207 protein-coding genes, 4 tRNA genes and 5 pseudogenes (2 of these 216 cut by a window edge) are annotated in these 224,165 nt (G+C 64.6%); 140 read left to right on the top strand and 76 right to left on the bottom strand.

Annotation, left to right across the window (positions count from 1 at the left end; all coding sequences use genetic code 11):
• Positions 1-1,077, bottom strand: the 5' portion of a protein-coding gene (locus BIWAKO_RS02860) for a cation-efflux pump (protein WP_244523343.1). 342 nt of this gene lie to the left of the window's left edge; only the first 1,077 of its 1,419 coding nucleotides appear in the window; its start codon is at positions 1,075-1,077; the stop codon falls past the left edge of the window.
• A 109-nt stretch (positions 1,078-1,186) separates the two neighbouring features.
• Here BIWAKO_RS02860 and BIWAKO_RS02855 point away from each other — a divergent pair, with 109 nt between their 5' ends.
• The 24 genes from BIWAKO_RS02855 to BIWAKO_RS02740 all read left to right on the top strand — a co-directional run bounded on the left by BIWAKO_RS02855 (position 1,187) and on the right by BIWAKO_RS02740 (position 26,191).
• Positions 1,187-1,639 (top strand): VOC family protein, encoded by a 453-nt coding sequence (locus tag BIWAKO_RS02855; RefSeq protein ID WP_069877257.1) that lies wholly within the window; start codon positions 1,187-1,189, stop codon positions 1,637-1,639.
• Positions 1,640-1,732: 93 nt separating this feature from the next.
• Positions 1,733-2,782 (top strand): aldose epimerase family protein, encoded by a 1,050-nt coding sequence (locus BIWAKO_RS02850; RefSeq protein ID WP_069877256.1) that lies wholly within the window; start codon positions 1,733-1,735, stop codon positions 2,780-2,782.
• 5 nt (positions 2,783-2,787) lie between these two features.
• The gene (locus BIWAKO_RS02845) at positions 2,788-3,687 is read left to right on the top strand and encodes a PfkB family carbohydrate kinase (RefSeq protein WP_069877255.1); all 900 of its coding nucleotides are present in this window, start codon (positions 2,788-2,790) and stop codon (positions 3,685-3,687) included.
• Positions 3,688-3,808: 121 nt separating this feature from the next.
• Positions 3,809-4,666: an urease accessory protein UreD gene (locus BIWAKO_RS02840; protein WP_069877254.1), complete on the top strand. Its 858-nt coding sequence runs from the start codon at positions 3,809-3,811 to the stop codon at positions 4,664-4,666.
• A 10-nt stretch (positions 4,667-4,676) separates the two neighbouring features.
• Positions 4,677-5,000 (top strand): hypothetical protein, encoded by a 324-nt coding sequence (locus BIWAKO_RS02835; RefSeq protein ID WP_069877253.1) that lies wholly within the window; start codon positions 4,677-4,679, stop codon positions 4,998-5,000.
• Positions 4,997-5,617: an urease subunit gamma gene (locus BIWAKO_RS02830; protein WP_069877252.1), complete on the top strand. Its 621-nt coding sequence runs from the start codon at positions 4,997-4,999 to the stop codon at positions 5,615-5,617. Before BIWAKO_RS02835 ends, BIWAKO_RS02830 begins: the two co-directional genes overlap by 4 nt.
• 33 nt (positions 5,618-5,650) lie before the next feature.
• Entirely contained in the window at positions 5,651-6,478 is an 828-nt protein-coding gene (locus BIWAKO_RS02825) for a DUF1003 domain-containing protein (RefSeq protein ID WP_084651130.1), read from the top strand.
• Positions 6,479-6,519: 41 nt separating this feature from the next.
• Positions 6,520-8,256 carry an urease subunit alpha gene (gene ureC, locus BIWAKO_RS02820; RefSeq protein ID WP_069877251.1) on the top strand — a complete coding sequence of 579 codons (1,737 nt, stop codon included), beginning with the start codon at positions 6,520-6,522 and terminating at the stop codon, positions 8,254-8,256.
• Between the two features lie 133 nt (positions 8,257-8,389).
• Complete coding sequence (locus BIWAKO_RS02815; protein WP_244523342.1) at positions 8,390-9,430, top strand: ABC transporter substrate-binding protein; 1,041 nt, start codon at positions 8,390-8,392, stop codon at positions 9,428-9,430.
• Positions 9,431-9,597: 167 nt separating this feature from the next.
• Positions 9,598-9,906: a putative quinol monooxygenase gene (locus tag BIWAKO_RS34115; RefSeq protein WP_074471496.1), complete on the top strand. Its 309-nt coding sequence runs from the start codon at positions 9,598-9,600 to the stop codon at positions 9,904-9,906.
• A gap of 26 nt (positions 9,907-9,932) precedes the next feature.
• Positions 9,933-10,697: an urease accessory protein UreE gene (gene ureE, locus BIWAKO_RS34110; protein WP_074471495.1), complete on the top strand. Its 765-nt coding sequence runs from the start codon at positions 9,933-9,935 to the stop codon at positions 10,695-10,697.
• Positions 10,698-10,703: 6 nt separating this feature from the next.
• Positions 10,704-11,381 (top strand): urease accessory protein UreF, encoded by a 678-nt coding sequence (locus tag BIWAKO_RS02800; protein WP_069877248.1) that lies wholly within the window; start codon positions 10,704-10,706, stop codon positions 11,379-11,381.
• Positions 11,378-12,010: an urease accessory protein UreG gene (gene ureG, locus BIWAKO_RS02795; RefSeq protein WP_069877247.1), complete on the top strand. Its 633-nt coding sequence runs from the start codon at positions 11,378-11,380 to the stop codon at positions 12,008-12,010. The genes BIWAKO_RS02800 and ureG overlap by 4 nt, the downstream gene beginning before the upstream one ends.
• An 11-nt stretch (positions 12,011-12,021) precedes the next feature.
• Entirely contained in the window at positions 12,022-12,600 is a 579-nt protein-coding gene (locus BIWAKO_RS02790) for a HupE/UreJ family protein (RefSeq protein WP_141739962.1), read from the top strand.
• 38 nt (positions 12,601-12,638) lie between these two features.
• Positions 12,639-13,223, top strand: coding sequence for an ANTAR domain-containing response regulator (locus BIWAKO_RS02785; RefSeq protein ID WP_069877246.1), 585 nt, complete (start codon positions 12,639-12,641; stop codon positions 13,221-13,223).
• A complete protein-coding gene (locus BIWAKO_RS02780) occupies positions 13,220-14,266 on the top strand; it encodes a CmpA/NrtA family ABC transporter substrate-binding protein (protein ID WP_069877245.1) in 1,047 nt (348 codons plus the stop codon). The genes BIWAKO_RS02785 and BIWAKO_RS02780 overlap by 4 nt, the downstream gene beginning before the upstream one ends.
• Before the next feature lie 306 nt (positions 14,267-14,572).
• A complete protein-coding gene (locus BIWAKO_RS02775) occupies positions 14,573-15,892 on the top strand; it encodes a CmpA/NrtA family ABC transporter substrate-binding protein (RefSeq protein WP_069877244.1) in 1,320 nt (439 codons plus the stop codon).
• 4 nt (positions 15,893-15,896) lie between these two features.
• Complete coding sequence (locus tag BIWAKO_RS02770; protein WP_069877243.1) at positions 15,897-17,111, top strand: NAD(P)/FAD-dependent oxidoreductase; 1,215 nt, start codon at positions 15,897-15,899, stop codon at positions 17,109-17,111.
• 2 nt (positions 17,112-17,113) lie between these two features.
• The gene (locus BIWAKO_RS02765) at positions 17,114-19,810 is read left to right on the top strand and encodes a nitrate reductase (RefSeq protein WP_069877242.1); all 2,697 of its coding nucleotides are present in this window, start codon (positions 17,114-17,116) and stop codon (positions 19,808-19,810) included.
• A gap of 38 nt (positions 19,811-19,848) precedes the next feature.
• On the top strand, positions 19,849-20,754 hold the full coding sequence (ntrB, locus tag BIWAKO_RS02760) for a nitrate ABC transporter permease (protein ID WP_069882108.1): 906 nt from the start codon (positions 19,849-19,851) through the stop codon (positions 20,752-20,754).
• 13 nt (positions 20,755-20,767) lie between these two features.
• Positions 20,768-21,565 carry an ABC transporter ATP-binding protein gene (locus BIWAKO_RS02755; protein WP_069877241.1) on the top strand — a complete coding sequence of 266 codons (798 nt, stop codon included), beginning with the start codon at positions 20,768-20,770 and terminating at the stop codon, positions 21,563-21,565.
• Positions 21,566-21,578: 13 nt separating this feature from the next.
• On the top strand, positions 21,579-23,375 hold the full coding sequence (locus tag BIWAKO_RS02750) for a NirA family protein (RefSeq protein ID WP_069877240.1): 1,797 nt from the start codon (positions 21,579-21,581) through the stop codon (positions 23,373-23,375).
• Positions 23,372-24,964, top strand: a complete 1,593-nt coding sequence (locus tag BIWAKO_RS02745) for a sulfite reductase subunit alpha (protein WP_069877239.1) — start codon at positions 23,372-23,374, stop codon at positions 24,962-24,964. Before BIWAKO_RS02750 ends, BIWAKO_RS02745 begins: the two co-directional genes overlap by 4 nt.
• Positions 24,965-25,048: 84 nt before the next feature.
• Complete coding sequence (locus tag BIWAKO_RS02740; protein WP_069877238.1) at positions 25,049-26,191, top strand: alpha-D-ribose 1-methylphosphonate 5-triphosphate diphosphatase; 1,143 nt, start codon at positions 25,049-25,051, stop codon at positions 26,189-26,191.
• A gap of 18 nt (positions 26,192-26,209) precedes the next feature.
• On the opposite strand, the gene uxuA is transcribed toward BIWAKO_RS02740, so the two are convergent.
• Together uxuA and BIWAKO_RS02730 are read right to left on the bottom strand one after the other, a co-directional pair.
• Positions 26,210-27,406 (bottom strand): mannonate dehydratase, encoded by a 1,197-nt coding sequence (uxuA, locus tag BIWAKO_RS02735; RefSeq protein WP_069877237.1) that lies wholly within the window; start codon positions 27,404-27,406, stop codon positions 26,210-26,212.
• 53 nt (positions 27,407-27,459) lie between these two features.
• Positions 27,460-28,224, bottom strand: a complete 765-nt coding sequence (locus BIWAKO_RS02730) for a GntR family transcriptional regulator (RefSeq protein WP_201788604.1) — start codon at positions 28,222-28,224, stop codon at positions 27,460-27,462.
• 65 nt (positions 28,225-28,289) lie between these two features.
• On the opposite strand from BIWAKO_RS02730, the gene BIWAKO_RS02725 reads away from it, so the two are divergent.
• The 6 genes from BIWAKO_RS02725 to BIWAKO_RS02700 all read left to right on the top strand — a co-directional run bounded on the left by BIWAKO_RS02725 (position 28,290) and on the right by BIWAKO_RS02700 (position 34,192).
• Positions 28,290-29,483 (top strand): ABC transporter substrate-binding protein, encoded by a 1,194-nt coding sequence (locus BIWAKO_RS02725; RefSeq protein WP_069877235.1) that lies wholly within the window; start codon positions 28,290-28,292, stop codon positions 29,481-29,483.
• A gap of 100 nt (positions 29,484-29,583) precedes the next feature.
• Positions 29,584-30,657, top strand: a complete 1,074-nt coding sequence (locus BIWAKO_RS02720; RefSeq protein ID WP_069877234.1) for an ABC transporter ATP-binding protein — start codon at positions 29,584-29,586, stop codon at positions 30,655-30,657.
• The gene (locus tag BIWAKO_RS02715) at positions 30,654-31,541 is read left to right on the top strand and encodes an ABC transporter permease (RefSeq protein ID WP_069877233.1); all 888 of its coding nucleotides are present in this window, start codon (positions 30,654-30,656) and stop codon (positions 31,539-31,541) included. Before BIWAKO_RS02720 ends, BIWAKO_RS02715 begins: the two co-directional genes overlap by 4 nt.
• A 4-nt stretch (positions 31,542-31,545) precedes the next feature.
• Positions 31,546-32,376: an ABC transporter permease gene (locus tag BIWAKO_RS02710; protein WP_069882107.1), complete on the top strand. Its 831-nt coding sequence runs from the start codon at positions 31,546-31,548 to the stop codon at positions 32,374-32,376.
• Positions 32,377-32,504: 128 nt separating this feature from the next.
• Complete coding sequence (locus BIWAKO_RS02705) at positions 32,505-33,227, top strand: GntR family transcriptional regulator (protein WP_244523341.1); 723 nt, start codon at positions 32,505-32,507, stop codon at positions 33,225-33,227.
• Between the two features lie 134 nt (positions 33,228-33,361).
• A complete protein-coding gene (locus BIWAKO_RS02700) occupies positions 33,362-34,192 on the top strand; it encodes a class I SAM-dependent methyltransferase (protein ID WP_069877232.1) in 831 nt (276 codons plus the stop codon).
• A 371-nt stretch (positions 34,193-34,563) separates the two neighbouring features.
• On the opposite strand, the gene BIWAKO_RS02695 is transcribed toward BIWAKO_RS02700, so the two are convergent.
• Positions 34,564-34,812 carry a hypothetical protein gene (locus tag BIWAKO_RS02695; protein ID WP_069877231.1) on the bottom strand — a complete coding sequence of 83 codons (249 nt, stop codon included), beginning with the start codon at positions 34,810-34,812 and terminating at the stop codon, positions 34,564-34,566.
• Positions 34,813-35,177: 365 nt separating this feature from the next.
• Here BIWAKO_RS02695 and BIWAKO_RS02685 point away from each other — a divergent pair.
• From BIWAKO_RS02685 to BIWAKO_RS02675, 3 genes and pseudogenes are all read left to right on the top strand, one after another.
• Positions 35,178-36,342, top strand: a pseudogene (locus BIWAKO_RS02685) (IS3 family transposase).
• Positions 36,343-36,836: 494 nt separating this feature from the next.
• A complete protein-coding gene (locus tag BIWAKO_RS02680; RefSeq protein WP_069877229.1) occupies positions 36,837-37,796 on the top strand; it encodes a calcium-binding protein in 960 nt (319 codons plus the stop codon).
• Positions 37,797-38,279: 483 nt separating this feature from the next.
• Positions 38,280-39,293, top strand: a complete 1,014-nt coding sequence (locus BIWAKO_RS02675; protein WP_176733253.1) for a class I SAM-dependent methyltransferase — start codon at positions 38,280-38,282, stop codon at positions 39,291-39,293.
• Positions 39,294-39,409: 116 nt separating this feature from the next.
• On the opposite strand, the gene BIWAKO_RS35220 is transcribed toward BIWAKO_RS02675, so the two are convergent.
• A complete protein-coding gene (locus tag BIWAKO_RS35220) occupies positions 39,410-40,324 on the bottom strand; it encodes a hypothetical protein (RefSeq protein ID WP_141739961.1) in 915 nt (304 codons plus the stop codon).
• Between the two features lie 399 nt (positions 40,325-40,723).
• On the opposite strand from BIWAKO_RS35220, the gene BIWAKO_RS35215 reads away from it, so the two are divergent.
• Positions 40,724-41,161, top strand: a complete 438-nt coding sequence (locus BIWAKO_RS35215) for a hypothetical protein (protein ID WP_141739960.1) — start codon at positions 40,724-40,726, stop codon at positions 41,159-41,161.
• Positions 41,162-41,358: 197 nt separating this feature from the next.
• On the opposite strand, the gene BIWAKO_RS02665 is transcribed toward BIWAKO_RS35215, so the two are convergent.
• Positions 41,359-41,703: a hypothetical protein gene (locus tag BIWAKO_RS02665; protein WP_069877226.1), complete on the bottom strand. Its 345-nt coding sequence runs from the start codon at positions 41,701-41,703 to the stop codon at positions 41,359-41,361.
• A 610-nt stretch (positions 41,704-42,313) separates the two neighbouring features.
• Between BIWAKO_RS02665 and BIWAKO_RS35210 the strand changes: the two genes are divergently transcribed.
• Entirely contained in the window at positions 42,314-42,883 is a 570-nt protein-coding gene (locus tag BIWAKO_RS35210; protein ID WP_141739959.1) for a hypothetical protein, read from the top strand.
• A gap of 101 nt (positions 42,884-42,984) precedes the next feature.
• Here BIWAKO_RS35210 and BIWAKO_RS02655 read toward each other — a convergent pair whose 3' ends face one another.
• Positions 42,985-43,239 carry a hypothetical protein gene (locus BIWAKO_RS02655; RefSeq protein ID WP_069877224.1) on the bottom strand — a complete coding sequence of 85 codons (255 nt, stop codon included), beginning with the start codon at positions 43,237-43,239 and terminating at the stop codon, positions 42,985-42,987.
• A gap of 204 nt (positions 43,240-43,443) precedes the next feature.
• Here BIWAKO_RS02655 and BIWAKO_RS02650 point away from each other — a divergent pair, with 204 nt between their 5' ends.
• The gene (locus BIWAKO_RS02650; protein ID WP_069877223.1) at positions 43,444-43,632 is read left to right on the top strand and encodes a hypothetical protein; all 189 of its coding nucleotides are present in this window, start codon (positions 43,444-43,446) and stop codon (positions 43,630-43,632) included.
• Positions 43,633-44,135: 503 nt separating this feature from the next.
• Entirely contained in the window at positions 44,136-44,903 is a 768-nt protein-coding gene (locus tag BIWAKO_RS35205; protein WP_141739958.1) for a hypothetical protein, read from the top strand.
• A gap of 79 nt (positions 44,904-44,982) precedes the next feature.
• Here the strand turns inward: BIWAKO_RS35205 and BIWAKO_RS02640 are convergent, their stop codons facing one another.
• Positions 44,983-46,098, bottom strand: coding sequence for a site-specific integrase (locus BIWAKO_RS02640; protein WP_069877221.1), 1,116 nt, complete (start codon positions 46,096-46,098; stop codon positions 44,983-44,985).
• Positions 46,099-46,193: 95 nt separating this feature from the next.
• On the opposite strand from BIWAKO_RS02640, the gene dusA reads away from it, so the two are divergent.
• The 6 genes from dusA to BIWAKO_RS02610 all read left to right on the top strand — a co-directional run bounded on the left by dusA (position 46,194) and on the right by BIWAKO_RS02610 (position 50,693).
• The gene (dusA, locus tag BIWAKO_RS02635; RefSeq protein WP_074471650.1) at positions 46,194-47,222 is read left to right on the top strand and encodes a tRNA dihydrouridine(20/20a) synthase DusA; all 1,029 of its coding nucleotides are present in this window, start codon (positions 46,194-46,196) and stop codon (positions 47,220-47,222) included.
• Positions 47,223-47,231: 9 nt separating this feature from the next.
• Positions 47,232-47,693: a PaaI family thioesterase gene (locus tag BIWAKO_RS02630; protein WP_069877220.1), complete on the top strand. Its 462-nt coding sequence runs from the start codon at positions 47,232-47,234 to the stop codon at positions 47,691-47,693.
• 32 nt (positions 47,694-47,725) lie between these two features.
• On the top strand, positions 47,726-48,109 hold the full coding sequence (locus tag BIWAKO_RS02625; RefSeq protein WP_069882103.1) for a cupin domain-containing protein: 384 nt from the start codon (positions 47,726-47,728) through the stop codon (positions 48,107-48,109).
• Positions 48,110-48,216: 107 nt separating this feature from the next.
• A complete protein-coding gene (locus tag BIWAKO_RS02620) occupies positions 48,217-48,603 on the top strand; it encodes an ArsR/SmtB family transcription factor (protein WP_069877219.1) in 387 nt (128 codons plus the stop codon).
• Positions 48,604-48,624: 21 nt separating this feature from the next.
• A complete protein-coding gene (locus tag BIWAKO_RS02615) occupies positions 48,625-49,065 on the top strand; it encodes an SRPBCC family protein (RefSeq protein WP_069877218.1) in 441 nt (146 codons plus the stop codon).
• 62 nt (positions 49,066-49,127) lie between these two features.
• The gene (locus tag BIWAKO_RS02610; protein ID WP_069877217.1) at positions 49,128-50,693 is read left to right on the top strand and encodes an MFS transporter; all 1,566 of its coding nucleotides are present in this window, start codon (positions 49,128-49,130) and stop codon (positions 50,691-50,693) included.
• Between the two features lie 249 nt (positions 50,694-50,942).
• On the opposite strand, the gene BIWAKO_RS02605 is transcribed toward BIWAKO_RS02610, so the two are convergent.
• Positions 50,943-52,169 carry an SMP-30/gluconolactonase/LRE family protein gene (locus tag BIWAKO_RS02605; RefSeq protein WP_176733252.1) on the bottom strand — a complete coding sequence of 409 codons (1,227 nt, stop codon included), beginning with the start codon at positions 52,167-52,169 and terminating at the stop codon, positions 50,943-50,945.
• A gap of 312 nt (positions 52,170-52,481) precedes the next feature.
• On the opposite strand from BIWAKO_RS02605, the gene BIWAKO_RS02600 reads away from it, so the two are divergent.
• Both BIWAKO_RS02600 and BIWAKO_RS02595 read left to right on the top strand, forming a co-directional pair.
• Positions 52,482-53,315, top strand: a complete 834-nt coding sequence (locus tag BIWAKO_RS02600) for a sulfite exporter TauE/SafE family protein (RefSeq protein ID WP_069877216.1) — start codon at positions 52,482-52,484, stop codon at positions 53,313-53,315.
• A 36-nt stretch (positions 53,316-53,351) separates the two neighbouring features.
• Positions 53,352-53,828, top strand: coding sequence for a GNAT family N-acetyltransferase (locus tag BIWAKO_RS02595; RefSeq protein WP_069877215.1), 477 nt, complete (start codon positions 53,352-53,354; stop codon positions 53,826-53,828).
• 47 nt (positions 53,829-53,875) lie between these two features.
• Here the strand turns inward: BIWAKO_RS02595 and BIWAKO_RS02590 are convergent, their stop codons facing one another.
• Positions 53,876-54,070 (bottom strand): DUF1289 domain-containing protein, encoded by a 195-nt coding sequence (locus tag BIWAKO_RS02590; RefSeq protein ID WP_069877214.1) that lies wholly within the window; start codon positions 54,068-54,070, stop codon positions 53,876-53,878.
• On the bottom strand, positions 54,067-54,921 hold the full coding sequence (locus tag BIWAKO_RS02585) for an adenosylcobinamide-GDP ribazoletransferase (RefSeq protein ID WP_069877213.1): 855 nt from the start codon (positions 54,919-54,921) through the stop codon (positions 54,067-54,069). The genes BIWAKO_RS02590 and BIWAKO_RS02585 overlap by 4 nt, the downstream gene beginning before the upstream one ends.
• Before the next feature lie 111 nt (positions 54,922-55,032).
• Between BIWAKO_RS02585 and cobT the strand changes: the two genes are divergently transcribed.
• Positions 55,033-56,052, top strand: a complete 1,020-nt coding sequence (gene cobT / locus BIWAKO_RS02580; RefSeq protein ID WP_069877212.1) for a nicotinate-nucleotide--dimethylbenzimidazole phosphoribosyltransferase — start codon at positions 55,033-55,035, stop codon at positions 56,050-56,052.
• 103 nt (positions 56,053-56,155) lie between these two features.
• On the opposite strand, the gene BIWAKO_RS02575 is transcribed toward cobT, so the two are convergent.
• The gene (locus tag BIWAKO_RS02575) at positions 56,156-57,484 is read right to left on the bottom strand and encodes an MFS transporter (RefSeq protein ID WP_069877211.1); all 1,329 of its coding nucleotides are present in this window, start codon (positions 57,482-57,484) and stop codon (positions 56,156-56,158) included.
• 527 nt (positions 57,485-58,011) lie between these two features.
• Positions 58,012-59,529 carry a sensor histidine kinase gene (locus BIWAKO_RS02570; RefSeq protein WP_069877210.1) on the bottom strand — a complete coding sequence of 506 codons (1,518 nt, stop codon included), beginning with the start codon at positions 59,527-59,529 and terminating at the stop codon, positions 58,012-58,014.
• Between the two features lie 85 nt (positions 59,530-59,614).
• Here BIWAKO_RS02570 and BIWAKO_RS02565 point away from each other — a divergent pair, with 85 nt between their 5' ends.
• The 5 genes from BIWAKO_RS02565 (at position 59,615) to BIWAKO_RS02545 (ending at position 62,549) form a co-directional block, all read left to right on the top strand.
• Positions 59,615-60,166: a thermonuclease family protein gene (locus BIWAKO_RS02565; RefSeq protein ID WP_069877209.1), complete on the top strand. Its 552-nt coding sequence runs from the start codon at positions 59,615-59,617 to the stop codon at positions 60,164-60,166.
• A 199-nt stretch (positions 60,167-60,365) separates the two neighbouring features.
• A complete protein-coding gene (locus BIWAKO_RS02560) occupies positions 60,366-60,977 on the top strand; it encodes a glutathione S-transferase family protein (protein ID WP_069877208.1) in 612 nt (203 codons plus the stop codon).
• Positions 60,977-61,444 (top strand): hypothetical protein, encoded by a 468-nt coding sequence (locus BIWAKO_RS02555; RefSeq protein ID WP_069877207.1) that lies wholly within the window; start codon positions 60,977-60,979, stop codon positions 61,442-61,444. Before BIWAKO_RS02560 ends, BIWAKO_RS02555 begins: the two co-directional genes overlap by 1 nt.
• Entirely contained in the window at positions 61,441-61,911 is a 471-nt protein-coding gene (locus tag BIWAKO_RS02550) for a hypothetical protein (RefSeq protein WP_069877206.1), read from the top strand. Before BIWAKO_RS02555 ends, BIWAKO_RS02550 begins: the two co-directional genes overlap by 4 nt.
• Positions 61,908-62,549 (top strand): uracil-DNA glycosylase family protein, encoded by a 642-nt coding sequence (locus BIWAKO_RS02545; RefSeq protein ID WP_069877205.1) that lies wholly within the window; start codon positions 61,908-61,910, stop codon positions 62,547-62,549. Before BIWAKO_RS02550 ends, BIWAKO_RS02545 begins: the two co-directional genes overlap by 4 nt.
• A gap of 16 nt (positions 62,550-62,565) precedes the next feature.
• On the opposite strand, the gene BIWAKO_RS02540 is transcribed toward BIWAKO_RS02545, so the two are convergent.
• From BIWAKO_RS02540 to BIWAKO_RS02515, 6 genes are all read right to left on the bottom strand, one after another.
• Positions 62,566-63,432, bottom strand: coding sequence for an NAD(P)-dependent oxidoreductase (locus BIWAKO_RS02540; RefSeq protein WP_069877204.1), 867 nt, complete (start codon positions 63,430-63,432; stop codon positions 62,566-62,568).
• 122 nt (positions 63,433-63,554) lie between these two features.
• Positions 63,555-64,271 carry an ABC transporter permease gene (locus tag BIWAKO_RS02535; protein ID WP_069877203.1) on the bottom strand — a complete coding sequence of 239 codons (717 nt, stop codon included), beginning with the start codon at positions 64,269-64,271 and terminating at the stop codon, positions 63,555-63,557.
• On the bottom strand, positions 64,268-64,996 hold the full coding sequence (locus tag BIWAKO_RS02530; protein ID WP_069877202.1) for an ABC transporter permease: 729 nt from the start codon (positions 64,994-64,996) through the stop codon (positions 64,268-64,270). The genes BIWAKO_RS02535 and BIWAKO_RS02530 overlap by 4 nt, the downstream gene beginning before the upstream one ends.
• An 80-nt stretch (positions 64,997-65,076) precedes the next feature.
• The gene (locus BIWAKO_RS02525) at positions 65,077-65,853 is read right to left on the bottom strand and encodes a transporter substrate-binding domain-containing protein (protein WP_069877201.1); all 777 of its coding nucleotides are present in this window, start codon (positions 65,851-65,853) and stop codon (positions 65,077-65,079) included.
• 220 nt (positions 65,854-66,073) lie between these two features.
• Positions 66,074-67,294, bottom strand: a complete 1,221-nt coding sequence (rocD, locus tag BIWAKO_RS02520) for an ornithine--oxo-acid transaminase (RefSeq protein WP_069877200.1) — start codon at positions 67,292-67,294, stop codon at positions 66,074-66,076.
• A 131-nt stretch (positions 67,295-67,425) separates the two neighbouring features.
• Positions 67,426-67,644 (bottom strand): hypothetical protein, encoded by a 219-nt coding sequence (locus BIWAKO_RS02515; RefSeq protein ID WP_069882101.1) that lies wholly within the window; start codon positions 67,642-67,644, stop codon positions 67,426-67,428.
• A gap of 101 nt (positions 67,645-67,745) precedes the next feature.
• Between BIWAKO_RS02515 and BIWAKO_RS02510 the strand changes: the two genes are divergently transcribed.
• The gene (locus BIWAKO_RS02510) at positions 67,746-68,348 is read left to right on the top strand and encodes a TetR/AcrR family transcriptional regulator (RefSeq protein WP_069877199.1); all 603 of its coding nucleotides are present in this window, start codon (positions 67,746-67,748) and stop codon (positions 68,346-68,348) included.
• A gap of 30 nt (positions 68,349-68,378) precedes the next feature.
• On the opposite strand, the gene BIWAKO_RS02505 is transcribed toward BIWAKO_RS02510, so the two are convergent.
• The 3 genes from BIWAKO_RS02505 to speB form a co-directional block, all read right to left on the bottom strand.
• Positions 68,379-69,623: an MFS transporter gene (locus tag BIWAKO_RS02505; protein WP_084652127.1), complete on the bottom strand. Its 1,245-nt coding sequence runs from the start codon at positions 69,621-69,623 to the stop codon at positions 68,379-68,381.
• 159 nt (positions 69,624-69,782) lie between these two features.
• On the bottom strand, positions 69,783-70,268 hold the full coding sequence (locus BIWAKO_RS02500) for an Lrp/AsnC family transcriptional regulator (protein ID WP_069877198.1): 486 nt from the start codon (positions 70,266-70,268) through the stop codon (positions 69,783-69,785).
• Positions 70,265-71,317 carry an agmatinase gene (gene speB / locus BIWAKO_RS02495; protein WP_069877197.1) on the bottom strand — a complete coding sequence of 351 codons (1,053 nt, stop codon included), beginning with the start codon at positions 71,315-71,317 and terminating at the stop codon, positions 70,265-70,267. The genes BIWAKO_RS02500 and speB overlap by 4 nt, the downstream gene beginning before the upstream one ends.
• Positions 71,318-71,643: 326 nt before the next feature.
• Between speB and BIWAKO_RS02490 the strand changes: the two genes are divergently transcribed.
• From BIWAKO_RS02490 to BIWAKO_RS02480, 3 genes are all read left to right on the top strand, one after another.
• Positions 71,644-72,729, top strand: coding sequence for a TRAP transporter substrate-binding protein (locus tag BIWAKO_RS02490; RefSeq protein ID WP_069877196.1), 1,086 nt, complete (start codon positions 71,644-71,646; stop codon positions 72,727-72,729).
• 291 nt (positions 72,730-73,020) lie between these two features.
• Complete coding sequence (locus BIWAKO_RS02485; protein ID WP_069877195.1) at positions 73,021-74,115, top strand: TRAP transporter substrate-binding protein; 1,095 nt, start codon at positions 73,021-73,023, stop codon at positions 74,113-74,115.
• A 191-nt stretch (positions 74,116-74,306) separates the two neighbouring features.
• The gene (locus tag BIWAKO_RS02480) at positions 74,307-74,687 is read left to right on the top strand and encodes a porin family protein (protein WP_069877194.1); all 381 of its coding nucleotides are present in this window, start codon (positions 74,307-74,309) and stop codon (positions 74,685-74,687) included.
• A 75-nt stretch (positions 74,688-74,762) separates the two neighbouring features.
• Here the strand turns inward: BIWAKO_RS02480 and BIWAKO_RS02475 are convergent, their stop codons facing one another.
• From BIWAKO_RS02475 to solA, 6 genes and pseudogenes are all read right to left on the bottom strand, one after another.
• Positions 74,763-76,427: a TRAP transporter large permease gene (locus BIWAKO_RS02475; protein WP_069882099.1), complete on the bottom strand. Its 1,665-nt coding sequence runs from the start codon at positions 76,425-76,427 to the stop codon at positions 74,763-74,765.
• 152 nt (positions 76,428-76,579) lie between these two features.
• Entirely contained in the window at positions 76,580-77,179 is a 600-nt protein-coding gene (locus BIWAKO_RS02470) for a TRAP transporter small permease subunit (protein ID WP_069877193.1), read from the bottom strand.
• Positions 77,180-77,273: 94 nt separating this feature from the next.
• On the bottom strand, positions 77,274-78,251 hold the full coding sequence (locus BIWAKO_RS02465; protein WP_069877192.1) for an MFS transporter: 978 nt from the start codon (positions 78,249-78,251) through the stop codon (positions 77,274-77,276).
• A gap of 46 nt (positions 78,252-78,297) precedes the next feature.
• Positions 78,298-78,486 (bottom strand): annotated as a pseudogene (locus tag BIWAKO_RS37280) (multidrug effflux MFS transporter); the annotation flags it as partial.
• Positions 78,483-79,385, bottom strand: coding sequence for a DMT family transporter (locus BIWAKO_RS02460; protein ID WP_141739956.1), 903 nt, complete (start codon positions 79,383-79,385; stop codon positions 78,483-78,485). The gene BIWAKO_RS02460 and the pseudogene BIWAKO_RS37280, both read right to left, overlap by 4 nt.
• A gap of 63 nt (positions 79,386-79,448) precedes the next feature.
• Entirely contained in the window at positions 79,449-80,591 is a 1,143-nt protein-coding gene (gene solA / locus BIWAKO_RS02455; RefSeq protein WP_069877190.1) for an N-methyl-L-tryptophan oxidase, read from the bottom strand.
• 211 nt (positions 80,592-80,802) lie between these two features.
• Here solA and BIWAKO_RS02450 point away from each other — a divergent pair, with 211 nt between their 5' ends.
• Complete coding sequence (locus BIWAKO_RS02450; RefSeq protein ID WP_069877189.1) at positions 80,803-82,575, top strand: methyl-accepting chemotaxis protein; 1,773 nt, start codon at positions 80,803-80,805, stop codon at positions 82,573-82,575.
• Between the two features lie 126 nt (positions 82,576-82,701).
• A complete protein-coding gene (locus BIWAKO_RS02445; RefSeq protein WP_069877188.1) occupies positions 82,702-83,253 on the top strand; it encodes a GrpB family protein in 552 nt (183 codons plus the stop codon).
• A 265-nt stretch (positions 83,254-83,518) separates the two neighbouring features.
• Here the strand turns inward: BIWAKO_RS02445 and moaA are convergent, their stop codons facing one another.
• On the bottom strand, positions 83,519-84,520 hold the full coding sequence (moaA, locus tag BIWAKO_RS02440; RefSeq protein ID WP_069882098.1) for a GTP 3',8-cyclase MoaA: 1,002 nt from the start codon (positions 84,518-84,520) through the stop codon (positions 83,519-83,521).
• Between the two features lie 174 nt (positions 84,521-84,694).
• On the opposite strand from moaA, the gene BIWAKO_RS02435 reads away from it, so the two are divergent.
• On the top strand, positions 84,695-85,063 hold the full coding sequence (locus BIWAKO_RS02435) for a gamma-butyrobetaine hydroxylase family protein (protein ID WP_069877187.1): 369 nt from the start codon (positions 84,695-84,697) through the stop codon (positions 85,061-85,063).
• A gap of 197 nt (positions 85,064-85,260) precedes the next feature.
• Here the strand turns inward: BIWAKO_RS02435 and BIWAKO_RS02430 are convergent, their stop codons facing one another.
• Positions 85,261-85,842, bottom strand: a complete 582-nt coding sequence (locus BIWAKO_RS02430; protein WP_069877186.1) for a L,D-transpeptidase — start codon at positions 85,840-85,842, stop codon at positions 85,261-85,263.
• Positions 85,843-86,013: 171 nt separating this feature from the next.
• Entirely contained in the window at positions 86,014-87,009 is a 996-nt protein-coding gene (locus tag BIWAKO_RS02425) for a transglycosylase SLT domain-containing protein (RefSeq protein ID WP_084651124.1), read from the bottom strand.
• Between the two features lie 117 nt (positions 87,010-87,126).
• On the opposite strand from BIWAKO_RS02425, the gene BIWAKO_RS02420 reads away from it, so the two are divergent.
• From BIWAKO_RS02420 to BIWAKO_RS35200, 3 genes are all read left to right on the top strand, one after another.
• Complete coding sequence (locus BIWAKO_RS02420; protein WP_069877185.1) at positions 87,127-87,327, top strand: hypothetical protein; 201 nt, start codon at positions 87,127-87,129, stop codon at positions 87,325-87,327.
• Between the two features lie 92 nt (positions 87,328-87,419).
• Positions 87,420-87,635: a hypothetical protein gene (locus BIWAKO_RS02415; RefSeq protein ID WP_069877184.1), complete on the top strand. Its 216-nt coding sequence runs from the start codon at positions 87,420-87,422 to the stop codon at positions 87,633-87,635.
• An 85-nt stretch (positions 87,636-87,720) separates the two neighbouring features.
• On the top strand, positions 87,721-88,011 hold the full coding sequence (locus BIWAKO_RS35200) for a hypothetical protein (RefSeq protein ID WP_141739955.1): 291 nt from the start codon (positions 87,721-87,723) through the stop codon (positions 88,009-88,011).
• Positions 88,012-88,096: 85 nt separating this feature from the next.
• Here the strand turns inward: BIWAKO_RS35200 and BIWAKO_RS02410 are convergent, their stop codons facing one another.
• On the bottom strand, positions 88,097-88,399 hold the full coding sequence (locus BIWAKO_RS02410) for a hypothetical protein (protein WP_069877183.1): 303 nt from the start codon (positions 88,397-88,399) through the stop codon (positions 88,097-88,099).
• 365 nt (positions 88,400-88,764) lie between these two features.
• Between BIWAKO_RS02410 and BIWAKO_RS02405 the strand changes: the two genes are divergently transcribed.
• Positions 88,765-88,839, top strand: a tRNA-Val gene (locus BIWAKO_RS02405).
• Between the two features lie 152 nt (positions 88,840-88,991).
• On the opposite strand, the gene gph is transcribed toward BIWAKO_RS02405, so the two are convergent.
• Positions 88,992-89,693: a phosphoglycolate phosphatase gene (gph, locus tag BIWAKO_RS02400; RefSeq protein ID WP_069882096.1), complete on the bottom strand. Its 702-nt coding sequence runs from the start codon at positions 89,691-89,693 to the stop codon at positions 88,992-88,994.
• Between the two features lie 131 nt (positions 89,694-89,824).
• Between gph and BIWAKO_RS02395 the strand changes: the two genes are divergently transcribed.
• The 4 genes from BIWAKO_RS02395 (at position 89,825) to BIWAKO_RS02380 (ending at position 93,219) form a co-directional block, all read left to right on the top strand.
• The gene (locus tag BIWAKO_RS02395; protein ID WP_244523340.1) at positions 89,825-90,229 is read left to right on the top strand and encodes a hypothetical protein; all 405 of its coding nucleotides are present in this window, start codon (positions 89,825-89,827) and stop codon (positions 90,227-90,229) included.
• Positions 90,230-90,337: 108 nt separating this feature from the next.
• Positions 90,338-91,789, top strand: coding sequence for an NAD-dependent succinate-semialdehyde dehydrogenase (locus BIWAKO_RS02390; protein ID WP_084652123.1), 1,452 nt, complete (start codon positions 90,338-90,340; stop codon positions 91,787-91,789).
• A 17-nt stretch (positions 91,790-91,806) separates the two neighbouring features.
• Complete coding sequence (gene rpiA, locus BIWAKO_RS02385; protein ID WP_069882094.1) at positions 91,807-92,508, top strand: ribose-5-phosphate isomerase RpiA; 702 nt, start codon at positions 91,807-91,809, stop codon at positions 92,506-92,508.
• Positions 92,509-92,694: 186 nt separating this feature from the next.
• The gene (locus BIWAKO_RS02380) at positions 92,695-93,219 is read left to right on the top strand and encodes a DUF2059 domain-containing protein (RefSeq protein ID WP_069882093.1); all 525 of its coding nucleotides are present in this window, start codon (positions 92,695-92,697) and stop codon (positions 93,217-93,219) included.
• A gap of 169 nt (positions 93,220-93,388) precedes the next feature.
• Here BIWAKO_RS02380 and BIWAKO_RS02375 read toward each other — a convergent pair whose 3' ends face one another.
• The 3 genes from BIWAKO_RS02375 to BIWAKO_RS02365 form a co-directional block, all read right to left on the bottom strand.
• Positions 93,389-94,888, bottom strand: coding sequence for a tripartite tricarboxylate transporter permease (locus tag BIWAKO_RS02375; RefSeq protein ID WP_069877181.1), 1,500 nt, complete (start codon positions 94,886-94,888; stop codon positions 93,389-93,391).
• A 12-nt stretch (positions 94,889-94,900) separates the two neighbouring features.
• Positions 94,901-95,377: a tripartite tricarboxylate transporter TctB family protein gene (locus BIWAKO_RS02370; RefSeq protein WP_069877180.1), complete on the bottom strand. Its 477-nt coding sequence runs from the start codon at positions 95,375-95,377 to the stop codon at positions 94,901-94,903.
• A 136-nt stretch (positions 95,378-95,513) separates the two neighbouring features.
• Positions 95,514-96,479 (bottom strand): Bug family tripartite tricarboxylate transporter substrate binding protein, encoded by a 966-nt coding sequence (locus tag BIWAKO_RS02365; RefSeq protein ID WP_069877179.1) that lies wholly within the window; start codon positions 96,477-96,479, stop codon positions 95,514-95,516.
• A 182-nt stretch (positions 96,480-96,661) separates the two neighbouring features.
• Between BIWAKO_RS02365 and BIWAKO_RS02360 the strand changes: the two genes are divergently transcribed.
• Both BIWAKO_RS02360 and gor read left to right on the top strand, forming a co-directional pair.
• Positions 96,662-97,951: an O-antigen ligase family protein gene (locus BIWAKO_RS02360; protein ID WP_084651122.1), complete on the top strand. Its 1,290-nt coding sequence runs from the start codon at positions 96,662-96,664 to the stop codon at positions 97,949-97,951.
• Positions 97,944-99,308, top strand: a complete 1,365-nt coding sequence (gene gor / locus BIWAKO_RS02355) for a glutathione-disulfide reductase (protein ID WP_069877177.1) — start codon at positions 97,944-97,946, stop codon at positions 99,306-99,308. Before BIWAKO_RS02360 ends, gor begins: the two co-directional genes overlap by 8 nt.
• Before the next feature lie 37 nt (positions 99,309-99,345).
• Here the strand turns inward: gor and BIWAKO_RS02350 are convergent, their stop codons facing one another.
• Positions 99,346-100,377 carry an alpha/beta hydrolase gene (locus BIWAKO_RS02350; RefSeq protein ID WP_069877176.1) on the bottom strand — a complete coding sequence of 344 codons (1,032 nt, stop codon included), beginning with the start codon at positions 100,375-100,377 and terminating at the stop codon, positions 99,346-99,348.
• Positions 100,378-100,745: 368 nt separating this feature from the next.
• On the opposite strand from BIWAKO_RS02350, the gene BIWAKO_RS02345 reads away from it, so the two are divergent.
• Positions 100,746-102,131 (top strand): class II 3-deoxy-7-phosphoheptulonate synthase, encoded by a 1,386-nt coding sequence (locus BIWAKO_RS02345; protein ID WP_069877175.1) that lies wholly within the window; start codon positions 100,746-100,748, stop codon positions 102,129-102,131.
• 75 nt (positions 102,132-102,206) lie between these two features.
• Here the strand turns inward: BIWAKO_RS02345 and BIWAKO_RS02340 are convergent, their stop codons facing one another.
• Entirely contained in the window at positions 102,207-103,085 is an 879-nt protein-coding gene (locus tag BIWAKO_RS02340; protein ID WP_141739954.1) for an outer membrane protein, read from the bottom strand.
• 173 nt (positions 103,086-103,258) lie between these two features.
• Between BIWAKO_RS02340 and BIWAKO_RS02335 the strand changes: the two genes are divergently transcribed.
• The 3 genes and pseudogenes from BIWAKO_RS02335 (at position 103,259) to gltX (ending at position 106,758) form a co-directional block, all read left to right on the top strand.
• Positions 103,259-103,552, top strand: coding sequence for a Dabb family protein (locus BIWAKO_RS02335; RefSeq protein WP_069877173.1), 294 nt, complete (start codon positions 103,259-103,261; stop codon positions 103,550-103,552).
• An 85-nt stretch (positions 103,553-103,637) separates the two neighbouring features.
• Positions 103,638-105,377, top strand: a complete 1,740-nt coding sequence (locus BIWAKO_RS02330) for an NAD+ synthase (RefSeq protein ID WP_069877172.1) — start codon at positions 103,638-103,640, stop codon at positions 105,375-105,377.
• 41 nt (positions 105,378-105,418) lie between these two features.
• A pseudogene (gltX, locus tag BIWAKO_RS02325) lies at positions 105,419-106,758 on the top strand (glutamate--tRNA ligase).
• Positions 106,759-106,840: 82 nt separating this feature from the next.
• On the opposite strand, the gene BIWAKO_RS02320 reads toward gltX, so the two are convergent.
• From BIWAKO_RS02320 to BIWAKO_RS02310, 3 genes are all read right to left on the bottom strand, one after another.
• Complete coding sequence (locus tag BIWAKO_RS02320) at positions 106,841-108,160, bottom strand: MFS transporter (RefSeq protein WP_069877171.1); 1,320 nt, start codon at positions 108,158-108,160, stop codon at positions 106,841-106,843.
• A 244-nt stretch (positions 108,161-108,404) separates the two neighbouring features.
• Positions 108,405-109,568 (bottom strand): DUF2865 domain-containing protein, encoded by a 1,164-nt coding sequence (locus tag BIWAKO_RS02315; RefSeq protein WP_176733251.1) that lies wholly within the window; start codon positions 109,566-109,568, stop codon positions 108,405-108,407.
• Between the two features lie 181 nt (positions 109,569-109,749).
• On the bottom strand, positions 109,750-110,250 hold the full coding sequence (locus BIWAKO_RS02310) for a MarR family winged helix-turn-helix transcriptional regulator (protein WP_069877169.1): 501 nt from the start codon (positions 110,248-110,250) through the stop codon (positions 109,750-109,752).
• A gap of 106 nt (positions 110,251-110,356) precedes the next feature.
• Between BIWAKO_RS02310 and hmgA the strand changes: the two genes are divergently transcribed.
• Positions 110,357-111,715 carry a homogentisate 1,2-dioxygenase gene (gene hmgA / locus BIWAKO_RS02305; RefSeq protein WP_371331746.1) on the top strand — a complete coding sequence of 453 codons (1,359 nt, stop codon included), beginning with the start codon at positions 110,357-110,359 and terminating at the stop codon, positions 111,713-111,715.
• 81 nt (positions 111,716-111,796) lie between these two features.
• Positions 111,797-112,729, top strand: a complete 933-nt coding sequence (locus BIWAKO_RS02300; protein ID WP_141739953.1) for a CHAD domain-containing protein — start codon at positions 111,797-111,799, stop codon at positions 112,727-112,729.
• Positions 112,730-112,760: 31 nt separating this feature from the next.
• On the opposite strand, the gene BIWAKO_RS02295 is transcribed toward BIWAKO_RS02300, so the two are convergent.
• Positions 112,761-113,846 carry a TRAP transporter substrate-binding protein gene (locus tag BIWAKO_RS02295; RefSeq protein ID WP_069877166.1) on the bottom strand — a complete coding sequence of 362 codons (1,086 nt, stop codon included), beginning with the start codon at positions 113,844-113,846 and terminating at the stop codon, positions 112,761-112,763.
• Positions 113,847-113,908: 62 nt separating this feature from the next.
• Between BIWAKO_RS02295 and BIWAKO_RS02290 the strand changes: the two genes are divergently transcribed.
• The 6 genes from BIWAKO_RS02290 to BIWAKO_RS02265 are packed head-to-tail and all read left to right on the top strand — an operon-like array spanning position 113,909 to position 118,789.
• Entirely contained in the window at positions 113,909-114,922 is a 1,014-nt protein-coding gene (locus BIWAKO_RS02290) for a fumarylacetoacetate hydrolase family protein (RefSeq protein WP_069882092.1), read from the top strand.
• On the top strand, positions 114,912-115,874 hold the full coding sequence (locus BIWAKO_RS02285) for an MBL fold metallo-hydrolase (RefSeq protein ID WP_069877165.1): 963 nt from the start codon (positions 114,912-114,914) through the stop codon (positions 115,872-115,874). The genes BIWAKO_RS02290 and BIWAKO_RS02285 overlap by 11 nt, the downstream gene beginning before the upstream one ends.
• Positions 115,875-115,878: 4 nt before the next feature.
• Positions 115,879-116,433 (top strand): DinB family protein, encoded by a 555-nt coding sequence (locus BIWAKO_RS02280; protein ID WP_069877164.1) that lies wholly within the window; start codon positions 115,879-115,881, stop codon positions 116,431-116,433.
• Entirely contained in the window at positions 116,430-118,028 is a 1,599-nt protein-coding gene (locus tag BIWAKO_RS02275) for an FAD-dependent oxidoreductase (RefSeq protein WP_069877163.1), read from the top strand. Before BIWAKO_RS02280 ends, BIWAKO_RS02275 begins: the two co-directional genes overlap by 4 nt.
• A complete protein-coding gene (locus tag BIWAKO_RS02270; protein ID WP_069877162.1) occupies positions 118,025-118,222 on the top strand; it encodes a DUF2783 domain-containing protein in 198 nt (65 codons plus the stop codon). The genes BIWAKO_RS02275 and BIWAKO_RS02270 overlap by 4 nt, the downstream gene beginning before the upstream one ends.
• A 33-nt stretch (positions 118,223-118,255) precedes the next feature.
• Entirely contained in the window at positions 118,256-118,789 is a 534-nt protein-coding gene (locus tag BIWAKO_RS02265; protein ID WP_069877161.1) for a hypothetical protein, read from the top strand.
• Here BIWAKO_RS02265 and BIWAKO_RS02260 read toward each other — a convergent pair.
• On the bottom strand, positions 118,770-119,375 hold the full coding sequence (locus BIWAKO_RS02260; RefSeq protein WP_176733250.1) for a GNAT family N-acetyltransferase: 606 nt from the start codon (positions 119,373-119,375) through the stop codon (positions 118,770-118,772). The genes BIWAKO_RS02265 and BIWAKO_RS02260 overlap by 20 nt on opposite strands.
• Before the next feature lie 75 nt (positions 119,376-119,450).
• Here BIWAKO_RS02260 and BIWAKO_RS02255 point away from each other — a divergent pair, with 75 nt between their 5' ends.
• A complete protein-coding gene (locus BIWAKO_RS02255; RefSeq protein WP_069877159.1) occupies positions 119,451-119,978 on the top strand; it encodes a CreA family protein in 528 nt (175 codons plus the stop codon).
• Between the two features lie 9 nt (positions 119,979-119,987).
• Here BIWAKO_RS02255 and BIWAKO_RS02250 read toward each other — a convergent pair whose 3' ends face one another.
• Positions 119,988-120,320: a hypothetical protein gene (locus BIWAKO_RS02250; protein ID WP_069877158.1), complete on the bottom strand. Its 333-nt coding sequence runs from the start codon at positions 120,318-120,320 to the stop codon at positions 119,988-119,990.
• 314 nt (positions 120,321-120,634) lie between these two features.
• Here BIWAKO_RS02250 and cysS point away from each other — a divergent pair, with 314 nt between their 5' ends.
• Positions 120,635-122,164, top strand: coding sequence for a cysteine--tRNA ligase (gene cysS, locus BIWAKO_RS02245; RefSeq protein ID WP_069877157.1), 1,530 nt, complete (start codon positions 120,635-120,637; stop codon positions 122,162-122,164).
• Between the two features lie 112 nt (positions 122,165-122,276).
• Positions 122,277-123,872, top strand: a complete 1,596-nt coding sequence (gene cimA, locus BIWAKO_RS02240) for a citramalate synthase (RefSeq protein WP_069877156.1) — start codon at positions 122,277-122,279, stop codon at positions 123,870-123,872.
• Between the two features lie 141 nt (positions 123,873-124,013).
• Here the strand turns inward: cimA and BIWAKO_RS02235 are convergent, their stop codons facing one another.
• The gene (locus BIWAKO_RS02235) at positions 124,014-124,361 is read right to left on the bottom strand and encodes a hypothetical protein (RefSeq protein ID WP_069877155.1); all 348 of its coding nucleotides are present in this window, start codon (positions 124,359-124,361) and stop codon (positions 124,014-124,016) included.
• A gap of 177 nt (positions 124,362-124,538) precedes the next feature.
• Here BIWAKO_RS02235 and BIWAKO_RS02230 point away from each other — a divergent pair, with 177 nt between their 5' ends.
• The 4 genes from BIWAKO_RS02230 to BIWAKO_RS02215 all read left to right on the top strand — a co-directional run bounded on the left by BIWAKO_RS02230 (position 124,539) and on the right by BIWAKO_RS02215 (position 128,159).
• Positions 124,539-126,452 carry an ABCB family ABC transporter ATP-binding protein/permease gene (locus tag BIWAKO_RS02230; protein ID WP_069877154.1) on the top strand — a complete coding sequence of 638 codons (1,914 nt, stop codon included), beginning with the start codon at positions 124,539-124,541 and terminating at the stop codon, positions 126,450-126,452.
• A 99-nt stretch (positions 126,453-126,551) separates the two neighbouring features.
• Positions 126,552-127,043: a hypothetical protein gene (locus tag BIWAKO_RS02225; protein WP_176733249.1), complete on the top strand. Its 492-nt coding sequence runs from the start codon at positions 126,552-126,554 to the stop codon at positions 127,041-127,043.
• Between the two features lie 73 nt (positions 127,044-127,116).
• Positions 127,117-127,650 (top strand): hypothetical protein, encoded by a 534-nt coding sequence (locus BIWAKO_RS02220; RefSeq protein WP_069877152.1) that lies wholly within the window; start codon positions 127,117-127,119, stop codon positions 127,648-127,650.
• Positions 127,647-128,159 (top strand): hypothetical protein, encoded by a 513-nt coding sequence (locus tag BIWAKO_RS02215; RefSeq protein WP_141739952.1) that lies wholly within the window; start codon positions 127,647-127,649, stop codon positions 128,157-128,159. The genes BIWAKO_RS02220 and BIWAKO_RS02215 overlap by 4 nt, the downstream gene beginning before the upstream one ends.
• 9 nt (positions 128,160-128,168) lie before the next feature.
• On the opposite strand, the gene BIWAKO_RS02210 is transcribed toward BIWAKO_RS02215, so the two are convergent.
• A complete protein-coding gene (locus BIWAKO_RS02210; RefSeq protein WP_084651120.1) occupies positions 128,169-128,633 on the bottom strand; it encodes a GNAT family N-acetyltransferase in 465 nt (154 codons plus the stop codon).
• A 232-nt stretch (positions 128,634-128,865) separates the two neighbouring features.
• Between BIWAKO_RS02210 and BIWAKO_RS02205 the strand changes: the two genes are divergently transcribed.
• Both BIWAKO_RS02205 and BIWAKO_RS02200 read left to right on the top strand, forming a co-directional pair.
• On the top strand, positions 128,866-129,564 hold the full coding sequence (locus tag BIWAKO_RS02205; RefSeq protein ID WP_069877150.1) for a phosphatidylserine decarboxylase: 699 nt from the start codon (positions 128,866-128,868) through the stop codon (positions 129,562-129,564).
• Between the two features lie 95 nt (positions 129,565-129,659).
• Positions 129,660-130,511, top strand: a complete 852-nt coding sequence (locus BIWAKO_RS02200; RefSeq protein WP_069877149.1) for a CDP-alcohol phosphatidyltransferase family protein — start codon at positions 129,660-129,662, stop codon at positions 130,509-130,511.
• Positions 130,512-130,837: 326 nt separating this feature from the next.
• Here BIWAKO_RS02200 and BIWAKO_RS02195 read toward each other — a convergent pair whose 3' ends face one another.
• On the bottom strand, positions 130,838-131,221 hold the full coding sequence (locus BIWAKO_RS02195; protein ID WP_141739951.1) for a hypothetical protein: 384 nt from the start codon (positions 131,219-131,221) through the stop codon (positions 130,838-130,840).
• Between the two features lie 327 nt (positions 131,222-131,548).
• Between BIWAKO_RS02195 and BIWAKO_RS02190 the strand changes: the two genes are divergently transcribed.
• The 9 genes from BIWAKO_RS02190 to BIWAKO_RS02165 all read left to right on the top strand — a co-directional run bounded on the left by BIWAKO_RS02190 (position 131,549) and on the right by BIWAKO_RS02165 (position 136,249).
• Positions 131,549-132,157 carry a Maf-like protein gene (locus BIWAKO_RS02190; protein ID WP_069877147.1) on the top strand — a complete coding sequence of 203 codons (609 nt, stop codon included), beginning with the start codon at positions 131,549-131,551 and terminating at the stop codon, positions 132,155-132,157.
• Positions 132,158-132,250: 93 nt separating this feature from the next.
• Positions 132,251-133,072, top strand: a complete 822-nt coding sequence (locus BIWAKO_RS02185; protein ID WP_069882090.1) for an SDR family NAD(P)-dependent oxidoreductase — start codon at positions 132,251-132,253, stop codon at positions 133,070-133,072.
• A complete protein-coding gene (gene yacG, locus BIWAKO_RS34100; protein ID WP_371331738.1) occupies positions 132,981-133,274 on the top strand; it encodes a DNA gyrase inhibitor YacG in 294 nt (97 codons plus the stop codon). Before BIWAKO_RS02185 ends, yacG begins: the two co-directional genes overlap by 92 nt.
• 88 nt (positions 133,275-133,362) lie before the next feature.
• Positions 133,363-133,438, top strand: a tRNA-Phe gene (locus BIWAKO_RS02180).
• A gap of 607 nt (positions 133,439-134,045) precedes the next feature.
• The gene (locus BIWAKO_RS37275; RefSeq protein ID WP_141739949.1) at positions 134,046-134,438 is read left to right on the top strand and encodes a helix-turn-helix transcriptional regulator; all 393 of its coding nucleotides are present in this window, start codon (positions 134,046-134,048) and stop codon (positions 134,436-134,438) included.
• A complete protein-coding gene (locus tag BIWAKO_RS37270) occupies positions 134,435-134,701 on the top strand; it encodes a helix-turn-helix domain-containing protein (RefSeq protein ID WP_074471492.1) in 267 nt (88 codons plus the stop codon). Before BIWAKO_RS37275 ends, BIWAKO_RS37270 begins: the two co-directional genes overlap by 4 nt.
• Before the next feature lie 64 nt (positions 134,702-134,765).
• Positions 134,766-135,152: a hypothetical protein gene (locus BIWAKO_RS02175; protein ID WP_069877146.1), complete on the top strand. Its 387-nt coding sequence runs from the start codon at positions 134,766-134,768 to the stop codon at positions 135,150-135,152.
• 192 nt (positions 135,153-135,344) lie between these two features.
• Positions 135,345-135,920, top strand: a complete 576-nt coding sequence (gene rfbC / locus BIWAKO_RS02170) for a dTDP-4-dehydrorhamnose 3,5-epimerase (protein ID WP_069877145.1) — start codon at positions 135,345-135,347, stop codon at positions 135,918-135,920.
• A gap of 122 nt (positions 135,921-136,042) precedes the next feature.
• A complete protein-coding gene (locus BIWAKO_RS02165; protein WP_141739948.1) occupies positions 136,043-136,249 on the top strand; it encodes a hypothetical protein in 207 nt (68 codons plus the stop codon).
• 26 nt (positions 136,250-136,275) lie between these two features.
• Here BIWAKO_RS02165 and BIWAKO_RS35190 read toward each other — a convergent pair whose 3' ends face one another.
• Complete coding sequence (locus BIWAKO_RS35190) at positions 136,276-136,494, bottom strand: SOS response-associated peptidase family protein (RefSeq protein ID WP_141739947.1); 219 nt, start codon at positions 136,492-136,494, stop codon at positions 136,276-136,278.
• Here BIWAKO_RS35190 and BIWAKO_RS02160 point away from each other — a divergent pair.
• A complete protein-coding gene (locus BIWAKO_RS02160; RefSeq protein WP_141739946.1) occupies positions 136,485-136,814 on the top strand; it encodes a site-specific integrase in 330 nt (109 codons plus the stop codon). The two genes, BIWAKO_RS35190 and BIWAKO_RS02160, sit on opposite strands and share 10 nt — an antisense overlap.
• A 253-nt stretch (positions 136,815-137,067) precedes the next feature.
• Here the strand turns inward: BIWAKO_RS02160 and BIWAKO_RS02155 are convergent, their stop codons facing one another.
• Both BIWAKO_RS02155 and BIWAKO_RS02150 read right to left on the bottom strand, forming a co-directional pair.
• Positions 137,068-139,644 (bottom strand): PQQ-dependent sugar dehydrogenase, encoded by a 2,577-nt coding sequence (locus BIWAKO_RS02155; protein WP_084651119.1) that lies wholly within the window; start codon positions 139,642-139,644, stop codon positions 137,068-137,070.
• A gap of 272 nt (positions 139,645-139,916) precedes the next feature.
• Positions 139,917-140,186 carry an SOS response-associated peptidase family protein gene (locus BIWAKO_RS02150; RefSeq protein WP_371332153.1) on the bottom strand — a complete coding sequence of 90 codons (270 nt, stop codon included), beginning with the start codon at positions 140,184-140,186 and terminating at the stop codon, positions 139,917-139,919.
• 2 nt (positions 140,187-140,188) lie between these two features.
• Here BIWAKO_RS02150 and BIWAKO_RS35855 point away from each other — a divergent pair, with 2 nt between their 5' ends.
• The 4 genes from BIWAKO_RS35855 (at position 140,189) to BIWAKO_RS35180 (ending at position 142,570) form a co-directional block, all read left to right on the top strand.
• Positions 140,189-140,359, top strand: coding sequence for a hypothetical protein (locus tag BIWAKO_RS35855; protein WP_176733248.1), 171 nt, complete (start codon positions 140,189-140,191; stop codon positions 140,357-140,359).
• The gene (locus BIWAKO_RS35185; RefSeq protein WP_069877139.1) at positions 140,359-140,580 is read left to right on the top strand and encodes a hypothetical protein; all 222 of its coding nucleotides are present in this window, start codon (positions 140,359-140,361) and stop codon (positions 140,578-140,580) included. Before BIWAKO_RS35855 ends, BIWAKO_RS35185 begins: the two co-directional genes overlap by 1 nt.
• A 70-nt stretch (positions 140,581-140,650) precedes the next feature.
• Positions 140,651-141,055, top strand: coding sequence for a thermonuclease family protein (locus tag BIWAKO_RS02135; protein WP_069877138.1), 405 nt, complete (start codon positions 140,651-140,653; stop codon positions 141,053-141,055).
• Positions 141,056-141,706: 651 nt separating this feature from the next.
• Complete coding sequence (locus tag BIWAKO_RS35180; protein ID WP_141739943.1) at positions 141,707-142,570, top strand: hypothetical protein; 864 nt, start codon at positions 141,707-141,709, stop codon at positions 142,568-142,570.
• Between the two features lie 74 nt (positions 142,571-142,644).
• On the opposite strand, the gene BIWAKO_RS02125 is transcribed toward BIWAKO_RS35180, so the two are convergent.
• The 4 genes from BIWAKO_RS02125 to BIWAKO_RS02110 all read right to left on the bottom strand — a co-directional run bounded on the left by BIWAKO_RS02125 (position 142,645) and on the right by BIWAKO_RS02110 (position 145,621).
• Positions 142,645-142,836 (bottom strand): hypothetical protein, encoded by a 192-nt coding sequence (locus tag BIWAKO_RS02125; protein ID WP_069877136.1) that lies wholly within the window; start codon positions 142,834-142,836, stop codon positions 142,645-142,647.
• Positions 142,833-143,429 carry a hypothetical protein gene (locus tag BIWAKO_RS02120; RefSeq protein WP_069877135.1) on the bottom strand — a complete coding sequence of 199 codons (597 nt, stop codon included), beginning with the start codon at positions 143,427-143,429 and terminating at the stop codon, positions 142,833-142,835. Before BIWAKO_RS02120 ends, BIWAKO_RS02125 begins: the two co-directional genes overlap by 4 nt.
• 492 nt (positions 143,430-143,921) lie before the next feature.
• Complete coding sequence (locus BIWAKO_RS02115; protein ID WP_069877134.1) at positions 143,922-145,019, bottom strand: glycine-rich domain-containing protein; 1,098 nt, start codon at positions 145,017-145,019, stop codon at positions 143,922-143,924.
• Between the two features lie 395 nt (positions 145,020-145,414).
• Positions 145,415-145,621 (bottom strand): hypothetical protein, encoded by a 207-nt coding sequence (locus BIWAKO_RS02110; protein ID WP_069877133.1) that lies wholly within the window; start codon positions 145,619-145,621, stop codon positions 145,415-145,417.
• Between the two features lie 211 nt (positions 145,622-145,832).
• Here BIWAKO_RS02110 and istA point away from each other — a divergent pair.
• The 4 genes and pseudogenes from istA (at position 145,833) to BIWAKO_RS02095 (ending at position 149,324) form a co-directional block, all read left to right on the top strand.
• A pseudogene (gene istA, locus BIWAKO_RS02105) lies at positions 145,833-147,333 on the top strand (IS21 family transposase).
• Positions 147,333-147,929 (top strand): annotated as a pseudogene (locus BIWAKO_RS02100) (ATP-binding protein); the annotation flags it as partial. The pseudogenes istA and BIWAKO_RS02100, both read left to right, overlap by 1 nt.
• Before the next feature lie 225 nt (positions 147,930-148,154).
• On the top strand, positions 148,155-148,790 hold the full coding sequence (locus BIWAKO_RS37540; RefSeq protein ID WP_465247423.1) for a glycine-rich domain-containing protein: 636 nt from the start codon (positions 148,155-148,157) through the stop codon (positions 148,788-148,790).
• A 9-nt stretch (positions 148,791-148,799) separates the two neighbouring features.
• Positions 148,800-149,324, top strand: a complete 525-nt coding sequence (locus BIWAKO_RS02095; protein ID WP_084651117.1) for a DUF4376 domain-containing protein — start codon at positions 148,800-148,802, stop codon at positions 149,322-149,324.
• Between the two features lie 91 nt (positions 149,325-149,415).
• On the opposite strand, the gene BIWAKO_RS02090 is transcribed toward BIWAKO_RS02095, so the two are convergent.
• Positions 149,416-149,491 (bottom strand) — tRNA-Ile (locus BIWAKO_RS02090).
• 347 nt (positions 149,492-149,838) lie between these two features.
• Between BIWAKO_RS02090 and BIWAKO_RS02085 the strand changes: the two genes are divergently transcribed.
• From BIWAKO_RS02085 to BIWAKO_RS02075, 3 genes are all read left to right on the top strand, one after another.
• Positions 149,839-150,081, top strand: a complete 243-nt coding sequence (locus tag BIWAKO_RS02085) for a peptidoglycan-binding domain-containing protein (RefSeq protein WP_069877131.1) — start codon at positions 149,839-149,841, stop codon at positions 150,079-150,081.
• A gap of 339 nt (positions 150,082-150,420) precedes the next feature.
• Entirely contained in the window at positions 150,421-150,618 is a 198-nt protein-coding gene (locus BIWAKO_RS02080) for a hypothetical protein (RefSeq protein ID WP_141739941.1), read from the top strand.
• Entirely contained in the window at positions 150,615-150,998 is a 384-nt protein-coding gene (locus tag BIWAKO_RS02075; RefSeq protein WP_244523339.1) for a DUF4376 domain-containing protein, read from the top strand. Before BIWAKO_RS02080 ends, BIWAKO_RS02075 begins: the two co-directional genes overlap by 4 nt.
• Positions 150,999-151,001: 3 nt before the next feature.
• On the opposite strand, the gene BIWAKO_RS02070 is transcribed toward BIWAKO_RS02075, so the two are convergent.
• The 4 genes from BIWAKO_RS02070 to BIWAKO_RS02050 form a co-directional block, all read right to left on the bottom strand.
• Positions 151,002-151,193, bottom strand: a complete 192-nt coding sequence (locus BIWAKO_RS02070; protein WP_069877128.1) for a hypothetical protein — start codon at positions 151,191-151,193, stop codon at positions 151,002-151,004.
• A 114-nt stretch (positions 151,194-151,307) separates the two neighbouring features.
• Positions 151,308-151,511, bottom strand: a complete 204-nt coding sequence (locus BIWAKO_RS02065) for a hypothetical protein (protein WP_069877127.1) — start codon at positions 151,509-151,511, stop codon at positions 151,308-151,310.
• A 1,692-nt stretch (positions 151,512-153,203) separates the two neighbouring features.
• Complete coding sequence (locus BIWAKO_RS02055; RefSeq protein ID WP_141739940.1) at positions 153,204-153,893, bottom strand: hypothetical protein; 690 nt, start codon at positions 153,891-153,893, stop codon at positions 153,204-153,206.
• 406 nt (positions 153,894-154,299) lie between these two features.
• Positions 154,300-154,929, bottom strand: a complete 630-nt coding sequence (locus BIWAKO_RS02050) for a 2OG-Fe(II) oxygenase (protein ID WP_069877124.1) — start codon at positions 154,927-154,929, stop codon at positions 154,300-154,302.
• 408 nt (positions 154,930-155,337) lie between these two features.
• On the opposite strand from BIWAKO_RS02050, the gene BIWAKO_RS02045 reads away from it, so the two are divergent.
• Complete coding sequence (locus BIWAKO_RS02045) at positions 155,338-156,294, top strand: metallophosphoesterase family protein (RefSeq protein WP_069877123.1); 957 nt, start codon at positions 155,338-155,340, stop codon at positions 156,292-156,294.
• Between the two features lie 92 nt (positions 156,295-156,386).
• Here the strand turns inward: BIWAKO_RS02045 and BIWAKO_RS02040 are convergent, their stop codons facing one another.
• The gene (locus tag BIWAKO_RS02040; protein ID WP_069877122.1) at positions 156,387-156,854 is read right to left on the bottom strand and encodes a hypothetical protein; all 468 of its coding nucleotides are present in this window, start codon (positions 156,852-156,854) and stop codon (positions 156,387-156,389) included.
• Between the two features lie 282 nt (positions 156,855-157,136).
• On the opposite strand from BIWAKO_RS02040, the gene BIWAKO_RS02035 reads away from it, so the two are divergent.
• Entirely contained in the window at positions 157,137-157,412 is a 276-nt protein-coding gene (locus BIWAKO_RS02035; RefSeq protein WP_069877121.1) for a PilZ domain-containing protein, read from the top strand.
• Between the two features lie 90 nt (positions 157,413-157,502).
• Positions 157,503-157,733 (top strand): hypothetical protein, encoded by a 231-nt coding sequence (locus BIWAKO_RS02030; RefSeq protein WP_069877120.1) that lies wholly within the window; start codon positions 157,503-157,505, stop codon positions 157,731-157,733.
• 71 nt (positions 157,734-157,804) lie between these two features.
• Here BIWAKO_RS02030 and BIWAKO_RS02025 read toward each other — a convergent pair whose 3' ends face one another.
• Positions 157,805-158,950 (bottom strand): transglycosylase domain-containing protein, encoded by a 1,146-nt coding sequence (locus tag BIWAKO_RS02025; RefSeq protein ID WP_069877119.1) that lies wholly within the window; start codon positions 158,948-158,950, stop codon positions 157,805-157,807.
• Complete coding sequence (locus BIWAKO_RS02020) at positions 158,947-159,228, bottom strand: type II toxin-antitoxin system HigB family toxin (protein WP_069877118.1); 282 nt, start codon at positions 159,226-159,228, stop codon at positions 158,947-158,949. Before BIWAKO_RS02020 ends, BIWAKO_RS02025 begins: the two co-directional genes overlap by 4 nt.
• 105 nt (positions 159,229-159,333) lie before the next feature.
• On the opposite strand from BIWAKO_RS02020, the gene BIWAKO_RS02015 reads away from it, so the two are divergent.
• On the top strand, positions 159,334-160,314 hold the full coding sequence (locus tag BIWAKO_RS02015) for a glycerophosphodiester phosphodiesterase family protein (RefSeq protein ID WP_069877117.1): 981 nt from the start codon (positions 159,334-159,336) through the stop codon (positions 160,312-160,314).
• Positions 160,315-160,425: 111 nt separating this feature from the next.
• Here BIWAKO_RS02015 and BIWAKO_RS02010 read toward each other — a convergent pair whose 3' ends face one another.
• The gene (locus BIWAKO_RS02010) at positions 160,426-160,830 is read right to left on the bottom strand and encodes a hypothetical protein (RefSeq protein WP_069877116.1); all 405 of its coding nucleotides are present in this window, start codon (positions 160,828-160,830) and stop codon (positions 160,426-160,428) included.
• Positions 160,831-160,922: 92 nt separating this feature from the next.
• Between BIWAKO_RS02010 and BIWAKO_RS02005 the strand changes: the two genes are divergently transcribed.
• Positions 160,923-161,013: transfer RNA gene (locus tag BIWAKO_RS02005), tRNA-Ser, on the top strand.
• 155 nt (positions 161,014-161,168) lie between these two features.
• Here BIWAKO_RS02005 and BIWAKO_RS02000 read toward each other — a convergent pair.
• Positions 161,169-162,053 (bottom strand): LysR family transcriptional regulator, encoded by an 885-nt coding sequence (locus BIWAKO_RS02000; protein ID WP_176733245.1) that lies wholly within the window; start codon positions 162,051-162,053, stop codon positions 161,169-161,171.
• Between the two features lie 127 nt (positions 162,054-162,180).
• On the opposite strand from BIWAKO_RS02000, the gene BIWAKO_RS36555 reads away from it, so the two are divergent.
• A complete protein-coding gene (locus BIWAKO_RS36555) occupies positions 162,181-162,378 on the top strand; it encodes a hypothetical protein (RefSeq protein WP_244523338.1) in 198 nt (65 codons plus the stop codon).
• The gene (locus BIWAKO_RS01995; protein WP_244523337.1) at positions 162,375-163,187 is read left to right on the top strand and encodes a zinc-dependent alcohol dehydrogenase family protein; all 813 of its coding nucleotides are present in this window, start codon (positions 162,375-162,377) and stop codon (positions 163,185-163,187) included. Before BIWAKO_RS36555 ends, BIWAKO_RS01995 begins: the two co-directional genes overlap by 4 nt.
• Positions 163,188-163,462: 275 nt before the next feature.
• On the opposite strand, the gene BIWAKO_RS01990 is transcribed toward BIWAKO_RS01995, so the two are convergent.
• Entirely contained in the window at positions 163,463-166,651 is a 3,189-nt protein-coding gene (locus BIWAKO_RS01990) for an efflux RND transporter permease subunit (RefSeq protein ID WP_069877114.1), read from the bottom strand.
• Positions 166,652-166,656: 5 nt separating this feature from the next.
• Positions 166,657-167,763: an efflux RND transporter periplasmic adaptor subunit gene (locus BIWAKO_RS01985; RefSeq protein WP_069877113.1), complete on the bottom strand. Its 1,107-nt coding sequence runs from the start codon at positions 167,761-167,763 to the stop codon at positions 166,657-166,659.
• Positions 167,764-168,528: 765 nt separating this feature from the next.
• Between BIWAKO_RS01985 and BIWAKO_RS01980 the strand changes: the two genes are divergently transcribed.
• The 7 genes from BIWAKO_RS01980 to BIWAKO_RS01950 all read left to right on the top strand — a co-directional run bounded on the left by BIWAKO_RS01980 (position 168,529) and on the right by BIWAKO_RS01950 (position 177,089).
• The gene (locus BIWAKO_RS01980) at positions 168,529-170,166 is read left to right on the top strand and encodes a methyl-accepting chemotaxis protein (protein ID WP_069877112.1); all 1,638 of its coding nucleotides are present in this window, start codon (positions 168,529-168,531) and stop codon (positions 170,164-170,166) included.
• Between the two features lie 129 nt (positions 170,167-170,295).
• On the top strand, positions 170,296-170,760 hold the full coding sequence (locus tag BIWAKO_RS01975; RefSeq protein ID WP_069877111.1) for a chemotaxis protein CheW: 465 nt from the start codon (positions 170,296-170,298) through the stop codon (positions 170,758-170,760).
• 11 nt (positions 170,761-170,771) lie between these two features.
• On the top strand, positions 170,772-172,025 hold the full coding sequence (locus BIWAKO_RS01970) for a CheR family methyltransferase (protein WP_069882089.1): 1,254 nt from the start codon (positions 170,772-170,774) through the stop codon (positions 172,023-172,025).
• On the top strand, positions 172,025-172,729 hold the full coding sequence (locus tag BIWAKO_RS01965) for a chemotaxis protein CheW (protein ID WP_069877110.1): 705 nt from the start codon (positions 172,025-172,027) through the stop codon (positions 172,727-172,729). Before BIWAKO_RS01970 ends, BIWAKO_RS01965 begins: the two co-directional genes overlap by 1 nt.
• On the top strand, positions 172,726-175,011 hold the full coding sequence (locus BIWAKO_RS01960) for a hybrid sensor histidine kinase/response regulator (protein WP_069877109.1): 2,286 nt from the start codon (positions 172,726-172,728) through the stop codon (positions 175,009-175,011). Before BIWAKO_RS01965 ends, BIWAKO_RS01960 begins: the two co-directional genes overlap by 4 nt.
• Before the next feature lie 22 nt (positions 175,012-175,033).
• On the top strand, positions 175,034-176,053 hold the full coding sequence (gene cheB / locus BIWAKO_RS01955; RefSeq protein ID WP_069877108.1) for a chemotaxis response regulator protein-glutamate methylesterase: 1,020 nt from the start codon (positions 175,034-175,036) through the stop codon (positions 176,051-176,053).
• Positions 176,054-176,123: 70 nt separating this feature from the next.
• Positions 176,124-177,089 carry a response regulator gene (locus BIWAKO_RS01950; RefSeq protein ID WP_274533574.1) on the top strand — a complete coding sequence of 322 codons (966 nt, stop codon included), beginning with the start codon at positions 176,124-176,126 and terminating at the stop codon, positions 177,087-177,089.
• Positions 177,090-177,134: 45 nt separating this feature from the next.
• On the opposite strand, the gene ppc is transcribed toward BIWAKO_RS01950, so the two are convergent.
• On the bottom strand, positions 177,135-179,912 hold the full coding sequence (gene ppc, locus BIWAKO_RS01945; RefSeq protein ID WP_084651113.1) for a phosphoenolpyruvate carboxylase: 2,778 nt from the start codon (positions 179,910-179,912) through the stop codon (positions 177,135-177,137).
• A gap of 647 nt (positions 179,913-180,559) precedes the next feature.
• On the opposite strand from ppc, the gene BIWAKO_RS01940 reads away from it, so the two are divergent.
• The 5 genes from BIWAKO_RS01940 (at position 180,560) to BIWAKO_RS01920 (ending at position 203,472) form a co-directional block, all read left to right on the top strand.
• Positions 180,560-182,974: a multicopper oxidase domain-containing protein gene (locus BIWAKO_RS01940; protein ID WP_074471491.1), complete on the top strand. Its 2,415-nt coding sequence runs from the start codon at positions 180,560-180,562 to the stop codon at positions 182,972-182,974.
• An 800-nt stretch (positions 182,975-183,774) separates the two neighbouring features.
• Positions 183,775-197,460, top strand: a complete 13,686-nt coding sequence (locus BIWAKO_RS36550; RefSeq protein WP_069877106.1) for a peroxidase family protein — start codon at positions 183,775-183,777, stop codon at positions 197,458-197,460.
• Between the two features lie 85 nt (positions 197,461-197,545).
• A complete protein-coding gene (locus BIWAKO_RS01930; RefSeq protein ID WP_069877105.1) occupies positions 197,546-199,342 on the top strand; it encodes a type I secretion system permease/ATPase in 1,797 nt (598 codons plus the stop codon).
• On the top strand, positions 199,339-202,077 hold the full coding sequence (locus BIWAKO_RS01925; protein WP_069877104.1) for a calcium-binding protein: 2,739 nt from the start codon (positions 199,339-199,341) through the stop codon (positions 202,075-202,077). The genes BIWAKO_RS01930 and BIWAKO_RS01925 overlap by 4 nt, the downstream gene beginning before the upstream one ends.
• A 57-nt stretch (positions 202,078-202,134) precedes the next feature.
• Positions 202,135-203,472, top strand: coding sequence for an HlyD family type I secretion periplasmic adaptor subunit (locus BIWAKO_RS01920; RefSeq protein ID WP_069877103.1), 1,338 nt, complete (start codon positions 202,135-202,137; stop codon positions 203,470-203,472).
• Positions 203,473-203,530: 58 nt separating this feature from the next.
• Here the strand turns inward: BIWAKO_RS01920 and BIWAKO_RS01915 are convergent, their stop codons facing one another.
• Positions 203,531-204,223 carry a LuxR C-terminal-related transcriptional regulator gene (locus tag BIWAKO_RS01915; protein WP_069877102.1) on the bottom strand — a complete coding sequence of 231 codons (693 nt, stop codon included), beginning with the start codon at positions 204,221-204,223 and terminating at the stop codon, positions 203,531-203,533.
• 692 nt (positions 204,224-204,915) lie between these two features.
• Between BIWAKO_RS01915 and gspD the strand changes: the two genes are divergently transcribed.
• The 10 genes from gspD (at position 204,916) to BIWAKO_RS01865 (ending at position 217,051) form a co-directional block, all read left to right on the top strand.
• Positions 204,916-207,192, top strand: a complete 2,277-nt coding sequence (gspD, locus tag BIWAKO_RS01910) for a type II secretion system secretin GspD (protein ID WP_176733244.1) — start codon at positions 204,916-204,918, stop codon at positions 207,190-207,192.
• A gap of 51 nt (positions 207,193-207,243) precedes the next feature.
• Positions 207,244-208,998, top strand: a complete 1,755-nt coding sequence (locus tag BIWAKO_RS01905; protein WP_084651111.1) for a GspE/PulE family protein — start codon at positions 207,244-207,246, stop codon at positions 208,996-208,998.
• Entirely contained in the window at positions 208,995-210,215 is a 1,221-nt protein-coding gene (locus BIWAKO_RS01900; RefSeq protein ID WP_069877101.1) for a type II secretion system F family protein, read from the top strand. The genes BIWAKO_RS01905 and BIWAKO_RS01900 overlap by 4 nt, the downstream gene beginning before the upstream one ends.
• Positions 210,212-210,670: a GspH/FimT family pseudopilin gene (locus tag BIWAKO_RS01895; RefSeq protein ID WP_069877100.1), complete on the top strand. Its 459-nt coding sequence runs from the start codon at positions 210,212-210,214 to the stop codon at positions 210,668-210,670. The genes BIWAKO_RS01900 and BIWAKO_RS01895 overlap by 4 nt, the downstream gene beginning before the upstream one ends.
• On the top strand, positions 210,651-211,082 hold the full coding sequence (locus BIWAKO_RS01890) for a type II secretion system protein (protein WP_069877099.1): 432 nt from the start codon (positions 210,651-210,653) through the stop codon (positions 211,080-211,082). The genes BIWAKO_RS01895 and BIWAKO_RS01890 overlap by 20 nt, the downstream gene beginning before the upstream one ends.
• Positions 211,079-211,711: a hypothetical protein gene (locus BIWAKO_RS01885; RefSeq protein ID WP_069877098.1), complete on the top strand. Its 633-nt coding sequence runs from the start codon at positions 211,079-211,081 to the stop codon at positions 211,709-211,711. The genes BIWAKO_RS01890 and BIWAKO_RS01885 overlap by 4 nt, the downstream gene beginning before the upstream one ends.
• Positions 211,712-211,999: 288 nt before the next feature.
• Positions 212,000-214,405: a multicopper oxidase domain-containing protein gene (locus BIWAKO_RS01880; RefSeq protein ID WP_069877097.1), complete on the top strand. Its 2,406-nt coding sequence runs from the start codon at positions 212,000-212,002 to the stop codon at positions 214,403-214,405.
• Between the two features lie 68 nt (positions 214,406-214,473).
• Positions 214,474-215,445 (top strand): SCO family protein, encoded by a 972-nt coding sequence (locus BIWAKO_RS01875; protein WP_069877096.1) that lies wholly within the window; start codon positions 214,474-214,476, stop codon positions 215,443-215,445.
• A 124-nt stretch (positions 215,446-215,569) separates the two neighbouring features.
• Positions 215,570-216,505: a type II secretion system protein GspK gene (locus BIWAKO_RS01870; protein WP_084651110.1), complete on the top strand. Its 936-nt coding sequence runs from the start codon at positions 215,570-215,572 to the stop codon at positions 216,503-216,505.
• A 24-nt stretch (positions 216,506-216,529) separates the two neighbouring features.
• Positions 216,530-217,051 (top strand): prepilin peptidase, encoded by a 522-nt coding sequence (locus BIWAKO_RS01865; RefSeq protein WP_069877094.1) that lies wholly within the window; start codon positions 216,530-216,532, stop codon positions 217,049-217,051.
• A 64-nt stretch (positions 217,052-217,115) separates the two neighbouring features.
• On the opposite strand, the gene BIWAKO_RS01860 is transcribed toward BIWAKO_RS01865, so the two are convergent.
• From BIWAKO_RS01860 to gspG, 4 genes are read right to left on the bottom strand one after another with little or no spacing between them, the layout of a single operon-like run.
• A complete protein-coding gene (locus tag BIWAKO_RS01860) occupies positions 217,116-217,667 on the bottom strand; it encodes a hypothetical protein (protein WP_069877093.1) in 552 nt (183 codons plus the stop codon).
• Complete coding sequence (gene gspM, locus BIWAKO_RS01855) at positions 217,652-218,212, bottom strand: type II secretion system protein GspM (protein WP_069877092.1); 561 nt, start codon at positions 218,210-218,212, stop codon at positions 217,652-217,654. The genes BIWAKO_RS01860 and gspM overlap by 16 nt, the downstream gene beginning before the upstream one ends.
• A gap of 1 nt (position 218,213) precedes the next feature.
• Complete coding sequence (locus BIWAKO_RS01850; protein WP_069877091.1) at positions 218,214-219,311, bottom strand: PilN domain-containing protein; 1,098 nt, start codon at positions 219,309-219,311, stop codon at positions 218,214-218,216.
• Positions 219,308-219,967: a type II secretion system major pseudopilin GspG gene (gspG, locus tag BIWAKO_RS01845; protein WP_371331732.1), complete on the bottom strand. Its 660-nt coding sequence runs from the start codon at positions 219,965-219,967 to the stop codon at positions 219,308-219,310. Before gspG ends, BIWAKO_RS01850 begins: the two co-directional genes overlap by 4 nt.
• Before the next feature lie 394 nt (positions 219,968-220,361).
• On the opposite strand from gspG, the gene BIWAKO_RS01840 reads away from it, so the two are divergent.
• Positions 220,362-220,919 (top strand): peptidylprolyl isomerase, encoded by a 558-nt coding sequence (locus tag BIWAKO_RS01840; RefSeq protein ID WP_201788603.1) that lies wholly within the window; start codon positions 220,362-220,364, stop codon positions 220,917-220,919.
• Between the two features lie 109 nt (positions 220,920-221,028).
• Here BIWAKO_RS01840 and BIWAKO_RS01835 read toward each other — a convergent pair whose 3' ends face one another.
• The 4 genes in view from BIWAKO_RS01835 to argH are tightly spaced (at most 21 nt apart) and all read right to left on the bottom strand, a layout consistent with a single transcriptional unit that may run on beyond the window.
• Positions 221,029-221,859, bottom strand: coding sequence for an ABC transporter substrate-binding protein (locus BIWAKO_RS01835; protein ID WP_069877090.1), 831 nt, complete (start codon positions 221,857-221,859; stop codon positions 221,029-221,031).
• Positions 221,860-221,880: 21 nt separating this feature from the next.
• Positions 221,881-222,660 carry an amino acid ABC transporter ATP-binding protein gene (locus tag BIWAKO_RS01830; protein WP_069877089.1) on the bottom strand — a complete coding sequence of 260 codons (780 nt, stop codon included), beginning with the start codon at positions 222,658-222,660 and terminating at the stop codon, positions 221,881-221,883.
• A complete protein-coding gene (locus tag BIWAKO_RS01825; RefSeq protein ID WP_069882082.1) occupies positions 222,657-223,550 on the bottom strand; it encodes an amino acid ABC transporter permease in 894 nt (297 codons plus the stop codon). Before BIWAKO_RS01825 ends, BIWAKO_RS01830 begins: the two co-directional genes overlap by 4 nt.
• A protein-coding gene (gene argH / locus BIWAKO_RS01820; protein WP_069877088.1) for an argininosuccinate lyase crosses the window boundary here: on the bottom strand, positions 223,547-224,165 show its 3' end. 797 nt of this gene lie beyond the right edge of the window; only the last 619 of its 1,416 coding nucleotides appear in the window; the start codon falls outside the window, past its right edge; it ends in the stop codon at positions 223,547-223,549. Before argH ends, BIWAKO_RS01825 begins: the two co-directional genes overlap by 4 nt.

The raw sequence follows: 224,165 nt of genomic DNA, 5'->3' as shown, positions 1-224,165 counted from the left end.
CTCGGCGCGGATCGCGGTCTCGAGCCGGGTCGCGATCTCATGCGCCTCGCCGAGCGGCAGCCGGGAATCGACCTCCATATCGAGGCTGACCGAGAGTCGGTCGCCGATGCTGTGCACGGTGACGTGGTGCACCGGGATCTTGAGTTTGAGTGCGATCAGCAGAACCCGCTCGAGCGCGGTCTCGTCATCGACCTGGATCGGGTTGGCGGTGACGGTGATCTCGGCCCCTGGCTCGACCTCGCGCAACGCCAGCACGAGCGCGTCCTTGATGGCGACGACGCGGTCGAGCGGGAGCGTCCGCGAGACGCGAATTCCGATCTCGCCATGGGTCTGGCCGCCCGAAGGCCGGACCTTCAGCCATTCCACGGCGACGACGCCGGGCACGGCCCCGGCTGCGGCTGTCAGGCGCTCGCTCAGCCCGGCGGGGGCAGCGTCGAGCAATGTATTGATCGTGCGGCGCCCGAGCTTGAAGGCGGAATAGGCCATGAAGGCCGCGATCGCGAAGGCGGCGATCGTGTCGGCCCGCCCAAAGCCGAACCAGGCGGCGATGAGGCCGACGAGAACCAGTGCCGAGCCGACGAAATCCGCCGAAAAATGCGTCGCTTCGGCGGCCAGGGCCTCGCTGCCCGTTTCCGCCGCAACCTTGCGCAGCGAGTGCCAGCGGATCGCGTCGACGATCATCGAAAAGAGGATGACGCCGAGCACGATGGGCGTGACGGTAACGGCGTCGACTGTACCGCTCCACAGCCGGCTGATCGCCTCCCAGAGGATCGCGCCGGCCAGCGTAAAGAGGATCGCGGTCTCGACCAGCGCCGCCAGCGCCTCGACCTTGCCATGGCCGTAATGGTGTTCCGCATCGGCCGGCTTGTCGGCCGCGCGCACCGCGAACCAGGTGAACAGAGTCGAGCCGATATCGATCAGCCCCTGCAAGGCGTCGGTCAAAAGGGCGAGCGAGCCGGAGAGGATCGCGGCGATGCCCTTGGCTCCGGTCAGCAAGAGCGTCGCCATCACCGACAGCAAGGCAGCACGCTGCTTGATGCTGGAAATTGTTGCGGCGTCGGGGCGTTTCGTGTCCACGTCTTGCGTTCTCGTCATGGCCCGCCTCGCGCGCCGCCTCTTGGAAAGCAGAGCGTCTGGCCCGATTTAGGAGCGAGATCAACCCGGCCGAACAAGGGGAGCCCAAAGCATGCGATATCTCCACACCATGGTGCGTGTCACCGATCTCGACGCGTCACTCGATTTCTACGTGAACACGTTCGGCCTTGTCGAAACCCGCCGCATCGAAAATGAGAAGGGACGCTTCACACTGGTCTTCCTGGCAGCGCGCGATGACGCCGCCGACGCCAAGGGCGCCGAAGGCAGCCGTGGCCGCCCCACGCTGGAGCTGACCTATAACTGGGATCCGGAAGCTTATACGGGCGGCCGCAATTTCGGTCACCTCGCCTATGAGGTCGACGATATCTACGCGACCTGCGACAAGCTGATGAAGGCGGGCGTCACGATCAACCGCCCTCCGCGCGACGGAAACATGGCTTTCGTCCGCTCGCCCGACAATATCTCGATTGAGCTCCTGCAGAAGGGGCCTGCCAAGGCGCCGGCCGAGCCGTGGGCGAGCATGCCGAATACCGGGGTATGGTGAGGGCACACGCGCCTTGCCGTTGAGCGCGGCGATGAAATCGGGCACGAGAGGGCGCGGCTTCGGCCGCGTTTCCTTGCCGGTGGTGTGATGCCCATGACCAAGCCTGCTCTCGCCGCGACCCTTTCGGACGGCACGCCGATCCACGACATCGTGCTTCGCTCGCCCGACGGGGCCGAGGCGCGTGTCATGGACTGGGGGGCGACGCTGCGCGATCTGCGCGTGCCGCTGCACAGCGGCCAGCCCCAGCGTGTCGTACTCGGGCTCGCCGATCCCGCCGACTATCCCCAGCACGCCTCACATATGGGCGCGATTGCCGGACGCTTCGCCAACCGCATTGGTGGCGGGCGCTTCACACTCGACGGCAAGACCTATCATTTGCCTCTGAACGAGAACGGCCGGCATTCGCTGCATGGTGGCGGGCAGGGTTTTGGCAAGCGGCCCTGGACGATCCTGCATCATGACGCGGCAAGCGTGACGCTGGCCCTGGTCTCGCCTGACGGCGATGCCGGCTATCCCGGTGCGCTGAATCTCTGGTGCCGCTACAGCCTGGTCGGGGCAGCGACGCTGCGCATCGAACTCACCGCCACCACCGATGCGCCGACGATCGTCAATCTCGCGCATCACTCCTATTTCAAGCTCGATGATGGTCCCGATATTCTCGACCACGAGCTCGAGGTCCGCGCCAATCTGATGACGCCGGTCGACGCCGACCTGATCCCGGACGGATCGCTCGTTCCGGTTGTCGGCACGCCCTTCGATTTTCGCAAGCCGCGCGCGATCCGCTTCGCAAACCCCGACGGCACGCGCTTCTGGTTCGATCACGACTATGTCCTGCTCCGCGACCAGTGTGAGCCGAGCGTGCTCGCCGGGCTGACGCTCGCCCATGCCGCGACCTTGCGTTCGCTGCGCAGTGGGCTCGCGATGCAGCTCTGGACGACGGAGCCTGCGCTCCAAGTCTATGACGGCTTCAAGCTCAACACCTCCGTGGCGGGGCTCGATGGCCAGCCCTATGGTCCGAATGCCGGTATTGCGCTGGAACCCCAGCACGTGCCGGACTCACCCAATCTGCCGCATTTTCCCACGACCGTGCTGCGCCTCGGCGAGGTTTACCGGCAGGTCAGCGAATATCGCTTCAGCGGTTGAAATCCATGGCAGGCGTCTTCAGTCTCGGCATCGCAACCCTCGACTATGTCTACAGCGTCGAGACCATGCCGACGCGTGGCGAGAAATATCGCTCACGCGATCTGGCGGTGGTCGGCGGCGGCTGCGCCGGCAATGCCTCGGTCGCCATCGCGCGGCTCGGCGGTCAATCCTGGCTGGCGACCCGGCTCGCGGACGACCGTGTCGGCGACGAGATCGTGGCTGAGCTCGCAGACGAGGGCGTCGATACCCGCTTTGCCTTGCGCGCCGTGGGGTTGCGCTCACCGGTTTCAGCCATTCTTGTCGATGCCGCTGGCGAACGCATGGTCGTCTCCTATTCCGATCCGGCGATGCCGGAGAGCGCCGATTGGCTCCCGAAGACCCTGCCGGATGGGGCGAAGGCCGTGCTCGCCGACACGCGCTGGGGCGAGGGAGCGCTCGCGGCGCTGAGGCTTGCGCGCCAGGCCGGTATTCCAGGCCTGCTCGACGGCGACCGCAGGCCGCCGCATCCCGATCTCGTGGCGACCGCAAGCCATGTCGCCTTCAGCGCCCAGGCCTTGCGTGAGATCTCGGGGGAGGTGGATCCGCGCCTTGGCCTCGCCCGGATCGCGCAAGGGTCAGCGACCTGGCTTGCCGTTACGCTCGGCAAGGAGGGGGTGCTCTTCATCGAAAATGGCGAAGTCGCGCATCTGCCGGCCTTCGCGGTCGAGACCGTCGACACGCTTGGCGCAGGGGATGTCTGGCACGGGGCCTTTGCGCTGGCGCTGGCGGAGGAACAGGACGAGCGCGACGCCATCCGCTTCGCGTCGGCGGCCGCTGCGATCAAATGTACGCGCTTTGGCGGTCGCGCTGGCGCGCCGACGCGCGGCGAGGTGATGCGCTTTCTGATCGAAACGGGCCCCGGCTGAAGCGACGCCCGCGGAACGGGCATCGCCTGCCTGAAATTTGGGCGGCGCTGACGGCGCCGCCTCTTGCCCGTCGAGGCCGCAGGCGGAGAATGGCTCAGGTTCATTCGCGCCAGGGCCTTCGATGTTCGCGCCGCCGTTTCCGGCCTCCGCCGATCCGCTGTTGCCGGCCTATGTGAGGGCCAATGGCGGCGTGCGGCTGCGTTTCGCCAGGGTCGGCGAAGTGACGCGCCGGCTCGAGCTCGCCGAGTCCGGCGGCTACCGCGCCCGCTTCCCCGACACCTTCGCCTCAACCTGCGAGGCCGTGCTGATCAACACCGGCGGCGGCATGGCCGGCGGCGACGCGATGCGGGTCGATGCTGCCATCGAGGCGCAGGCCGAGGCGGTCATCACCACGCAGGCGGCCGAGAAGATCTATCGCAGCCAAGGCGCTGACACGCGGATCGAGACCAGTCTCTCGGTTGCTGCCGGAGCGGCCCTCGCCTGGCTGCCGCAGGAGAGCATCCTGTTCTCGGGCGCTCGCCTCGCCCGGAACCTGACGATCGACCTCGCCACCGACGCGCGCCTCGTCGCCTGTGAATCGATCGTCTTCGGCCGCATCGCCATGGGCGAGACGATGCAGCGCGGTGCCATTCACGACCGCTGGCGCATCCGTCGCGATGGCCGCCTGATTTTCGCTGACGAGCTTCGCCTTGACGGTAAGGTCGCCGCCACGCTGGAGCGGCCTGCCATTGCCGCCGGGGCGCGGGCCGTCGCAACCGTGATCGCCGCCGGCCCGGAACATCCCGCCAGGCTCGATGAACTTCGGGTGCTACTTGCCGAGGATCCCGCCTGTGTCAGCGTCGAGGCCGGGGCCGGGCTTGTCTCCGGCCTTCTCGTCATTCGCCTTCTCTCCCGCGATGCCCAGGCGCTCCGTCGCGCCCTCGTCATGCTGCTTCGGCATGTCACGGGGCGTGCGCTGCCGCGCACATGGTCCACGTGAGGAGAGCACCATGCTGGCGATCCAAGGCCTGAAATGCATTTATGACACCGGCTCGCGGGGCTGGGCGGTCGAACTCGCGCTTGCTGGCGAGGGGGAAACCGTCACGCGTCGCTTTGACGTCGACGGGCCCGATCATGCCGAGATGCTGATCGACGCCTTCGAGGAATCCACCACGAGCAGCTTCGATCCCGCCACCGGCGAGATCGTCTTCGCCTATGAATACGCCGATCTCGACCTCGATGAGGACGAGGCGGAAGACGAGGACGACGAAGAGGTCGAGACCTCGGAAGACGAGTCCGAAGAGGACGAGGAAGACGAGAAGGAAAAGGCATGAACCTGACGCCGCGCGAAAAGGACAAGCTGCTCGTCGCCATGGCTGCCATGGTGGCGCGGCGAAGGCTGGAGCGCGGCGTCAAGCTCAACTATCCGGAGGCCGTGGCGCTCATCACCGATTTCGTGGTCGAGGGTGCGCGCGACGGTCGCTCTGTCGCCGAGCTGATGGAGGCCGGCGCCCATGTGATCTCGGCCGACCAGGTCATGGACGGCATCGCCGAGCTGATCCATGACGTGCAGGTCGAGGCGACCTTTCCCGATGGGACCAAGCTCGTCACCGTGCATGAGCCGATCCGCGGCTCGGCTGGGCGTCTGAAGCCCGGCGAAGTAACGACACTGCCCGGCGACCTCATTCTCAATGAAGGTCGCGAGAGCCTGATGCTCGCGGTTGCCAATACCGGCGACCGGCCGATCCAGATCGGCTCCCACTATCATTTCTTCGAGGCAAATCCCGCGCTCTCCTTCGAACGCGAGAGGGCGAGGGGCTTTCGTCTCGATATTCCGGCGGGAACGGCGGTGCGCTTCGAGCCCGGCCAGACCCGCGAGGTCAGGCTCGTGGCGCTCGGCGGCAAGCGCGAGGTCTATGGCTTCCGGCAGGAGATCATGGGTAAGCTCTAGCGAGACCGATGCCGGTGCGGGGTGAGAGTGCCGATGACCGAAATCGCAGAGAAACCGTCACAACAACTAGCCGCGAACGGAAAGAAGCGCGGGACCTGCGCCATTTCGGGCGTCGAGACCAGCCGCAAGAACCTCGTCCCGCTCGCCACGCTGCGTCCTTCGCTGGCCGAGCGCATCCAGTCCGATTTTCCGCAGCTCACCGAGCAGAGCCTGATCAGCAAGACGGAGCTCGCGCGCTACCGCACGCGCTATGTCGAGGAAATCCTGCGCGAGGAGCATGGCGAGTACACGGAGCTCGACCGTGAAGTCGTCGAAAGCATCGCCAAGCAGGACACCATCGCGGCGAATGTCGAGGACGATTTCGAGGAGCAGCGCACGGTAGGGCAGCGCCTCTCCGACGGTCTCGCCGCTTTCGGCGGCTCCTGGGCCTTCCTGATCAGCTTTGGAGTGGTGCTGGCGATCTGGATGATGATCAATGTCGTGGAAGGGATGGACAAGGCGTTCGACCCCTATCCCTTCATCCTGCTCAACCTCGTTCTCTCCTGCATCGCGGCGATCCAGGCTCCGATCATCATGATGAGCCAGAAGCGGCAGGAGCAGAAGGATCGCCTGCGCTCGTTCAACGACTATCAGGTCAACCTCAAGGCCGAACTCGAGATCCGCCATCTCCACGAGAAGATCGACCATCTGATCACCCGGCAATGGCAGCGGCTGGCCGAGATCCAGCAGGTCCAGCTCGAGATGCTGCAGGAAGAGAGCCTGCGCGCTGCCCGCCGCCGCAAGCCCGCGGGCGCGAAGGCCAAGACGAAGCGGCGCGCTGAGGACCGGCAGGCCAAGTCGGAGCCCGATGCATCGGCCTGAGAATTGCTAACACGTCGCAAGAACCGACCAGGGACTTCGAGATGCCCTTTCCCTTTCCGCGCAATGCCTATGCCGCCATGTTCGGCCCCACGACCGGCGATACGGTGCGCCTCGGCGACACCGAACTCGTCATCAAGGTCGAGAAGGACTTCACCACCTATGGCGAGGAGGTGAAGTTCGGCGGCGGCAAGGTCATTCGCGACGGCATGGGCCAGAGCCAGGTCAGCAATGCAGCTGGTGCGGTCGACACCGTCATCACCAACGCGCTGATCCTCGACCATTGGGGCATCATCAAAGCCGATATCGGTATCCGGGCCGGGCGCATCTGCGCCATCGGCAAGGCCGGCAATCCAGATATCCAGAACGGGTTCGGGAACTTCGATCCGTCCGAGACCATCATCGTTGGTCCCGGAACCGAGGTCATCGCCGGCGAAGGCAAGATCATCACCGCCGGCGGCTTCGACAGCCATATCCACTATATCTGCCCGCAGCAGATCGAGGACGCGCTGATGAGCGGCCTCACCACGATGCTGGGCGGCGGCACCGGCCCGGCCCATGGCACGCTCGCGACGACCTGCACGCCCGGCCCCTGGCATCTCGGCCAGATGATCAGGGCGGCCGACGCCTTCCCGATGAACCTCGCCTTCGCCGGCAAGGGCAATGCAGCGCTGCCGGGCCCGTTGACGGAGATGATCGAGGCCGGCGCCTGCGCGCTGAAGCTGCATGAAGACTGGGGTACGACACCGGCGGCGATCGACAACTGCCTGTCCGTCGCCGACGACTACGACATCCAGGTGATGATCCACACCGACACGCTGAACGAGAGCGGTTTCGTCGAGGACACGATCGCGGCTTTCAAGGGCCGCACGATCCACGCCTTCCACACCGAGGGGGCCGGCGGCGGCCATGCGCCCGACATCATGAAGGTGGCGGGCCTGCCCAATGTGCTGCCGTCCTCGACCAACCCGACGCGGCCCTTCACGGTCAACACGCTCGACGAGCATCTCGACATGCTCATGGTCTGCCATCATCTCTCGCCCTCTATCCCTGAGGATCTCGCCTTCGCCGAAAGCCGCATCCGCAAGGAGACGATCGCCGCCGAGGACATCCTGCACGATCTCGGCGCGCTCTCGATGATGTCCTCGGATAGCCAGGCCATGGGGCGCATCGGCGAGGTCGTGACCCGGACCTGGCAGACCGCGCACAAGATGAAGGTGCAGCGCGGCCCGCTGCCGCAGGACGCCGGCACTGGCGCCGATAATTTTCGCGCCAAGCGCTATGTCGCGAAATACACGATCAATCCGGCGATCGCGCATGGCATCTCGCGCCATATCGGCTCGGTCGAGATCGGCAAACTCGCCGATCTCGTGCTCTGGTCGCCGGCCTTCTTCGGCGCCAAGCCCGATCTCGTCCTCAAGGGCGGCATGATCGCGGCAGCGCCCATGGGCGATCCCAACGCCTCGATTCCGACACCGCAGCCGGTGCATTACCGCCCGATGTTCGGCGCCTTCGGCAAGGCCGTGACCACGACATCGCTGCTCTTCGTCTCGCAGGCCGCGATGGCCAATGGCCTCAGGTCCCGCCTCGGTACGGACAAGGAGATGGTCGCGGTCGAGAATACGCGCGGCGGCATCTCCAAGAAGAGCATGATCCACAACGACGCGACGCCCGACATCCAGATCGATCCGGAAACCTACGCGGTGGTGGCGGATGGCGAGTTGCTGGTTTGCGAGCCTGCCAGGGAATTGCCGCTGGCGCAGCGCTATTTCCTGTTCTGAGCGATTGGGGGGGCGCCTTGCACTGTGGACCGCAGGGGGCTGCGCCGCTCCCGTATTGACTAGGCCGCTCGCGCATTCTTTCTTCGTCGGCAAATCAATTTGTCAGGCAGGCAAGTTGCCAGGGAGAGAGCTCGTGTCCGGTTTCCGTTTCGCTCGCCAGGCGTCGTTCTGGCTCGCCAGTGCTGCGCTTCTGGCCTCCTATCAGCCCGCCGCGGCGCAGGGGCAGGTCACGGTCTATTGCTCGATTCTCGAAGAGCAGTGCCGTGAGGGCGCGACGATGTTCGAGCGCGCCACCGGCATCAAGGTCTCGATGGTGCGCAAGAGCACGGGCGAGGTCTATGCGCAGGTCAAGGCTGAAGCCTCCAATCCGCGTGGCGATGTCTGGTGGGGCGGCCCCGGGGAGCCGCATCTGCAGGCTGCGGAGGAGGGGCTGCTCGACGAGTATCGTTCGCCCAAGCTCGCCGAGCTGCATGACTGGGCGCAGCGCCATGCCGAGCAGTCGAAATTCCGCACCTCCGGCATTTATCTCGGAGCGCTCGGCGTCGGCTATAACACCGAGATGCTGAAGAAGAAGGGTTTGCCCGAGCCGAAATGCTGGGCGGACCTGCTCGATCCGGCCTATCGCGACGAGGTCCAGATTGCCGATCCGAGCTCGTCCGGCACGGCCTACGTCTTCCTCGCGACCACCGTGCAGCGCCTCGGGGAGGAGAAGGGCTTCGACTATCTCAAGGCCCTGCACAAGAACATCAACCAGTACACCAAGTCCGGCATTGCGCCGGTCAAGGCGACGGCATTGGGCGAGACGGCGATCGGCATCGCCTTCATCCACGACATGCTGACGCAGAAGTTGCAGGGGGCGCCGATCAAGACCGTCGCGCCCTGCGAAGGCACGGGCTACGAGACGGGCTCGGTCTCGATCATCAAGGGCGGCAGGAACGCCGAGGCGGCGCGCCGTTTCATCGATTTCACGCTCTCGCCCGAGGCGCAGAACATCAACGCCAAACTCAAGATCAACTCGATCCCGTCGAACAGGAACGCCGAACTCTCTCCCGACGCGCCAAAATTCTCGGAGATCAAGCTGATCGACTACGATACGCCGCGCTGGGGCAGCCCGGCCGAGCGCTCGCGCCTGCTGAAGAAGTTCGACACCGAGGTGAAGGCGCTGCCGCGGTAAACGCGGCGATATCCGGCTCCTCGCCTTCGCAAGCGCACCGCGCGCCGCCGGACCCTCTGCGCTGTTCAGCTGCGGAGGGAGCGGCGGCTGGTGCATCCAGCCGGCTGGCGCGCGCGTATTCCCTCCGGGCGCGTGAAGCGCCCAGAGGCAAGTGAGGAGAACGCGGTATGTCGGATCCGGTCATCGTCATTGCGCGGGCGCGCATCCGCCCCGAAACCCGCGCAGCCTTTGTCGCTGCGGCGCAGGACTGTATCGCTGCGACGCGTCGCGAACATGGCTGTCTCGCCTATGACATGCATGAGAGCATCATGGAGCCTGGGTATTTCGTGTCGGTGGAGAGCTGGGAGCAGCGCGAGCATATCGACCGCCACCTGCAGCAGCCGCATCTTCAGGCATTCCTCGAGATCGCGGGGGCTTGCGTCACGACGCCTCCGGTGATCGAAGTGGTCGAGCCGCGATCGGTCGATCGCCTCTGATCCATTTCGTTGTCACGGGTACCATCATGCTGCGCGCCACCTCCGTCGTCCGCAAGGCCGCGGTCAAGCAGGACAAGGTCGTCGAGACCCTGACGCTCGACCATGAGGATCGCAATCGCCGCCGCATCGCGCTGAAGGGCGATGGCGGGCGCGAGATCCTGCTCGATCTCGACAAGCCGACGGTTCTGAACGATGGCGATGCCGTGAAGCTCGAGGATGGCGGCCTGGTCCTGATCAGGGCCGCTGCGCAGAGCCTGCTCGAAGTGCGGGCCGAGAACCCGCTGCGGCTGATGCGCGTCGCCTGGCATATCGGCAACCGGCACACGCCCGCGGAGATCACGGCGGACGCGATCTATATCGAGAACGACCATGTCCTCGCCGAGATGGTCCGGGGTCAGGGCTGCGCCATGAGCGTGGTCGAGCGCCCGTTCCAGCCCGAGCGCGGCGCCTATGATCACGGTCACGACCATGATCACGATCACGGTCATGACCACGATCACGCGCATGACGCATCCTGCGGCTGCGGGCACGATCACGGCCACGCTCATCACGACAAGGGACACGTTCACGCCGGCCATGATCATGCTCACGATCACCATGGCCACGACCACCATGAGAGCAAGCGTGATGATCACGCGAACCACGCCCAAGCTCATGCGCATTCCCACGCCCATGGCGCGGATTGCGGCTGTGGTCACGACCACAGCCATGGCGATCATGATCATAAGCATGACCACGGCCACCATCATGGCGCCGAACACGCGCACAAGGGTCACAAGCACGACCATTGAGGGCTGATGTCGCACGCCCATCTGCCGTTGATGGTCTGGCTTTCGCCGTCCTTCCCGGTCGGCGCCTTTGCTTATTCGCATGGGCTGGAATGGGCCTTCGAGGCCGGCGACCTCACCAATGCCGACACGCTTCGCGATTGGCTCGATGCGCTCGTCGGCCACGGCTCGCTCCATAACGACCTCGTCCTGTTCACGTGCGCCTACAACGCGCTTGGGGCTGAGGACGACGCGGCGCTGAGCGAGGTGGCGGAACTGGCCCTGGCGCTGGCGAACTCCGCGGAGCGCCGGCTGGAAACGGTGACGCAGGGCAATGCGTTCGTGGCGGCCGTTCGTGCCGCCTGGCCTTGCGGGGCATGTGATCGGCTCCGCGCTGCCTGGGAGGGCGATATCGCCTATCCCATCGCTGTCGCGTCCGCCGCCAGCGGCCATGACGTGCCGCTGCGCCCGGCGCTGGAAGCCTACAGCCTCGCCTTTGTCGCCAATCTGGTTTCGGCCTCGGTCAGGCTCGGCATCGTCGGACAGACCGACGGGCAGAGGATCACGGCTAGGCTGGTGCCGTCCTTGCATGCGGCTGCCACGCGCGCGGAAACCGCGACGCTCGCTGATCTCGGCGGCTGCGCGCTGCGCTCGGACCTTGCGTCCCTGCGCCACGAAACCCAGTATTCGAGGCTGTTCCGCTCATGACCCGCTCTCCTCACGGCCCCTTGCGCGTCGGCATCGGCGGCCCGGTCGGTTCCGGAAAGACCGCCCTGATGGAGGTGCTCTGCAAGCGCATGCGCGATCGTTACGATCTCTGCGCCATCACCAATGACATCTACACCAAGGAGGATGCGCGTCTCCTGACCGTCGCGGGAGCTCTGCCCGAGGAGCGCATCATGGGCGTCGAGACCGGCGGCTGCCCGCATACCGCCATCCGCGAGGATTGTTCGATCAATCTCGCCGCGGTCGAGGAAATGCGCGGCAAATTTCCCGCGCTCGACCTGATCCTGATCGAGTCAGGCGGAGATAATCTGGCGGCGACCTTCTCGCCCGAACTCGCCGATCTGACGATCTACGTGATCGATGTCGCCGCCGGCGAGAAGATCCCGCGCAAGGGCGGCCCGGGCATCACCCGCTCGGACCTGCTCGTCATCAACAAGACCGATCTCGCTCCGCATGTTGGCGCGGATCTTGCTGTGATGGACCGGGACTCAAGGACCATGCGGGGCAAGCGGCCCTTCGTCTTCACCAATACGCGGGAGGGCGAGGGCGTCGATGCGGTGGTGGATTTCATCGAGACCGTGGGCGGCCTGAGGGCGATCGCCGGGGGATAGGGGAGGCGAACATGCTGACGCGATTGACGGGTGCCCTGGCGTCGCTCGTGACGATGATGGCGGCACCCGCCCTTGCCCATACCGGTGTCGGCTCCGTCAATGGTCTCTTTCACGGGCTGCAGCATCCGCTCACCGGGTTGGATCATGTGCTGGCGATGATCGCCGTCGGTCTCTGGGCCGGGCTCGTCGGCGGCAGGGCGCGCATCGCCTATCCCGTCGCCTTCGTCTCGGCCATGGCGCTGGCCGGGCTCTGGGCCATGGCCGGGGGACAGCTTCCAGGCGCGGAGGTCGGCATCGCCTTTTCTGTCGTCATCCTCGGGCTTGCCATCGCGCTCAATCTCGCGCCGCCGCTCGCCGCCGGCGCCCTTGCCTGCGGGATCTTCGCGATCTTCCACGGCTTTGCCCATGGTGCCGAGCTGCCGGAGGATGCCAGCCGTGTGAGCTATGCGATCGGCTTTGTGATCGCGACATCTGCTTTGCATGGAGTAGGCTTGCTTCTTGCGAGCCAGTTCGCGGTGCGGATGCCGCAGCTTGCCCGCATCGCAGGTGGCGGTCTCATTCTGGCAGGTGTCGCAATCCTGTCGAGCTGAGTGGGGCCTTACCCTCAATGCGTTAGGCGTCGTGGCTCATGACACCTGCGTTGAAGATCCTGATCGTCGATGCCAACCCGGTCCGGGCGGCCATCATCGACGAGGGTTTGCGCGAGGCGGGCTTTACCGACCTCGTCAGAATGGGCGCGACGCATGGCTTGGTCGCTGCCATCGAGACGCATGATCCCGACGTGGTGGTGATTGATCTCGAGGATCCCAGCCGCGATGCGTTGGCCGACATGTTCCTGGTCAGCCAGCACGTGAAGCGGCCGATCACCATGTTCGTCGACCAGTCGGACGCGGCCTCGATCGAGGCCGCCGTCGAGGCGGGCGTCTCGGCCTATATCGTCGACGGGCTGAAGAAGGAGCGGCTTAAGCCCATCCTCCAGACCTGCATCAGCCGCTTCAACGCCTTCCGGAAGCTGCGCGAGGAACTGGACGAGGTGCGATCGCAGCTCGACGACCGCAAGCTGATCGATCGTGCCAAGGGCATCGTCATGCGCCTCAAGGAACTCCCCGAAGAGGAGGCCTACGCCCTGATGCGCCGCACGGCGATGAACGAAAAGCGCAAGCTTGTCGAAATTGCCCGTTCCATCATCACGGCGGCCGAGGTGCTGAAATGACCCTGCACCTGCGCGTCGGCTTCCTTCCCCTGGTCGATGCCGCCCTGCTGGTCGCGGCGGCTGATGCCGGCTTCGCTGAAGGTCGGGGACTTGCCCTCGAACTCGTCCGTGATGTCTCCTGGTCCAACCTGCGCGACAGGCTGCATGTGCGCCTCCTCGACGCCGCGCATATGCTGGCGCCGGCGGCGATAGCCTCGACGCTCGGCATTGGCGGCGTCACCGCGCCGATGACAGCCCCGATCCTGCTCAATTTGAACGGCAATGCGGTGACGGTCTCGACGCGTCGCTTCGAGGAACTGGCGCGGGCTGCCGATGGGGATCTGGCCGATCCCATGGTTTCGGCGCGCGCGCTGGCGGTGCTGGTCGGGATGCGCAGGGCCTCGGGCCTGCCGCCACTGACTTTTGCCGCGGTGTTCGGATTTTCCAGCCATACCTATCTTCTCTGCGATTGGATGGCGCGAGGCGGCGTCCGCCTCGGCCAGGATGTTCGCTTCGAAATCGTGCCTCCGGCGCAAACGGTCGAGGCGTTGCGCAGCGGTCGTGTCGACGGCTTTTGTGCCGGCGCGCCCTGGAATACCCTCGCTGTTGCTGCCGATGTCGGCGCCATCCTGCATTGCGGGGTCGATCTGCAGGCCGATTGCCCGGAAAAGGCGCTGGCCTGGAGGGCCGACGATGTCGAGCGCCGCGGCGAGGCCGTGTCGCGGCTGAATGCGGCTCTTGTCGATGCGAGCCGCTGGGCTGGCGCGGAGGCGAACTGGCCCCGCCTGGCGGAGCTTCTCGCCACGCCCGAGAGATTGGGCATGCCCGCCGATCTGATCGAGGCGATCCTGCGCGGCGAGATCGTTCAGGGCGGTGGGCGGCCGGTGCGGCGGGTCGCCTCCTATATCCGCTTCGACGAGAAGGCGCTGCGTCCCGAGCCGGGGCATGCCGACTGGCTGCTCGCCGCCATGGCGCGGGCAGGGCAGCTTGTTCTGGAGCCGGGCATGAGCGAGAGGGCGCGGGCGGTTTTCAGGCCTGTCGCCTTTGATCTGGCGCTCCGCTGAAATTTTAGGCTCGCCCAATATTTGTGCGGTTGCGTTCTGTTTGTGCGTCGCACAATGGCAGGCGTGAGCGATCGGCGCAGCCCATTGCTCTTTATCAAACTAAAGGAATTCAAAGGCTTGGACCTGATCGGCCGGCTGGCACGGCATTTGTATTGAATGCCGTGACGCGGCCAATGCTGCCCGCGACAAGTTCGAACCGGAACGCACAGCAACGCCGCTGTCGAAGGAGGCCCGCAAGGGCGCTTTCGCGCGGCGTTTTCGTTTTCGGCGGCAGCGAGCCCACCACGCTCACGCGAAAGGCGATCGATGACCAAGACCATTCAGACCAGGGCCTTGTCGCTTGCGTCCGGCTCCAGCCGCCGCGAGATGCTGAACCTCAGCGGCGCCGCAGCGCTCGCCAGCGCCATCAAGCTCGCCTTTCCCTCCGGCGCGATGGCGCAGGGGACAGGCCCCGAGGTCAAGGGCACGCGGCTTGGCTATATCGCCTTGACCGACTCCGCGCCCCTGATCATCGCCAAGGAAAAGGGCTTCTACGCCAAGCATGGCGTGCCCGACATGGAGATCGCCAAGCAGGCTTCCTGGGGCGCGACGCGCGACAACATGGCGCTCGGCACCAAGGCGAACGGCATCGATGGCGGCCATATCCTGCGCCCCAAGACGCATCTCTACACCACCGGCAAGGTGATGCAGAACAGCCAGCCCCTGCCGATGTACACGCTGCTCAACCTCAATGAGGACGGGCAGGCGATCTCGGTTTCCAACGAATACAAGGACTTGAACGTCCAGAAGGATGCCTCGCCGCTGAAGCAGGCCTTCGAACGGAAGAGGGCCGCCGGCAAGGAACTCACAGCGGCCATGACCTTCCCAGGCGGCACCCACGACCTCTGGATCCGCTACTGGCTGGCCGCCGGCGGCATCGACCCCGACACCGACATCAAGGTCATCGTCGTGCCGCCGCCGCAGATGGTGGCGAACATGAAGGTCGGCACCATGGATTGCTTCTGTGTCGGCGAGCCGTGGAACGAGCAACTCGTCAACCAGAACATCGGCTACAGCGCACTCACCACCGGTGAGCTCTGGTTCAAGCACCCCGAGAAGATCCTGGGCATGCGAGCCGACTGGGTCGATGCCAATCCGAAGGCGACCCAGGCCATTCTGATGGCCGTCATGGAAGCCCAGATGTGGTGCGAGAAGATGGAGAACCGCCAGGAGCTCTCCGAGATCGTCGGCCGCCGGCAGTGGTTCAACGTCCCGGTCGCCGACCTCAACAAGCGCCTGCAAGGCGACATCAACTACGGCAATGGCCGCGAGGTGAAGGGCACAAATCTCTACATGAAGTTCTGGGGCGAGGGCGGCGCGACGTCCTATCCCTGGAAGAGCCTCGACACCTGGTTCGTCACCGAGAATATCCGCTGGGGCAAATTCGATCCGACGATCGATATCAAGGCCCTGGTCGACAAGACCAACCGCGCCGATCTCTGGCGTGAGGCGGCGAAGACGCTCGGCGTCACGGGCGCCCCGACCACCGACAGCCGCGGTGTCGAGACCTTCTTCGACGGCATGAAATTCGACCCCGCGGCGCCGCTCGACTACCTCAAGGCGCTCAAGATCAAGCGTGTGGCCTAGGGCGATGGCGGAACCGCTTGTCATCGTTGGCAAGGGAATGGCGGCGACGCGGTTGGTCGACGAGCTCAGCCAGCGCGCACTCGGCCGCTATTCCATAGCCGTGATCGGTGCCGAGCCACGGCTCGCCTATAATCGCGTCCTGCTTTCGCCGTTGCTGGCGGGCGAGATCGGTGTGCCCGAAATCGAACTCAAGCCAGCGGCCTGGTGGGGCGCGCGCGGCGTCTCGACCTTCTACGGCCGTGCGGTCACCAGCATCGACAGGGCCGCGAAGTCGGTGACGCTCGAAGGCGGGCTTTGTCTGCCCTATGCCAGGCTCGTGCTCGCGACGGGCTCGACTCCGCTGAAGCCGCCATTCCCGGGCATTGGCCTGCCGGGTATTGCGACCTTCCGCGATACGGCCGATGTCGAGGCTCTGCGCGCCCAGGCCGAGCGGGGGGCGAGGATCGTCGTCATTGGCGGCGGGCTCCTCGGACTCGAGGCGGCCTATGGCCTGTCCCGGGCCGGCGGCAAGGTGACAGTGCTGCATCTCGTCGACCGCCTGATGGAGCGCCAGCTCGATGCGGAGGGCGCTGGCTTGCTCGCCCATGCCATGAACAAGCGTGGCATCACCATTCGCCTCAATGCTGCGACCAGGGGTTTTGTCGGCACAGACCGGGTCGAGGGCGTCGAGCTTGCGGACGGTTCCGTCGTTCCGGCCGATCTCGTTGTCATCGCCATCGGGGTGCGCCCGAATGCGGAGCTGGCAAAGGCGGCCGGCCTGACGGTCAATCGCGGCATCCTCGTCGATGATCGCCTGGCAAGCGCCGATGCCTCGATCTTCGCCATCGGCGAATGCGCCGAGCATCGCGGACAGGTCTACGGGCTGGTCGAGCCTGCCTATGAGCAGGCTCGCGTGCTGGCGGCGCATCTCACCGGCAAGGAGGCGAGCTATGCCGGCTCGCTGCTGGCGACCAATCTCAAGGTCAGTGGCGTCGGCGTATTCTCGGCGGGCGATTTTGAAGCCGGCGCGGATGACGAGATCGTCGTGCTGCGTGACCGGGCCGCTGGAATCTACCGCAAGTTTGTCCTGCGCGAAGGCCGGCTCGCCGGCTGCATCCTCGTCGGGGAGACGAGCGGGGCGCTGTTCTATCTCGGCCTGATCCGGTCGGGCCAGGACATCACAGCGATTCGCGCCGATCTGCCCTTCGGCGAAGCCTATTGTGTCAGGGAGGCCGCCTGACCATGCGCCATGACGCACCGCTCTGCCCTTCCGGCCCGATCCTCACCACCTGCCCCTATTGCGGGGTTGGTTGCGGCGTGCTGGCGACACCGGACGGCAGAGGTGGCGCGGCGATCGCTGGAGACCCGAACCATCAGGCGAACCGCGGCAGGCTCTGTTCCAAGGGCTCCGCACTCGGCGAGACGCTGGGTCTGGGCAAACGCGTATTGCACCCGCTGAGGCGCAACGCGTCAGGCGGTTACGACCGGGTTTCCTGGGAGGTCGCGCTGGATGCGGTCGCGGCCGGCCTGAAGGGCATCATCGCCGAGCACGGCCCCGATGCGATCGCCTTCTATCTCTCCGGCCAACTCCTCACCGAGGACTATTACGTCGCCAACAAGCTGATGAAGGGCTTCATCGGTTCGCCGCATGTCGACACCAATTCGCGGCTTTGCATGTCCTCGACCGTTGCCGGCCAGCGCCGAGTCTTTGGCTCGGATACGGTGCCGGGTTCCTATGAGGACCTGGATTGCGCCGACCTGATCGTGCTGGTCGGCTCGAACACGGCCTGGTGTCATCCGGTGCTGTTCCGCCGCATTCAGCAGAACCGGGCCGAGCGCGGCGCGAAGGTCGTGGTCATCGACCCCCGCGTCACCGCAACCGCCGAGGATTCCGATCTCGTCCTGGCCCTGAAGCCGGGCTCGGACAGCGTGCTCTTCGCAGGGCTGCTCGTTCACCTCGTCGATCACGGCCTGACCGATACGACCTATCTCGCCCGCCACACCACGGGTTTCGCCGAGACACTGGCGAATGCGCGCGAGATCGCGCCCGACCTCGCGTCCGCCGCTGCCCGCACCGGCCTCGCGGCTGCGGAGATCGCCGCCTTCTACGAGCTCTGGGCGAGTACGCCTGCCGTCGTGACGGCCTGGAGCCAGGGCGTCAACCAGTCGGCGCAGGGCACCGACAAGGTCGCGGCGATCCTGCATTGCCATCTCGCAACGGCCCGCATCGGCCGGCCGGGCTGCGGTCCGTTCTCGTTGACCGGGCAGCCCAACGCCATGGGCGGGCGCGAGGTCGGCGGTCTCGCCAACATGCTGGCTGCCCATATGGGCTACTCCCCGACCGAGATCGACCGCGTCCGTCGCTTCTGGCAGGCGCCGCAGATGGCTCGCCACGAGGGGCTGAAGGCGGTCGCCATGCTCGATGCGGTCGCCGAAAAGCGGATCAAGGCGCTCTGGGTCATGGCGACAAATCCCGCCGTGTCGCTGCCGCGGGCCGATCAGGTTCTCTCGGCGATGAAGACGCTCGACCTCCTCATCGTCTCCGAGAACGTGCTCTCGAACGACACCCTGCGCGCCGGGCCCAGCTTCATCCTTCCTGCCGCCGCCTGGGGTGAGAAGGACGGCACCGTCACCAATTCGGAACGCCGCATCTCGCGCCAACGGGCCTTCCTGCCGCTGCCAGGAGAGGTCAGGCCGGACTGGTGGATCATCTGCGAGGTCGCCAGGCGCCTCGGCTTCGCGGAGGCCTTCGCCTATTCCGGCCCGTCCGAGATCTATGCCGAGCATGCCGCGCTATCGGCCTTCGAGAACGAAGGCGGCCGCGATTTCGACATCGGCGCACATGCCACGCTCGATCGGCGCGCCTATGACGCTCTCCTGCCTGTGCAATGGCCGGTTCCGGTGGAATTTCCAGGCGGCACGGCACGTCTCTTCACCGAGGGCGGCTTCTTCACGAGGGATCGCCGCGCCAGCCTGAAGCCCCTGGCCACGCCCGCCCTGGCCTCGGCTGTCAGCGAGGATTACCCGTTCCTGCTCAACACCGGCCGCGTCCGCGATCATTGGCACACGATGACCCGCACGGGGCTCAGCCCCAGGCTCAGCGCGCATATCGCCGAGCCCTCGGTCTGCGTGAACCCGGCGGACGCTGCCCGCTACGGCCTTGCCGATGGCGGCTTCGCCCGCATCGAGACCAGCCACGGAGCTATCACCCTCAAGAGCTCGCTCGATCCTGGCGTCCAGGAAGGCTCGCTCTTCGTGCCGATCCACTGGTCCGCCGAGACGGCGTCCCATGCCCGCACCGGTGCGGCCGTCCAGCCGCTATGCGACCCCTATTCCGGCCAGCCTGAAATGAAGGCGACACCCTCCCGGATTACCTCCGTCAGCTATGCCGCGCGCGGTTTCATGCTCTCGCGCGATCAGGTCGCGCTGCCTGCTGGAAGCTGGTGGGTTGCGGTCGCAGTCGAGGGCGGGCAGGGCAAGCTGTTTGCGACCGATGCCACGCCCGACGACCTGATGGCCCACTGCCGCGCCGCCTTTGGGGAGGATGGCCTCGTCGAGATGCTCGACCGCAAGGCTGGTATCTATCGCTGCGCCGTGACCCGCGACGGCAAGCTCATCGCGGCCCTGTTCACTGGCCCGGCCGATCGCGCACCGCTCTGGGACACGGTCAAGCTCGCATTCGCCGATCCCGATTACGCGCCCGAGAACCGGCTCGCCCTGTTGTCCGGGCGCAGGCTCGACGGAGCAGCCGATGCCGGCCCGATCGTCTGCGCCTGTTTCGGCGTTGGTCTCAACGCCATTCGCGCGGCCTTCGAGAGCGGCGCGGCCGTCACGGCCGAGGATATCGGCCGCGAGCTCCGGGCGGGCACGAATTGCGGGTCCTGCCTGCCGGAGATCCGGCGCATCGCCGGCAACCGGAACCGTGAGGCGGCGGCATGAGCGTCACGATCGTGGATGACATCGAGAGGAGCGACGAGATGGGTCAGGCTGCCTTGAAAAATGCGACAGAGGCGAAGGTCGTCGCCCTGCCTGCAGCGAAGGCGGAGGTGGTGAGCCTGCCGCCTGTGCTGGCGAGGCCGGTGGCGCAGCGTGTCCTGTCCTGGTTCAAGCCGATTCTGCAGAATCTCGTGCCACCGCTCGTCACGGTCGCGCTGATCCTGCTGTTCTGGCAGATCGCCGCGTCGGGGCCACAATCCTCGCTGCCACCACCCACCAAGATCTGGGAGGAGGCGAAAGACCTGATCACCGAGCCGTTCTACTGGGCCGGCACCCAGGATATCGGCCTCGGCTGGCGCATCCTGGTTTCGCTCCAGCGTGTCGCGATCGGCTTTGGTCTGGCAGCCGTCGTCGGCGTGCTGGTCGGGGCTCTGATCGGCCAGTCGGTCTGGGCGATGCGGGGGCTCGATCCCGTCTTCCAGGTTCTGCGCACCGTGCCGCCACTGGCCTGGCTGCCGCTCTCGCTCGCAGCCTTCCGCGATAGCCAGCCTTCGGCGATCTTCGTGATCTTCATCACCGCGATCTGGCCGGTGATCATTAATACTGCGGTCGGCATCCGAAACATCCCGCAGGATTACCGCAACGTCGCGCAGGTGCTGCGGCTGAACCAGATCGAGTTCTTCTACAAGATCATGGTGCCCTCCGCCGCGCCCTACATCTTCACCGGGCTCCGGATCGGCGTCGGCCTGTCATGGCTCGCCATCGTGGCCGCCGAAATGCTGACCGGCGGCGTCGGCATCGGCTTCTTCATCTGGGACGCGTGGAACTCCTCGCGCCTCTCCGACATCATCGTGGCGCTCGTCTATATCGGCGTGGTCGGCTTCATCCTCGACCGGCTGGTCGCCTCCATCGGCGCGATCGTCACCCGCGGCACTGCGGTGAACTGAGGAGCAACGCGCCATGAGCACGCCCTATCTGAAGATCGACCATGTCGACAAAAGCTTCCGCCGCGGAGCGGCGACGACCGAGGTGTTGAAGGACATCAATCTCGTCATCGACAAGGGCGAGTTCGTCTCGATCATCGGGCATTCCGGCTGCGGCAAGTCGACCCTGCTCAACATCATCGCCGGCCTGACGCCGGTCAGCGCGGGCGCAGTGCTGCTCGAGAACAAGGAGGTCAACGACCCCGGTCCAGAGCGGGCGGTGGTCTTCCAGAACCACTCGCTGCTGCCCTGGCTCACGGTCTACGACAATGTCGCTCTGGCCGTGAACAAGGTTTTCGGGCGCTCGAAGTCGCGCGGCGAGCGCCATGACTGGATCATGCACAACCTCGACCTCGTCCAGATGGGGCATGCCCGGGACAAGCGTCCAGCTGAGATCTCCGGGGGCATGAAACAGCGCGTCGGCATCGCCCGCGGCCTCGCCATGGAGCCCAAGATCCTGCTGCTCGACGAGCCCTTTGGTGCGCTCGACGCTCTGACGCGCGCACATCTCCAGGATTCGGTGATGCAGATCCATGCCGCGCTCGGCAACACCATGATCATGATCACCCATGACGTCGATGAGGCCGTGCTGCTCTCCGACCGCATCGTGATGATGACCAACGGCCCCTCGGCCCGCATCGGCGAGGTCCTGGATGTCAGGCTGGAGCGCCCGCGCAAGCGCCTCGAGCTGGTTTCGGACCGCACCTATATCGCGGCACGCGAGGCGGTGCTGAAATTCCTCTACGAGCGCCATCGCTTCGTCGAGGCGGCGTGAGTCGGGTGCGGCGATGAGCAACGATTTCACCCCGGACCAGAAGCGCTATCTCGAAGGCTTCATGAGCGGCATGCAGTCGGCGCGGGCGGCGCGTGGGCTCGGCCCGCTCGGCGGTGCGGGTGAAGGCGGTGCTTTGCCGCCGTCCGGGCCTGACAAGGAGCATGGGGAGGCCCAGGCGCGCACGGTCGCGGCCGGAGGCAAGCTGGTCGATCAGGAGAAATGGAAACAGGCGGAGCATCCGTTCGATGCCTATGCCCGCTTCAAGGAGCAGGCGTCCTCCGGCACCTATCCCAAACCGGAGGACAACTTCCGCTGGCGCTATCACGGTCTGTTTTACGTAGCGCCTGCGCAGAACAGCTATATGTGCCGCCTGCGGATCCCGAACGGTATCCTCAAGGCCTGGCAGCTCGAGGGTGTCGCCGATCTCGCCGAGCGCTATGGCGGTGGCTACAGCCACGTCACCACCCGCGCCAATCTCCAGATTCGCGAGATTTCGGCCGAGAACGCGCCGCTCCTGCTCGAAGGCCTCGCCGATCTCGGCCTGACGGCCAAGGGCTCGGGCGCTGACAATATCCGCAACGTCACCGGCTCGGCGACCGCCGGCATCGATCCGCTCGAACTGCTCGACACCCGGCCCCATGCTCGGGCCTGGCACCATCACATCCTCAACGACCGCTCGCTTTACGGCCTGCCGCGCAAGTTCAACGTCGCCTTCGACGGTGCAGGCTCGATCGCGACGCTGGAGGACACCAACGATATCGGTTTCCAGGCCGTCGAGGTCGGGGAGGGCGCTTCTTGTGCGGGCCGGCCGGTCGAGCCGGGCATCTGGTACAGGCTGGCGCTCGGCGGCATCACCGGCCACCACGATCTCGCCCGTGACACGGGGATCATTGTCGCACCGTCCGATGCCGTCGCAGTGGCCGAGGCGATCGTGCGCGTCTTCATCGACAATGGCGACCGCACCAATCGCGCCAAAGCCAGGTTGAAATATGTGCTCGATGCCTGGGGCTTCGACAAATTCCTCGCCGCGGTTGAGGAAAAGCTCGGCCGCACCCTGATCCGCGTCGAGACGGGCTTCGTGAAGCCGCGCCCGGTCTATGACCGCCTCGCCCATATCGGCGTCCATGTCCAGGCCCAGCCCGGCTTGAACTGGATCGGCGTGGCGCTCCCGGTCGGCAGGCTCACGGCCGCGCAGATGCGTGTCCTCGCTGCGATCTCGCAGCAATGTGGCGATGGCGATATTCGCCTGACGGTCTGGCAGAATCTGCTGATCTCCGGCGTGCCGGATGGCAGGGTCGACGACGTCCTCGCCAACCTTCAGGCGATCGGCCTCTCCGCCGAGACCTCGGTTCTCCGCGCCGGGCTGATTGCCTGCACCGGTGCGACAGGTTGCAAGTTCGCGGCCGCCCACACCAAGGAGGACGCGCTCGCTATCGCCGAACACTGTGACCGGCGCCTGACACTGGAGACCCCGGTCAATATCCATCTGACGGGCTGCCACCATTCCTGCGCCCAGCACTATATCGGCGATCTCGGCCTGATCGGCGCCAAGGTGCCCATCAACGAGGAGGGCGACACCGTACCCGGATACAACCTTCTCGTCGGCGGCGGCTATGGCGTCGAGGGCGGCATGGCGCGCGACTTCCAGGCGAATGTGCGGGCTGAGGATGCGCCCGCGCTGGTCGAGCGGATCCTGCGAACCTGGCAGATGCACCGCGCCTCGCCGGACGAGAGCTTCGTCGCCTTCGCCCGCCGCCACGAGGTCGCGGCGCTCAAGGAACTGGTCGACGCCACGGGAGATGATGCATGACCGTGCAGACGCGGAATCCGCTCGTCCAGGTCCTGCCGGAGACAGCGCCCTTCAGCGACGAGCAGCGCTCCTGGCTGAACGGTTTCTTCGCCGGCCTGCTTTCCCTCGACAATGCCGGGGTGACGGCGCTCTCCACAGCCGAGAATGCCGCCCTGATGAGCGGTGGCGCGGAGGATGACGGCGCCCCGTGGCATGACCCGGCCATGGAGATCGCCGAACGGATGAAGCTCGCCGAGGGCAAGCCGTTGCCGCGAAAGCTCTTCGCGGCGATGGCGCAGCAGGATTGCGGCCAGTGCGGCTATGTCTGCGAAACCTATTCGGCCGCGATCGCCGAAGGCAAGGAGCCGCGGCTCAACCTCTGCGCGCCTGGCGGCAAAGACACCTTGCGCATGCTCAAGGCACTGACGGAAACGGCGGGCGGCGAGCCCGCCGGGATTCCGGCTGAGGTCGCCATACCCGCTGCTCCGGCCGGTCCAGCAGGCCGCTCACGCGAAAACCCGGCCTTCGCCACCTTCCTCTCGCGTCGCAAGCTCAACGGCGAGGGGTCCGAGAAGGAGACCTATCATGTCGAGTTCGACCTGACCGAAAGCGGGCTCGACTACGTGGTCGGCGACGCCTTCGGCATCATCCCCGGCAATGACCCGCGTCTCGTCGATGCCGTGATCGGACTTCTGGGCGCACGGCCGGACGCCGATATCGGCGGCAAGACCCTGCGCGAGGTGCTGATCGCCGATGTCGCGCTTGGGCCCGCGCCGGATGCACTGTTCCAGCTGATTTCCTACGTTACGGGCGGCGAGACACGCCAGACGGCCAAACGCCTCGCCGCCGGCGAGGACCCCGACGGCGATCTCGACCGGCTCGACGTGCTCGGAACCCTGCACAAATTCGCCAGGGCCCGGCTCTCTGCCGAGGCCTTTGTCGAGGCTCTCGATGGTCTCCAGCCGCGGCTCTACTCGATTTCGTCGTCCTTCACCGACACGCCGGGGCGCATATCACTGACGGTCGACACGGTACGCTATGCCATCGGCAACCGGCCGCGCTGGGGCGTCGCCTCGACCTATCTCGCCGAACGTGTCAGCCCCGGCGACAGGGTGCCGGTCTATGTCCAGCGTGCTCACGGCTTCGGCCTGCCACCCGATCCGCGGATATCGGTCATCATGGTGGGCCCCGGCACCGGCATTGCTCCCTTCCGTGCATTCCTGCGGGACCGCAAGGCGACGAAGGCTCCGGGCAAGAATTGGCTCTTCTTCGGCCATCAGCGCCGGGCCAGCGATTTCTTCTACGAGGAGGAACTGAACGAACTGAAGCAGGACGGCATCCTGCACGGCTTGACGCTCGCCTGGTCGCGCGATGGCAGGGAGAAGATCTATGTGCAGGACCGCATGCGCGAGCGTGGGGCCGAACTCTTCGCCTGGCTGGACGAGGGCGCGCATTTCTATGTCTGCGGCGACGCCAAGCGCATGGCCAAGGATGTCGAGCGCGCCCTCGTCGATGTCGTGGCAGAGCACGGCAAGCGCTCGGCCGACGATGCGGTCGCCTATGTCGGTGCCCTGAAGAAGGCCGGACGCTATCAGGCCGATATCTACTAGGCTCGCCTGACCGGGGCCTCTGTCATCCTGCCGTCATGCTGGCCCGTCAAGCGCGCCCTCCCAGGGGCTGCGGCGGAGGCGGGCGTGTCAATTCATATCACGGGCGGAACAGTTCTGACCGCCGTGCTCACCCGTGCCGATCTCGTCACCGATGGATCGTCCATCGCTGCCCTCGATGCGTCTCCTCCTGCCGGCGCCTTGCGCCTGGATGCGACCGGCTTCCTCGTCCTGCCCGGCATGGTCGATTGTCATGGCGATGCCTTCGAGCGGCACATCATGCCGCGGCCGCGCGTCTCCTTTGATATCGATCTCGCCCTGCGCGATGCCGATCGCGCGATGCTGTGTTGCGGTATCACCACGGCCTTCCACGGCGTGACCTGGTCCTGGGAACCCGGCCTGCGCGGAGCCGGGAATGCGCGGCGCCTGATCGACGCGATTGCGCGGCTCGCGCCGGAGCTCGGAGCCGATACGCGCTTCCATTTGCGCCACGAGACCTTCAACCTCGATGCCGAGGCCGAGATCATCGAGTGGCTGCAGGCGGGGCGCGTCGGAGTTCTGGCCTTCAACGACCACACCGGCGGCATCCTCAAGGAGACGACCCGGCCGGACAAGGTCGCCAAGATGGTCGAGCGCACCGGCCTCTCGCATCACGACTTCATGGCCCTGGCGCAAAATGTTCATGACCGCGGCGACGAGGTGCCGGAATCGGTCGCGCGGCTGGCGAAGATCTCGCTGGCGGCCGGCATTCCGACACTCTCGCATGACGACATAAGCCCGGACATGCGGCGCTGGTATCGGGCGCTCGGCGTGACCGTGGCGGAATTCCCGATGGATGAGGCGACGGCGCGCGAGGCTGTCGCGCATGACGAGGCGACGGTGTTCGGAGCGCCCAATGTCGTGCGCGGCGGTTCGCATACCGGCTGCCCGGCTGCCGAGGACATGGTCGGCAAGCGGCTCTGCACCATTCTGGCCTCGGATTACTACTATCCGGCGCTGCTGCTGGCGCCCTTCATGCTGGCGCGCAACGGCACGGCGAGCTTTTCCGACGCCTGGAGGCTGGTTTCCCAGGCCCCTGCCGCAGCGCTTGGCCTGGCCGATCGCGGTATCATCGCGCCGGGCATGCGGGCAGACCTGGTCATCGTCGAGGACGCGCCTCAGCCGCGCGCCGTTGCGACGATCGCTGGCGGCAAGCTGGTGCAGCTCGCCGACCAGCGTCTTCTGGCCTGAGGAGCGCCCCTGACCTGATCAGGCGTCGTAGCCGCGCAGGCTGGTCAGCGCCGTCATGACGCCCCGCAGTTCCGCGAGGCCCCGCAGGCGGCCGACGGCGGGGTAGCCCGGGAAGCTGCCCTTGCCGACATCGTCGAGCAGCTCATGCCCGTGATCGGGCCGCATCGGGATGCGCCAATGGCGCCAGCCGGCGGCCTTGCGGCGCTGCTCCTCGGCCATCAGGGCATCCACGAGTGCCACCATGTCGGTGTCGCCGCCGAGATGCTCTGCCTCCATGAAGGAGCCGTCGGGATCCTTGGCGACATTGCGCAGATGCGCGAACCAGATCCGGTCGGCGAAGCGCCGGGCGATGCCGGGCACGTCGTTCCTGGGGTTGGCGCCCAGCGAGCCCGAGCACAGGGTCAGGCCATTGGACGGGCTGTCGACCGCATCGAGAATGAAGGCGATGTCGCTCTCATCCGAGCAGATCCGCGGCAGCCCGAAGAGCGGGCGTGGCGGATCATCGGGATGGATGCACATGCGGATCCCGACCTCTTCGGCAGTCGGGATCACCGCTTCGAGGAACCGCTTCAGATTGGCGCGCAACCCGTCATGGCTCATTTCATGATAGCGCGCGAGCATGCGCTTCAGGCCGGGCACGTCATAGCGATCATAGGCGCCGGGCAGCCCGGCCATGATATTGGCGAGCAGACGGGCGCGATCGGCTTCGGTCGAGCGCTCGAACCAGGCCCTGGCCCGGTCCATCACCTCGGCTGAATGGCCGTCGGCAGCGCCGGGGCGCTCCAGCATGAAATGGTCGAAGGCGACATATTCGTGCAGGTTGAAGCGCAGCGCCGTGCCGCCGCCGGGCAGGGGGCAGGCGAGTTCCGTCCGGGTCCAGTCGAGGACCGGCATGAAGTTGTAGCAGACCACCTCGATGCCGCAGGCGGCGAGATTGCGCAGCGACTGGCGATAGTTGACGAAGATCGGCTCCAGGTCGCCTTCGCCGATCTTGACGCTTTCATGGATCGGCAGGCTCTCGACCACGGACCAGCGCAGGCCGAGGCTCTTGTCCTTTTCGATGATCGCCTTGCGCGCCTCGATCTCCTCGACGCTCCAGACGACGCCATAGGGAATCTGGTGCAGCGCATTGACGATGCCTTGCGCGCCCGCCTGCCGTGCCTGGGCGAGCGTCACCACATCGTCCGGCCCGAACCAGCGCCAAGTTTGTTCCATCGTCGCGTTCCTTCCTAGTCGTTTCTTGTCGTGATGCAGAGAATGCGGCCGGTTCAGGCCTTGCGGATCGGTGTGTTCGCGACGAAGGCGTCGACATGGTTGCGCGCGATCGCCTCGATGGCGTCGAACACCGTGCGCAGATGCGCCCGCATCGCCTTCTCGGCGCCGAGCTCGTCGCCGGCACTGACCCTTGCGGCGATTTCGCGATGCTGGTCCATGATCATGCCGGGCCAGGATGCGGCCTCCAGCGACAGGCAGCGCACGCGGTCAAGCTGCGCCTTGACGCCTTCGATCAGACCCCAGACCGAGGGGTGGCCGGAAAGCCGGGAAAGCTCGGCATGGAAAGCCTCGTCGGCGCGGAAGAAATTGACGCGATCGCCCACTGCGAGCGCTTGTTCCTGCTGCGTGATCAGCCGTTCCAGCGCGGCGCGTCCGGCATCGTCGATCCGATGTGCGGCCAGCGTGACAGTGCGGCATTCCAAGGTTTCGCGCACGAATTGGCTGTCATAGACTGCCGCCAGATCGATCGGCGCGACGAAGGTGCCGACCTGCGGCACGACCACCAGGAAACCTTCGTCGACCAGTCGCTTGAAGGCCTCGCGCACGGGCGTGCGGCTGACCCCGAACTGGACGGCCATCCGCGCTTCCGACATCGCCTCGCCCGGCAGGAGCACCGCGTTGAGGACGTCGTCCCGCAAGGCGCGGTGAATCTGGTCTGTGCTTTGTCGTGCCGCTGCGCTGCCCATTGCCAAGCTCTGGTCCACTAGTATACTAGGATACCGGGCATTCCGAGGCGGCGTCAATGTGAACTTCGCCAAGGCTGACGCCGAAAGGTGTCTTGAAAGAAACCAAAAGCGGGAAATCCGTACCGAAGGGAGAAGTCATGGTCCAGGACAGCATTAATCGGCGCACATTTATTGGTGGTGTTGCCGGTCTCGCGGGTGCCGCGGCATATGCGCCGGGCGCCTTCGCGCAGCAGCTCAAGCTGCCGACCTCGCCGGTCGCGCTTTCCGTCGTCGATGTCGCCGGCAATCTGGCGCTGACGCAGAAGGCGATCGAGAATTACCGCAAGGCCAAGCCGAACCTGGTCTCGCGCATCACGTTCACCAAGGCGCCCGCGCCGGAGCTTCCCGGCAAGCTGAAGGCACAGCAGGAAGCGAACCGCGTCGATATCGACATGGTGCTGACCGGGACCGATGCGCTCTCGGCCGGTGTCGACCAGAAGCTCTGGACGCCGCTGCTGCCGCAGCTTGCAGGCTCGCTGCCGAAGCTCGACGAGATCTACCTCGAAGGTGCCGCGAAGATGCAGGGCCTCGCTAGCGGGCAGGGCGTCGTGGTGACCTATTATCCGTCCGGGCCGCTGCTCGAGTACATGCCCGACAAGGTCAAGAAGGTGCCGACGACGGCCGAGGAGCTGCTCGCCTATACCCGCGAGAACAAGAACCGATTCTTCTATGCGCGCCCCGCCAATTCGGGGCCCGGCCGGACCTGGATCATGGGCCTGCCCTATATCCTCGGGGATTCGAACCCGAAGGATCCGGTCAAGGGTTGGGACAAGACCTGGGCCTATCTCAAGGCGCTGGGCGAGAACGTCGAGTACTACCCGGCCGGCACCGGTGCGGTGATGAAGGAGCTCGGCGAAGGCTCCCGCGACATGACCGTCACGACCACGGGCTGGGACATCAACCCACGCGTGCTCGGCGTCGTGCCCAAGGAGGCCAAGGTCGGCGCGCTCAAGGGATTCCATTGGGTCACCGACGCGCACTACATGTGCATCCCGAAGGGCGTCTCGGACGAGAAGCTCGCGGTGCTGCTCGACCTGATGAACTTCCTGCTCACGAAGGAGCAGCAGGCCTACACCTATGACGAGGGCTATTTCTATCCGGGCCCGGCCGTGAAGGGCGTGACGCTCGACATGGCACCCGCCGAGAGCCAGGCGGCGATCAAGGAATACGGCCGCCCCGAATACGAGAAGCTCATCGCCGAGGCGCCGCTCGAGACGCCGCTCGATCCCGACCAGATGGTGCTCGCTTTCCGTCGCTGGGACGAGGAAGTCGGCGGCGCCAAGCGCAAGTGAACGTAACCCGCTAACGACAGCGAGCCGGCTCCGGCCGGCTCGCTTCGCCGTCACACTCCCTGACAGAACCCATCAGCCGCTTTCCAAAGACGTGACCTAAATGACGATTCACGCTGCGAACTTCCGCGAGCTGCGGCTCGACAATCTGAGCCGCGACTTCGGCACTCACAACGCCGTCAAGGACGTGTCGCTGACGATCAAGAAGGGCGAGTTCATCGCGCTTCTCGGTCCGTCGGGCTGCGGCAAGTCGACGACGCTGAACCTGATCGCGGGCCTGCTGCCAGCGACGGGCGGCGGCATCTGGCTCGATGATCGGCGCATCGACCCGCTGCGGCCCGAGGAGCGCGGCTTCGGCATGGTGTTCCAGAATTACGCCCTCTTCCCGCATATGAGCGTGAAGCGGAATATCGGCTTCGGTCTGAAGATGCGCGGCGTCCAGAAATCCGAGATCGAGCGGCGCGTCGGCGAGGCTGCAGCGCTGGTCCGGTTGCAGGGTCAGACCGAGAAACTGCCCGGCCAGCTCTCCGGCGGGCAGCAGCAGCGTGTCGCCATCGCCCGGGCCATCGTCGTCGAGCCGCCGCTCGTGCTGATGGACGAGCCGCTCTCCAACCTTGATGCCAAGCTGCGTCTCGAGATGCGCGCCGAGATCCGCCGCATCCACAATACGCTCGGTGCAACCACGATCTACGTCACGCATGATCAGGAAGAGGCGTTGTCGCTGGCCGACCGCATCGTCGTGATGCGTGACGGCCAGGTCCGTCAGGTCGGTGGGCCGGAAGACCTGTTCTCCCGCCCCGACCATCTCGATGTCGCCGAGTTCATGGGCTTCCGTAACAAGGTCGCCGGCCGCGTCGCCTCCGTCGAGGGTGAGCGCGCGACCGTCACTGTCGGTGACGCCAAGGTCGTTGGACGGGTGCGCGGCAGCGTGGCTCCCGGTGCTCAGGCCTGGCTCGCGATCCGGCCGGAAGATCTGCACCCCGCAACTGCCGGCAGCGCCGGGCTCAAGGCGTCCGTCGTCTCGACCGAGTTCCGCGGCCGCGAATTCGTCGGCTTCTCCCGCATGGCGGATGGAACCGATCTCTCCTTCCTGGCGCATGACCGCATCGCGCCGGGCGGCGAGGTCACGCTGGCTGCAGATCCCGATCGCGTCCTGGTTTTCGGGGGGGCGGCGTGAGCGCTACGACATCCATCCCCCTCAGCCAGAGGCTCGCCGCACGCGGCATCGATTCTCTGACCCTGCTGGTTCTGCCGGCGGTGTTCTTCCTCTTGGCGCTGTTCATCTACCCGTTCCTCTATGGGCTCGTGCTCTCCTTCACGCCCAAGGCCGGGCCGATGCTGGCGAACTACACGCGCTTCTTCTCGGATTCTTTCCTGTACGGGACGATTGCAACGACGCTCTGGCTGGCATTGCCGGTTACGATCGTGACGCTTCTGCTGGCGATTCCGATCGCCTTCCGCGTGCGGATGATGAAGCATCAGCGCCTGCTGACCACGATCCTCGTGATCCCGATCACGCTCGGCACGGTTCTCGTCGCGCAGGGCCTGTTGAATTATCTTGGCCCCCAGGGCTGGTTCAACCGCACCCTGCTGACCCTCGGGCTGATCTCGACGCCGGTGAAGCTCCTGCACAATTACTGGGGCGTCTGCATTTCGCTCGTCATCACCGGCTTTCCCTTCACGTTCCTGCTGACCCTGTCCTATCTCTCCGGTGTCGATCCGGCGCTCGAGCAGGCCGGCGCGACGCTGGGCGCCGGGCCATGGGAACGGTTCAAGCACATCCTGCTGCCGCTCCTGCTGCCGGGCCTGGCGATTACCTTCTGCCTCAGCTTCGTGCAGGCCTTTTCGGTCTTCCCCTCGGCGGTCTTGCTGGGGGCGCCGGCCGGGCCGACACGCGTCATCTCGATCGCGGCCTATCAGGCTGCTTTCGAGGAGTATGATTATTCGATGGCATCTGCCGTCGCGATGATCATGGGCGTGGTGCAGCTCAGCATCGTCGTCGTCGTGCTGGCCGCGCGCGGCATGCTCTACCGTGGCCCCGCCGGCGGCGGGAAGGGCTGAGATCATGGTCAAGGATACCCGCCTCTCCAGCAAGCTCTGGGCTGCCGCCAACTGGACGCTCATCGGCTTCTTCATCCTCAACCTCGGCGCGATGATCGCGACGGTGGTGACGAGTTCCTTCGCGACCCGCTGGCTTGGCACATGGTTGCCGGCCGGCTGGACCACGCGCTGGTATTCGGCCGCCTGGAGCGAGTTCCAGCTCTCCGACGTGCTGAGCGTGACCTTCCAGATCGTCTTCCTGGTCGTGTTCCTCTCGGGCCTGCTCGGCGTGCCAGCCGCCTATGCGCTGGCGCGGCGGGATTTTCCGGGCAAGAAGCTCGTCATGCTGCTGTTCCTGCTGCCGTTGCTGGTGCCGCCGATCACGTTCGGCATCCCGCTCGCGACGGTGCTCTACAAGCTCGGCCTGGCCGGCGGCATGTCCGGCGTGGTGCTTGCCAACCTGGTGCCGACCGTTCCCTTCGTCATTCTGGTGATGATCCCGTTCATCGAGCAGATCGACACCAAGATCGAGGCGGCCGCCCGCGTCTTCGGAGCGAACACCTTCAAGCTCTTCATTCACGTCCTGCTGCCCCTGCTGATGCCGGGCATTCTGGCTGCGCTGCTGCTGGTTCTGGTCAGGACGATCGCGATGTTCGAGCTGACCTTCCTGACCGCAGGCCCGACCAGCCAGACACTCGTCGTCGCCCTCTATTATGCGGTCTTCGCGGCAGGCGTGCGTGCAGTGCAGTCGATCGATGCCATGGCGGTGATCTACATGATCACGACGCTGATCTGGCTGGTGATCGCGCTGCGCTTCGTCAACCCGACGCAGATCGTCGCCCGGGCCAAGAAATAGGACGCCAATACGGAAGACGCCGGCCGCCTTCGGGTGGCCGGCCCCTGCGACGTATGGGCATGGCGACATCCACCATAGTGGTATGATAGACAGACCGCCGGATGGGGGATGAGCGGGACTCTCTGCCCATGACGATGGAACCCAGCCTCCGCCTCAAGGATTCGATCGCTCCGCATCTGGTCTCGTCCTTGCGGCGGGCGATTATCGCCACGCGGCTCAGGCCCGGTGAGGCACTCTCGGAAAAGGATATCGCCGGCCGCTTCGGCGTAGGCCGCCAGCCGGTCCGCGAGGCCTTCATCGAGCTCTCCGAAGCCGGCCTCGTACAGGTCCTGCCGAGCCGCGGCACTTATGTGATGAAGGTTTCGATGCGGGCGATCGCCAATGCCCGCTTCGTACGCGAGGCGGTGGAATGTGCCATCGCGCGCGCAGCCAGCGCTTTGATCACCGCGAAAGACGTGGTGCGACTGCGCCGGCTGATCGAGCGCCAGCGCGAGACGTCTGGGCTCGCCGATCGCTCCGCCTTCGCTGTGCTCGACGAGAATTTTCATCAGACCCTCGCCGAGATCGTCGATTGCGACTACGCCGCCCGCATCGTCGAAGGCGCTCGCGCCCAGACTGACCGCGTCCGCTATCTGTCGCTGCCCGGCGCCTCGCCGGTTCCGCTGCTCGTTGCCCAGCATGCCGCGATCGTCGATGCCATCGAGGCCGGAGACGCCGATGGCGCGGAGTGCGAGATGCGCAAGCATTTGCGCGAAATCCTCAACGCCTTGCCCCGGATTGCGCAGAACTATCCGGAGCTGTTCGAGGACGAAGTCATGCCGGCACATACGCAGGTGCTGCACAGGCCCTGATCGGCGCGCTGAGGGGGCGGGGAGTGCCCGAGGCCCGCGCCGATCGAACCAGCAACGTGATTCGGGATCGCCCAATGGTGCGCAGCCAGACCACCCGAAACACGGCGCGACCAGTGCGGGCTGATCCCGAGCGATTGCTTTCCGAGAAAGTGACCCTGACGAGGGAGCGGGAAACACTCCTCATCACCCTCTACGCCAAGGGCGAGGAAAGCCGCCTGCGGGATTCCCTGCTGAATGATCGCTTTGCCGCGAGCGCGATCCGCCGGATTGACTATGACTTCCGGAAACTGGGAGTCAGTCGGGACGACATGATCGCGCTGGCGATGCGGGCGCATATCTTCGATGGCTGGACCAGCGACTTCATCATGCGGCACTCCGATGCGACGGTGCTGCATCTCGGCTGCGGCCTCGACAGCCGGGTCTTCCGGATCGATCCGCCCGCAGGCGTTCGCTGGTTCGATCTGGACTATCCGGAGGTCGTTGCGTTGCGCCGGCGTCTCTATCCGGAAAGGCAGGGTTACACCCTGATCGGCTCTTCGGTAACGGAGCCGAGCTGGCTCGACGACGTGCCTTCCGGACGGCCGACAATGATCATTGCGGAAGGGTTGCTGATGTATCTGCGGCCGGATGCCGTGCCGCGGTTGATCAAGCGGCTGGTTGCGCATTTCGGGCATGGCGAACTGGTCTTCGACGCCTTCAGCCCGCTCGGACTATGGCTCGTCAGCCATCATCGTTCGGTCCGGGCGACCGGCGCCAGGCTGCTATGGAGCATCGACGATCCGCGCGAGCTCGAGGGCCGGATACCTGGGTTGAAGCTCAGGAACGACCTGACCGCCTATGATCCGCGCGGCTATGATCCGGCCCAGATTGCAAGGATGTCCTGGCCGGCTCGCCTGACCGTCCTGTTCCTTTCCGCATGTCCTCCTCTCGGGCGCATGGGCCGGCTGCTTCGCTACCAGTTTTGAGCGCGGCGCAGCGTCGGGCTAGTTCCATTAGCAAAACCGGTCGAAAACTGCCCGGTTTCGCGTATAAGGGCACGCGACGCACAACGCGCGTCGCCCACATCTGGATGAAATGCAGCACTATCACTCATATCGATTCACGGTTGCGCCGATGATGGATTAGCGCGACTGTTCTATATTATGAATTGAAATCAAGCGCTTAGTATTTTTGTTCTCTTTTGTTGTAGATTTGTTGTAACGAAAAGGCCCCGTGCGGGCTGTTTCCTGTCAGGTTCGCGTCGAAATCAGCCGCACGGGTTTTCGGTTCGGGCAACCCGCGGCCCGAAACAGCAGGCCAATTGCTGTTGTGCGCGGCCGTCACATCGCCCCACCTGCTACTCTGACCGCTTGCGCAGTGAGAAGCCGATCTCAGCCAGTGTACCGAGCGCTGCTGCAAGGAGGATAGTGTAAATCCCTTGATCAATCGCCTGTCCGGCGGTTTTGCTGCCTATGTAGCGAGCCGTAGCAGCTTCGCGAGCCTCTTTCGGTTCGATCGTGGCGACACCAAAACCCATCAGGACGCGAAGTAGACCAAACACAAGCGCCAGGCCGGCAAGGAAACGCGCCAATTTGGTGAAGAACATTGTGCTTCCTCTGCTTATAAGGGCACGCCCTAGCCACAATTTTCACCAGCGTCGCGACTAACCCGCCGCTCCTTGTACGCCTGGAACGCAATCGGCTCGATGATCGGGATGATCGTTTCGAGAAACTCGAACAATCGCACGGCCCAAAAGATAGTACATCGGCCCCTTCAACGAAAAGGCCCCGTGAGGGGCCTGTTTCATGTCAGGTTCGCCTTGAAGTCAGCCGCACAGGGCTTTCATCTCTCGCAAAGCCGCTGCGCGGCGCTTGTCTAGATATTCGGCCAGATCCTGAAGGTGGATGGCCTGCCCCCTGAAAAGTGGCCCTCCCTGAAGTAGGCTTTTTGAGCCTTTGGAGGATGCCCGCGATGCCGCAGAAGAAGCACAAGCCTGAGGAGATCGTCGCGAAGCTGCGGCAGGTCGACGTGCTGTTATCGCAGGGGCGCCCGGTCGCGGAGGCGATCCGGGCCATCAGCGTGACGGCGTTCACGTATTATCGCTGGCGCAAGGAGTTTGGCGGGCTGAAGTCCGACCAGGTGAAGCGCCTGAAGGATCTGGAGAAGGAGAACGAGCGGTTGCGCAAAGCCGTCTCGGATCTGACGTTGGAGAAGCTGATCCTCAAAGAGGCCGCCTCGGGAAACTACTAAGCCCCGCCCGTCGTCGCCGCTGCATCGACCACGCCATGATGAAGTTCGGTCGGAGCGGTTGGCGTGCCGGGTTCTGGGGCAACATCGATCTACGCATCGCAAGGTTCCGAAGGGCCGCACTGACGATGCGGCGCTGACCGCCGACATTGTCGAGCTCGCCACCCAGTATGGCCGTTACGGCTACCGCCGGATCGCGGCCATGCTGGAGACAGCCGGTTGGGCGGTGAACGTCAAACGTGTCGAGCGGATCTGGCGGCGGGAGGGACTGAAGGTGCCGGCCAGTCAACCTAAGAAAGGCCGTCTCTGGCTGAATGACGGATCATGCATCCGGCTTCGGCCGGAATATCCCGACCATGTCTGGTCCTACGACTTCGTCGAGGATCGCACCCACAACGGTCGGAAGTTCCGCATGCTGAACGTCATTGATGAGTTCACCCGGGAATGCATTGCGATCCGAATCGACCGGAAGCTCAAATCCACCGACGTCATCGACGTGCTATCCGATCTCTTCATCCTACGCGGAGTGCCCGGGCATGTTCGTTCGGACAACGGTCCCGAGTTCGTCGCCAGGGCGGTGCGGGAGTGGATCGCGGCGGTCGGCGCGAAAACAGCGTTTATCGAGCCTGGCAGTCCTTGGGAGAACGGCTACTGCGAGAGCTTTAACTCCAAGCTTCGTGACGAGCTTCTGAACGGCGAGCTGTTCTACAGCCTCGCCGAGGCCCGGATCGTCATCGAGGGCTGGCGTCAGCACTACAATACCCGGCGCCCACACTCCTCGCTCGGCTATCGGCCGCCAGCGCCGACCGCCGTGGTCTGGCCGGCCGCGCAAACCCAACCCGCTTCGCCGGCCATCTCAACCGTGGCCGCCAAGCCCACCATGCATTAGATTAGAACTGGGCCACCAAATGGGGGCAAGCCAACGCCCATCGTCCGGAAATGGCTGGAGCTCTGGTCGTATCCGGTTGGCGACATCGAGGGCTCTCTCGGTTTCGCGCTCGGGCTGGTCGGCATGACGGCCTGTGATGCGGTGATCCGTTGGGCTCGCCGCGTGCGTGACGCTGGGCCCTCGCTGCCCATGCCTCCGAAATCGGGCGGCTCATAGCCGCTCCGGTCTAGCGATCTGCAGCGGAACTATCAGGTACTGTCCAGCATTCACAATCGCAACAGCCGCTCGAAATCAATCCTCATCGCCATTCATCCCATTGATCGGCGCGAGATCGTTTGGGGGGCTACCAGTGAGAAACCCGTGTTATGGATGGCAACGTATCACAACAATCTGGCCTCAGGGCACAAGACCAGTCTGATCCCGACACGCTAAGACGCTCGCGCCGGCCTAGAGCACATCTGCTCCCAATTTGACCGCCGGCCATGGAGACGTAGATGGCGGAATTCAATTTCTTCGTGCCAGCCACGATGCTGGGCGGCGGGGCCGGCTCGGGGCCCGTCTACGGGCTGATCACTCAGGCAAGTAGCGGCTGGATCCAGGTGGACACCGGATGGGCGACGGACGACTGGTTCGGCTACGGTTTCACTTATTCCGGAACCACAGTCACCGGGGGAGTTCTGACTGCCTACTACGCCTCATCCTTTGGTGAGATTGACGTGGGGGTCAGTGGCCTGTCCGTTTCGGCAGCGGCGGTCGCCGCCCAGGTGGGCGCCGGCAGCACGGCCGGCGTCGGGCAGATCCTGGCGAGCGGAAATGACGTCATGACCGGGTACTCGACAGGCGCGGACGTCATGCTCGGTTGGGCTGGCAACGACCGTCTCTCCGGCGGCCAGGGCCACGACCACTTGTGGGGCGGAACCGGCGCCGACATCATTGATGGTGGAGCCGGCTTCGATTACGCCCGCTACGATTACGCCACTGAGGGCGTCTACGCCCGCCTCGACACGCGGCAGGGCTACACCGGCGAAGCGGCGGGTGATCAGTTCGTCAGTGTCGAGAGCCTCGTCGGGTCCGGCTTCAACGACGTGCTTGTCGGCGACGCAGGCTCAAACAACATCATCGGCGGCAATGGAGTTGACTACCTCTGGGGCCTTGGCGGCTATGACGCAATCGCGGGCTACGCAGGTAACGATTTCCTGTGGGGCGGAACCTCAGGCGACGAACTCTATGGCCACGAGGGCAACGACAGTTTTTACTGGGCCAAGGGCGATGGAAGCGATTACATCGACGGCGGAACCGACTTCGATGCGCTGTTCTTCACCGATCGGGCCAGCAGCGACTTGACCTACATTGGCATGCAGAACGGCGTGATCACTGCCCACTTCGGAACCGAACATCTGACATTCACGCATATCGAAGCCATCCAGTTCACCGACATGACCCAGTTCATTTGATCAAGGGCGCGGGGCGGCTCCGACCGCCCCTTCCTACCACAAGTCCACCCTCGTCATTCGCGCGGCGGTAATGCGAAACCCGGTGTTACGGATAGCCGAAATCCGGTTCTCTTGGCGTGGTTACAGATAAGCGGCTGGAGGCGAGCGGATCTTTAATTTATCTGTAATGACAAAAACTCTTCGTCAGCGTTTTGTTACAGATATCCGTAGCGACGCGCGCGTCGGTCTCCTCCTACCCGTAACAGCGAGGATTGGCCGTAAGCGGCTGTCGAGCGACTCCTGCCGCTCTATTTGACGCCCTCCCTGTTGAAACTGGCCCGCCGCTCCGAAAGGGGTGGCGGGTCTTTCTGTTTGGGCCGCTTCCGACCCGTCTGCGCTTCGAGCCAGCGCTTATGACCGGCAAACTGCGCTCCCGCTCCCGGTTCGCCTTCCGTGGCCATTGCCACAACTGCTTCTGGACATTAGCGCAGGATAGCGCACGGTTTGTGCCCGGCCGGCACCAAGGGGACGGTGCCGGCTAGTCCTCGTGGTGGGTGTCAGCCTTTGCCTGTGCAAACTCTGGCTCATTTGGTGGGCCGGCTGCCGGCGCCGCTGCGCAAGTCGTTGCGGCGCGCCATCGGGGGCCAGGGCCATGTCCAGCACTGGACGCACACGCTCTGGGCTTGGCACCGGGCCCGAGGCGACAAGCGTATCGACCGCATCGCTCCCGGGCTCGCCGCCCTGATCCGAGACGCCTGCGGCTCCGTCGAGGGGCATTCCTGCCTCGAATTCGGCAGCGGGCACCTGCTCTCGGAGGCGCTGGTCTTCTGGCTGGCCGGGGCGGCACGGGTCGTGGCGGTCGATTATCATCCCCTCCTGCGCCTGCATTTCGCGCGTCTCGCCTTTGCGTCTGCCGACCGCGACGCGCTACTAGGAGCTCTGGCGCCGGCAGCGCCGGCCGCGACCGTCACGGAAAGGATCGCCCGCCTCGATCAACTCGGCAATTGGACTCCGGAGGCGCTCTCAGAGCTGGGGATCGACTACGTGGCCCCGGTTGATTTCTCCCAGGAGACGGAATTCGCCGGCACCTTCGACCTCATCCACTCCACCTCCGTGCTTGAACATCTGCCGCTCGCCAACTGCAAGGCCATCATTGCCAACGTGCAGGCCGCGTTGCGCCCGGGGGGCGTTGCCCTGCATGCCATCCATCTCGAGGACCATCTCGATTTCCGGCGCAATCCGTTTGCCTTTCTCGCCGCCGACACCGACTGGCGGGAAAAAGACGCTGATGCGCGCGGCAATCGACTGCGTGCGTCAGACTGGCTGCGCATCTTCCGGTCGCTGCCGGCCGCGCAGGTCGAGATCCTGTGGGAGGTAGTGCGCGAAGACGCTCCCCTGCCGCGGCCTCTTGATTCTACGTTCGCGGGCTACGCCGAATGTGACCTGCGTACCGGCGGCATCATGCTTGCGGTGCGCTCCGGCGCCGGGACCGTTCCGGAGCCGCAGCCTGTCAACTGAAGAGCCGGCCTTCGCTTTGGCAGGGTGCGCGTGTCTTTTCGTGGCCCGGCCCCCGAAAGGGAGAGTTTGCAACTTGCCTCGGCGGGTACGATGCGAGCTGCCGCCCGTGCAGTTCTTTACGAACCGCGCTTTAGCTGCCTGGCCAATTCTGTTTCGATTTCGCGCGCGATCGGCTCTCTGTAATGAGTCCGATCGAAAAAATTCCGCGGGTCCGTTGTCATGACATTGGTACTCCTGCCGTCAATTAGAATCCCACCCCTTCGCGATTTGATGAAATCTCTCATCGCGCGCTTGCACAATTCTTCGGAGATCAATTCCTGACCTCCCTTGGAAAGGGTGTCTGCCCAAACCGGAAGTAATACCAGAGCCACCGCTGTATGTTCGGATGCGGACTTTAGCGCCTCACCCAACATTTTGAGAGATGGATATTGGCCCGACAGATTGATCGTGCTTATCCAAGGTTTTGCAAGCTCTCCAAATACCTTTTCTTCGTTCCATGTCAGGTCGAGTTCCAGATCCCAGAAACCACGAGGGTTTGGCGGTCGAGCGACTGTCTTTGATGACGCCCAAAAGCGTTGAAATGCTTGCTCTAAACCGTCGTATCGAAATGCGCTGGCGGCATAGGCAATCGGGCTTTCGCTAATGAGCCAAGTCGGCTGCGGCGGCTCTTCGATGTATCTGGGTGTGGTTCGACACCAAACATCGTCAATCCCAATGATGATAGCTTTAGGTGGAGTTTCTCGGTGGGTAAGAAACCACTTCAATACGGACAACTCTGGCGCGACTGACGCGCCCGGTAGCGTCAAAGCAACAAATTCAAGACCGGTACTTTCCGAGAGCCGCTGAGGCGATAACGGGGCAACGTGTGAATTTCCAATGATCACCGCGTTGAATTGCGGGTTTCGGCCAAGACTTGCTACGGCCATCCGATTTGAAATTGCTGACAATGGACGAGTAGAGAACAAGGAGAAGCGTCCGGTATCGTATGGGTCGGCAACCAAAACGAACACCCACAAACCAAAGCTTGTCATTATTATTATGGCAATAAGTTCAACGCTGAATGATCGCCAAGTTCGCATTCTGGATTCCCGCTTGTGGCCTTCTAGGTCCGCCAGATAGCAAAGCAACTACGCTAATGCCAATGTTGGCCGCCTTTCTTCCCGGCCGCTCGGCAGTTTCGTTGCAGCTCTTGCAAACGCTGGGCAGACGGGGGGGTGGCGGCCTGTGCGGAGAAATTCGGCGCCGCCACGACGCTGGGCGAGTTTTGGCGGCGGGGCGACGACGCAGGGCCATCGACGGGCGGGCATCGTGCCAGCGTCACCGGGCGCGGGAACCGGGACGATAGGTAACTGCCAACATGTTAAAGTGCGGCGCGTTGCACGGTGACTGCGCTTCTGCGCACACGCGAACTGCAATCGTAGGATGTAACGATGAAAATGCTATTTCTAGCCACGGCGACGCTTGCCGTGGTGTCTCTGTCAGTCCCGGCTAAGGCCGGTCCCCTGCCTTCGCAGCGCGAGCAATGGTTGAATACCCCGAACTACAGCCTCGAATGTGAAAATCAGGCTGGTCGTATGACCATTGATATCATGCCAAGCGAATGGCGGGTGCGGCTCACTAATCCTGCTGATGGCAAGGTATGGCTGGTGCCGATTGTTGAGGCATCTATCGGCTATAGAAGTTTTGCGGCCAGCAATACGTATAACCGCGGGAGACCCATGCCGTTCGTACAGTATATCAAGCTCGGTGCTGCTGACGGATACACCCGTATCATTAGTGATGACCATGGCCGCGTTATGTTCACTATCATGGGTACGAGCCCGAGCCCATTTGCGTCTGCGCCTATGAGCGTGATGTTATGCTCATGAGAAAGCTTCTAGGGGGATGTGCTGCGAACGGCCGCAATCTTCTCACCACAGAAGTCGTGGACTAATCCACATAGGGGTTGGCTGCGAGCCACTCCTCAAGCGCGGTCACCAGCCTAATCAACTCCGCTTCTTCGTCGGAGTTCTCAATGCAACCGGTTATCTGCCCGACGCGCTCCACGGCTCGGAACACGTCCAGTTCATTTAACAGCGGGGCGGTGCTTGGCATTCCATAGCCTGGTTCGCTCATCAAGATCGCGCAACTGCGCCCGAGCGCTTTCGATATCCTCGTCGGTCCACTGAGCCCGGTAGATCGGCCAGAGGCGTTTGAACTCTTCTTTCGCGGCTTCAAGGCTGGGGGAATGGCCTTGGAACATTGATTGTTGAGGCAGCGAACTAATCCCGACCGAGAAGAGCCACGCTGCCGGCGTCATCCCTGCGCTCAGGTGCGCGCGGCCAATATCCTCGCCGTTCTCGTCGATCACGACGTAATCGTCTTCCTTGTCGGGCCACGTCTTGCGCAGGGCGTAGGTGTGCGCCGTCATGGTCAGAACAGAATGTCTGTATGCCGGTCCAGCACCCGGTTGCGGGCATTGAGCGCTGCGGCAGGGCGGATCGCACGACGCGGGCGGGGGACATTCATGCGGGCCTCCTCTGCCGGCTGAATGTTCTTTTTATGTTCTCGTTCTGGAGAGAGTCAACGTCTACCCGGAGCGCCCCGCCCACCCCATCTATCAGGCGGCGTTCAGGGCCGGGTGAACTTGATTCATGACGCCAACCTGGCGGCGTCAGCGCTCGAACCTTTCCGCGCCACAACCAAGCAATCGCGGTGGCCAATTAGATTCTTGCACCCATACTGAGTCCAGCCGTTGCCGTCGGCGTCAGCAAGTGACCGCTCGAAGTCGTCCTTAAGGTTAAGTTGAAAGGTGCGCTCTTCAATCTGATACCAGACCTCTGGAGCGTGCTTCCCACAGCATTCACAGGTGCTGACGTCGATGGGGCATTTGGTGACCCGACAGAGACGCGCGACCAGATCGTCCCCATCGTCCCGGTCGTTGCGTGCCAGCTTCAGAGGAACCGTGATGGGCTACTGCACCTCAAGAAGGCAATTGACGACTTGCTCTTGGCCACTGCCGAGCCTCACGGTCAGGCGCAGTGAAATGGTACACTCCTTCTGATGAAGGACATCACGCCGCCAACGGCCTCGTTCAAATTGATGCAGCACAAATGAAAATTGAAGCTGGCCATACATTTCACTATCTGTATTTGGCGGTTCATCGCGCACACAAAGAAGCGCCTGAAATCTGGACAATTCAGGAGTGCACCCGGATAATGACTTCTATCATGGCGGCCAAGCCATTTTCCTGGCGAGTGGTTGGGATAACTGAAGCCGCTTTGAAAAAGTTCTCTGAGTCCAATTTCCGTTACAAGAGCGGAGCTGGAATTACTAGAGCGCACTTGAAACCTAGAATAGATACGGTGCGTATGCTGTTGGCCCCGAGCGAGCCACTAAGTGAAGATGGTTTTTTGAATATTTGGCAGCAAAACGACAGGACTGTCTTGTGCGCTTCGGGTGAAAACAAGACCTCCATTCCGAAATTTATTTCATTCGAGAACGCCGATGGCGAACTATTTTCATGTCATCGCGTGCTAGCAGGCTGGCGTCATCGCCGACGCGAGCAAGATCATCTGAGAAGCCTTTTCGAACGTGGGCCGCGCGGTTAGTACGAATATGGCGGCGGCGCGCCGCAGATAAAAAGGCCGGGCTGGATCAAGGGGTGAGCTACCCGGTGAAACCGGGGCCGATGTCGCGAATTGTTAGGCCTTTAGCGTCGCGGGCCTGTCGCGGTCCCGGTCGTTCTGCCGCTGGAATCGCGATAGGTCGTCGCCCCTTGGCTGTCCGTGCTGGCGCGGCCGGTGACGCGGCCTTGCGCATCGTAGAACGTCGTCGAGCCGCTGCTGTCGGTCGAGGACCGGCCGGTGATCCGACCTGAGTTGTCACGGAACGTGCGTGACTGCGCCGAGGCCTCGCTCGCCAGAACGGCGAGCACCAGCGCGGCGAGGACGGACGTCTTGGTCATTGGGCCTCCCCTTGCTCGGCGCGATGCCCGCATAGCTAGCTCGCTGCCCGAAGGGGGGCAGGACGTTCCGCTCCCGTGGCAGGAACCAGCAAATGCTTGGCGTGATCTCGCATGTTCCATTTGGGCTAGGTCGATTAAGCCCACAACGCTGCCCCTAGGATCAAACAATGTGTTGAGCATGGACCGATGCGTTCGAGCCGCCCAATGACCGATAACGCGTCCAAGCAGAAGCTCGATAACCAGATTGCGGTCCTCCGAAGGAATATCGCCGATCTGATGGACCGAGCAACCGCGACCTCTGGATCCGCCGCGGAAGAAGCCATCGCGAACAGGATCAACGATCAACAGGACCTGCTCAACCACCTGCTGAAAGAGCGCGAGGCGAAGGAATAAGGCATTTCCCAAGCGGAGGAAATATTGTTTTCAGCGTTCCTCGCGGTTCCGCGTTCGTACGCAGCTGTTCCGGGGCGCACAGAAAACGGGTGGCAAGCAATATCAAGTGCTTGGGTAGATCGATGCTGATGCGGCGTTAGCGCCAATCTCCAATCCACCAACCCCATAGTGGCATTGCAAAGAAAACAGCCACGGCAAACAGCAGGCGATGGGGAGGATTCTGACGTGGTCTCTCTCTGGCGGTGGACGCGCGGCCGCACCGAAGAACGCCCGCTTGGGTCCTTTTACTCGGCTGCTTCCCTACCGCGCTGCGGCTCTGCATGGATCGACTGGCGCCTGCGCGTCGCGACCGTCCAATGACGTTCGACGTTCCCAGGATTAAGATGGTTGCGATCTGCCCAAGACCAGTTCGCCGATCTGGCACGCGAGCAGGGGCGCGACACAAGACCTGCCGTAAAGCGGTTCAAGTCTGGCGAGCAGTACCAATGAAAGGACATTTCGGAATGAAAACCGTAGTTGTCGCAGTTGGATGCGCGTTTGCAATAGGAAGTCTTGCCGCGATAGGTCCGTCTATCGGTCAAGAAATCTCAAATTCTGTCCCAAAGATATCGTGTTCTTCTGCCGGAGTGATCGACACTTTGAAGACCATGATCTTTAAACTCAGCGGTAAAGATCCTTCTATATCGAATACTGGTCCATTGGGGATTAGAGGAAATCAGATAATTTGTTCTGGAGAAATCAACGGGATCGTTTTGAACTATGTGATCCTTCCTCTAGATAGTGGAAAGTTCAGAGTTTCTAGTGAACAGGGAATTCGAACAGCCTTTGGTTATTATACGCCCAGTGAAGTAGGTCCAGTAGATTTTCTTGATGAAAAGAAGAAGATTGAGGATAAGAAAATTGAGGATCAGAGGATCTATCAAGAAAGACTGGAAAAGGCACAACGTGTCTTGAGGGGATCGGAAGAAGCTAGAGCTTGTGCTAGCGGACGTGCCTATAGCACCGGTCCTGGCACGCCGAAGGAAGGAGAAACATTCGACGAATGTGTCGAGAGATTTCAGAAAATCGAAGAACAAGCTTTAGAGAGGACGAAAGCCTATGATCTGAAATGGGCAACCTGTGTAGCTGAGGCTAAGAGAATGGGAGTTCCGGACTCAAGGCTGCAGCCTAACACAGGCTTCTCAGAATATTCAGATCTTATAGATTGTGCAAGTGGTTATAGAAATGGGATATTCGAGGGGTCTTCACCGAAAAGATATGTTCCTCGATAAGGGAATATCTTATCTCCGGAACGTTTTGAACTTGCGATCCCCGCGCCCCGAAACTTGGCTTTTGGGTATCCCTTGGGCATCAAGTTTTTGCCAGTGCCGCGTGCGTGGGTTTGCTGATTTCTGGCGCGAGCCGATCGAGCCATACCCAGCCCGCATATTTGTCGCCGGTCTGGCGCAGATGGGCATAGCGTTTCATCGAGCTCCAGTTCCGATGGCCGGAGACCGATGCCGCCTGCGGAATGGTCCGGCCCATCTCGAGCAGGCGCGAAACGCCCTCGTGCCGCAGGTCGTGGAAGTGGAGATCAACGATGTTGAGGATGGCGCAGGCGCGCGTCATGTTGGCGCTGACTGTCCGGTGATTGTACGGGAAAATCTCGGCTTGGTTTCGAGGTTGAGCCAGCGCAATCCGAAGAGCCTCTTCATGCAGTTCGCACCACACGTCATTTCCGTCCTTCGCTTCCGGGTCCTTCATGTCGCGGACGAGCACGCGTCGTCCGGCGACATCGAGATCCGTCCAGAGGATCTTGGTGATTTCCTCCTCGCGCCGGCTCGAATAGAGCGCGAAGGCGACGATTGCCGCCATGGGCATCATGCGCGGCCGCTTGCGCCGGCCGGCTTCAAAATGCTTCAGCAGGCGATCGAGCTCGTCGAGCGTTGGCCTCCGATCGCGAGCCTTCGATTTGCCGGTCACGCCGAGCCGTTTCGTCACCTTGAAGGCATCCGCCATGGCCTTCTCGTCGAGCGGGTAGCCCCATGCGGGCTGGGCAATCGCGAAGACGGCGCGCAGGTGAGACAGGTAATTCGCCACAGTCGCCGGCGCGCGTTCAGCTCCAAGGCGCCCGGCATAAGCGACAAGATCCTGGCTGGTGATGTCGGCGCAGGCGATATCGGCAATGTCGTCGGCCTTGATCGCGCGCAGAACCTGCGTCTTCGTCCGCCCGATCTTCTTCTTGCTCTCGGCAAGGTAGCTATCGATCGCGTCTCCGAGCGTCGCAAGCCGCTTGCCATGCTGCGCCAATGCGAGCGCGCCCGGCTTGGATAATTCGGCTTCTCGCTTCTTGACCCACGCCGCGGCGGCTGGCCGACGGTCGAAGGTCTTGGACTCTCGATGGCTGCGGCCCTCGCGTTGAACGGCGATTTGCGCCATATAGGCGACCGTTCCGTCCCGTCTCGGTCGATCGATGATCGTGCCCATTTACAACATTGCCGCCGCATCTGTGACATTTGTTGTAAGTGCTATCGAAAACGGCCGATATTGGCAAGGAACAGGACACGAACGAGAGCGGCCAGTTGACAGAGAATGCCCTAAATCAGGCGAAAAGCGCACCGGGTAGCGCCTGGCGCCTTTCCGTCGCGCCGATGATGGATTGGACGGACCGGCATTGCCGCGTCATCCATCGCCTGATGTCGCGTCGGGCTCGGCTCTATACCGAGATGGTGACGGCGCAGGCGGTGATCCGCGGCGACCGGCAGCGCCTGATCGGCTTCGACGCAATGGAGCAGCCGGTTGCCCTGCAGCTTGGCGGCAATGATCCGGCCCTGCTGGCGGAGGCAGCGAAGATCGGCGCCGATTTCGGCTATGACGAGATCAATCTAAACTGCGGCTGTCCCTCTGACCGCGTGCAGGGCGGGGCCTTTGGCGCCTGCCTGATGCGAGAGCCCGCGCTGGTCGGTGACTGCGTCGCGGCGATGAAGGCGGCGGTCTCCGTCGCCGTCACCGTCAAATGCCGCATCGGCGTCGATGATCAGGATCCGGAAGCGGCGCTCGATGCCCTGACCGCCAGCGTGCGCGCCGCCGGCGTCGATGCGCTCGTCGTGCATGCTCGAAAGGCCTGGCTGCAGGGATTGTCGCCGAAGGAAAACCGCGAGATCCCTCCGCTCGACTATGATCGCGCCTATCGTCTGAAGGCGGCCAATCCGGACCTGATCGTGGCGATCAATGGCGGCATCCGTGCCCCTGCGGAATGGCCGGCCCATCTCGCGCATCTCGACGGCGTGATGATCGGCCGCGAGGCCTATCAAAATCCCGAAATCCTGCTGCAGGTCGATCCGCTGCTCTTTGGCGAGGCGGCTCCGGTCGACGATGCCTTCGCCATGCTGGAAGCGCTCGAACCGCATATCGCGGCGCATCTGGAGACGGGCGGCCGGCTGCATGCCTTCACCCGTCATCTCGTCGGGCTGTTCCCGGGGCGCCGGGGTGCGCGCCAGTTCCGCCGTCATCTCGCCGAGCATTGCGTCGGAAGCGAAGCGGGGCTGGCGGATTTGCGTGCGGCCGTTGCCCATGTCTCGCGCTACGAAGAGGCGGCCGCCGCTGCATAGGAGCCTGCCATGACCGTGCCCGACCAGTCGCTTTCAGATGCGGATGTGGTCAGGCGCATCGAGGCGAGCTTCGGCAAACAGGCCTTCATGTCGACACTTGGCGCCCGGCTCAGCCGGGTCGCGCCCGGCGAGGTCGAGATCGAGCTGCCGGTCTCGGCCCATCTCACCCAACAGCATGGCTTCGTCCATGCCGGAGCGGTTGCCACCATCGCCGATTCCGCCGCAGGCTATGCGGCGCTGACGATGATGCCGCCGGGCGCCGGCATTCTCACCGCCGAGTTCAAGATCAACCTCCTTGCGCCTGCTGCCGGCGAACGGCTGGTGGCGAAGGGCAGGGTGGTCAAGGCCGGCCGCACCCTGACGCTCGCGACCGCCGAGGTCTTCGCGCTGAAGGACGGCGCAGCCAGGCTCTGTGCCATGATGACGGCGACCTGCATGACCATTGCCGGTCGCGACGGCGTGTCCGACTGATGCAGGCTCCGACGGGGGAAGAAAGCAGCGCCATGGATGTCCTCGACCACGCCACCCAGCCGCAGGAACATTGGCGCGACGGGGTGAGGACGCTGATGCGCGTTTCGGCGACGGTCCAGAGCCGGCAGCTTTGCATCTTCGAGCAGTACTGCGACCCGGGACTAGGGGCGCCGATGCATCTTCATGCCGTCGAGGAGGTGCTCGAAGTGATCGCGGGGACGGCCGAGATCACCCTGCGCGACGAAACCCGGACCGTGACGGCCAATCAGTCGGTGCTGATCCCGGCAGGCGCCCGCCATGGCTTCAGGAATGTCGGCGCCGAGATCCTGCATGTCCGCGCCACCCTGGCCGCATCCATCTTTGAAGCGTCCTATGACGATCGCAACGAACTGTCCCGGCGCTATGTGCCGGATTGAGTGCGATGGCGTGACGCTGGATCAGGCGCAGGCTTCGTAGCAGCGCCCCCTTACCCTTGGTTGCGTGCGCTTGACGCAGCCCCGCATGCGTGTCTAAACTTAACTCAATGGTTAAGTATCAAGAGCCGTCGCTCGACCGCACCTTTGCCGCTTTGGCCGACCCGACGCGGCGGGCTCTTCTGGCGCGGCTCGAAGAGGTGGATTCCGTCTCGGTCAGCGACCTGGCGCGACCCTTTCCGGTCACGCTGCCGGCCATCATGAAACATCTCGACGTGCTGTCGGATGCCGGGCTGATCACGCGGGAAAAGACAGGCCGCACGGTATCGTGCCGCCTGAACGCCGCACCGATGGAGGAAGCTATGGGGTGGCTGCGCCGCTACGAGCGCTTCTGGCGCGAGAAGCTCGATGCGCTCGAAGCTTATTTCAACCGCCCGCGCAAGGATCGGGAACCTGATCGCGGTGCTCCACCACGCAAGACCAGCGACAAGACCTGATCGATCGACCGGAGGATAGTGATGGACAAGAAGGTCGAGACCGCGCCCAGCCTGACGATGAAGCGGCGGCTCAATGCGACGCCGGCCGAAGTCTACCGCGCCTGGACGCAACCGGACCTGCTCGCGCGCTGGTTTGGGCCGGAGAATGTCCGGGCCGAAAAGGCGGAGATCGATGCGCGCGTCGGCGGCCATTATCGTATCTCGATGCGCGGCAGTGATGGTGAATTGCATCAGGTGTCCGGCGAATATCACGAGGTCGTCGAAAATGAGCGCCTCGTCTTCAGCTGGGCCTGGATCTCGACGCCGGAGCGCGTCTCACGCGTGACGGTGACCCTCAAGCCGGACGGGGATGTCACCATCCTGACGCTGCTTCACGAGCAGTTCTACGACGAGGCCGCGGCCGGCCGCCATGTGCATGGCTGGACGGGCTCGCTGGTCAAGCTGGAGCAGCTCTTCTCCTGACAGAGTCGGGCGGACTCGAGGGACATCATCGCCAAGGGGCGGCAACGCCTCCGGAGCCTTCAATGACGATGCACGATCAAGCCCCTCAGGCCGGTCGGCGCGAATGGATTGGCCTTGCCGTCATCGCGCTGCCCTGCCTGCTCTATTCGATGGATCTGACGGTCCTGAATCTCGCTGTGCCGCAGCTCAGCGCAGAGCTCAGGCCCAGTGCCTCGCAACTGCTCTGGATCGTCGATATCTACGGCTTCATGATCGCGGGCTGCCTGATCACCATGGGCACGCTGGGAGACCGAATCGGCCGGCGCCGGCTTCTGCTGATCGGTGCGGCCGCGTTCGGCTTCGCATCGATCCTGGCCGCCTTTGCCAATAGCGCCGGCACGCTGATCGCGGCGCGCGCCATATTGGGGGTGGCGGGAGCTACGCTCGCCCCGTCCACGCTCTCGCTGATCCGCAACATGTTCCTCGATCCGCGCCAGCGGACCGCGGCCATCGGCATCTGGATCGCCAGCTTCTCGGCGGGCGGCGCGATCGGCCCGCTGGTCGGCGGCATCATGCTCGAGCATTTCTGGTGGGGCTCGGTTTTCCTGATCAATGTGCCGGTGATGGTGTTGCTGCTCCTGCTCGGCCCCGTGCTGCTGCCGGAATTCCGTGACCCGAATGCCGGCAGGCTCGATCTTGCAAGCGCCGCCATGTCGCTCGTTTCCGTACTGGCCGTGATCTACGGGTTGAAGCGGATTGCCGAGGATGGCCTGGGCTGGCTGCCCATCACAGCGATCCTGGCCGGGATGGCGCTTGCCGGCCTCTTCCTGCGCCGGCAGGCGCACCTCGCCGAGCCATTGGTCGATCTGACGCTGTTCCGCTCCAGGGCCTTCAGCGCTTCGCTGACGGTCAACATCCTCGGCTTCTTCATCGCGTTCAGCAGCTTCCTCTTCACCGGCCAGTATCTGCAGCTGGTGCTGGGAATGAAGCCGCTGGAGGCCGGGCTCTGGTCGCTGCCCTCTGCGCTTGGCTTCATCCTGGGATCGATGTTCGCGCCCCGTATCGTCGGCAGTGCAAGCCCTGCGCATGTCATGGCGGGCGGCTTTACGTTGACCGCGTTGGGCTTTGCGACGCTGGCCGGGATCAGCCATGTCGAAGGCCCCATGATCATCGTCATCGGGACGGTTCTGCTTTCGCTGGGCCTCGCACCGATCGTCACGCTGACGACCGATCTCGTGGTCGGCAGCGTTCCGCCCGAGCGCGCGGGCACGGCGTCGGGCCTGTCCGAAACGAGCGCGGAATTCGGCGGCGCTCTCGGCATCGCCATCCTCGGAAGCGTCATGACCGCGCTGTATCGCTATCAGATGGACCTCGCGATGCCGTCGGGCGTGTCGCCGGAGGCGGCCGCTGCTGCGCGCGATACGCTCGGTGGTGCATTGACCATTGCAAAGGAGGTCGCGGGGACAGCGGGGGCAGACCTGCTTGCGACGGCGCGTGCGGCCTTCACACGCTCCTTCGCCATCACGGCCGGGCTCTGTTCGGCGATTGCGATCCTTGCCGGCCTCTTTGCGGTCGTGATGCTGCGCGGCGTTGGTGGCGGGCCCGATCAGCATGAAGAGGCCGGCGTGCCGGCTCCGGCTGGGCATTAGAGCGTGCTGAAAGAGGGGCACGGTTTTTCGCGCTAAGCATGCGCTAAACGATGAGAGACGATCACGTTTTCTGCATTTTGAACGATGTCGTCCAAACGCAGCGCGATCTAGTCGCAGCTGACGGTTCAAGCATCGGCCCGAAAAGTGGATTGCGGTTTTTCGGGAAGGCCTATGCAAAGATAAAAAGGCTGGATCATCGGTCCGCACAGGAGATTCGGGGCAGATGATCCAGCGCGAAGCGGTGAGGGGTCAGCCCGGCCCGGCGCCCTGCGTGTTGACATAGACCGCGTAGATCGACTGGCTCGCCGCCATGAACAGGCGGTTTCGCTTCGGCCCGCCAAAGCAGATATTGCCGCAGACCTCCGGCAGGCGGATGCGTCCGATCAGCTTTCCCGCCGGGTTGAACACCTGCACGCCGCTATAGCCGACGGCGCGGCCGGCATTGCTTGACACCCAGAGATTGCCGTCGACATCGCTGCGCACCCCGTCTGGGCCGCATTTCACGCCGTCGAGCATGCAGTCGGAGAACAGCTTCTGATTGCCGAGCTTGTTGTCGGCACCGACATCGAAGACATGCAGGTCGCCCTTGCCGCCGGGGCCGGTATCGCCCGGCCCTTTTCCAGTCGAGACAACGTAGAGCTTCTTGAAATCGGGCGAGAAGCAGAGCCCGTTCGGGTCCGGCACCTGTTCCTCTGTGACGACGCGGTCGATGCGTCCGGACGGGTCGATGCGATAGCAGTTCGTCGGCAGTTCGCGTTTGGCCGTGCCGATGCCGGCGAGCTGGCCGAGCCGCGGATTGAGCCGCCCGCTCGGGTTGCTTGGACCTCCGGCGGCGTCCGGCGCGCCCTCGTAGAGTTGGCCGCCATAGGGCGGATCGGTGAACCAGTAGCTGCCGTCGGGATGGGCAACGATGTCATTGGGCGAATTCAGCTTCTTGCCCTCGAAACTGTCGGCGAGCACGGTCGCAGACCCGTCGAGCTCGTAGCGCACGACACGGCGGTTCAGGTGCTCGCAGGAGAGCTGGCGGCCCTGGAAGTCGAAGCTGTTGCCGTTGCTGTTGCCTGACGGTGTGCGGAAGATGCTGACCCGCCCGTCATCCTCCAGCCAGCGCAATTGCCGATTGTTGGGGATGTCGCTCCAGACCAGATAGCGCCCCTGCGCATTCCAGGCCGGTCCTTCGGCCCAGAGCGCGCCGGTCCAGAGCCGCTGGATCGCGCTGTTGGGCTGGGCATAATTGTTGAACACCGGGTCGATCGCGAGAATGTCGGGATCGGTGAAATAGGTTGTCGGGGCGCCGTTGCGGCTGAAATCCCGGGGAGGGCTGGTAATCGTGCTGGGCGGTCCGATCGGGCCGGGCGGGGCCTGCGCGAGGGCGGGATTCGTCGCCATGGCGAGCGCGCCGGTTCCCATCGCAGCGATGAGATGTCTCCGTGAGAGCTCCGGGCGTTGCTGCGAGTCGGTCAGTTGATCTGTCATCTTTAACCTCCCTTAGTGGCTTTTGATGAGACATCCCCCCGCTCCTGTGGCCTTCGTCTCCGTGCGAATATTGTCCTTTCCTGTCAGGCTCGACTTAAGGCCGCACTCAGCTCTGCAACGCTGCAGCAACCGGCCGAGCCTCTGCCGTTTGTGAGCGGGATTGCAGCAACGGCATGGACAGGCAGTCCCCCGCGCGCCCCGGTCCATACAATCACCGAAACGGCCGGAGACATAGCGGCCTTGCCGCGCAAGCCTTGCCCCGGCGCGCAAAATCGCCCAGAGGTGGCCGCCCGCCGCCAACGGAACGTTTCTATGATTGCTGGAATCCCCTTGGGCGATCTCGCCTTTCTTGCCGTGTCGCTGGTTCTGGCCGGTGCGGTCACCGGTGTTCTCGCCGGGCTTTTCGGTGTCGGCGGCGGCGCGGTCATCGTGCCGATCCTCTACGAGGTCTTCCGTGTCATCGGCGTGCCGGAGGAGGTGCGCATGCCGCTTTGCGTCGGCACCTCGCTGGCGATCATCATCCCGACCTCGATCCGCTCCTTCAATGCCCACCGGGCCAAGGGCCTGGTCGATCTCGACATTCTCAAGGTCTGGGCGGTCCCGGTCGTGCTCGGCGTCATGGGCGGCAGCTATATCGCGCGCTATGCGCCGCCCGACCTGTTCAAGATCATCTTCGTGCTGGTCGCCGTGGTGAGCGCGATCCGCCTGCTCTTCGCCTCGGACCGCTGGAAACTCGGCGATGATATGCCGGGCAAGGGGCTGATGACGGTCTATGGTGGCATCATCGGCGTGCTCTCGGCGCTGATGGGCATTGGCGGCGGTCAGCTCTCCAGCCTGTTCATGACCTTCTATGGCCGGCCGATCCATCAGGCGGTGGCGACCTCCTCGGGCCTCGGCGTGCTGATCTCGATCCCCGGCGCGTTGGGCTATATCTATGCCGGCTGGCCGAAGATGGACGTTCTGCCGCCGCTTTCGCTCGGCTACGTCTCCTTCATCGGCTTCCTGCTCTTCATCCCGACCAGCATCTGGACGGCACCGATCGGTGCGCGGCTGGCGCACCGGCTCTCCAAGCGCAAGCTGGAGGTCGTCTTCGGCGTCTTCCTGCTCTTCGTCGCGAGCCGCTTCATCTGGTCGCTGCTGTTCTGATCGATCCGGCGAGCTGCATGCGGGGCGAGGACGCGCATGGTCACGACCCGACTGGCGACACCGGCTGATCATCCCGGGCTGATGGCCGTGCTCGTGGAGATGCAGCGCCACTACGCGGTGCCGTGTCCGACGCCCGAGGCCATTCTGGCAGGGCTTCGCGATCGCCCCGCCGGCACCGAGATCCTGCTGGCGGTGGAGCACGGCACCATCACCGGCTTTGCCGCCGTCGCTGCGATCTATCCCGGGCCAGGCCTCCAGCCTGGCTTCTTCCTCAAGGAGATTTACGTCGCCGCTTCCGCGCGCGGCAGCGGTTCGGGGAAGGCGCTGATGCGGGGGCTGGCGCGGCTGACCCTCGAACGCGGCTTCCAGCGCATCGACTGGACGGCGGCGCGCGACGATCTTGGTCTCAGAGGTTTCTATGAGGCGCTCGGGGCCGCGCCGCATCCCGAGAAGATCTTCTATCGGCTGACCGGCGATGCCTTGCAGCGCCTGGGGAGCGAACCCGAGGCTTAAGGCATCTACCCGAACGGTGGATTGCAGTTTTCGGGAAAGCCGGTGGTCTAGCCCGTCGGCCGGCTCGACCGGTCCGGCGCCATCTTGCGGCGAGGCAGTTCGGCCATGACGGCCAGCCGCTCAGCCTCGCTCAGCCGCGACCAGTCGGCGATCTCCTGAAGCGTTCGCAGGCAACCTTCGCAGAGCCCCGATGCGGGGTCGATCACGCAGATCAGCACGCAGGGGCTGGAGGCGCCGCTCATTGCCAGGCAGAGCCGAGCGCGAAGGCGAAGCCGCAGGTGAGCGCGATCTCGGCGAGTTGCTGGGCCGCACCCAGAATATCGCCGGTCTGGCCGCCGATCAGGCGGCGGGCGAGGCGGGCGAGCCCCGCCAGGACGAGCACGGATAGCGCCAGCCCCAGCGCAAGGCCCGGAGCCGGCAGCCCGGCGGCCAGTGTCCCTGCGACGGCGAACGCGACCGCAAGCGCCAGCGCCGTCCAGGCCGTTGCGGCGGTGGGCTGGCCAACCGCAGCCGAGGCGCCGGAGCTCCGGGCAGGGGGCTCGGTGGCGAGCAGATAGAGCGCTGTGGCGCGCGACCAAGGCGCCGCGATCAGCAGCGCGGCGGCTGCAGCCAGAGGTCCGAGCGCCTGGAGAATGGCTGCGAGTGCCGTCACCCGCAGCAGCAGGGAGAGCCCGAGCGCCATCGCCCCGAAGGTGCCGACGCGGCTGTCTTTCATGATCTCCAGCCGCCGTTCCGGCGTATGTCCTCCAAACAGCCCGTCGGCCGTGTCGGCGAGGCCGTCCTCGTGGAAAGCACCCGTCGTCAGTGCCGCGACCGTGACGGCAAGCGCCGCTGCCAGCGGCGGGCTGATGCCGGCCGCGCCAGCAGCCAGGAGGACAAGCGTTGCGGGCAAGGCGATGACCAGCGCAGCCAGCGGCACGGCGCGCGGCACCAGCCTGAAATCCGGCAGGCCATGCGCTGATTCCTCGCCGGGCAGGCGCGGCACCGGGAGACGCGAATAGAAGCGGATGCAGATCGCTGTCGCGATCAGCCAGCCCGGCCAATGCGGCCGGCCGGCCGGGAACTCCGAGATGTCGGGAGGGGCGTCGGCCATGCGGTCTCGGTATCCTCGATTGTCTTCCGCCGTCCAAGCCTATAGCAGCAGCGGCAACCCGGCGGCCACGCCGCATCCCGCCCGATTCCATCTTTCGCGAGACATCCAGCGATGCCCGCTTCCGGCCTTCCCTTCGACGATATCCGTAGCCTCATAGCCAACATGCCGGGCCCCGATATGGGTGCGGCCAATGCCGTGCGGGCCCGGGACAAGGATCTCACCAAGCCGGCCGGCAGCCTCGGCCGCATGGAGGAGATCGCTGAATGGCTCGCAGCCTGGCAAGGCAAGGCGCCCCCGCGCGTCGACCGGCCGCTTGTTTGCGTCTTCGCCGGGAATCACGGGGTCGTGGCGCAGGGCGTCTCGGCCTATCCGCAGGCGGTGACGCGCCAGATGCTGGAGAATTTTGCCGCCGGCGGCGCTGCGATCAACCAGATCTGCGCAGCCTTCGATCTCGGCTTCAAGGTCTTTGACCTCGCCCTCGACCTGCCGACCGGCGATTTCACGCAAGGTGACGCGCTCGACGAGAAGGCCTGCGTCGCGACCATGGCGTTCGGCATGGAGGCGCTCGCCGGCGGGGCCGATCTGCTCTGCCTCGGCGAGATGGGCATCGGCAACACCACGTCGGCGGCTGCGATCTATGCGGCGCTCTATGGCGGGGGCGCTGCGATGTGGTGCGGGCGGGGCACTGGCGTCGATGATGACGGCCTCAAGCGCAAGATCGCCGCTGTCGAGGCGGGCCTCGCCTTCCACGCCGCGCATCTGGGCGACCCGCTGGAAGTGCTGCGCCGCCTTGGCGGGCGCGAGATCGCGGCCATTTGCGGCGCGATCATCGCTGCCCGGCTGCAGCGCATTCCGGTCATTCTCGACGGCTATGTCGTCACCGCCGCCGCCGCGGTCCTGCACGCCATCGAGCCGTCCTCGATCGACCATTGCCTTGCCGGCCATCTCTCTGCCGAGGGCGCCCATCGCGAAGCGCTGCTCCGGCTCGGCAAGCAGCCGCTGCTGGCGCTCGAGATGCGGCTGGGCGAGGGCACGGGGGCGGCGCTTGCGGCAAGCCTCGTCAAGGCCGCCGCCGCCATCCATTCCGGCATGGCGACCTTCGATCAGGCCCAGGTCTCGAAGAAGGACTGAAGCTGCGGGAGCCTGACGGCTCTGTTGCTCCAAATGCTCGTTTCGAACTCAAGCCCCGAGCGCACGGTGCGAAGCCCCGGCAGCCCCGCCGATGGCAATCTCGTCAGGTTGCAGCCTTCGTCTCGAAGGGTTCCCAAATGCTGATCTGGCGCGTTTCCGGCATCAGGAAGAGGCAGAGCACGAAGCACACCGCCGGAACGGCGATCGGGTAGATCAGCGCGTAGCCGATGCTCCCGGTCGCCGCGAAAGCCGCTGACGTGATGAATGGCACCAATCCGCCACCCCAGCCATTTCCGATGTGATAGGGGACCGATACCGACGTGTACCGGATCCTGCCGGGGAAATATTCGGCGAGGAAGGCCCCGACCGGCCCGTACACCATCCCGACATAGCAAACGAGGATGAAGATGATGAAGATCGCAGTCGGAAAGTGGACATTGCCAGGTTGCGTGACCGTTCCCAGCCACAGATACAGCGGATAGTAGGTGATCGCGGCAAGCAGCATGCCGCCGAGGATCACTGGCTTGCGGCCGATGATGTCGGATAGCCAGCCGAAGAAGATCAGGCTCGGGGTTGCGAGGAGCAGCGCTGCTCCCACGATGTAGGACGAGGTCAGCGAGTCCAGCTTGGAAACCTGCTGCAGGAAGTACAACGCCCAGAACTGGCCGCTGTACCAGACCACTCCCTGTCCGATCAGGACGAGGGTGGCGATCCCGACATATTTGATGTTGGAGCTGAGAAAGGCTTCCTTCCAGGGGTTCCTGGTCATCTGTCCCCTGGCCTTGATCGCCTCGAATATCGGTGTCTCCTGGAGCTGGAGCCGGATGTAGATTGCGACGGCGACCAGAAGGAAGGATATCAAGAATGGAACGCGCCACGCCCATGCGTTGAATGTCGCCTCGCCGAAATAGGTGCGGGTCGCGATGATCACGATGAGCGATACCACGATCCCCAGCGTCGGGGAGGTTTGCAGCCAGCCGGTATAGTAGCCGCGGCGCTCGTCCGGAACATGCTCGGCGACATAGGTGATGGCGCCGCCATATTCGCCACCCAGGCACAGGCCCTGGATGATCCGCAAACCGAAGAGAATGAATGCGGCAGTCAGGCCGATTGAGTCGTAGGTCGGGATCAACCCGATCGCCCCGGTGCCCAGCCCCATTCCACTGAGCGTAACGAGGAAGGTGTATTTGCGGCCGACCCGATCGCCCATCCATCCGAAGAGGAATGCTCCCAGCGGACGGATCAGGAATCCGGCAGTAAACAGCGCAATTGTGCTGAGTAATGCCGCGACCGGATGACTCTTCTCGAAGAATTTGACCGACAGAATGGCAGCCAGGCTGCCAAATATATAGAAGTCATACCATTCGATGACGTTCCCTACCGATGCAGCGACGATCACGCGGCGGAAATCACTCGGGACCTGGATGGGCATGACGCCCTCCCTTTACTTCAAGACACTTTCTCCGGTGTTCCACGCTTGATGGCTCGCACTGCGAATCCACGCGACAGCTGTGGGGTGCCGTCCGCTGAGCTTGCCGTATGAAGCTCTGTACCACTTGAGGGGAGCTCCAACGGCCATAGCCGCCGCGAGCCGTCACTCCCTCCTACCCGCCGTGAAACAAGGGCGTAACCGCCATTTTAATCCTTAGTAGGCGGTTGCGGTATCGATTTTCCATTTGAAGCCGGGTGGGCGAGTGATGACTGCCGGAATTGCCGGGAGCGTCAAGGTGATCGCTTCGGATGCCGTCACGGTTGGCGCGGCAGGCCCTCAGAGACGCTGCACCACCTGCTTCGGCCAGCGTACCGGATCGCGCGCCATGGCAGCGCTCATTCTCTCTCCCTTCGCGAGCGGGGAGGCTGTTCCGGCGAACCGCATGATGGAAGCGGGCAGTCTCAGCGGCCTCCCTCCATTCGATCGCAACTCCGCTCTGGCGAGCGCATCCCGTGCGTACAGCGCGCCTAGGCTGCCGATCGTGCCGGCTCGGGCAGCGCCGCGAGCGTGTCCATCACGCGCTCTGGTGGCAGGGTGATCGTCACTTCCGTGCCGGCGCGCGGCCTGGACTTCAGATGGAAGCCGCCATTATGGAGATCGAGCAGGCCCTTCACGATCGGCAGCCCCAGGCCGGAGCCCTGTTCGGCGGTCTTGATGGCGAGCGAACCGCGCCCGAAGGTCTGCAGCACGATCGGGATTTCATCCTCGGGAATGCCCGGCCCGGTGTCCGTGACCGAGACATACTGTCCGCCATTCGCCGTCCAGCCGACCTTGATGGTGATGTCGCCGCCCTGTGGCGTGAACTTGATCGCGTTGGACAGGATGTTGAGTACCGCCTGCCGGATCGCGCGCTCGTCCGCCCAGACCTTGGGCAGATCCGGCTCGGCCGCCTCGCGGATCGTTTGCCCCTTGGCCTTGGCGCGCAGCTTCAGCATGTGCCGGCATTCGTCGACCACGCCCGCCAGGCTGAGGGCCTCCTCGTTCAGCGCGTATTTGCCGGCCTCGATCCGCGAGAGATCGAGAATCTCGTTGATCAGGTTGAGCAGATGCTGGCCGGAGCCGTGGATGTCGCCCGAATATTCCTTGTAGGCCGGGTTGGCGTGAACGCCGAAGATCTCGTTCTTCATCACCTCGGAGAAGCCGAGGATGGCGTTGAGCGGCGTCCGCAGCTCATGGCTCATCGTGGCGAGGAAGCGGGATTTGGCGAGGTTGGCCTCTTCGGCCTTGCGGCGCGCCTCGTCGGAATTCGCGGTCGCAGTCTCGAGCTCGGCGATCAGTGCGTCCTTCTCGGCGCGGAACTCGATGGTTGCGACCGAACTCGAATAGAGCCGGTGGGCGAGGAAGATGAAGAAGAGCTGGGCCGCTGCCGCCATCAGCGCCATGGTGACGCTGTCGATGTCGGAGCGGCCCCAGAAGAACAGCGTGATGCCGATCGTAACCGGCCCCAGTCCGGAATAGACCGCGAGCGGGATCGTCGCCGCCAGCATCACGGTCAGCGCGCTGACGACGAGCAGTGTCGTCATGACGAAGACCTTGGCGCCCGGCCCGTCGACCTGCGCGAACAGGACGAGGATCAGCGTCCAGGACAGGCCATGAAAGGCTTCCGCCGCCGGTAGCAGGCGGCGCCAGCGCCGAATATTCACCTCGCCGGCCGGCTGCGCCAGGAAGCGGCGGCAAAGCAGGACCATGACGGCCGAGGCGAGGATGACGATGCCGAGCCAGGTGGTGACCTGGTAAGCCGGGACCCAGAGGCAAGCGGCGGTCGCGATGCACAACGCCAGGACCAGCGCGCCGACCGAGCCGTGCATGCGATACTGGGCGAAGACCCGCAGCAATTCGTAGTCGAAGGCGCGTTCGAGGCCGGTCGTCGAGGTCAGCCGCTCGCGCACGGACTTGACCTCGCGCGTGACGAGCTTGCGCCGCGCCAACGCCGTGGGGTCGGGACCGCGCCCTCGCTGGATCTGTTCGGCCGTCACTTCCGCCATAATCGGAACGCATGTACCTCTTCCGGCGGCAGATCCTGCACGCCCGGCTCGCCATTATGGTCTCGAAATCGTTAAGCTCTTACTGATGGCGCGCTTCGGATTCGGACGATCTCGATATGGACCTTTCGGCTGGCGCCGCGTCAGCCGTCCGGTCGATCTGGTCGTCGCGCTCGGGCTGCTCGGCCTGCTGGCGATCGCCGGCGCGGTCCTGCAATACAAGCTTGGCCCCGCCCGCATGCTTGCCGGAGCCGCCCAGGCGATCGATGGCGATTCGCTGCGGCTGAATGGCGAGGAGCTCAGGCTCGAAGGCATCGATGCCCCGGAATTCCGCCAGAGCTGTCGCGACAGCGCGGGCAGGGACGTCGATTGCGGCCGGGCCGCCCGCCGTGCCCTGCTGGCTCTGATCGGGCGCGGTCTCGTCACCTGCGACATCGGCCGGGTCGATCGCTACGGCCGCGGTCTCGCACGCTGCAGGCAGGGCGAGACCGATATCAACGCCGCGATGGTGCGGCAGGGCCATGCCGTCGCCTATGGTGATTATCGCAGCGAGGAAGACGAGGCGCGATCTGCCGGGCGCGGCATCTGGGCTCTGCAGTTCGAGCGGCCGGAGGCGTGGCGCAAGGCTCACCCGCGCTAGAGCATCGGACCGAGAAGTGGAATCCGGTTTTCGGAAAAATCCGATGCTCAAATAAAGTGCTAGATCGCCGCTCCTGCGTCCGAACGGACGCACGGCGACCTAGCAGGCATGGCTGCGCCATCACGAATGGGTTTGAAATGGTTGACCGCCGGACCTCCGCCATGGTCGGGTTCGCACGCGGTTTCCGATGAGGTTGACGATGAAGCTCTATGATGGCGGGCGCGCGCCCAATCCGCGGCGGGTCCGCATCTTCTTCGCAGAGAAAGGCGTTCCCCTGCCGGAGCTCGTGCCGGTCGATATAACCCGGAAGGAGCACCTCACGCCCGAATTCGCCCGCATCAACCCGCTGAAGCGCCTGCCCGTGCTGATGCTCGACGATGGAACGGCTCTCGCCGAGACGATTGCGATCTGCCGCTATCTCGAAAGCCTGCATCCCCAACCCGTGCTCTTCGGCGGGGATGCCAAGGCACAGGCGCAGATCGAGATGTGGAACCGGCGCGTCGAGCTTGGCCTGTTCACCAGTGTCATGTCGGTCTTCAGGCACAGCCACCCGTCGATGGCAGAGCTTGAACATCAGGTGCCGGAATGGGCCGAGGCCAGCCGCGAGCAGATCGATGACCACCTCCTGATCATGGACCTGCAGCTCGCCGGCAATCGCTTCCTGTCGGGGGATCAGTTCACGGTGGCCGACATCACCGCAGGCATTGCCGTTGATTTCATGAAGCCGTCCCGGGTTCGGCTGCCTGAGGAATACGCCAACATCCGCCGGTGGCATGGCGAAGTCTCGGCGCGGCCAAGCTGGAAGGCCTGATGCGACGGGTTTTCGCCCTTCTGGCGCTCTTGGTGCTGGTCCAGCCCTCCGTCGCAGCCGAACGGCTGAACGGCGAGGCGATCAAGCGAGCCTTCGAAGGCAACACGGTGAGCGGCCGCTACACCAATGGCGGGTTCTTCACCGAGTATCATGAGCCGGATGGCCGTGCGCTCGGCCATAATGGCTGGCAGCCGAACAAGGATGCCTGTTGGATCACGAAGGAGGATCAGGTCTGCTACTACTATGGCCCTCCCAGCGACCGCACCGTGCATTGCTTCACGGTCGAGCTGACGGATCGGCTCTACGTCCTGCGCAATGTCTCGAACGGGCAGATCAATGCTCTTGCCGCCATCGAGCCTGGCAATCCGCGCGGCCATTCCGACAAGGGGGAGCCCTGGTATTGCGACGGCCTGATCTCGCAGGCGCCCGAGGTCCCGATGTCACGGCGCAGGCTTGCCTCGCGATGATGCGTCTGCTGCTCCTTGCGGCTGCGCTCATGCTTCAGGCCGCCGCCAACTCTCCGGTGAAGGCCGCGGAGCGCCTGAGCGGCGAGGATATCCGTCGCATTTTCGAAGGCAACACCGTCAGCGGCCGCTACAATAACGGTATGCCGTTCAGCGAATATCATCACGCCGACGGCCGGGCGAGCGGACATAACCGGCACGTGCCGAACCGCGACGCCTGCTGGACGACCACACCGGATGCGGTCTGCTATTACTACGGACCGCCCGAGCAGCGTCGCACCTATTGCTTCACGGTCGAGCGCAGCGGGGGCCTCTATGTCCTGCGCAACCGGCCGAGCGGCCGCATCAACGGCATCGCCACCATCGAAGCGGGTGACCCGCATGGCTATGCGACCAGCGCCAAGATCTGGACCTGCGACGGCCTGATTTCGCAGCGGCGCGGGGAGCCGCCCCGTCTGGCGGCGCGATGAAGCCGGATCGCGAGCGCGCCCCCGAAACGCTCGCCACGGTGCTGCAGGAACTGGCTGCCTGCCGCATCTGTCGCGACGAGCCGCGCTTCCCGCCGCCGCTTCCGCATGAGCCGCGCCCGGTGATCCAGGCCTCGCCGACGGCCAGGCTCTGCATCGCCGGCCAGGCGCCGGGCACCCGCGTCCATGCCAGTGGCAAGCCGTTCACCGATCCGTCCGGCGTCCGGCTGCGGCAATGGCTCGGGCTCGACGAAGCGGCGTTCTACGATGCGGCCAGGGTCGCGGTGGTGCCAATGGGCCATTGCTTCCCGGGGCTCGACGCGCAGGGCGGGGATCTGCCGCCGCGCCGTGAATGCGCGCCGATCTGGCGCATGCGCGTGCTTGCGGCGATGCCGCAGGTCGAGCTCGTGCTCGCCATCGGCCGCTATGCGCAGGCCTGGCATCTTGGCGCGAAGGCGGGCGCCAATCTCTCCGCCACGGTCGCTGACTGGCGCGCGATCCTGGCGGAGCCACGCCGCCCGCGCGTGCTTCCGCTGCCGCATCCCTCCTGGCGCAACAATGCCTGGTTGAAGCGCAATCCCTGGTTCGAGGATGAGCTTCTGCCGGTGTTGCGCCAGGAGGTGGCGCGGCTGGTCCTGTGAACGCGGAGAGCCCCTATCAATCCTCGAGGCGCGCAATCAGGCTGGACGTATCCCAGCGCTTTCCGCCCATCTTCTGAACTTCGGCATAGAACTGGTCGACCAGCGCGGTGACAGGGAGCTGGGCGCCGTTGCGACGCGCCTCCTCGAGCACGATGTCGAGGTCCTTGCGCATCCAGTCGACGGCGAAGCCGAAGTTGAACTTCCCGGCATTCATGGTCTTGCCGCGGTTCTCCATCTGCCACGAGCCGGCGGCACCCTTGGAAATCACTTCCAGCATGGACTCGACATCGAGGCCGGCGCGCTTGGCGAAATGGATGCCCTCGGACAGCCCCTGCACCAGTCCGGCGATGCAGATCTGGTTGACCATCTTGGTGAGCTGGCCTGAGCCGGCCGGGCCCATCAGCTTGCACATCCGCGCGAACGCACCGATCACCGGCTCGACCCGGGCATAGGTTTCCGGAGCGCCGCCGCACATCACGGTCAGCGCGCCGTTCTCTGCGCCGGCCTGGCCGCCGGAGACCGGCGCATCGATGAAGCCGAAGCCGCCCGCCTTCGCGGCCGCGTCGAGTTCGCGGGCGACGCCAGCCGAGGCCGTCGTGTGGTCGACGAAGACAGCGCCCTTCGCCATGCCCGTGAAGGCTCCGGCTTCGCCGATGGTCACGGAGCGCAGATCGTCGTCATTGCCGACGCAGGCGAAGACGATCTCCTGGCCCCTGGCCGCCTCGACCGGTGTCGGGGCGGATTTGCCGCCATGCTGGGTCACCCAGGCCTGGGCCTTGGCTGCGTTGCGGTTATAGACGGTGACGTCGTGGCCCTTGGCCTTGAGGTGGCCGGCCATGGGGTAGCCCATGACGCCGAGACCGAGGAAGGCAACCTTAGCCATGTTCCGCTCCGCTGATAGGTTCTGGTTTCGCTTCGGCCTTTAGCGCGCGCGACCCATTGGGGGAAGTCGCGCGGTCGCCAAGGCACTTTGTCAGGAATGGAGAGGGGCGCGGTGCGCCCCTCTCAGCGTAGCGCCATATGCCGCGTCAGCCTGAGTTCCAGCCGGTCCCAGACCCGCCGGATCACCTCGACCAGAAGAAGATAGATCAGCGCGGCGTAGAGATAGATCGTGAGATCGAAGGACCGGGCGAAGGCGAGCCTCGTCGCGCCCATCAGGTCGAACAGCGTGACGAGCGAGGCGATCGCGCTGGCCTTGATCATCACGATCAGCTCGTTGCCGAGTGGCCTGAGCGCCAGGATCATCGCCTGGGGCATGATCACAAGACGCAAGGTCGACCAGCGATGCAGCCCGAGCGCCATGGCGCCTTCGAACTGGCCGCGCGGGATCGACTGGATTGCGCCGCGCAGGATTTCGGCCTGATAGGCGGCCGTGTTCACGGTGAACGTCAGCAGCGCGCAGTAGAACGGCTCGCGGAAGAACCACCACAGCCCGACATCCTGCCAGAACAGCCGGAACTGGCCGAGGCCGTAATAGACCAGGAAGAGCTGGCACAGCAGCGGCGTGCCGCGGAAGAAGGTGGTGTAGCCGTTGATTGCGGCCTTGGCCCAGCGCGGCCCGTAAAGCCGTGCGATGGCGAGCCCGAGTGCCAGCGCAAAGCCGATCGCGACCGAGATTATGACCAGCTCGAAGGTCACCCACAGGCCGCTCGCCATCCGGCAGCCGTAGTTCTGGAAAACCTCGCTGCCGAGCAGGTAGCCCGGATACTCGCACCAGCTCATCGCGTTGCTCCACCGAAGGCAGCAAAGCCGCGATTGGCGCGAATCTCGAGACGCCCGACACCCCAGGCCGAGATCAGCGAGAAGAACAGGTAGATCAGCATCGCCGCACCGAAGAACAGGAACGGTTCCTTGGTCGCGACATTGGCGCGGGTGGTGATGAACATGATGTCGGGCAAGGTGATGACCGAGACCAGCGAGGTCTCCTTCAGCAGCACCATCCAGTTATTGCCCAAGCCGGGCAGCGCCACTCGGATGAGTTGGGGGAACACCACGAGGCGGAAGGCTTGCCCCTTGCTCAGGCCGAGCGCGGCGGCGGCCTCGCGCTGGCCCTTCTGGATCGAGTTGAGGGCGCCGACCCAGACCTCGCTGGAGAAGGCGGAGAGCACCACGCCGAGCGCCACCATACCGGCGACGAAGGGTGGCATGCTGAAATTGCCGGGCAGGCCGAGCGAGACCCAGGCCTTCTGCAGCACGATTTGGATGCCGAAATAGATGATGTAGAGCGTCAGAAGCTCAGGCACGCCGCGGAACACGGTGGTGTAGACCGTGGCCAGCCAGCGCAGAACGATGTTCTCCGAACGCTTGCCGAGCGCGACGATCAGGCCGAGCAGCAGGCCGAAAGGCAGGGTTGCCAGCGCGATGGCGATGGTGATCCCGGCGCCCTGGAGCAGGGCGAGGCCCCAGCCGCCGTCGCCGAAACCGAGCAGTGCGAGTTTGTCGAACATGAATAAGCCGGCGAGGGGAGGGAAATGGACCACCGCCGGCGCGCAAGGCACGCCGACGGGGTTCGGTCAGCCGGCTATTGTCACAGGATAGGGAACTTGAACCACTTGTCCTGGATCTTCTTGTGCGAGCCGTCGGCGATCGATTCGGCGATCGCCTTGTCCCACATCGCCTTCAGTTCAACATCGGCCTTGCGCACCGCGCCGGCCGTGCCGGGGCCATGGATCGTCGCGTCGCGCGGCACATCGGCCGCCTTCTTGCAGCAATCCTTGCCCTTGTTGTTGAGGAAGTCCTCAAGCGAGAGCGAGTCGGCGATGATGTAGTCGAGCCGCCCATTGGCCAGGTCGAGATTCGCCTCTTCCTGGGTCGGATACAGGCGGATGGTCGAATCCTTGTAGAACTTCTCGAGGAAGTTGGCGTGGATGGTCGAGCCCTGCGTTCCGATGGCCTTGCCCTTCAGCGCAGCCGGCGAGATGTCGGTTCCAGCCGACTTGCCGCTGATCGCCCAGATCGGGGTCTTGGTATAGACCGCGGTGAAGTCGACCTGCTTCTTGCGCTCATCGGTGGCGTTCATGCCGGCGATGATGATGTCGTATTTATTGGCGAGCAGCGCCGGGATGATGCCGTCCCAGTCCTGGACCACCCAGGTGCATTTCACCTTCATCTTCTCGCAAAGCATGTTGGCGTAGTCGATCTCGAAGCCTTCGAGTTCTTTCTTGGCGTTGAGATTGTTGAAGGGGGGATAGGCGCCTTCGGTGCCGATCCGGATCTCCTTCCACTCCTTTGCCTGGGCCAGGACGCCAGTGGCGCCGGCAGCCGTCAGCACAGCGGCGGCGATCAATCGAACGAAACCTTTCATGGTACCTCCCACAGGTTTGACCGGCCGGGCGTTTCGAGTTCCCGTGTCCGGCTTGTGCTTACAGATTGTGCGATCCTGTGCCCTGCCCGCAAGTGGGGGCATGCAGCTTTTCTGAGCGAAGCCGCTTAAAGGGCAGGCAGCACAAATCACTGATTTTATTGATTGTTTATGCCCCGGTCTGATTCCGCGCGGATTGTGCCTGCGCGCTTTGACACCGTGCTCAGGCCGCGCTGGCCCTGCGTTGTCCGCCAAACGCGGCAAAGACTGCCTCGCAGCGGTCGAGTCCCCAGTCCAGTTCCGCCCGGCTGATCGTCAGCGGCGGGGCGAATCGGATGACCGTCTCATGGGTTTCCTTGGTCAGCACGCCGGCGCTGGCCAGTGCCTTGACGAGCGCCTTGGCGGAGCCCGCCGCCGGATCGATATCGACGCCGATCCACAGACCGGCTCCCCGGACGTCCCGCGCGATACCGCGGGTCATCGCGGCAAGGCGCTGCTTCATGTGAGCGCCCTGTTCGGCGGAGCGCTGCACCAGCCGCTCTTCCTCGATGATCTTGAGCGACTCCAGCCCGATCGCGGCGGCGAGCGCGTTACCGCCGAAGGTCGAGCCATGCGAGCCGGGCTCGAACAGGCGCATGACATCGCGAGAGGCAAGGAAGGCCGAGACGGGATAGACACCGCCGCCAAGCGCCTTTCCGACAATCAGGCCGTCCGCCCGGATGCCTTCATGCTGATGCGCGAACCAGCGCCCGGTGCGTCCGAGCCCGGACTGGATCTCGTCAAGGATCAGCAGGACGTTGTGGCGGTCGCAGAGTTCGCGCAGCCGCTTGAGATAGCCCGCCGGCGGCATGACGATGCCCGCCTCTCCCTGGATCGGCTCGATCATGATGGCGGCGGTGCGGGGCGTTATCGCCGCCTCGACGGCCGCGGAATCACCGAAGGGCACCGTCACGAAGCCCGGTGCGAAGGGGCCGAAACCGTCGCGATAGCTGTCCTCGGAGGAGAAGCCGACGATCGTCGTGGTGCGCCCGTGGAAATTGCCCGCGGCGACGATGATCTCGGCCTGATCCCTGGCGATACCCTTGACCCGGTAGCCCCAGCGCCGTGCCGCCTTGATCGCCGTCTCGACCGCTTCGGCGCCGGTGTTCATCGGCAGCGCCATGTCCTGGCCCGACACGGCGCAGAGCTTTTCGAGGAAGGGGCCGAGCGGTTCGCAGTGGAAGGCCCGGCTGGTCACCGCGAGCTTGCGCGCCTGTTCGCTCAGGACCTTGAGAATGCGCGGGTGACCGTGGCCCAGGCTGACGGCCGAATAGCCGCTCATCATGTCGAGCCGCTTCACCCCGGAGGTATCGGTCAGCCAGACGCCCTCGCCATGTGAGAGCATGATCGGTAGTGGCGCGTAGTTGGCGGCACAGACCTGCTGCTCGAGCGCGATTGCATCCATGGTCGTTCTCCCTCGTTCCAATGAGGTTAAATCTGCCGAGACGACCGGTTAGTGTTGGAATCAGCTCCATCGGCGGCCGATTCTGTCGAGTGGGCGACAGAATCGGACACGCCAGTGTCGGACGGACGTGGCTAGGCCGTGCCGCGGCGCGCGATCGGTATCACGAGATAGACCATGCCGAGCACCATGGGGGGCACGGCCAGCGCGGTAACCGACCAGGTCGACCAGCCGGCCGTTAGCGGAGCGAGCAGAGTCAGCAGGGCGTTGATCAGCAGATAAGCGCCCACCATGAGCGTACCCAGGAAGCGGAGCCTGCCGAGGACGGCGGGAAGGGATGGCGATCGAGGCATGATCTTCTCCAAAACGAAACGTACCGTTTCGATTAATTGATAAACACGATCCGTTTCGTTATGCAAGAGGGCGGATGGCATAAGGAGCTGCGTCGTCACTCATGAGCGGAAACGATCAGCCTGCACCACGCCGCGCCTCGATTGGAGCCAGGCGCAGCCCGGCCTCAGAGGCTGCGATTCTCGCCGCGGCCCGGGACGTGCTGGCCGAAGCTGGTTATGCGGGTTTCTCGATCGACGCCGTCTCCCGGCGCGCCGGCGCCGGCAAGCCGACGATCTATCGGTGGTGGAAGACGCGCGCAGATCTGCTCATGGACGTCTATGACGCCGAGAAGGCGGCAATGCTGACGCAGCCGATGACCGGGGACCTAACGGGTGATCTGGTCGCCTATACCGAGGGGCTCTGGGACTTTTGGTCGGCGACACCCTCAGGCCGGACCTTTCGCGCCCTTATCGCCGAAGCGCAATCGAACAGCGCCGCTCTCGATGCCCTGCGCCTGAAATTCCTGCCGAAGCGGACGCTCCATCTGAGCAAGCTCTTCACCGCTGCGGCCGGGCGAGGCGAGATTGCCGAAAGCGAGATCGAGACGCGGCTCGCGCTCTATATCGGCTTCAACTGGTACCATGTCCTGACCGACCGCCTCGACGAGGGGCGGGCGGCAATTCCTGTAGCCATGGGCCTGATCGCAGCGCCAGTGTCCCGCTGACGGGACGCTGGGCGGGGCTTGTCGGAGACGCTATTCGCCCGGGACGAGCGCTGCCCTGCCTGCCTTGCTCATCTGCATGTCCCACAGCGTCAGCAGCCAGATCGCGAAGCCGCCAAGCGCGAGCGCGCTGCCGACCCAGCCCGTCGAGGTCCAGCCATAGCCGGAGGCGATCGCCATGCCTGCGAGCAGGGGCCCCAGCGCATTGGCGAGGTTGAAGGCGCTGTGGTTCAGCGCGGCGGCGAGAGTTTGCGCGTCCTCCGCGACATCCATCAGCCGGGTTTGCAGAGGCGTGCCAAGGCCGCCGCCGCAGCCGATCATGAAGACCACGATCGAGACGGTCCAGATATTGCCGGCGGCGAGCGGGAACAGGGCGAGCGAAGCGGCGCTCCAGAGCAGGATGCCTCCGACCGATGGCATCAGGGCCCGGTCGGCCGCCCAGGCACTGACGAGCGTGCCCACGGTCATGCCGAGCCCGAAGATGGCAAGCACGACAGGCACCATGCCGGGCGCGACATGCGTGACCTCCATGAGTGTCGAGGCGACATAGGTGTAGACCGCGAACATGCCGCCGAAACCGATCGCGCCGATCGCTAGGGTCAGCCAGACCTGCCGGTGCCGAAGCGCGCCGAGTTCGCGCAGCGGGCTTGCCCCGGGCTGCGGCCTGTCCTTCGGCGCGAAGGCCGCGACCAGAATGACGGTCAGGAGAGCCAGCGCCGCAACCACGCCAAAGCCCCAGCGCCAGCCGAGCGCGAGGCCCAGCCAGTTGGCGAGAGGCACGCCGAGAATGGTGGAGATCGTCAGCCCCAGCATGACGCGGGCGACCGCCTGCGACCGCCGGTTCGTCGGCACCAGCGAGGCGGCGACCAGAGCTGCGACGCCGAAATAGGCGCCATGCGGCAGGCCGCTGAGAAAGCGGAAGACGAGCATCCAGCCATAGGTGGGAGCAAGCGCGCTCAAGCCGTTGGTGATGGCGAAGGCTGCCATCAGCCCGATCAGCAGGGTCCGCCGCGAGAGTTTTGCCGCGAGCACTGCAATGACGGGGGCGCCGGCGACGACGCCGAGCGCATAGGCGCTGATCACATGCCCGGCGGTCGGTCCATCGACGCCGAGGCCGACCGAGAAATAGGGCAGCAGGCTCATGACCGCGAATTCGGCCGTCCCGATGGCGAAGCCACCCATCGCCAGTGCGAACAGAACAAGGCTGGTGCGTTGTGCCGGTGTGGCAAGCGATCCTGCTGGGCGCGCGACAGCCGCTCCCGTGCTGGAGGAGGTCATGGATTTCGTCCGGATGATGAAGGCGTGATGCTGCGGCGCGATGTTCGCGCTGCGCTGCAACATATTGTCTCCGGCATGCGCTTGGCGCAAGGGCCTAACGGCCCGATCGCGCGTGGGGCAGGGCGCCATGAGCGCAGGGCATGGCGCCCGCCGCGCTGCTTACTGCTCCGCCAGAGGGTATCCGTCGAAGTCCTTCAGCGCCTTCAGTGCGAAGGTGGTGGCGATCTTGGCCACGCCGAGCTGCGCATCGGCCAGCCAGGTCCCCGTCAGTTCCTCATATTCCGCCAGTGAATCCGCGACGATTCGGGCAAGATAATCCGCCTCGCCGCTGACCACCTGGACCTCGACCACGTCAGGGCAGGCCCTCAAGACCTTCTCGACCCGTTCGCGCCGCCCGACCGAGTGGTCGCGCAGCGAGATTTGCGCGAAGGCGACGATGGCATGGCCCGCGATCTCCGGCGACAGCCTCGCGCCATAGCCGAGGATCAGCCCCGAGGCTTCGAGCTTGCGCACGCGCTCGAGGCAGGGGCGGGCGGACAGGCCGACCCGCTCCGAGAGCGCCTGATTGGTGATGCGGCCCTCCGCGCGCAGGATCGTGACGATCCTGCGGTCGATCGCGTCGAGCTGGACGGCCTTGCGCTTCACGGCCTGCCCTTGCCGGCAGCGCGCGCCTCGGCGATCAGGCAGAGTTCGGCGAACAGGACCTGCGCCGCGCATTGGGCCGTGTTCGAGGTCGCGTCATATTGCGGTGCGACTTCGACGACATCGGCCGCGACGATATCGCGGCCCTTGAGGCCGCGCAGGATCGCAAGCGCCTCGCGCGGCGTCAGCCCGCCGACCTCGGGCGTGCCGGTGCCGGGCGCGAAGGCCGGGTCGAGCGAATCGACATCGAAGGAGACATAGGTCGGCCCGTCCCCGATCACGGCGAGCGCCTTTGCGATCACCGCATCGAGCCCCATGCGGTCGACCTCATCGGCATGGATCACGGTCATGCCGGACTCGTAGGAGAACTCCCAGAGATACTCGGCACCGCCGCGGATGCCGATCTGGATGACGCGTTCGGGATCGAGTACGCCATCGAGCACGGCCTGCCGGAACGGCCCGCCATGATGGAATTTCGAGCCTTCATAGGGCCCGGACGTGTCGCAATGCGCGTCGATATGAACCATGCCGACCGGGCGTTTCTCGCCGACGGCCTTGAGGATCGGATAGGTGATCGAATGGTCGCCACCGACCGCAAGCGTCGAGACGCCGGCCTTCACGATCGTCTTGAAGGTCGCTTCGATATCCTCGTGGCAGCTCTCGAGCGAATAGCGCGAGCGGAAGGGCACATCGCCGATATCGGCAACCTTGAGCTGGCCGAAGGGCGCCATGCCGGTGACGTGATCCATCGGCCCCATGCGCTCGACGGCGCGGACCGCGCGCGGCCCCAGCCGCGTGCCGGCGCGGTTCGTGACGCCGAGATCCATCGGCAGGCCAATGATCGCGACGTCGAGCCCGCCGAGATTGGGCTTGCTCAGCGCATCGGGCTGGTAGGGTGCGCTGATGAAGGTCGCAACGTCGGAGAAAGGCCATTTCCGACGGTCGCCCTTGAACTGGTCGGCGGCGACCTTGGCGAAGCGCGGGTCGTGGATGTCGCCCCCGCTCGCGCCGGCATAACGGGCTCTCAGCCTGGCGAGTTTGTCCTGATCCATGTCGCGTCTCTCATCAATTTGTCTGCATTGGGCGATCGGAGGTTGACCGGGCCCCGCGAAAGTACCATGCGCTTCGTGTGCAGCCGTGCCATGCCTTAAGCGCAATTGTCGAGGCGTCTGGGTTGGTTGACGGTGATGCGATGTTTGGGGAGAGCTGCGCAAATTTTGTGCAGGCATGGATCGGCGGCAGGAATGAAAGTTTGGATCAACCAAACGTGCCCGCAAGATCGACTGCGCACCGAGCGATAATGATCCTTGAAACTTCGCCGCAACGGGGCCGAACCCGCCTGCGCGTCGCAAAGTCGAAATCCGAGGAGATGTCCATAATGAAGCGTCGTCAATTTATCCAGGCCGCCACTGCAGGCGCTGCGGCCTCCGCTGTCGCCATGCCGGCCGTTGCGCAGTCGAATCCGGAAGTGAAATGGCGCCTTGCGTCGAGCTTCCCGAAGTCCCTCGACACGATCTATGCCGGCGCCGAGATCATGGCCAAGATGGTCTCCGAGCTGACCGACGGCAAGTTCCAGATTCAGGTCTTCGCGGCGGGCGAAATCGTTCCCGGCCTGCAGGCTGCGGATGCCGTCACCAACGGCACGATCGAGATGGCGCACACCGTCTCGTATTACTATGTCGGCAAGGATCCGACCTTCGCGATTGCCGCATCGGTGCCGTTCGGTCTCAACGCCCGCATGCAGAATGCCTGGCTCTATCAGAACGGCGGCAATGAGCTGTTCAACGAGTTCTTCAAGAAGTTCAACATCTACGGTCTGCCCTGCGGCAATACCGGCGCGCAGATGGGCGGCTGGTTCCGCAAGGAGTTCAAGACCGTTGCCGATCTTCAGGGCCTGAAGATGCGCATCGGCGGCATCGCCGGCCAGGTTCTCGCCAAGCTCGGCGTCGTGCCGCAGCAGCTCGCCGGTGGCGACATCTATCCGGCGCTGGAAAAGGGCACGATCGACGGCGCCGAGTGGGTCGGCCCCTATGACGACGAGAAGCTCGGCTTCTCCAAGGTCGCGCCGTATTACTACTACCCGGGCTTCTGGGAAGGCGGACCGACGGTCCATGCCTTCGTCAACCTGGAGAAGTGGAACGCGCTTCCCAAGGCCTACCAGGCTGCCCTGACCGCCGCCTGCACCTATGCCAATACGCAGATGGCTGCACGGTATGATGTCGTTAACCCGCCGGCGCTGAAGCGCCTGGTCGGCGCCGGCACGCAGCTGCGCCCGTTCTCGCAGGAGATCCTCGAAGCCAGCCTCAAGGCCTCGAACGAACTCTATGCCGAGATCTCGGCCAAGAACCCGGACTTCAAGAAGGCCATCGATACGATGACGGCCTTCCGCTCCGACCAGTATCTCTGGTGGCAGGTCGCGGAGCTCACCTTCGACGTCTTCCAGGTGCGTTCGCGCGCGCGCTGATTCAGCGACATACGGCCGAGATCTTCTCGGTCGAGAACAACGCGAAAGCCCGGCGCAAGCCGGGCTTTTTCTTTGTTCGTCCTTGCGACATCGGATTTCCCTTGAGGCGAGGCCAGTTCGCCTTGTTTGACAGAACTTGGTTTCCCCTGCGGTGAAAAAACTATCCTGCAAAAAATGCATGGGGGGCATGCTTTCCACTTGCGTGGATTACAGGACCTGCTTTTCTGGAGCGCGCGCGCAAAGCCGGATCAACCGGTGCCGCTGAACGTCTCTGAGGGGAGAAAAATCCAGATGAAGCGTCGCCACTTCTTGAAGGTTGCCGGGGCGGGGGCTGCCGCTGGCGCCATTGCCAGCCCGGCCATCGCCCAGCCCATGCCTGAACTGAAATGGCGAGTGACCTCGTCATTTCCGAAGTCCCTCGACACGATCTACGGCGCTTCCGAGATCCTCTCGAAGGCCGTGTCGGAGGCGACCGACGGGAATTTCCAGATCCAGGTCTTCGCCGCCGGCGAAATCGTTCCCGGCCTGCAGGCGGCCGATGCGGTCACCAACGGCACCGTCGAGATGTGCCACACTGCCTCCTATTACTATGTCGGCAAGGATCCGACCTTCGCCTTCGGCACCGCGGTGCCGTTCGGCCTCAATGCGCGCCAGCAGAACGCCTGGTTCTACCATGGTGGCGGCAATGAATTGCTCAACGAATTCTACAAGAAGCACAATATCTACGCAGTGCCCGGCGGTAATACCGGCTGCCAGATGGGCGGTTGGTTTCGCAAGGAGATCAAGACCGTTGCCGATATGCAGGGCGTGAAGATGCGCATCGGCGGCTTCGCCGGGCAGGTCATGAGCAAGCTCGGTGTCGTGCCGCAACAGATCGCCGGTGGCGACATCTACCCGGCGCTGGAAAAGGGCACGATCGATGCGGCCGAATGGGTCGGGCCGGCCGATGACGAGAAACTCGGATTCAACAAGGTTGCGCCGTTCTATTACTATCCGGGCTGGTGGGAAGGCGGCGCTGCGCTGCATTTCTTCATCAACCAGGCGAAATGGGAATCTCTGCCCAAGGTCTACAAATCGGTGCTGACCACGGCGGCGGCACTGGCGAATGTCGACATGCAGGCCAAATACGATGCCAGGAATCCAGCCGCCCTGAAGCGTCTCGTCGGCGCCGGTGCGCAATTGCGACCGTTCTCGCAGGAGATCATGGAAGCCTGCCTCAAGGCATCCAAGGAGGTCTATGCCGAGACATCGGCCAAGAATCCCGACTTCAAGAAGGTCTATGAGGCGATGTCGGCCTTCCGCGGTGACGAATATCTCTGGTTCCAGATTGCCGAATACAGCTTCGACAATTTCCTGATCCGCGCGCGCGCGGCCAACCAGCTCTGAAAAGAGCGACCCACCGGGAAACCGGCGAACTCGATCCCTGTCGGACCCCGGCCGTGAGGCCGGGGTTTTTCGCGTGCGCTGGGCAGGCCGAGGGGTGGCCGCCGGCCATTGCTTTGCCGCGCTTGCGGGCTAGAGTCACGGTTCGTCACGCCCTGCGCGCCGCTTGCGCATCTGTTCGGGAAGTCTTGCGAATGCCGCGTCTGATTGTCGGTCTGCTCGCTATGTTTGTTGCAACGGCTCCCGCCGCGGCTCAGTCGATCGGCCAGCCCATCCCCGGTCGTGGCGCCCCGGCTGGCAAGCTGCCTGCCCCCAATCTGGACAAGGCGACGCGCCCCTGCCCGGAATACGGCCCGGGCTATGTCAGGGTCGACGGCGCCTCCTTCTGCGTGCGTGCGGGCGGCTCGGTTCGGGCCGAGTTCGGCAAGCGCTCCGACAATCGCTATGGCTCTGCGGTCGGTGCCACGGCCCAGCTCGAGGCGCGTGGCGAGTCCACTCTCGGGCCGGTGCGTGCGATCGTCCGTGGCAAGGTTCAGTCCGATCGGGGCTTGCTGGGCGACAGCTTCTATCGCTGATCCCAAGGGCTACCGTGCAGACGTGAAAAAGGCGGGGAAACGCTCCCCGCCTTTTCTGTTTCCGGTGCCCGGCGCCTATTTGAGATTGAGCGTCGGTGGGGCGTTGAGGTCGAGGCCCGGCATGCCGCCGCTGCCGCCCAGCCCCGGGATCTGGATCGAGTCGAATTGCTTGTCGATCGCCTTCTGGTCGAGCTGAATGGCCGACGCCTTGTAGTGCATCACCATCTTCGGGAAGATGATGACGAGTGCCACCATGATGCACTGGATCACCACGAAGGGCACAGCGCCCCAATAGATCTGGCCGGTGGTGACGGGGTCCATCTGCAGGCCCGTGACCTTGTCCTTGTAGCGGTGCTTGGGTGCGACTGAACGCAGGAAGAACAGCGCGAAGCCGAAGGGCGGGTGCATGAAGCTCGTCTGCATGTTCACGCCCAGGATGACGCCGAACCAGATCAGGTCGATGCCGAGCTTTTCGGCCGCAGGGCCGAGCAGCGGCACCACGATGAAGGCCAGCTCGAAGAAATCGAGGAAGAAGGCCAGCAGGAAGACCATCACGTTGACGACGATCAGGAAGCCCGTCGCGCCGCCGGGCAGCCCGACCAGCAGATGCTCGACCCAGACATGGCCGTTGACGCCGTAGAAGGTCAGCGAGAACACGCGCGCGCCGACCAGGATGAACAGCACGAAGGCCGAGAGCTTGGCCGTCGACTCCGTCGCCTGCTTCAGCAACTCGAAGGAGAGGCGGCGCTTGCTGAAGGCGAGCAGGATCGCGCCCGCCGCGCCCATCGCGCCGCCTTCGGTCGGAGTCGCGACACCGATGAAGATCGTGCCGAGCACGAGGAAGATCAGCGCCAGCGGCGGCACCATCACGAAGATGACCTGCTCGGTCATGCGCGACAGCAGCTTGAGGCCCAGCATCTTGTTGATCAGTGCGATGACCAGCGAGACGCCAACCATGATCGACATCGTCAGCACGACGAAATCGGCGCCGGCATCGACCTTGGTATAGAGTTTCATATAGGCGTAGGCGACGCAGAAGGAGAGGATCGCGACGACCAGCAGCGAGAACCGGCGCGTCTTGCCGTCGGCATCGCGCAGGGTCTGCGCTTCCGGTGGCAGGCCGGGCGCGCGCTTGGGATAGACGATGGTGACGAGGAAGACGTAGCCGGCGTAAAGCCCGGCGAGGACGAGGCCTGGAATGAAGGCGCCCTCATACATGTCGCCGACGGAGCGGCCGAGCTGGTCGGCGAGCACGATCAGAACCAGTGAAGGCGGGATGATCTGCGCCAGCGTTCCAGACGCCGCGATTACGCCCGAGGCGAGCCGGCGGTCATAGCCGTAGCGCAGCATGATCGGCAGCGAAATCAGGCCCATCGAGATGACGGAGGCGGCAACGACGCCGGTCGTGGCGGCGAGCAGGGCGCCGACGAAGATCACGGCATAGGCGAGGCCGCCGCGGACGGGGCCGAAGAGCTGGCCGATCGTGTCGAGCAGGTCTTCCGCCATGCCCGAGCGCTCGAGCACCAATCCCATGAAGGTGAAGAAGGGAATGGCGAGCAGCACGTCGTTGTTCATCGTGCCGTAGATGCGTTCCGGCAGCGCCTGCAGGAAGTTCTCCTGGAACATGCCGAGGTCGATGCCGATCAGCGCGAAAAGCAGACCGTTGGCGGCAAGCGCGAAGGCGACGGGATAGCCCAGCAGGAGAAAGAGCACCAGGGCGGCGAACATCACCGGCGCCATGTTGACGCGCAGAAAATCGCCGATCCCCGCGGCATGGGCATCACCCATATGCAGGCTGAAGAAGGCGGTGAGGGTGAGCGCGAGCAAAAGCCCGGCGGCGCGCGCGAAGCGGGAGGCGATCATCGGCGATTTCCGGTCTGCGTCTGGGTTGCTCACGAAGCCAGGCCCTGGGCCTTGGCTTGATCCAGCAGGCGTTGCGCTTCTGCTTCCGCAGCGGCCGCATGTCCCCGCAACGTCTCCTCGTCTTCCAGGAGGCCGCGCATGATCGCGATCTGCTTGATGACTTCCGAAATGCCCTGGCAGAACAGCATGAAGAAGCCGACGATCAGCAATCCCTTGGCGGGCCACTGGGGCAGGCCGCCGGCCGAGAGCGACTGCTCGTTGACCGCGTAGGAGCGCCAGAAGAACGGCCAGGAATGGTAGATCATCAGCGCGCAGAACGGCAGCAGGAAGAGGAGATGACCGAGAAGGTCGATCCATTGCTGAACGCGCTTCGGCAGCTGGCTGTTCAGGATGTCGATGCGGATATGCTCCTTCACCTGCAGCGTCCAGGATGCGCACATCAGGAAGACGGCGCCGAACAGCATCCATTGCAGCTCGAGCCAGGCATTCGACGACATGTTGAAGATCTTGCGCACGATCGCGTTGACCGTGGCGACAATGACGGCCAGCAGGATCAGCCAGGCAACTTTCTTGCCGATCTGACTGTTGATCGCGTCGATGATGCGGCTGACCTTGAGAAGTCCCTGCACACCCGCTCTCCCAGATTTTGAATGCACGCGGCGCATGAGGGCCATGTCGCGCTGGTTATGCGGTGGTTATACGAAGGCCTGGGGCAGCACAAGATTACGCAGGGCGACGGGCTGGGGATCGGCCGTGTCGCCGGAAGCCGCTGAAACGCAAGGAAAATAGGCCGATCGCCATCATCAGCCACATCGTGGCGATCAGGGACTGCGGCCAAAGTATGACAAGCCAGCTGATCACGATCGTGGCCAAGGCACCGACCCCGAGCTGGATGGCTCCCATCAGACCGGCTGCGGAGCCGGCTAGCTCGGGTTTGGCGGACAGTGCCGCGGCTGCCGCACCGGGAATCGTCAAGCCATTGCCGGCCGATCTGATCGCCAGCGGCAGGAAGAGGGTGAGCGGTGTCCAGTAGTCGCTCATCGCGAAGACCATCGCGACGCTCATCATCACCACAGAGATGATCAGGCCAAGTCGCACCAGGGGGGCGGCTCCGCGCCTGACCGCGAGCCGCGACATCGCGAAGTTCCCGACCATGTAGCCGAACGCGCTCAGGATGAAGTAGGCGCCATAGACATCCGAGCCCCGGCCCATCGTCTCGACGACGATGAAGGGGGCGCCGGCGACGAAGGCGAAGAACGCGGCCGATGTCATCGAAAGCGCGATGACGTTGACGATGAACTCCCGGTCGAGCGCAAGGACCGGGAAGGAACGGAAGACGCCGAGCAGCGATGTCCTGATGCCGACATTCGGAGCGGTTTCCGGCAATCGGGCCGCCGTCAGCAGGAGAACGAGCACGCCGGCTGCGGTCATCGCCCAGAAGATCATCCGCCAGCCGAACCAGGTTTCGATATGGCCGCCGAGATAGGGTGCGATCATCGGCGCCACCACCATGACCATGGTGACGCTGGCGATCTGGCTCGCTGCCTCGTCGCGATGGGCGCTGTCGCGGATAATGGCTCGGGCCAGCGCGAAGGTCGTACCGGCACCAGCGCCCTCCAGCACGCGCGCCGCCAGCAGGACTTCCGTGGTGGGGGCTAATGCTCCGAGAATCGAGCCGAGAATGAGCGATGATCCCGGCATTGACGCAAGGGCGCCGTCCGAAGCGGTCGGAGAGCGGGCCGATCAGCAACTGGATCAGCGCGACCGAGACGAGATACAGCGTCAGCGTGAGCTGGATCGTTGCGTAGTTCGTGCCGAAATGGCGCGCCACGGCCGGTGTCGCAGGCGCGAGAAGGTTGAGGGCGATCGGCTGCAGGGCCGAGATAGCGACCAGGACGAGCAGGGCGGGCTTCGCTGCGACAGGCTGGCCGCTCATGACGCCGGGCCACCCTCGATCTTCAGCTTGGCACTGGGAACGACGCGCTGGCGATGCAGGGTGTAGAGGCCGCTGCCGGCGATCAGCGCGATGCCGGTGACGGCCCAGGCGTCGGGAACCTCTCCCCAGAGCAGGAACCCGATCAGCACCGCGAAGGCGACGCCGGAATTGCGGTAGCCGGTGACGACCCCGACATCGGTGTTCCGGAAGGCGTTGACGATGCAGAAGCTGCCAAGCGAAACCAGCACGGCCGCGCCGCCGACATAGACGGTCTCGATCCGGTGGACGGGCACCCAGGTTTCGAAGAAGCCGAGCGTGACTGCGAACAGTCCGACGATGATTGTTGCGGTGAGCGAGATCACTGTCGAAGGGACGTGGTTGCCGATCCTGCGGGTGACGAGATCACGGATCGCGGCCAATGTGGCGCTGGCGAGGGCCGTGATCGCGGCGATGTTCATATGCTCGGGCGTCGGGCGGATCACCACCAGCACGCCTATGAAGCCGACCATGACGGCGAGTGTCCGGCGCCAGCCGACCTTCTCGATGCCGAGCGCCACCGCGAGCACGAGGATGATGAGCGGGGAGGCCATCAGGATGGCGGTGATATTCCCGAGCGGGAGCTTGGCCAGCGACCAGATGAAGATCAGGGCGATCGCGGCCTCGATCATCCCACGGAGCAGAACGAGCGGCCTGAACATTTCGCCGAGCTTGCGCGCCTCGCCCATGAACCAGACCATGGCCAGCGCCGTCGTCACCGCAAAGACGGCCCGAAGAGCGATCGCCTGCCCGACGGGGTAGGCTTCGCGTGCGAGCTTCATGAGCGCGTCGTTGCAGGTGAAGAGCAGCATCGCCAGCAGCATGGCGATGATTCCACGACGGTTTTCGGCTGAACTGGCCAAGGCAAGGTCCTGGTGGCGTCGGGAGGCCCTCGCGCAGAACGCTGCGCCGGGGCTCGCGGCGGCTCACGCTTGCGGAAAGCGGCTGAGCGAGAAGGGTTTGAGATCGAAAGCGGATTGGCCGGTGGTGGAGAGATCGGCGAGGATTTCGCCGATGGCGCTGGCGAATTTGTAGCCGTGGCCGGAACAGGCGGATGCAAATACGGCCTGCGGAACGCCCGGCACGGCGTCGATCACGAAATCCTCGTCGGGCGTCACGGTGTAGACGCAGCCCTTCAGGCTGAGTGGCTCTCCGGCCGCATCGGGCAGGTAGCGAGCCAGGCAATCGCGGATCAGTGCTACCTGGCGCGGGCTCGGAGTGCGGTCCGGCTCGCGCGGATCCATCGGCTCGCGCCCGAAATGCGGGCCGCCGAGCTTGAAACCGGGATGCTCGTAGAGTGGAAAGCCGTAGAAGGTGCCTTCCTCGACACTGAGAATGAAGACGGGGAAGGCCCCCGGACGATACAGCTCCGGCCGCCGCGTCGTGAACCAGCCGATGGCCTGCCGCACGGTCGAGACATTCGCGGCCAGTGCCGGGACCGCGTCGGCGATCCAACCGCCCGACGTGATCACCAGCCGGCCAGCGGAGTAGGTGCCGCGCTCGGTGCGCACGACCACGCCGCCTTGCGCGGTCGGCGCCCAGTCGAGCAGCGGCTCATTGGTCCGAATTTCGGCGCCGCGGGATTGGGCGAGGCCGACATGGGCATAGATCGCCTTCTCTGAGGCGACGAACCCACCATCGGGCTGCCAGAGACCGACATGTCCCGCCGGCAGCTGAAAGCCAGGGAAACGGCGCGCGATCTCAGGGCCTGAGAGCACCTCATGAGTCAACCCGTGGTCAAGACAGGAGCGCAGCGACGACTCGACCGGACCGGCGCCTTCGGGGGCGAGATCGAGCGAACCGGTGACGTGCAGCAACTGCATGCCCGCTTCCGCGCCGGTCTCGGACCAGAGCTGATGTGCGCGCCGGACGATCGGCACGTAATGCGAGCCTTCGAAATAGGCGAGGCGGATGATCCGCGTCATGCCATGTGACGAGCCCATCGCATGGCCGAGGTCGAAGCGCTCGAGGCCAAGGACCTTCAGTCCGCGCCGCGCGAGATGCCAGCAGGCGGCAGAGCCCATGGCGCCGACACCGGCAACGATCACGTCGTAGCTATGACTTGTCATGGGCTGGCCTGGGGGTGGCGAGGCGGATGATCAGAGCTTTAGCGGTAGCCTTGCATGGGGTCCATGCCACTCCGGGGCGGCGAATCCCGCTCCCGGCGCATGGCCCTTCGCGAGACCGATCTCACGCTGCGGCAGGCCGGAGCTTCGGGAGAAGCTTTGTTAACGTTGCGCGACCATAAAGGTTCGACTTTGCGTTGTCCGGGATTGGCTGATGTTTCGCGAAACGGTCCGGCGCTGGTTGGGCACCCAAGACCGTGCCGTTGCAACCGGGCCTGTTGCCACTGCCGAGCCGATTTCGCCGGCAGAAGCGATCGAACTTCCCGATCCGCTCGACGATGCCTCGATCCGCGAAGCCGTCAATGCGCTCGAGCAGGATGTCGTTGCCGCCCTGCGGCGCCTCACCGGGCGCCTGTATGAGGCAGAGCATACGTCAAGCCAGGCCGAGGGAGGCTCGATCGGCATTCACAGGCGCACCAACGATCTGAGGCAGGCGGCCGAGACGGCCAGCATGAATTCGAGCGCGCTCGCGACCGCAACCCAGCAGGTCTCCGACGCGGCCGAGCAGGTCGGCAGCTCGATGAATGGCGCGCGCGACATGCTGGAGGCAGCGGCCATGCGCGCCGGCGAGGCGACGCAGATGATGACAGGCCTCGCCTCCGCCACGGTCGAGATCCGCAGCATTGTCGATTCCATCGCCGAGATCGCGCGCCAGACCAATCTGCTTGCCTTGAATGCGACCATCGAAGCGGCGCGCGCCGGTGAGGCCGGCCGCGGTTTCGGCGTGGTTGCCCAGGAAGTGAAGGCGCTCTCCATCGAGGTGCGCGACGCGGTCGACCATATCCGCAACCGTGTCGATCGGCTGACCCAGACGGCCCAGGGCTCGGCCGCGATCGTCAATGATGCGCTGCAAATGGTGCGGGACGTCAATCCGGTGATCGCGGCGATCGGCAGCGCCTCGCTCGAGCAGGCAGCCGCGGCCGCGGAGCTGTCGCGCAGCGCCGACGAGACGGCCCGCTTCATCGATACGGTTTCCCGGCAGGTCGGCGAGATCGACGAAATGGCCTTGGGTGCGGCGGCTCGCAGCGCCGAGTCGCGCGCCGCGATGTCGGATGGCGCGCGGCAGGCCGAAGGGCTGATGGGGCGCTTCGTGCCATTGCTGCGGCACACCGTCTTCGCCGACCGCCGTCAGCATGACAGGTTTCCGGCGGAATATCCGGTCGAGGGACGCTTCGGCGCCACGACCTTCAACGCGCAGACGATCGATCTCGGCCTGGGTGGAACGCTGCTGCTCGCCCAGTCCGATCCCGGCATCCGCGCCGGTACAGGCGGGACGATCACCATCGGTGGCTTGCCGCCTTTGGCGTGCCGCCTGATGGCGTCGAGCCAGCTCGGCCTGCATGTCGCCTTCGGCGAAGCGACCGTCAGGGAGCATGAGCCCCTGCGCCGTCTGCTCGACGAGCTCGAAGAATCCTATCGGCCGCTGATCGAGCGCGCACAGCTCTTCGCGGGCCGCCTCGGCACGCTCTTCGAGCAGGCGCTGCGCGACGGGAAACTGTCGGAAGCCCAGCTTTTTGACGTCAACTATCTGCCCGTGCCGGAGACCGAGCCGCAGCAATACACCAACAGCGCTTTGCCGGCCCTGGAGGCCCTGTTGCCGCCGGCGCTCGCCGAGGAACTGGCCAGCGATCAGCGGCTCGTCTTTGCCCTGCCCATTGATCGCAACGGCTATATTCCGGTGCACCATCCCGAATTCGCCCATCCGCAGCGCAAGGGTGATCCTGCCTGGAACGCGCCGCATAGCCGTAACCGCCGCATGTTCCATGATCGCGCCGGCATCATGTCGGCCCGTTCCGTGCGCCCCTTCCTCGTCCAGTCCTACCGGCGCGACATGGGCGACGTCACCCAGCTCATGCGCGAGGTCGATGCGCCGCTCCGCGTGAATGGCCGCCATTGGGGCGGTGTGCGGATGGCCTACCGGATGTAGGAGGCCAGGGCGCCTGCGCGACGGGCCCGGGCCATGAAGGAGTGGCTGGTTCCCTCCGCGTGCTCGTCCTTGCGCCGGGCAGCGGCATCGTAGAAAGAGCTCGGCCCTGAATGGAAGAGCACTGGCATGCCGCCACCCATCAAAGTCGAATTGCACCCCCATGATCCCAATTGGTCCGATCTCGCCGGGCGCGAGGCACAACGTCTCGCGGAGGCGATCGGGCCATGCTTGCTCATCGTTCATCACGTCGGTTCGACGGCGATCCCGGCCATTCACGCCAAGCCGATCCTGGACCTTCTGCCAGTGGTCGGGAGCCTGGCTGCGCTGGATGCGCGGCAAGGCGAGCTGGAAGCGCTCGGTTACGAATGGTGGGGAGAGCTTGGCTTGGCCGGCCGACGCTATCTTACGAAACCCGATACGGAGACGGGGCGCAGGCTCGTCCAGCTCCATTGCTATCCCGAAGGCTCCCCGGAGATCACGCGACACCTGGCGTTCCGCGATTATCTCCGCGCCCATCCCGACGTCGCAGAAGCCTATGATCGCGTGAAAGCGGATTGCCGCAGCCGGCACCCCGACGACTCCCATGCTTATGGCGACTGCAAGGACGCGTGGATCAGGCAGGCGGAGGCAGACGCTCTCGCGTGGTATCAACGCCGCTCAGCGCCGGGACGTCTGTGAGACCGGCCGGCGTGAGCCGACCCGCCGACCTGAGCAATGAGGCTCCCTAGAAGCTGGCCCGGGCAGGGCGCATCCGAATCCAAAAGCCGCGCCAGCCTATGGCTAACGTAACGTAAACATCAACGGGAAGCGGTCGATCCTTACCGGATGTCCATAGGTGATGCCGTTAGGTCACATAGCGCGCTTCTGCGATATCGTCGGCAGTCGCCAAGTCGCCTCGGGGCGGGCCATCGCCGACAGCTCCGCGAGCCTCGCAGATGGGGCTCTAGCCTCCCGTCACGCTCATATGGCGCCCGACGGCCGGGCGGGCGTGCCTGCGGTCGATGACGAAGTCGTGGCCCTTGGGCTTGCGCGAGATCGCCTCGTCCATGGCGCGGTAGAGCAGAGCATCGTCGCTGGAGGCGCGCACGGCGGCGCGCAGATCGGCGGCGTCCTCCTGGCCAAGGCACATATAGAGCGTGCCGGTGCAGGTCAGGCGCACCCGGTTGCAGCTTTCGCAGAAATTATGTGTCATCGGCGTGATGAAGCCGAGCAGTCCGCCGGTCTCGCGGACCCGGACATAGCGCGCTGGCCCGCCGGTGCGATAGGGGTCGTCGTCGAGCGTATAGCGATCCATCAGCCTCGCGCGGACGATCGAAAGCGGCAGGAACTGGTCGATGCGGCCAGGCTCGATCTCGCCGAGCGGCATCACCTCGATCAAGGTGAGATCCATGCCGAGCCCATGGGCCCATTGCATCAGGCCCTCGATCTCATCTTCATTGACGCCCTTCAGCGCCACCGCATTGATCTTGACTCTGAGCCCGGCCGCCCGCGCAGCCTCGATGCCGCGCTGCACTTTGCCGAGATCGCCCCAGCGCGTGATCGTGCGGAATTTGTCCGGATCGAGCGTGTCGAGCGAAACATTGATGCGCCGCACGCCGCAGGCCGCGAGCTCGCTCGCATAGCGCTCCAGCTGCGAGCCGTTGGTCGTCAGGGTCAACTCATCCAGCGCGCCGCTGGCCAAATGCCGCGAGAGCGAGCGGAACAGGTTCATGATGTCGCGCCGGACCAGCGGCTCGCCGCCGGTGATACGCAACTTGCGGGTGCCGCGCGCCACGAAGGCGGTCGCGACCCGGTCGACCTCTTCCAGCGTCAGCAGATCGCGCTTGGGCAGGAAGGTCATGTCCTCGGACATGCAGTAGACGCAGCGGAAATCGCAGCGATCCGTCACGGAAATGCGCAGATAGCTGATCTCCCGGCCGAACGGATCGATCAGCGGTGGGCGCATCACGGGCTTGTGGGAGTCGATCAGCACTCTGGTTTCGTCTCTACAGCGTTTCCACCATCCGCTGCTCGCACGTGCGTGGTGGCAGCCGCATAGCTATATCACGTTCAGACATTGGCACTGGCGTGCGCGGCGTCAATAGCTGCGATCGTCACATCCCCTTGGTGAAAAACGAATATGTCAGCCTGGCCAACCGAAATCCGCCTCGCCAAGGATCGGCGCACCCTCCACATTGCCTTCGAGGACGGCGCGAGTTTCGCGCTGGCGGCCGAGTTGCTGCGGGTGGAAAGCCCCTCCGCCGAAGTCCAGGGCCATGACCCGAGCCAGAAGAAGACGGTGCCGGGCAAGGCCGAAGTCGAGATCATCGGCGTCGAGCCCGTCGGCCATTACGCCATCAAGCTCTCCTTCGACGACATGCACGATACCGGCATATTTGCCTGGGACTATCTGCGGGAGCTCGGGGAGCATGCACAGGAGAAGACGCAGGCCTATCTCGACGCTCTCTCTGCAAAGGGGCTGTCGCGGGAGCCTGTCAGGCGGAGGTGACCGGCTTCCGATCCGCCCCAGCGCTGCTCTGTGGCCATCGATCGCGCGGATGAGAGGGGGGGCACGGTTTAACGCCGTTTCGGCAGGGTTTCCGGATCGATCGGGGAAGTCAGGACCGATGGCCGGGACGCCGCCGCTCGAACAGCAAAAAAAAGGCCGGCACGAGGCCGGCCTTCCTTATCCAGGGAAATGATCGCTCAGCGGGCGACGACGACCCGGGTGCCGACCCTGGTGCGCTCGTAGAGGTCGATCACATCGTCGTTCAGCATGCGGATGCAGCCCGACGACACGGCCTGGCCAATCGTCTCCGGCTCGTTCGAGCCGTGGATGCGGTACAGTGTCGAGCCGAGATACATGGCGCGGGCGCCCATCGGGTTCTCCGGTCCTCCGGGCATGAAGCGCGGCAGATCGGGGCGCCGCTTCAGCATCTGCGACGGCGGGGTCCAGCTCGGCCACTCCGCCTTGCGGGTAATGGATTGCGAGCCGGCCCAGTCGAAGCCGGGGCGGCCGACGCCGACGCCATAGCGAACGGCCTTGCCCTCGGGCAGCACGAAATAGAGCCGGCGCTCGGTGGTGTTGATCACGATGGTGCCGGGCCGCTGCCTGGTGTCATAGGACACGATCTCGCGGGGAATGGCGGTGGCCTGCGCCTTGGCGGCCTCCGGATTCTGCATCAATGGCTGGCGCGTCAGCGGGTCGATCTCATAGGCATTGGCGGTCGACGCGGCAGCCATCAGGCCCAAGCCTGCGAACATGGCCATTCGGAAAAAGCGGTTCATTGTAACCTCAGGCGTGGATTCGCGCGGACATGAAGTTGACCGGAAAAAGTCAACATCTCCTCAATGTCCTGTCAGACTCACGTATGGCGTGCAATCATTGTGGCATCACATCGGCGCGAGGTGCGGGCTTTCGACCGTCGCGTTGCGCACCTGCAACATAAAATTGGCCACTCAACTCTTGAGCACGACGCAGGCCCCGTTCTGCGCCTGGATGCGACGGCACAGCGCTGTTGCCTCGGTCCGCGTGGCGGCTGGCAGCCGCACCCGGTAGAAGGCGCGCGTCCCGCGGCTGCGCAGCCGCGTGCCGATGATCATCGGTTGCAGCTCGGCAATGATCGTCCGGTGTTTCGCACTGGCCCGCTGGAACGAGGCCAGCGCCCGTGCCTTCGAGAAATTTCCGGCCAATTGCACGCCCCATGGCGCGAAGGGCGCCTCGCGCAGCTCGAACGGCTTGCTTCCGGCACGGATCGCCACAACCGTTGCTGCGCAGAACGATGTTTCGTCCAGTGTCGCGCGCCGGGCGGGGCGGTCGCGCCCGTCGCTATTGGCGGCCGCGCGCGCATCCTCGGCCCAGGTTTCGGCGGCGACGCCAGTGATCGAGAGCACATAATTCTCGGTCTCGAATGGCAGGCTGCCGCGACCGGCGAGCCAGGATGCGACTCGGTTCGGGCCACCATTATAGGCGGCGGCGGCAAGTCCCCAATTGCCGAAGCGCTGGCGCAGCTCCGCCAGGAAATGGGCAGCCTTCGGTACAGCCTGCTCCGGGTCGAACGGGTCGAGCAGACCGCGCTCTCGCGCCGTGCCCGGCATGAACTGCGCCACGCCCTGAGCTCCCGCCGGGCTGGTGACACCCGGGCGAAAACTCGATTCCTGAAAGATCAGCCGGGTGAGGAAAGCGGCCGGAACGCCCTGACCCCGCGCCGCTTCGTCGATCAGCCGGCAGAGGGCCTGGTCGATTCCGGAGGAGACTGGCTCCTCCGGCGCTGCCAAGGCCGGGCACGCGAGCAGCGCGCCTGCGAGACATGTCGTCGACGCCAGATGTCGGTGACGCCGCTGCGCACAGGCCGTTGCCGGGCCGCCAAACCACCGCAACAAGCGCAGCAGGATGTCGGCCGCAGCCTCCAGGGCGTCTGCGATCAGAGTTCGAGGGGCGGGGCGGATCGGCATGGCTCTGTATCGCATGGGCGCACTGATTTGCTCGACACATCCCGCCCGTCTCGGTCACAATCCATCTCGGGTCCGGGCTCTGTGTTTGACCGGACAAGTCTGCGGAAGGGCCTAACGATGTTCAACTGGATCATTCAGGCATTGCTGGCTTTGGCCGGAATCGTCGCCGCTTGGTTCGTTGCTCCCAGCGCTCCCAATTTCGATTTTGTTCAGATGGTGGTCGCGCTTCTCCTGCTGACGGTCTTCGTGGCGCTCGCGGCCTTCTGGCCGGCATTGGCAGCCTGGCGCCGGAGCGGCCGGCCCAAAGATCGGGCATGATCAGGCGGGGCGCCTCTGCTGCCCCGTCGAGGCGGGACTGAAACCAATCGCGCGTTCGCGCGTCGTTGCTTCAGCAACAACCGCGATAGGGAATGCCTGTGTCCGACCCGCGCAAGGGGCCAGTCGATGTCGTCCCAAAGGCGCGCGAGGGCGGTCGCCTGATGCAGGTTTCTGCCGAGGAGCAAGCGCTCGTCAGGCTTTACCGGTCGCTCTCCCCCGAAAACCAGCGAAACGTCATCCGCTATGCCGACGCCGTGCGGGATATCGAGACCATATTCAAGCGCGCCCCTGCAAGGGATTCACACTGACTGCGAAGCCGGCGCAATGGACACGATCCCGCATCGCGGACGCCTGAAAGTCTGAGCAAGCCAATCCGGCGAAGGAGCTCGCTCAATGTCGATCGGGTCGCCTCTGCCTGGTCTTGCTGCGGTTTTCCTTGCCGTTCCGCCACCGCCGCACCGGCTGCAGCCCAGCAACGGACACTCGGCCCGCCGACCGGCTCGGTCCGCATCCAGCAGGACCGGGGCTTATGTCCAGTTACGCGAGGGGTGGGTGCTGGGTGCGCAGGGCAAGGGCAGCGTCTGGCTCCGCAGCGGCAATGGCGTCGCGATGAAGCTGAACGCGCGCCGCCAGGGCCCGCAGCTTGCACTCTGGGCGGACGGCATCCTGATCGGTTTCAAGTGATCCGGGTGGCGAAGGTTGCTGCTCTGACACACCCGGATCTGGCGAGATCGCGAGCCTCGACTCACCCGCGATCTCGCAGAGATTTCTACTGAATGGCGCCGCGCTTGGGGCCGAAACCGTCGAAATAGCAGCGGCAGGGGGCGCCTCTTGGCGATGGCGGAGCCTCGCAGGAGCCGCGGGAGGTGACGCACATGTCGCCATAGCGCGGCTGGCGATAGGGGCGCTCGTAGCCGTAACGTGGCGGCGGGCGGTCATAGTCCCAGCCCCGATCATAGCCGTAGCGTGGCGGCGGGCGGTCATAGGGGTCATAATACTGCGCGTGCGCCGCTGCCGCCGGGATCAGCGCCGAGACCACTGCCGACGTGAGGATCAGTTTTCTGAGCAGCATCGATGGGTCCTCCGATTCGAGGCGTGAATAGCTTGCTGCGGATGAACGGAACGTGACCCGCTCTGTTCCCTCCAGCGCCAAATCCCTCCAGCGCCAAAGGCGTGGCTTCCCCGCGGCAACGGATAGGCGCGGCGTGAGCGGCAGGTGACGTCCGTGCTCTGCGGCCGGCGGTCCGCGCCAGCGGAGGCAGCGGGCCGGATTCGCCGCAATGTCGCGTTGTGCGTCGTTGCCGCCTGATGAGCGCGGGGAGAGCCTCCAACAGCGCTGCGGCTGCATCGCTGCGGAGATTTCCCCGGCTGCGTGCGGAGTTGGCGGAACTGCGCCTTGACGGCGCATGTGTCCGCGACTAGGAGAAGCGCCGGTCCGGGCGGCTAGCTCAGCGGTAGAGCACTCCCTTCACACGGGAGGGGTCACAGGTTCGATCCCTGTGCCGCCCACCATCATTCCCGCATATCGCATCAACTGCCTCAAGTCGCCCGAAACGCGATGAAGCAATTCGCTGCAAGGGCGCGCGGTCCTGCGCGAGCGAGGACTGCAGAATACCTGCCGACCGGGGCCGCAATGGCACCGATCAGCGAGATTAGGGTGGTCGCTATTTCATGGCTGCGCTGAGCGCGGGTACCGGCTCCAGCATCTGCCGTACGGCTCCGTGCAACTCGTCGAAATGCTGGATCACGAGATCGGGCTCGAGCTCCTCGATCGGGACGTCGGTATAACCGAAGGGGACGCAGATCGACGGGATCCCGGCGGCGCGCGCAGTGGCGATGTCGGTCAGCGAATCGCCGATCATCACGGCGCGCCTGGGGTCGCCGCCGGCGGCTTCGATCGTCAGCGTCAAATGGCGGGGGTCCGGCTTGTGGAAGGCGAAGCTGTCGCGCCCGGCGACGGCCGCAAAATGCCCGCTGATGCCGAAATGCTCGAGGATCAGGCGCGTGTGCAGGATCGGCTTGTTGGTGCAGACGGCGAGCGCATATCCGTCCTCCGCCAGGGCCTGCATGGCAGCAACGACGCCGTCATAGAGATAGCTGTTCGAGGCGACGTCCTGGGCGTAGATTCGCAAGAAATCCTGGAACAGCCGCTCCAGAGTCTCTTCGTCGAGCGGCCGTCCGGAGACGCGGAACCCGCGTTCGATCAGGGCGCGGGCGCCGGCGCCGACGAGTTCACGCGCGCGTTCCAGGGGCAGGGGCGAAAGCTTTTCCTGCTCGAGAATGACATTGAGCGTGCGCATGATATCGGGCGCGGTCTCGGCGAGGGTGCCGTCGAGATCGAAGACGACGATGGGGAGCAAGCTCATGGGCGGGGTTCCGGTGCGCAGGTGCTTTGGGCCTCTAAAGGCGGTCTGGTCCGGTTTGGCAAGCGAGCCGCGCCGGATCGTCATCTTGGCAGGCAGCAACGGTGCTATCTTTGCCGTGATTCGCGTGAAGGATGGCAGTGGTGTCTGAATATCTTGAAAACGCCGGCGTCCGCCGGTCGGTGCTCGGAGCGCTGCTGGCGCTCGGCACCTGCATCGTGCCGCATGTCTCCGCTCAGGCCGCGCCCTTCGAGTTTGCGCCTGCACCGCAGACGGATCTCAACCGTGTCTACAGGGTCGATCGCGCCACAGGCGAGGTCGGCGCCTGCCAGTTCCAGCTCAAGGAAGGCGGCGTCGGCGTCACGGTCTGCTTCCCGGCGGGGGAGGGGGCCGGCCCGCAGGCGCCGAGCGACTACCTGCTGATGCCGTCGCGCCACGAGCGCGAAGGCGGCATCTTCCGCGTCAATGTTCGCACTGGCGAGATGAGCATCTGCTACGTCTTCGACGACAAGGTGGTCTGTACGCCGCAGACGAAATAGCCCCGTCCTGCGCTTCGAGCACCTGCAGCATGCGGCATTTTGAATCGGCGCGACGCGATCGCTCGTGCTAGAGGCCCGGGCATGTCCGCAATCGCGTCGAGGCCCGCCATGCTGAAGCTGAATGATCCTTCGCTCCTGAAATCGCAGTGCTATGTCGACGGCGCCTGGATCGGCGTGGGCGTTGATGCTGTCGACAATCCCGCGACCGGCGAGCTGCTGGCCAAGGTGCCGCGCTTCGGCGCCGATGAGACCACCGCTGCGGTCGAAGCCGCCTCGCGCGCGTTCAAGCCCTGGGCGAAGAAGAGCGCCAAGGAACGCTCGGTGATCCTGCGCAAATGGTTCGACCTGATCATGGCGAACCAGGAGGACCTGGCGCAGATCATGACCGCCGAGCAGGGCAAGCCGCTGAGCGAGGCGCGCGGCGAGGTCGCCTATGCCGCCTCCTTCGTCGAGTTCTACGCGGAAGAGGCCAAGCGCATCTATGGCGAGACGATTCCCTCGCCTTTCCCGAATTCGCGCATCATCGTCCAGAAGCAGCCGGTCGGCGTCTGTGCCGCGATCACGCCCTGGAATTTCCCGGCCGCGATGATCACGCGCAAATGCGCTCCCGGCCTCGCCGCCGGCTGTACCTTCGTGGTCAAGCCGGCGCCGGATACGCCGCTGACGGCGCTGGCTCTGGTCGAACTGGCCGAGCGGGCCGGTTTCCCCAAGGGCGTCATCAATCTCGTCACCGGCGATGCGCAGGCCATCGGCGGCGTCATGACCTCGCACCCGGCCGTGCGCTTCATCGGCTTCACCGGCTCGACGCCGGTCGGCAAGCTCCTGATGCAGCAGGCCGCTTCAACCGTGAAGAAGGTCGGTCTCGAACTCGGTGGCAATGCGCCCTTCATCGTCTTTGACGATGCCGACCTCGACGCTGCCGTTCAGGGCGCGATCATCGCCAAGTACCGCAACATGGGTCAGACCTGCGTCTGCACGAACCGGCTCTTCGTGCAGGACGGCATCCATGACGATTTCGTCGCGAAATTCGCCGGCGAAGTCGCAAAGATGAAGGTCGGCAACGGCGCCGAAATCGGCGTCGTGCAGGGGCCGCTGATCAATGAGCGCGCGGTCGAGAAGGTCGAGCGTCATGTCGCCGATGCCGTCGCCAATGGAGCGAAGGTCGTGGTCGGCGGCAAGCGCCATGCGCTCGGGCGCACCTTCTTCGAGCCGACCGTGCTCGCCGGCGTCACCACGACGATGCTGGTGACGCGCGAGGAAACCTTTGGCCCACTCGCCCCGGTCTATCGCTTCACCAGCGAGGACGAGGTCGTGGCCATGGCCAATGACACGCCCTTCGGGCTCGCCGCCTATTTCTACACCCGGGATCTCGGTCGCGCCTTCCGCGTCGCCGAGGAGCTCGAATACGGCATGGTCGGCATCAACTCCGCCATCCTCGGCACCGAGGTCGCGCCCTTCGGCGGGGTCAAGGAATCCGGCCTCGGCCGCGAGGGCTCCCTTCACGGCATGGATGAGTTCGTCGAGATCAAGTACATGCTCCTCGGCGGGCTGGGCGCGTGACAGGTCAGGACAAGCTCATGAGCCCCGACGATCTCAAGAAACAGGCGGCAGCGCGCGCGCTCGAGCTGGTTCGCCCGGGCATGAGGCTCGGTCTCGGCACGGGCTCGACGGCGAAGCATTTCGTCGACCTGCTCGGCGCTCGCGTCGCAGCGGGGCTGGACGTGCTCTGCGTCGCGACCTCCGAGGCGACGCAGGCCCAGGCCCTGGCGCTGGCCATCCCGATGTCGACGCTCGATCAGACGCCGGAGCTCGACCTGACGGTGGATGGCGCCGACGAGGTCGATCCGCAGCTGCGCCTGATCAAGGGTGGCGGTGCGGCGCATCTGCGCGAGAAGATCGTCGCGGTGGCCTCAAAACGTATGGTCGTCATCGCCGACGACACCAAGCTGGTCGCGACGCTCGGGCGTTTCCCGCTGCCGATCGAGGTCGTGCCCTTCGGGCTAGAGGCGACGCGTCGCGCCGTGGCGTCCGCGATCGCGGCATCGGGGGCGGCAGGCGAGATCAAGCTTCGGCTGCGCCCGGACGGCTCGACGCTGGTCACCGATGGCGGCCATTTCATCCTTGATGCGCATCTCGGGCGCATCGAACAGCCCGAGGCGCTCGGCGCCGCCTTGAACGCCGTTCCGGGCGTGGTCGAGCACGGGCTCTTCCTCGGTGTTGCCTCCTGCGCCATCCTCGCCAGCAGTTCGGGCCTGAAGATTCTCGGCACGATCGAATGATTCCATTCCGGTGCAATCCGCGCTAAGGAGACGCGCACCACGCCGCCCGGAACCGGACGGATACGTCACAACGCCGATCGCGGCGATACCGAAACCGCCGGGCCGACCGGCTCGCTTGCCGAAGGGCGAGGCGAGGGTCATGCCCGGGCTGTGTGAGTTAGCCTGATAATGAAGGGGCCCAACGCAATGTTCCGTCACCACCTCGCCGGCGTGGCCGTCGGTCTGGCGCTTGTTTTCGCCGTGCCTGCGCAGGCTCAGGCTCCGGCTGCGACCCCGGCGCCGGCCTCCTCGGTGACGCCTTCACATCTGCAGGCTGGCCGCGATGTCGTCATCTCCTCGGGCATCGCCCAGTCCTTCGAGTCGATTTATGGCGAGTTCCGCGATCGCGTCCGTCAGATCGTGGGCACTACCCGTCCGGAGATCCAGAAGGATCTGAATGAGGTGATTGAATCTCTGAAGCCGGAATCCGATCAGAAGGTCGCAGAGATGATCACCGCAGCGGGCGAGATCTTCGCGAAGAAGATGACCGAGTCCGACCTCAAGGAGGTCGCGGCCTTCTTCAAGTCGCCGGTCGGACTACGCTACAACGCCTTCCGTCCGCAGGCGATCGACGAGATCTTTGTCGTGCTGCAGCCCTGGACCCTGCAGACCAGCAACTTCCTGTTCGATCGGTTCAGCCAGGATATGCGCAAGCGCGGCCACCAGCTCTAAACAGCCGACACAAACAGTCCAAAGAGAAGGCCGCCGGTGGTGAACCGGCGGCCTTTTTGCTTTGCGAGGCGGGGTGGGTGTTGTCGGTTCACCCCCGCGCTCCGCATCCGCCTCGATCGTCTGCACGGGGCGTCCGCTGGTGCGCCCGGCGCGATGTTCAGGTCGGTGCCTAGTCTTCCGAGGCCTTGAACCTGTTCAGCCCGCTCATCACGAAGGGCGCGACGAGCCCGATGAAGGCCAGGCCGAGCAGGATCGCGGAGCCAGGATTCTCCAGCAGGATCATCGGATCGCCGAGGCTGATCTGGAGCGCGCGACGCAACTGCGCCTCCGCCATCGGGCCGAGGATGAGCCCGACCACCATGGGCGCGACCGGATAGTCGTAGCGGCGCATCAGGAAGCCGAGGAAGCCGAAGACGAAGAGCATCGAGAGTTCGACCACCGAGGCCTTGACCGCCAGCGTGCCCATCGCCGCGAAGACCAGGATGCCGGCATAGAGCCAAGGCTGGGGGATTGCGAGCAGCCTGACCCAGAGCCCGATCAGCGGCAGGTTGATGATCACCAGCATCGTATTGGCGATGAAGAGCGAGGCGATCAGACCCCAGACGAGATCGGGGCGCTCGGCGAAGAGCAGTGGGCCGGGATTGAGCCCGTATTGCTGGAAGCCGGCCAGCATGATCGCGGCCGTCGCCGAGGTCGGCAGGCCGAGCGTCAGCAGTGGCACCAGCGTGCCGGCCGCCGAGGCATTGTTGGCTGCTTCCGGGCCGGCGACGCCTTCAATGGCGCCCTTGCCGAACTCATCGGGATATTTGCAGAGCTTCTTCTCGGTCGAATAGGACAGGAAGGTCGGCACCTCGGCGCCGCCCGCCGGCAGGGCACCGATCGGGAAGCCGAAGGCGGTGCCGCGCAGCCATGGCGCCCAGGAGCGCTTCCAGTCCTCCTTGGTCATCCATAGCGAGCCCTTGATCGGGACGATCTCCTCCGGGTCGCGGAAGCGCTTGGAGGCGACATAGAGCGCCTCGCCGACTGCAAACAGGCCGACGGCCAGCGTCGTCACCTCGACGCCGTCGAGCAACTCCGGCACGCCGAAGGTCAGGCGCGCCTGCCCGGTCAGGCGGTCGATGCCGATCAGGCCGAGCGTGACGCCGATCGCGAGGCTGGTGATTCCACGCAAGGGCGAATCGCCGAAGGTCGCCGATACCGTGACGAAGGCGAGGATCATCAGCGCGAAATAGTCCCACGGCCCGAACTTGACCGCGACCTCCACCAGCCATGGCGCGAGGAAGGCGAGGCCCAGCGTCGCGATGGTGCCGGCGACGAACGAGCCGATCGCGGAGGTTGCGAGTGCCGGGCCGCCGCGGCCGGCCTTGGCCATCTTGGAGCCTTCGAGCGCGGTTGCGAGCGAGGCACTCTCACCTGGCGCGTTGATCAGGATCGCAGTGGTCGAACCGCCATACATGCCGCCGTAATAGATGCCGGCGAACATGATCAGCGAGCCGGCGGGATCGAGCTTGAAGGTCACCGGCAGGAGCAGCGCCACCGTCAGTGCCGGGCCGATACCCGGCAGGACGCCGACTGCGGTGCCGAGGAAGACGCCGACCAGCGCGAAGAGCAGCTTCGACGGCTCGATCGCGACGGAGAAGCCGTGCATCAGGGCGTTGAATGTGTCCATTGTCCCGGCTCCTCAGAACAGCTTTTCAAGCGGGCCGGACGGCAGCGTCAGCTGCAGCAGCTTGGAGAACATCAGGAAGATGGCGAGTCCGAGCACCAGGCCGATGCCGAAATCGACGGCCAGTGCCTGACGGCCGAAGGAACGCGCGGTTGCGGAGAAGACGATGGCCGTCGCAATGATGAAGCCGCCGCCGAGCCCGATGCAGGCGATCAGGCCGATCAATCCGCCCGTCAGCCAAAGCACCGCAGTGCGGTCGACCGGCTCGGGCTTGGGCAGGCCATCGCGGAACGCGACGACGAGATGACACAGGCCGAGCACGCCAAGGACTGCGCTGACCACATAGGGCATCGCCGTCGGGCCGACGCCATAGGTCGAGACGATCGTCTGCGATTTCGCGTCATAGGCAACGAGAGCCGCCGCGATCAGCAGCAGAGCTGCGACGACGAGGGCGGGGATGTCGGCGCCCTTGGCCGAGGAGGTGGAGGCCATGTCGTTCCTTACCTGGTTTGATGCGGACCAGAACCGGTGCGCCCAGCTGGTGGCGAAGCGGCGTCTGCCAGGAGATAATGGGCGGGCGGTGATGTCACCGCCCGCCCACGCCTAGGTTCGTCAGTTGTCGGTTGCCTTACTTCACAAGGCCGACGTCACGAAGGACTTTGCCGACGCGGGTATCTTCGGATTTCAGGAAGGCTTCGAATTCGGCGCCGCCGAGATAGGCGTCATCCCAGCCGCGAGCCTTGAGGATCTCGGCCCATTCCTTCGACTTGGTCATCTTCTCGATGGCATCGGCCAGCACCTTGCGCTGCTCGGCGGTGATGCCAGGAGCGGCGACGACCGAACGCCAGTTCAGCACCTCAAGATTGACGCCGCCCTCCTTCAGGGTCGGGGCATCGGGGGCGTTGGGGAGGCGGGTGCCGGAACTCACGCCGACGACGCGCAGCTTGCCTGCCTTGATCTGCCCCTCGAACTCACCATAGCCCGAGATGCCGGCCGTGACACGTCCGCCGAGCAGCGCGGCCAGGGCCTCGCCACCGCCGGAGAACGGAATGTAGTTGATCTTGGTGGCATCGCCGCCGACAGCGCCGGCGAAGAGGGCAGCCATGATGTGGTCGACGCCGCCGGCCGAGCCGCCAGCCCAGGTCACCTTGGCCGGGTCGGCCTTGACGCGGTCAGCAAGGTCCTTGGCGGTCTTGATCGGCGAATCCGCGGGAACCACGATGACCTGAGCCTCGGCGGTCAGGCGAGCGATCGGCGTCACCTGGCTGAGATTGACCGGCGACTTGTTCAGCAGGATGGCGCCGACCATGACGAAGCCGTTGACCATCAGCTGCGAGCCGTCGCCCTTGGCACCGTTCACGAACTGCGCAAGGCCGATCGTGCCGCCCGCGCCGTTGACGTTGTTGACCTGCACGCTCTTGGCGATGCCGGACGCGGTCAGCGCCTGCTGCATCGAACGGGCGGTTCCGTCCCACCCACCGCCCGGCGCGGCCGGAGCCATGATCTTGAGTTCGAGCTGCGCAAATGCGGCAGTCGTCAGGCCAGCGAGCGCCAGAGCCGTCACGGCTCCACGAGACAGAATGGATTTGAGCATGTTGTTCCTCCGCTTGCGGATTCCCGCACTGTTTTGGTGTCAGCGCACCGCGAGTGACACTTTGACGCTCCGCCGGTCAATTGCGCCTGATTGCATAATCTCAAGTCAAGGTCTTTCGCGCATCAATGCGCGCGGGCCGGCAGAATTCGCGCTAGGCGGGCTTGGTGCGATCGCGTAATCGCATGTCCATGAGCCTGAACCTCAACTCACCGGGGGGCGACCGCATGATGATCGCCGCCCCTTCTTCGTCGCGCCAGGCCGTTCGACTCGTTGCGCTCGGCGGCATCCTGATGGTGGCGTTGCCGCTCGCCATGTGGGCGGCGAACCGGTCCGCGCCGCTGATGTTGGGGCTGTCTGCGGCGGCGTTCCTGGCCGCTGCTGTGGCCAGCGGTGATGCCGGCGCCCTGCTGCGCCGAATGCTTGCAGGCTTGCGAAGCCCAATCGGCCTCATTCTGACGGCGTTCCTTGGCTGGGCTCTGATCTCTCTGCTCTGGACGCATCGGCCGGCATTCGGTTTCGCTGCCTGGGTCGAACTATTGCTGCCGCTTGGTTTCGCGCTGGTGATTGCGGCGAGCGCCAGCTTCAGGCCGAAGCAGGCGCTGGTGCGGGCTTTGGCCATGTGCCTGATATTGGCCTCGGCCCTGATCTGGTTCGAGGTGCAGAGCGGCCTTGCACTGCGCACTGCGCTCGGCGTCGGCAAGCAGGCGAGCTTCATCTTCAACCGGCCGGTCATTGCCTGCCTGGTGCTTCTGGCACCTGTCGCCCACTTGCTCTGGAACGGCTCATCCAAGCCCGTCGCTGATCGCCTCCTCGCAGCGGCAACCGCTGTCGCGGTGTCCGGCATCATTCTCTACGCGGAGAGCGGCGCCGCGAAACTGGGATTGGGCATTCTGATCCTCGCCTGGCTGCTGGCCCGTCTGCTTCCACGTCTGACACTGGCCGCGACGGCGCTTGGCTTTGCGGCGACGCTGGTGCTCGCACCGGTGATCGGACCATTGGCCGACCGGGCTCTGCCACCCGTGCTCTACGAGCAGACAGCCGATGCCCATTCGCGTGACCGGGTCGAGATCTGGCTCAGCTTCGGCGAGGCGATCGCGGCCCGCCCGTTCTTCGGCTCGGGCTTCGGCTCGTCTTCGGCCCTGCAGACGAACCCGGTCGCAGAACAGGTCTCGCCGCAACATCGCTGGCTTCTGGCGGTCGGCCATCCGCATAGCGCGCCGATTCAGCTCTGGACGGAAACCGGGATCGTCGGCGCCGCATTGCTGCTGGTCGCGGGTCTGCTTTTCCTCCGGAGGCTTGGCGCCTTGAGCGCGCGCGAACTCGCCCCGCGACTTGCGCTTTTCGCGTCCGCCTTCGTCATGGCATCGGTCGGACATGGCGCCTGGCAGGGTTGGTGGATCGCGGTCCTCGCTGCCGCCGCCCTTTGGTTCGAGTCGGGCCGAAATCTCGGCCGAGGAGCAGAGCATGGCTGATTTCGATGTCGACCTTTTCGTGATCGGTGCAGGCTCCGGCGGTACGCGCGCAGCGCGGATCTCGGCCGGGCACGGGGCGCGCGTCATGATCGCCGAGGAAGACCGCATCGGCGGTACCTGCGTCGTTCGGGGCTGTGTCCCGAAGAAGCTCTTCGTCTATGCCAGCCGCTTTGCCGACGAGTTCGAGGATGCTGCCGGATTCGGCTGGACACTCGACAAGCCAAGCTTCGACTGGCCGACCTTGCGGGATGCCGTTGCCAATGAAGTGACCCGACTCTCCGGCCTTTACCGCAAGGGGCTCGAAGACGCCAAGGTCGCGATCCGCGAAGAGCGCGCCGTGGTCGAAGGGCCGAACACCGTGCGCCTGCTGAAATCCGGCGAGACCGTCCGGGCCCGGCACATTCTCGTCGCGACCGGAGGCTACCCGGCCTTCGATCCGCCGATCCCGGGCGGCGAATTCGGCATCAGCTCGAACGAGATCTTTCATCTTCCGAGCCTGCCGCGGCGCATGCTGGTGGTGGGCGGCGGTTATATCGCGCTCGAATTCGCCAGCGTGTTCCGCCGTCTCGGTGTCGAGGTGACGGTGCTGCACCGCGGCGACAATGTCCTGCGCGGTTTCGAGGAGGATCTGCGCGTGCGTCTCCGCGATGCGCTTGTCCATGCGGGCATTACGTTGCGGCTGGGCTGCACCATCGACCGCATCGAACAATTGGCCGATGGCACGCGCCGCGCCCATTGCGCCACGGGCGAGCCGATCGATGCGGACGTCGTTCTCGTGGCGACCGGCCGTCGTCCCAATACGGTGGGGCTCGGCCTGGAGTCCGTCGGCGTCAAGCTCGGGCCCATCGGTCAGGTCATGGTCGATGCGAATTCGGCCTCGAGCGTGCCGTCGATCCACGCGGTCGGCGATGTCACCAACCGTGTCAATCTCACGCCCGTCGCCATTCGCGAGGGCCACGCCTTCGCCGACTCGACCTTTGGCGGAAAGCCCTGGGCGATGGACCATCACGTGGTGGCCTCGGCAGTGTTCACCACGCCGGAGATCGGAACGGTCGGCCTGAGCGAGCACCAGGCGATCGCCGCTGGTTACGAACTGCGTGTCTTCGAGGCCGGCTTCCGGCCGATGAAGGCGACGATCTCGGGCCGCCAAGAGCGCATCTACATGAAGCTTGTGGTCGACGCGAAGACGGACCGGATGCTCGGCGTCCATATCATCGGCCATGACGCAGGCGAGATCATCCAGGCGGTGGCGATTGCCGTGACCATGGGCGCGACCAAGGCCGATTTCGACCGCACCATCGCGCTGCACCCGAGCGCGGCGGAGGAACTCGTAACCATGCGCACGGCACGCCAGTGAGCAGCAAGGCGGCGCCCCTTCGGGCGCCGCGCCCGCGTCACTTGGTCAGTCCCTTCCGGACGAGCCAATCCTGGACGACCTGCGCCACCTCGAGATTGTTCTTGTCCATCATCAGCATGTGGGAGTTGCCCTTGATGCCGATGCTGGGAAGGTTGATGACGTCGACCGAGCCGCCTGCCGCCTTGATCTTGTCGCCGAACTCGGTGCCGTTCTTGCGGATCGTCGGCCAGCGCGCATCCTGCTCGATGTAATCGCCGTAGATCATCAGCACGGGGATGTTCTTGAGGACATCGGCCTTGGCCGGGTCTCCGAGGCCTGCCGGTTCCACGGCGACCAGAGCCTTGACCTTGTCGGGGCGGGCCTGGGCGACCTTGAATCCGAACTGGCCGGCCTGGCTGTGGAACACGATCACACAGGGGCAGACCTTGTCGACCTCGGCAAGATAGGCGTCGATGATCATCTGGTCCGTCGACGTCCAGCGCGGTACGATCTGCTTGACGAAATTGTCGTAACCATCGGGCGGGAACTGGCTGCCGGCCAGGAATGTCCGCTTGGCCGGGTCCTTATCATAGGCATTGGCGCCAGCGCCGATACGGAAGCGCTCGAACGGGTTCGCGGTGGTCAGGAAGACCGGCTCGCCGGGGATGACGTCGGGATACATGGCCCAGCCGGCACGGCCGCGCTCGACGGCATCGGAATTATAGACTGCCCAGCCTTTGCGCAGGAAGTATTCGAGCCAGCCTTGCCGTCCATCCGGCGTGCTCTCCCAGTTCACGCCGGTCATGCCGCCGCCATGCCAGAACAGCAGCGGCGCTGCACCGCGCTCGTTCTGCGGCAGGAAATACTGCACATACATCTGGCCGGTCTGGTAGGTGCCGTTGGGGTCGACCTTGGCCGGTACCCCGCCTGGAGTGAAGGTTACCTCCTTCACTGGGCGACCCGAGATCTCGACCAGCTTGCCGCCGACATGGAACGAGCCCATGCCGCGAAGCGCAAGGGGCTCCTCGGCACGTGCAGCCCATGCTGCCGCCACCATGAAAGCAGCAACCGCGAACGCGCGAATAACCATGCCTTGTTTCTCCCTGTCGAGGGTCTTGTGATCCACGGGTGACGTTAGGGAGCCATCGAGGTGAATACAACGATGCCCGTGGTGGACGGGATTGCGCTGCCAAGGGGCAGAGTTCCTGAGCGACGTGCCTATGGGACATGCCTATGGAACGAACACGCATTCTCTAGGCGGCGCCCTTGGGCGGCCGCGTTCACGGACCCGGCAGCGCGCACGCCGGAATGGTTCTGCTCTCCGACGCCCGGCCCGTGCATGCGCAACCTTCAACGGCTTTGTGGTCTTTGCTGCGGTGCGGGTGTATAGCGCCCAGATCACGCTGCCTTTCCATGGGGAGAGGCGGGCGTGAGATATTATCACCAGGAGCAAGTGAGATGTCCGAGCGGTGGACGCCCGAGAGCTGGAGGGCAAAGCCCGTCCAGCAGATGCCGGAATATCCGGACCAGGCAGCCTTGAAGGCGGTTGAGCAGCAGCTCGCCGGCTTTCCGCCGCTCGTTTTTGCAGGCGAGGCGCGCAAGCTCAAGCGGGCGTTGAGCAAGGTTGCCGCCGGTGAGGCCTTCCTCCTCCAGGGTGGCGACTGCGCAGAGAGCTTCGCCGAGCATTCGGCCGATAATATCCGCGATTTCTTCCGTCTGTTCCTGCAGATGGCGGTGGTGCTGACCTTCGCTGGCGGCTCGCCGGTGGTGAAGGTCGGCCGTATTGCCGGCCAGTTCGCCAAGCCGCGCTCGACTCCGACCGAGACGATTGGCGGTGTCGAGCTGCCGAGCTACAAGGGCGACATCGTCAACGACAACGAGTTCACGGCCGAAGCCCGGATTCCGGATCCGCGCCGTCAGCTCGAGGCCTATCGACAGTCGGCGGCAACGCTGAACCTGATCCGCGCCTTCGCGACCGGCGGGTACGCCAATCTCGACAATGCGCATCGCTGGATGCTCGGCTTCGTCAAGGACAGTCCGCAGTCGGGCCGTTACCAGGAGGTGGCGGGGCGCATCACCGAGGCGCTCGATTTCATGCGCGCCATCGGCATCGATCCCGAGACGCATCCCGAGATGCGCAGCACTGATTTCTACACCAGCCACGAGGCGCTGCTGCTCGGCTACGAGCAGGCGCTGACGCGCGTCGATTCCACCACCGGCGACTGGTACGACACTTCCGGCCATATGGTCTGGATCGGTGATCGCACCCGCCAGCTCGACCATGCCCATGTCGAGTTCTTCCGTGGCATCCGCAATCCGATCGGCCTGAAATGCGGCCCGTCCCTGACCCCCGACAACCTGATGAGGCTGATCGACGCGCTCGATCCGCAGAACCAGGCCGGACGTCTGACGCTGATCGCACGTTTCGGCGCCGACAAGGTCTTCGACCATCTGCCGGCCCTGGTGCGCGCCGCCAAGCGGGAAGGGCGCAATGTCGTCTGGTCCTGTGATCCGATGCACGGCAACACGGTGAAGGCCGCGAGCGGCTACAAGACGCGGCCTTTCGACCTGATCCTGAGCGAGGTGAAGAACTTCTTCGCCGTGCATCAGGCCGAGGGCACCTATGCCGGCGGCCTGCATCTGGAAATGACCGGCAAGAACGTCACGGAATGCACGGGTGGCGCACGCGGCATGACCGACGCCGACCTGAACGACCGCTACCACACCTTCTGCGACCCGCGCCTCAATGCGGAGCAGGCGCTGGAGATGGCGTTCCTCGTGGCAGAACTGGTCAAGCGCGAGCGCTCGGGCCGGGCCCGGCCCGAGGCCGAGGCGGCGGAATAAGCCTGCGCCGGCGTCCTGGAAACGAAAAAGCCGCGGCGCGTGCCGCGGCTTTTTCTTTTGGTCCGGATCTTCAGATCAGAATCTGAGGCCTGCGGCGACACGGGCCGTGTTGACCGTCGTCGTCGTTCCTTCGACGTCCGCGAAGCGGACCAACTGGTATTCGCCGCGCAGGAACAGATTGTCGGTCAGGGCCATGTCAACGCCGGCGCCGACCGCGAGGCCATAGCCATAGACGTTCTTCTTGGCGTCCCCGACTGTGAGCGGGTAGCCGACCGCCATGCCGGAGCCGATGGCGCCGGTCACGGGATTCACCTGGGTGATGAAGTTTGTCGCCGTGATCGTCGATACGGTGTCGAAACGGCCAACAGCGCCGCCGAATGTCGCAAACGGCATGAAGCGGCCAAAAGCCCAACCCATGCGGATGCGCGCCGTCGCGTAGTCGTTCAAAACCGCTCCCTGGCGGGTCGTCATGGACCAGTCGTTCACCGTGCCGTCTGACGTGATTGAGCGACGCGCAATGAAGTCGTTGATGCCATAGCTCTGGTCGGATCGATTATAGTCGACCTCGATGCCGAGCACGGCATCGCCAAAGGCTATGTTATAACCGGCCATCCCAAAATACGTCGCGCCGCTGTCCCTTTTGGACGGCAGGTTGTTGACGAACGAGCCCATGTTGCGTTCGGCGCCAAGCAGCGTGTTCCGGAAGGCGAAATTGGCCAGGTTCTGCAGGCCGGTTCCGGGTTCGAATCTCGTTTCCGAGACCCCGGCGCCGCCGCCGAGATAGAAGCCCGTCCAGTTGAACCCGCCCGAGAAATAGTCCGATGGCGGCGGTGGTGCATCTTCGATCTGCGAGCCGCGCAACACCGGATAGTCGGCCGAAACCGCCGGCATGGCGGCGAGGGACAGTCCGAGCGCGGCAAGGCCCAGGGCCGGCGCAATGGAGCGGATACGCATCGTGGTCTCCCCGAGCAGGGGCCGCAACCCGGCCTTTGTCGCACTGCTCTGGGCGGTATTGATGCATTGGTAACCCTAATGCGGCGTTAACGCAGGTTGCGTTTTGCGCACCGCCGGGAAGACATCGGCCCGAAAGGGCGGCGCGATTCCCGGCTGCCTGCGAGGGAGGGCGCATGATCCGCCACATCGTATTCTTCACGGCGCAGCGGCGCGAGGATGTCGAGACGATCCGCCTGTCTCTGTCCCGGCTCGGTGATATCCCGCATTCGCTCGCCTTCGAGGTCGTGGCCAATGCCAAGGTCGATCCGCTTGGCAATGACATCGATGTCGTCGTCTACGGCGAATTTGCCGATGAGGCGGCGCTGGCGGCCTACAAGGCCCATCCGATCTATGACGAGACGACGCGCCGCGTGCGTCCGCTGCGCGAGCTGCGCTATTCCGCCGATTTCCGTTCGACCTTGCGTTGATCGAAGGGCTGATCACGCGCAAATGCAGATCAGGGCGGGGCGTGTGGCCGTTGCTGGCCCTGCCGCCGCGCGGTAAAGCCGAAGCATGACAGCGACCTCGTTCCGCCTGGCTCTGGCCCAGCTCAATCCCATCGTCGGCGATGTCGCCGGCAATGCCGACATGGTGCGCGGTGCACGGCGCGACGCTGCGGCTGCCGGCGCCGATCTCGTGATGTTCCCGGAGCTCTTCCTGTCGGCCTATCCGCCGGAAGATCTGGTGCTGAAGCCCGCCTTCCAGGATGCTTGCCGCAGGGCCTGCGAGGATCTGGCGCGCGAGACCGCCGATGGTGGTCCGGCTGTCCTGGTCGGCTTGCCATGGCTCGAGGATGGCAAACTCTACAACGCCTATGCGCTGCTCGACGCCGGGATGATCCAGTCGGTGCGCTTCAAGGTCGACCTGCCGAATTACGGTGTATTCGACGAGAAGCGCGTCTTTGAACCCGGCCCGCTGCCCGGCCCTGTCGTCTTCCGCAACCATATCCGCCTCGGCCTGCCGGTCTGCGAGGATATCTGGGGCGAGGAGGTCGTCGAGTGCATCGCCGAGACCGGTGGCGAGATCCTGCTTGTTCCCAATGGCTCGCCCTATCGGCGCGGCGTCACCGAGGAACGCCTGAATGTCGCGGTTGCTCGCGTCGTCGAGGCCGGGCTGCCGATGGTCTATCTCAATCAGCTCGGTGGCCAGGACGAACTCGTCTTCGAGGGCGCGTCCTTCGTGCTGAATGCCGACACGACCTTTGCGCACCAGCTCCCGGCGTTTCGCGAAGTGCTGCGCCTGACCGACTGGGTGCGCGAGAACGGGGCCTGGCGCTGCACGCCGGGCGAGATCACGCCCATCGAGAGCAGCGACGAGGCTGATTACGCGGCTTGCGTGCTGGGCCTGCGCGACTATGTCGGAAAAAACGGCTTTCCCGGCGTGGTGCTGGGCCTCTCCGGCGGCATCGATTCCGCGATCTGCGCGGCGATGGCGGTCGATGCGCTCGGCGCCGACAAGGTCCGCTGCGTGATGATGCCTTATCGCTTCACCTCGCAGGAGAGCCTGGACGATGCGAAGCGCTGTGCCGATGCGCTCGGCGTCCGCTACGAGATCGTGCCGATTGCCGAGCCGGTCGAGGGTTTCGAAGCAGCGCTGGCCAGTCTCTTCGCCGGAACCAATCGCGGCGTCACCGAGGAAAACCTGCAGAGCCGCGTGCGCGGCACGCTGCTGATGTCGATCTCGAACAAGTTCGGGCCGATGGTGGTGACCACCGGCAACAAATCCGAGATGTCATGCGGCTACGCCACGCTCTATGGCGACATGAATGGCGGCTACAACCCGATCAAGGATCTCTACAAGACCGAGGTCTTTCGCATGTCGGCGCTGCGCAACCGCTGGAAGCCCGCCGGGGCGCTGGGGCCGGACGGCGAGGTCATCCCGCACAACATCATCGTCAAGCCGCCGACGGCCGAACTGCGCGAGAACCAGAAGGACCAGGATTCGCTGCCACCCTATGACGTGCTGGACGATATCCTCGCCTGCCTGATCGAGCATGAAATGCGCCTCGCCGACATCGTCGCCCGCGGCCACGATATCGAGACGGTCAAGAAGGTCGAACGCCTGCTCTATCTCGCCGAGTACAAGCGCCGCCAGGCCGCTCCCGGCGTGAAGGTGACGCGCAAGAATTTCGGCCGCGACCGGCGCTACCCGATCGTCAATCGCTTCCGCGATCCCGGCGCGCCCGCGTACCGGCCGGACGCTGCGCTGGTCAAGGGCGTCGGCAAGGCCGGGGGCGAGAGCTTCGATTTCTGAGCCGATTGTCGGCCTCGCGCAAAGGCGTCATAAGCCTCGTCATGACAACGCCACTCGTTCGCTTCGCGCCGTCGCCGACCGGCTATCTCCATATCGGCAATGCCCGGCCGGCGCTTTTCAACTGGCTCTATGCCCGCCGCCATGGCGGGCGTTTCCTGCTGCGCTACGACGATACTGATCTTGCGCGCTCGAAGCCCGAATTCGCGGATGCGATTGCCGGGGATCTCGGCTGGCTCGGCATCGAGCCCGATCTCGTCATTCGCCAGTCGGAACGGCTCCCGATCTATGATGCGGCAGCCGACAAGCTGCGGGCTTCCGGGCGCCTTTACCCCTGCTTTGAAACCGCCGACGAACTGGATCGCCGGCGCAAGCGCCAGCTCGCGCGCGGCCTGCCGCCGATCTATGACCGCGCTGCGCTGAAGCTCACGGCCGAGCAGCGGGCGGCGCTCGAGGCGGAAGGACGCAAGCCGCATTGGCGCTTCCTGCTCGAGGCCCGTGAGGTCGCCTGGGACGACCTCGTGCGTGGCGCATCGCATGTCGACTGCGCCTCGCTCTCCGACCCGGTGCTGGTGCGTGAGGATGGCAGCTATCTCTACACGCTGCCCTCGGTCGTCGACGATATCGAGACCGGCGTCACCCATGTCATACGCGGCGAGGACCATGTCACCAACACGGCGGTCCAGATCCAGATCTTCGAGGCGCTGGGCGCCACGCTTCCGGCATTCGGCCACCATAACCTGCTGACCACGGCGAGCGGGGAGGGGCTGTCGAAGCGGCTCGGCCATCTCTCGCTACGCGGCCTGCGCGAGTCGGGGTGGAGGCGCTCGCCGTCGCGGCATTGGCCGTCCTGGTCGGCTCGTCCGACGCGGTCAGGCCGGTCGCGAGCCTGGACGAGCTCGCAGATCTCGTCGACCTCGCCCATGTCTCGCGCGCACCGGCCAAGTTCGATGAGCACGAGCTTGAGGCCCTGAGCGCGCGCACACTGCATCAGCTGCCGTTCGATGCGGTGTCGCACCGGCTGCAAGAGCTTGGGATCGCGGCCGGCGAGCCCTTCTGGCTGGCGGTGCGCGGCAATCTCGCGAAGCTTGCCGAGGTGCAGGCCTGGTGGCAGGTCGTTTCCGGCCCGATCACGCCCGTGATCACCGATGCCGGCTTTGCGGCGAGCGCAGCCGCACTACTCCCGGCCGAGCCCTTCGATGCGACAACCTGGAAAAGCTGGACACAGGCCGTCGGGGCGGCGACCGGCACCAAGGGCAAGGGGCTGTTCATGTCGCTTCGCCAGGCGCTGACCGGCCTCGAACACGGGCCGGAGCTGGCTGCACTGCTGCCGCTCATCGGCCGTGACAAGGCGCTGAAGCGGCTCGCGGGCGAGGCGGCCTGAAGGCTTCACATCGTCCCGGATCAGCGCGGCTTGCGCCACCTGTCCGGGACGACGTCAGCCCAGCGGACAATGGCGCCGTGGATCACTCGTGCCGGTGCATTGCCGATTCATGCTTGGTGTCGCGCATGGTCGCGTAGACCAGCAGCGACAGGAAGATCACGCCCGCCAGGTAGTAGAAGAACCACTGCTCGTGGCCCTGCTGCTTGAAGAACAGCGCGATCGCAGGCGCCGTGCCGCCAAAGATCGATACCGTCACGGCGTAGGGCACGGCGATGCCTGTGGCGCGGATCGCGGTCGGGAACAGTTCGGCCTTCACCACGGCGTTGATCGAGGTATAGCCGGCGACGAAGATCCAGGCTCCGGAGATCAGCAGGAACGCCATCCAGGGCGACTTGGTCTGGGACAGCATCGTCAGGATCGGCACCGTCAGCAGCGAGCCGGCAACGCCGAAGAAGATCAGCAGCGGCTTGCGGCCGATCCTGTCGGAGATCGCGCCATAGATGGGCTGCAAGATCGAGGCGAAGATCAGGGAACCGGCGATCACATAGGTCGTCGTAATGTCGGACAGCCCGACGGTCTGCTTCACGAAGGTCTGCATATAGGTGGTGAAGGTATAGAAGGCCGCAGTGCCGCCGGCCGTCAGGCCGACCACGATCGCAACCTCGCGTGGGTATTTCAGCAGCCCGCGCAGCGAGCTTTCGCGCTTCTTCGTCTTGCTTGCTTCGACGAAGGATTCCGTCTCATGCATGTGGCGGCGCATGAACATCGCGGTGATCGCGAGCAGGGCTCCGATCACGAAGGGAATGCGCCAGCCCCAGGCGACGAGCTGTTCATGGGTCAGGAACACGTTCTGAAGCAGCAGCAGCACCACGATGGCGGTCAACTGGCCGCCGATCAGCGTGACGTACTGAAAGCTTGAATAGAACCCGCGATGGTTCGGGTCGGCGATCTCGGTGAGATAGGTGGCGCTTGCCCCGTACTCGCCGCCGAGGCTCAGGCCCTCGATGATCCGCGCGAGAGCCAGCAGCGCCGGCGCTGCAAAACCGATCGTCGCATAGGTCGGCGTCAGCGCGATGATCAGCGAGCCGAAACACATCATCAGCACCGAGATCGTCAGCGACAGCCGGCGGCCATAGCGGTCGGCGATGTGACCGAACAGCCATCCGCCGATCGGGCGGACGATGAAGCCGGCGGCGAACAGCGTCGCGGCGTTGAGTTGCTGGACGACGGGATCGTGCGAGGGGAAGAAATGCGGCGCGAAATAGAGCGCGAAGGCCGTGTAGGCGTAGAAATCATACCATTCGACGAGATTGCCGACCGAGCCCATGAAGATCGCCTTCAGGCGGCGACGGGTGTCGGCCAGATCCATTCCGGTATGGGTGTCGGCGGTTGTCTCTGACATGGGACGCCTCTGCTGGGCTCTGCCAAGGAGGCCGTCAGAGTAGGATTGCGAACTGGGAAAGCAATCCTGACGAGATCTGGCGCGTATCCAGGCCGGCCGGTGTGGTCTTGCCTGTATATGCGCCTGTCGGCGTCATGCGTCCAGCGCTCGATCCATGGGATTTTAGGGTCTCGCTATCGCGCGAATGCATGACGCAAAATCCGCCGCCGACGCACGAGGCGCCGTTGCGGCGGGGCTGCCCGCGTCAGGGCCGCGCGACCGCGGGCCCCAGATTGGGTGCGAGGTTGGGCGCAACGATCCTGACCGTGCGCCGCTCGCCGGTGACGCTGCGGCTCTCTTTTTTCACGCCGTCGCCTTGCTGCACGACCTTCTCGGGTTCGACGCTCTGCGGACCCATGCCGGCCGACTCCGTGCCCGAAGTCGGTGAGTTCTCTGACGGCATCGGCTTGTCATCGGCATCAGACAGGATCGGCTGCTGCTGAGCCGGCGCGGGTGCCGTGTTCTTGCGCTTGGGATCGGGCTTGGGCCGCGACAGCTCGGCTGCGCGCTGTTCGGTGACGATGACGTCGCCCTTGCGCTTGTCGAGAAGCTCCTCGGCATTGCGCAGCGCCTCCGACCAGCTTTGGCCCGGCGCCCGGCAGGTGCAGGCGGAATCGAAGCTTCGAATGTATTTTCCGGCGTTCGCCAGCGACGAATAGGGCGTCCCGCTAGCACGGGCGACAGCATTTTGAATGTCGCCGCCGGTGCTCATGCCGAAGGCCAGCGTCTCCGTTCCCGGGCAGAGCGCCTGGCACATTTCATCCTGGCCGTCGCGGCCGCCGGGGCTGTTGGCAAGCGGGAAGAAATAGCCGTCGCAGGTCCGGACGCAGACCGTATTGGGGCCGCCCTGGCGGGGCTTCTCCGAATCGAGCGGCTGCATGTCCGGATCGAGCTCCGGCATGGTGGAATCGATTTCGCCGCGGCGTGGCTCAATGCCGAAGATCGTCTCGAAGAAGCCGCGCTGCTGCTGTCCACCCCGGCAATTGGTCTCGATCGCCGCAGCAAGCTGCATGCGGCGCTGCTCGGCGGCTCCGCCCTGCGCCTGGCGCTGGAGTGCCGTGTACTGGGACTGCAACTGGTTGATCTGTGCCCGCAGGCCGCCGCATTGCGGGGGCGCCTGCGCACCGAAGAAGAGGAAGCCGCCGCGTTCGCAGCCCATTGCGCGAAACTGGCTGACGCTTTGCGAGAGCTGGGCGCCGACGCGCTGCGCTTGCTGCGCGGCGCGCGGATCGCTGCCGCGCTGGCCCTGCAGGCTCGCGAGTTCGCTGCGCCAGGCATTGCACGCGGGCGACTGCGCCAGCGCCGCTCCACCCATCGCCGAGAAGGCCAGCAGCATCGCGCCGAGGCGCCGGATCAGTCGTAGTCTCATCGCCGGTCGGGCCATATTACCTGCTTGTTCGATCCGTCCCGGAAACCGGGCAATCGCTTTGCGGGAGTTTCACCTGCCAAACGCGACGGAACTAAGGACGGGTCCTGCGACGGCGCGGCGCGGATTCGGGCGCACGACCATGGCGAAGCCCGGCATGCCATATTTGGCAGCAAGCGGCAATTCAGCCTTCGCTTTCGTGATAGCCGCCCGCGAGATGGCGGCCCCGTTCGGTGAGAACCGACAGCACACGCTCGAACACACGCAGCTCGTCTGCCGGCAGTCCCTCGGTCCAACGCGCCTGGAAGGCGAGCGCCAGCGGCACGATCTCGGCATAGGTCCGGGAGCCGCGGGGAGTCAGGCTGATGAAGGCCTCGCGCCGGTCCTCGCGATTCTCGCTGCGTGAGGTCAGGCCGCGCTTCTCGAGCTCGCTGACGGCGCGCGAAACCTTGGTCTTGTGCATCTGGGACAGCTCGCCGATATCCCGTGAGGTCAGCTTTCCGAATTCGCCGAGCTGCGCGATCACACGCCATTCGGGAATGCCGATGCCGAAGCGCTCGCTGTAGATTCGCCCAAGCGCGCGGCTGGCGAAAAAGCCGACGACGTTCAGCCGATAAGGCAGGAACTGCTCCAGCCGCAGGGTCGTTTCGTCGCCGGGTGAGGGAGGCTCGGGTTGCGTTGACATTAGTTTCATCTGTAACTAACTGGGGTCGGGGGCAGGACGCCCGCTCCGATCTCTCCGGAACCTGCGTTCTTGTCAAAGCGGTCCGGCAGCGGAAGGGGAAATGCACATGAATGTCCAGGCACAGATTCACACAGCCCCGCTACGCCAGGCCGCCACCGGCACGCGCTACATGTCGGGCTTCGGCAATAGTTTCGAGACCGAAGCTCTGCCCGGCGCCCTGCCAGTCGGCCGCAATTCGCCGCAGAGGGCCGCCTATGGCCTTTATGCCGAGCAGCTGTCCGGTTCGCCCTTCACCGCGCCGCGCTCCTCGAACGAGCGATCCTGGCTCTATCGCATCCGCCCCAGCGTCAAGCATGGCGGCCGCTGGAAGAAGGTCGACAAGGGGCTGATCCGCAGTGCTCCTTGCCGCGACGAGGCCGAGTTGCCGATCGGCCAGTTGCGCTGGAGTCCGATTCCGATGCCATCGGAGGCGCTGACCTTCCTCACCGGCCTGCGCACGCTGACGACGGCGGGCGATGCTGAGACCCAGGCCGGCATGGCCGCCCATATGGTTTTCGTCACCGCCTCGATGGAACGCGAATACGTCTTCTGCGCCGATGGCGAATTGCTCGTCGTGGCGCAGGAGGGAGCGTTGCGCTTCTGCACCGAATTCGGCGTGATCGAGATCGAGCCCGGCGAGATCTGCATCATCCCGCGCGGCGTCGTCTTCCGCTGCGAGCTGATGGGCGGACCGGCTCGCGCCTATGTCTGCGAGAACTATGGCGGCTCCTTCACCTTGCCGGATCGCGGCCCGATCGGCGCGAATTGCCTGGCCAATCCGCGTGACTTTCTGACACCCATCGCGGCCTATGATGACGACGAGACGCCCTCGACGCTCTATGCGAAATGGGGCGGGGAGCTCTTTTCTACGCCGATCGGCCAGTCGCCGCTCGATGTCGTGGCCTGGCATGGCAATTACGCGCCCTACAAATACGACCTGCGCCATTATTCACCGGTCGGGGCGATTTCCTTCGACCATCCTGATCCGTCGATCTTCACGGTCCTGACCGCGCCCTCGGAGACCCCCGGCACTGCGAATATCGACTTCGTGATCTTCCCCGAGCGCTGGATGGTCGCGGAGAACACGTTCCGTCCGCCCTGGTACCATCGCAATATCATGTCCGAGTTCATGGGGCTGATCTACGGCGTCTATGACGCCAAGCCCGAGGGCTTCACGCCCGGCGGCTTCAGCCTCCACAACATGATGCTGCCGCATGGACCGGACACGCAGGCGTTCGAACATGCGAGCACGGTCGAGCTCAAGCCGGTGAAGCTGACCGGGACCATGGCCTTCATGTTCGAGACCCGCTTCCCCCAGCGCGTCACCGGCTATGCCGCGAGCCTGCCGGCCCTGCAGCCGGACTACAGCGCCTGCTGGGAGGGGCTGAAGAAGCGCTTCGATCCGACGAGACGCGAGGCCTGGTAGAATCCCGATCCTTGCAAGGCACTTGCGGAGCCCGAATGCTTGTCGCTCAATGCGCTTTCCGAACTTCGCAAGGAGCGCGCCTTGGCGACACCCGCGAAAGCACCGGTTCGGCCGAGCGGCGGCAGGAGCCCGCGCAGCCGGACGTCGCGCACTGCGGTGCCCAGCGGTCCGGCATTGATGCGGCTCTGGGCCCTGCATTGGCTCGCCGTTTGTCGCGAAATGCCGTTGCACGGCCGGCGGTTGCTTGAGCGCCTGGGGAACGATCCGGCCAAGGGCATTCATGATTTCCGGCGCCTGATGAAGGCGTGGCGTTCCCTGCTGAAGCTCTCGCCGGCCGCACTGGAGCAGGAGTCGGTGCAGCTCCGGGCCGATATCAAGCGCCTGCGCCAGAATTTTGGCGCGACGCGTGATGCCGCGGTCGTCGCGCGGACATTGCAGGAGCTGCTGCCGGGTGAACGCGGCAGGCTGCTCGAGCCCCCGCCGGACCCGATGCCGCCGTCGGACACGATCATGTCCATGCAGACCGAACTGGATCGTCTCGCCGCCAGGATGGAGGAGTGGTCGGTCGCCGGCGAGCGCGGTGGCTTCCTGCTCGCGGCATTCCGGCGCAGCTATCGCAAGGCCAGACGCGCGGCCCGCCGCGATCCGCGTCGGATGAGCCTGAAGCACCTGCACGCCTGGCGCACCCGCATCATCGATCTCGGCTATCAGCTCAGCTTCTTCCAGCCCGCCGATCCCGCTCACTACAAGGAGCAGGTCGAGGCGGCCGAGCGCTTGCGCACCCATCTCGGCGCGGTCGTCGATCTCGACCTGGCAGAACGGCAACTGGCGGAAACCGTTGCGACCAAGCCCCTGCGGACGGTCAGGAAGAAGCTGCGCCGGCGCGCCGGCAAGCAGCGTGGCAAGGCGGCCGGGATGGTCGGGGATGTGCTCGACACGCGCCCGAAAGCCGTCTCTGCGCATCTGGCCGAAGCAATGGTGGCGCATGCGCCGCGCCGGATCAGACTTGTCTGACCCGGCGCCTGCAATCGGTCCTGGCGGCGGCTCAGCGCGACCGCAGTCGGTTCATGAACGAGTCGTAGGAGAGTTCGGCGACCTGCCACCAGAGCAGGTTCTCGCCGCGGAAGGCGACCATCGAATCATAGCCCTTCTTGAACAGCTCGCTCTTGGCGGAGGTCTCGGCGTAGTACTCGTCCGCCGCCTTGAGAGCCGCTTCCATGATCGGCATCGGGAATGCCTTGAGCTGTGCACCCTGCTGGACCAGCCGGCGCAGGCCGCCCGGGTTCACCGCATCGTACTTCGCCAGCATCCAGTTATTGGCGGCCTCGCAGGCGTGGTGGACGATGGCCTGGTAGTGCTTCGGCAGCTTGTTCCAGGCCTCCTGGCCGATGACGAGATGCAGCATGGCGCCGCCCTCCCACCAGCCGGGATAGTAGTAGTATTTGGCGACACGCACGAAGCCGAGCTTCTCGTCGTCATAGGGGCCGACGAATTCTGCTGCGTCGATCGTGCCGCGCTCCAGCGCAGGATAGACGTCGCCGCCGGCGATCTGCGTCGGCACCACGCCAAGCTTGGCCAGCACGGCCCCGCCCATGCCGCCGATGCGGAACTTCAGGCCCTTGAGATCATCGAGCGAGGTCAGCTCCTTGCGGAAGAAGCCGCCCATCTGGCAGCCGGAATTGCCGCAGGGGATCGAATAGGCATTGAATTTGGCCAGCGCCGAATTGATGATCTCCTGGCCGCCGCCGAAGAACCACCAGGAATGCTGCTGACGCGCATTGAGTCCGAACGGGATGCCGGTGCCGAGCCCGAGTGCCGGCTCCTTGCCGATATAGAAATAGGTCGGCGTATGCGCGCATTCGACCGTGCCGGAGGCGACCGCGTCGAGGGCCTGCAGGCCCGGCACGATCTCGCCGGCGGAGAAGGTCTGGACCTGGAATTTGCCATCGGTCGCGTCCGACATGTATTTCGCGAACTGCTGGGCCGTGCCGTAGATCGTGTCGAGCGCCTTCGGGAAGCTCGAGGTCAGGCGCCACTTCACCTCAGGCTGCGACTGCGCGATCGCCGGCATCGCGACCGGCGTCGCAGCCGCTGCCAGCGCACCGGTTTTCAAAAAGTCGCGGCGTTTCATAAGCTGATCTCCCAGAGGTTTGTTGCGCGCAATCTCGCGTGTTCGTCATGGATTGGAAAGAGATGAAACTCGCTTCCCTCATGCACGGTCGTGATGGCCGCCTTGTCGTGGTTTCCAAAGACCTGACCCGCGCCACGGACGCCTTTCCCGTGGTCGCGACCATGCAGGCCGCGCTCGATGACTGGGGGCGCCATGCGCCGCGCCTGGCCGATCTAGCAGAAGGTTTGGAGCATGGCTCGGTCCCATCCTTCCGTTTCCACGAGCATGATTGCGCAGCCCCCTTGCCGCGCGCCTATCAGTGGCTCGACGGCTCGGCCTATGTGAACCATGTCGTGCTCGTCAGGAAGGCGAGGGGCGCCGAGATGCCGGAGAGCTTCTGGAGCGACCCGCTGATGTATCAGGGCGGATCCGACGCCGTGCTGGGGCCGCGCCAGCCGATCCGGACCCGCAGCGAGGAGGACGGCATCGATTTCGAGGCCGAGATCGCCGTCATCACCGGCGACGTGCCGATGGGTGTCTCTGCGGAAGCGGCGCATGGCCATGTCCGCCTCGTGATGCTCGTCAATGACGTCAGCCTGCGCAACCTGATACCGAACGAACTGGCGAAGGGCTTTGGCTTTCTCCAGTCGAAGCCGCCGACGGCCTTCTCGCCGGTCGCCGCGACACCGGATGAACTGGGCGAGGCCTGGCAGGGCGGGAAGCTGCACTTGCCGCTGCTCTCGCTGCTCAACGGTCAGCCCTTCGGACAGCCGAATGCCGGCATCGACATGACCTTCGATTTCGGCACGCTGATCGCTCATGCCGCGCGGACGCGCCCGCTTTCCGCCGGCACGATCATCGGCTCGGGCACGGTCTCGAACCGCGACGACGAAGGCGGCCCGGGGCGCCCGATCGCGCAGGGTGGCGTCGGTTATGCCTGTATCGCCGAACAGCGAATGGTCGAGATGATCAAGACGGGCACCGCGGCGACGCCTTTCCTGCGCTTCGGCGATACGGTTCGTATCGAGATGAAGGACGGGGATGGCTATTCCGTTTTCGGTGCGATCGAACAGGACGTGCTGCCCCATGTCGACTGACAAGCCCGCCTTCGCCTCCAGTGCCGATCTCGGCGAGAAGACCATTTCCTTCGATGAGATCGGCCAGGGCATCTACGCCTATACCGCCGAGGGCGACCCCAATACCGGGGTCGTCGTCGGTGACGAGAGCGTGCTCGTCTTCGATGCGCAGGCGACGCCGAAGATGGCGGAAACCGTGATCGAGCGCGTCCGCAGGATCACCGTCAAGCCGATCAGCCATGTCGTACTCTCGCATTACCACGCGGTCCGCGTGCTGGGGGCGCCAGCCTATGGCGCCCGCGAGATCGTCGCTTCCGATGTCGCCCGCGAGATGATCGTGGAGCGCGGCGAACAGGACAAGGCGAGCGAGATCGGCCGGTTTCCGCGGCTTTTCCAGGGGGCGGATTCGATCCGCCCGGGCCTGACCTGGCCGACCATGACCTTTTCCGACACCGCCTCGATCTGGCTCGGCAAGCGCGAGGTCAGGCTGATGAAGCTCGGGCGCGGTCATACCGCTGGCGACATCGTCGCCTGGATTCCCGATGCCGAGGTCTCCTTCGCGGGGGATCTCGTCGAATATGGTGCGACGCCCTATTGCGGCGATGCCCATTTCGAGGACTGGCCGACGACGCTCGACCATTTGTCGGCCCTCGGCTCGGTCGCGATGGTGCCTGGCCGCGGCTCAGCGCTGACCGATGCGGCGATGGTTGCCGATGGGATCAGCGGCACGCGCGCCTTTCTCAGTGACCTCTATGACGCCGTGAAGCAGAACGCCGGCGCGGGTCGCTCGCTCCGCGAGACCTTCGAGCGTGTCCATGCCGTTTTGAAGCCAGGCTATGGCGACTGGGTCATCTTCGAGCATTGCCTGCCCTTCAATGTTTCGCGTGCCTATGATGAGGCCAACGGGCTCGATCATCCGCGCATCTGGACCGACGAGCGCGATCGCCAGATGTGGATCGACCTGCGGGGCTAGGGCGATGTCCCTCGTCGCATATCTGCGCAAGTCGGCCCGCAACAATGCCTGGGCCAATGACCGGCTGCTGCGTGCCTGCGCCGAACTGGACGACGAGGCATTCAGGGCCACGCGAACGAGTTTCTTCCCCTCTCTCCACGAGACCTTGAACCACAATCTCTCGGTCGATCAGTTCTATCTCGACGCCCTGGAGCAGGGCGGGCGCGGGCTGGCCGTCTTCGATACCTTCCGGCCGCTCGACGCGGCTGCGCTCCTCATCGTGCAGGGCGAGGCCGATCGCCGCCTGATCGTCTTCTGCGATGCGTTGAGCGAGGCAGAGCTCGCACGGCAGGTCGAGACCGATCGCGGCGATGACGGCAAGGTGCCCGAGCGGATCGATGATCTGCTCGCGCATCTCTTCCAGCACCAGATCCATCATCGCGGCCAGGCCCACGCCATGCTCGCCGGTACGAAGGTCGCGCCGCCGCAGCTCGATGAGTATTTCCTCGTCTTCGATGCCGGCCGGCGTGCCTCCGATCTGCGGGGGCTTGGGATCGAGGGGCCGGAGGCGATCGGATGATGACGGAGCTGCGCCGTTTCGCCAATCGCCGCAGCCCTGACCAGGATGCACGCGAACCGGCCCATCATCCGGTAGTCATCATTGGCGCCGGCCCGGTCGGGCTGACGCTCGCGCTCGATCTGGCGCGCCGTGCCGTTCCCGTCGTGCTGATCGATGATTCCGATCGCATCGGCGAGGGCTCGCGCGCGATCTGCTTTGCCAAGCGTACACTCGAGATCTTCGACAGGCTCGGCCTCGCGGAAGGCTTGGTGGCCAAAGGCATCACCTGGCAGCGGGGCCGGGTCTTTCGCGGGCAGGAGCAGCTCTATGAGTTCGATCTGTTGCCCGAGCCTGGCCACAAGCAGCCAGCTTTCATCAACCTGCAGCAATATTACGTCGAAGCAGCGTTGGCCGACGCTGCGGCTGCGGAGGCGCTGATCGATCTGCGTTGGTCGAACCGTCTCACCGGTATCCAGCCTCGCAGCGACGGCGCGCTCCTGACCATCGCGACGCCGGATGGGCCCTATCAACTCGATGCCGGCTGGGTGGTCGCCTGCGACGGAGCGCGATCGCCGACGCGCGGGTTGCTTGGCCTGGAGTTTCTCGGCGAGGCCTTCGAGGACAAGTTCCTCATCGCCGACGTGAAGATGCAGGCGGAATTCCCCACCGAGCGCTGGTTCTGGTTCGCGCCGCCCTTCCATTCCGGCCAGTCCGCCCTGCTGCACAAGCAGCCGGACGATGTCTGGCGCATCGATCTGCAACTCGATCGTGACGCCGATCCTGAGCATGAACGACAGCCCGAGATCGTGCGGCGGCGCATCCGGCAGATGCTCGGCCATGACGATTTCGCGCTGGAATGGGTTTCGGTCTACCGCTTCCAGTGCCGCAGGCTCGCGCGCTTCGTCCATGGCCCGGTGGCCTTCGCCGGCGATGCGGCGCATCAGGTCTCACCCTTCGGCGCGCGCGGCGCCAATTCCGGCATCCAGGATGCCGACAATCTCGGCTGGAAACTGGCATTGGTCGTGAAGGGGCAGAGTCCCGCTTCCCTGATCGACAGCTATGACAGGGAGCGTGTCGAAGCGGCGCAGGAGAATATCCTGCATTCGACCCGCGCCACGGATTTCATCGCGCCGCGCTCGCCCGGCGAGCGGGTCTTGCGCGATGCGGCTCTTGCCCTGGCCGGCAAGGCCGGCTTCGCCCGGCGCTTCGTCAATTCCGGGCGTCTCTCGCAGCCGACGACCTATCTGGCGTCGCCGCTTTCGACGCCTGGCCCGGATTGGCAGGGGGGGCTCGTGGCAGGCACCTCCTTCCTGGACGCTGCGCTGCCATCCACAGCCGGAGGGCGGCAGTGGCTGAGCGAGACGCTGGCCGAGGGCAGGCCGGTCATCATCGCCTGCGGATTGGCGGCCGAGGGCATGACAACTGCCGCCGCCTTGTGGGTCGACGTTCCCGCCAGAGATGGGGGAGACGAGCCCCTAGCGCGGCGCTACGGATTGACGCCGGGCGATGCCGTCGTGCTGCGTCCGGACGGCCATGTCGCGGCGCGGTTTCGTCAGGCGACGCCGGCGCAACTGGTGGCCGCGATCGAGAGGCTGGAAGGGCGCGCCGCAGCATGAGCAGCGAACTCGTCACGGAACCGAACTACTCTGATCCCGACGCGGCGTTCCGGATGATCGCGGAAGCGCATCGCGATCTCTCCGAGGCCGAGAGCGTGGCGCTCAACGCCAGGCTCGTCCTGATCTTCGCCAATCATATCGGCGACGTGGAGATCCTGCGTCAGGCCTTGGCGCTGGCGCGCGAGGCGCGGTAACGTCGGATTTCCTCTGCCGGAGCCTTGGCCGCGATGATCGATCCCGTTCCGCTCTATTCCAGCGCCATCCCGCTCTCGTTCTTCCTGTGGGGGCCGGCGCTGGTGATGCTGATGTTCTGGCTCACCGGGCTCTGGGCGAGCCGCCAGGGCGTGGCCCGCATGCTCGAGAGCGACTGGAACGGCTTCAACGCCGCCGATGTCGAAAAGCTCTTCGCAGCTTATGGCGAGGAGCGCCGCAACCGCTACCGTCACCGGGTCCTGCCGGCCGATGTCGCCTTTGCCCTGACCTATGCGATCGTCGGCGCGATCATCGTCGCAGGCGTTGCGATGCGCGGCTATCCCTGGTGGGTCGCGGCATTATGCGGCGGCGGCTGGCTCTTCGGCGGGCTCTGCGATGTCGTCGAGAACATCGTCATTGCCCGGCTGCTCGACAAATACCCCCGGGTCGAGGCGAGCGATGTCGCCATGGCGAGCGGCTTCACCCAATTGAAGCTCGTGCTGTTCACGCTCGGGGTGCTCGGCGCGCTGGCTGCAGCCTATCTGGTGTTCAAGCCACTGGCTGTGTGACGGCCGATGCGGTGCCTGCGCCATGCGTGGCCAGCCAGCCAGCGCGGCTAAGGCGGAAGAAGGCGCAGAGGAATTGCGGATCGCCCATCAGCCATGAGCACCGGTCGCTCTCGCGCTGGAAACCAAGCCTCTGCGCCAGACGAAGGGATGCCGCGTTCAACGGATGCGTCAGGATGACCACCTCGGCCAGGTCCAATGGGCCAAAACCGTGCTGGAGCAGACGTGAGACCGCCTCCGTCGCATAACCCCGGCCCCAATGGCGCGTGTCGAAGCGGTAGCTCAGCTCGATCCGCGGGGTCGCCGGATCGCCGGGGAAGAGCGCGACATAGCCCAGCAGCTCGGCAGGGCTTTCGCGAGGGCTGATCGACCAGTAGCCCAGCCCCCGATCGACATGGGTGAAGCTGCGCTTCGCCACGGCCTCCCTGCTCATGAAGGCGTTCCCGACTGGTGCGATGTGTCGCATCACCTCCGGGTCGGAATTCATCGCCATGACATGGTCGAGATCTTCCATGGTTCTCGGCCTGAGGATGAGGCGGTCCGTCGCGAGGATCGGCTGCGTCGTCGCAGGCATCTTGCTAGTCTGCATCGGACGCCTCTGGCATTGCTTCGCTCCAGAGCCCATATCCGGCGCCGGCTACGCGGAACAGTCAGGAGATCGAGAATGCGCGCCTGTGGTACCACCTCTTCACGCGCCCTGGCCCTGGCTCTCTTTGCGCTGGGGCTCGGTCTGACCGGGCCGGCCCAGGCCCAGGAGGACCTGATCTTCAGGAAGTCGACCGTCTGGAAGATGCTGACTCCGAACGACAAGCTCGCCGTCTATGGCGTCGACGATCCGATCGTCGAGGGCGTGGCCTGCCACTACACCATCCCCGAGAAGGGCGGCGTCTCCGGCATGTTCGGCGTGGCGGAGGAGGTCTCGGAGATCTCGCTCGCCTGCCGTCAGGTCGGTCCGATCAAGTTCAAGGAGAAATTCGAGCAGGGCGATGTCGTCTTCCGCGAGCGCCGCTCGATGGTCTGGAAGAAGATGCAGATCGTGCGCGGCTGCGACATCAAGCGCAACGTGCTGGTCTATCTCGTCTATTCCGACAAGCTTATCGACGGGTCGCCGCAGAACTCGACATCCACCGTCCCGATCATGCCCTGGGGCGGGGTGGGCGAGGCGCCGAAATGCTCGGATTGGGTGAGGTAAGCCGGAGGCTCAGCCGCCGCAGGTGATCGAGAGCGGCTGCTCGGCCGGTTCGGTGATGACAGGCTTCGAGACCGAACCGGTGAAATCTTCGCGCGAGGCGATGCCGAAGGCGGTCGCCTTCGCAAAGCCCTGGGCTTCGCACCAGGCATCGGCGACGATCTTGCCGCATTCGGAGGTCTTCGAGGACAGGCAGTCGGCGACACCGTAGCCGTCGCTCGCCGGAATCAGGAAGATGCGCTGGTCGTTGGATGCTGCCACGGTCTTCGAGGTCGGCAGGACTGCGAGCGAGAGGCCGGCAACGACGATTCCGAACAGGCCGATCAGGGCGATGGCGCGGCGCATTCTCGATCTTTCCTCGTGACCCGACAGGCCAAAGAACCTTCGAAGCATAAGGATGGTTCCAGTCCGTTAAATTTGAGTGAATTCGGCGTCAGCTATGTTGCGGCGCAACAAACTCGGGCGCCCTCTTGACGCAAAGCCCGCGCACAGGCAATCAGTTTTTCATGACGCAGGCCGCCATCCGGATTTGCATTATTTGCCGCTAGCTTTCGCTGGCCGGCTGCTCACGTCATCGTCCTGAAACGACCCGACAGAAAGCGCCCCCGGCCAGCGGCCCGGACCACGCTTCTCGTCGCCTATTCGCCAGGACCGTTTCGATGACGCCGACTTTAAGGCTCTACAACACGCTGACGCGGACGAAAGAGACGTTCGCGCCGATCGATCCCGGTAATGTCCGCATGTATGTCTGCGGTCCGACGGTCTATGATTATGCCCATATCGGCAATGCCCGCCCGGTCATCGTCTTCGATGTGCTCTACCGGCTGCTCCGCCATCTCTATGGCGCCGAGCACGTGACTTATGCCCGCAACCTCACGGACGTCGACGACAAGATCAATGCGCGCGCCGCGCGCGATTTTCCGGGCCTGCCGCTGAACGAGGCGATTGCCAGGGTCACGCAGACGACGACGGCGCAGTTCCACAACGATGTCGATGCGCTGGGCAATCTGCGCCCCGATGCCGAGCCGCGCGCCACCGACCATATCGAGGAGATGAAGGCGATCATCGAGCGCCTCATCGCCCGTGGCATCGCCTATGTCGCCGAGGAGCATGTCCTGTTCCACGTGCCGGCGGTGGCGAGCCTGGGGAAGGCGCCGAAATACGGCTCGCTCGCCCGTCGCTCGCTGGACGAGATGATGGCCGGCGCCCGCGTCGATGTCGCGCCCTACAAGCGCGATGCCATGGATTTCGTGCTGTGGAAGCCGAGCCGCGACGGCATCGACCCCGGCTGGCCGTCCCCGGCCGGCATCGCCACGCCCGGCCGTCCCGGCTGGCATATCGAGTGCTCGGCCATGTCGATGGCGAAGCTGCTCGCGCCTTTCGGCGGCGGGCTCGCCTGCGATGATCCTGCCAGGAATGTCTTCGACATCCATGGCGGCGGCATCGACCTCGTCTTCCCGCATCACGAGAACGAGATCGCCCAGAGCTGCTGCGCCTTCGGCGGTGCCGACGGCGCCGGCCGCATGGCGAATATCTGGATGCATAACGGCTTCCTGCAGGTCGAAGGCGAGAAGATGTCGAAGTCGCTCGGCAACTTCGTCACCATCAACGAACTGCTGCAGACCGATGCCTTCGGCGGCCGGACATGGCCGGGCGAAGTGCTGCGCCTTGCGATGCTGAAGACGCATTACCGCCAGCCGATCGACTGGACGGTGAAGTCGCTGGAGGAGGTCGAGTCCATCATCGGTGGCTGGGAGGAAGTCCTGCGTGGCATTCCGACCGACCCCCAGGCCGCTCCACGTGACGTGGATGCCGAGATCGTCGCCGCGCTGGCCGATGACCTGAACACGGCCAAGATGATGACGCGGCTTCATGGTCTTGCACGCGAAGCGAAGGCCGGCGAGCCGAAGGCTGCACGCGCATTGGCGGCAAGTGTCGATTTCCTCGGCCTGAATCGTCAGGCCTGGGGGCGGAAGGAACAGGAGTTCCTCATCCGGACGGCGACCGACGATGGGTTTGCGACGCGTGTCGACGATCTGATCCAGCGCCGGCTTGCAGCGCGTCGCGCCAAGGACTTTGCCGAGTCCGACCGCATCCGCGACGAACTCGCGGCGATGGGCATCCAGCTCAAGGATGGCAAGGACCCGGCGACAGGCGAGCCCACGACAGCATGGGAAGTGAAACGATGAACCGGGATGCCCCGAAGATCCGGCGCGCCGGTGCGCTCTCGGTCGCCATGAAACTCGTCATGCTCGCCATGGTCATGCCGCGTGTGCTGCGCTATCGGATGAGGGCCGGGCGATGAGCGCCCGCGTCCATCTTTTCGATACGACGCTGCGCGACGGCGCCCAGACCACCGGAGTCGACTTCTCGCTCGACGACAAGCGCGCGGTCGCCGCCATGCTGGACAAGCTAGGCATCGACTATGTCGAGGGCGGCTATCCCGGAGCGAACCCGCTCGATACCGCCTTCTTCGCGGAGAAGCCGACCTCGAAGGCCAAGTTCGCTGCCTTCGGCATGACCAAGCGGGCAGGGCGCTCGGCCGCCAACGACCCGGGCATCGCGGCCCTGCTCGAGGCGAAGGCCGACGCCATCGTCTTCGTCGCCAAGAGCTGGGATTACCATGTCCATGTCGCGCTCGAGATCTCGCTCGAGGACAATCTCGAAGGGATCACCGACAGCGTGAAGGCCGCGAAGGCGGCCGGACGCGAGGTGATGCTCGACTGCGAGCATTTCTTCGACGGCTACAAGGCCAATGCCGACTATGCGCTGGCCTGCGCGCGGGCAGCCTATGAGGCGGGCGCACGCTGGGTCGTGCTGTGCGATACGAATGGCGGCACCTTGCCGGACGAGGTCGGCGCCATCGTTGCCGAGGTCGCCAAGGTCGTGCCGGGCGATCATCTCGGCATCCACGCCCATGACGATTGCGGCTGCGCCGTTGCCAATTCGCTGGCGGCGGTCGAGGCCGGGGTCCGCCAGATCCAGGGCACGCTGAACGGGCTCGGCGAGCGCTGCGGCAACGCCAATCTGGTGACTCTGATCGGCGCGCTGAAGCTGAAGGACAGGTATCGCGAGCGCTTCAGCATCAATGTCGGCGAGCAGCAGCTCGGCGAACTGACCCATGTCTCGCGTGCTCTCGACGAGATGCTGAACCGCGCCCCGAACCGGCACGCGCCCTTCGTCGGTGCGTCTGCCTTCGCGACCAAGGCCGGCATCCATGCCTCAGCGGTGCTGAAGGACCCGCGCACCTATGAGCATGTCGCACCGGAAGCGACCGGCAATATCCGCAAGGTCCTGATCTCGGACCAGGGCGGCAAGTCCAACCTCGTCGCCGAGCTGGAGCGCATCGGCGTGACGCTCGGGCGCGACGATCCGCGGCTCGGGCGCCTGCTCGACGAGATCAAGGACAAGGAAGCGCAAGGCTACGCCTTCGAGGGGGCCGACGCCTCCTTCTTCCTGCTCGCCAAGCGGATCCTGCGCGAGGTGCCGGACTATTTCACGGTCGAGCGCTTCAAGGTGAATGTGGAGCGCCGCTACAACGCCAATGGCGAGCTCGTCACCTTCTCCGAGGCGATCGTGAAGGTGCAGGTCGGCGATGAGCTGCTGATCTCGGCTGCCGAGGGCTCTGCGGGCCCGGTCAACGCACTCGACGTCGCCCTGCGCAAGGATCTCGGCCGCTACCAGTCGCTGATCGGGGGCTTGCGGCTTGTCGACTACAAGGTCCGCATCTTCCAGGGCGGCACCGACGCGGTGACGCGCGTGCTGATCGAATCCGCCGACGAGACCGGCGAACGCTGGACCACGGTCGGTGTCAGCGCCAACATCATCGACGCCTCGTTCCAGGCGCTGGTCGATTCGATCACCTACAAGCTGATGCGGGCGGGCGCGACGGCGTAAGAGAAGAGGGCTTTCGATCCGCAGCGATTCCCTGGCGAGGCGCAGCGCCGAGCTGGTCGTCGTTCGGCGGATGGGAATGCTGCCGTACCGCCATGGTCTGGAATGGCCGGGACGAGGCCCGGCCATGATCGGCCTGGCGGCTCAATCCGTCAGGCGGATCGTCTTTTCCCTGCACAGATCGACGCCGTCATTGTCGCTCTCGACCTCGTCGGTGAAGCGACCGAGCACGAAATAGCTGCAGCCTGCCGGCTTGTTGAGTTTCAGCACGGCGCTCTTTCCGGGCGCGAGCGGCTTGGCGAGCTTGGCGACGAGGCGGGGCTGTTCACCCGAGGTGGTGATTTCGAGCGTGTTCAACGGCACGCTGCGGGCATTGGTTACCTTGATCTGTGCCGGCGGGCGCGCTGATTGCGCCAGGGCGGGAAGCGTCGCGAGGCAGAGTGAGGCGCTGGCGCCGATCAGGCCGGCAAGGATAACCCGTTGAGCTCTCATGGCTGTTTCTTTCCCCGATCCGAGCGTTGACCGCTCCGACTCCATCTCACACCGGTCCTTCGACGAGAACAAGGCCAGGCCGGCGCGCGCGTTCCGCAATCCCCGGCTTGCAGCAAGGCTCATGCATTCGCCCGCGATCGCGGATATATGGGCGGTTCAACTTGGAACTGTTTGAAAATGTCCCCGCCTGCCGCGCCGCCTCCAGCGTCGAACTTCGCCCACTCGGCCGTCCTGCAACCCGGCTCCGGCTTCGTCGCGACCTTCCGTGCGCTCTGGCCCTATCTCTGGCCGCCGGATCGCGCGGATCTGCGCAAGCGCGTGGTCGCGGCCTTCATCCTGCTGGTTGTTGGCCGCATGGTGTTGATGGGCGTGCCCTTCACCTTCAAATGGGCGACGGATGCCCTGGCGAATACGCCGACGAGTCTCGAGCGCTGGCTGCCCTGGCTGGTCGGTGCACCGCTGACCCTGACGCTGATCTACGGGCTGGCGCGCGTCGGCTCCTCGGCCTTCATCCAGATGCGCGACGCGTTGTTCGCACCCGTGTTCATGCATGCGGTGCGCACGCTGGCGCTGCAGACCTTCGGTCATCTGCATTATCTCTCGCTTCGCTTCCATCTCGAGCGCAAGACCGGCGGTCTGACCCGCGTGCTGGAGCGCGGCCGCAACGGCATCGAGGAAATGGTCCGCCTCGGCTTGAACCAGCTGGTGCCGGTCGTGGTCGAGGTCGCCCTGATCACCGCCGTGCTGCTGACGATGTTCGACTGGCTCTATGTCGTCGTGCTGGTGGTGATGGTGACGACCTACATGGCCTACACGATCAAGGCCACCGAATGGCGTATCGCCATTCGCGGCGCCATGAACGAATCCGATACCGACGCCAATTCGAAGGCGATCGACTCGCTGCTCAACTATGAGACGGTGAAGTATTTCGGGGCAGAGGCTCGCGAGACGGCTCGTTACGACCGTTCGATGGCGCGCTACGAGCGTAACTCGATCAAGGCCTATACCTCGCTCGCCTGGCTCAACTTCGGACAGGCGGCGATCTTCGCGACGGGCCTGACCATCTCGATGGTGATGGCGGTGCGCGGCTTTCAGGCCGGCACGCATACGGTCGGCGATTTCGTATTGATCAACGCCATGCTGATCCAGCTCTACCAGCCGCTGAATTTCATGGGCACGGTCTATCGCGAGATCAAGCAGGCGACCCTCGATATCGGCGAGATGTTCGCCCTGATCGGCCGCGATCCCGAGATCCAGGACCATCCGGGCGCGCCGCCGCTTCGCGTCGATGCAGGCGAGGTCCGTTTCGAGGACGTGCATTTCGCCTATATCCCGGAGCGGCCGATCCTTAAGGGAATTTCCTTCGCGGTGCCGCCGGGCAGGACGATCGCCATCGTCGGCCCGTCCGGTGCCGGCAAGTCGACGATTTCGCGCCTGCTCTTCCGCTTCTACGAACCGGCCAAGGGCAGGATCATGATCGACGGGCAGGATATCGCTGCGATCCAGCAGGTCAGCCTGCGCTCGGCGATCGGCATGGTTCCGCAGGACACCGTGCTGTTCAACGACACGATCGAGTACAATATCCGCTATGGCCGGCCGGATGCGACCGAGGCCGAGGTCGAGGAGGCGGCGCGGCTTGCCCAGATCGACCGCTTCATCCGGTCGCTGCCGGAGGGCTATGAGACCTCCGTCGGCGAGCGTGGCCTGAAGCTCTCCGGCGGCGAGAAGCAGCGCGTCGCCATCGCCCGCACCATCCTGAAGGGGCCGCCGATCCTGGTGCTGGACGAGGCGACCTCGGCACTCGATTCCTTCACCGAGAAGGAGATCCAGGACGCGCTCGACCGGGTCAGCGAGGGGCGCACGACGCTGGTCATCGCCCATCGGCTCTCGACCGTGATCAATGCCGACGAGATCATCGTGCTGGACAAGGGCCTGATCGTCGAACGCGGCCATCACCGCGAGTTGCTGGCCGCGGATGGCGTCTATGCGGCGCTCTGGAATCGTCAACGCCAGGTCGACGAGGCCAAGGCGACGCTGAAGCGCGCGACCGAGGAAGAGGAAGAAAGCGTGAGAGTGACCCTGACGCAGTAATCGGCGCGACGGAATTCTCTCGCCAAACGCGGCCTGCTTCCTGCATGCTACGCTCCGCCGGTTTCACTCGAAGCCGGTGGAGCATTGCGGGGGCTGCTCATGTTCGATCCGACGACATTCACCGGCTTTCATACCTGGCTCAGCCTGATCGCCATCGTCGCCGGTTTTCCCGTCGCCGCGGCCATGCTGAAAGGGCACACGCGGCCGCGCTGGACCGGGATTTTTCTTTCCACCGCGTTTGCCACCAGCGCGACGGGCTTCGGCTTCCCATTCAACGGCATCCTGCCCTCGCATATCGTGGGCGCGATCTCGCTCGTTCTGGTCGGGCTTGCCGGATATGCCCTCTACGCCCGCAGGCTCGATGGCGCCTGGCGGCGGATCTATGCGGTCACGGCGATGCTCGCCTTCTATCTGCTGATCTTCGTCGCGGTCGCGCAGGCCTTCATGAAGGTGCCATTTCTCCGGGCCATGGCGCCGACCCAGTCGGAGCCGCCCTTCGCGATTGTCGAGGGGCTCGTGCTGCTGATCTTCGTGGTGCTGACTTATCTCGCCGCGCGCCGCTTCGTCCGCAGCCCGACGGCGCTCGCCTGAGTTCGCGTGGTTTGCATGACGATGGCTCGCATCCGACGCAGGCCGGCCGATCCCGGGCTGCAGCGGTGACCTCATGCTGAAGCGCCTGCGCCTGACCGGGGCGCTGCTCCTCTCCATCCTGGCCGCCGACCGGGCCGCTGCTGCGACGGGGCAGGGATGGGAGCTCTGGATCGTCAAGCCGGGACGGCCGGGCATCGTCCAGACCTGCTCGCTGCTCAAGATGTCGCCGTCGCCGCTTGAATCGATGCTTCCTCCCGATCAGCAGCCGCTTCGGCTCGATGCGGCGCTCTCGATTCGCTGGCAGGGCGGCTATCTCGTGCAGGACGGCGCGCCCGAAGGCCCGGCAGCGAAGCGGGGCTGGAATCCGGTCGATAGCTGCTTCGTCCTGATGGTCGCGGGCAGACCCGTCGCGGCTGGCGCTGTCCTGCCGCGAGCCTCCGCTCAGCTGCTGCGCTTCGATACCCTCGTGATTCGGGAGGATAGGGCAGGCCAGCCGCTCGCCTTCGAACTGCTCCCGCATTTTCCAGCGGATGTCATGCTGCCGGCCCCTGCGCCATGGGCGGCGGCGCTCGGTGCGCTCAGCCGCCCCTCCGGGGCCAGGCGATGACGGCAGCGAAGCGCTTGCGAGCGATGTTCCGGCTCGGCGCCAGCCTGGTCCTGGCGCTGTCGGTCCTGCCTGTGCAGGCCTCCGGCACGAAGAAGGTCGGGAATTGGGTGGTCATCACCAATGACCGGCAAGGCGGGCGCAAGGATGTCGCGGCGGTGCTGAGCGACAGAGAGGCGCAAGTTGGCCTCGCGATCCGCTGCATCGAGGCCAACCTGTCCATCGCCTTTCTGCCGCTGAACAATGACGGGCTGTTCGGCAAGGCGGGGCGGGCGGCTGCATCCTTCGTTCAAGCCGATGGCCAGCCGGCGGTCGAACTGGCGGGTTCGGTCGGGGTGGACCGGGCCGTGCAGGTCTCGCGACCGGCGCCGCTGCTCGGGCTGATCCTCAGTGCGGCCGAGATCGGAGTGTTGGTTCCGGCCCAGGGCGGCGGAGCGGTTTCCGCCAGTTTCGACCTTGCATCCGGCCGGAGCGCGCTGGCCGAGCTTGTCGGGCAGTGCCCGGCCGACTGACGCTTGCTCTCAGTTCAGCCCCATCCGGTAGCGCAGCTTCAGCCGCTCGCCGCGGGCATAGCTTTCGTAGCTTTCCGGGATCGTGACCTGTTCGACGAAGCTGCAGCCGAGCCTTTCCAGCGTGCGGCGGGAGGCGAGGTTGTCGGGCGTTGTCGTCAGCCAGAGTTCGGTGAGGCCGCACGCTTTGGCCAGGGGAAGCAGCGCCTTCACGGCTTTGCCGGCGAGGCCGCGCCCACGATAGGCGGGCTCGACGGAAAAGCCGATCTGCCCAGCAAGATGGGTCAGGAGATAGCTCGCGCCTGGCCGCAGGCTGATCGTACCGGCGGGCTCGCCTCCGACCAGGATGTCGAAACGATAGGCCGCGACGTGCCAGGGCGAGGTTTCCGGCGAATAGCTCCGGCTCAACCGCAGGCCGACATCGTCACAGCCAAGCCTGGCCAGAAGAGCCGTGTCGAAATTGCCGGCCTCCGCCATGTCCCGCACTCCGCACCAATGCCATGTCCGCGCTTCTAGCCGTTCCGCTACCCTGTCTGGAAGACGCGGCGCTGAAGAGACGGAGTCTCGCCCGCCGCGAGGGGCGCGGCATGCGGCCTCTTCCCCCGGAGCGCCGAACCCCGTAAATCACGCGGCAATGCCTGCCGCCCCATTCGGGCCGCAGGGGAGCGTCACTCTGCCGACGCGCTGACAAGACCAAACAGGATTGCCCATGTCGCTCGTCGATTCCGTCCGCAAAGTGATCGTTCCCATCCACAAGGAGGGCTATGTCTTTATCGCGATCGCGCTGGTGGCGACGATCGTGCTCGCCAATCTCTGGTCGCCCTTCGGCTGGCTCGGCGCGATCATCACGATCTGGGTCTGCTATTTCTTCCGCGATCCCATCCGGATCACGCCGCAACGCGAGGGGCTGGTGATCTCCCCGGCTGATGGCCGGATCAGCCAGATCGCCTCCGCGCTGCCGCCTCCGGAGTTGAACCTGCCGGCCGAGCCGATGACGCGCATCTCGATCTTCATGAACGTCTTCGACTGCCATGTGAACCGCGCACCGGTCTCGGGCCGCATCATCAAGATGGCCTATACGCCGGGCCTCTTCCTCAATGCCGAGCTCGACAAGGCGAGCGAGGATAATGAGCGCAACGCGCTGGCGATCGAGACCCCCGCCGGCACGGTCGGCGTTGTCCAGATCGCAGGCCTGATCGCGCGGCGCATCGTGCCCTTCGTCAAGGAGGGCGACGCTATTGCGACCGGCGAGCGTTTCGGCCTGATTCGCTTCGGCTCGCGCGTCGACGTCTATCTGCCGACGAGCGTGATTCCGCTGGTTGGCGAAGGCCAGACCGCGATCGCCGGCGAGACCGTGCTGGCCGATGTCTCGGCCAGCGAAACACGGCGCAGCTTCCGCGGAATCTGAGCGCTTTCGACATCCCGGAGCGTCGTGATGCGGCGCCCGGGATGATCGCCGACTGCTCCTAGCCTCCGCGCCTAAAACCGCGTATTCCGGCTGGCATGAGCGATCTCTTTCCCCCCTTCGAGCCCGAGCAGGCTGAATCGAAGCGCACGCGCTTCAAGGCGATCCCGTTTCGGCTGATCGCACCCAATGTCATCACTTTGCTGGCGCTCTGCCTCGGCCTGACCGCGATGCGGCTCGTGGTCGAGGGCAAGCTCGAATCGGCGACGATCTTCATCCTGATCGCCGCCGCGCTCGACGGCGTCGACGGCCGACTGGCGCGCATGCTGAAGGGCACGTCGCGCTTCGGCGCCGAGCTCGATTCGCTTTCGGATTTCGTCAATTTCGGCGTCGCCACAGGCTATGTGCTCTGGATCTTCGTCCTGCACGACCTGCGCTCCTTCGGCTGGATCATCGTGCTGACGCTCGCCTGCGCCATGGCGCTGAGGCTCGCACGCTTCAACGTGATGATCGACGATCCCAATCGTCCTGACTGGCAGAAGAACTTCTTCGTCGGCATGCCGGCGCCCGCAGGCGCGATCACCGCGATGCTGCCGCTCTATCTGCACTTCATCGGCGTGCCGGTGCAGGAATATGGCGCGCTGCTGGTCGGGATCTATATCCTGTTCATCGCCTTCCTGACGATTTCGCGCATCCCCTGCTACGCCGGCAAAACGCTCGGCACGCGTGTGCCGCGTGAAAAGGTCCTGCCGCTCTTCGTCGCGGTGGTGGTGGTGGCGGGGCTGCTCTTTGCCTATCCCTTCGAGATGTTGACGCTGATCGTGCTGGCCTATCTCGCGCTGATCCCGATCAGCGTTGCGCGCTATCGCAAGCTCGAGCGCGAATACAATGCCGGCCTGGCGGAAGCTCCGTCCGAGGGCGGCAAGGCGTCCGTGTCGGATGCCGACTAGGGCGTCGGCCCGAAAAGTGGATCGCGGTTTTCGGAAAAGCCGGCGCGAACGCATCAAAGCGTCGGCCCGAAAGGTGGATCGCGGCTTTCGGAAAAGCCGGCGCGAACGCATCAAAGCGTCGGCCCGAAAGGTGGATCGCGGCTTTCGGAAAAGCCGGCGCGAACGCATCAAAGCGTCGGCCCGAAAAGTGGATCGCGGTTTCCGGAACAGCTGACGCGAAGGCATCAAAGCATCGGTCCGAAAAGTGGATTGTGCCTTTCGGGAAAGCCGATGCAAGCACAGACGAATGGATTATCGGGCCGGACGCGAAATCCGGTCTCGATAATCTAGCGGCGGCGGCTGCTCAGCCGCGCCGCATTGGCGCGGGTCCGTTTCGAGAACGGCTCGAGCGTGTTGCTGGTCGCCCGGGCGACGGCCTCGCTCATGTCGAGCTGGCTGAATGGGCTGAAGGCCAGATCCCACCAGAACAGGCTGACGGCCTGGCTCGCGGCGAGGCCGCTTTCCATCACCGCGGAAACCTTCTCGGTCAGGGCCTTCGTCGCCTCGCGCTGGCCGCGCCGGTCGCCGAGCGCACCCTTGAGCAGGATCGGCATCCGCATCGCGATGGTCAGCCCCGCCTCGGCCTGCATCGTCATGACCTTGCTTACGAGCGCCTGCGCTTCCACTCCCGTTCCCAGAGCGGAACGCGGACGTCGGGTCGATGTGGTCATTCGGTGAAGGGCTCCGGAACACGGGACAGGTCGGAAAGCACTCCGGCCTCGCAAAGAGGCCGCGTCAGCGGGCCGCAGGCCTTAATGTGTCAAGTGAAAGGCTGAAACGCAAGGGTGAGGCCGCGTATTTTATGCGCAGTGGACATAACGAAATGGGTATTGCGCTCCAGGATTGCGCTCGGCGCGTGGCGGTTCAGAGAGATTTCGCAACCGGCGAAAATGATCTAGAGGCTTGGGCGGAGGGTGTCCGCCATGGGCGCCTGCGAGCCTCAGAGACGAACGCCCTTGAGTTTCTTCTCCACCCCCAAGCAGCCCGGCTGGCGCCCGATGCTGGTCCTGGCCTCGGCCTCACCGCGCCGGCTGGCCTTGCTGGAGCAGGCCGGGCTGAAGCCCGACGCCATGCTGCCGTCCGATCTGGACGAGACACCGCTGAAAGGCGAGCGTCCGCGCGATCTTTCGCGCCGCCTGGCGCGCGAGAAGGCGCAGGCCGCGCGGGAGGGCGCGAAGAGCCGCCCCGATCTAGAAGGCAGCTACATCCTGGCGGCCGATACCGTGGTCGCAGTCGGCCGTCGTGTCCTGCCCAAGGCGGAGATCGTCGATGAGGCGGCTGCCTGCCTGCGGATGCTCTCGGGGCGCGCCCACCGCGTCTATACCAGCGTAGCCCTGGTGACCCCGGGCGGAGCTATCCGTGACCGCATCGTCGAGACGCGCGTGCGCTTCAAGCGGCTCTCGACCGAAGATCTCGAGATGTACCTCGCCTCAGGTGAATGGCGCGGCAAGGCCGGCGCCTATGCCATCCAGGGCATTGCCGGCTCCTTCGTGGTCAAGCTTGTCGGCTCCTATACCGGCGTTGTCGGCCTGCCGCTTTACGAGACGGTGAACCTGCTCGGCGGCGAAGGCTTCCCGATCCGCTTCGGCTGGATGAATGTCGGCTGAGCGCCAGCGCATCTTGCCCTGACCTCCGGTTATCCCGATCCTGTCGCCGCTGCCGCTTCGGCAGCGCAAGGCGCGCAACCAGGGATGGGGCCGATGACGGAACGCTTGAGGGGCAAGGTTGCAATCGTCGCGGGCGCAGGCTCGATCGGGCCCGGCTGGGGCAATGGCAAGGCAACCGCGACGATCTTTGCGCGCGAGGGCGCCAGGGTGGTCTGCGCCGATCTCAACCGCGATGCCGCCGAGGAGACGGCGGCAATCATCCAAAACGAGGGTGGCCAGGCCTTTGCGGTCCAGACCGACGTAACCCGGGCCGATTCGATCGCCGATCTCGTGGGCCAGGCGCTCGGCCGCTACGGCCGCATCGACATCCTCGACAACAATGTCGGCATCGCCGAGGTCGGCAGTGTCGTCGATCTGCCCGAGGAGACCTGGGATCGCGTCTTCAAGGTCAATGTCACCAGCGCCTTCCTGGCGATGAAGCACGTCATCCCGGTGATGCAGCGTCAGTTCGAGGAGACGGGCGAGGGCGGCTCGATCATCAACATTTCCTCGATCGCTTCGATTCGCCACACCGGCGTGCCCTATGCCAGCTATTCCGCCACAAAGGCGGCGCTGAATCACCTGACCCGCACGACCGCCGTACAATACGCGGCGCAGAAGATTCGCGTGAACGCGATTCTGCCCGGCCTGATGAAGACGCCGATGGTCGAGCATTCTGCCGGTCTCGCGCAGGCCTATGGCGAGGGCGACATTGCCGCGATGTGGAAGGCGCGCGATGCGCAGGTGCCGATGGGCCATATGGGCGAAGCCTGGGACGTGGCCTATGCCGCGCTCTTCCTTGCCAGTGACGAAGCGCGCTATGTCACCGGCATCGAACTCGTGGTCGATGGAGGTATCACGCTCAAATATGGCTGAGAATCAGGACACGTCACCCCCGCCGGCGCCAAGACCCTGCCCGATCTGCCGCAAACCGGCGGTACACCGCTTCAGGCCCTTCTGCTCGTCCCGCTGCCGCGACATCGATCTCGGCCACTGGCTGAAGGGCAGCTATGTCATCCCCGGCGAGCCGGTGGAGGAGGCTGAAACCGGGTTACCCACACGCGAAGACGAGACTTGATCAGAAGCCGGCTGAAGCGACTGGACAGCCCGCCAATCACCCTCTATATCGCCCCCACCAACACGAAGCGCCTGGCGCTTCGCCGGATGCCCAGATAGCTCAGTTGGTAGAGCATGCGACTGAAAATCGCAGTGTCGCTGGTTCGATTCCAGCTCTGGGCACCACTCCTTCTTGTTTCTCCTTTGTTTTTCGTGGTTTGAGGACTGCTTGCGTCCCACCACTTTCGCCAAGCGGCGAAAGTGGGACATCTGATTTGCTCCGGCGGCGGTAGCTCTGACTGTAGCCGCCCCAGCGCGTACGCGCACACCGAATGCCGCTGAAATCAAAGTCTATCTCACAATGACAAAAGGTTTGACGTCAAATGTCAAACGGCATCACAAGCATTTGTAAAATGATTGGAAATCACGCTATCTAAATACCTATGGTACTCACCTATGGACTCCGCAACGCGGCGCTGCCATAACTACGCCTCCACGTGAGGCGCCTCATGCAGGACGAAAACAACCACCGCCCCGTATTCGTCACCCGGCATACGGCGGCGGCATTCATGCAAATATCGACCGACTCTTTCGATGCGTGGGTCCGCTCCGGCTACGTACCGCGGGCAACGATAAATCGAGGCCAGATCATCCGGTGGCATTGGCCATCGTTGGAGGAAAGGCTTGTGGAGTTAGCAAAAGGGCCGCCGATTGACCCGAGCACTATCGATCCAACCAAACCCTATATTCCCCGACGGCGCGGCCCAAAAAAGCGCACGCCAGAGCCCGGCAAATGAGCGACCTTATGACGAAGGCGGATGCCGCGGCGTATTGCGGGGTCTGCCCCGCCACATTCACAAACTGGGTTGCGTCTGGGGTCATGCCCACTCCATTTCGGGGCACGCGCATGTACGATCGCCGTGCAATCGACGCGTTCATTGATCGCGATAGCGGAATCTTGCGAGCCACCGCGCCCGAGGAAGACGCATTCGACCGTTGGGAGCGGGAACAGCGCGAAGCAAAAGCGTCAGCAGTGCCTGGCGAAGACTCTCTCGAGCGATGGCTTCGCGAGAACAAAAATAGGCCCATAGAAAACTCGTACGACGAGTGGCAACGAAAGAGCCTGGAACGGAGAGCCCGTAAAGCCGCGCGGGCTAGGGCTGCCGCGGGAAAGGCGCCGCCATGAGCGACGAGGCCCCTTTCCAACCATCCGGCCCACTTGGGCGGATCTACAGCCTTCAGGAGGCGGCGGAGTACCTGCGCGTCTCAAAACAAGCAGTCGCTCGAGCCGCAAAGAAGCACGGAATTGGTGCACGCTTCGGCCGAGATTTGCGGTTCAACGAGGCCGATGTCCAACAAATGTGGGAGGCCATGCGCTGCCAGCCGAACGAGACCGGTCTTCAGACAGCAATCTCCCGACGTGGTGCGACAGGGCCTACCAGAGCTTAGTGAACCGCGCCCTTTCAAAGCGGGCTGCGGCGCTTCTGGGAAAGAAAAAGCGCTAGGAGGATCCATGGACAAGGCAGTCGATATGCTCGTCGCCGAGCCGATGCAGGTACGCATTGCGACCGTGTTGCCCGGCGGCGCAATCGTTGGCGACGATGTGCTGACGCTCGATTATTTCGGCGGAGTGCTGCCGGCGGAGAATGATCATCTAGCCTATGTAAGTAGCCCCGACGATTACCAGTACAAGGTTGTTCAGAAACGCCATTTCTTTAGGGAGGCGAGCGGCCTCTGTTACTGGAATCTCGTTGTCCGAAACGCCGACCCGTCGCATCACCTATCCACTGTAACTGACCACGCCCTCGCGCTGTCGGACTTGCGTCGCGCTATTCGCGCTGGTCGGCCCATGAAAGAAATCATCGCCAAACGTCGGAGGGTAAACGGTGAAGGCGGTTGAACATCCGCCTGGCGCGCGATGCATGGTGGGAAGATCCGCTAGGATTGAGCGGAAGCTTGTGGCGGGCACTGGCGCTCGGAATTTGACGGCTCGGCGACGTGCTGTGGATGCCGATGTCTGAGCGCTAGAATTTTGCCCCACTTTCGATTCACAAGGCCGAGCAGGACTACCTGCGGCCAGGCACGAGACCCAATGTCCAATTTTACCTTCGCGCCTCTCGACCTTCCCGGGCTTGTGCTGGTTCGGCCGCGACGCTTCGGCGATGAGCGCGGCTATCTCATGGAAACCTATAGCCGCGAGCTTTTCGCGGCAGCTGGGATCGCGCCGGATTTCATTCAGGACAACCAGTCGCGCTCGGCTCAGGCCGGCACCGTGCGCGGTCTGCATTATCAGGCTGCGCCCGCCGCCCAGGCCAAGCTCGTGCGCGTGCTGAAGGGTGCGATCTTCGACGTCGCCGTCGATCTTCGGCGCGGCTCGCCGCATTGCGGGCTCTGGTGCGGGACACTGCTAAATGCGGACAGTGACGAGCAGATCTTCGTGCCGCGCGGCTTTGCCCATGGCTTTTGCACGCTCGAGCCCGATACGGAGGTCGCCTACAAGGTCGACGCGCCCTATGCGCCACAGAGCGAGGGTGGGTTGTTCTGGGCTGATCCAGCACTTGCCATCGACTGGCCAGTGGTGTCCGGAGCCGCGACACTTTCCGAGAAGGACGCAAAGCTGCCCGGTTTTGCCGGTTTTACCAGCCCGTTCGTCTATGAGGGCGCCTGAACGACGCGGTTTCTCATCACAGGAAGCGCTTCATCGGCTCGGCCGTGAGTTGACAGCGCTGGCGCAGATAGCGCGCGATGCAAAAGTGAGGGATGATCAACGCGCAATCGGAGGAGGCTACCGTGTCACCCACCAAAGATGAGCTGATCGCCGAGGCCGATGATATTGAGAAGTCAATCCAGATTGCGGTCGATGCGGCCAAGCGGAGTCCAATTCCGATCGAAACACGGATTGCTCAGCTCGAGCGTTGGGTTGCCACTTTGATGCTTGCGCGCGCCAAAGATCTTCGGAAGTTGGCCGCAGCGGCTGGAGACAAGGGAACCGGATAACGCGGGCCACGGCGCGGCGTGTTCCCTTAGAACGGCGTCTCCTTGAACGGCTCGGCCGTGGCCGGGTCGTCATCGCCGACCCCGGTCTTGTTCATCCGCTGCGAAACGATCCATTCGCGCAACTCTTGCGGCGGCTGCATCAGCAGCTCTTTGCCGCCCGAGCCATCAAGCCATGCCTCGAAATCGCCTGCTGAGGTTTGAAGCCGGGAGGCACAAGCGGCCGCGCATGATGCCGATGGCGGCAATCGTCACCTTCTCGCTCTACTCGAGCCGGCGCGAGGAGGAAATCACCAAGATCCTCTGGACGGATCTCGATGTCGCCGGCCGACGCGTGCTCGTCCGCGACATGAAGGACCCGGAAGCGAAGGACGGAAATGGCGTGTGGTGCGAACTGCCTGAAGAGGCTCTTCGGGTTGCGCTGGCTCAACCCCGAAACCACGCCGAGATTTTCCCGTATAATCACCGGACGGTCAGCGCCAACATGACGCGTGCTTGCGCCATCCTCAACATTCCAGACCTTCACTTTCACGACTTGCGGAGGGCGTTTCGCGCCTGCTCGAGATAGGTCGAACCATTCCGCAGGCCGCATCGGTCTCCGGTCATCGGAACTGGAGCTCTATGAAGCGCGATGCCCATCTGCGCCAGACCGGAGATAAATATGTCGGGTGGGTGTGGTTGGAGCGGTTAGCGCCTGAATGACCCCATTTGGTTCGTTGGCGCCCCACTCTGAGCAGATCGATGCATCGACTGCGTCTGAAGTTGGCCGCAGGCAGAACTGCCGCTTTGCGTACGAAACGACGGTGGTTTGGCGGGATCGTTCAGAAGATGAAATCGATCACCGGCGCGACATAAACTCCGGCTTCGCCGAACCCGACGATGTCGGAGAAGCCATCCCCATTCACGTCGGCAAGTTGCCGCGGATATCTGTCCTCGCTGCTCCAGCCGCCGGCGGTATTTGAAAATTGACTGAGGTTGAACGTCGCTGACCGAAACGACCCGTCGCCATTTCCAAGCGCGGTATAGACCCCCCCTTCACCGAACCCGACGATGTCGGCGCGGGCATCCCCGTTAACGTCGGCAAGCTGCCGCGGATATCTGTCGTCGCTAGTCCAGCCGCCAGCGCTAGGCGCGAAATTGGCGAGCGCGAACGACTGTGGCCCAAAGGATCCGCCGCCCGTCGCGAGCGATACGTAGACCCCAACTTCACCGAACCCGACGATGTCGGCGCGGCCGTCCCCATTCACGTCGGCAAGCTGCCGCGGATATCTGTCGTCGCTAGTCCAGCCGCCAGCGCTCGGAGCGAAATTGGCGAGCGCGAGCGCGGGTGGCGCGAAAGATCCGCCGCCAGTCGCTAGCGATACATAGACCCCGTCTTCACCGAACCCGACGATGTCCGCGCGGCCATCCCCATTCACGTCGGCAAGCTGCCGAGGAAATCTGTCGTCGCTGTTCCAGCCGCCTGCGCTCGGAGCGAAATTGGCGAGTGCGAACGACTGTGGCCCAAAGGATCCGTCGCCAGTCGCTAGCGACGCATAGACCCCCCCTTCACCGAACCCGACGATGTCGGCGCGACCATCCCCGTTAACGTCGGCAAGCTGCCGCGGATATCTGTCGTCGCTAGTCCAGCCGCCAGCGCTAGGCGCGAAATTGGCGAGCGCGAACGACTGTGGCCCAAAGGATCCGCCGCCCGTCGCGAGCGATACGTAGACCCCAACTTCACCGAATCCGACGATGTCCGCGCGGCCATCCCCATTCACGTCGGCAAGCTGCCGAGGATATCTGTCGTCGCTGTTCCAGCCGCCTGCGCTCGGAGCGAAATTGGATATTGTAAGCCCATGTTCCTGAAACACGTTGATCATAAAATCGTCGAATCCAAGATTTTCTTTGGCAACACCAAGTAACGTCAGTGTATCGTCGTCTCCAAAATTGATAACGGTGTTTAAGCCCACCTGACTAGACAGCGCGAGAACGTCGTCCAACGTGTTTATGTTGAAGAACGTTGTCAAATCAACGTAATCCACTCCCGAGCCGGCAACGAAATCCGACGCGACGTCGGCACCGTACCCTGCCGCGTACACAAAGCGGTCGTTGCCAGGGCCGCCATTCAGCGTATCGTTGCCAGTGCCGCCGTCCAATAGGTCATTGCCCGAGCCGCCATAAAGCAGGTCATCGCCGGCAAGCCCGCGGAGCGTATCGTTCTGATCTGCTGAAACGACCTGCGGCGTGAGCCGAAACACGTCGCCGTCGTAGTCGACGATGTAAAGGTTGCCGCGGGCATCCTCGCCAAACGAGGTTGGGATGTTGACGGTGCCGACGTTCGGCACAATCTGCGACGTTCGCTCGGTGGGTACCCAGGTTTCGCCATTGAAGCGAAGTGTGAAAACCTTGCCGGTCGGCTGGTCGGCGAAAAAAAACTGCCCCTGTAGTCCTTCACTAAGCCCGCGATAGACATAACCGCCGATCACGGCTTGACCAACATCACGGCCATATGAATGGATGGGTACTGCGAGCGTGCCTTGCGTGACCGTTCCGCTTCCGAGGGGTCCTTCGAACAGGGGCCATCCGTAGTTTGCGCCGCTCAGTCCGATATCGATTTCTTCAAAAGAGCCCTCACCCACATCTGCGATGAAGAAATCGCCGGTGGCACGGTCGAAGCTGTCACGGAAGGGGTTGCGTAGGCCAAGCGCAAAGATTTCATCCGCGCCGGGGTCACCCAAGGCAGCGAACATATTGCCGGTGGGAATGGCATAGTTCCTCGTCGGATCGGCCGGAAATGCATCATTGTGAACATCGATGCGGAGGATTTTCCCCAGCAGGGTCCCGGAACTCTGGGCGTTTGCGGCAACTGCGTTGTCACCGGTCGCGGCGTAAAGTAGGCCATCGGGACCAAAGCCAATCCAGCCTGCATTGTGGTTTGTTGCGGATAGATTATCTAGTCTGATGATCGTCGTCGCACTTGCCACATTGGCGACATTTGGATTGGCCGAAACCTGATAACGTTCGATTGTATTGTGAACGACCGAACCGGGAACTGTGCGGTAAATATAAAAGAATCCGTTAGTTGCATAATCCGGATCGAAAGCGAAGCCGAGCAATCCCCGCTCCCCGGTGGCGTCGACCGCCACATTGAGGAAGGGTGTCGCCAGGAGCTGGCCCGAGATCAGGTCGATGATGCGGATCGTGCCTCCCTGCGTGACAACGAACAGCCGGCCCGGATCGTTGGGCGCCGCGGCGGCAAAAAGCGCTGTGCCAAGCCCCGTTGCCACTTGAGTTGCCGCAATCGAACTGACGTTACTCTGCGGCCCATTAGGATCGAATCCGTAGATCAAATCCCGACCCGCGCTCCCTTGAAGAGTGTTGCTGCCGTCATTGCCAACGATCAAATTCGCGGCCATGGAAACCTCCTAAGGCGTCGGCGAGAACAATGCGTCCGCGCCGTCCGAGGCGGTATTCAGAGGGTCAGCACCCGGTCGACAAAGTATTCCCTCCACGAGCGCAGAGCAAACGAATATGTTTTCGAACATCCGACAGTGCACCTCTGTCGGCGGAAAGCGTTCAGCGCTTCAATGGATCTGGGAGCTGGGCTCTCGGGCGACACCGTCATCTACAAGAGCACGGCCCCACTCTGCCCGCGCGGCTCGCGGTAGCGCTCCGGAAGCCTGAGGCCTTAGAACAGCGTTTCCTTGAACGGCCCGGCCGTGGCCGGGTCGTCATCGCCAACCCCGGTCCTGTTCATCCGCTGCGAAACGATCCATTCGCGCAGCTCCTGCGGTGGCTGCATCAACAATTCCTTGCCCCCCGAGCCATCAAGCCAGGCCTCGAAATCACGAGGCAACAGCGTCGTCGGCATGCGGTTGTGGATCTCGGCCATCCATTTGTTCGCAGAACTTCCAGGTGAGCCGGGTCGAAATGAAGTTAGACGGGGTGGCGCAGGAATTCGTGTTTGAGCCGCCTTATCTGATGGCGGATGGGGAGGATTACGCCTTCTTGTCGATCGGTGAGAGGCCGCAGCTCTGGCTGGTCGAGCGATCTGTAGGAGGGGGGTGGCACTGGGTCCGCGAAGCCTTGCGCCTCGGGGAGATCAGCGAAGCCCAGGCGACCCGTCACTGATGATGCGGGGCGCGATCGTGATTACCGACACCCTGGAATGGTTGGCGGCCCGGCAACGAATGGCCGAGATCGAGGAAGCGCGTCCTGGCAGCCCCGAAGCCGATGAATGGGCGGAGCTCGACTATGCGGCCTTCTGTTGGGAGGAGGATCATATGCCGCCGCTCATATTTGAGCTATGCCCCGTGCCCGCATCGAGCAGCCGCTTCCAAATCCCATTTTGAGATCTCGATTGCTGACTACTTGTCCGAACTGCATCTCCGAATGCGTCGGCAAGGCCGAGTGAAAGTTCCCGTGAAACACCTCGTCCTCCTGTTCGCCCTGGTCTGCGCGACCGCATCCTTCGCCGAGCCACGCGTGGTTATCATTGACGGCGACACCGTCGACATCGCCGGCGAGCGCATCCGGATCCTGAACATCGACGCGCCTGAGACGCGGGGGGCGCGCTGCGAGGATGAATTGATCCTCGGTCTGCTGGCCAAGGAACGCCTGGCTGAACTCCTGCGAGCCGGCCCGGTGACGATAGATAGGTGCGAAAGCTCCGGCCGGTGCACGGATCGCTACGGGAGGACTCTGGCGAGGCTCAGGACGGCCAAGGGTGACCTCGGAGCGATCCTGATAGCCGAAGGGCTGGCACAGCCTTGGAAGGCCGGTGGGGCGGCTAGGGCGCAGCGGATTCAGGCTTGGTGTCCGCGCTGACCTCGTAGACGTCACCCATCTCGGCGGTGTCGCGCATGCCTTTATAGCTCGCGTACCGCGCCGCCCCCCACCCGGCCGTAAGCCAGGCCCTAGACGCTTCCTGTGGCCGCATGTCAGCGTAGCGACGGGACGGGCTAGGGCGGCAAATATGAGCATCGCGTTCTGCTACCTGCCGAAATAGCGACGGCCCTGCTGACGTGGCAATCCACTATCTGCGCGAGCCGAACCGAGGCGACCCCATGCAAATTCCTTGGCGCACGCTAGATTTCTGGGTGTGGCCGCTGATCTTCGCGCTCATCGTCGGCGCAGCGGCCGTCCTAGTTCAGGCGTAGGGCCACTGGCTAGATGTGCATTCAGCCGCGATCCCGAGCCGGATCGGGAGTAGACGCCGACCGCACGGAAGTATCCCGCCGCGAGAGATGATAGCGCCATTGCTGGCGCCCTGGCCTCCAACGCCCGAAGCGACGGCGGGATTGAGCCGACTGTAGCGCCTGCCTCACGTCGGGCAAGCGACCGCGACGCCTAGGCGCCGCCTTCCGGCCTGTGGACACCACAAATAAGCACAGCGGTTGGGCGTGTGCCTATTGGCCTTTTCGGGCGCATTCCGCAATGTAGCGCATAGTGCAAACGCGACGGGCGGCGGTACACTCCATGGTTTTCGTGTTTCAGAAAATTTCAGACGTCGAGAATCCAAGCCCAATTGTAGCCCGTTTGGGTATTCAAACGGCAGATTTGGTTAAGTGGCTGGAAGTTCCGGAAGAAACCCGAGATGCAATTCGAAAATTATATTTCTTTACCTTGCCTCAGAAACTAATTCATTGCAGGGGATTGCGCAACAATATAATTGAAAAGATGAACGAATATATTTCTTCAGTGAAATTGGAAGGAAGCAATCAATCGGCTCAATTACCATATATTCAGGGTCTCGACAATTTTTGTCACAATTTCTTATATGAATTCAAAAATTACGTTAGAGACGTAATATCTATCATCAATTTAGTTTTTGGCACGAAATTTATTGATGGAAGTGATATTGTCGATCTGCGAAAGGGCGGGAAGTCTAAGGTAGAGATTTGGGCCGAGAATAACTTCGGCCCAGACGACCATCTTACGAAAATGCTATCGAAAGAGGCTGAATGGGCAGCCGAGTTCATTAAAGCTCGGAACGCAGTCGAGCACCCGGGTGGGTACTCGGGAACGCTTACTGTTACCAACGTGCGCCGGATCACCGCAATGGGAGGCGCAATCGTTCCTCCCACATGGCAAAGGACAGGACGCCCGGAAACTGATGTCCTAGCCGACATGGAAGTCACGCTCGACAATATGCTCACGTTTGCAGAAGATTTGCTGGCCGAATTGGTCCTGAAGAAGCCTACGTCTAAAGGCATCGAAATCTATCTCATTGCTGAAAAAGAACGTGATCCTATTTGCCCTATCCGATTGAAAGTCGGGCCAAATAGGGAGATTCTTGAAAAGATCGAACAGATGCAACAATACGCCGGCAAACCGGGATGATTTAGTAGTCCCGCCCGAGCGCGCGTACATCCGGCGTCGCTCGGGCGGGCATGACGGCGCGAACGCCGCCAATCTCATCGATTTACCAGATGGCCCATCGAAGTTCCGACGGACGCTTTGACGTTGCCGGACGATGTCGACGACATGCCAGTGACCGTGCCGCCGTCGACCTTGACGCTGACATTAACGTTGGCCTGCCCTTCCAGCGTGGCCGTTACCGGCCCCTCGACCGTGGCTTTCAACTCGCCGAGACCGATGCGATTCACCAAATCTTGCGCTTCGTAACGAAGGCGATCGACATCGGCATTCGGCTCGTTCCGGCGGCTCGGGTGAACGCCGCGGCGTGTTCCTCGTACCCGGCCTGCACATATTCGCGGCCAAGTTTGGCAAGTTGCTCGCCGGAGAAGCCGATACCTTCCGCGCCGACGTTACGGGCCTCACGCCGGAGTTTCTCCGACTGTGCCTTGGTGAGTTCGCCGCGGGCTTCCGCCGCATTAATCTCTTTCTCGAAGTTCAGCGCCTTCACGTACGCCGCGTACTCGCGTGACAGGGCTGCGGTCGGTGCGGACGCTTTGGCCATCTCAACGCCAAGCCTGGCGACATTGGCCTGCGCCTCTCGAAAGGTCGTGCGCGCCGCTGCGAAAGAAGCCTGTGAGCCGCGGAATGCGTCGATCTTACTGACTTTGTCCAATGACACGGCAACGGCATCGATCTGCCGCGACATGCCGTCCAAGCCCTTGGCCTTGCCAAGCGCCGCGGCTGCTTTATCGACCGCCTTCATCTTCCCGGCGATCGAGTCAAAGGTCTTACCCGTCTTGTCGACGGCCTCGATAATGGCCCGCGCCTTCATATCAGCCATGGCGCGACTAGCTTTCTAGATCTTCGCCGCCATCCGGCAGCGTGACAGGTCCGTCGGCCGGCTTCGGATTGTTCATGGAAATTCTCCAGAATTGAAAATGGCCGCCCCGAAGGCGGCCAGATGCTTTGAGGGGGAAAAGAGTGCGCGGTGACTTGCGACTGGGCGAGAATCCGCGCAAAGCCGTACTTTGCAGAATGGTCCGGCCGAAAATACGGACTTATCTTCAGAGGCGAAACGTGGCCCAAAAATCAAGAAAGCCCGGCGAAGAACGCCGCTCCGACATCGCCAAGCCCTTTGATCCACATTTCGGCCAGACAAGGTCGTTCGACGATATGCTCTTTGGCAGCCTGATCGATTCTTCGCCGGCACCGGCGACGGCCACAAAGGGGCAGACCGGCGCCAGAGATCGGTAAAGCCCCCTCAACCGAAGGCCACTTCAATCTCTGCCACGCGGCCGTCTGCGATGCGTGCGTACTGTGCCATGTAATGCCCTCAAAACTCCAAAATAACCTGGCCGCCAGAGCCTACGCCGCCATTGGCGAAGAGCGCGCCGCCTGACGCGCCGCCGCCAGGGAAGCTGCCATTCGGTCCCTGAACGGCCACCCCGGTGGTAACTGTGTTGGTGAAATTGCTGGTGTAGGAGGGTCCGCCCTGCGCCAAAACGAACAAGCCGGAGCCGATGGAGTAGGCGATACCGCCGCCCATCCCGGGGCGATTGATTGTGCCGCCACTGCCGCCCGTGCCACCTGATCCGGAACCAGCTTGGATCGCTCCGTTGGCCGCTGTGCCGCCAACGCCACCCAGCGCCGAAATGAGGCCGCCGAAAGCCGATGCGCCGCCCGTCGAGCCGTTAGTTGGCCCGACGCCAAGCCCGGCGGCTCCACCCGAACCAACAACAACATTGTAGGAGGTGCCCGGCGTAACTGGGAAATAACCCTCGCGGTACTCGCCGCCGCCGGCCGCAGAGGCGACAGAATTGGCAGCCGCGGCCGCGCCGCCGCCACCACCGCCGCCCGCCCATACCTGCGCACGCACCCCAAACACACCCGCCGGGCAAACCCAAGCAGTGGTGCCAGGCGTAGAGAAGACCAGCGTCGTGCGGGCCGAGTTCTGCGTCAGGCCAGCCATTTGAATCGCGGTACCGTCATAGATTCCGCGCAGAATGCCGCCGACGCCGAGATCGCCAGCGACCAAGGCCGCGCCACCGGGTCGAAGAATGGATTTGGTGCCCGTCAGGCCGGCGACGGCCAACGTTGCCGCGCCCGTGTTCGTGGCGGTAAGCAGGATGTTAAGTGGCATCCCGACCAAGTCGGACCAGGCGGTCGGAGCGGGGTCGAGCGTGACAGTAAGCGCGTTCGCCGTGCCGCCTGCCGTGCGCCAGTTCATCCAGCCAGAACGAACCGAGTCCGCGACCTGCGTCAGCACGGATTCGGATGGCGTACGGTTAGACTTGGTGATCAGCGCGATAAGCTCGCGCTGATGGTGTTCGACGGCCTTGGGGGGAATCTTAGATCCGACAATCCCAGCGCCTGGGTTGGCGCCGACATACGGGTCGTTGGCAGCGCCGCCGGTCGGGGGCTGATAAAGCATGTGCGTCTCCTGAAAGGTGGGGAAAGGCGCGCGGCCAGGGCCAGCGCAATTGGAATGGAAAATTGGTCGGGCGTATCCGTTAGGATGAACGATGCGCCGAAAGAGCCTGTTGAAACTCTTTGGATCTTGGCGCCCAACTTCGACATCCGAGGCGCGCTTTGATTCGGCCGTCCCCGGCCAGAGCCAGGCTGGCATTCGCCCGCCAGCCTGGTTCGCCCAAAGGGCTTGCTCAGCCCCGCAGAATTTCCGCCAAACTCGGAACGCCAGCAATCACGGAAGACTCGGAGACCGCGGGTCTACGCCGTCGACCGCCCGGCGTTGTGCCTGGCTGCCGCCTTCGCCCAGCCGGCTTTTGACGCTTCTGCGGCAGTGCCGCTGTGATGTCGGGTATTGCGTCACTGACCTGTAGCGGCGCGGTAATTTCGCAGAATGCGGTCGAGCGGCGGCTCCGCAGGGCCGGCAGCAAGGACCGCAATAGCGGTCTCGAAGTCGAGGTCGGTCTCATAGGCCAGATGCTTTGCAAGCGCCTCGCGGCCCTTCGCGGCCTCGGCGGTCATGATGGCATTGGCGCGGGCGCCGGTGCCTTCTGCGTTGGTATCCATTTTTAAGGTCCGTTTCTGCGGCTGTGCCGCGATACGACGAAGGTGCGGGCGATCGGCCGCCCGAGGGGTGAGTTGGTGACTAGCCGGCTGTTGGCTGTGTTTCGGCGTGCAAGTTTGCCCCCGTGAGGCGGGGGATCGGCATCCAACTTTGACCCCCTTGAGCCGGTTTCGGTGAGACTGCCCGTTCAGGTTTCAGACGGGCGGGCGGGGGATGAAGGGCGTGGATACGATTGCGCGGATCCGGCGCGAGTTTTCGGTCCGGAAGAAGACGATCAAGGAGATTGTCCGCGAGCTTCACGTTTCGCGGAACACGGTGCGGAAGGTGCTGCGCTCGGGTGCCACCAGCTTCGAGTACGAGCGGAAGGTGCAGCCTCTGCCGCGGATCGGTCCTTGGCGTGGCGATCTGGATCGGCTGCTGACGGTGAACGATGGCAAGCCGGCCCGCGAGCGTCTGACGCTGATCCGTATCTTCGAGGAGTTGCGGGGCCAAGGTTACGAGGGCAGCTATGATGCTGTTCGGCGTTATGCGCGGGGCTGGCGACGCGAGCAGTCCGCCGTCACGGCCGATGCCTATGTGCCTTTGAGCTTTGCGCCCGGCGAGGGCCTACCAGTTCGACTGGAGCCACGAGATCGTCGTCATCAACGGTGCGACGACCAAGGTGAAGGTGGCGCACGTTCGGCTTTGCCATTCGCGCATGCTGTTCGTGCGGGCCTATCCGCGCGAGAGCCAGGAGATGGTCTTCGGTGCCCATGACCGGGCGTTCGCCTTCTTCAAGGGCGCTTGCACGCGCGGCATCTACGACAACATGAAGACGGCAGTGGAGACCATCTTCGTCGGCAAGGAGCGCGCCTACAACCGCCGTTTCCTGCAGATGTGCAGCCATTATCTGGTCGATCCCGTCGCCTGCACGCCTGCCTCCGGCTGGGAGAAGGGGCAGGTCGAGAACCAGGTCGGACTGGTGCGCGAGCGCTTCTTCGCGCCGCGGCTCAGGGTCAAGAACTACGACGAGCTGAACGCCTGGCTGATGGATCAGGTGCTCAGCTATGCCAAGGCCCACCGCCATCCCGAGCGGCGCGATCAAACGATCTGGGAGGCGTTCGAAGCCGAGCGGCCAAGCCTCGTGCCTTATGCCGGCCACTTCGACGGCTTCCATGCGCTGCCGGCCGCGGTGTCGAAGACCTGCCTGGTGCGCTTCGACAACAACAAGTACTCGGTCGCGGCGAGCGCGATCGGCCGGCCGGTCGAGATCCGCGCCTATGCCGATCGCGTCGAGTTGCGCCAGGACGGCCGCATCGTCGGCGAGCATCCCCGCTGCTACGGTCGGGACCAGACCGCCTTCAATCCCTGGCACTATGTGCCGGTGCTGGCCCGCAAGCCGGGCGCCCTGCGCAATGGCGCGCCCTTCAAGGACTGGGTCCTTCCGGCTTCGCTGGATCGGGTGCGCCGGAAGCTGGCGGCGGTGCAGGATGGTGACCGACAGATGGTCGATATCCTGACCACGGTGCTGAGCGACGGCTTGCCGGCGGTCGAAGCCGCCTGCGCCGAGGGGCTGAAGCAAGGCGTCCATTCCGCCGACGTCATTCTCAACATCCTGGCCCGGCGCCGGGAGCCGGCGGCTGCGATCACCATCATGACGCCCGATGCCCTTCGCCTGCGCCATGAGCCCGCGGCCGATTGTGCCCGATACGACAGCCTCAGGAGAGCCGTGTGATGGAACGCTCGGAGATTCTCGCCACCATGGGCGAGCTCAAGCTCTACGGCATGAAGGCCGCCTTCGACGAGATCATCACCACGGCGGTGAAGCGCCAGCACGAACCCCAGCGCATCGTCGGCGATCTGCTATCGGCCGAGATCGCCGAGAAGCAGGCGCGCTCGATCAAGTACCAGATCACCATCGCCAAGCTGCCCCTCGCCAAGGATGTCGGCGACTTCGTCTTCGACGGTACTCCGCTCAACGAGACGCTCGTCCACGACTTGGCTGGCGGCAACTTCATCGCGCATCAGCGCAATGTCGTTCTCGTCGGCGGCACCGGGACCGGCAAGACCCATCTCGCCATCGCGATCGCCCGGGCCTGCATCCGTGCCGGCGCGCGGGGGCGCTTCTTCAACGTCGTCGATCTCGTCAACAAGCTCGAGGCCGAGGCCCGCGCCGGCCGGCAAGGCCGCATGGCCGACTATCTCTCGCGCATGGACTTCATCGTCCTCGACGAACTCGGCTATCTGCCCTTCGCCCAATCCGGCGGCCAGTTGCTGTTCCACCTGATCAGCCGCCTCTACGAACAGAGCTCCGTCATCGTCACGGCGAACGCGCTTACTGTCACGCTAGACCCTGCTCCGGCCGCCTGGTCCGACCTGATCGGGGTTCCGCTCAACATCCTGCTGACCGCTACCAACACCGGAGCGGCGACGTTGGCCGTCACCGGCCTGACGGGCACAAAGTCAATTCTTCGCCCCGGTGGCGCGGCCCTTCTCGCCGGCGATCTCGGCGTCGGCGGGATTCTGCGCGGCATCTATGACGGCACTGCGATTCAAATGGCTGGCCTGACACAGAATGCTGCTCGCACGACGCTGGTCTACTCTACGCCCGGCACCACTGCTTGGGTTTGCCCGGCGGGTGTCTTCCGCGTGCGCGCGCAAGTATGGGCGGGCGGCGGAGGTGGCGGCGGCGCAGCCGCTGCGGCCAATTCAGTCGCCTCTGCCGCTGGTGGCGGTGAGTATCGCGAAGGCGATTTCCCTGTCACGCCTGGCGTATCTTACAATGTCGTTGTCGGCGCAGGTGGAGCCTCTGGCCTTGGTGTAGGCCCAACTAACGGCGGCCCAGGCGGCACCTCGTCTTTCGGTGCGCTCATCTCGGCGCTCGGGGGCGTTGGCGGCACAGCAGCCAACGGCGCGATCCAAGCTGGTTCCGGCGCAGGCGGGGTGGGCGGTAGTGGCGGCACAATCAATCGCCCCGGCTTCGGCGGCGGCATCGCCTACTCGATCGGTGCAGGCTTGTTCGTTTTGGCGCAGGGCGGCCCCTCCTACACTGGCAATTTCACCAACTCAGTTACCACCGGGGTGGCCGTTCAGGGGGCGAATGGCGGCTTCCCGGGCGGCGGCGCGTCAGGCGGCGCGCTATTCGCCAATGGCGGCGTTGGCTCTGGCGGCCAGGTCATCCTCGAATTCTAAGGGCATTACATGGCACAGTACGCACGCATCGCAGACGGCCGAGTGGCAGAGATTATTAGGCTTGACGGCATCGTGCCAGCGGACGTTTTCCATCCAGATGTCGCGGCAACGATCTTCGCCGTTGGGGAAACGGTCGAAGAGGGCGGGTCCTACGTGGACGGCGCGTACTCGCCGCCGCATCCGCCCCCGTTGCCGACCAAGGCCGAACTGATCGGCTATGTTGCCGATCGGCGCTGGCACGCCGAGCAGGCAGGGACCGCCTGGCATGGCTGGCAGATCCACACGGACGATCGCAGCCAAGGCAAATACCTCTCCGAGCTGCAGGCGATCGCGCTCAATGTTCGCGTTGACGGCGATCCGTGGAAGTTCGCTGACGGCGTGTTCCGCCCAGTGAGCAACGCGGACTTCCCTCAGCTCGCGATCGCCGCCCGCGAGCATGTCCGAACGGTGTTCGGCATCGAGGGGGCGGTGCTGGCGCAAATCGAGGCCGGGACGATCACGACGGCCGCCGAGATCGAAGCGGCCTTCGGCTGAGGGGCCTACCGATCATATCTGGAGCTTCCGCCATGGACATTCGGGCAGCACAGCGGGCGCTGATCGCGCTCGGCTCGGCGAACGTGGCGATTGGTGGGGGCGGCAGGACTTGAACCTGCAACCAGACCGTTATGAGCGGCCGGCTCTAACCATTGAGCTACGCCCCCAGTGGCCTAATGCAGGAGCGCAGATGCGGGGGTGGGGTCGGCTGCGACGGCGCCACGATGAGACACGACCAGCATGATCGCCTGTCGATAGTCTGCCCAGGTTGCGATGAAGCTGTCGCATCTGCCGCACCGAACTGCGCTGTCAGGGCAAAGATTGGCAGGAATCGAGACATGCGGAGAGCCGCACGTTTCGCAACAGAACTCTGACTGATCCACAGCGCACCCCTGATACTGCCGCGGTTCTCTAGAGCAGTTGCCGCGAGGAGTGAACCCTCATTCACGATGAGGGTTGCTTGTGCTTGGCCATCCGCGTCGCGCGTCGCCTATTCCAAACCCGGAGCTTCGAAATGGACATTCGCGAGGTGCAAGCCGCGCTGCTTTCGCTCGGCTATGATCCTGGCCCGGCCGACGGCCTTTTAGGTTTGAAGACGCGGGCGGCTCTTGTCGCCTTTCAGCGTGCCGCCGGGCTTTATCCCGATGGCATCGCAGGACCGAAGACCTGGTTAGCCTTGCAGGTTGGCAGGCCGGCTGCTCCGGTACCCGCACCGGCTCGGCAGAGCGCATCAACCGGAGTGATGGGCGTGCCGTGATAGTGAATCATCACGAGCGCCACCGGCGCTTAAGCCAGCACAGGCCCCAGCCGGCGTAGACCGTCACTACGATACCCGGCAGAACCCAGCCCGCCGGGTCGCTCATGGCGCCACCTCGCGGAGGGGCGAACAGGGGGAGAAAGGTTTGCGAGACGGCGCGTAACCTATTGGGAACGTTGAGGCCGGTTTCGAAGGTTTGCGAACGTCAACGCGTTGTAATTGTTCACTTCTGGCGCTCCAGCTCTGGGCACCACTCCCCTTCTCAGGGGCTGATCAGCAAAGAAAAACCGCTCAATCAAGAACGTACAGGCGCCCGAGTGATACAAGCGGGCGCTACAGATGGTTCTTTCGATGGCGCGTTCGCATAAGCATCCCAGGGCAGGCGTGTCTTGGTTCCGCAAAGCGGTGCCGAAGGACCTTCAGGCGACCCTGAGCGACGACGATGTCGTGATTGAAACGACGGAGACCGATCCCGAGGGGAGGTTTGTCGCGGAAATCGACTGGTTCGAATGCCCCGACGACGTCGAGCCCGGATGAACCCGGCTAGCCGGGGCGTATTCCCCCTGGTGCTGGCGCCGGTCAACCTCATCGCTTACGCTGCCGAGCTGCGCTGGCTGGTTGAGATCGGTGGGATCGCGGTGGCCGGTGTTCCTGTCGCGACCGACGATCACAGCAAGATCATGATCATGGACGCGCGCGTGGCCGCTGCGGCTGATCCTGATTGGACCACAGTCCGGCATGGCGCCGACGGCAACACCTATCCGGTCAATGCCACCGCGATGGCTCTGATCAGCGACGGGGTTCAAGCGCACGCCAGCGCCACGTTTCAGACGTTCGCGCGTGTGAAAGCCGCCATCGAGGCCGGAACGATCTCGACGGCGGCGGAGGTAGATGCGGCCTTTACCGCCGCTGATTGACCGTCAGACGGCGGCGAGGGGCAAGGCCATCGCGACACCAGCCGATAGCCGCACGACCTTCAGTGCGAGGCGGTCGAGGGCGCGCTCCTTGGCGCTGTGGCGCCTCTTCATGCGCATCCTGATCGCCCGAATATGGACCGAGCATTCCAGCGCGAAGTAGGCGAGCAGGATGGCAAGAGTGAAATCAGTGAACATGTTGCGGGTCTCCCTTTCTGAACCCGCAACAAGCCTGACCTGACGGCTTGCAAGCCACAAACCAGCCGATCCGCTCAGTGGTTGTCGATCGTTGACGGCCGAAAAACGGGACAGTCAGAGCTTATCGGCAGTCCAGAGCCAACCGCCCAGCAGACCGCGCCAGCCTACGTGGTGCACGTAAAGCCCGACAGCGACACCGGTCGCCCAACAGAGCAGCGTGTAGATCCGCTGAGTATTCCGATTTGCGTGCCAAGCGTTGACCGCGGCAGCATAAATCAACTGGTCCTGCCGCAGGCTGTCCCAATCTGGCTCCTTCATTCCGTCCCCCCATCAAGCTGCTAACCGTGCCTCACGTTGACGTGTCCACGGCGGTTGCGGCCAGCGTGAGGCGCAGGCCGTGCCGGTTTCGCTTGCTTACAGTCCCCGCGCGGCGGATCGCCCAATACGTCCGAAAATCAGAGATGGACGTGCCAGGCAATAGGCTCGCTGGGAGAGCCCGCCGCTCTGCATAGTCCTGGTCCCGACGACGAACATGGTCATGCGGTTCAAAGCCCCGCGCCTGCGATCAATTGTGCCTTTATGCCCGGCTTCTTCGAGGCGAGCACCTGGGTGGCCCGTAAATAACCCTCAAGGTCATCCGCAAACGGCGCAATGATCGCTGCTTCCTCTGTTCTGCACGCGAAGAACGCCGTCTGGCCGTTCGAGGGCCGATTGGTCCGAAGCTGAATCGCAGCTGTCAGTCGACAGGGCTGCATTCCATGCTGACGCGTTGACCGGGTTCGTTGCTGGTGCGGCACGATACTAGCGTCGGTACGCTCTTGCTCGGTTCCGTTGGCACCGCAGCGGGCACAACGCGGGGAACCGGCGGAGGCGTTCGTTTGGGTGCGCTAGCGACCACAGGCGCGGGCTTGGGTATCGAAGCCGTAATTTTCTCCTGCGCGGGCGTGATGGACATCGGCTTGCTCGGCTCAGGCGGAGCATCAGAAAGCACGACGGGAGCCGGCTGAAGCTTCTCTTGTTGAGCTGGTTGCCAGGGCCGCCAACTCCCTAAACGGGCAAACGTTTCCATCGTCGGCTTCGTGATTGACTCGACTGTCGGCACCGATTGGGCCGAGCAGCCAGATACCAACAAGCCGACAATACCGGCGCGACAGAACGGGTTCGCCATACCAGCCCCTTTGTAACACTCGTGGCGAAGTCGTGGCTTTATGGGGGAAGAATGTAGCTTTGTGCAAGCGGGCGGTTAACGGTTATGCCGACCGCGATGATCCTTCGGGGCAAGCTGGCCTGCCTTCGCCGCGTCGATCCGTTTGCGGCGTTCCTCGCGGCGGCCCGCGATCTCTTCAGGCGTCGATTGCGTCGGCGGGAACGACCTCGCCAGTTCGGCGATGTTCTCCGTTTTGTTCAGGGCGGTGTATCCGCTCGTGACCGTCTAAAGCCTCAATAGGTCGCGTTCGATCGTATGCGAATGGTAACGAGATCATCCTCGTCGGCATCTACCTTGGACACACTGAACGCTTCCTTCATGGGCGGGCTCCTTGAGGCGGTAGCGGGCCATCAGTTCCTTTCGCTCGGCCCAACCCTCAACCATGGACACGATCTTCACGAACAGGGACGCGGCAGAGAACACGAGGAAGATCACACCGCCGACTGCGAATGCGGAACAATGCAGCACCTTCCACCATTCGGCCTTCGTCCACCTACTCAGGCTGTCCTCCTCGCCCAGAGGGCGTCAGGGCTGCGGGCAGAGGATGCCAATGTGTAGGCCATGGGGCCTGCCTGCCGCGATCAGCGAAGGAGAACCGCCATGAGCCCTTGATGCCGTCCCCGTGATTGGTCTGGTAACAGACCTCCATCTCGCCAGACTGAAACAGCACGAGCACCCGCTTGCTCGTCGGCGCGGTGCTGATGGCCTGCCATCCCTGGGGACCTGCAAGCCCGACGCGGAAAGCGAGAGGTGCGCTGCTGCTGACGGGGCCGGTCAAACATCCAGCTCGCGAAATCTCCGCTTCAGTGCCGCGCCTCGCTGCTGCCCTTCAGCTCCACCTCAAACCGCAACAACTGGTCGAATAGCGGGGTCTTCCGGAAAACGTCATCGAGCCCGCCGTCGGGCCTCTTCTCCGATCTTCGGCTCTCGAGTAGCCCGAGCCATGACAGCGGCCGGAGCACCCGCGTCGTCAGGGCGAACTCGGGAAAGTCGGGAGCAATCGGGTCCTCGATGGTCTCCATGATCGTACAGGCCGGCATCAGGTCCTTCGCATGGGACCAGCCATGCGCGGTCACCGACAGGCTCCACAGGATCACGCCCATGTGGTGCTGGGGCCAGAACTCAAGCGGGTTCCGGTCGAAGTCCTGGAGGTTCACTTTCCAGAATGTCGCTTCGAACAGCTCGGCGAGCAGCGCGGGGGCGGCCTCGGGCGCCAGCATGGCCTTGCCTGCCTTGCTCGCCTTTAGCACCCCCGAGCGCTTCCGCAGGAGCCGGGCTGCCTGCAGCACGATCCGTGTGAACAGGACTCCGTAGGCATCGTGCTCGTTGATGACCTTGTTCGTCGCGGGAGTGGTGGCCTTGTCGTATCCCGGCCACTCCGTCCGGTCGAAGACATGCCGGACATCGGCCCGCTTCAGGGCTCCCGCAGGGGTGAGGACCAGTCCACCCTTCTCCACCGCAAGCGCCAGCAGGAGCCTCGCGGCGATGACCATGGGAGCCTGAAGGGCGACCTCGACGGAGAGCCTATCGGGCGTGAGGCGGACAGCCTGCGGGACCCTGCCGGGGGGCTCAAGGAGCGCCTTGAGGGAGGCCGGCTGAAGATGGGCCCAAGCGGGGGGAAGGTCTATCACGGAGAGAGCGTAGGCGGCCCGGAGGGATTGCTCAACACTGCGTTTCGCTGGAGGTACGGGCCTCGTCAGGTGACATGGACCGGTGACACGAAGTCATGCCTGACGGTCTATCGAGGCCTTGATTTAATCGCTATTTTGCGTCGAACGCCCTATCGGGCCATGGGCGCAAGGCTCTTGGCCCCCGGCTTTCGGCCAGGCACCGCAATGGCCCGCGGAAGCCCGGCGCGAAACCTTCGCCGGTCTGCCGAGCGGGCCATCCACAATGAACCTAGCGGCCGAAGATGCTCTTGAAGAACTTCGCGACCGTGTTTCTGCTCTTCTTGCGCTCGAGCTCGGATGCGTCGGTGATCCACGCCGTCTGAACGACACGCCGCTCGCCCGTGAAAGGCTTGTGGCCGTGCCAGGAATTGTCGGAGCGCAGGAAGCCGAAAACGGCGCCCATGGTCGGAGGCACCTCGCAGGCGAAGGGCTCGAAATTCGTGCCGTCATAGAGCACGCGCAGCCGGCCTTCCGCATCCGGTGACCAGTCGTCATTCAGGTAGAGCAGCACGGTCATGACCTTGCTGGGGCCATCGGTATGAATGCGCCCGTCCTTGGCCTGCGAGAGCTTTCGGACAGTGGTCAGGCGCGGATAAGCGTGGAGGTCCTTGCCAAAGCGCTTCGAGAGCACCTCGGTAAGGTCCGGGCTCTCCATTTCATCGATCAACTGCTTAAAGCTTCCGGCCAGTTCGATATCGTCGACGGTCAGATAGCCCGGCTTCGTAATGGCCGGGTAATCCCTGCGTATATCTGGGATGGCCTCAGGTCTCAGAAAGTTCTCACCAAGGAAATGCGGATAAGGTTGCACGGAGAATGCGCTATCGCGGATCGCATCTGCATTCAGTAGTTTGAGAGCCATAGCCGTGGTCCCTTAGTAGATTATATCTTGTGATTTTGACCGTTGGTAAGCATGTAGGTGCTAGTGTTCTTGTCGGCGCGCGCTGGAGAACTTTCCAAGGCTTGCAGACAGGAATCGAGCAGCCGAATAGTGTCTTATCCATACATGCGAGCCTTCACGATGCAAGATTGCTTGTCTGGACCACGGCGAAACCGTTCGGCGGGCGAGAATCCGCACGGTGTCGGCACCACGATTGCCGGAGGCGGGGCCCGCGTTTTGCTTCGATCCTCCCGCTCGCGCATCCCGCGGACCGAGCGTCGCATTGCTGCACAGAGCCGATGACGAAAATTCCCATGTTCGGGAATAAACGGCGCTGAAGACCTGTCTTCTCAATGAACGCAGCCTGGTTGCGTTCTTGGGAGATCGACCATGACACATCATCGGATCGATACTGAGCGGCCTGCCACCACACGCCGCGAGACGCTCGAATGCATGATCTGGGCCGGAACCGGCGTGCTTTGGACGGTTGCAAGCGGGGTTCCGGTCTCGCTGGGCCTGCTCGGCAAGGCGGAAGCCGCAGAAGCGGTCACCAAGGGGTTCACCTTCCTGCAGATATCCGACAGCCATGTCGGCTTCGACAAGGCTGCGAACCCGCATGCTCTCGACACGCTCACGGAGGCCATCGCCCAGATCGGGGCGCTCCCGGCCAAGCCCGCCTTCATGATCCATACGGGCGACATCACGCATCTCTCCACGGCCGCTCAATTCGATGATGCGGCGCGTGTCATCGGTGGCGCGAGGCTGGACGTTCACTACGTGCCTGGCGAACATGACGTGATCGACGAGGGCAACGGGCAGGCCTATTCGCAGCGGTACGGCAAGGGCAAGCAGGGCGCCGGGTGGTATTCCTTCGACGAGGGCGGCGTGCATTTCATCGCCCTGGTCAATGTCGTGAACCTCAGGGCCGGCGGGCTCGGCCAACTCGGGCCGGAGCAACTGAAATGGCTCGCCGACGATTTGCGCGGCCGCAGCGCCTCGGCCCCCATCGTGGTCTTCGCGCATATCCCGCTTTGGACGGTCTATGCCGATTGGGGCTGGGGTACCGAGGACAGCGCGCAGGCGCTTGCACTGCTCAGGCCCTTCGGGTCCGTCACCGTCCTCAACGGCCACATCCACCAGATCATGCAGAAGGTGGAGGGCAACGTGACCTTCCACACCGCACGGTCCACGGCCTTTCCCCAGCCGGTGCCGGGGAGTGCCGCCTCGCCCGGTCCCCTGACCGTCCCGGCCGGCGAGCTCCGCAATTTTCTCGGCATCACGAACGTAGCCATTCGTCCGGGCGCCAACGATTTGGCGATCATCGACAGCACGCTCGCGCGCTCTTGAACGAGGGAAAGCGTTACCGTGCTCCCAGGGCGATGGTTCCCGGGCCCTTCCGCTGCGGAACCTTGGGCATTCGGCCGGAGTGAGGCACCCGTTCAGCGGGGGCACCAGTCCCAGAAGCCGGTCGTGCGCTGGGGCGTGGTGTAATACCAGCAATAGCCCGCGCGCGGCGCCGGGCCGGCGAGCGAGACAGCCGCTGCCCCGGCGATGAAGCCGAGCGCCGCCCCCGCTGCAACCGCTCCGCCGCGATGCCAGTGACGCCGCGGGTGAACGACGGTCACACGCCCCGGGCGATGATGCCGGACATGCGGGCTCGGCCGATGGACATGCGACGGGCGCGTATGCGGACGGTGCTGCGGCCGGCTCACATGCGCCCTGTTGCCACGCTGTGGCCGTTGCGCGCTGGAATGGTGGCCCCTGCGTGCAGTCTGCCCCGACATCTGTCGCGAACCGGAGGAGCGGACCTGCGCTTCGGCCGTGCCCAGGCTGGGCAGGGGCGCCACGACGCTCGCCAGGAGGGCCAAGAGCATGAGAAGTGATTTCAGCTTGAGATGGTGGCGCATGATCTCTTCTCCTGCTCTGCAGCAAAGGGCTCTTCGAGACTTGGCGGCTCCGCTCGCTCCAGCGACCTTGCATGGCTTTGGCGCGCAGGCACACCGCTACCAACGACCCCCTGTCCATGCACGCCTGTCATGCGCGGTTGTCGATCAACTCATTGTGGGTTGGCTGCCTGGACGGTCTGGCAGACTTGCCCGGGTTCCTTGCGGGTTGTACGTCATCGGTAACGTGCCGGGCGCAGGTTCCAGATAGACTTGAACCGATCGATCGTGGCGGGGATTTGTGAATTGCAGGGTCAGACTGACGAGCGCCGCCACCACCGCAAGAAGGTTGTGCAGGAAGCGCGAATCCGTCTTCCCGGCCAGAACAACGAGATTCCCTGCATTATCCGCGATGTCTCGGTGTCCGGTGTGAAGCTGCGCGTGCCGATGGGGTTTGAAGCGCCAGACGTCTTCAGGCTGATCGCCCCGGCCCTGCACATCAACAGCTGCGTGCGGATTGCCTGGCGCAGCCAGCACTCGATCGGCGCGACCTTCATCATGGATGCCGAACGCGCCGACTGAACTCTGCGAGAGCTGCGGCTTGGGTCGGAATTCGTCATCTTGCCGCGGGTCGGGTTCGATGCTGAGTTTTGCGGGTGCCGGAGGTGCCCTATGCCGTTCAGCTCCCTTCCCGAACTCCTCGAGCTCGCAACAGCGCGCGAGGCCTTTGAGATCGCCTGGGCTCATATCGAGCCGTCACTCTGCTTCCAAGCCGCCAGCAGCGAGAGCATGAGGCGGTGGCTGGGCCATATCGTTGCCGGCCTTTCGAGCGCGCAGCCGGATGCCGATATCGTGCCCCTGGCGGTCGAGCAATTCCTGGCGACAGTGCCGATCTCCCACTAGGCAGTCCTGATCCTCACGCTCCTCCGCCCTGGTGCCGGGGCTCAGGAGCGCCACGCTGAGCGATGCCGATCTCAAGGGCCGACCAATGGCTCGGCCTGGGCGAACTGAGCGGCGGAGGCCGTGATCAGTCCGTCATCGGCCATGCGTCGGAGCACCCAGTCGCGCCGCTCCTTGGCGCGTCCGCGGTTGTCGGCGATGTCGAGCCGGTAGGTGTTCGGCGCCTTCGGCAGGGCCGCGAGATAGGCGGCTTCCGCAACGCCGAGATCGGCCGGGCTCTTGCCGAAATACTGGGCCGAGGCCGCCGCGATGCCATAGGCGTAGCCGCCGAAATAGATCTGGTTGAGGTAGAGTTCGAGGATCCGGTCCTTGCTCAGGGCGTCCTCGATCCGGCTGGCCAGCACGATCTCCTTCACCTTGCGGGCGAGCGAGGGCGGCTGGCCAGGCAGCAGCAGGTTCTTGGCGAGCTGCTGGGTAATGGTGGCGGCGCCTGCCGGAGTCCGGCTCTCGCCCAGGCTCGCGAGGTTCTGGGCTGCGGCCCGCAGGATCGCCGGCACGCTGTAGCCGCCATGGCGGTAGTAGTCCTGGTCCTCCGCCGCGAGGAAGGCCTTCAGCACATGGGGCGGGATGGTCGAGAGCGGCACCGGCCGGCGATACGCCGTCAGGCCGCCGTCCCGGCCGTAGCGCTCGAGATCGGGCGGCGCATAGCGTGCGATCTCGGCCGTGCTCGGCAGGTCCCTGCCGTGCGCCCAGAACAGACCGCCGATCGCCGACAGGCTGAGGCTCGCGAGGAGGCCGAGCAGGGCGGCGCCGCGCAGCGCGGTGCGCTTGACGCTGCCCGCCACCGCATACGGCGCCGAAAGCGGCTCGCGCGCCACGCCCCAGGCTTCGCTGAGCTTTGCGATCATCTCGGCGGAGAGATGCCGCCGCCGGTTCAGGACCTCTGAGGCGCGCGAGCGCGAGCCGAGTAGCTCGGCGAGCTCGGCTTGTGTCCGCCCCGTCGCCTGCATCGCGAGGGTCAGATAGGCGATGGGGTCCGTCGAAGCGATCTGATGGGTCCTGCGTTCGTAATCGGCGACCAGCAGGCAAAGAACCTCGAGCCGGTCGGCTGCCTCGGAGCCCGGCTCCGCGGCAAACAGCCGGTCGATCTCGGCCAGCGCGGCGTGATGATCTGCTTCGCTCTTGATCGGCCGGACCGGAAGGCCTTGGCGCTCCGTCACGTTGCGTCCTCCTCGTTGAGGGCGGCGACCGCGGTGATGCGGATCACGCCCAACTCGAAATTGACCCTGAACGTCACGCTGCAGCCAACATGCGGCAAGGCAAGCGCAACCGCGTCTTCGCTCACGAAGCGAGCAACCGCGCCGCAATCGCGCGCAAGCTCGCCGCGCGTCCCCCAGGACGCCTGTCGCAGCAGCGCGTTCAGCGCGCGCAGGCCAGGGCCAGCCTGCGGGTGCGCCTCGCCATAGTCGACCAGGGCCGAGGCTCCGATGACGATCATGCCGCTGCGATCATAATGTTCCCATAATTGGGAGCGACTGCTCTAACGCTCCCATTTTCGGGAACATTGATAGGCGCTCGCGCCCGCGGTTCAAAGGATGAAGTGATGCGCCGTCTCCCACGCCTTGCGCTCGCCGCCCTTTCTTTCCTCACGCTCTTCATCCTGATCGGCAACAGCAGCTTCCTGGCTTCCCGGCCGCAGGGCAGGCCGACCTTGCTCGCCCATCGCGGCATCACCCAGCTCTACGACAAGACCGATCTGCGCACCGATGTCTGCAGCGCGGCGCGCATGCTGCCGCAGCGCCATGATTTCATCGAGAACACGTTGCCATCCATGCGGGCAGCTTTCGAGGCCGGGGCCGATATCGTCGAGCTCGACGTGCACCCGACCACCGACGGCCAGTTCGCGGTCTTCCACGACTGGACCCTGGAATGCCGGACGAACGGGGAGGGTGTCACGCGGGAGCATGCGATGGCGGAGCTGAAGGCGCTCGATGTCGGCCATGGCTATACCGCCGATGGTGGCAAGACCCATCCGCTGCGCGGCAAGGGCATCGGCATGATGCCGACGCTCGACGAGGTATTTGCCGCCTTTCCCGGGCGGCGCTTCGCCATCAATGTGAAGAGCCGGGACAGGAGCGAGGGCGAGAAGCTCGCCGCCGTCCTGGGGGCATTGCCGTCTGAGGCCCGTGCGCGCCTGATCGTCTATGGCGGGGACGAGCCGGTCGAGACGCTGCGGCGCCTCCGGCCCGATATCCCGGCCATGTCCAGGCGCACGCAGATTGGCTGCCTGACACGCTATGTCGCCTATGGCTGGACCGGCGTGATGCCCGAGATCTGCCGCGGAATGATCGTCCTGGTGCCGATCAACATCGCGCCATGGCTCTGGGGCTGGCCAAGCCGTTTCCTCAACCGCTTCGACAGCGCCGGCACCCAGGTCTTCGCGCTCGGCCCCTATCACGGCGGAGGGTTTTCGACGGGCCTGGACACGCTGGACGACTTGTCCCGTCTGCCCGCGGGCTATTCAGGCGGGATCTGGACCGACGAGATCGCCGTGATTGCCGGGGCGGTGAAGCCGACGCGCTGACGGCGTGCCCTTGGATCATTGGACCAGATATCGTATCCGGTGCGATGATCTAACCATCTGTAATTACATAGGCTTCCCCGAAAACCGCAATCCGCTTTTCGGGCCGAGGCTTCAGCGGCGCCGGCAGAGGGCCGCCTCATGGGCAGTCGCGCGACGAATGACCTTCGTCGCCGTGATTCGCACCGGCGGTCCGTCCTCCACCGTGCCGGCGAGGACGAGGCGCCCGGAATAGAGGCCAGTGGCGAGGTCGCGGCGTGCAGCATCCGCTGGCCGCAGGCTGGAGAGGTCGGGATCGATCTTCGCATAGCGCCGGCCTGACGGCACGAGAACGACATCTCTCGAGGGGCAGGGCGCCTGCACGCAGCGCAAGCCATTGTCACAAGCCACGAACTGCACCTGGGCCGCTGCCGGACGCGGCATCGCGGCAGCAGCCAGGAGGACGAGCCCGGCGCCGAGGCGGCGCAGGCGGGTGCCTCCGTGTGCGGGCGACACGATCACTTTCGGGGCAGCGTGCATCGGCCATTTCCTCAGCCCGACGAAGATGGCTGATAATCTTTCACACTGACGGCTTGTCAAAGCGCCGGGCAATCGGGCATAGAGCCGGTAACGGAGACGTGGCCGAGAGGCTGAAGGCACTCGTTTGCTAAATGAGCATACCCCACAAGGGTATCGAGGGTTCGAATCCCTCCGTCTCCGCCACTCATTTTATCCCTTTATTTTCAATCCCTTTGGCCGACGATTGTCTGCGATTTTGGAGCAGACTCGACCCCATAGGCTCCGGGTGTTCGTCGATGAAGGCGATCATGGCCGGTATCGGCGGTCGGGTCCGCCTGGGCCCGCCGATGCCGCCCGGTCTATTTCATGATCCGGATGAGCTCCTCCTCCAGGAAATCGATGCCCCTGTTGATGCCGGAGAGATATTTTGCGCGTTTGACGAAAACGCTGAGCCGCAGCTGCGGATCGCCGACATCGACGATCTGGAGCTTCTGCTTCAGGCCGGCGGTCAGCTTTCGCCTCGGCATGATGCCGACCCCCAGCCCCTTGCTGACGAGGGAAATCTGCAGCTCGATGTCGTGAACCTCCGCCGCGATCAGGAACTGGCCGCCTTGCCGTTCGATCGCGGTTCGGAGCGCACGCCGCGCACCGCATGTCTCGTCCGGCATCAGAATCCAGCCATGGTCCGCCAGAGCCGCCAGAGTGGCCCGCTTCGGCACACGCAGTGCCTTCGGCGCGATGATCAGGACATCTTCCGTGCCGACGATTCTCCCGGCCGGTTCGGCAAGGCTGCCCGCATCGCCGGCAGATAGCAGGATGGCGGCGTCGAGCGTGCCCTGCTCGACCTTCGCCGCGAGCTCCGGCGTCCAGCCGCTGACCAACTGGAGTGCAAGGTTCGGATAGTGCTGGCGCAAGGACTCCACCGCTTCGGCCAGTTCGGCGGTGGCCAGCGTATGGGCAACCCCAAGCCTCAGCTGACCAGCCGGCTCGGCATCGGAAGCCAGGACCTGCTTCAGCTCGTCCACAGACGCCAGGATGGCGCGGGCGCGCTCCAGCGCCACGACCCCCGCCCGCGTGAACGTCGCCGGCTTGGCACGCCGATCGAGCAGCGTCGCATCAAGCATGCGCTCGAGCCGCTGGACCTGCCGGGTCACCGCCGGCTGCGTCAGCAGCAGGCGTTCGGCGACGCGTTGCACAGACCCGGTCTCCGCAAGCAGGACGAAGGCCTTGAGTTCATCCAGCATATGCTTATCCGGCATTATTTTTATGAACATTATGCATTTGCATACCGATCTTCAGCCGGTCAATCGTCCGCTTCGATGAAACGTCCTCCTTCTCTCGCGAGCGGGTGGTCATGCAAAGCGAGAGCCGATGAAAGCCATTGTCATCGACAAGCACGGGTTGGACGGCCTGGCGATCACACGGCGTGAGCCGCGCCCACCGGGACACCGCGAAGTTCGGCTGCGCCTGCGCGCGGTAAGCCTCAACTATCGCGACCTGGAGATCGTCGAGGGGCGGTTCTCGATCGCTTATCCCCTGCCGCTCGTCCCGCTCAGATGGGGTCGGTGAGGTCGTCGCCGTGGGGGGAGGGGGTCGATCGCTTTGCGATTGGGGACCGCGTCGTTTCGGCATTCTGGGGCCAATGGGATGATGGCCGGTTCGACATCAGCCGAGCCGGCCTTCCGCTTGGCGGACCGCTGGACGGCATGCTGCAGGAGGAGGTGACGCTCGACGAACAGCGCCTCGTCAAAGTGCCGGACGCGCTCTCGGACATCGATGCGGCCGCGTTGCCCTGCGCGGCCTCCACGGCCTGGCAGGCGCTGGTGACCTTCGGAGCGCTCAGGCCGGGAGAAACCGTTCTGGTGCAAGGAGCCGGGGGCGTCGCGCTTTTCGGCCTGCAGTTCGCTCGCCTGGTCGGGGCCCGGGTCATCGTGACCTCGAGCAGCGACGAAAAGCTCGCCCGGGCCGAGGCGCTCGGGGCCTGGGCCGGGGTGAACTACCGCAAGCACCCGGCCTGGGCCGATTCCGTGCTCGCGCTCACGGGCGGAAGGGGCGTCGACCACATCCTCGAGGTCGGCGGGCCGGGAAGCTTCACACAATCGTTGAAAGCGATCCGGTCGGGCGGGCAGATCAATGTGATCGGTTATCTCGGCGGCCACGACGGCTCGATCAACCCGCTCGACATCTTCCGAAAGCAGGCGATCGTTCGCGGCGTCCCGGTGGGATCACGCGCGACGCTGGATGCCCTGATGAACGGGCTCGCCGGCGGGGATACGCGCCCCGTCATCGACCGGGTCTTCCCCTGGACGGAGGCTTCGCAAGCCCTGCGGCACCTTCAGGCCGGTGAGCATTTCGGAAAGGTCGTCCTGACGTTTTGAGGCCGCACCGCTTTCCGGCCGGCGCGGAGAACAAGAAAGACAGAGGAGCAAACGATGATGGCAACCAGATTGCGCTGATTGAATCCATGATCGCGATCAAGCGCGGGATAGCACCGCTTGGGCGCGTCATGGCTGGGGTTGCCGCGGTGCAGCGAACCTGGCGGTTCCGGCAACGGTGGTCCGGGCGGCGCCGGCTTGTGGCTGGATCGCGGCGGCTCCCTCGCCCTCGCCTCGGGCCATGACAGAAGCCGTGGCCGATCGAACCGCCACAAACGCTACTCGGCAGGACTATGCGGCTTGGCCGCGGCCTCCCCAGTCGGTGGCGTCGCCGCCTCTGCAATCGGCTTCGGCTTCGTCGATGGGCGCAGGCGTTCCCGCATTGATTGGAAGAAGACGTAGAGCGGCGGGATCACGAAGATTCCGAGCAGCGAGGCGAAGATCATGCCGCCGAAGACCGGAGTGCCGACATTGCGCCGGGCGAGCTGCGAGGCGCCGGTGGCGATGACGAGCGGCAGCAGCCCGAGGATGAAGGCAAACGAGGTCATCATCGCCGGCCGGAAGCGCAGCCGGGCGCCTTCTGCCGCCGCCTCGAGCAGGGGAACCCCGCTCTCGCGCTGTTCCTTGGCGAACTCGACGATCAGGATACCGTTCTTCGCGGCAAGGCCGATCAGCACGATCATGCCGATCTGGGCATAGACATCGAGTGTCAGGTGCCCGAGCACCATGAAGGCGAAGGAGCCGAGAATGCCGATCGAGACCGAGAGCAGCACAGGCACCGGAATCGTCCAGCTCTCGTAGAGCGCGACGAGGAAGAGGAACGCGAAGAGCACGGCGAAGGCGAGGATGATCGGCGTCTTGCCCTCGGCCCGCTTCTCCTGGAAGGCGGTATCGGTCCATTCGCCGGCATAGCCCGCGGGCAGTACGCGCGCCGCGACCTCCTGCATGGCGTTGAGCGCCTCGCCCGAGGAGACGCCGGGCGCCGGGCCGCCCTGGATCGTGACGGCCCGCAGGTTGTTGTAGCGGATCAGCGCGGGCGGACCGACGACGACGTGGATCTCCAGCAGGCTGCGCAGCGGCACCATCTTGCCGTCGGCGCTGCGGACATTGATCCGGTAGATGTCGTCGATCGAGGCGCGGTCGACGGCCTCGGCCTGGAGCTGCACCTGCCAGGTCCGGCCGAACAGGTTTATGTCGTTGGCATAATAGCCGCCGAGCGAGGCCTGCAGCGCCTGGAACACGTCCTGGAGCTTGACGCCGAGAATCTGGACCTTGTTGCGGTCGATATCGAGATAGATCGAGGGCGTCGTCGCCGAGAAGGTGCTGAACACTCGTGACAGTCGCGGGTCCTGGTTGGCGGCAATGGTCAGGCCGCGGACCACCTGGGCCAGGGTCTTGGGATCGCCGCCGCGCAGATCCTCCAGCACATAGGTGAAGCCGCCGCCCGTTCCAAGGCCGATGATCGGCGGGGGCGCGAGCGGCACGACGGTGCCGCCCTGGACCTGCGCGAATTTCGGCGCCAGCCGGCGCATGATGGCGGGCACGCCGAGATCGGCCCCCTGTCGCTCGCTGAACGGCTTGAGGGTCACGACCATGAAGGCGGAGTTCGCCTGCGAGTAATTGTCGATGAAGTTGAGGCCGACGACTGAGGTGTAGTCGGCGATCGTAGCCTCGCCCTTCAGGATCTCCTCGGCTTGCTGGACGACGGCCGACGTGCGCCCGACCGCCGCGCCGTCCGGCAACTGGACCACGACGAAGAAGGCGCCCTGGTCATCCTCGGGCAGGAAGCCGGTGGGGGTCAATCTGGAGAGGCCGCCGATGCCCACCGCGGCGATGGCGACGAGGATGAGGCCCATCACCGAGAAGCGGACGATGCGCGCGACCACCGCGCCATAACCGTCGCGGACCCGGTCGATGCTGCGCATCACATGGGCCATCAGGCCGCGCCTTGGGCCGTGATGCGGCTTGAGCAGGACGCCGCACAGCGCCGGTGAGAGCGTGAGCGCGTTGATCGCCGACAGCACCATGGCGACGACGACCGTCACGGCGAACTGCCGAAACAGCTCACCGGCAATGCCGGGAATGAAGGCGACGGGAACGAAGACGGAGAGCAGGACGAGCGTGATCGCGATGATCGGCGCGGTGATTTCCCGCATGGCGACCTTCGTGGCCTCGCCGGGCGTGAGCTCCGGCCGCTCCTCCATCACGCGTTCGACATTCTCGACCACGACGATCGCGTCATCGACGACGATGCCGATGGCAAGCACGACGGCCAGCAGCGAAACCGAATTCGCGGAGTAGCCGATGGCGTTGAGGACGATGAAGGCGCCGATGAGGCTGACGGGGACCGCGAGGGTCGGGATGAGCGTCGCGCGGAAACTCCCCAGGAACAGATAGACGACGATGACGACGAGCACGAAGGCCTCGACGAGCGTCTTCTTGACCTCGTCGATAGTGGCGGTGATGAAGGCCGTCGGATCGTAGGTCACCTTCCATTCCAGGTCTTCGGGAAAGCTCTTGGCGAGCTCCCTGACCTGGGCGCGGACGGCGTCGAGCGTGGTGATCGCGTTGGCGCCGGGCGCCTGGTAGAGCGCGATCACGGCTGCCGGGCTGCCGCCGAGCCGCGTGTCGCGATCGAGATTATTGGCCCCGAGCTCCAGCCGCGCGACATCGCCGAGTCGCAGCACCGAACCATCCGGGTTGGTGCGCAGGATGATGTTGGAGAATTCCTCGGTCGTGGCCAGCCGCCCCTTGGTCTGGATGCTGAGCTGAAGCTGCTGGTCGTCGGAGATCGGCCGTCCGCCGATCCGGCCCACGGCCGCCTGCACGTTCTGCGACTGGATGGCGGCGATGAGGTCGCCGGTCGTCAGGTTGAGCCCGGTCAGCTCGTCGAGCTTGATCCAGGCGCGCATCGCATAATCCTGCGCGCCCCACAGAGCGGCATCGCCGACGCCCTGCGTGCTCTTGATCCGGTCGAGCATGTTGATGGTGACGTAATTCGACAGGAAGAGCGGATCGTAGGTGCGCTTCGGCGAGTAGACGGCCAGCACGCCGAGAAGGGCCGAGGACTTCTTCTTGACCGTGACGCCCTGGCGCTGGACATCCTGCGGCAGCTTCGACAGGGCGATCTGAACGCGGTTATTGACGTTGACCGCGTTGATATCGGGATCGGTGCCGAGCTCGAACGAGGCGAGCAGCGTGTAGCTGCCGTCGTTGCCGCTGACGCTCTTCATGTACATCATCTTGTCGACGCCCACGACCTGGGCCTCGATCGGCTGCGCGACCGTCGCGTCGACGACCTGGGACGATGCGCCGGGATAGACCGTCGTCACCGAGACCTGCGGCGGCACGATGTCGGGGTATTGCGCGACCGGAATCGCCAGCAGGGAGAGCAGGCCGGCGATCGTGGTGACAATGGCGATGACGATGGCGAGGCGGGGCCGATCAACGAAGACCGCGGAGATCATGGGCTTCAGCTTCCCTTGATCATCGCCGGCACCGGGCGTGCACGGACCGGTGCCCCTGGCCTGACGGCCTGCAGGCCCTCGACGATGATCTGCTCGCCGCCGGTGAGGCCCTCGGTCACGACGGCATTGGGGCCGTCCTCGCCGCCGAGCTTCAGCCGCTTGACGACGGCCTTGCCGTCCACGACCGCAAAGACATAGACGCCGGCCTGATCGGCGATCAGGGCTGCCTGCGGCACCACGATCATCTGCTGCGGCTCGCCCACCTCCAGGGCGACGCGCACCAGCTGCCCGTCGGTCAGCGCGCCGGTCGGATTGGGCATCCTCGCCCGGACGAGCACAGTATCGGTGCCACGATCGACCGAGTTGTTGACGAAATCGATCTGCCCGAGCTGGTCGTAGAGAGCGCCGTCGGAAAAGCGGAGCTGCACCTTGACCGCTTTGGGATCGACATGCTTGCCCGTTTCGGCGCTCTTGAGGAACTCGCGCTGGCTGACCGGGAAGGTCACATACATCGGATCCTGGCTGATGATCGTCGTCAGCACGCCGCTGTCGGGACCGACCACATTGCCCTTCGTGACATTGGTCAGGCCGATCTTGCCGGAGATCGGGGCCGTGATGGAGGTATAGCCGAGATTGACTTTCGCCGTGTCGAGATCGGCCTGGTTGGTCATGATCGCGCCAGTGGTCTGCTGCTTCTGGGCAACGGCCTGATCGCGCGCCACGACCGTGCCGGCCGCCTTGGCCAGCAGGTCCTGGGCACGTTCGAGCTGGATCGCGGCGAGAGCGTCGGCCGACTTGCTGATCTCGAGCGCGCCCTGCGCCTTCTCGACCGCTGCCTGGAAGAGGTCGCGCTCGACCCGGTAGAGCGGGGCGCCGGCCTTGACCATGTCGCCTTCCTTGAAGAGCACCTCCTCGAGATAGCCGGTGACCCGGGCCCTGATGTCGACCTTGTCGATTCCCGAGACGCGGCCGACGAAACCGAGAGACTTGGAAATCGGTTTGCGTTCTGCGTTGATGGTGCCGACCTGAACGGCGGCGGGCTCGCCTATCTGGGCCAGGGCCGGCCCGGCAACGGCGCAGGCGACAGCGGCCACATATGCAATTCGCCACATTGACGCCTCCCTGCCAGCCGTGGTGAAGACTCCCCGGGCCCCTCTGTGGCGCAGCGGGTATAGGTTTCGCCGATCTCGTCAGTGACCGTGTGATGCCGATCGAGTGTGACGTCCCCGATCGTGATCGCTGCCCCGGCGGAGCCAGGCGTGATCGGCGTCGCGCCGACCGGGATGAGAGCGCGCCTGTCGCTCTTTGGCTTCGGCCTGATGACCTGAAAGCTGGCCGAAGGGCGGCATCGCCCATCGAAGAACTCTCGCAGACGCCGTCATCCAGTGACCTCATCGCAAAGGTGATGCTCGATAGGTCCTGACAGTCGTTCCAAACGCTTCTGCCTAGAACTTTGATACTGTAACACCCGCAGTCCGATACAGTAAGTCGGTCCCGCCGGCCTATGGTTCGTCACCTGGTTGAGACCGGTATGTGCCGCTAGGGCAAGCCGGTGACGGCACGCCGAACGCAGGCAAAGTCGCGGGCGTTGCTTCGGCTCCAGGTCCGGTGACGATCCGGCAGCGGACGGACGCGGCGGGCAGGCCCGCCAGTCAGGCGCAGCGCCACCCGTCATCGGCGCCGTCTTCGACTCGCCTTTGGGCCATCGATCTAGCGCTTTCTTAAGAGCTGATCAGGCAGCGTCTGCAGTTCACCGGAGAGCAAGCACCTTCAGGGTAGCCTGTCTCGACAGTTGATTCGGCCTCCTCGTCAGAGAGTGGCGGCCGGTCGAACCGACGCTGCTCCTCGATGCGTGTCTGGACGATGGAACGAACCTGATGAAGAGCCTGACGATACGCCGCCGCATTCTCGTGAGTTTTGCTGCGGTCCTGGCGGTGATGTCGGCGATGGCCGCCATCACCTATTTCTGGTTCGTTCAGACCGAGCGCGAAGCGACGAGGGTCGAAACCAACACGGTGCCGGCCCTCTATTTCAGCACCCAGCTGATGACGACCTGGACCGAGGCCAACAGCCTCCTGCGTGAATTCGTGCTGGAGGACGGGGCGGCGGACAAGGCCAAGGTCGCCGACGCCATGCTCGCCAATCGCGACCGGATGCGCGGCCTTCTGAAATCCTATGAAGGCACGCTCGATTCCGAGCAGGATCGCCAGAATTATGCTCTGGTCAGACGGCTTTTTGACCAGCTCTTCCCGGCCGAGGACGCGATCCTGGCTGCAGGCAAGCTCGCCGCGGCGAGCGGCCAGGTTCTCGATCAGCGCGGCGCCGTCCGCAGCGAGCTTGAGCCCATTTCCGCCAGGCTGCGGGCAAGTCTGCAGGCGATGGTCGAGTACAACAAGTCCGAGGCCGATGAATCGACCCAACGTATCGTCTCGATCGTGCGCACGGCGGAACTGGGCCTGGCCGTCAGCTTCCTGGCTGCGCTCGCGCTCGCCGCACTATGCGGCTACCTGCTGTTTCGCGCCATCACCGTGCCGCTCGGAAAGCTGCTCGGCATCGTCGATCTCATGCGCCGTGGTGATTTCAGCGCGCGGCTCGAACTCCAGCGTCGCGATGAGTTCAGCACGCTGGCCGACGGCGTCAACGCCATGGCCGACGATCTCGCCGCCCTGATCGGCCAGGTCCAGAAATCCAGCATCCAGGTCAACACCTCGATTACCGAAGTCGCCGCGACCTCGAAGGAGCAGCAGGCGACGGCCAGCGAGATCGCCGCGACGACGACGGAAATCGGCGCGACCGCCAAGGAAATCTCCGCGACCTCGAACGAGCTCGTGCGCACCATGGACGAGGTCTCGGTGGTCGCCGAGCAGACTGCAGTGCTTGCCGGAGGCGGGCAGGCGGGGCTCTCGCGCATGGAAACGACGATGCGCCATGTCATGGAGGCGGCTGGTGCGATCAATGCCAAGCTCGCGATCCTCAGCGAGAAGGCTGGCAACATCAACCAGGTCGTCACCACCATCACCAAGGTCGCCGACCAGACCAACCTGCTTTCGCTCAACGCCGCGATCGAGGCGGAAAAGGCCGGTCAGTACGGCCGGGGGTTTGCGGTCGTCGCGACGGAGATCCGCCGCCTCGCCGACCAGACAGCGGTGTCGACCTATGACATCGAGCAAATGGTCAAGGACATCCAGTCGGCCGTCGCAGCAGGCGTGATGGGCATGGACAAGTTCTCCGAGGAGGTGCGCCGCGGCATGCAGGAGGTGCAGCAGGTCGGCGGACAGCTGTCGGAGATCATCGAGCAGGTGCAGGGGCTGGTGCCGCGCTTCGAGGTGGCAAACGAGGGCATGCAGGCGCAGGCAACCGGCGCCGGACAGATCAGCGAGGCCCTGTCGCAGCTCAGCGAAGCCGCCCAGCAGACGGTCGAGTCGCTGCAGCAATCCACGCTCGCGATCGACGAACTGAACCAGGTCTCGAGCGGGCTGCGCAGCAGCATCTCGCGTTTCAAACTTCGCGCGTAGAGCATCGGCCCGAAAAGTGGATACCGGTTTTCGTAAAGGCGGTTGCAAAGACAAAGTGCGACAGCATCAGACTGGATTCGATATCCGGTCTGATGCTGTCGCAGGAGCAGGCGAGCCGAGCCCCGTCCGATGCTGTTTCTGATGTTCCGCCTGGGTCAGGACCGCTATCTGCTCGATGCCGGGCAGGTCGAAGTGGTCTTGCCCCTGCTCACCGTGAAAGCCCTGCCGGCTGCGCCGGTCGGTGTCGTTGGAGCCATCAACTACCGGGGCGCACCGGTGCCCCTGATCGATCTCAGCCTGCTTGCGCTGGGGCGCGCTGCTGCCCCCCTGCTGAGCACGCGGATCATCCTCGTGCGCTATCCGGTCGGTGCAGGCGAACACGCTTTGCTTGGTCTCGTCGCCGAGCGGGCGATCGAGACCGTCGAACGCGATCCGGCGGATTTCGTGGGCACGGGTGTCGAGGCTGGAATGCCTCCCTATCTCGGCCCGGTCGCTTCCGACGAAAAGGGGCTGATCCAGAGGGTCCGGGCGGAAGCCCTGCTATCCCCGGTGATCCGTGAGATATTGTTCCAGCAGCCCGCGACGCATTCCTGATGGACAGGGCCATGGGCACAGGGGCGTTCGAACAGCTTCTCAGGGAGATGATAGGGCTCAGCAGCGAGACGGTCGGCGCCTCGGTGATCCGCCATGCGCTCAAGCGGCGGATGACCGCCTGCGAGATGCCGGACCTCCACACCTATTGGAGTTATCTCAGCGAGAACCGCGCCGAGCGTCAGGAGCTGATCGATGCGGTCGTCGTGCCGGAGACCTGGTTCTTCCGGGATCGCGAGGCTTTCGCTGCGATGACGCGCCACGCTCGCGAAAGCCGGGGTTCCGGTACGCCGCTCAGACTTCTGAGTCTGCCATGCTCGACGGGCGAGGAGCCCTATTCCATGGCGATGGCGTTGTTCGACGCGGGCTTCGAGCCAAGGGAATTCAGCATTGATGCCATCGATGTGAGCACGCGCAATCTCGTCTATGCCGAACGTGCCGTCTACGGTCGCAACTCCTTCCGTGGCGAGGAACTCGCCTATCGCGACCGGCATTTCGATGCGGTCGAAGGCGGCTTCCGCCCGCATGAGCGCGTCCGCCGCCAGGTTTGCTTCACGCTCGGCAACCTGCTCGGGCCGGTCCCGCAGCCGAGGCCCGAACCTTACGACGTCATCTTCTGCCGCAACCTGCTGATCTATTTCGATCGCGAGACGCAGGGGCTGGCATTGGACCGGCTCAGGCAGATGCTTGCAGACAAGGGCCTGTTGCTGGTGGGGCCGGCCGAGTCCGGATTGCCGACCTTGCATGGCTTCGCTTCGGTGCGCTTCCCCAGGGCATTCGCCTTCATCAAGGCAAATGCTGTGCAGCAAGCGCCGGCAGCGGCTCCCGCACGGAGGTCGCGTCCGACGCCACTGCCCGCACAAGCGCCACGGCGTATCGCGCCGCCTCCGCGCGTGCGCCCCTTCGCGCAGAAGACCGCACCAGGAGAGGCTGCTTCGCCGGCGCCCGACCGGGCAGCCATGAGCCTTGCTACCATCGAACACGCCGCCAATGCCGGCCGCCTCGGTGAGGTCAAGCTCGCCGCTGCGAGCCATCTCGAGGAATTCGGGCCGTCGCCGGAGGTCTTCTACCTGCTTGGCCTCGCCCATGATGCGGATGATGCCCCGTCGGACGCGATCCAGAATTACCGGAAGGCGCTCTATCTTGCGCCCGACCATCGTCAGGCGCTCGTCCAGCTCAAGCTCCTGCTGCAGCGGCAAGGCGACAAGGCGGGAGCCCAGGCGCTGACCGACCGGCTCGACCGGATTGCGAAGAGGAGTGACGTCTGATGTCCGTCACGGCTGGCATGCAAGCGACGGAGCAGGGACAGCGCATCAATGAGTGCTGGCGCCAGATCGGTGTCAGCGGGGACAGGTCCTGCCCGGAATTGCGGGAGCATCTGCATTGCCGGAACTGCCCGACCCATGCGGAGATCGCACGCCGTCTGCTCGATCGCCCCTTGCCTGCTGGCTATTCCGAGGAATGGGCACAGCATTTCGCGCAGGCTGCCGGGCGCCCCGAGACTGAGGATGGGGCTCGCAGCGTCGTCCTCTTTCGTCTGGGGGAGGAATGGCTCGGTCTCCCGACGACGACCTGTCACGAGATTGCCGAACCGCGCCGCATCCATTCGCTGCCCCATCGCCGGACCGGCGCAGTGCTCGGCATCGTCAATGTCCGGGGCGAACTGCTCATCTGCATGTCGTTGCCGGAGCTCCTCGGCATCAACACGGGCGGGCGCAGTTCGGGCGGTGGCAAGATCGCCGTGTTTCGCCGTCTGATCGTGATTGGCAGGGATGAGAGGCGGGTCGCCTTCGAGGTCGACGAAGTGCACGGCATGCATTCCCATGGGGAGCGCGACCTGATCGCGGTACCGGCAACGATCGGCAAATCGGCCTCGACCGTCATCCGGGCCATGCTGTCCTGGCAGGGGCGCACGGTCGGCTGCCTGGACGAGGCAGCGCTGCTCGCCATGATCGACCGGAGTATCGCATGAGCGGCGAGGATTTCAGCCAACTCTCGATGCTGGACCTGTTTCGTGCCGAACTCGACTCTCAGTCGCAGGCGCTGACAGCAGGCCTGCTGGCGCTGGAGCGCGATCCTGCCGCGGCCGTTCATCTCGAAGCCTGCATGCGCGCCGCCCATTCGCTCAAGGGCGCCGCCCGCATCATCGATCTGACACCTGCGGTGCAGGTGGCGCATGAGATGGAGGAGTGCTTCGTCGCTGCCCAGCGCGGGCAGGTGAGGCTCAATCACGCCCATATCGATGCGCTTCTGAAGGGCGTCGATCTGCTGGCCGCGATCGCCACTGAGCCGGGACCCGGCGAAGAGGAGATCCAGCGCAGGATCGCAGGCTTCGCGCAGGCGCTTCAGCAGTCTGGCTCCTCGGCTTCAGGTCCGGAAGCGGATGGTGAGCTGCGTACGGCGGCTCCGGAGAGCCATCATTCCAGCGACGCTCCGCCCGCTCGAGCCCCGGAGCCGGCTGCCGGATCGGCACCTGCGCTATCCCAGACGCCGGGCGGTCCGGGGCCGGACCGCATGGTGCGTGTCACGGCGGAAAGCCTTAATCGCCTGCTCGGGCTTGCCGGCGAGTCCCTGATGTCGGCCCGGCGGCTAAGACCGTTCAACGATGGGCTCTTGCGCCTCAGGCGCGTCCAGACCGATCTTGCCAAGAGCTTCGACGCGCTTCGTGCTGCGATGCCGGCGGTGACGACCGATGTCAGGGCCCTGCAGGCGCTCGCCGAGGCGCAGCTCAAGCTTGGGGAGAGCCAGGCCATCCTGGCGCAGCGCCTCGACGAGCTCGATGCCGTCGATCGGCGCGCCACCGATCTCGCCAATCGGCTCTACGACGAGACGCTCGCCAGCCGGATGCGGCCCTTCGACGACGGCGTCCGGCATTTTTCGCGGACCGTCCGCGATATCGGGCGGGCGCTCGGCAAGAAGGTCCGCCTCGAGATTGTCGGTGGCTCGACGAGCATCGACCGCGACATCCTCGAGGAACTCGACGCCCCGCTCGGGCATCTCCTGCGCAACGCCGTCGATCACGGCCTCGAACCTCCGCAAGAGCGGCGGGCCGCCGGCAAGGCGGAAGAAGGCCTGATCAAGCTCGAGGCCCGGCACAATGCCGGGCTGTTGCAGATCATCGTTGCCGATGATGGCCGCGGGATCGATCTCGACGCGTTGCGCCGGGCGACCAGCAGGCGCGGGCTGACGACGGCCGAGACGGCGCAGAGCCTGAGCGAAGCCGAGCTCCTGGAGTTCCTGTTCCTGCCCGGCTTCTCGATGAAGGGGAGCGTCAGCGACATTTCCGGACGCGGCGTCGGCCTCGATGCCGTGCAGGCGATGGCGCGCCAGGTCCGGGGGCAGGTGACCGTGTCGTCGGAGCTCGGCGCCGGGACGCGTTTCCAGCTCCAGTTGCCGCTGACGCTCTCGGTGATCCGCGCCCTGCTCGTCGAGATCGACGGCGAACCCTATGCGTTTCCTCTGACGGGGATCACGCGGACGCTGATGCTGCCGCGGGAGCGGATCGAGATCCTCGAGGGCAGGCCACATTTCCGCTTCGAGGAGCGGCAGGTCGGACTGGTTACGGCGCATGAGGTCCTGGGGCGTGACGAGCCGCAATCGGACTCGGTCGATCTCGCTGTCGTCGTGGTCGGGGAGGGGGGCGAGGCCTACGGGATGGTCGTCGATCTCTTCCTTGGCGAGCGTGATCTCGTCGTCCGTCCGCTCGATCCACGGCTCGCCGAGGTCAAGGACATCAGTGCTGCGGCCCTGATGGAGGATGGCTCACCCGTCCTGATCCTCGATGTCGATGATCTGATCCGCTCGATGGAAAAGCTTGCCTCGACCGGCAGGCTCAAGACCCTGGAGCGCGTGGTTGCCAACGTGGGCCAGAAGCGGCGCAAGCGCGTCCTGGTCGTCGACGATTCACTCACCGTGCGCGAACTGGAGCGCAAGCTGCTCGATCACCACGGCTACGAGGTCGAGGTCGCGGTCGACGGTATCGATGGCTGGAACGCCGTCCGATCCGATCCGTTCGACCTGGTGGTCACCGATATCGACATGCCCCGCATGGACGGTATCGAGCTCGTGACACTGATCAAGAAGGATAGCGGGCTTCGGAACCTGCCGGTCATGATCGTGTCCTACAAGGATCGGGAAGAAGACCGCCGCCGCGGGCTCGACGCCGGTGCGGACTATTATTTGACCAAGGGCAGTTTCCACGACGAAACGTTGATCCATGCCGTCGCCGACCTGATCGGTGAACCATGGGGCTGAGCGGCAGCACGGAGAGAGGTTCATGAGGATCGGCCTCGTCAATGATCTGCCGATGGCGGTCGAGCTGCTTCGGCGCATCGTTGTTTCGACAACCGAGCACGCGGTCGCCTGGATCGCGGTGAACGGGCGCGAAGCGGTGGAGGCGTGCCGACGCGACAGGCCGGATCTGATCCTGATGGATCTGAACATGCCCGAGATGGACGGCGTGATGGCGACCCAGAGGATCATGGCAGAGACGCCCTGTCCCATTCTGCTGGTGACCGCGAGCGTCGATGCCAATGTCTCCGGCGTCTATGACGCGATGGGCTATGGCGCATTGGACGCGGTCGACATTCCCAGCGTCGGGGCGGACGGCAATGCCCAGGCTCAATCGGCGGCGCTGCTTGCCAGGATCGCGATGATCGGCAGGCTCTCGCGCGATGTCACCCCAGCCCCCCGGGCGACGACTCCGGCCCGCAAAGCCGCACCCTCGGCGCAGCGGTTGATCGCGATCGGTGCTTCGGCGGGGGGACCTGCTGCCGTGGCATCGCTGCTGGCCGGGCTGCCGCGCGGTTTTCCGGCTGCGCTCGTTCTCGTGCAGCATCTCGATGCGCATTTCGTACCGGGCTTTGCCAGCTGGCTGGGCCAGCACACCGGCCTTGCGGTGCGCCCTGCCATCGAAGGCGACAGGCCCGAACCAGGGACCGTGCTGATTGCAGCGACTGGCGATCACCTGGTCTTCAAATCGGGCAATGACCTGGGCTATAGGTCTGAACCGCGCGACTACGTCTACCGGCCATCGGTCGACGTGTTCTTCGAAAGTGTTGCGCAATGGTGGCAGGGAGATCTGGTGGGGGTGTTGCTGACCGGCATGGGCAGGGACGGCGCCCGCGGGTTGAAGCTCCTGCGCGACAGGAAATACTTGACCCTGGCACAGGACAGGGCGACGAGCGCCGTTTACGGAATGCCCAAGGCGGCCGCTGCGATCGATGCAGCTTCCGAAATTCTACCACTTGCCGCGATTGCGCCACGCCTTGTCGAGGCGTGCCGTCAGTCGTTCTGAAGAGGTTGTCTTGATGACAGGCGAACCGACCCTCACCATGTCTTCCGTGCCCCCGCCGGCGGATAGTTACATGTCCATGATCCTGCTCGTCGATGACCAGGTCATGGTCTGCGAAGCCGTGCGGCGGGCGCTGGCCAACCAGCCCGATCTCGATTTCCACTACTGCACCGACCCCTTGGCGGCGATCAAGGTGGCCGAACAGGTGAAGCCGACCGTGATCCTGCAGGATCTCGTCATGCCGGGCGTCGACGGGCTGGATCTGGTGCGGCAATATCGCAAGCACGCCTCGATACATAATGTTCCCGTCATCGTTCTCTCGACCAAGGAAGATCCCGCCACCAAGAGCGAGGCCTTCCAGGCAGGCGCGAACGACTATCTCGTCAAGCTTCCCGACAAGCTCGAACTGATCGCTCGGGTGCGCTACCACACCCGCGCCTATCTCGATCATGTCCAGCGGGACGAGGCCTATCGGGCGCTGCGCGAAAGCCAGCGCGAGCTGATGCGGGTCAATCTCGAGCTCGAGCGCCTGACGCGGATCGACGGGCTGACCGGACTGGGGAACCGTCGCTATTTCGACGAGTATCTCGGGGCGGAGTGGAAGCGCTGCCTGCGCACGCAGCACCCGCTGTCTGTCCTGATGATCGATGTCGACCATTTCAAGCGCTACAACGATGCCTATGGCCATCTCGCCGGCGATGAGGTGCTGAAACAGGTCGCCAGCGTGATCCAGAGCGGCTGCACCCGCTCGACGGACCTGGCAGCCCGCTTCGGCGGCGAGGAGTTCGTCGTCATTTTGACGGATGTGCCGCAGGAGGGCGCGAGATACGTGGCCGAGCGGCTGGTTCAGGGCGTGCGGGATCTGAACATCGCGCACGGCACGGGCCGGGTCACGATCAGTGTGGGCATGGCAACGACGATGCCTCACGAAGGGGGCGAGCCGGCGAAACTGGTCAATGCCGCCGATCTCGCGCTCTTCCGCGCCAAGAACGAGGGGCGGGACCGCTCGGTCTCGTCGGAAATCTCGGCGGTGCCGTAGCGTCGTCGTCCCGGGGGGCGACGCTATCGGAGCGAGGCGCGCCGCTCACCCGGTATTGCGCAGCCCGGCCGCGATGCCGTTGATCGAGATCAGGATGCCGCGGCGGGCCTTCTCGTCGATCTGGCCGGAGCGCCAACGGCGCAGGAGCTCGACCTGGAGATGGTTGAGCGGGGCGATATAGGGGAAACGGTGGATGATGGAGAGCGCCAGGGCCGGGTTATCGGCCAGGCGCTGGGTTTCGCCGGTAATGGTCGTGATCGCCTGAACCGTCCGGGTCCATTCTGCCTCGATCTCGGTGAAGATGCGCTGGGCAAGCTCGCGATCCGGGACGAGATCGCAGTAGCGCCGGGCGATGCCGAGATCGGCCTTGGCCAGGACCATGTCCATATTGGACAGAAGCGTGCGGAAGAATGGCCACTGCGCGCTCATGCGCTGCAGCAGTGCGATGCGCTCGGCCGGCGCGGCGGCGATGAAGCCCTCGACCGCGGAGCCGAAACCGAACCAGCCGGGCAGGGCCAAGCGACTCTGGCCCCATGAGAACCCCCAGGGGATCGCGCGCAGATCCTCGATCGAGCGAGTAGCCTTTCGCGACGCCGGGCGCGAGCCGATATTCAGCTCCGCGATCTCGGTGATCGGCGTGGCTGAATAGAAGTAGTCGGTGAAGCCGGCCGTTCCATAGACCAGCGCCCGATAGGCGGCCATGCTGCGCACGGAGAGTTCGGCCGCGGTGTCGAGAAATTCCGGCGCCGCCTCGTTACGCGGCTGCAGCAGGGTGGCCTCCAGCGTCGCTGCCAGCAGGGTTTCCAGGTTGCGCCGACCGATCTCCGGGTTGGCATATTTGGCATTGATCACTTCGCCCTGCTCGGTCAGGCGGATCTGCCCCTTCACGGTGCCGGACGGTTGAGCGAGGATGGCCTGATAGCTCGGCCCGCCGCCACGCCCGACGGTGCCGCCGCGGCCATGGAACAGCCGCAATGTCAGCCCCGGCTTGGTCTCGTAGAAGCGAACCAGTGCCGTCGACGCGCGATAGAGTTCCCAGTTGGATGTGAAGTAGCCGCCGTCCTTGTTGCTGTCGGAGTAGCCGAGCATGATGTCCTGCTCGCCGCCGGAATTGCGGATCAGCGCCTCGATGCCGGGCTGGTCGTAGAAGCTGCGCATGATCGGCTCGGCCGCGCGGAGATCGCCGATGGTCTCGAATAGCGGGACCACGATCAGCTCGACACTGGCCTGCGTCGCCTCGCCAGGCGCAAGGGTGCACCCCATCAGGCCGCATTCCTTCTGCAGCAGCACGACCTCCAGCAGATCGCTGACCGTTTCGGTGTGGCTGATGATGTAGTGGCGGATGGCATCGCTTCCGAAATCGGCGCGGACCTGTTTTGCCGCCTCGAAGATTGCAAGCTCTCCCTCGGTCTGCGGGGTGTAGGCGGCGTTGCGCACACGCAGCGGGCGCGGATCGGCCAGGAGGGAGAGGAGCAAAGCGCGCTTGGTGTCCTCCGTGAGAGAGCCATAGCGTGGCTCGATGCGAGCCGTGGCCAGGAGTTCGGCAATGACCGCCTCGTGCTTGTCCGAGCTCTGGCGCAAATCGATGCTGGCCAGATGGAAGCCGAAGACCTCCGCCGCGCGCAGCAGGGGCGAGAGCCGCGCTCCCAGGAGCAGGCTGCCATGGTGGGATTGCAGGCTGTCGGCAACGATGCGCAGCTCGGCCACGAAATCCGCGGGCGCCGAATAGGGCGCGCTCGGCGCCACCGCATGACGGAGCGCTTCGGTGCCGGTCAGCTTGCGCAGGGTCGCAGCGAGCCGGGCGTAGATGCCGATCAGGGCGCGGCGATAGGGTTCGTCGGCGCGGTGGGGATTGTCGTCGCCGGAGCGATCGGCAAGGTCCCGCAGCGCCTGGGTGCTGCCGACCAGCGTGTTTGAAACCGGCAGTTCGGCACCGAGCTCATGAACCTCGGTCAGGTAATGACGCAACGCTGTCTCGGCCTGGAGGCGAACCGCCATCAGCAGGGTTTCGGCGGTGACATTGGGATTGCCGTCGCGATCACCCCCGATCCAGCTTCCCATCCGGAAGAAGCTCGGCACGCGGGCGCCAAGCAGGTCCTCGAGCTCGGCATAGAGGCGCGGGATCTCGTGCAGGAACGTCGCGCGATAATAGCTCAGCACGTTCTCGATTTCGTCGCGCACGGCAAGCTTGGAGTAGCGCAGGAGTCGCGTCTGCCAGAGCTGGGCGATGCTAGCCCGCAGCGCCGTCTCGTTGCGGGCGCGTGCGCGTGCGCCGCGCAGGGTCGGCCGGGCCGCGAGCAGCTCGGCAATGGTGCGCTCGGCGTCGAGAATGCTCTTGCGCTGAACCTCGGTCGGATGCGCGGTGAGCACGGGTGATACCAGGCTGCGCGAGAGGGCGCGTTCGATTGCCGGCGCCCTGCCCCCGGCCTGCGCGAACAGGTCGAAACTGTGCGCCAGGCTGCCATCGGGATGAGCGTCAACCGCTTCCAGATCGGCTTGCCGGCGGAGTTGGTGGCAATCTTCGGCCAGATTGGCGAGATGCGAAAAATAGGTGAAGGCGCGAATGACCGAAACGGTCTCGTTCGGACTCAATCGTGCCAGCAGCGTATCGAGGTCGCGACCCGCCTCGACATCGGCCTTGCGCTGGAAGGTGACCGAGAGCCGCCTGATCGCCTCGATCAGCTCGAAGGTCTGCTCGCCCTCCTGCTGCCGCACGGTGTCGCCGAGGATCTGTCCGAGCAGCCGGATATCCTCGAACAGGGCTTGGGCGTCGGCGGGGCCGGTGGTCGGATCCGGTCGCGGATCGATGGCGGTGACAGGCAAGGGTGCCTCGCGGGAAAAGGGCCGACATGCGGCGTCCCGGCCATGGCAGCATGACTCATGCCGCCTTGCCAAGCTTCATTGTGCAGCGCAACCGAGCCGATCGAACGCAAGGACGGTGATTATCCAGCGGGGTCTCGCCGCGAGCGTTTTCTTCGGGATGCTCTGCCCGGAACATAGGCAGCCGAGCCCGAGCTCCACGCGAGGGTGCGCATTGACGGGTGCAGCCATGGGATAGTGCGTGGGATGATGAATATTCTGCGCATTGCAGAAATACGGTAGGGGGCAGCGGAATCAGTTTCGAATTTTATCTATTAATCGAGAATTTCTCGGAAGTTAAACGTATAGTATAGTATATATTTTTACAAATATATGATTGTGGATAAATTTTTGGCAATCAATGGTGGTCGAGGTCGATGCAGGAATCCCATTCCCGAGCGTTGGTATTGAACGATAATTCGAAAGGGTTTAATTTGATCCCGACAGTTGTCGCGGAAGATCAGTATGATGCCACGCAACAAGCCGCCAGGGACTAGGGACTTTGGTTGCATACTTGGTCAGACCTTTTCCTCTTACTGAGCCGCGACCGGCAGAACTAAAGGTTAGCGTTGAGGCGCGCCTTGGTTCAGTCCGGAAAAGGGGAAGAGGATATGTATCTTTCGCGCGAGACCACTGGCATCCGGTTGAAGGAAGCTGAGAGGGCTCTGGAAAACCGGCTCGATATCGTCAAGGCCCTTTCGGTGGGGCAGATCACCAAACGCGACCTGCTGCGCTGGGGCTATTTCACCGCCGGCGGGTTGCTGGTTGCGAAGAACGGGCTCAGCCCCTTCGCCCAGAGCGCCTATGCCCAGGTGCCGACCGGGGCGCCGCGCAGTCCGACCTTCGGGGCCGCCAAATTCCACGACCCGATGCCCCGGCCCGAGGTCCAGAAGCCGGTCCCGCTTCAGCGCATGGCGAATGGCGATGCGGCCTGGCAGTTCGCTGGGGGGGGGCAGGAACTGCCGGCGAAGAATCTTTCCTACCATACCGACTTCAGCAATTCCGGCGGTGCGGCCTACCGCAACCCGGTGACCTGGGTCGGGCCGATGGAAGGACGCCCGCCTGGCGAGTTCTTCGCGCATCAGCGTTGGGAGGAACTCTATCCCAAGAAGGGCTACCTGCTGTCCCTTGGACAGATTGGCTCCGGCAGTCGCTTCTGCGCGGAAATGCCGGACCAGGACGCGACTGCGATGTGGACCTTCGGCCCGCGCCAGCCCAGCCAGGCGGGAAATGTCGAGGGCCTTCGCACAGGCCTCGCCCGTCCGATCCTGATCAAGGCACGCTATGGCGAGCCGATCCTGACCCGGATCTACAATGATTTGCCAGTCGACCGGACCAAGAATGGCGGCTTTGGACGGAACGAGATCTCGATCCATTTCCATAACGCCCATAACGGCGCCGAAAGCGACGGCGCCTGCAATGCCTATCATTTCCCCGGCACCTTCTACGATTACCACTGGGGCATGGCGATGGCGCGGCGTGACATGCCGAGCCTCTGGCCGACGGGCGACCGCGACTATGCCCGCAGATGCTCGGGGCCGGACGATGGCGAGGGCTATGTCCCGGTTCCAGGCGATTATCGGGAGATCCAGGGCAGCCTTTGGTTCCATGATCACCGTTTCTTCTTCACCGCCGAGAACGTGCACAAGGGCATCTTCGCTCTCTGCAATATCTATAGCGGGCCGGACCGGGGGCGTGAGGATCTCAATGACGGCATCAACCTGCGGCTGCCGAGCGGCTCGCAGCTGAAATGGGGCAATCTTGATTTCGACGTGAATCTCGCGATCTCGAATCCAGCCTTCGATGCGAGAGGCCAATGTCGCTTCGACATTTTCGACACCGACGGCTTCCTCGGCGATATGCTCTGCGTCAACGGCGCCTATTACCCCTATTTCGAGGTGCTGCCGCGACGCTATCGCTTCCGCATTTTGAATGCCTCCATGGCGCGCTTCGTCAAGCTGGCGCTCGCGGTCAACAAGAGCAAGCGCTACTCGCAAGGCACGAAGGTGCCGTTCTACTTCATCGCCAATGACGGCAATCTGGTCGTCAACCCGATTCTGCTCACCGAGACCGATGAGATGGGGGTGGCGGAGCGCTACGACATCGTCGTTGATTTCTCCGCCTTTGCGCCGGGCGACAGCGTCTATTTCATGAATCTGCTGGAGCAGACCGACGGGCGCAAGCCCAAGGGCGCGGTCTCGATCGAGAAGGCTTTCAAGGGCCGGGATGACGACCCCTGTGTCGGCCCAATTCTCGAATTCAGGGTCGTGAGCCAGGTCCAGAGCGTCGACAATCCCGGCAAGGTCTACAATGCCAGCAATCCGCTCGATGCCGATCGCAGCGCTAATTTCGCCGATCCCGACTGGCGTACGGGGACGAAGACCCTGACCACGCAGATCCCGATCGTCGCGCCGGTGCGCGAGCGGGTGATCGAGTTCGGCCGCTCGGGAGAGGGCGATTCACGCAATAACCCGGGTGGGCAGTGCATACCCGAATGCGGAGACATCAAGTCCTTCCCCTGGACCATCAAGATCAATGGCGAAAAGGCGCACTCGCTCAACGCCAATCGCATCTCTCTCCTCATGCCCAAGCCGGGCGAGGTCGAGCACTGGACCCTGATCAATGGCGGGGGCGGCTGGGACCATCCCATCCATCTCCATTTCGAGGAGGGGGTCACCATGGACCGGGGCAGCGCCCCGATTCCGGCGACGGAGCGGCTGGTACGCAAGGACGTCTGGCGGCTACGGCCCTCCGGCCGGGTCAAGTTCCAGGTGCGCTTCGGAGAGTTCGGCGGCGCCTATGTCAACCATTGCCACAACACCGCCCACGAGGATTTCGCGATGCTGCTGCGCTACCAGCTGCAGACACCGCCTCCCGGCGACCCTGACTACAAGGGCCAGCCGCAATATCAGCTGACGATGACACCGATCCCGACGCCGAATGGCGTGGTCTGGAAGCAGCCTGAGGTCCTGCCCGAGGGCGACCCGAGCAGGATCAGGGTCGCAGGATCCGCGACGCGCAGCTGACCCTTGAGCGCAAGGTTCGATGCCGGGCAGGCCTTGTGCCTAGCCCGGCCTGTGGAGACGCGGCCCGAGCGGCCGAAACCGATGCGACGCGCCTTCGAATTTCGCCGTTGCGTTGCCAGCGCGCGGGCCGTGCGCGAATGTTCCTGGCTCCCGCATGGCAGCCCGCGTCCGCCGCTCCGATGCCGATCGGCGTCGGCCTGGCCTGGAGCTGCGGCGTGAGGTCGTGAAACCTGAAAATTCCCCGATCCGCGCCAGGCGACGAACAGGGCCCCCGGGCAGCATGGCGAAGTGGCGTCGTCCCGCACCCTGCCCGAAGGAGGCGAGGGACGGACGCCGCTCTCGTCTCGCACCGCAGGATCTTCCCCCTTCATCGAGCCCGGTCCTCTCGCAGATATTGGGGGAGAGGCGCATGGAATCCTGGAAGACGGAGGCGATGGCAGGGAGCTGCGCCCGCGAACTGCTCCAGGAAAACTGCTCCGGCAGGGCGGGCATGGCCGAGGCCGCACTCAATAGAGACCTTGGTCGCTAGCGTAGGGAGTTAGGTCTGGACGCGCGTGCCGACCAAATTCCGTCGCCGTCCCCAGACGCTGGTCGGGAAATAACGTCCGACATAGTCCTCTAACGACTAGTTTTGCCGACAGGCATCATGCTGCTGTGCGATGGGCCCATGACGGGCTGAAGCGCTGACCGATCAAGTTCTGGCCAACGATGCAACCGGCGTCGTGCCCTCTTTGGCGCGAGCGGCGGAGCATTGCCCGACGAAGCCAATACGGGGTCCTGGCGATCCCAAGGAGGGCGTCATGGTGCAGTATCTTCGCTCCGACCTTGAGTTCATTCTCGAGCAGATCAGGATTGCGGAGCGGAACGCTCAGGGCGAGAACCTCACAGACATCCTGCCCAGCGCCCAGGTGCCGTTTGGTCTGCGGACCGTCGATGGCTCGTTCAACAACCTGGCCCACCCGGAATTCGGGGCCGCGGATCTGGCGTTTCCACGCCTGACCGATCCGTCGTTCCGGCCGGCCGAGGCCGGCACCAGCTACGCCGATCCAGGCTTAGTGCAGGACTCCCAGCCGCGCACGATCAGCAACCTGGTCGTCGACCAGACCGCCAACAATCCCGCAGCCGTCGCGGCTGCTGCACAGAACCCAGGGTCAGGCACCGTCACCAGTCCCGGGCTGGATGGGGTCTTCGGCACCGCGGACGACACTCCGGTCAATTTCATCCCGAATATTACCCCCGATGTGGGCCTCTCGGCGCCATTCAACGCCTGGATGACCTTCTTCGGCCAGTTCTTCGACCACGGCCTCGACCTGGTCACCAAGTCCACGAGCCAGACCGAAGTCGTCTTCATTCCGCTGCAACCCGATGACCCGCTCTTCAGCACGGCGCCCGGCGCTCTGAACTTCATGGTGCTGAACCGGGCTGCGGGCGGCCAGGCTGCGACCAACACGACCTCGCCCTTCGTCGACCAGAGCCAGACCTACGCCTCGAATCCCTCGCATCAGGTCTTCCTGCGCGCCTATGAACTGAATGCCAACGGCGATCCGGTCGCGACCGGTGAACTGATCACCAACCGCAATCTCGGCGCAGATGGCCTGTTCGGCACGGCTGATGATGTTGAAATCGGCGGGATGGCGACCTGGGCCGTGGTCAAGGCGCAGGCGCGCGACATCCTCGGCATCAACCTCACCGATGCCGATGTCGGCAATGTGCCGGTCCTGGCTGTCGATGCCTATGGCAATTTCATCGTGGGCCCGAACGGCATGCCGATGGTCATGATGACCGATGGCAGCTTCACCGAGGGCAACCGGGCGGCGCCGATCAGCCTCGCGGGCGCCGCCCGCACCGGTCATGCCTTCCTGAACGATATCGCGCATGCTGCCGATCCGACGGGCAAGACCGCGGATGCCGATAGCATCGTCAACACCGGACCGATTGCGGCCGGCCAATATGACAACGAGCTCCTCGACGCGCATTACATCGCCGGCGACGGCCGCGTGAACGAGAATATCGGCCTCACCGCCGTGCACGCCGTGTTCCATTCGGAACATAACCGCCTTGTCCAGCAGACCAAGGACGTGGCGTTGGCGACCGGGGATGTCGCCTTCCTCAACCAGTGGCTCGACACGCCGCTGGCCGTGGGCACGACCTTCCCGCTGACGCAGGTCCAGATCGACGCGCTCGACTGGAACGGCGAACGCCTGTTCCAGTCCGCCAAGTTCGGCACGGAGATGCAGTATCAGCATCTGGTGTTCGAGGAGTTCGCCCGCACGGTCCAGCCGCAGGTCGACGAGTTCCTGGCGCCCAATGGCTACGACACCACGATCAACCCGGCGATCCTCGCGGAGTTCGCGCACACGGTCTATCGCTTCGGTCATTCGATGCTGGTCGAGACGGTCGATCGCTTCGACCCGAACTTCAACACTGTCGGCGGCGACCCGCAACTCGGCCTGATCGCGGCCTTCCTCAATCCGCTCGCCTATGCCGCAAGCGGCGTGACGCCCGAACAGGCGACCGGTGCGATCGTGCGTGGCCTCACGCGCCAGGTCGGCAACGAGATCGACGAATTCGTCACCGAGGCGGTGCGCAACAACCTGCTCGGCCTGCCGCTCGACCTGCCGGCGCTGAACATCGCGCGCGGCCGTGATACCGGCATTCCCTCGCTCAACCAGGCGCGGGTCGAATTCTACCAGATGACCGGCGACAGCCAGCTCAAGCCCTATATCAGCTGGACCGACTTTGCCGGCCATCTGAAACATACCGAGTCGCTGATCAACTTCATCGCGGCCTATGGCACGCATGCGTCGATCACGGATGCGACGACGATGGCCGACAAGCGTGCGGCTGCGAGCTTGCTGGTGCTGGGTGGCGTTGGTGCGCCTGCGGATCGTCTCGACTTCCTGAACGCGACCGGCGCCTTTACCGGCGGCTCGCTCGGCGGCCTCAACGACGTCGATTTCTGGCTCGGCGGCCTTGCGGAAGAGAAGATGCCGTTTGGCGGGATGCTCGGCTCGACCTTCAACTTCGTCTTCGAGACCCAGCTTGAATCGCTGCAGAACGGCGACCGCTTCTACTATCTGTCGCGCACTGCCGGCATGAATTTCGGCACCGAGCTCGAGAACAACTCCTTCGCCAAGCTCGTGATGCTGAACAGCGACGCGACGCATCTGCCGAACGCGATCTTCACCACGCCGACCTTCACGCTCGAAGTGAACCGGGCGGCGCAGCATACCGGGCTCGGCCTCGATGGCCGGGCCGACCCGACCGGCGGCATCGAGATCAACGGCGTCGAAGTCGTTCCTCTTGTCATTCGCGACAATCCGGCGACGCCCGGCACCGACACGAACTACCTCCAGTACACCGGCGAGGACCATGTCGTTCTTGGCGGCACCGCCGGCAATGACGTCATCATCTCCGGCGATGGCGACGACACGCTCTATGGCGACGGCGGGAACGACCGACTCGAGGGCGGCTACGGCAACGACACCATCATGGGTGGCGACGGCGACGACATCATCCGGGATCTCGGTGGCGACGACCGGCTCGAGGGCGGCGCCGGCAACGACGTCATCCATGCCGGCAACATGATGGTCGGCGGTGTCGGGAACCTGATCCTGGGCGGTGCCGGCAAGGACTACATCGTCACGATGGAGGACATCTCGACCACCTTCGGTGGCCAGGGAGACGACTTCATCTACAGCGCCAAGACCAGTCTGCCGCCGACCGGCAACGAGGGCGACGACTGGATCGAGAAGGGCACGCAGGACGGCGCCCCTGGCGACAACTTTGCGCCCCTGCTGGCCGATAACGTCATCGGCAATGACATCTTCATCGGCGGCGGCGGCTTCGACGAGTTCATCGGCGAAGGCGGCGACGATATCTTCGTCGGCAGCGATGCCCAGGACAAGATGGACGGCATGTCCGGCTTCGACTGGGTCACCTACAAGAACGACAGGCAGGGCGTGACCGTCGACCTGACGCTGGCTGCGCTGGCCCAGCCCCATGGCGAGACGCCTGCCGCGAACACCGGCGTTGTCCAGCCTGTCGGCGCATCCCCGGCGTCTATCCTCGACCGGTTCGCCGAGGTCGAGGGCCTGTCGGGCTCGCGCTTTGCCGACATCCTGCGCGGCGACAATGTCGACGCGGTCACGATCCTGAACCATGGCGGCGCTACCGGGGGCGCACTGACCAATGTCGCCCTGATCGACGGGTTGCAAGGGCTCCTGCTCCAGGCCGGCCTCTCCGCCACCGGCTTTGCCACCGGCAACATCATGCTCGGCGGTGCCGGCAGTGACCTGCTCGAAGGTCGCGGCGGCGACGACCTGATCGACGGCGACCGCTGGCTGAACGTGCGCATCAGCGTGCGTGCGAATATCGACGGAACCGGCGCCGAGATCGCCACCTTCGACAGCATGGTTGCACCGACCCTGCTGCAGAACATGCTGAACGGCGTCTGGAACCCCGGTCAGCTCGTGGCGGTGCGCGAACTGAGAGATGACGACAACGCCTTCGACACGGCGATATTCTCCGGCGCCAGCACCGACTACACGGTCACGACGACCAATGGCATCACCACCGTCACCGACAATGTCGGTACGGATGGCACCGACACTCTCGTCAATGTCGAGCGGTTGCAATTTTCCGATGTGTCCGTGACGCTTCCAAACGGCGCCGGACTCAATCTGAACCCGACCGGCCAGCTTGCCATCCAGGATGCCACGTCGAGCGCGGCCGACAACACTCCGACCTCAGGCCAGATGCTGCGTGTCTCGATCGGCACCGTGACGGACGGCGATACAAGCGCCGCAGCCCCCAATGGCATCCTGCCCGGCTCGATCTCCTATCTCTGGCAGGTCGAGACGGCGCCCGCTTCCGGCATCTTTGAGGACATCATCCTGCTGCCGCTGGGCGATCTCGCTTTCCAGAGCGCCGATGGCACCACCTTCAGAGTCACGCCTGATCTTGTCGGCGCTTCGCTTCGGGTCAAGGCGATCTTCACCGACGGCCATGGCGTCACCGAGACGGTGTTCTCGGCTCCGACCCAGCCGGTCGCGGCGGGGGCACCTGTTCCACCGCCAGTCGCGCCGACCCCGGTCGTCGACGCGACCGCGGGCGGCGAGGGCATCATGCTGGTGCGCTCGGACCTCAACTTCATTCTCGACCAGATCAAGATCGCCGAGGCGAACGCGGCCGGCACGCCGCTGACCTCGCTGCTACCGAACGTGCGGGTGCCGTTGGGCCTGCGCACCGTCGATGGTTCCGGCAACAATCTGGGCACGCAGCAGCAGAGCGAGACCTTCGGCGCGGCCGACAACGTCTTCCCACGCGTCACGAATCCGGTGTTCAACAGCGCAGAGGGAGGCACCTCCTACCAGCAGACGAGCGGGCTGGTGATCGACTCGCAGCCGCGCACGATCAGCAACCTGATCGTCGACCAGACCATGAACAATCCCGCAGCGATTGCGGCGGCCCTTCGCAACGCCGGCTCTGAAAATATCGCGGCGGATACGACTGCGCTCCTCAATGTGTTGCAGGCGCTCAATACAGCCAAGGCCGGCGGAGACCCCGTCGCCGTTGCAACCGCCCAGCTCGCCTTTGACGGAACCGTCGACCGCCTCGGCCTGACCATCGTCACCAGCCCCGGCCTCGACGGCCAGTTCGGCACGGCCGACGACAAGCAGGTCTTCGAAATCCCGAACATCGCGCCGGATGCGGGCCTGTCGGCGCCGTTCAACGCCTGGATGACCTTCTTCGGCCAGTTCTTCGACCATGGCCTCGATCTCGTGACCAAGGGCGGCTCCGGCACGGTCTTCATCCCGCTTCAGCCGGATGATCCGCTCTTTGTTCCGGGCAGCCCGACGAACTTCATGGTGCTGACGCGGGCGACCAACCAGCCCGGCCCCGACGGCGTCCTCGGGACGGCCGATGACATTCACGAGCATACGAACACGACCACGCCGTTTGTGGATCAAAACCAGACCTATTCCTCGCATCCCTCGCACCAGGTCTTCCTGCGGGCCTATGAGCTCAACGCCGCTGGCGATCCGGTTGCGACCGGCGGGCTGATCACCAACCGGGATCTGGGCGCCGACGGGAAATTCGGAACCGCTGACGACACCGAGATCGGTGGCATGGCGACCTGGAAGGTGGTCAAGGCCCAGGCGCGCGATATTCTCGGCATCAACCTCACCGATGCCGATATCGATAGCGGCCCGCTGCTGGCGACCGACGCCTATGGCAATTTCATGAAAGGTCCGAACGGCTTCCCGCAAGTCGTCATCCGGGTCAACAATGGTCCGGACGGCATTGCCGGCAACGCCGACGACGTCACCACGCTTGTCGAAGGCAATCCGGCGGCGCCGATCAGCCTCGCGAACGCGGTGCGCACCGGCCACGCCTTCCTGAACGACATCGCCCACAACGCCGTGCCGGTCTTCAACGCCGGTGTCCTTGCGCCTGACGCCGATGTGCTCACCGGAAACGCCGTGCCTGTGGGGCCGGGAGGCAACAACCTCGCCTATGACAACGAGCTTCTCGACGCGCACTACATCGCCGGCGACGGCCGCGTGAACGAGAATATCGGCCTCACCACAGTGCACGCGATCTTCCACTCCGAGCATAACCGGCTGGTCGAGCAGACCAAGAACACGGTCCTGACCTCGGGCGACCTCGCCTTCCTGACGGAATGGCTGATGCCGGGTACGGCGCCGGCGGCCTTCCCGACGGACGCCGCTGCGATCGCGAACCTGCAGTGGAATGGCGAGCGCCTGTTCCAGACTGCGAAATTCGGCACGGAGATGCAGTACCAGCATCTGGTCTTCGAGGAGTTCGCCCGGACCATCCAGCCGAACGTCGATCTCTTCTTCGCACCGACACAGGTCTACGATGTCGACCTGGATCCCTCGATCGTCGCGGAGTTCGCGCACACCGTCTATCGCTTCGGCCACTCGATGCTGACCGAGACGGTCGACCGCTTCACTGCGGATTTCAATGTCGTCTCGTCCGATCCCAACAATCCCGATCAGCAGATCGGCCTGATCGCGGCCTTCCTCAATCCGCTCGCCTTCGCCGCCAGCGGACCGACGCCAGAGGAAGCAACCAGCGCGATCGTGCGCGGCGTGACCCGCCAGGCCGGCAACGAGATCGACGAGTTCGTCACCGAGGCGCTGCGCAACAACCTGCTCGGCCTGCCGCTCGATCTGCCCACTATCAACCTCGCCCGCGGCCGTGATGTTGGCATTCCCTCGCTGAACGAGGTTCGCCGGCAGATCTATACGCAGACTGGCGAAGTCCAGCTCAAGCCCTACACCAGTTGGGTGGATCTGATTCAGAGCCTGAAGCACGCGGATTCGGTGATCAACTTCATCGCCGCCTATGGCCTGCATCCCTTGATCACGGCCGCGACCACGCTCGCTGACAAACGTGCGGCTGCAAGCCTCCTGGTGCTTGGCGGGGTCGGCGAGCCGGCCGATCGCCTTGACTTCTTGAACGGCACGGGAGCCTGGGCTAGCGCTGCCGACGGAGCCACCATCACCGGCGTCGACGATATCGATCTGTGGATTGGCGGTCTGGCCGAAGAGAAAATGCCGTTCGGCGGCATGCTGGGCTCGACCTTCAACTTCATCTTCGAGAATCAGCTCGAAAAGCTCCAGGATGGCGACCGCTTCTACTATCTCGAGCGCACCGCCGGTCTCAGCTTCAATGCGGAGCTCGAGAGCAACTCCTTCGCCAAGCTGATCATGGCGAACACGGATGCCACCCACCTCCCGGGTGTCGTCTTCACGGCCCCTGGCTTCACGCTCGAGGTGAACCAGGCTGCGCAGCACACCGGGCTGGGTGCCGACGGCCGAGCCGATCCCTTTGAACCGGTGGCTGCGTTTGGAGACCTCTCCTTGGCGCTCGCCCAATTTGCGCCGGGTGCCGGCGGCTGGGTGAGCGAGGATCGGTATCCGCGTCACCTGGCGGATGTGAATGGAGACGGCCGGGCCGATATCGTCGGCTTCGGGGAGCACGGCGTGTGGGTCTCGCTCGCCAATGCCGACGGGACTTTCCAGCCACTGAACTTCGCGCTCGCCCAGTTTTCACCGAGTGCCGGCGGCTGGGTGAGCGATGACCGGTATCCGCGTCACCTGGCTGATGTGAATGGAGACGGCCGGGCCGATATCGTCGGCTTCGGGGAGCACGGCGTGTGGGTCTCGCGCGCCAATGCCGACGGGACTTTCCAACCGCTGAGCTTCGAGCTCACCCAGTTTGCACCGAGTGCCGGCGGATGGGTCAGTCAAGACCGGTATCCGCGTCACCTGGCGGATGTGAACGGAGACGGCCGGGCTGACGTCGTCGGCTTCGGGGAGCACGGCGTGTGGGTCTCGCTCGCCAATGCCGACGGGACTTTCCAGCCGCTGAGCTTCGCGCTCACGCAGTTTGCACCGAGTGCCGGCGGCTGGGTGAGTGATGACCGGTATCCGCGTCAGCTGGCGGATGTGAACGGAGACGGCCGGGCCGATATCGTCGGCTTCGGGGAGCACGGCGTGTGGGTCTCGCTCGCCAATGCCGACGGGACATTCCAGCCGCTGAGCTTCGCGCTCGCCCAGTTTGCACCCAGTGCGGGCGGCTGGACGAGCCAAAGCCTCTATCCACGTCAAGTCGTCGATGTGAACGGTGACGGCCTGGCCGACATCGTCGGCTTCGGGCCGGCTGGGGTTCAGGTTGCGCTAGGCAATGCGGATGGCACCTTCCAAGCACCCACTTTCGAACTGCACGCCTTTTCAACTATCGAGGGCGGTTGGTCGAACCAGAATACCTATCCGCGTGAGCTCGCCGACGTGAACGGCGACGGCCTGGCCGATATCGTCGGCTTCGGGGAACAAGGTGTCTCTGTTGCGTTGGGGCAGCAAGGTGGGCCTGTCGTCATCCGCGACAATCCCGAGACTGTCGGGCCCGACACCAACTTCCTCCATTATACCGGAGAGGAGCATGTCGTCCTCGGCGGCACGGCGGGCGACGACATCATCATGTCGGGCGACGGCGATGACACGCTCTGGGGCGACGCCGGCAATGACCGTCTTGACGGCGGCGCCGGCAACGACCAGCTGCGCGGCGGAACCGGCGACGACATCATCACGGACACCGGTGGTGACGACAACATCCAGGGTGGCGACGGCAACGACGTCCTGCATGGCGGCAACGGCGTCAACCTGATCATCGGCGGCTTCGGCAGCGATTTCATCGTCACCGGCGAGGACGCATCGGAGGCCATTGGCGGCCAGGGCAACGACTTCATCCTGGGCAGCAAGGCCAATGAACAGGATATGGGCAACGAGGGCGACGACTGGATCGAGAAGGGCACCTCCGACGGCGCCCCTGGCGACAATTTCGATCCGCTCGGCAATGACCCGGTCATCGGCAACGACGTCTTCATCGGCGACGGCGAGAACGACAAGTTCAACGGCGAAGGCGGCGACGACATCATGGCCGGCAAGACCGGCTTCGGCGACCGCTACATCGGCGGCTCCGGCTACGACTGGGCGATCTACAAGCCCAACACCACCGGCGTCACTATCGACATCTCCGATCGCTTCTTCGATCAGCCGCCGGTGCCGGGTGGGTCGACCTCGCTCAGCCGCTTCGACTTCGTCGAAGGCCTCTCCGGTTCGGATTTCGGCGACGTCCTGAACGGCGATGACTCCGACGCCACCACCCTGCCGACGGCAGGTGCGACAGGCAGCGTGCTGACCAATATCGACCTGATCGCGGGCTTGCGGGACCTGCTTCCTGCCGGTGCGACCTTCTTCGATGGTGGCAACATCATCCTCGGCGGCGCGGGCAGCGACATCATCCAGGGCCGCGGCGGCAACGACATCATCGACGGCGACCGCTACTTGAACGTGCGCATCAGCGTGCGGGCCAATATCGATGGGACGGGACCCGAGATCGCCTCGTTCGACAGCATGGAGCCGATGGTCCCGTTCATGCTGAACGGCACCTACAATCCCGGCCAACTCGTCATCGTTCGCGAGATCCTGACCTCGACGACTGCCGATATCGACACGGCCAAGTTCTCCGGCCCACTGGCGAACTACACGATCACGACCAACGCCGACGGCTCGGTGACGGTGACGGACAATGTCGGGACGGATGGCACGGACACGCTCCGGAACATCGAGCGGCTGGAGTTCGCCGATCAGTCCGTCGTGCTCGGCGGGGCGAATAGTGAACCGGTGGGCTTACCAGCCATCGTTGATGCAAACGGCGGCGGCATCCAGGTCGGCGATGTCCTGACGGCGGATCTGGCCGGCCTGACCGATGCCGACAATCCCGGTGGGACCGTGCCAGCATTCCCCGTCTCCTATTTCTGGCAGGTCGATAACGGAAACGGAACCTTCGATGACATCCTGACCTTCGGCGCAGGCGAAGTGGAGCGCGCACACGGCCCGAGCTTCACGGTCACGGATGCGGAAAGCGGCTTGGCCCTGCGGTTGCGGGTCGTCTACCAGGACGCGAATGGCGTTCTTGAAGAGGTGTTCTCCGCACCGACCGCTGCCGTCAGCGTGGCGCCGGCTCCGACGATCATCACCGGAACGGCGGGCGCCGACACCCTCCTCGGCACGGCAGGGCCCGACATCATCAGTGCCGGTGCCGGCAATGACTTGATCACGATCGCCTCCACCGCAGGACGTGACATCATCGATGGCGGTGCCGACACCGACACTGTCCAGGTCCTCGGTGATGCGACTACGGAATCCTTCCAGATCTTTGCGGCAGCCGACGCGACCGCGGCTGGCTTCACGCTTGACCCGGCAACACAGATCGCGATCATCCGCAATGGTCTGGTGATCGCGGAACTCGCGAACATTGAGGAGATTGTCATCACCAGCGGCGGCGGTGGCGATACCTTCCAGGTTATTGGCAATTTCGCGCCGACCACGCTGCTGACGAACACCATTACGATCGATGGTTCGACGGGTGACGATACCGTCAATATCTCGGCGCTGACCTCGGCGCATCGCATCGTCTTCAAGTCGATGGGCGGTCACGACACCATCATCGGCGCGTTGCGGCCGCAGGATGTCATCGAACTGGCGCCCGGTTCGACGCTCGCCAACTACACGAGCACGAACAATGGCAACGGCACGACGACCCTGACGAATGGCAGCCATACCATCACCTTCGCGACCCTGCCCGGCGGAGCCTTGCCCACTTTCGTGGATGCCGGCAGCACCGGTGGTAGCGGAGGCGGCGACGGGATCACCGGGGCGTTCGAACTCACCGCCGGCGACGTCGCGGGACTGAAGCTCCTGGTCAACGGCCAGGAAGTCCCGGGCGATGACGATACGGTGCCCGGCGTCCGCGATCTCAGCGGCCACGGCAACAATATCGCCCATCCCGATTTCGGTGCGGCGGACGAGCACTTCATCCGGCTGACCGACGCCCGCTTCGGCGAGTTCGATCCGGCGATCGGCAACAACAAGGTCAATCCGATCTTCGAGGGGCTCGATCCGCGCAACATCAGCAATATCCTGGGTGTGCAGGAAGCCGATCTGCCGAAGAACGGCAACGACGCCAATATCTTCTTCATGGCCTTCGGCCAGTATTTCGACCACGGCCTCGACTTCCTGCCGAAGGGTGGCAACGGCACGATCCAGATCGGCGCGCCCGGCAACGGCGCGCCCGGATCAGGCAATCCGGCCGATCTCACCCGGGGCACGGTCGACGAGATCGTCGATGGCATTCCCCAGCATATCAATCGCACCTCGCCCTTCGCGGACCAGAACCAGGCCTATGGTTCGAACGGGCTCGTCGGCCAGTTCCTGCGCGAAGGCGACGGCGACGGCGGTCTCGGCTCGATGCTGCTGGCCGGAGCGCCTGACCCGTCGGATCCGGACTTCCGGTTGCTGCCGACGCTGCGCGAACTGATCCTGGAGCATTGGGAGAACAATACCGTCTTCACCGGCCTGCCGGGTGGCCCGGTCGCCTTCCGGACCCATTTCGCAGGGCTGGTCGATGGCAGCGGCGTGATCAACACCACGATGGCCGCGAACATGGCGTCCAATTTCATGGGCACCGGCCATGCGCTCCTGCTCGATGCCAATCCGTTCATCAGCGTGCTTGACCACTATATCGCCGGTGACGGCCGCGCGAACGAGAACTTCGCCCTGACCGCGATGCACACGATCTGGGCGCGCAATCACAACTTCCACGTCGAGAATCTGGTGGAGGCTGGCTTCCAGGGCACCCAGGAAGAGCTCTTCCAGGCGGCCAAGATCATCAACGAGGCCGAGTACCAGCGCGTCGTCTTCGACGAGTTCGCCGACCATCTCATCGGCGGGATCAAGGGCGATGGCAGCCACGGCCACGGCGACTACAATCCGAATGCGACAGCCGCCATCTCGCATGAGTTCGCGGCGGCCGTGTACCGGGTTGGCCACTCCCTGATCGGCCAGACCATGACCGTGCTCGATGCCGATGGCCAGCCGAAGCAGGTGGCGCTGTTCGACGCCTTCCTGAACCCGACGAATGACAGCGGCGCCTTCACCGCTCCCTTGCCTCCCGGCTATGTCCCGCAGCCCGGCTATGAGCAGCTCGGCGTGGAATCGATCCTGGGCGGCATCATCAGGCAGCCGGCGGAGGAGGTCGACTTCAACATCGTCGACGCGGTGCGCAACGATCTGGTGCGGATCAATGCCGACCTGTTCGCCTTCAACGTGGCGCGCGGCTGGGATGTCGGGCTTGGCACCTTGAACCAGGTGCGTTCGGATCTTGCCGCTTCGCAGGATCCCTATGTCTCCGAGGCCGTCGGATATGCCGGAAACCTCTCGCCCTATACCTCGTGGGAGGATTTCCAGCAGCGCAACAATCTGAGCGATGCCGTGATCGCCCAGTTCAGGCAGGCCTATCCGGACCTGGTCCTGGATGCCAATGAGATCGCTGCCTTCCAGGCGATCAATTCGAATATCGACGTGGCCATCCAGGCCGACGGCACCGGCATCGTGAAGGGGATCGATCGGGTCGATCTCTGGGTCGGTGGCCTGGCCGAGACGCATATCAATGGCGGCATGGTCGGGCAGACCTTCTGGGTCGTGCTGCACGAGCAGTTCGACCGCCTGCAGGAGGCCGACCGGTTCTACTATCTCGACCGGGTCGAGAATTTCGACTTCTACGAGAACTTTATCGACGGCCAGGAATTCGCGGACATCATCGCCCGCAATACCAGCCTGACCAATCTGCCGGAGAACATCTTCGAGACCGTCATCGGGGATAATGACGACAACGGTACCGGCACGGGCGACGATGTCGTCGGTGATGGCGACGCCACGGATGATGACGTAGTCGTTGGCGACGATGCCGATGATGATGATGATGATGATGACGTCGTCGTCGGTGACGATGATGACGGCGCCGGAGATGGCGACGATGATGATAACGATGACGACGGCGCCGGTGATGGCGACGACGCGGATGATGATGACGTCGTCGGCGACGATGACGATAATGACGCCGCCGCCGAAGATGGCGACGAGGAGGACGACGCCGCCGAAGATGACAACGCCGGCACGGTGACGCCGCTTTCTGGTCCGGGCACCAACCCTGGGACGCATGTCGGGACGGAGCTGAGCGATGTCCTGATCGGGGCGGCGGGAGCCGACAACCTGATCGGCCAGGGTGGCGACGATGTCCTGATCGGCGCGGGCGGCGACGACACGATCTCGGCGGGCGACGGCAACGACTTCGTCGATGCCGGGGAGGGCCGTGACGCGGTCTTCGGCGGGGCCGGCGACGACGTGCTGCTCGGCGGGGCCGGCAACGACCTGATCGATGGCGAGGCCGGCAACGACCGGATCTTCGGTGGCACGGGCGACGACCGGATCACGGCCGGGGCCGGCGACGACACCGTGGTGGCGGGTGCGGGCAATGACGTGATCGTGGCGGCAGTCGGTGACGGCAACGACGTCTATTTCGGCGATGACAGCGACGGCGGCTCGGGCATCGACACGCTCGATCTCTCGGCGATCACGGCGAACCTGACGGTCGATCTCGGCAACGGCCCGCTCGGACGCGGCAGCGCGGTCAGCACGGACAGCGGCAGCGACACGCTCTGGAGCATCGAGAACGTCGCGACCGGCTCGGGCAACGACACGATCACGGCCAGTGCCGCGGTGAACGTGATGGAGGGCGGGGCCGGCAACGACACCTTCCGCTTCCTGAGCAAGGAAGCGGCGGATGGCGACACCATCCTCGACTTCGAGCCTGGCGATAAGCTCGACCTGTCCGGCATCGACGCCAATGCAACGCTCGCCGGCGACCAGAGCTTCACCTTGACCAGCGGTCCGGCCTTCACCGCCACCGCCCAGCTGGTGGTCTCCCACGAGACCCGGGCCGACGGCGACTACACCGTGGTCAAGGGCAATGTCGACGGCGACGGCGATGCCGACTTCCAGCTCAACTTGAAGGGCAACCACACCCTGACCGGCAGCAACTTCACGCTGTAACGGCCGGACCTTCCGGCCGGCGGGGCTCGTGCCCGCCGGCCGTCACCGCCTTCCTGTCGAACTGTTCATTTGACGGTTTGCGATCATGGCACCTTCCAAGGCACAGACCTCCGCCCGCCGCCGCGATGCCGCCAGGCTGACGCTGGGCTTCCGTTCGGCCTTCCTCTTCCTGTTCGCGATCTCGGGGCTGATCAATGTGCTGGCGCTGACCGGCTCATTCTACATGCTGCAGGTCTATGACCGGGCGCTGACCTCGGGCAGCGTCCAGACGCTGGCGGCGCTCTCGGCCCTGGCGATCGGGCTCTACCTGTTCCAGGGCGCCTTCGACGTGATCCGCTCGCAGGTGCTGGTGCGGGTCGGGGCCAGGCTCGACAAGGATATCGCGCCGCTGGCGCACCGGGTGGCGATCGACATGCCGCGCTTCGGCTTCTCCAGCACCGAGGCGCTGGAGCGCGGGCGCGATGTCGACACGGTGCGCGGCTTCCTCGGCAGCCAGGGGCCGGGCGCGCTGTTCGACCTGCCCTGGATCCCGCTCTATCTCGCCTTCGCCTATTTCCTGCACCCCTGGCTCGGCGCGCTGACGCTGGCGGGCGCGGTGGTGCTGACCCTGCTGACGGTGGCCAGCGAGATCCTGACCCGCCGGCTCAACGGCACGACGCGCCAGGCGGCGATCACCCGCGGCGCGATCGCCGATTCCAATGCCCGCAATGCCGAGGTGCTGAAGGCGATGGGCTTTGCCGACCGGGCGGTCGAGCGCTTCAACCTGGCCAACCGCGAGCATCTGGCGCTGCAGACCCGGGCCAATGACCTCGGCGGCAGCCTGGGCGCGGTCTCGCGCGTGCTGCGCATGATCCTGCAATCGGCGATCCTCGGGATGGGCGCCTATCTGACGATCAAGGGCGAGCTCTCGGCCGGGGCGATCATCGCCTCCTCGGTCGCCTCGTCGCGGGCGCTGGCGCCGGTCGATCTCGCGATCGCCAACTGGAAGTCCTTCGTCGCGGCCCGCGCCGCCTTCCAGCGCCTGCGCGAGACGGTGGTGGCGCTGAGCCAGGCGGTGGTGCCGATGCAGCTGCCGGCGCCGGTGGGCGCGCTCAAGGTCGACAAGATCACGGTCGCCGCCCCGGTCTCGGGCCAGGTCCTGCTCAGCGAGGTCGGCTTCGACCTGAAGGCGGGCACGGCGCTCGGCCTGATCGGGCCGAGCGGCGGCGGTAAGACGACGCTGGTGCGGGCCCTGACCGGGATCTGGCCGTGCCTGCGCGGCTCGGTCCGGCTCGACGGGGCCGAGCTGGCGCAATGGCCGGAGGCGGCGCTCGGCCGCTTCATCGGCTATCTCCCGCAGGAGGTCAGCCTGCTCGATGCCAGCGTCGAGGAGAACATCTCGCGGCTCTCGGCCGAGAGCGACGCGGCCGGGGTGGTGGCGGCGGCGAAGGCGGCGGGCATCCACGAGATGATCGTGCGGCTGGCCGATGGCTACCAGACCCAGCTCGGGCCGCAGGGGGCGGCGCTCTCGGCCGGCCAGCGCCAGCGCATCGGCCTGGCGCGGGCGCTCTACGGCAACCCCTTCCTGGTCGTCATGGACGAGCCGAACTCGAATCTCGACGGCGAGGGCGAGAGCGCGCTCAAGGTGGCGATCGAGACGGTCAAGGAGCGCGGCGGCATCGCGATCATCGTGGCGCACCGGCCGAGCGCGCTCGCCGCCGTCGACTTCGTCGGCGTCATCCAGAACGGCAAGCTCGCCGCCTTCGGGCCGCGGAACGAGATCCTGACCCCGGCGACGACGCAGGTTGCCCCGGCCAGCACGCCGGCAGCACCGCTGCGGATGCCGCCGGCCAGTCCCATCGCAGCTCCCTTCAAGCCTCCGCATGAACGGGTGTCGGCATGATCGAGATCAAGACCCTCAAGTCTCAGGCGCCAGGCGCGCCCACCGCGGAGCAGAGCTACCGCAAGATCACCGACGAGGACGCGGCGCCGTCGTCGCGCTGGCCGGCGCTGATGGTGCTCGCGCTGACGGCGGTCGCGATCTACGTCAAGAGCCTCTTCCCCAGCCACGCCAAGTCCGATCTCGGTCCGCCCACTGAGACCCCGGGCGAGGATGCGGCTGGGGGAGGCCCCTCGCGGCAGGCGCAGGCCGAGGCCGAGGAGGCGGACAAGGAGGCCGAGGACGAGACCGGGGCGATCAGGAAGGAGGCCGAGGACGACCAGGCGCTCGGCTCCGGCGGCCAGGCTGTGGGCACGGCCGGGCTTGCCGCCTTCCTCGGCATCGATTCCCCGCCGATCGACTATGAGCAGCTGCCGCTGCGCCGGTTCTCGCCGGCCAAGCTCGAGGATGTCTTCGGCAGCGATCCGGCCAGCAACGACAACCTGACGCTGAGCCATGGCGGCGGCCTCTCCGGCAGTGCCGGCGCCAGTGGCCACGATTTCGAGGGGATCGGCTCTGGCGGCGCCGGCTCGGGCGGCCACCATCCCGGCCCGGGCAGCCATCCCGGTCCCGGCGGCGAGAACCCCGGCGGTGAGAACTCTGGCGGTCCTGGGGGCCCGCGCAGCAACCGGGCCCCGCAGCTGGCCGGCGTCGTCAGCCTGCGCAGCATCGGACGCTGCGAGACGCTGCTGATCACCACGATCGGCCTGCTCGCGGGAGCACGTGACCCCGATGGCGATGCGCTGGCAATCCGCAATCTCACCACTTCCAGCGGCACGCTGACTGCGGTCGAGGGCGGCTGGGAGTTCACCCCGACGCCCGGCTATTTTGGCCCGGTGACGCTGAGCTACGAGGTCAGCGACGCGACCGTCGCGGTCGCCCAGACCGCGCTCTTCAGCGTCGTCGAGTTCATCGAGATCAACGGCACCTCCGGCGATGACAGCCTGACCGGGACCGAATGCGCCGACCTGATCGACGGGCGCGACGGCAACGACGTGATCGATGGCCGCGGCGGCTCCGACATCCTGCATGGCGGCGCCGGCAACGACTTCATCCGCGGCGGTGCCGGTCATGACCTGATCTATGCCGGCCGCGGCAACGACATCGTCTATGGCGGCGACGGCAACGACACGATCTATGGCGGCGATGGCGACGACAGGCTCTTCGGCGAGGATGGTGACGACATCATCTACGGCGAGGCCGGCAACGACACCATCGTCGGCGGCAAGGGCAACGACCAGCTCTCGGGCGGCGACGGCAATGACGTGATCCAGGGCGGCGAGGGCGACGACCAGATCGCCGGGGATGCCGGCGACGACGTCATCCATGGCGACGAGGGCGACGACACGGTGGATGGTGGCGCCGGGAGTGACGAGGTTCATGGCGATGCCGGCAACGATCACGTCATGGGCGGCGCCGGCAATGACCAGGTCTATGGCGAGGACGGCGACGACATCCTCGATGGTGGCGACGGCGACGACCGGATCTACTGCGGGGAAGGCGACAACACCGTCTTCACCGGTGACGGCAACAACAGCGTCCGCACCGGCAACGGCAACAATGTCGTCACCGGTGGCGCTCATGTCGATATCGTCCAGTTCGGCGCCGGCCAGGACACCGCCCAGCTCGGCGGCGGCGATGACGTTGCGGCCGGCGGCGCCGGCAATGACCGGCTCTTCGGCGAAGCCGGCAACGATACGCTCTCCGGCGATGACGGCGACGATGTGCTCGACGGCGGTTCCGGCAACGATCATCTCACTGGTGGCAGCGGCGACGACCAGATCCAGGGCGGGATCGGTGACGACATCGTTTTTGGCGGCGACGGGCGCGACCGGATCGAGGGCGACGGCGACGACGACATCGTCTTCGCCGGCGCCGGCGACGACCGGGTCGAGGGCAATGCCGGCAACGACCGGCTCTTCGGCGAGGCTGGCGACGACCGGCTCGAGGGCGACGAGGGGGATGATGTCCTCGATGGCGGAGCGGGCGACGACCGGCTCGAGGGCGACGACGGCGACGACGTGGTCATGGGCGGGGCCGGCAATGACCTGCTCGCCGGCGACGCAGGGGCCGATACGCTCGACGGCGGAACCGGCGAGGATATCGTCAAGGCCGGCGCCGGCAATGACGTGATCATCGGCACGCTCGATGCTGCGGCCGATTGCTATGATGGCGGCATCGGCTGCGACACGCTGGACTATTCCCAGGCGACGCAGTGCATCGACATCAACCTGGTCGAGGGCAAGGCGGTCGGCGTCGAGATCGGCGAGGACAGCTTCTCCAATATCGAGGCGGTGATCGGCGGCAGCGGCGACGACCACTTCACCATCGGCGCTGACGCGGTGACACTGTCGGGTGGGGCGGGCGACGATACCTTCTCGTTCGATGTGGCCTATGACGCGAATGACCGCGACCTGATCCACCAGATCCTCGATCTCGAGGCCGGCGACCGCATCATCGTCAGCCAGTACCAGATCCGCACGGATGACGAACCCGCCAATGGTGCCGCCGGGGACGAGACCGATCCGTTCGCCAGCGCCTATGGTGACGAGGCCGGCACTGCCGGCCAGCCCTTCCGCTTCCGCATCGAGAAGATCGGTGACAACGACTACACCTATGTCGATGTCTATCTCGAGCAGAACGACGAGAAGGACTACTCGATCGAGATCCAGGGCAGTCACAGGCTTTGCTATTACTGACCTCGGTGCGGGGCCGCTCGGCCTCGCATCCCGGGCCGGCCGACGGGAGAGACGATCATGACCAGGCGCACTATCGCATCGCAGGCCGGGAGTGAGACCAGGGAGGAGCGCGAGCCGAACTTCGGCCTCGGCCGGCATATGCTGGCCGGCACGGCGCTCGCCCTGCTGCTGGTCGTCGGCTGCGGCGGCTGGGCCGCGAGCGCCAACCTCAACGGCGCCGTGATCGCCCAGGGCTCGATCAAGGTCGACCAGAACCTCAAGGAGGTGCAGCACCGCGACGGCGGCATCGTCCAGGCGATCGCGGTGCGTCAGGGCGACCGGGTCGAGGCCGGCCAGACCCTGTTCCGGCTCGACGATGTCCAGACCAGGGCCGAGCTCTCGATCATCCGCTCGCAGCTCGGCGAGAATCTCGGCCGCAAAGCCCGCCTGATCGCCGAGCGCGACACTCTCTCCGCGATCACCTTTCCGGCCGAGCTCGCCAAATTCTCCGACGAAGCCGCCCAGATCATGCAGGGCGAGACCCGGCTGTTCGACGGCAACCGCACCAACCGCGAAAGCCGCAAGGAACAGCTCGAGATCAGCATCGTCCAGTCCGGCGAGGAGGTGAAAGGCCTCGAGGCCCGCCAGGTCGCCAAGGTCGAGGAGCTGCGCCTGGTCGAGCTCGAGCGCAACAAATATCTCGGCCTGTTCCAGAAGGGCTTCATCGACGGCACCAAGGTCTACAACATCAACCGCGAATGGGCCCGCCTGCTCGGCGAGCGCGGCGAGATCGAGGCCTCGATCGCCCGCGCCCGGCTGCGCATCAGCGAGGCCCGCATCCAGATCATCGCCGTCGACGAGACCGCCCGCACCGAGGCCCAGCGCGAGCTGCGCCAGGTCGAGGCCAAGGTCTCCGAGCTCAGCGACCGGCGCCTGGCCAGCGAGGACCGCCTCTCGCGCTCCGAGATCCGCGCCCCGATCGCCGGCCTCGTCAACGAGTTGACCGTCTTCACCGTCGGCGGCGTCATCACCCCGGCCGCGCGCCTCGCCACCATCGTGCCCGGCGAGGCCAGGCTCACCGTCGAGGTCAGGATCGCGCCGACCGATATCGACCAGGTCAGGCTCGGCCAGCCCGCCCGCCTGCGCTTCTCGGCCTTCGCCAAGAACGCGACCCCGGAGCTGCCGGGCAGCGTCAGCCATCTCTCCCCGGCGACCACCCGCGACCCCACCACCGGCGCCAATTTCTACACCGGTGAAATCCAGATCGACGGCGATCTCGCCGCCGCCCTCGGCGACCGCAAGCTCCAGCCCGGAATGCCGGTCGAGGTCTTCATCACCACCGAGGAACGCACTGCGCTCTCGTTCCTGACGAAACCCTTCACGGACCACGCCAACAGGATCTTCAAGGAACGCTGAAACACGGCCGACACGAGGGGAAGGCCGTGGCATCGCTTCAGACGGGCGTGGTCTGTTTCTAACCGAACGGCCCAGACGGGCTGTCACTCTCGGTATCGCCACGCAGCGCAGCTGCCTGGCTGAGACCTTGCACGGCAATGACGGCCTCCAGGCGATTGCGGGCGTGGAGCTTTTGCATCAGCAGCGTCATGTAGCCCTTCACGGTCCTTTCGCTCAGCGACAGGGCACTTGCGATCTCCCGGTTTCGCTTGCCGCTGGAAAGCAGCCTGACGATCTGATGTTCCCGGACACTGAAGTGCGGCATGAGCGCCGGTCGCGTGTTGAAGGGCTTGTGTTTCAGGGCGCCGATGATCCGCGTTGCGAATGAGGGCGAAATGAATACCTCGTTGCGGCGTATCGCATCGATCGCCGTACAGAGTTCATCCGTCGAGCTTGATTTCAGCACGAAGCCGCTGACACCCGCATCAAGAAGCGCGATGGCGAGATCGGTATCGGTCGAGGCGGTGAAGATGAGGACCTTCGTTGCTGGCCAGCCCGACAGAACATCCAGAATCGCACAGAAGGCGTCCCCGGGCATATTGAAGTCGAGGATCATCGCATCGGGGCGGTGATCGGCGGCGATGGAGCGGATGTGCCCGACAGTGGAGCCCATCGCGCTCAATGTCAGGCCGGGTTTGCGCCGGACGAGCGCAGCCATGCCCTCCAGAAGAAGAGGGTGGTTGTCGATGATGGATATTCTGTATTCGGCCATTGATGTTCCCCTGAGGCTGCGGAGAAATCAATTTTCTATCCATGAATATTTGAGTTCTGAAAATTTTATCTGGATTTTAGGGGGAGATGAATAGGTGTCTCTGCACATGATCGTTCGAATGATCGAAGCGTGGAGCTGAATTTCACACCGTCTTGTTATTGGGAAGATTGGCGGCGAAGGGAGGCCGCTAAAGGAGTTTGCTCCGCAATCTGGCCCTGCACGCGCCCATCTACATGACCAGCCTGCAGAGTACCACGTGGCAGCGGCCCCACGAAGCGACGTTTCAGCCTTGAAAGGACGATGCAAGTCAGCCGCCGCCGCTGCAGGCCAGTCCAGCCGTCGGAATTGCCTGCGTCGGCGAGCCGAGTTTCGACCGGTCATCTCTTCTGCTGCGGATTCCCGGTTACTGTCTCATATTTGTCTTCGGGCGCTTGGCGTGCTTTGCCTGCAGGGAAACCGGTCGAAGAGCCCATGAATACGGCTCGGGGGCACTGTTGCGCAGACGCTGATTATCCAAGGAATAAGATCACGCCCGATCGAATTTAATTGGAATCGAACGAATCGTTCGCCAAACTCGCGGGGCGTACCTGCAAAGCGTTGCCTACCTCATTATCAGTAGTTGGCGGGACATGGCTCGTACATCCGTAGATGGCAAGAAGCCGCCCCTCTCTAAACGCCGCGGATGCATTGCGTTGGCTCTGCTTGGGGCGCTGCTGTTGAGCGCCTGCCAGGAATCCGGAATCGTCTCCTTCGAGAAGCAGGTCAACGCCACTCACTCGACACGTTCGGTCGACGATGACGGCAAGAGGCGCCCCTTCGGCCCCTATGCGAGCCTGCCGGACCCAAGTGGCGCGGGGCCGGCGCAAGCTGGCACGGTTTTTTCGGGGGGAGAGTTCACCGGTAATCCCGACCGGTCCCGGATGCCGAGCGCTCTTCAGCGGGCGTCCGGGGGGCAGACCTACACACTCAATCTCGTCGATGCCTCGGTGACCGAAGGCTCGAAGGCCGTATTGGGTGATATCTTCAAGACGAGCTTCACCGTCGATCCGAAGATCGAGGGCCGGATCACGATTCAGACGACGAGGCCGGTCGACAGTGCCGGCATCGCTGAACTCTTCGAGGCGTCCCTGCGGACCGTCGGCGCCGCGATTGTTCAGAACGGCAACATTTATCGGGTGGTGACGGCCGATCAGGCGGCGATGGGAGCCAGGCTCGGCGGTTCGGATAGCGGTGGCCAGCAGATCGGGAACTCGGTCAAGGTGGTGCCGATGAGGTACATCGCGGCGACGGAAATGAAGCGCATCCTCGAGCCGATCGTGTCGTTCGGCGGGGTGGTGCGGGTCGACACATCCCGCAATGCGCTGCTGATCTCGGGCACGGCCCAGGAAATGAGCTCGATCGAGGAGGCCATTTCGGTCTTCGACGTCAACGCGATGAAGGGTATGTCGTTCGCGCTCGTCCCTGTACGAGGCGGCGAACCGGATGCCATCGTCGATGGGGTCAACCGCATCTTCTCGTCGAATGCCGAAGGCGCGATGAGCGGCATGGTCCAACTGGTGCCGAATGCAAAGCTCAAATCCATCCTGATCATGGCGAGGCAGCCGCAATATTTGCGCGAGGCCCAGCAATGGGTTCGCCGCCTCGACGATCAGGCGGCCGGGCCGCAGCGGGAAATCCACAGCTACGTGCTCCGCAACCGGCAGGCCAAGGAACTCGTGGAGGTCCTGAACTCGATCTTCGCCGGCGAGGTGACCGCGGGGGGCGATGCAGGCCGGCGCGGCGGGCAGAGGGTGCGTAGCTCCGAGCCGGATGCAGCGGGCGTGCCGGGCCAACTGGCCCAGGCCACAGGCTTCTCGGGCGGTGGTGGTTCGGGTGGTGACCGATTCTCAGGCGCCTTCGGGGGGGGCGCGCCGCGCCGCAGCTTCGACATGTTCTCAGGCCTGCCCATTGGCGGCGCGACCCTGGCCACGGGAGGGCAGGAGAATGGCGCTGCGGCCGAAACGGCCGCGACGGGGTTCGGAGCGGGTGGACCGGGCGGCGAGCCGCGGATCAAGGTCGTGGCCGACCCGGCGCAGAATGCGCTTCTGATCCTCGCCTCCCAGGAAGACTACAAGCGGGTGGCCCGGGTCATCGCCAATCTCGATATCCTTCCCAATCAGGTCCTGATCGAGGCGACCATCGCCGAGGTGACGCTGAACGACGACCTCAAGTTCGGCGTCCGCTGGTTCCTGCAGAACCAGCGCGGCAATCAGACCGGAACCTTCTCCAGCGCGATCGACGGGGCCATCAGCTCCGTGTTCCCGGGCTTCTCCTATGTTTTCAGGGCAGCCCAGGCCAACGTTACGATCAATGCGCTCGCCGCGGTCAGCCGGGTCAACGTGCTCGCTTCGCCAAGCCTGATGGTCCTCGACAAGAAGACCGCGACGCTGCAGATCGGCGATCAGGTGCCGATCACGACGCAGTCGGCGGTGAGCGTGCTGACGCCCGGGGCCCCGGTCGTGAACTCGGTCGCCTACAAGGACACGGGCGTGATCCTCAACATCACCCCCCGGATCAACGAGTCCGGCCGCGTCCTGCTCGATATCGAGCAGGAGGTCTCGGCCGTGCAGAGAACCACCACCTCCGGCATCGACTCGCCCACATTCGCGCGCCGGCGGGTGCGCACCACCGTTGTCGTCAATGACGGCGAGGGCATCACGCTGGGCGGCCTGATCCAGGACAGGACTTCGCGGGTTGCGACGCAGGTTCCGGTTCTCGGCGACATCCCGCTGCTCGGCAATGCGTTCAAGGACAAGCAGGATCTGGTCGAGAAGACCGAACTCGTCATCATGCTGACGCCGCGTGTCGTGCGGGACCTGAACGAGGCGAAGGCGGTCACCGACGAATACCGGCGCAAGGTCGAGGCATTCTCTCCGACGCGCGATCCCGGCCGCGTCGTGATCCAGAACGCCAAGCGCGTGCTACGATGATACGGAGATCAGCAGGGCGATCTCCGGCACTGGGCTTCCCATGGAGGGAGCATGACCGAGCACGCTCGAACCGCACTGGCAGAAAACGATCCGCATAGCCGATCGTTTTCGGAGAAATTCGGAGCCTTCCTGCTGTCGCAGGGCCTTCTGGATGCGACATCGATAGGCCGCGCGCAACGCGCCGCCGTGACCGCCGGAGATCGCTTCGACCTCGTTCTCGCCAAGCTCGGCATCATGTCCGAAGCGGATCTCGCGCTCAGCCTCGCACGCTATCTCGGGCTCCCGGTCTACGCGCCTGGCGAAGAGGGCCTGCAGCCACTTCTTACCGACAAGCTGCCGCCGTCCTTCGTGATCCAGAACCGGATTCTGCCGATCCGGCTGGAGGCGGGCACACTGACGCTCGCCGTCGTCGACCCGCTTGACCAGATGCCGCTGGATTCGGTGCGCTTCGTCGTCGACCATGCGATCCGTCATGAGGTCATCACGCTTGCCGAGTTCGAGCGCCTGGCCGCGGTGCTTTATGGCGAGATGAGTTCTGCCGAGGCATTGGCGACGCCGGTGCAGCCGGGCGAGGATCCCAGCGAGCACGATCTGCAGCGGCTGCGCGACAGCGCCAGCGAGGCGCCGGTGATCCGCCTCGTCAACCAGATCATTTCCGCCGCCGTCGATGCCCGCGCCTCGGATATCTATGTCGAGCCGATCGGGAACGGGCTCTCCGTCCGGTACCGGATCGACGGCATGCTGCGCGTCACCGAGGAGGTGCCTGCTAGGCTGCGGGCCGCTGTCATCTCGCGCATCAAGATCCTGGCGAAGCTCGATATCGCCGAGCGCCGCCTGCCGCAGGACGGGCGCATCAAGCTTGCTATCCGCGGCAATGATATCGATTTCCGCGTTGCCACCATCCCCACCATCGACGGTGAGACGGTCACGATGCGCGTGCTCGACCGCAGCCGGGTAAAGCTCGACTTCTCGAGCCTAGGCTTCGAGCCGGCACAGATTGCGGTGCTGCACAAGGTCATGGAGCAGCCGAACGGCATCATCCTCCTCACGGGCCCGACCGGCAGCGGCAAGACGACGACGCTCTACACCATGCTGAAGCACGTCAATCGCCCGACGGTGAAGATCTTCACCGTCGAGGACCCGATCGAGTATCAGCTCGCGGGCATCAGCCAGGTGCAGGTCCAGCAGACCATCAACCTCGATTTCCCGGCCTGCCTGCGAGCCATCCTGCGGCATCACCCCAATATGATCATGATCGGCGAGATCCGTGACACGGAGACCGCTCGGATCGCGGTGCAGGCGTCGCTGACCGGCCATCTCGTCTTCTCGACCTTGCATACGAACAGCGCCGCCGAGACGGTGACGCGCCTGATCGACATGGGGATCGAGCATTTCCTGCTCGGCTCGACCTTGCGCGGGATCATGGCCCAGCGGCTGGTACGGCGCTTGTGCACCTCCTGCGCGGAGCCGCACGAGGTCGCGCACGAAATCGCGGAGCAACTGACTGAAACGGTGCCGACACTTCCCGATCTCGGCCCGCCGAAACTGCTGCGGCCGAATGGCTGTGAGAAATGCGGCTTCAGCGGATTCCGCGGCCAGTTGTCGATCGCCGAGCTCCTCGTTGTCGACGATAGCGTGCAGCGGGCGATCCTGCAGCGCCTGCCCGCAATCGAGATCGAGCGCATGGCGCGCAGGGCTGGCGGGGGATCCATGTATGAAGACGGCGTCGCCAAGGCCTGGAGGGGGCTGACGACGGTCGAGGAAGTGCTGCGCGTGACGACCGCGCTGACGGTGGAGCAGCCATGAGGTTCCACTTCGAGGCCTTCGACGGGGCGGGAAACCTCATCGAAGATGATGTCGAAGCCGCGTCGACCGACGAGGCGCGCGACATCATTCGCGCTCGCGGTGTCACCCCCTACGAGGTCCGGGCCTCGGGGGGAGGCGATTTCCTGTTCCGCGAGATCAGCCTGGAGCGCGGCTCGCGGCGGATCAGCGATGTGCAGCTCGCGCGCCTTGCCCGCGACCTCGCCGTGCTCCTGCAGGCTGGCCTGCCGCTCGACACCGTCTTGCGGATCGCCTCGACGACAACGGAAGAGCCGCGGATGCGGGCCCTCGCGCTTCAATTGATGGAAGGGATTCAGCAGGGCTCGACGCTGGCCGAGATCATGGAGGGAATGCCAGGCCGTTTCCGGCCCGAATACATCCGCATCGTTCAGGCGGGCGATGTCGGTGCCGACCTCGGCGGCGCCATGCAGGACCTGGCCGAATTGCTCGACCGGCGTGTCGAGATCAGGAGCCGGATTCGCTCGGCGATGGCCTATCCGGCCCTCCTTGTCTGCCTTGCTGCGGTGTCGATCTCGATCGTTCTGGGACTGCTGGTCCCGGCGGTGACGCCGCTCTTCCTGGAGAACGGCATGCAGCTGCCGACGGTCCTGGCGGCGATGGAAGCGGTTCGGCAGAACGGGGCGTGGATTCTGGGCCTTGCCGCTGCGATGCTGGTCATCGGCGGGTTGGGCATCATCGCCGCCCGGCGCAATACCACGCTTCGGATCAAGCTGGACAGGCTCTACCTGTCTCTCCCCGTCATCGGGCGCATTGCGGAACTCCGCGAGGCGGGGCGTTTTACGCGCACCCTCGCAACTCTGGTCAAGGCCGGCGTTCCGCCGCTGCAGGCGCTTCAGGCCTCCTGTCCCCTGGTCAGGAACCAGTACACGCGCGAGCGGCTTGACCGGGCCGTCACGGATGTCAGGGCGGGCGTCAGCATCGGCGATGCGGTCTCGGCAGCCGAGGCATTGCCGTCCGTGGCTCAGCAGATGATCACCGTCGGTGAGGAAAGCGGGCGTTTGCAGGACATGTTGCTGCGCGCGGCCGTGATCCTCGAACGCCAGGAGCAAGTCCGGACCTCCCGCGCGCTCGCGGCGCTGACCCCGGTCATCACGATTTTCGTTGCAGGGATGATCGCGGTCATCATCTTCTCGGTGATGGGAGCAGTGCTCTCGATCAATGAATTGGCACTGCGATGACCCGCACAGGACACGCCATGCCCGCCAATGCCGGGTTCACGCTCATCGAGGTGCTGATCTGCGTCGCCATTCTGAGCCTTGCCCTGACCATGGCGGCGCCGCTGCTCAGGCGCACGCCGTTGCAAGCACAGGTGACGGCCGACGCGACCCGCCTGGCGGCTGCACTCCGGGTCACACGCGCTGCCGCCATGGCGCAGAGCCGGGACATGCTCTTCCTGATCGATGCGGACCGGCGCATCTACGCCTCGCCCGTGATCGGGGAAACGCAGATGGCGCCCCGCACCAGCATCGACATGGCTCTGGCCGAGGCCGAGCGCCGCTCCGCCAGTGTCGGCGGCATCCGCTTTCTGCCGAGCGGGCGTTCGACTGGCGGCGACATCCATTTGCAGCTGAGCCAGGTCGCCGCGCGCGTGCGGGTCAGTTGGGCCACCGGCAATGTCACGCTCGATCAATAGCGCCAGGCGCAGGGGCCTGAGCGGCGGCGCTCAGGCCGGCTATACGCTGCTCGAGTTCCTGGTTGCCTTCGCGATCCTGGTGGTGGTCCTGGCCGCGCTCCTGACGGCGTTTGCCGTCGCGATGCGTGGCGACCGTCAGGCGAGCTTCCTCACTTTCGCGACGCTGCTTGCCAAGAGCAAATTGGCGTCGGCCGGGCAGGACTTCCCCTTGAGGCCGGGAACGACGGCTGCGAGGTTCGACAATGGCTATGAATGGCGCGCCGTCGTGCGCAGCTATGGCTCGGTCAGGCTGGGCGAGAACCGGCAGGTCGAGAGCCTGTGGGTCGATGTTACAGTCTCCGACCCCGCCAGCAATGGCACCCGCTCGGTGACCTTGTCGTCCCTCGAAATCACGCCAAGGTCCGGGCCATGATGAGAGGCACACCTTCCGGAGGCCGGACCGGTGGCTTCATCCTTCTCGAGGTGCTGGTCGGGCTGATCCTGCTCTCGCTGACGCTCGGGCTCTTCGCCCTGACGCTGAGCTTTGCGAGCAAGGTCGCCGAGGCCGGGCGGCTGCGCGACCGCGGCGCCGAGATCGCCGTCGGGGCCGCCGCAATCTCCGGCTGGCTGGCCGGCGCGCTGCCACTCGTTCAACCGCGTGCGACGGAGCGGCCGCTGGTGATGTTCGAAGGTCTCGCCGACAGGGTGTCGTTCGTCACCTTGAGCAACGGAGACGCACAGCCAGGGGGAATACTTGCGATCACGATTGCGAGTGAGAACACAGGTACCCAGGGCGCCGGCGCCCTGGTCTTCGGCTCATCGCTCATGTCGATTGGTGCCGCCGCGTTGTCGGCCCAGAACACGGGAGAGGTCCTTGCACGGGGCGTGGCTTCGGCAACATTCAGCTATTTTGGTGCGCGGGAAGAGGGGGCTCCCGGGCGCTGGCATGATGAATGGAGAAACTCCGAGCGGCTACCGCGTCTTGTCAGTCTGCGTGTCAGGGTTATCGTAGAGCGTAGATTTGAGGAATTTGAGCTAAATTTTCCTATTATTACGGAGTAATGTGATTGTATTTATATTATTTCCAAAAGTACTTGTTGTAAGCCCCATATTCGTGGGCGGCTTTTTTTGTTTTTTTATATTATTCTGCGTCGTGAGCGATTTGGCAATCGGACGGTTCTGTAGAACCGTCTCGCTGTGATAGCATTCACGCGAGAGAAGAGGGTATTACGACCAAGGTCACGGACTTTGGTTCCATGCGCGGGCCGACCTTCGCCCCTTCAGTTGCTTCCTCCTGAAAACTAGAATTCTTGCGATGATTGGCACGTTTTCAGCTCGGGGGAGGCGGTCGTGTATCTTCCACGCGAAACCAACGGCATCCGGTTGAGAGAAGCTCAGCGAGCCCTCGAGAACCGGCTCGAGATCGTCAAAGCCCTCTCGCTGGGCGAAATCACCAAACGCGACCTGCTGCGGTGGGGCTTTTTCACCGCTGGCGGGCTGCTGATCGCGAAGAATGGGCTCAGCCCCTTCGCCAAGAGCGCCTATGCCCAGGTCCCGACCGGGGCGCCACGCAGCCCCACCTTTGGCGCGGCCAAATTTCACGACGCCATGCGGCGGCCCGAGGTCCAGAAGCCGGTCCCGCTTCAGCGCATGTCGAATGGCGATGCGGCCTGGCAGTTCCCCTCGGGGGGCCAGGAACCACCAGCCAGAGCCTTCTCCTATCACACTGATTTCAGCAGCTCCCGGGGCGCTTTGTATCGCAACCCGGTGACCGGGGTCGGACCGATGGAAGGGCGCCCGCCCGGTGAGTTCTTCGCGCATCAGCGGTGGGAGGAACTCTATCCGAAGCAGGGCTATCTGCTGTCGATCGGACAGGCCCGGGTGGGCAACAAGTTCTGCGACGGCATGCCGGACCAGAACCCGAACGCGATGTGGAGTTTTGGCTCACGGCAGCCCGGACAGTCCGGCAACATGGCCGGTTCGCGTAACGGTCTCGGAATGCCGATCCTGATCAAGGCGCGCTATGGCGAGCCGGTCCTGACCCGGATGTACAATGATCTCCCGGTCGACAGGGCGGCCAATGGCGGATTTGGCCGGAACGAGATCTCGATCCATTTCCATAACGCCCATAACGGCGCCGAGAGCGACGGCGCCTGCAACGCCTTCCATTTCCCCGGGACTTTCTATGACTATCACTGGGGGATAACGATGGCCCGGCGCGACATGCCGAGCGTCTGGCCGACGGGCGACCGCGACTATGTGCGCAAATGCTCGGGGCCCGACGATGGCGATGGTCTCGTCCCCGTTCCCGGAGATTTCCGGGAAATCCAGGGCAGTCTCTGGTTCCACGACCACCGCTTCTTCTTCACGGCGGAAAACGTGCACAAGGGAATGGCGGCGATCTGCAATTTCTATAGCGGGCCCGACCGTGGGCGTGAGGATCTCGACGACGGCATCAACCTGCGGCTGCCGAGCGGCTCGCAGCTGAAATGGGGAAATATCGATTTCGACGTCAACATGGTCGTCACGAACCCGGCCTTCGACGCCGATGGCCAATGCCGCTTCGATATCTTCGATACCGACGGCTTCCTCGGCGACATGCTCTGCGTCAACGGCACCTATTATCCGCATTTCGAGGTGCTGCCGCGGCGCTACCGTTTCCGCTTCCTGAATGCCTCCATGTCGCGCTTCATCAAGCTCGCTCTGGGCGTGAACAAGAGCGCGCGGTTCTCGCAAGGCACGAAGGTGCCGTTCTACTTCATCGCCAATGACGGGAACCTGGTGGTCAACCCGATCCTCCTCACCGAGTTGGACGAGCAGGGGGTTGCCGAGCGCTACGACATCGTCGTCGATTTCTCAGCCTTCGCGCCGGGCGACAGCGTCTATCTCGTGAATCTGCTGAAGCAGACCGATGGACGCAAGCCCAGTGGGGCCGTCGCGATGGCAAAGGCCTTCAAGGGGGATGACAACGACCCCTGCGTCGGCCCGATCCTCGAATTCAGGATCGTCAGCCAAGTCCAGAGCGTCGACAATCCCGGCAAGGTCTACAACGCCAATAATCCGATCGACAAGGATCGCAGCGCCAACTTTGCCGATCCCGAGTGGCGAACCGGGGTCAAGTCGCTGACCACCCAGATTCCGATCGTCGCGCCGGTTCGCGAGCGGGTCATCGAGTTCGGCAGGTCGGGGGATGGCGATTCACGCGCGACGGCGGACGGGCAATGCATACCCGATTGCGGAGACACCAAGTCCTTCCCCTGGAGCATCAAGGTCAACGGTCAGTCGGCGCACTCGCTCAACGCCAACCGCATCTCCGTCCTGATCCCGAAGCCGGGCGAGGTGGAACACTGGACGCTCGTCAATGGCGGGGGCGGCTGGGACCATCCCATCCATCTCCACTTCGAGGAGGGCGTCACCATGGACCGGGGCAACCTCTCCATTCCCGATACCGAGCGCCTGGTGCGCAAGGATGTCTGGCGTCTGCGGCCGTCCGGAAGGGTGAAATTCCAGGTGCGCTTCGGTGAGTTCGGTGGCGCCTATGTGAACCATTGCCACAACACGGTTCACGAGGATTTCGCGATGCTGCTGCGCTATCAGCTGCTCACCCCACCGCCCGGAGACCCCAACTACAAGGGGCAGCCGCAATACGTGCCGACGATGACGCCGATCCCGACACCCAACGGCGTGGTCTGGAAACAGCCCGAGATTCTGCCGGAAGGTGATCCGAGGGTTGTGAAGGTTGCGACCAAGACCTGAGCGGCCGTCACGGCTCCGAGGGTCTGGGCCGAAATCGAGACCGCATTCGTAGGATAGAGGGGCCGTTCATGCTGAAACGACTTTTTGCGATCAGCGCCATTCTTGCACTGTTTGGAAGTGTCGGCGGCAGCATTGCGGCCCCTGGCGGCTCGCCGTGGGGGCCGGGGTATCTACCCAATATCCCGGTCATCACGCAGGACGGCAAGACGCTGCAATTCTACGATGATGTGATCAAGGACAAGATCGTCGTCGTCAGCTTCATCTACACGACCTGCAGGGACATCTGCCCGGTGATGACGGCGCGCCTGGCGCAGGTGAAGGACAAGCTCGGCGATCTCGTGGGCAGCCGCATCTTTTTCGTCTCGATCAGCATCGAGCCGGAGGTCGACACTCCCGACAAGCTCAAGAACTATGCCGAAGTATTTCAGACCGGGCCGGGCTGGGTCTTCCTGACCGGCAATCCCGCCGACATCACCGTGCTCCGGCACAAGCTCGGCGAGCGCAGCCGAAAGGTGTTCGAGCATCGCAGTGATATCATGCTGGGCAATGACGTGACCGGCGAGTGGGCCAAGGATTCGGCTTTCAGCGATCTCAATACGCTTGCCATGACGATCAAGGCCATGGATCCCGACTGGCGCAACCAGATGGGCAGTGCCGAGGCCGCCGCGGCAGGCGCTGCGGCTGCGCGCGGCGAGCGTCCCATTGCGGCGACCTCGACGGGATTGCCTGGCCAGGCCCTGTTCATCAAGGCCTGTGCCGCATGCCACACCATCGGCAGCGGCAAGCGCGTCGGTCCCGATCTCCAGGCGCTTACCGCGCGGAGGGACCGCGACTGGATCGTGAACTATCTCATGGAGCCCGACCAGATGCGGGCCAAGAAGGACCCGATCGCCGTCGAGCTGTCGGGCGCCTACAAGATCCGCATGCCGACGCTCGGGTTGTCGAAGAATGATGCGGCCGATCTGATCGCCTATGTCGACGCCATGTCCTATGTCTCTGCGTCGAACAAGAAAGACTCCCATGCGGGGCATCGTCACTGACATGCATCCGACGTGCCGATGGTTCCCTGCCGATGGCCCGCAATCACCTCGCACGCTTTGGGAATGACATTTCCGGAGGGCGGCGCCACAGTTCCCGGGTCCTTGCCTTGGATTCGGGCGGCAGATGATGAGAGCGTGGCCGGGCCGCTATCCCCATAGTCGGCCCGCGGGAAACCCGAGGGCAGCGGATCGCGCGAAAAGCCGCGGGGATGGCGGTTTTGCGCTGCTCGTCGTGATCTGGGCGACCGGGATCCTCGGCCTGCTGTTCATGACCTATATCGTGGCGGCGCGCTATCGCGCCATCGAGGCGGCGAGCCTGTCGCAGCATGCCCGCGCCGAGGCCATGGCGAATATCGGCATCAAGATCGCGATCCTCGATCTTCTCTCCGGGACCTCTCAGGGGGGGGCTCGCAGCGGCCGTTTCGGGGCTGACGGGACACCAGTGGGCTGCAGTTTGGAGAATGGCTGGACGTTGGCGATCTCCGTCGCGGACGAAGGCGGCAAAGTCGATATCAACACCGGCAACCTGGAACTGGTCGATGCACTCATTCGCGGCGTGAGCGCGAACGGCGAGGCGGCAACCCTGATCGTACGTAACATCCGGGGGTTGCGCGAGCTCACGGAGCAGGCGGGCAGCGCGGCATCGTCAGGGTCGTCCTCGGTGCGGGCGCTGAAATCCGTGGTCGAGCTCGATCAAATTCCTGGTATGAGCCGAGATCTGTTCCGGGCACTCCTGCCTTTGATCACCGTCAATTCCGGGAGCACGGGGTTCGACCCCACGGTTGCCCCGCTGCCATTGCTCGTCGCCCTGGCGCCCGGAGGCGCTGCACTGTCGCGGGACGTCGCGCGAAGGGATCTGCCGGCCCTCTACATCTCAGAAACGGCAGGCAGGGCCTTCCTGATCGGGAGCGAGGCACTCACCGGCTCCGGCGTACGTTTCGCGCGCGACGCTGTCGTGGAAATCTCGCAGGACCTGCCGACGGGCTATCGCATCCGGGAATGGCGCGAAGGGGCGTCGCGTTCGGATGATGGCGCTGGCGGGCGGTTGCCGCCATGCTGAAACATCGTCCGTAAGGGCTGGCCGATGCCGGATCTCTCTCACCTTGCGGCGCTGGCGGTTCTCGTCGGACTGACCTGTTACGCCGCGGCCATCGATCTCCGGCAGATGATCATTCCCGATCCGGTCAACCTGGCGATCTTCGTATCCGGGATCGCGGCATCCGTCCTTATCGGCGTCACCGATCCGGTCTCGGCGCTCGCCGGGGCTGTGCTCGGAGGTGGAGGTCTCTGGCTCGTGCAGCGAGCTTTTCGGGCCTATCGCGGCTACGACGGACTCGGGCTCGGCGACGTCAAGTTCGCTGCCGCTGCAGGGACCTGGACCGGCATGGAAGGCCTCGCCTTCGCCCTCGTCCTGGCTTCGCTTTCGGCTCTGCTTTACCTGCTGGCGCGCCGCCTCCTCGATGCCAGCTTCGACGCCCGGCAGCCATTGCCCTTCGGCCCGTTCCTGGGGGTGGGTGTCGTGTCCGTCACCGGCTTCGCAATCCTGACCGGGGCATCAGTGGCCGAGATCATCGATGCCTGGCTATGGCGGTTTCACGGCGGCTAGGGCATCGGCCCGAAAAGTGGATTGCGGTTTTCGCGACAGCCGATGCAACCACGGAAGGTTTGGATCAGCGCGTCACCGTGGCCGACTGGCCCTGCGCGCGGGCATGGAGAGGCAGCGTCACCTGCCTTGCTCCACGGGCCAGTGTCACCATCTCGGGATTGATCGATGCGACGATCCACCCCTCGTCGGTTGCTTCGCCCAAGGCAAACCACCGCCCGGCTTCGCGCAGTTGCCGGCGCAGCAGCGCCTTGCTCAGGCCGGAGGAGACGACGACCCCACCGATCAGATAACTCGGCGGTGGTTCGAAGGCCGGGCTCGCGACCGGCTCAGGCGCGGGAGCCCTGGCGACAAAGCTTGCCGGAGGTCGCCTGCTGGGCGAGAACAGTGGCCTCGCATTCAGCATGCCGGGCTGATAGCGCGGCGCCTCCGCCGGCGGCACGAGCGCATCGCTTGCGATGGCTGCGGCCTTTGTCACCGCGGAAGCGGGCGGGGGCTCGATCGGGTCCGCCAGGCTTCGCCACGCGAAATTCATGGCGAGGGCCGCCATCGCGGCGAGGCCTGCGAATCCTGCGGCCTTGGCGAGGCCGGCCCTGCCGATACTCAGCCCTTTGACCATCGCGTCACCCCATAGATCTCGATCGTGACGCCCAGTTTGTTGTCGCTGGCCTGCACCTCGTTCGGCGCTGTCAATTTTGCGTTCCGGATGAAGAAGAACGAAGGGCCGTCTTCGAGACTCGACAGGACTTCGGCGACGCGCGGCGTGGCAGCGGTGAACTCGACCCTCGCTCCGATCATGCGATGGCCGGACCAGTTGCGCGGCGGCAAGGTCGTCACCGAATTGAAGCTCACCTCGTGCTGGTCGGCGATTTCGCGGAGCCGGGTCAGCAGGTCGGCGGTCGAAAGGCTCTCGGTATCGCCCTGGAGGAAGCGCCGCCTGGCCCCGTCGACATCATCGGGCTTCAGAGAGGACAGCGATTGCCTGCGCGCAACGGCCGAACCGAGATGCTCGATCATGACGGCGCTCTGCGTGATCTGGGTTTCCTGGTCCCGCAGGATCTGGAGGGCGGGGTCGATGACGAACAGGTAGATCCCAGCCAGGATCAATCCGTTCGCAGCGATGAAGGCGGTGAAGCGGGTCCAGCTCTTGATATGTCGCCACATCTCATTTGCCCTCTTCGGCCGGGAGCCGGGCCTTGCGAAGGGTGGCGCGCAGCGAAAAGTTCTCCTTGCCCGTGGCGCGGTCGAAGACGAGTGGGCCGGAAAGGGTCGCATTGTGCAGGATCGGCGATTCCTCCAGCAGCTTGATCAGGGCCGGAGCCGCATCGGAATAACCGGTCGCGCGCAGATTGGCGCCGGTGATCTCGATCTCCGTCAGGAAAGTTGAATCCGGAAGGATGCGGGAGAGTTCGTCCCAGACCTGAACGATGCCGGGTATGCTGCGCAGTGCAGTCAGCCGCGAGACGTCATCAGCGAGCCCAAAGACGGACCTGAGGCTTTCTGCCGACTGCTGGGCGGGCCCAGAGATCTCGGCAATCTCCGCCTCCATGCTTTTGAGGAGCTGGGCCTGCCGCCAGGCGAGGGCGAGATACCCGGTCACAGCGCCCAGCACTGCGAGCAGAACGAGCGCGATGGCGATCCGCTTGAACCAGGGGGAGGGTGTGTGTGGCTTCTGTGCAAATGGGACGGAAACCGGGGGCAGGCCTTCGAAGGCGGGGCCCTCCAGTGTCGCGATCTCGGACGGAGCGACGGCGAGGCGGGCCAGGATCTGATCGAGAACCGCGCGGGGAAGCAGGAGATAGCGCAGTTCGAGCTTGCCGGCGGCTGCCCCCCTCAGATCATAGCCGACAAAGACCTCGTCGGGCTTCAGCGGTGTTTTCCGCGCGATGTTCTCCCGAACGATGCCTTCGGCCCGTGTCTGGGCGCGCCGCGGGATGACGAGCGACTGGGCGATGGCCTGCGGAGCCGAGAGCACGAGCCGGATTCGGCTGCTGGGCGCGAAGGAGGATGCCTGCTCCTTGCAGCGGTTGAGCACGCTGCGGCTGTACTCCGCCCAGTTCGCACGCTCGGCAAACAACTCCCGGCCATCGGGGGCGCAGAGCGTAATGGTGACATGGTCCTCGGCAGGGCGGACGACGAGCCGCAGGAAGCGGTCAGGCTTGGCCCACCTGCGGAGCGCATCGGGAAGCGATGCCCTTAGTTCCTTGACCCAGAATTCCGCGATGGAGGCGATCCCGGAACTCAAGCGACGGGAGCCGGTCATCGGGTCACGTTTCCACTCGTCGAGGAAAGCTGCCTTTGCGCCAGGTTGCCCTCGCCTCCGCCCGGTCGGTCATTGCCGGCAATGGTGATCGCGAAACCGCGCCCATCATTCTGCACGGCATAGCCATACGGCCTGCCCCACGGGTCGCGCGGGACGGTCGAGCCCTTGAGATAGGGGCCGTTCCAGGTTCGCAGGTTCGACGGCGCGGCAACCAGCGCCTGGAGCCCCTCCTGTTCCAGCGGGTAGCGGCCGTTGTCGATGAAGAACAGTTCCACCGCGTTCGAGAGCGTCGTCGCCTGGATGCGCGCGGTCGAGACCTTGGCATCGGTGAGATAGCCCACGACGCGCGGGCCGATCAGGCCGACGACCAGGCCGATGATGCTGAGGACGACGAGCACTTCGACGAGGGTGAAGCCGGCCTGGCTTCGTCCCTTGTGCTGATGACGGGGGGCCGCAGCCATCCCGCGGGGCGGTTGGTGCAGCGGGCCTGCTGAAATCGGGGGCTTGAGACGATGCGGATCCTGCTGATCGCCGCGTCCCGCAAGCGGAACCGCCGCCGGCGTGCTTGACGATTGCGCTTCCGGTCGCCAGCCAGCCCGCAGCTTCGCTGCGCTGGCCAGCATGGTGGCACGCATGCTGTCTGTCATCTTGGTCATGCCATCCCCCGCAGTCGAAGCCAGGCCGAAGGGCGTCTATGGCGGGAACGCCGCCACGACGACCAACCTGGCGCACGGCTCGGGGAAACGCCTCGATGCGCAGGAGCCAGCCCCGCCGGAGGCCATTCGATGCGTGAGGAACAGGCGCCGTATCACGTCGGGCGCTCCCTTCCGTGGTTCCCGATTATATCCCTCTTCGCCAGCGGTTTGGAACGGACCTTGGTCTGATGAGCTTGCCTGCGGCTCACGCTCGAAACGTCGGATGAAACGCTTGCCCAACCGGGCGGAAGGCCGATGGTTTCGGCAGACAGGCCACTGCGCGATACTGGCGCCTCGATCGAGTCGTCTGGCCGCGTCCATGCAACTCGATCTGAGTTCAGCGGGACAGAAAGCAATGGCAGGTCAGATGTTCGATGACGCTCTCGTTCAGGTTGAGGTCGAGACGCCGGAGGGGGCGTTCCTCCTCGCCATCGACGCGGCGCGTGCGCCGCTGACCGCACGGAATTTCCTCGCCTATGTCGATGGCGGGCTCCTCGACAATGCCTCGGTCTATCGGATCGTGACACTGGCCAACCAGCCGCCCGCCACCGAACACAAGATCGAGGTCATCCAATGGGGTTGGCCGGCGCCCGCCGACGAGCGCGAGCCACCCTTTCCGCCCGTGCCGCATGAGCCGACATCGGTGACCGGGCTGCGCCATCTCGACGGCACGCTCTCGCTGGCGCGGCTCGCGCCCGGCACCGGCGGCCATGGCTTCTTCATTTGCATCGGCGACCAGCCGGAACTGGATGAAGGCGGCGGTCGCAACCCGGACAGGGCGGGCTTTGCGGCCTTCGGCAAGGTGATCGCAGGGCGCGACACGATTCAGCGGATTTTCGCGCGGGCCGAGCCGGTCGAATATCTGGAGAAGCCGATCCGGATCCTGCGCGCGCGGCGCCGGATGCAGGCCTGAACGCGCCATACTCGCATCAAAGCAGATCGCCCCGCGAACTGGGTTCGCGGGGCGATCGTGGACGGTTGTCCGGCCCGGCCGGCAGGCGCCGGACAGGGGCTGAAGGGGCTTACTCGCCCTGGTTCATCACGATCGGCTTCAGCACATTGCTGGGCAGGCCGTATTTGGCGATCAGCGCGTCATAGGTACCGTTCGCCTGGAGACGATCGAGCGCACCCTTGACCGCATCGCGCAGCTGTGTGCCCTCGGCGGTCTTCGGGAAGGGGATGCCCGTCAGCGAACGGGTGAAGGGCGTGCCGAGCGGCACATAGGTGTTGGGCTCGAGCTTCTGGTTGTGGCTCATCGTCTCGCTGCCCTGGACGCCGCCCTGCAGGCGCTGCGTCTTGAGCTGCGTGCGCGCATCGACCGAGCCCTCGGTGCCGACGACGTTGATCGCCGGCTTGCCCTTGGCGACGCAATTGGCCTCGCTCCACTCGCCGATCTGGCGGGGCCAGTTGGTCGAGCGGCTGGCGCCGACGCTCTTGCCGCAGAGATCCTCAGGCGTCTTGATCGAGCCGGCAAGCGCGGTGACGGTGTAGAACTGGGCGCCCGAGACCATGTAGTCGATGAAGTCGGCAGTCTCGCGACGGGCCGGCAGGTCGCTCATGCCGGCCATGACCATGTCGACACGGCCGGTATGCAGCGACGGCAGCATCTGGGCGAAGGCGGTCTCCTGCCACTCGGCCTTGACGCCGAGTTCCTTGGCGATGGCCTCGCCGAGCTCGTAGTCGAAGCCGGTCATCGTGTTGGTGGCCGGGTCCTTGTAGACGATCGGCGCATAGTTCGGCTGGGTCGCGATGATGATCTTGCCGGCGGTCTTGATGCGCTCCGGCAGGGCCTGGGCCTGGGCGGACAGCGCGGTGGCGGCGAGCAGCGTCGCTGCCAGAGTGAAACGAAGCATCGGGTTCTCCTTTTTGACCGATTATTTCAGAACGGCGGCGATGAAGTCGCGCGTGCGGGCCTGTTGCGGCGCCACCAGAACGGCATTTGGCGGGCCGCGCTCGACGATCTCGCCCTTGTCCATGAAGACGACGTCGGTCGCGACCTCGCGGGCGAAGCCGAGTTCATGCGTGACGACGATCATCGTCATGCCGCTGGCCGCGAGATCGCGCATCACGGCGAGCACTTCGCCGACGAGCTCGGGGTCGAGCGCCGAGGTCGGCTCGTCGAACAGCATCAGCTTCGGCTTCATCGCCAGCGCCCGGGCGATCGCGATGCGCTGCTGCTGGCCGCCGGAGAGCTCGATCGGGTAGGCGTTGCGCTTCTCGGAGAGACCGACGCGGGCGAGCAGCTTCTCTGCCTCGGCGATCGCCTCCTGGCGTGGCCGCCTCAGCACCGTGACAGGGCCCTCGATGATGTTCTCGAGCACCGTCATGTGGTTGAACAGGTTGAAGCGCTGGAAGACCATGCCGGTCGAGAGGCGCTGGCGCGCGATCTCGGCGTCGCTCAGTTCATGTAGCTCGTCGCCCTTGATGCGATAGCCGATCAACTGGCCATCGACCCAGATCGCGCCCTGGTCAATCTTCTCGAGCTGGTTGATGCAGCGCAGCAGGGTGCTCTTGCCGGAGCCCGACGGCCCGATGATGCATTGCACGGTGCCGGGCGCGATGGTCAGCGAGACATTGTTCAGCGCGCGCAGGTCGCCGAAGCGCTTGGTGACATTGGCGGCGGCGACGATCGCGTTTGCGGGGGAGGCGTTCATGCTCCGGCCTCCTCGACGATCTGTGGCTTGGCACGGCGGTCGCCGCGCCCCTTGGAGAAGTAGCGCTCCAGGAAGAACTGGCCGATCTGCAGCAGGGTGACGACGATCAGGTACCAGCCGGCGGCGACGATCAGGAGCTCGATGACGCGGGCATTGGCATAGTAGATCGTCTGCGCGTTGCGCAGGATTTCGGAGAACTGGATGACGCTGGCGATCGAGGTCAGCTTGACCATGCTGATCACCTCGTTGCCGACCGGTGGGATGATGACGCGCATCGCCTGCGGCAGCACGATCCGCCTGAGCGTCGTCAGCCGCGTCATGCCGATCGACTTGGCGGCCTCGGTCTGCCCGACATCGACGGAGAGAATGCCACCACGCACCACTTCGGCGGTGTAGGCGCCCTGGTTCATGCCGAGCCCGAGCAGCGTCGCCATGAACGGGCCGATGATGTCGATGGTGCGCCACTCGACCAGGCCGGGGATGCCGATCGTTGGGAAGACCAGCGCGAGGTTGAACCAGAGCAGGAGCTGCAGCAGCAGCGGCGTGCCGCGGAAGAACCAGATGTAGAACAGCGCGACGCCGCGCAGCACCGGGTTCGGCGACATGTACATGATGGCGAAGATGACGCCGAGCGCGATGCCGAGCGCCATGGCGCAGGCGGTCATGATGATGGTGTTGACGAGCCCGCTCAGGATCGCGGGCGCGGTGAAGAACTGCCCGACGACCTTCCAGTCGATCTGGCCTTCGGCGAAGGCCTTCATCACCCAGGCCAGCGCCAGGATGATCAGTGCGGCAGCGATCCAGCGCCCGTAATAGCGGCGCGGCACGAGCTTCAGCCCGGCGATCCCGGCAAGGTCACGCCCTATTCCAATTCCGACTGCGCTTGTCATCGCTGCGCTCCGCGGGTCCATACGTCAAAATCCGCGAGCCAGCTGCGGAACCGGGTGATCTGCTCGGCAACGCGCGCTGGTGCGGTGCCGCCAAAGCCGCTGCGGGCGGCCACCGCGGCATCAAGGGTGAGACAGGCCCTTACATCCTCACCGAGGCGCGGATCAATGGCGCGGAGCTCGATCGGATCGAGTTGTTCGAGCTCGCGCTCCATTTCCTCGCAGTAGCGAACCAGTGTGCCGGTGATCTCGTGAGCTTCGGCAAAGGGCACGCCCTTGCGCGCGAGATAGTCGGCAACCTCGGTCGCCAGCGCGAAGCCGGTTCCGGCCTGCGCCCGCATCACGTGGGGATGCGCCTCCATGCTGGCGATCAGCCCGGCGAAGGCCGGCAGCACCTCGCCCAGCACATCGACGGCATCGAACGCGGTGCGCTTGTCCTCGGCGAGATCGCGATTATAGGCGAGCGGCAGGCCCTTGAGGGCGCCGAGCATGGTGACGAGATCGCCGGTCAGCCGCGCCGCCCGGCCGCGCGAAATCTCGGCGATATCCGGGTTCTTCTTCTGCGGCATGATCGACGAGCCCGTGGCGAAGGCGTCGTCGAGCGTGACCCAGCCGAAC

It is taken from the genome of Bosea sp. BIWAKO-01 (assembly GCF_001748145.1).
In the GTDB taxonomy this organism is placed as follows: Bacteria; Pseudomonadota; Alphaproteobacteria; order Rhizobiales; family Beijerinckiaceae; genus Allobosea.
Note: the sequence above shows the minus strand (reverse complement) of the source record. Positions and strands in the feature narration are given on the sequence as shown.

Excerpts from the sequence above, each read along its gene's own strand:
- BIWAKO_RS02825 (WP_084651130.1), top strand. The coding sequence starts at position 5,651 with ATGACCGAAATCGCAGAGAAACCGTCACAACAACTAGCCGCGAACGGA.
- BIWAKO_RS02665 (WP_069877226.1), bottom strand. The coding sequence starts at position 41,703 with ATGACGGCGCACACCTACGCCCTGCGCAAGACGTGGCCCGACAAGGAA.
- uxuA (WP_069877237.1), bottom strand. The coding sequence starts at position 27,406 with ATGGAACAAACTTGGCGCTGGTTCGGGCCGGACGATGTGGTGACGCTC.
- BIWAKO_RS02415 (WP_069877184.1), top strand. The coding sequence starts at position 87,420 with ATGCCTGTGTCCGACCCGCGCAAGGGGCCAGTCGATGTCGTCCCAAAG.
- BIWAKO_RS02425 (WP_084651124.1), bottom strand. The coding sequence starts at position 87,009 with ATGCCGATCCGCCCCGCCCCTCGAACTCTGATCGCAGACGCCCTGGAG.
- BIWAKO_RS02045 (WP_069877123.1), top strand. The coding sequence starts at position 155,338 with ATGACACATCATCGGATCGATACTGAGCGGCCTGCCACCACACGCCGC.
- BIWAKO_RS02330 (WP_069877172.1), top strand. The coding sequence starts at position 103,638 with ATGACAGCGACCTCGTTCCGCCTGGCTCTGGCCCAGCTCAATCCCATC.
- BIWAKO_RS02050 (WP_069877124.1), bottom strand. The coding sequence starts at position 154,929 with ATGGCTCTCAAACTACTGAATGCAGATGCGATCCGCGATAGCGCATTC.
- BIWAKO_RS01875 (WP_069877096.1), top strand. The coding sequence starts at position 214,474 with ATGCTGAAACGACTTTTTGCGATCAGCGCCATTCTTGCACTGTTTGGA.
- BIWAKO_RS02430 (WP_069877186.1), bottom strand. The coding sequence starts at position 85,842 with ATGAACCGCTTTTTCCGAATGGCCATGTTCGCAGGCTTGGGCCTGATG.
- BIWAKO_RS02680 (WP_069877229.1), top strand. The coding sequence starts at position 36,837 with ATGGCGGAATTCAATTTCTTCGTGCCAGCCACGATGCTGGGCGGCGGG.
- BIWAKO_RS01965 (WP_069877110.1), top strand. The coding sequence starts at position 172,025 with ATGTCCGTCACGGCTGGCATGCAAGCGACGGAGCAGGGACAGCGCATC.
- BIWAKO_RS02275 (WP_069877163.1), top strand. The coding sequence starts at position 116,430 with ATGATGACGGAGCTGCGCCGTTTCGCCAATCGCCGCAGCCCTGACCAG.
- BIWAKO_RS01950 (WP_274533574.1), top strand. The coding sequence starts at position 176,124 with ATGTCCATGATCCTGCTCGTCGATGACCAGGTCATGGTCTGCGAAGCC.
- BIWAKO_RS02375 (WP_069877181.1), bottom strand. The coding sequence starts at position 94,888 with ATGGACACATTCAACGCCCTGATGCACGGCTTCTCCGTCGCGATCGAG.
- BIWAKO_RS02485 (WP_069877195.1), top strand. The coding sequence starts at position 73,021 with ATGAAGCGTCGCCACTTCTTGAAGGTTGCCGGGGCGGGGGCTGCCGCT.
- BIWAKO_RS01825 (WP_069882082.1), bottom strand. The coding sequence starts at position 223,550 with ATGACAAGCGCAGTCGGAATTGGAATAGGGCGTGACCTTGCCGGGATC.
- BIWAKO_RS02705 (WP_244523341.1), top strand. The coding sequence starts at position 32,505 with ATGACGATGGAACCCAGCCTCCGCCTCAAGGATTCGATCGCTCCGCAT.
- BIWAKO_RS01970 (WP_069882089.1), top strand. The coding sequence starts at position 170,772 with ATGGGCACAGGGGCGTTCGAACAGCTTCTCAGGGAGATGATAGGGCTC.
- BIWAKO_RS37540 (WP_465247423.1), top strand. The coding sequence starts at position 148,155 with ATGGCTGGCCTGACACAGAATGCTGCTCGCACGACGCTGGTCTACTCT.
- BIWAKO_RS01975 (WP_069877111.1), top strand. The coding sequence starts at position 170,296 with ATGCTGTTTCTGATGTTCCGCCTGGGTCAGGACCGCTATCTGCTCGAT.
- BIWAKO_RS01870 (WP_084651110.1), top strand. The coding sequence starts at position 215,570 with ATGATGAGAGCGTGGCCGGGCCGCTATCCCCATAGTCGGCCCGCGGGA.
- BIWAKO_RS02600 (WP_069877216.1), top strand. The coding sequence starts at position 52,482 with ATGATTGCTGGAATCCCCTTGGGCGATCTCGCCTTTCTTGCCGTGTCG.
- BIWAKO_RS02765 (WP_069877242.1), top strand. The coding sequence starts at position 17,114 with ATGCGCCATGACGCACCGCTCTGCCCTTCCGGCCCGATCCTCACCACC.
- BIWAKO_RS02595 (WP_069877215.1), top strand. The coding sequence starts at position 53,352 with ATGGTCACGACCCGACTGGCGACACCGGCTGATCATCCCGGGCTGATG.
- BIWAKO_RS01865 (WP_069877094.1), top strand. The coding sequence starts at position 216,530 with ATGCCGGATCTCTCTCACCTTGCGGCGCTGGCGGTTCTCGTCGGACTG.
- BIWAKO_RS02255 (WP_069877159.1), top strand. The coding sequence starts at position 119,451 with ATGCGCGCCTGTGGTACCACCTCTTCACGCGCCCTGGCCCTGGCTCTC.
- BIWAKO_RS35215 (WP_141739960.1), top strand. The coding sequence starts at position 40,724 with ATGAAAATGCTATTTCTAGCCACGGCGACGCTTGCCGTGGTGTCTCTG.
- BIWAKO_RS01980 (WP_069877112.1), top strand. The coding sequence starts at position 168,529 with ATGAAGAGCCTGACGATACGCCGCCGCATTCTCGTGAGTTTTGCTGCG.
- BIWAKO_RS35185 (WP_069877139.1), top strand. The coding sequence starts at position 140,359 with ATGATGCGGGGCGCGATCGTGATTACCGACACCCTGGAATGGTTGGCG.
- BIWAKO_RS02625 (WP_069882103.1), top strand. The coding sequence starts at position 47,726 with ATGGATGTCCTCGACCACGCCACCCAGCCGCAGGAACATTGGCGCGAC.
- BIWAKO_RS02380 (WP_069882093.1), top strand. The coding sequence starts at position 92,695 with ATGTTCCGTCACCACCTCGCCGGCGTGGCCGTCGGTCTGGCGCTTGTT.
- ureC (WP_069877251.1), top strand. The coding sequence starts at position 6,520 with ATGCCCTTTCCCTTTCCGCGCAATGCCTATGCCGCCATGTTCGGCCCC.
- BIWAKO_RS02110 (WP_069877133.1), bottom strand. The coding sequence starts at position 145,621 with ATGGATACCAACGCAGAAGGCACCGGCGCCCGCGCCAATGCCATCATG.
- gor (WP_069877177.1), top strand. The coding sequence starts at position 97,944 with ATGGCTGATTTCGATGTCGACCTTTTCGTGATCGGTGCAGGCTCCGGC.
- BIWAKO_RS02755 (WP_069877241.1), top strand. The coding sequence starts at position 20,768 with ATGAGCACGCCCTATCTGAAGATCGACCATGTCGACAAAAGCTTCCGC.
- BIWAKO_RS02475 (WP_069882099.1), bottom strand. The coding sequence starts at position 76,427 with ATGGCGCCGGTGATGTTCGCCGCCCTGGTGCTCTTTCTCCTGCTGGGC.
- BIWAKO_RS01930 (WP_069877105.1), top strand. The coding sequence starts at position 197,546 with ATGGCACCTTCCAAGGCACAGACCTCCGCCCGCCGCCGCGATGCCGCC.
- BIWAKO_RS02550 (WP_069877206.1), top strand. The coding sequence starts at position 61,441 with ATGATGCGTCTGCTGCTCCTTGCGGCTGCGCTCATGCTTCAGGCCGCC.
- BIWAKO_RS02850 (WP_069877256.1), top strand. The coding sequence starts at position 1,733 with ATGACCAAGCCTGCTCTCGCCGCGACCCTTTCGGACGGCACGCCGATC.
- BIWAKO_RS02315 (WP_176733251.1), bottom strand. The coding sequence starts at position 109,568 with ATGAGACTACGACTGATCCGGCGCCTCGGCGCGATGCTGCTGGCCTTC.
- BIWAKO_RS02480 (WP_069877194.1), top strand. The coding sequence starts at position 74,307 with ATGCCGCGTCTGATTGTCGGTCTGCTCGCTATGTTTGTTGCAACGGCT.
- gspG (WP_371331732.1), bottom strand. The coding sequence starts at position 219,967 with ATGACCAAGATGACAGACAGCATGCGTGCCACCATGCTGGCCAGCGCA.
- cobT (WP_069877212.1), top strand. The coding sequence starts at position 55,033 with ATGCCCGCTTCCGGCCTTCCCTTCGACGATATCCGTAGCCTCATAGCC.
- BIWAKO_RS02225 (WP_176733249.1), top strand. The coding sequence starts at position 126,552 with ATGTTCGATCCGACGACATTCACCGGCTTTCATACCTGGCTCAGCCTG.
- BIWAKO_RS37270 (WP_074471492.1), top strand. The coding sequence starts at position 134,435 with ATGAGCGACGAGGCCCCTTTCCAACCATCCGGCCCACTTGGGCGGATC.
- BIWAKO_RS02720 (WP_069877234.1), top strand. The coding sequence starts at position 29,584 with ATGACGATTCACGCTGCGAACTTCCGCGAGCTGCGGCTCGACAATCTG.
- BIWAKO_RS01940 (WP_074471491.1), top strand. The coding sequence starts at position 180,560 with ATGTATCTTTCGCGCGAGACCACTGGCATCCGGTTGAAGGAAGCTGAG.
- BIWAKO_RS01895 (WP_069877100.1), top strand. The coding sequence starts at position 210,212 with ATGACCCGCACAGGACACGCCATGCCCGCCAATGCCGGGTTCACGCTC.
- BIWAKO_RS02830 (WP_069877252.1), top strand. The coding sequence starts at position 4,997 with ATGAACCTGACGCCGCGCGAAAAGGACAAGCTGCTCGTCGCCATGGCT.
- BIWAKO_RS34115 (WP_074471496.1), top strand. The coding sequence starts at position 9,598 with ATGTCGGATCCGGTCATCGTCATTGCGCGGGCGCGCATCCGCCCCGAA.
- BIWAKO_RS01890 (WP_069877099.1), top strand. The coding sequence starts at position 210,651 with ATGTCACGCTCGATCAATAGCGCCAGGCGCAGGGGCCTGAGCGGCGGC.
- BIWAKO_RS02390 (WP_084652123.1), top strand. The coding sequence starts at position 90,338 with ATGCTGAAGCTGAATGATCCTTCGCTCCTGAAATCGCAGTGCTATGTC.
- BIWAKO_RS02350 (WP_069877176.1), bottom strand. The coding sequence starts at position 100,377 with ATGGTTATTCGCGCGTTCGCGGTTGCTGCTTTCATGGTGGCGGCAGCA.
- BIWAKO_RS02615 (WP_069877218.1), top strand. The coding sequence starts at position 48,625 with ATGGACAAGAAGGTCGAGACCGCGCCCAGCCTGACGATGAAGCGGCGG.
- BIWAKO_RS36555 (WP_244523338.1), top strand. The coding sequence starts at position 162,181 with ATGAAAGCCATTGTCATCGACAAGCACGGGTTGGACGGCCTGGCGATC.
- BIWAKO_RS02450 (WP_069877189.1), top strand. The coding sequence starts at position 80,803 with ATGTTTCGCGAAACGGTCCGGCGCTGGTTGGGCACCCAAGACCGTGCC.
- BIWAKO_RS02190 (WP_069877147.1), top strand. The coding sequence starts at position 131,549 with ATGCTGGTCCTGGCCTCGGCCTCACCGCGCCGGCTGGCCTTGCTGGAG.
- BIWAKO_RS02080 (WP_141739941.1), top strand. The coding sequence starts at position 150,421 with ATGGTTCTTTCGATGGCGCGTTCGCATAAGCATCCCAGGGCAGGCGTG.
- BIWAKO_RS02065 (WP_069877127.1), bottom strand. The coding sequence starts at position 151,511 with ATGAAGGAGCCAGATTGGGACAGCCTGCGGCAGGACCAGTTGATTTAT.
- BIWAKO_RS02070 (WP_069877128.1), bottom strand. The coding sequence starts at position 151,193 with ATGTTCACTGATTTCACTCTTGCCATCCTGCTCGCCTACTTCGCGCTG.
- BIWAKO_RS02290 (WP_069882092.1), top strand. The coding sequence starts at position 113,909 with ATGAAACTCGCTTCCCTCATGCACGGTCGTGATGGCCGCCTTGTCGTG.
- BIWAKO_RS35200 (WP_141739955.1), top strand. The coding sequence starts at position 87,721 with ATGTCGATCGGGTCGCCTCTGCCTGGTCTTGCTGCGGTTTTCCTTGCC.
- BIWAKO_RS01885 (WP_069877098.1), top strand. The coding sequence starts at position 211,079 with ATGATGAGAGGCACACCTTCCGGAGGCCGGACCGGTGGCTTCATCCTT.
- BIWAKO_RS02015 (WP_069877117.1), top strand. The coding sequence starts at position 159,334 with ATGCGCCGTCTCCCACGCCTTGCGCTCGCCGCCCTTTCTTTCCTCACG.
- BIWAKO_RS02205 (WP_069877150.1), top strand. The coding sequence starts at position 128,866 with ATGTCGCTCGTCGATTCCGTCCGCAAAGTGATCGTTCCCATCCACAAG.
- BIWAKO_RS02780 (WP_069877245.1), top strand. The coding sequence starts at position 13,220 with ATGACCCTGCACCTGCGCGTCGGCTTCCTTCCCCTGGTCGATGCCGCC.
- BIWAKO_RS01920 (WP_069877103.1), top strand. The coding sequence starts at position 202,135 with ATGACCAGGCGCACTATCGCATCGCAGGCCGGGAGTGAGACCAGGGAG.
- BIWAKO_RS02295 (WP_069877166.1), bottom strand. The coding sequence starts at position 113,846 with ATGAAACGCCGCGACTTTTTGAAAACCGGTGCGCTGGCAGCGGCTGCG.
- BIWAKO_RS02445 (WP_069877188.1), top strand. The coding sequence starts at position 82,702 with ATGCCGCCACCCATCAAAGTCGAATTGCACCCCCATGATCCCAATTGG.
- yacG (WP_371331738.1), top strand. The coding sequence starts at position 132,981 with ATGCCGCGCTCTTCCTTGCCAGTGACGAAGCGCGCTATGTCACCGGCA.
- BIWAKO_RS02775 (WP_069877244.1), top strand. The coding sequence starts at position 14,573 with ATGACCAAGACCATTCAGACCAGGGCCTTGTCGCTTGCGTCCGGCTCC.
- BIWAKO_RS01900 (WP_069877101.1), top strand. The coding sequence starts at position 208,995 with ATGAGGTTCCACTTCGAGGCCTTCGACGGGGCGGGAAACCTCATCGAA.
- BIWAKO_RS02575 (WP_069877211.1), bottom strand. The coding sequence starts at position 57,484 with ATGCCCATCCAGGTCCCGAGTGATTTCCGCCGCGTGATCGTCGCTGCA.
- BIWAKO_RS02230 (WP_069877154.1), top strand. The coding sequence starts at position 124,539 with ATGTCCCCGCCTGCCGCGCCGCCTCCAGCGTCGAACTTCGCCCACTCG.
- BIWAKO_RS02565 (WP_069877209.1), top strand. The coding sequence starts at position 59,615 with ATGGCGCGCTTCGGATTCGGACGATCTCGATATGGACCTTTCGGCTGG.
- BIWAKO_RS02620 (WP_069877219.1), top strand. The coding sequence starts at position 48,217 with ATGGTTAAGTATCAAGAGCCGTCGCTCGACCGCACCTTTGCCGCTTTG.
- rfbC (WP_069877145.1), top strand. The coding sequence starts at position 135,345 with ATGTCCAATTTTACCTTCGCGCCTCTCGACCTTCCCGGGCTTGTGCTG.
- BIWAKO_RS02195 (WP_141739951.1), bottom strand. The coding sequence starts at position 131,221 with ATGACCACATCGACCCGACGTCCGCGTTCCGCTCTGGGAACGGGAGTG.
- BIWAKO_RS02270 (WP_069877162.1), top strand. The coding sequence starts at position 118,025 with ATGAGCAGCGAACTCGTCACGGAACCGAACTACTCTGATCCCGACGCG.
- BIWAKO_RS02215 (WP_141739952.1), top strand. The coding sequence starts at position 127,647 with ATGACGGCAGCGAAGCGCTTGCGAGCGATGTTCCGGCTCGGCGCCAGC.
- speB (WP_069877197.1), bottom strand. The coding sequence starts at position 71,317 with ATGGATCAGGACAAACTCGCCAGGCTGAGAGCCCGTTATGCCGGCGCG.
- BIWAKO_RS01925 (WP_069877104.1), top strand. The coding sequence starts at position 199,339 with ATGATCGAGATCAAGACCCTCAAGTCTCAGGCGCCAGGCGCGCCCACC.
- BIWAKO_RS01960 (WP_069877109.1), top strand. The coding sequence starts at position 172,726 with ATGAGCGGCGAGGATTTCAGCCAACTCTCGATGCTGGACCTGTTTCGT.
- BIWAKO_RS02010 (WP_069877116.1), bottom strand. The coding sequence starts at position 160,830 with ATGCACGCTGCCCCGAAAGTGATCGTGTCGCCCGCACACGGAGGCACC.
- BIWAKO_RS02540 (WP_069877204.1), bottom strand. The coding sequence starts at position 63,432 with ATGGCTAAGGTTGCCTTCCTCGGTCTCGGCGTCATGGGCTACCCCATG.
- BIWAKO_RS02535 (WP_069877203.1), bottom strand. The coding sequence starts at position 64,271 with ATGAGCTGGTGCGAGTATCCGGGCTACCTGCTCGGCAGCGAGGTTTTC.
- BIWAKO_RS35205 (WP_141739958.1), top strand. The coding sequence starts at position 44,136 with ATGAAAACCGTAGTTGTCGCAGTTGGATGCGCGTTTGCAATAGGAAGT.
- ntrB (WP_069882108.1), top strand. The coding sequence starts at position 19,849 with ATGGGTCAGGCTGCCTTGAAAAATGCGACAGAGGCGAAGGTCGTCGCC.
- BIWAKO_RS02605 (WP_176733252.1), bottom strand. The coding sequence starts at position 52,169 with ATGACAGATCAACTGACCGACTCGCAGCAACGCCCGGAGCTCTCACGG.
- BIWAKO_RS02335 (WP_069877173.1), top strand. The coding sequence starts at position 103,259 with ATGATCCGCCACATCGTATTCTTCACGGCGCAGCGGCGCGAGGATGTC.
- BIWAKO_RS02785 (WP_069877246.1), top strand. The coding sequence starts at position 12,639 with ATGACACCTGCGTTGAAGATCCTGATCGTCGATGCCAACCCGGTCCGG.
- BIWAKO_RS37275 (WP_141739949.1), top strand. The coding sequence starts at position 134,046 with ATGAGCGACCTTATGACGAAGGCGGATGCCGCGGCGTATTGCGGGGTC.
- BIWAKO_RS02640 (WP_069877221.1), bottom strand. The coding sequence starts at position 46,098 with ATGGGCACGATCATCGATCGACCGAGACGGGACGGAACGGTCGCCTAT.
- BIWAKO_RS02000 (WP_176733245.1), bottom strand. The coding sequence starts at position 162,053 with ATGCTGGATGAACTCAAGGCCTTCGTCCTGCTTGCGGAGACCGGGTCT.
- BIWAKO_RS02630 (WP_069877220.1), top strand. The coding sequence starts at position 47,232 with ATGACCGTGCCCGACCAGTCGCTTTCAGATGCGGATGTGGTCAGGCGC.
- BIWAKO_RS02650 (WP_069877223.1), top strand. The coding sequence starts at position 43,444 with ATGACCGATAACGCGTCCAAGCAGAAGCTCGATAACCAGATTGCGGTC.
- BIWAKO_RS02265 (WP_069877161.1), top strand. The coding sequence starts at position 118,256 with ATGATCGATCCCGTTCCGCTCTATTCCAGCGCCATCCCGCTCTCGTTC.
- BIWAKO_RS02555 (WP_069877207.1), top strand. The coding sequence starts at position 60,977 with ATGCGACGGGTTTTCGCCCTTCTGGCGCTCTTGGTGCTGGTCCAGCCC.
- BIWAKO_RS02750 (WP_069877240.1), top strand. The coding sequence starts at position 21,579 with ATGAGCAACGATTTCACCCCGGACCAGAAGCGCTATCTCGAAGGCTTC.
- cysS (WP_069877157.1), top strand. The coding sequence starts at position 120,635 with ATGACGCCGACTTTAAGGCTCTACAACACGCTGACGCGGACGAAAGAG.
- BIWAKO_RS02085 (WP_069877131.1), top strand. The coding sequence starts at position 149,839 with ATGGACATTCGCGAGGTGCAAGCCGCGCTGCTTTCGCTCGGCTATGAT.
- BIWAKO_RS02695 (WP_069877231.1), bottom strand. The coding sequence starts at position 34,812 with ATGTTCTTCACCAAATTGGCGCGTTTCCTTGCCGGCCTGGCGCTTGTG.
- BIWAKO_RS02210 (WP_084651120.1), bottom strand. The coding sequence starts at position 128,633 with ATGGCGGAGGCCGGCAATTTCGACACGGCTCTTCTGGCCAGGCTTGGC.
- BIWAKO_RS02370 (WP_069877180.1), bottom strand. The coding sequence starts at position 95,377 with ATGGCCTCCACCTCCTCGGCCAAGGGCGCCGACATCCCCGCCCTCGTC.
- moaA (WP_069882098.1), bottom strand. The coding sequence starts at position 84,520 with ATGCGCCCACCGCTGATCGATCCGTTCGGCCGGGAGATCAGCTATCTG.
- BIWAKO_RS02340 (WP_141739954.1), bottom strand. The coding sequence starts at position 103,085 with ATGCGTATCCGCTCCATTGCGCCGGCCCTGGGCCTTGCCGCGCTCGGA.
- BIWAKO_RS02320 (WP_069877171.1), bottom strand. The coding sequence starts at position 108,160 with ATGTCAGAGACAACCGCCGACACCCATACCGGAATGGATCTGGCCGAC.
- BIWAKO_RS02175 (WP_069877146.1), top strand. The coding sequence starts at position 134,766 with ATGGACAAGGCAGTCGATATGCTCGTCGCCGAGCCGATGCAGGTACGC.
- BIWAKO_RS01840 (WP_201788603.1), top strand. The coding sequence starts at position 220,362 with ATGGCAGGTCAGATGTTCGATGACGCTCTCGTTCAGGTTGAGGTCGAG.
- BIWAKO_RS02845 (WP_069877255.1), top strand. The coding sequence starts at position 2,788 with ATGGCAGGCGTCTTCAGTCTCGGCATCGCAACCCTCGACTATGTCTAC.
- BIWAKO_RS02365 (WP_069877179.1), bottom strand. The coding sequence starts at position 96,479 with ATGCTCAAATCCATTCTGTCTCGTGGAGCCGTGACGGCTCTGGCGCTC.
- ureE (WP_074471495.1), top strand. The coding sequence starts at position 9,933 with ATGCTGCGCGCCACCTCCGTCGTCCGCAAGGCCGCGGTCAAGCAGGAC.
- BIWAKO_RS02725 (WP_069877235.1), top strand. The coding sequence starts at position 28,290 with ATGGTCCAGGACAGCATTAATCGGCGCACATTTATTGGTGGTGTTGCC.
- BIWAKO_RS02515 (WP_069882101.1), bottom strand. The coding sequence starts at position 67,644 with ATGCCTCGATCGCCATCCCTTCCCGCCGTCCTCGGCAGGCTCCGCTTC.
- BIWAKO_RS02410 (WP_069877183.1), bottom strand. The coding sequence starts at position 88,399 with ATGCTGCTCAGAAAACTGATCCTCACGTCGGCAGTGGTCTCGGCGCTG.
- BIWAKO_RS02840 (WP_069877254.1), top strand. The coding sequence starts at position 3,809 with ATGTTCGCGCCGCCGTTTCCGGCCTCCGCCGATCCGCTGTTGCCGGCC.
- gph (WP_069882096.1), bottom strand. The coding sequence starts at position 89,693 with ATGAGCTTGCTCCCCATCGTCGTCTTCGATCTCGACGGCACCCTCGCC.
- BIWAKO_RS02395 (WP_244523340.1), top strand. The coding sequence starts at position 89,825 with ATGGCAGTGGTGTCTGAATATCTTGAAAACGCCGGCGTCCGCCGGTCG.
- BIWAKO_RS02310 (WP_069877169.1), bottom strand. The coding sequence starts at position 110,250 with ATGTCAACGCAACCCGAGCCTCCCTCACCCGGCGACGAAACGACCCTG.
- BIWAKO_RS02835 (WP_069877253.1), top strand. The coding sequence starts at position 4,677 with ATGCTGGCGATCCAAGGCCTGAAATGCATTTATGACACCGGCTCGCGG.
- BIWAKO_RS02185 (WP_069882090.1), top strand. The coding sequence starts at position 132,251 with ATGACGGAACGCTTGAGGGGCAAGGTTGCAATCGTCGCGGGCGCAGGC.
- BIWAKO_RS02770 (WP_069877243.1), top strand. The coding sequence starts at position 15,897 with ATGGCGGAACCGCTTGTCATCGTTGGCAAGGGAATGGCGGCGACGCGG.
- BIWAKO_RS02155 (WP_084651119.1), bottom strand. The coding sequence starts at position 139,644 with ATGGCCGCGAATTTGATCGTTGGCAATGACGGCAGCAACACTCTTCAA.
- BIWAKO_RS01990 (WP_069877114.1), bottom strand. The coding sequence starts at position 166,651 with ATGATCTCCGCGGTCTTCGTTGATCGGCCCCGCCTCGCCATCGTCATC.
- BIWAKO_RS02115 (WP_069877134.1), bottom strand. The coding sequence starts at position 145,019 with ATGCTTTATCAGCCCCCGACCGGCGGCGCTGCCAACGACCCGTATGTC.
- BIWAKO_RS02790 (WP_141739962.1), top strand. The coding sequence starts at position 12,022 with ATGCTGACGCGATTGACGGGTGCCCTGGCGTCGCTCGTGACGATGATG.
- BIWAKO_RS01985 (WP_069877113.1), bottom strand. The coding sequence starts at position 167,763 with ATGTGGCGAATTGCATATGTGGCCGCTGTCGCCTGCGCCGTTGCCGGG.
- BIWAKO_RS02285 (WP_069877165.1), top strand. The coding sequence starts at position 114,912 with ATGTCGACTGACAAGCCCGCCTTCGCCTCCAGTGCCGATCTCGGCGAG.
- BIWAKO_RS02420 (WP_069877185.1), top strand. The coding sequence starts at position 87,127 with ATGTTCAACTGGATCATTCAGGCATTGCTGGCTTTGGCCGGAATCGTC.
- BIWAKO_RS02530 (WP_069877202.1), bottom strand. The coding sequence starts at position 64,996 with ATGTTCGACAAACTCGCACTGCTCGGTTTCGGCGACGGCGGCTGGGGC.
- BIWAKO_RS02200 (WP_069877149.1), top strand. The coding sequence starts at position 129,660 with ATGAGCGATCTCTTTCCCCCCTTCGAGCCCGAGCAGGCTGAATCGAAG.
- BIWAKO_RS02560 (WP_069877208.1), top strand. The coding sequence starts at position 60,366 with ATGAAGCTCTATGATGGCGGGCGCGCGCCCAATCCGCGGCGGGTCCGC.
- BIWAKO_RS02610 (WP_069877217.1), top strand. The coding sequence starts at position 49,128 with ATGACGATGCACGATCAAGCCCCTCAGGCCGGTCGGCGCGAATGGATT.
- rocD (WP_069877200.1), bottom strand. The coding sequence starts at position 67,294 with ATGGATGCAATCGCGCTCGAGCAGCAGGTCTGTGCCGCCAACTACGCG.
- BIWAKO_RS02040 (WP_069877122.1), bottom strand. The coding sequence starts at position 156,854 with ATGCGCCACCATCTCAAGCTGAAATCACTTCTCATGCTCTTGGCCCTC.
- BIWAKO_RS02360 (WP_084651122.1), top strand. The coding sequence starts at position 96,662 with ATGTCCATGAGCCTGAACCTCAACTCACCGGGGGGCGACCGCATGATG.
- BIWAKO_RS02490 (WP_069877196.1), top strand. The coding sequence starts at position 71,644 with ATGAAGCGTCGTCAATTTATCCAGGCCGCCACTGCAGGCGCTGCGGCC.
- cimA (WP_069877156.1), top strand. The coding sequence starts at position 122,277 with ATGAGCGCCCGCGTCCATCTTTTCGATACGACGCTGCGCGACGGCGCC.
- ureG (WP_069877247.1), top strand. The coding sequence starts at position 11,378 with ATGACCCGCTCTCCTCACGGCCCCTTGCGCGTCGGCATCGGCGGCCCG.
- BIWAKO_RS02160 (WP_141739946.1), top strand. The coding sequence starts at position 136,485 with ATGGCGGCAATCGTCACCTTCTCGCTCTACTCGAGCCGGCGCGAGGAG.
- BIWAKO_RS02235 (WP_069877155.1), bottom strand. The coding sequence starts at position 124,361 with ATGAGAGCTCAACGGGTTATCCTTGCCGGCCTGATCGGCGCCAGCGCC.
- BIWAKO_RS36550 (WP_069877106.1), top strand. The coding sequence starts at position 183,775 with ATGGTGCAGTATCTTCGCTCCGACCTTGAGTTCATTCTCGAGCAGATC.
- BIWAKO_RS02465 (WP_069877192.1), bottom strand. The coding sequence starts at position 78,251 with ATGCCGGGATCATCGCTCATTCTCGGCTCGATTCTCGGAGCATTAGCC.
- solA (WP_069877190.1), bottom strand. The coding sequence starts at position 80,591 with ATGACAAGTCATAGCTACGACGTGATCGTTGCCGGTGTCGGCGCCATG.
- BIWAKO_RS02280 (WP_069877164.1), top strand. The coding sequence starts at position 115,879 with ATGTCCCTCGTCGCATATCTGCGCAAGTCGGCCCGCAACAATGCCTGG.
- BIWAKO_RS01860 (WP_069877093.1), bottom strand. The coding sequence starts at position 217,667 with ATGGTCAAAGGGCTGAGTATCGGCAGGGCCGGCCTCGCCAAGGCCGCA.
- BIWAKO_RS01905 (WP_084651111.1), top strand. The coding sequence starts at position 207,244 with ATGACCGAGCACGCTCGAACCGCACTGGCAGAAAACGATCCGCATAGC.
- BIWAKO_RS02075 (WP_244523339.1), top strand. The coding sequence starts at position 150,615 with ATGAACCCGGCTAGCCGGGGCGTATTCCCCCTGGTGCTGGCGCCGGTC.
- BIWAKO_RS02505 (WP_084652127.1), bottom strand. The coding sequence starts at position 69,623 with ATGACCTCCTCCAGCACGGGAGCGGCTGTCGCGCGCCCAGCAGGATCG.
- BIWAKO_RS01830 (WP_069877089.1), bottom strand. The coding sequence starts at position 222,660 with ATGAACGCCTCCCCCGCAAACGCGATCGTCGCCGCCGCCAATGTCACC.
- BIWAKO_RS02120 (WP_069877135.1), bottom strand. The coding sequence starts at position 143,429 with ATGGCTGATATGAAGGCGCGGGCCATTATCGAGGCCGTCGACAAGACG.
- BIWAKO_RS02250 (WP_069877158.1), bottom strand. The coding sequence starts at position 120,320 with ATGCGCCGCGCCATCGCCCTGATCGGCCTGTTCGGAATCGTCGTTGCC.
- hmgA (WP_371331746.1), top strand. The coding sequence starts at position 110,357 with ATGAATGTCCAGGCACAGATTCACACAGCCCCGCTACGCCAGGCCGCC.
- BIWAKO_RS02655 (WP_069877224.1), bottom strand. The coding sequence starts at position 43,239 with ATGACCAAGACGTCCGTCCTCGCCGCGCTGGTGCTCGCCGTTCTGGCG.
- BIWAKO_RS02745 (WP_069877239.1), top strand. The coding sequence starts at position 23,372 with ATGACCGTGCAGACGCGGAATCCGCTCGTCCAGGTCCTGCCGGAGACA.
- BIWAKO_RS01850 (WP_069877091.1), bottom strand. The coding sequence starts at position 219,311 with ATGACCGGCTCCCGTCGCTTGAGTTCCGGGATCGCCTCCATCGCGGAA.
- BIWAKO_RS02545 (WP_069877205.1), top strand. The coding sequence starts at position 61,908 with ATGAAGCCGGATCGCGAGCGCGCCCCCGAAACGCTCGCCACGGTGCTG.
- BIWAKO_RS02710 (WP_069882107.1), top strand. The coding sequence starts at position 31,546 with ATGGTCAAGGATACCCGCCTCTCCAGCAAGCTCTGGGCTGCCGCCAAC.
- BIWAKO_RS02030 (WP_069877120.1), top strand. The coding sequence starts at position 157,503 with ATGCCGTTCAGCTCCCTTCCCGAACTCCTCGAGCTCGCAACAGCGCGC.
- BIWAKO_RS02525 (WP_069877201.1), bottom strand. The coding sequence starts at position 65,853 with ATGAAAGGTTTCGTTCGATTGATCGCCGCCGCTGTGCTGACGGCTGCC.
- BIWAKO_RS02855 (WP_069877257.1), top strand. The coding sequence starts at position 1,187 with ATGCGATATCTCCACACCATGGTGCGTGTCACCGATCTCGACGCGTCA.
- BIWAKO_RS35220 (WP_141739961.1), bottom strand. The coding sequence starts at position 40,324 with ATGACAAGCTTTGGTTTGTGGGTGTTCGTTTTGGTTGCCGACCCATAC.
- BIWAKO_RS02585 (WP_069877213.1), bottom strand. The coding sequence starts at position 54,921 with ATGGCCGACGCCCCTCCCGACATCTCGGAGTTCCCGGCCGGCCGGCCG.
- BIWAKO_RS02570 (WP_069877210.1), bottom strand. The coding sequence starts at position 59,529 with ATGGCGGAAGTGACGGCCGAACAGATCCAGCGAGGGCGCGGTCCCGAC.
- BIWAKO_RS02095 (WP_084651117.1), top strand. The coding sequence starts at position 148,800 with ATGGCACAGTACGCACGCATCGCAGACGGCCGAGTGGCAGAGATTATT.
- BIWAKO_RS02055 (WP_141739940.1), bottom strand. The coding sequence starts at position 153,893 with ATGGTCATCGCCGCGAGGCTCCTGCTGGCGCTTGCGGTGGAGAAGGGT.
- BIWAKO_RS02800 (WP_069877248.1), top strand. The coding sequence starts at position 10,704 with ATGTCGCACGCCCATCTGCCGTTGATGGTCTGGCTTTCGCCGTCCTTC.
- BIWAKO_RS02435 (WP_069877187.1), top strand. The coding sequence starts at position 84,695 with ATGTCAGCCTGGCCAACCGAAATCCGCCTCGCCAAGGATCGGCGCACC.
- cheB (WP_069877108.1), top strand. The coding sequence starts at position 175,034 with ATGAGGATCGGCCTCGTCAATGATCTGCCGATGGCGGTCGAGCTGCTT.
- BIWAKO_RS02020 (WP_069877118.1), bottom strand. The coding sequence starts at position 159,228 with ATGATCGTCATCGGAGCCTCGGCCCTGGTCGACTATGGCGAGGCGCAC.
- gspM (WP_069877092.1), bottom strand. The coding sequence starts at position 218,212 with ATGTGGCGACATATCAAGAGCTGGACCCGCTTCACCGCCTTCATCGCT.
- BIWAKO_RS01835 (WP_069877090.1), bottom strand. The coding sequence starts at position 221,859 with ATGCTTCGTTTCACTCTGGCAGCGACGCTGCTCGCCGCCACCGCGCTG.
- BIWAKO_RS02510 (WP_069877199.1), top strand. The coding sequence starts at position 67,746 with ATGAGCGGAAACGATCAGCCTGCACCACGCCGCGCCTCGATTGGAGCC.
- BIWAKO_RS02260 (WP_176733250.1), bottom strand. The coding sequence starts at position 119,375 with ATGCAGACTAGCAAGATGCCTGCGACGACGCAGCCGATCCTCGCGACG.
- BIWAKO_RS02220 (WP_069877152.1), top strand. The coding sequence starts at position 127,117 with ATGCTGAAGCGCCTGCGCCTGACCGGGGCGCTGCTCCTCTCCATCCTG.
- BIWAKO_RS01915 (WP_069877102.1), bottom strand. The coding sequence starts at position 204,223 with ATGGCCGAATACAGAATATCCATCATCGACAACCACCCTCTTCTTCTG.
- BIWAKO_RS02345 (WP_069877175.1), top strand. The coding sequence starts at position 100,746 with ATGTCCGAGCGGTGGACGCCCGAGAGCTGGAGGGCAAAGCCCGTCCAG.
- rpiA (WP_069882094.1), top strand. The coding sequence starts at position 91,807 with ATGAGCCCCGACGATCTCAAGAAACAGGCGGCAGCGCGCGCGCTCGAG.
- BIWAKO_RS02590 (WP_069877214.1), bottom strand. The coding sequence starts at position 54,070 with ATGAGCGGCGCCTCCAGCCCCTGCGTGCTGATCTGCGTGATCGACCCC.
- BIWAKO_RS35180 (WP_141739943.1), top strand. The coding sequence starts at position 141,707 with ATGGTTTTCGTGTTTCAGAAAATTTCAGACGTCGAGAATCCAAGCCCA.